The following is a 193,438-nucleotide window of genomic DNA, read 5'->3' on the forward strand; positions in this document are numbered from 1 at the left end:
AACGAATTAAATTATCGGCAATTTCTAAAGCTTGCTCTCCATGATCTGGTTGAGAAATAATTAAATTATCTATATCTACACCCAACTTCTCTGCATAAAAACGATCAAAAGCATGCTCTGCGTCTATAAAAGCTGCTATTCCTCCCTTTTTCTGAGCTTCAGCAATAGCATGCAAAGTTAAAGTTGTTTTACCAGAAGATTCCGGACCATATATCTCTATTACTCTTCCTCTAGGATAACCACCAACACCTAAAGCTAAATCTAAACCAAGAGATCCTGTAGAAATCGCATCAATTTCTTGTACAGCCGTATCTCCCATTTTCATTACAGTTCCTTTGCCATAAGCCTTGTCTAGTTTATCTAAGGTTAACTTTAGCGCTTTTAATTTTGCTTCTTTTTCTGAACTCATTTTATCGTAAATTTTGAGTTGCTAATGTACGAGTTCTTTGCTCTAAAAACAATCGAGTAACACATCTGTTTGTTAACAATTTATATTTTTTCAAAAAAAATGTAAACTATCACGCAACCTTTCAACCAAATCTACATCTAGTTTATAAAAGCAATGATAATTTATGCGTTAGTGCATAAAACAAAATGAACCCATAATGAGATTTTTAACTAAAAATATTAACAACTGTGTTGATGGCTTTACAATTGCCGCTTTATTAGTAGGCAACTGTAAAGTAGATGGTGGTTAGCGTTCGTTACTTATACAAAATGTTTTTATGACGAAACACCGTCATTTTAAAAAAACAAATTAGTAACGAATTAGCCACAAAAAGCCTCTGTTTTAGTAAATCAGAGGCTTTTTATATTCCCATTGAACTCTTTTACTGTATATTTGCAGCACTTTTTAACTTAAAAAATTGATATAGCATGCAACTGTACAATAAATTAAGTGCTGCAGAAAGGGCAGAATTGATAGAAAAGGCTGGAAAAGAACGCCTTACTATCTCTTTTTACCAATACGCACACATAGCAAATCCACAAATTTTAAGAGATCATTTATTTATTACCTGGAACAAACTAGAAGTTCTTGGGAGAATTTATGTAGCTACAGAAGGAATAAATGCTCAATTATCTGTTCCTGCAGAAAACTTTCTAGCCTTTAAAAAGCACTTAGACAGTATTGATTTCTTAAAAGACATTAGATTAAACATAGCTATTGAGCAAGATAATATGTCTTTCTTAAAATTAAAAGTAAAAGTAAGACACAAAATTGTTGCCGATGGTTTAAATGATGATGCCTTTGATGTAACCAATAAAGGTGTTCACTTAAAAGCTCAGGAATTTAACGACATTATTGCAGATCCTAATACCGTTTTAGTAGATATGCGTAATCACTACGAAAGTGAAATAGGTCATTTTAAAGGAGCAGTTACACCAGATGTAGATACCTTTAGAGACTCTTTAGATATAATTGAAGAGGATTTAAAAGAACATAAAGAAGATAAAAACTTAGTAATGTATTGCACTGGTGGAATTCGTTGTGAAAAAGCAAGTGCTTACTATAAACACAAAGGTTTTAAAAAAGTATATCAATTAGAGGGTGGTATTATTAACTATATGAGACAAGTTGATGCCGAAGGTTTAGAAAATAAATTTATCGGTAAAAACTTTGTTTTTGACCACAGAAGAGCCGAACGCATCTCTGATGATATCATAGCTAATTGTCACCAATGCGGTAAACCATGCGATACTCACGTTAATTGTGCTAACGAAGCTTGTCACCTTCTATTTATTCAATGTGAAGAATGTGCTAAAGAAATGCAAAACTGTTGCTCTACTCATTGTGCAGAAGTAAATAGCTTACCTAAAGAAGAGCAAAAAGCTTTAAGAAAAGGAAAAGGAAACAGTAACGATATCTTTAAAAAAGGAAGATCAGAAGTTCTAAAATACAAGAAAAATTTACGCGGTTAGATTTTCTAATTAGCCTCAATTTTACAAGCCTTTGAGTATAATTTACTCAAAGGCTTTTTTGTGTTCTTTTAAAACTAGCAGATAACAATAAAAAATGTATCTTTACGTTTGATTTTTTATTAACGATAAATTACCCTTTTTAGGGTTTCATATATATTATGGCTTGCAATAGTTGCGGTACAGGAACTGATGGCAAACCAAGGGGTTGTAAAAATAACGGAACATGTGGATCGGATAGTTGTAATAAACTTACAGTATTTGACTGGCTTTCTAACATGAGCTTACCATCTAATGAAAAACCTTTTGATTTTGCCGAAGTACGTTTTAAGAACGGAAGAAAACAGTATTACAAAAACACAGAAAATTTAACTTTATCTATAGGAGATGTTGTAGCAACAGAAGCTTCTCCTGGGCACGATATAGGGATGGTTACTTTAACAGGTGAACTTGTTAGAGTACAAATGAAAAAGAAAAAAGCACCTTTAGAAGGAGAAGATGTAAAGAAAATTTACCGTAAAGCTTCTCAAAAAGATATTGATATTTGGACTACTTCTCGTGAAAGAGAAGAACCTATGAAAGTTCGAGCAAGGCAATTAGCTATAGACTTGAATTTAAAAATGAAAATCTCTGATATTGAATTTCAAGGAGATGGATCTAAAGCTACTTTTTACTATACAGCAGAAGAACGTGTTGATTTTAGACAATTAATTAAAAACTTTGCTAAAGAATTCAACATACGAATTGAAATGCGCCAAATAGGTTTCAGACAAGAAGCTTCAAGATTAGGCGGAATAGGTTCTTGTGGTAGAGAATTGTGTTGCTCTACTTGGTTAACAGATTTTAGGTCTGTAAGTACAGCAGCCGCAAGATATCAGCAATTATCTTTAAACCCACAAAAATTAGCTGGACAATGCGGTAAACTAAAATGCTGCTTAAACTTTGAACTAGATGCATATTTAGACGCTTTAAAGAGTTTTCCTGATAAAAACATAAAATTACAGACAGAAAAAGGTAGAGCTGTTTGTCAAAAAACAGATATTTTTAAAGGAGTAATGTGGTATGCTTACGAAGGTGAGTGGATGAATTGGTTTATGATTACTACTTCAGATGCCAATGAAATAGTTGCTCTAAATAAAGAAGGCAAAAAAGCTACTAGTTTAGAAGATTATGTTTCTGAAACTGATCTAAAAGAAAAAGTAGATTTTGAAAATGTTGTTGGACAAGATAGTCTAACTCGTTTTGACAAACCTAAACACAAGAAACGAAGAAGAAAACCTCAGCAAAGAGGCAAAGTTACATCAGACAAACAACAACAGAATAAGCCTAGAAGAAACAATCCTAACGCTAAAAAAACTGAAGGAAACTCTCCTCAAAAAAAGAGAAGACCTCAGCAAAGAAAAGTAGAAGGAAAACAAAATCAAAACACTAAAAAACCTCAAACTAAGGGGAATGATGAAAATAGGAAACCGCAACAAAAGCGCAGACCTAATAAACGAAAAAACAATCCTAATAAAGGAGGAGAAAATAAAGCACCACAAAAAGATGCGTAAACTAGCCTATTCTATATTAGCTATTTTTATACTGGTTGCTTGCGACAGCAAACAAATTCTAGATGAATATCAAACTGTTCCTGGATCATGGGCAAAAGAAAACCCTATCTCTTTTTCTTTTAACAGTCCAGATACCATAAACAAATACAACTTATTTATCAATCTTCGTAATAACAACGAGTATCCGTTTAGTAATCTATATTTAATAACAGAGTTGGAAGACCCTAAAAAAAATAAAATTACTGATACTTTAGAATACGAAATGGCAAATGCTGACGGATCATGGATGGGAACTGGATTTTCTGCTATAAAAGAAAATAAACTTTGGTATAAAGAAAAAGTTCGTTTTAAAGAAGAAGGTAATTACTTATTAACTGTAAAACATGCTATGCGTAAAAACGGAAATGTTTTAGGTTTAGAAAATTTAAACGGAATTACAGAGTTAGGGTTTAGAATAGAAAAAACACCAAAATAACAGTATTATGGCTAAAAAAACGGTAAAAAAAGCTGCAAAAAAAGGCACCACTAGTTATAAGAAATTCATCAAATGGTTTTGGATGCTTTTCTGCTTAGCAATTTTAACCATTGCACTTCCATTCGTTTTAGCAGCTACAGGTGCTTTAGGCGATATGCCTGACCATACGGTTTTAGAAAACCCTAAAACAGATTTAGCTGCTGAAATTATTAGTGCTGACGGAAAAACTTTAGGTAAGTTTTATTTAACCGATAACAGAACACCTGTTGAATACGAAGATTTATCTAAACACTTAGTTGATAACCTAGTTGCCACTGAAGATGAACGCTTTTACGAACACTCTGGCATTGATTTTAAAAGAACATTAAGTGCTATTTTATTTATGGGAACTCGAGGAGGAGGAAGTACCATTACTCAACAATTAGCTAAACTTTTATATCATCAAAATAAAACAAAAGACAATAGGATTGTACAAAAAATAAAGGAATATGTTATTGCTACTCGTTTAGAGCGTCAATACACCAAAGAGGAAATCATTACTATGTATTATAACATTTATGATTTTGGTAATAATGGTGACGGTATTCGTTCTGCAGCAAGAATCTATTTTGGAAAAGAACCTAAAAATTTAGATGTAGAAGAGTCTGCCATGTTAGTAGGTATGTTTAAAAATTCTTCTTTGTATAATCCTATCAGGAATCCAAAAGGTGTTAAAAACAGAACCAATGTAGTTTTTAAACAAATGGCTCGTAACGGACTTATAACTCCAGAACAAAAAGATTCCTTACAAAAACTACCATTGAAACTAAACTTTACTCCAGAAACGCATAATGCAGGTTTAGCTACTTATTTTAGGGAACATTTGCGATCTGAAATGCATAAATGGATAAAGGAACACCCAAAAGAAGATGGAGAAAAATACAGTTTGTACAAAGATGGTTTAAAAATTTATACCACCATAGATTCTCGTATGCAAGAGTACGCTGAAAATGCAGTTACTAGACATATGAAAAATCTACAAAATGAGTTTGACAAGCAAAACAAAAAAAACAAAACAGCACCTTTTAGAGGATTAAATAACAAAGAAATTGAGCGCTCTTTGTTAACCGCTATGAAACGATCTGAGCGTTATAGAGTATACACTAAAGAATTAAAAAAATCTAAAAAAGAAGCTTTAGCCTCTTTCAATAAGAAAACTAAAATGCGTGTATTTTCTTGGAAAGGAGACATAGATACTATCATGACTCCAAAAGATTCGATACGTTATTATAAAAAATTCTTTAGAACAGGTTTATTATCTATAGAACCACAAACTGGTCATGTAAAAGCCTGGGTTGGAGGAATTAACCAAAAACACTTTAAGTACGACCATGCTAAACAAGGTAAAAGACAAGTAGGTTCTACTTTTAAACCTTTTTTATATGCTACAGCTATAGACCAATTAAAATACTCACCTTGTGAGGTTATGCAAGATGCTTATTACTGTATTCCTGAAGGTAGACATGGAAACTTACAAGATTGGTGTCCTAAAAACTCTAATGGAAAATATTCTGGCGATGTTACACTGAAAAAAGCGCTAGCTAACTCCATTAACACTATTTCAGCTCGTTTAATGGATGAAGTTGGGCCGAAAAATGTTATTAAAATGGCTAATAATTTAGGTGTTACTTCAGAAATTCAAGAGTTCCCTTCTATAGCATTAGGAACCGTTGATTTAAGTCTTTATGAAATGGTAAATTCATATAGTACTTTAGCCAATATGGGGCAATATATTAAACCTTCTATTATTTTACGAATAGAAGATAAAAACGGGGCTGTTTTAGACCAAATGGACTTAGAAACGAAAGATGTCTTAAGTAAAGAGTCTGCCTATGTTACTTTAAAATTAATGGAAGGTGTAACCCAAAATGGATCTGGTGTTCGTTTAAGAAGCGGATGGACAAGATTACCTAAATTAACTACAGGTTTTCCATATAAATTTACCAATCCAATAGCTGGTAAAACAGGTACCACTCAAAACCAATCAGATGGTTGGTTCATGGGGGTAGTTCCGAATTTAGTTACTGGAGTTTGGGTTGGAGCAGAAGATAGAGCAGTTCATTTTAGCTCTGTAACATACGGTCAAGGAGCAACTATGGCTTTGCCTATTTGGGCATTATACATGAAAGATTGCTATAATAACAAAGACTTGGGCATATCTGATGGGGAATTTGAGAAACCTGAAAATTTACGAATTGAAGTTGACTGTAAAAAATTCTCAAAAAATGCAGATGATAATGATCCTAACGATATTGATTTAGGTATTTAAACAACACAATACAACAATGATTAACAGAACAGTGCAAAATGTCTCAAAGGCATTAGAAGGTATAACCAACGGAATGACTATTATGCTAGGAGGTTTCGGTTTATGTGGTATTCCTGAAAACAGTATAACCGAGTTAGTAAAACTAGGTGTAAACAATTTAACATGTATTTCTAATAATGCAGGTGTAGATGATTTTGGTTTAGGTTTATTATTACAAGAAAAACAAATCAAAAAAATGATTTCTTCTTATGTAGGAGAGAATGATGAATTTGAAAGACAAATGCTTTCTGGTGAGTTAGATGTAGAGTTAACACCACAAGGTACTTTGGCTGAAAAATGTAGGGCTGCACAAGCAGGTTTTCCGGCATTTTACACTCCAGCAGGTTACGGAACCGAAGTAGCCGAAGGGAAAGAAACTAGAGAGTTTAATGGTAAAATGTATGTGCTTGAAGAAGCTTTTAAGGCAGACTTCGCCATTGTAAAGGCTTGGAAAGGAGATACTGCAGGGAATTTAATTTTTAAAGGTACAGCAAGAAACTTTAACCCGTGTATGTGTGGTGCAGCTAAAATTACAGTTGCTGAAGTAGAAGAGTTAGTTCCTGCTGGTGAATTAGACCCGAACCAAATACATATTCCTGGTATTTTTGTAAACAGAATATTTCAAGGAAAAGATTACGAAAAAAGAATTGAGCAACGAACAGTTCGTTCTAAAAATTAATTTTCTAATGTAGTAATTAATCAATGTAACTATGAAGAATCCTGTTGTTGATAAATCTATAGAAGTTGCATTGTTAATTATTGAATACTGTGAAATATTAGACACGTATAAAAAGTATGTTATTTCTAGGCAATTGCTAAAATCTGGAACCAGTATTGGCGCAAATATACATGAAGCTCAAAATGCTGAAAGTAAGGCAGATTTTATTCATAAAATTAAAATAGCTGCTAAAGAATTAGAAGAAACTAAATATTGGTTAATCCTCTGTGAAAAATCAGAATCTTATCCAAATAATGAAGTTTTAAAAGAAAAGATTGATCAACTAGGATTAATTATATATAAAATTTTAAGCACTAGTATCAAAAATAAAAATTGATACATTGCTATATCAACTAATTGATACATTAAAAGATGTTAGGAAAAGTAGAAATTGCAAAAAGAATTGCAAAAGAAGTTAAAGACGGATATTACGTAAACTTGGGTATTGGTATTCCTACCTTGGTTGCTAATTATGTAAGAACTGATATCTCAGTTGAATTTCAGAGTGAAAACGGTGTATTAGGAATGGGTCCATTTCCTTTTGAAGGAGAAGAAGATGCAGATATTATAAATGCCGGTAAACAAACCATTACAACTCTAGAAGGAGCTAGTTTTTTCGATTCTGCCACTAGTTTTGCTATGATTAGAGGTCAACACGTAGATTTAACCATTTTAGGAGCTATGGAAGTTGCAGAAAATGGTGATATAGCTAACTGGAAGATCCCTGGTAAAATGGTAAAAGGTATGGGAGGAGCTATGGATTTAGTTGCTTCTGCCGAAAATATAATTGTTGCAATGATGCATACCAACAAACGTGGTGAATCTAAATTATTAAAAAAATGTAGTTTACCTTTAACAGGAGTTGGTTGTGTTAAAAAAATTGTAACCAACTTAGCTGTATTAGAAGTAACAAAGCAAGGCTTTAAATTATTAGAAAGAGCTCCAAGAGTAAGCGTAGAAGATATCCAAAATGCTACAGAAGGAAACTTAATTATTGAAGGTGTAATTCCTGAAATGATTTTAGATTAATTAAATAAACCTAAAATATATAAGCGCTGTTCTTTAAAAGAACGGCGTTTTTTATTTTATTAAATTAATACTAATCGTTGGTGTTTCTTTATTTGGGAAAACATATTGGTGGTTTTTAGAAATACTTAACCCAGCCATACTTACGCTATTATAAAATGCCGTAGTATCAACTATATATTGATCTGAAAAACCATGAGTAACATCATAAGCAGTACAAGGAGTTCTTCCTAAATTTACACTTACTTTATCTGGGCTAACAGTATGTAATTCTATCATAAGTAATCCGTGTTTTTGAATATACGGTTTCCATTTTTCAAAATGTTCTATTAAACTTTCTTCTACTTGGGTATTCTTTAAATATTCACCTCTGTACGCAAAAGCTCCAGTGGCAGTAGCTGTAAATACTCTTTCTTGCTTAGGAAAGTTAAAAGGCCTATTATGATCTAGAAAAGAACGAACATTTAACAGTTCTGATAATGATACTTGATGTTTTTCTTGTAACTCTTTATCAAGCTGATTTGGATTACCAATATCTCCCCATACAACATCTGCCCAAATATTTGCCTTTTCTAAATTGCGTTTAGTACTCAATAACGCTTCCTTATTAAAATCTGCTCCAACTAAAATCAATTTGTTATTTTCTAAATCCTTTCTTCGCTTGGTTTTATTCCAAATCAAATCAAAAACATGCTCTAATAAAGCTCCATTTCCACAACCAACATCAATTATTCCGCGAGGCTGCTTTTCTAAAGGCTGGTTAAATATATCGAGTATAACTTCATCAAACTTCTTAAAATAAGTAGCATGAGCACCTCCACTTCCCCATACATTAATACTACGTAAAACATGTTGCTCTATTCCGTTATCATCTTTTATAAAAAAAGGATTAAAATCTCCATACAAATAGCTATTAATATGAGTGAAAATAGGCCAATAAGAAACTGTAACACCATAAGCATAACATTTATCTATTAGAAATTGACCTCTTTGATTAAGTTTCCCTTCTTCAATTAACTCCAATTCTTTTAATAATAACTTTAACGATGGAGATGCTTCTAGAACACTCTCGTTGCTTAGATATAAATAACTAGCATTAAATCCTAACTTAACAAGATAAGGCAATAACATGATGGCTTCTAAATGCCATTTAACTTCGTTTTGAAAATACGCATCTTGATATTCTTTATTTAAAATTGAAAACTGTTGAGCTAATTTTAAAACCTCATTATCTACTTTTACAGATTCACTTATAACATCTTTTAATACTTGTAATTGAATTGAGTATAATTTACTGTATTCAGTATATAAATTTGCATATTTTTTAAAACTCTCGAATTTATTTGTTACTGCTATTTCTATAGATGTAGATTCTATATGATAACTAATAATACCTTGTGAAGCTAAACTACGCAAAGCAACATTTAAATACCCTTTATGAAAAAAAGGATATTGCAGGCATAGGTCATCTAAAGTAGTCTGTCTCTCTTTTTCTAAAAAAGAAATCACTCCTTTAGTTAATAATGTATTTACAATTCCTGTAATTACAACACCATCTTGATGTTTAAACAAAATTGATCTGTAATAACGTTGTGTAGCTTTATCTAGTATCATACTTAAAGATACAAAATGTTGCTTTCTTTTTATCTATAATACCCTACTATTAGTCGAAAATTAAATCCCTTTTGGAATAGCCTGAATCAACTTTTTAGTATACTCTGAAACCGGATTGGCATAAATTTCATCTGCATCGCCAACTTCTTCCAACTTCCCTTTGTTCATCACTAATAACTGATCACTCATATACTTTACAACAGATAAGTCGTGTGAAATAAAAATATAGCTAAATCCAAAATTCTCTTTCAATTCATTCAACAAATTCAATACTTGAGCTTGCACCGATATGTCTAATGCAGATACCGATTCATCACAAACTATTAATTTAGGGTTTACTGCAATTGTTCTAGCAATTCCTATTCGCTGTCGCTGACCTCCAGAAAACTCATGAGGATACCTATAAAAATGACTTTCTTCTAAACCAACTCTCTGTAAAAGTTCTAATACTTTCTCTTTTCGTTCCTTATCATTATTATACAATCCGTGAACTTTCATAGGCTCCATAATAGCCTTACCTACAGGTATTCTAGGGTTTAAAGATGAATAAGGATCTTGAAAGATCAATTGAATTTCTTTTCTAAGAGAACGTAATTCAGTCTTACTAATTTGTGTTATATCATTTCCTCTATAAAAGATTTGTCCAGCCGTTGCTTTATCTAGCTGAAGAATTGTATTACCTAAAGTAGATTTACCACAACCTGATTCTCCTACCAAACCTACTGTTTCTCCTTCATACATTTTAAAACTAACATCATTAACAGCTTTAAAAACAATATCTTTTTGCATTAAAAAACCTTTATTTACATAGCTTTTTTCTACATTTTTAACTTCTAATATTGGCTTGTTAGCATAAAGCTTTTCTAACCTGACTACTCTTTCTTCATCGCTTACTAACTTTGTACTTATAGACTCATTTAAAAAATCTTGTATTGTTGGTAATCTAAACAAACGCTCTTGAGTATCTGGCCTAGAACTAATTAATGCCTGAGTATATTGATGCTGGGGTGATTTAAAAACTTGTTGAGCAGACCCCTTTTCTACAATTTCACCTTTATACATAACCACTACTCTATCTGAAATTTCTGAAACCAAAGACAAATCATGAGAAATAAAAACAATACTCATTTTTGTTTCTTGTTGTAAATCTTTTAACAAAGAAATTATTTCTTTCTGAACAGTAACATCTAATGCTGTTGTAGGCTCATCTGCAATAAGAACTTGTGGCTTACAAGCAATGGCCATAGCTATCATTACCCTCTGTTTCTGTCCTCCAGAAATTTGATGAGGGTATTTATTATAAAGCTGATTAGGCTCTGGTAGTTTAACCCTATCAAACAAATTCAACACTTCAATCTTAGCTTCTTTTTTATTTATTTTTAAGTGTTGTAATAAGACCTCTAACACTTGTTGACCACAAGTCATAGAAGGGTTTAGAGAAGTCATTGGTTCTTGAAATATCATGGCTATTTCTTTAGCTCTTATAGCTTGAAAGTTTCTATTAGACAAACCTATTAACTCTCTTTCTCCGAATTTGATACTACCTGAATTGTAAATAGTGTTTTTTTCTGGCAAAAGACCTAAAACAGCCATTGAACTTACAGATTTTCCTGAACCTGACTCACCAACAATCCCTAATATTTCATTTTCAAATAAGTCATATGAAACATTAAACAATACCTGTTTTTCTTCTTCTCTATTTTTAAAAGAAAGTGAAAGATTCTGAAGACTTAATATTTTTTTCATTTATTTATTTTTTTCAATCTAAATGTAATTATCCACTCAACTTATAGACTATTAACTAAAATTTAACAAAAAAGGGGATTAACCATTTGATATTCAACACAAACTGTTAATTATTTTAACTAAATTAGCGCAACTCAAAAATAAAAACCCAAATAATTATTTTTTTATGAGAAATAAATACACCCAAAACGCATTGTTTTATCTATGCTTAATTTTATGTTCCTTTAACAGTTTTTCACAAACTGAGGAACAAAGAAAACAAATTATTAAAAACTATGATTTAGATAAATTACACCAATTATATCTTGAAAATAGTGCTTTTGAAAAAGAAAATAAAGAAAAAGCATTAAAAGCTGCAAAATTAAATGGATGGCCTATTATCAAAAAAGAAAAAGACGGTTCTTTTTCAGAGCTTCAGGGTATGATTAACGGCACACCATTATACTATTCTATAGATAATGATCGAGCTGCTATTTCTACTAGGGCAAACTTTCTTCATAACGGAGGTGGTCTTGGACTTAATGTAGAAGGACAAGGTATGACCGCTTATGTGTGGGATGGTGGTGCTGCTAGAACAAGTCATGAGGATTATTCTGGTAGAGTTACTATAGGTGATGGGACTAGCGTTGCATTAACTAGCAATAATGATCATGCTACTCATGTTACCGGTACTATTGTTGGCCTAGGTATGGGGAATAATGGCGGAGATAATTCAAAAGGAATGGCACCTCAAGCAAGTGCTGTGTCTCATGATTGGAGCAACGATTTAACAGAAGCAACTGCAGCAGCAGCAAACGGTATGTTACTTTCTAACCATTCTTACGGAACCCCTGTTGGTTCTATAGATGATGCTCAGAATTGGTACATAGGCGCTTACACAAGTACAGCTCAAAACTGGGATGAATTAATGTATAATGCCCCTTATTATTTGATGGTAGCATCAGCAGGTAATGATGGCTCAGATAACAGTAACACTGTACCTTTAGAAGGAAATTCTGCTTATGATAAATTAACAGGTAATAAAGTAGCAAAAAACAATTTAGTAATTGCTAATGGTCATGACGCTAATGTAGCTGCTAACGGTTCTTTAATAGGTAATCCTTTTAGAGTAAGTGGAAGTTCTGAAGGGCCTGCAGATGATTTACGCATAAAACCAGATATTATGGGAAACGGTTATCAATTATACTCTGCAAGTGTTTACGGAAATTCTAACTACAACTATAAAACCGGTACTTCAATGTCTGGACCAAATGTATGTGGTTCTTTATTATTATTGCAACAACATTACAATAATATAAATGGTTCTTTTATGAGGGCTGCCACCTTAAAAGGTTTAGCTATGCATACGGCGGACAACTCAGATATTGCAGGTCCAGATGCAAATACTGGTTGGGGATTGATGAATACGAAAGCTGCAGCTGAAGCAATAACCAATAATGGGTTAGGTTCTTGGATATCTGAAGAAACATTATCTCAGGGAGAAACCAAAACATTTACTGTAGTCTCTGATGGAACAAACCCACTATTAGCTTCAATATCATGGACAGACCCAACTACTGGTGGTTACACCAACACGACTAGTACTGCCAATGAAGCAACTGCTGCATTGGTAAATGATTTAGATATTAGGGTTGAACAAACAGGGACTACATTTTATCCTTGGAAATTAACCAGCGTTAACTCTAATACAAATGCTAATGGAACTGACAATACTGTAGACCCATTTGAAAGAGTTGATGTAAACGGTGCATCAGGAACATATACTATTACTGTTACACACAAGGGCTCATTAACCACAGGGAAGCAAAAGTTTTCGTTAATCATGACTGGTTTGTCATCTTCAATTGCATTAGTTAAGAAAACAGACGACCAAATTTTATGTTCTAATAACGATGCTACCTTTAACTTTGACTATAAACAAATTGGAGGAGGCACCTCTAACATAACTGCCAATAATGTTCCTGCTGGAGCTAGTGTTAATTTTACTCAAAACAGTTTTTCTGCAGACGGAAGCTTTGATGTTACTTTTGGAAACTTATCTTCGGTTCCAGCAGGAGAATATGTAATTGGAATCATTGCTGATAACGGAAATGAAACCGAAACTAGAAATGTCACATTAACTATTTATCACAATACTTTTACTAACATCAACCAAACTATTCCTGCAAATGGTAGTGTTAATATAGCAACTTCTCCTGTTATTAATTGGGATTTAGATGCTAATTCTGAAGAATACCTCATTGAAGTTGCTACAGATGTTAATTTTACAAATATTATTAATTCTGGTTCATCTAATACAAATAGTTATAATGTTAACGGATTGACTTCTGGGGGTGTATATTATTGGAGAGTTTTTGGTAAAAATAGATGTGCTACCGCTTCTAATGCGAATATATTTAACTTTCAGGTAGGAACAAACTGTAATGAAGTAGTACAAACTACAGACACAACTATTCTTGATCAAAATTCAGTCGACTCTACTTTAGATGTTACACAATCTATTACTATAAGCGATATCAATGTTAGAGTTGCTTATGACCACACTTGGATTGGAGATGTTAAATTAACTTTATTCGCACCGAACGGTAATAGAGTTACCTTAATTGATACAAATACCTGTTCAGACCAAACGAACTTCCATATTAAATTTGACAACGATGCAACTAATGATATAAATTGTTTAATTGCAAACAATGGAGGTTTAACAAACTACAAACCTGTAGGCGATTTAAGTAATTTTTATGGGTTAAATTCTGCTGGCACATGGAGACTTAGTATTATTGACGGTGGCCCAGGTGATACTGGAACAGTAACTGAATGGGCTATTGAGTTCTGTGACAACTCTGCTCCACCAACTGCTCCTAACTTTGTAAATAATGGTTTAAATGTAGATGTTAACTCTACTTATACTACTGTAACCGGAGATATTGAGGCTAGCACAACAGCAGAAACAGCAACTCAGCAAACATACACTCTTATTGAACTACCAACTATTGGAAATCTAAGATTAAATTCTACTAATTTAAATCTTGGAGATACTTTTACTCAAGATGATGTAAACACTGGTAAAGTAAGTTATGTGAATACTGAAACAAATCCATATGTTAATCAATTTAAAGTGAATATAGAGAATGCTGCAAGCGGTTGGTTACCTAATCAAATTGTACAGATAAACGCAGCTAATTTAAATATCTCTGATTTTGAAATAGGACAACTTAAAATTTGGCCTAATCCAGCTAAATCTAATTTATTTATTGAAATGAATGATGCTGTAAATAGCGATGTAAACATCTCTTTATTTGATTTACAGGGAAGACGTGTTTACCAAAATTCATTTAACAATAATAACTCTGTTTTTAATCAAACTATTGATTTAAACAACATAGCGAATGGATCTTACATTATTCAGATAGAACATGATAACAAAAAAGCTACCAAACAGTTTATCATAAATAATTAGAATATTTTATACAACAAAAAAGGCCAATGTAAAATAACATTGGCCTTTTTTATTATATCACAATAATATCTGATTCGTCTAGCAACTCTTCTCTCCTAAATCTTAAAAACACTTGAACAATGGCAATTACATCTTTCTCACAATATTGAATAATTCTATCTAAATCTTTATCTTTATAATAAACCATTGCTACTTGACTTCCATCAATATCATCTTTTGGTGATGGTATCTTTAAAATTTTTGTCAATAATTTTAACGAACTATAATGCTTATAATCTCCAAATTTCCATAATTCCATTGTGTCTAAATGAGGAACCTCCCAAGGCTTTTTGCCGAATAAGTTTAATTTATTAGGTATTTCAATTCCTAAAATCACCATTCTCCTAGCTATATACGGAAAGTCAAACTCTTTTCCATTATGAGCACAAAGTAAATGATGAGGCCTATTGAAATGAATATTCAATAAGTTGGCAAACTCTTGTAACAATTCTTTCTCTTCTCCATGAAATGTTGTGAGTCTCAAATTTCTATCACCTCCCTTATTAACTATATAACCTACAGATATACAGATGATTTTACCAAATTCTGCCCAAATACCAGCTCTTTCATAAAACTCTTCTGCTGTAAAATCATCTTTACGTTGATACTTAGTTTTTTGCTCCCAAAGCTCTTTTAATTCTACATCTAAATCTTGATAATTTTCGAAGTTAGGAACTGTTTCTATATCTAAAAACAGTATATGTTCTAAGTTTATTTTATTAAGCATAGTTAGCCCTTTCTATTTTTACTTTTTAATTTTTGCTTATAGTAATCTTTTTGGGCTATGTATAAGGTTTTGTTTATTTCTGAATAAACTTCTCCTTCTGAATTAGTTAAAGTTACTAATTTTTTGTAATCAATTTCCTTATTATTAGTAACATCTTTTACTATTTCTTTAATTTCTTCTTCAAAGAAAACAAAACTTCCATATAAGTCTTCTCGAGCTGGCTTTTTATATTTAATACAAGCTGCTTTGTCCCAAACTACATAATCATCACCTAAAATATTTAACAGTTGTATCATATAAATAGGATCGGTAGCTGCTTGCATAGAACCGCCAAATATAGCTCCTACATAATTCCTATTTTTATAACTGATAGGTAATTTAATTTTAACTTTATACATGTTTGAAGATATATATACAATCCTAGCTGTACTCCTTCTATACATTGGAGATAAGTTAAACCCTAACTTAAATAGTTTATGGGCTGGAAAAAAACGCTTTAAAAAGTTAAACGCTATTTTATACATAAAAGTAAATATTCGTTATGATAAAATTAGGCAAGAGTTAAACAAAAACCAATAAAGTTTGTTTAGAAAAGTTTAGTCTGTTTTATACCTAACTCATGTTCTAACAACCACTTTTTTCTCCATAATCCTCCAGCATAACCAGTTAAAGAGCCGTTAGCCCCTATAACTCTATGACAAGGAATAATAAGCCAGATCGGATTTTTACCATTTGCAGAAGCAACAGCTCGTATTGCTTTTTCATCACCTAATAACCTAGTTTGTTTTAAATAGCTTGTTGTTGTTCCGAAAGGTATTTCTAATAACGAATTCCAAACTTTTTTTTGAAATTCTGTACCCTGAGGATTCAATTTTAAATCAAACTCTTTTCTATCATTATTAAAATATTCTTGCAGTTGCTGAGTACAATTTTGTAGGCTATTAGGTATTTTTTTACTTAACTCAACATCATCATTTAAAATAGATACTATCTCAATTCCTTTATTAGTTCCAATAATTTTTGCTACTCCAATTGGTGTTTTAATATAAGCAATATCCTTATTCTTCATCTAATAAACCTAAACGCTTTGCTCTTGCCTCCCAATTCTTTCTTGCTAAATTTTGCATATTAGAATCGGTATCACTTTCATCCATTATCTCTAAGCCTAATAGAGTTTCTATAACATCTTCCATAGTTACCAATCCGCCAACAGATCCATACTCATCTACCACCAAGGCTACGTGCTCTTTTTCTTGAACAAACTGTTCAAAAAGGTTAGGTATTGGTATTTCTCTATCAACCACTAATATTTTTCTTTTTAAATCTCTAAGAACCTTATGATCTTTATCTTCTGCCAAGTCTTTATATACATCATCCTTTAAAATATAACCTGTAATTTCGTCTGGATTTTTACTATATATAGGTATTCTAGAAAAGCGTAAATTTTTATTTGCCTCAAAAAATTCTTTAATATTTACCCCTTCTTCAGCTATTTTCATTACACTTCTAGGAGTCATAATATCGCTAGCTAAAATTAACTTAAAGTTCAATAAGTTCTTTATCACCTTAGATTCAGATTCTTCAAAAACACCCTCTTCTTTAGCAATATCTGCCATTGCAGAAAAATCTTCTCTACTCAAAATACTTTCTCCATGAGCTCCTTTGCCAATTAATTTGGTAGTTAGTTGTAGCATCCATAAAATACCCGTCCACTTAAGGGGAAACATTAAAACATTCAGTGCTTTGGCAGTAAAATTTGCCAAGCCTTTCCAATAAGTTGCACCAATTGTTTTTGGAATGATCTCTGATACGACTAATATTAAAATTGTCATTATTGATGATACAATTCCTACAGTGTTAATTCCAAAAACTTCAAATTTAAATGGTAGCTGCTCTGCTTGTACTCCAACTAGAATTGCGCCTACTGTATGTGCTATAGTATTTAAAGTTAATATGGCTATTAAAGGTTTGTCTACATCTTTTTTTAAGTTTTCTAAAGAGGTAGCATAGGCTTTACCTTCTTTCTTTTTTACATTGATAAAAGTTGGAGTTACACTTAGTAACACCGCCTCGAGTATCGAACATAAGAAAGAAAAGAATATTGATAATACTGCGTAAGTTATAAGTAATGTCATAAAGTTATTTTTCTAAATCTTTAGAGAATCGATTGATTAGATCTGATGAGAATTGATTGATTAAAATTTCTTCTTTTTTATCCAAGTTTCCATCTGCAGCAGCTAATTGTCTTAAGGCATTTATAAAAAAGTCATACGCTTCATCTGGACCATTATCTGAATAGGTTTCAATGATTTTTTTATATAAATTATCAATAGAGTTATTAGACTGCATTTCGTAATTAAAAGACCATTTGATATTTTCTGAAGCAGGATGATCTTTTAAAATTTCATCTAACTTATCTATCTCATTTTTAGTAACCACTCCATCTGCCATAGCTACTAAATATAATAATTCTCCAAAAGTTTGGTATAATCGATGTTCGCTTATCATTCTATATTTTTTCTAAATATAATACTAAATCATAAACATCTCCATTTGAAAAATTAGAAAATAGCATACATTTTTGATTATCAAACTCTTTTTCAAATAGTAAAGTATCTCTGTTTCCTTTTAAAAAAGACTCTAAACTTAACTTGTTTTCTTTATATAAACTAGCCATATTTCTCAAAGCAGGCCCAGTCATATGTTTATCTATTTTATGACAAGCTGCACAATTAGCATAAAATAATTGTTTTCCATTTCTAGCTTCTTTAGAGTCTAACTTTGGCCTAGTTCCACAAATGAAAACATCGCTATCATCTACTCCACACCCAAGATTATCTCTTTTCATATTAATTAAAAAGAGCAAAAAAATAATCAATCCTAGTAGAGAGATATATAATATAATTAACTTATTCTTCAATTAAAAAATTAATTTAACCACATCTTTGGCAAAGTAACTCGCTATAATATCTGCTCCAGCTCTTTTAAAAGCTATAGTACTTTCTAACATAGTTTGGTCGTGATTTAACCATCCTTTTTCTGCTGCAGCTTTAATCATAGCATACTCGCCACTAACTTGATAAACTGATACCGGAACATCAAATTCGTTTTTAACTTCTCTTACTATATCTAAATATGGCATTCCTGGTTTTACCATTACAATATCTGCTCCTTCATCAATATCCATTTCGGTTTCTCTTAATGCCTCAAAACGATTGGCACAATCCATCTGGTAAGTCTTTTTATCTTTAGGTATATTTACCAAGTCTACTGGTGCAGAATCTAAAGCGTCTCTAAAAGGTCCGTAAAAAGCCGAAGCATATTTAGCCGAATAACTCATTATTCCTGTATTGGTAAATCCTTCGTCTTCTAAAGCCTCTCTGATAACACTTATTCTTCCGTCCATCATATCGCTAGGGGCAACAAAATCTGCTCCTGCTTCTGCATGTGAAATAGACATTTCTGCTAAGAATTCTGCGGTATCGTCATTAACTATAATTCCGTTTTCTATAATTCCATCATGCCCATAAATAGAATACGGATCTAAAGCTACGTCTGTCATGACTAACATATCTGGACAAACATCTTTAATAGCTTTAACTGCACGTTGCATGAGTCCATTAGCATTCAAAGCTTCTGTTCCTTTATTATCTTTTAAATTATCTGGAACTTTAGCAAAAAGTAATACCGATTTTAAACCCATTGCCCATAATTCTTTTACCTCTCTAACCAATAAATCTAGGCTAAAACGAAAGTAATTAGGCATTGAAGCTATTTCTTCTTTTACACCCATACCTTCTACCACAAAAAGTGGCACTAAAAAGTCGTTAGGAGTAATAATTGTTTCTCTTACTAAAGAACGAATGGCTTCATTGGTTCTTAATCTTCTATTTCTTCTTAATGGATACATTTAAGTTTAAAAGTTTAAAAGTTTAAAAGTTTAAAAAGTTGCCTTTCTCTGTTTTTAAACTAATGTTATAAATATTATTCTACCCAATTTTTAGGTTGCTGCAATACTTTTATTAGATCTTGCTCTTGAGAGCCTTCTTCTGGTTGATGGTTATACACCCATTGTACATGAGGTGGTAAACTCATTAAAATACTTTCTATTCTACCATTGGTTTTTAAGCCAAATAAAGTACCTCTATCATGTACTAAATTAAACTCTACATAACGCCCTCTTCGTACTTCTTGCCAGTTTCTATGTTCTTGAGTATATGCTATTTCTTTTCTTTTGTTTACTATTGGTAAATAAGAATTTAAGAAACTATCTCCTATCTGTGTTACAAAATTGTAACGGTCTTGCATAGAGAACTCTTCTGTTTCTTTTAAATAATCAAAAAACAAACCGCCAATTCCTCTAGCCTCATTTCGATGTGCATTCCAGAAATATTCGTCGCAAGCCTTTTTATATTTTGGATAAAAATCTGGATGGTGCTTATCACAGGCCTCTTTACATACTTGATGAAAATGAGTTGCATCTTCATCAAATAAATAATAAGGTGTTAGATCTTGACCGCCTCCAAACCATTGGGTGACGATGTCACCAGATGAGTTATACATTTCAAAATAACGCCAATTAGCATGCACTGTTGGAACGAATGGATTTTTAGGATGAATAACTAAACTTAAGCCGCAAGCAAAAAAGTTTCCTTCTTCTACACCAAACTGTTTTCTTAGTACTTCTGGTAAAACACCATGAACTGAAGAAATATTAACTCCTCCTTTTTCAAAAACATTTCCTTTTTCTATTACACGAGTTCTTCCTCCTCCACCTTCAGGCCTATCCCATAAATCTTCTTGAAATTTAGCTTTACCATCTACTTCTTCTAATGCTGAACAAATGGTGTTTTGTAAATTCTTTATATATGCTTGAAATTGTTCTTTCATTTAAGCTTTTTAATTAATTCATACAACTCCATCTCTAATGGTTCTTTATTAGGAGGTGTATACTCATTTGGTAATGTTCGTTGCCAAAGATACGCAGATTTTTCGGCAACAAATCAGTTTAAGTTTTTATACTATTTTGATTTATTTTTCTTAGCCTAGAGTTTATCAGTCGAGTTACTTTTCTAGCTTTAGTGATATCACAATTTGTCAATAAAATTCTTTAATATTCGTTCTTATAATAAAACTTAAATAGGTTTTTCTCTTTATAAATTTGACCTGATGGCCCTCCTATAAAATCAATTATATAACTTAATGTAGTAACTATCCAATTAACATGTTTATTTTGTAATTCAAAAGAGGCTATTTGGTCGAACTCATATTTACCATCATTATTTTTGTCCTCTTCATTTTTTATTTCAAAGGTATACTCCTCAACTTTAATTAAAAAAAATGGCTTTCTTCGTAAAACTACTGTGGTTGAATTCATAAAAATCAATCTTTCAAGCCTTAGATAGTATCATTGGCATCTAAAGCTAAAACTGTTTTGTAAGATGCTGCAACCACAGAGAGTGGCAATACCAAAATAAAACCAATTACAGGAATCAATAACAATAGCATAAAACCTACTCCGTTACCTATAGCTATCCCTTTATTTTTTTTTACAAATTTAATACTATCACTATAATTATAATGGCGTTCTAATGTGTAATCCATATTACCAAAACCTGCATAATATGCCTGTATTAGGAATATGAGAATAGAAAACACAATGCCTATTACGGGTATAAGACTTAAAAAGAATAACGGAAATATAAATAAGAGTTCTTTACCTAAGTTTCTAGCATTTATTTTTATAGCTCTCAACAAACTATTTGAAAAAGCTTTCATTCCTTCTTCTTTAGAAACAGAACCCAAATAATGGGCTTCTATTTTTTCTGATACTGGACTCATAAAAGGAGCCGAAAAAGCCATTACTATGTGTTTGTATAGTACCAATCCAACTAAAAAAATAAGTAGGCCTCCTATTATATGGCTTAAAGTAGAAACAAACTCACCACCCCAACTAAATTGCCATATTTTAACAATCTGATTTCCTAAATTTTCAGCAAAATACAATGAGGAAGCTACAACTATAATAGCGGTTAGAAAACTTATTAAAATAGGAATAGCAAAATACTTCCAGAGTTTCAATTCTTTTAGCAATTGAAAAGCTCTACCATAAGTTTTTAAACTTGATAAAATTTGTTGAAACATAGTAACCTTTAGAAATATTATCTAAAGATAGTAAATCTAAGCCTTATATTCTTTAACAGCATCTATAAACGCTTTAGCATTTTCTATAGGTATATTTGGTAAAATTCCGTGACCTAAATTCACAATATATTTATCCTTACCAAACTCATTAATCATTTGAGTTACCATCTTTTTAATTTCTGCTGGTGGAGAAAATAATCGAGTAGGATCGAAATTACCTTGTAAGGTAATATTTCCTCCTGTTAAATAACGAGCATTACGAGCAGAACATGTCCAATCTACCCCTAAAGCAGATGCATTAGACTGTGCCATTTCTTGTAACGCAAACCAACAACCTTTACCAAAAGCAATTACTGGAGCATCGTCTTTTAATGCTTCTATAATTTGATTAATATACTGCCAAGAAAATTCTTGATAATCTACTGGAGACAACATACCTCCCCATGAGTCAAAAACCTGTACGGCATTAACTCCCGCTTTTACTTTTTCTTTTAAATAAGTAATGGTAGTATCTGTAATTTTCTGTAAAAGCATATGTGCAGCAACTGGCTGTGTAAAACAAAACTCTTTTGCTTTATCGAAGTTTTTAGAACCTTGCCCTTGTACACAGTAACATAAAATTGTCCATGGAGACCCTGCAAAACCAATTAACGGAATTTCATCATTCAACTTCTCCTTTGTCATTTTAATAGCCTCCATAACGTAACCTAGGCTATCATTAATATCTGGAATAATTACATTGTCTACATCTTTTTGAGAACGAACAGGATTTGGCAAATAAGGACCAAAATTAGGTTTCATTTCCACATCTATATTCATAGCCTGTGGAATCACTAAAATATCTGAAAATAATATCGCAGCATCCATACCATATCTTCGAATAGGCTGCGCCGTTATTTCTGATGCCAATTCTGGAGTCTCACAACGAGTAAAGAAATCGTACTTATTTTTTAGCTCCATGAACTCTGGTAAATAACGTCCTGCTTGACGCATCATCCATACCGGAGGTCTTTCTACCGTTTCTCCTTTTAAAGCTCTTAAAAATAAATCGTTCTTTATCATTTTTTTCTCTATAAAATTAACAGCAGCAAAGGTAAGAATTTAAGCAGTATTGCACTAAAATACCCGACTGAAAATACTAAACTCTAAATAAACCAGTTAAAACTGTATATTTGTTAGAAATCAACTCACTTATGAATACAATCGATATTGTTTTAGGAGCCTTAATTTTATTTGGAGTCGTTAGAGGTTTTATGAAAGGCTTATTTGTAGAAGTGGCTTCTTTAGTTGCTTTAATTGCAGGTGTTTATGGTGCCATTCATTTTTCTGGTTTTATGGGAAGGTTCTTAGAAACTAAAACTGATTGGGATGAAAAAACAATTAACGTAGTTGCCTTTGCTATAACCTTTGTAGTTATTGTTTTGTTGATTGCCCTAGCAGGAAAAGCCTTTACCAAACTAGCAGACTTTGCTGCTTTAGGAATGTTAAATAAAATTTTAGGTGCTGTTTTTGGCGGACTAAAAATTGGGTTGATTTTAAGTGTAATACTTATTGTATTCTCTCACTTAAACAATACCATAACTTTTATTAAAAAAGAACAAATACAAGAGTCTATTTTATACGAACCAGTTAAGAAATTAGCTCCGTTAATCTTCCCAAAACTAATTAAACAGGATATTGAGGGTGAGGAAGAAGATCTAGAAACTACTCCAGAAGAAACAATAGGAGTTTAACACTATAAATAAAAAAGAGCAACTTAAATAAGTTGCTCTTTTTTATTTATTCTCCATTCCCATTCATTCCTTTAACAGCTTCTTTAAAACTGACAAACAAATGTTCTTTGGGTATTAAGTCTGGTATGATATCAATTCGTTCCATCATGTATTTTGGTTGTTTTTTCAAACCTACTAATAATACTTCTACTTTATTGTTTAACAATTCTGTTACTACATCTTCAAAAGCATATAGGCCAGATTGGTCCATATAATCCATATAATCTAATCTAAAAATAACCGTTTGTGCCTCGTCTGGTATTTGTTTAGCTAATTGTTGAATTTCGCTTGTAACTCCAAAAAACAAAGGTCCTTTAATATGCTTAATAAAGACTTTATTAGCTATTTCTTTTTTAGCAAAAGACTCTTCGTCTTTCCATACTTCTTCTGTAGGCAAAACTTTTACTTTTGATTTTTTAGCCGTTAAATCACCCATTTTTTTCATAAAAATAAGTGACGCTATAACCAAACCTATTCCAACAGCATTAATTAAGTCCCAGAAAGTAGATAGTAATAATACAACTAACATAATCATTACCTCTGCACTTAATTTAATAGGGCCTAACTTAATATCTTTTGGCATATGAGGTATTGCTTTTAAACCTTTGTAATCCATAACACCAATACCTACTGTAATTAATATTCCAGCTAAAACCGCTGCTGGTATTTTAGATGCTACCGGACCGAGAGTTAATAATATCATCAATAATAAAACTCCTGCTATCATTCCTGACAATGGTGTTTTACCTCCTGCCTTTATATTTACTACGGTACGAATAGTAGCTCCTGCTCCTGGTATACCCCCAAATAAAGCAGCAATACTATTACCTATACCTTGACCTATTAGTTCTTTATTAGGCTTATGTTTAGTCTTAGTCATATTATCTGCTACTATACTAGTAAGCAGCGAATCTATAGCACCTAACATGGCCAATGCTAAGGCTGTAAATATATAAGGAGATATACTTTTTAAACTAAACGATGTAAATACTTCTAAATTAAGATTAGGCAATCCGCTAGGAATTTGCTCAATAGATCTATAGTCTAAGCCTCCAAAATAAGCTATGGCAGACATGACTAACAATGCAACTAAGGTGCTTGGCACAGCTGTAGTAATTCGTTTAAAACCATAAATAATTACAATGGTTCCTAAGGCTAATAACAACTCTAACCAATTAATATTTCTTAATGCTCTAGGCAAAACTTTTAAAGCCCCTATAGTACCCGAAGCTTCTTTACCTGCTAAAGTTTTAGACTCATTGGCAATTTGTTCTTCAGTAATATAATTAGCTCTCTTTATTGTTTCTTTAAAATTTTCTAAAACTAATATTCCTTCATCGGCTTCTTCTTTTAAAATATTTTCAAGAATAATTTCTTCTGCCTGAGGCTTAAACTGTTCTACAAACGTTGCATCTTCTTTAGGATAATAACCTAAGGTAGGTAATATCTGGGTAATTAAAATAATTACTCCAATAGCCGTCATGAAACCAGATACGACCGGATAGGGTATATATTTAATATACTTACCTACTCCTAACATTCCTAATCCAATCTGAATCAAACCAGACAATAAGAACACCATTAAAATAATTGGAAGTGCCTTAGCAATATCTCCATCGTTGCTGGCAATAATTGTAGCAATAACCACCATACTAACAGCTGTCATTGGAGCTGTTGGACCAGAAATTTGAGTATTTGTACCTCCAAAAAGAGCGGCAAAAAAACTAATAAAAATTGCACCGTATAACCCAGCGCTTGGTCCTAATCCAGAAGATACTCCAAAAGCTAATGCTAATGGTAAGGCTACTATACCGGCAGTAATACCTCCGAACATATCGCCTTTTACATTCGTAAAAAATCGTTTCATGTGTTTAAGCTAGTTAGTTTAAAACTGTTTTTTTAGAGGCTATTAAAGTTAGTGATTTTTTTACAATTGTTTGATATCGTTTTTTAATATCCAACCTATAGATCCATTGGTTAATTTAATTTTAACCCAATCTTGAAATGAATCTAATACTTGTACTTTAGTTCCTTCGTGTAAAATAAAAGCTTGCTCTCCGCTTAACTTAGGCTCGGCTCTTACATCTGATTCTTTTGCAAACACAATTGCGTATTTAGTATTATTAACATTGGCTTGCTGTTGGTATGCAAAAGACAAACTTAGTAATGAAAACAACAGAGATACTCCTGCTACAATAAAAAACAATCTTTTTTTGCCTGTGTACTTTTCTAAAGTATATTTTACAAAACTTAGCACAAATAGTAACATTAAAACCACTGTTATAATTGCCCAAGTATCGAAGTGAAAAATATTGACAAAAGAGTTAAAAAACTTAGAAAAACCAGATGTAGGTATCACATCTATCTTATCTATTAGTTGGTTTTTAGCAAAGGCCAAATTCGTTTTAACATCTTCGTTAGATGGATCTAACATCAATGCTTTTTCATAATTATATATACTCTCTGCTAGCTGATTTTCTTTATAATGGGCATTTGCCTTATTAAAATACAAAGAAGTTGCATGTTGACCATTTTTTAATATTTGATCATAAATTTGAATGGCTTCTGTATACTTTTCTTCATTATACAATTCATTAGCTCGTTCAAACAAAGCTTCTTCTTGAGCAGATACCATCCCAAATAAAAACAGTGTTATATAAAAAAATATCTTTCTCATACTTATAAAACTTTATCTATTGCTGAAATAACTAAAGCTGCTTTTTCATAATCTTGTTGCATAGCATCGCTACTTATAGGAGTAAATCTAGCCAATTCACAATTTTCTATAAGCTCTATAAAGCTATTAGTTGTTTGATCTTCTACTTTATTTAAAGCAAATATGTTCTTTATTTTATCTTTACTAAACTCACTTGTTTCGATACCTAATTTTGCTTTTAAGTAATTATGTAGTGACTTATGTAATGACTCATAAAATAAATCCTTGCTATGTAAATTCTTTTTAGCATCAGATAAATACTTCTTAGCTAGCTTATCTGCTTTTCGAACCTTATTTCCTTGAACATCATTAGCAATTTGATTCTTTTTCTTGGCTATTAATACAACTACAGGAATAACAATTAATGGTGCCAATAACAACGTCCAAAACAAAGTAGATTTAAAAAAATGCGAACTTTTTATTGCAGAAAAACTAGCTGTAGTATGAAAAGATCTAAAACTAGTGTTATTCGTTATTACATTTTGTTTGACTACATTGTTGTTCGTTGTATTTGTTACCGAATTGGTATTAGTAGGTCCTGTTAAAACCTCTACAACATGTTCTATTGAATTAAGTGTTTGATACTTTTCTGTTTTAGGATTGAAAAAACTAAATGACAACTTAGATATTGGATAATTCCCTTTATATTGAGGAACTATTGTATACGTATCACTAATATTCCCAGACATTCCAGCTAGGCTTGTCTTTACTTGTTCTTTATGCTCTGGCTCGTAAACCTCTAAAGAACTTGGAACTGTTAATTCTGGCAAATTAAATAATTTTAGATTACCATTACCAGACACCTTAACTGTAGCTTGTAAAGACTCTCCCGCTTTTAATGCTTTTTTATTGGTAGTTACATCAAATTCAAACTCACCAACAGCTCCAGTAAATCCAGCTGGTTTTCCGGCAACTGGTAATTCTTTAACATTAATTACTCTTTTTCCTGCCGCTACTTTTTGATGTACAGTTTGATATACTCTACCACCAAAAAAATCACGCCTGTTTGTAGGCACATCTACAGAAACATCTATGGTTAATGGCTCTAAGGTTAACTTTCCTGTTTTTTGCGGATATAGAACAGTTTTTCTAATTAAAACATAATTATAATCTTGCCCTTTATAAGTTCCTCGGGCAACTTTATATTGACCCACTCTTATATCTTGAGTCCAAAAATCTGTAAATTTTGGAACATCGATGATATTAAAATTACTAATATTTACACTTGGACTAGCATACAACCTATATTCAATAGAAATAGCTTCATTTAAATAAGGATTGGCTTTAGATACTTCTGCTACTAAATGAATATTTTCACTAGCTATATAATCTGGATTGTTAGCATCCTTAGGTTTAGAAACTGCAGAAGTAACTTCTATCTTTACTGGAATAGTTTTATAGGTTTCTCCATTTATTTCTATAGAAGCTTGCTTAATGGTAAACTTACCTCTTTTAGTAGGCGATAACATATAGGTATATGTCTTAGAAAAAGAACGTTTACCATTTACCCAAGAATGGCTTACAGATTGACTTGGACCACCAACTACCCTAAAACCTGTAAATGAAGGCGGATTGAAATTATCTCCTTCCTCATTCATAACAAAGTCTACACGTAATCGTTCATTTACACCTAGTTTCTTTTTACTTACTTTGGCTGTAAACTCTACTTGAGCAGCTACTAATTGTACTGCAAGTAAAAACAAAATTGCTATGCTATTTTTTAATTTCATTACCAATCTTTTTCGTTTTGAACTGGAACACCTTTTGCTTTTTTAGCATTCAGCTTTTCTTGTAGTTTCTTTTCTTGATTGTTCATGGCTTCTAACAAGCTTTGTACTTGCTGAGGAGACAGTTGACCTGGTTTAAGTTGTTTCTCTTTTTCCTTTTCTTCTTTATCATCTCCTTGGTCATTTTTAGAATCTTTCTTGTCATCCTTTTTATCGTCCCCTTTTTTATCTTCCTCCTTATCGCCTTTTTGGTCTTTATCGTTTTCTTTATTATCCTTATCTCCTTGGTCTTTTTTATCTTCCTTATCGTCTCCTTCTTTGTTATCTTCTTTTTGGTCTTTATTGCCTTTATTCTTATTATCCTTATCTTTCGTATCTTCGTTCTTATCGTCGTTCTTTTTATTCTTCTGATTTTCTTTCTCCTTTTTTGCTAAAGCCAAATTATACCTAGTCTCATCATCAGATGGATTGTTCCTTAAGGCGTTTTTATACGCATTTATAGCTTGGTCATATTTCTTTTGTTGCATAAAACTATTACCCATATTATGGTATGCTTCATGTTTTTCTTCTTTTGTCTTTGCTACTTTAATGGCTTGCACGTATCTTGCTACGGCTTCTTTATTTTTTTTATTTTGATAGTAAGCATTTCCTAAATTATACTTAGACGTTGCATTAACTGGATTTTCTGAAATTGCTTTTCTGTACTCCGCTTCTGCATTTACAAAATCATTTTCCTTCAGTTCAACATTTCCTTGATAAATATGCTGAATGTCTTGAGGTTTCTTATCTTCCTGAGCAAAAGAAAAAGAAATAAACAAAACCAATATGTATAAAACCTTTTTCATCATTTTATTCGTTAAACAAATTCAACTTCTTAATCCATTCAGTTTTTCGCTCTAAAACCAAAATATCTATCAGCAAGAAAAATAATCCAAAACCTAAAAACCATTGAAATTGGTGACTAAACTCTGAATATTGTTTGGTTTCAAACTCTTTTTTATCCATTGCCAATAAAGTATCTTTTACTTCTTCGACAACTTTTTGAGTATTTAACCCATTTATATATTTACCATTAGCATTAGTAGCAATTTCTCTTAAAACAACATCGTTTAACTTAGTAATAACCGTTTCTCCTCTCCTATCTTTTTTATAACTCTCAATAATACCGTTTCTTTTAATAGGAATGGGTGCTCCTTCTGTTTTACCTACCCCTATAGTAAATATTTTTATTCCTTCTTTTGCTGCTAATGTTGCAGCTTCTAGAGCATTTTCGCTATGGTCTTCTCCATCAGAAATAATAAACAAGATTCTATTGGTTTGGGCATCATCATTAAAATATGTAGTGGCCAACTCTATAGCATCTGATATAGCTGTTCCTTGAGAAGACAACATATTTGTATTCATGTTTTGCAAAAACATTTTTGCAGAAGCATAATCTGTTGTAATAGGTAATTGTGGGTAGGCTTGGCCTGCATAAGCTATAATACCTATCCTATCACTAGCTAAATTATTTATAATTTGTGTAACAAGCTGTTTAGATTTATCTATTCTGCTAGGAGCAATATCTTCTGCCAACATACTTTTAGAAACATCTACAGCAAAAACAATATCTACCCCTTCTCTTTTTACCGTTTCTAATTTAGTACCAAACTTAGGGTTTACTAACGCAATAGATATACAGGTAATAGCAAAAGACCATAAAACCAATTTTACTACTGATTTAAATACAGAAGTATTTGGACTTAATTTTTTAAACAACGAATGCTCAGCAAATTGTTTTTGCTTCTTTCTCTTCCATAAAATCAATAACAAAAAAGCAATAGCTAAAATTGGAATTACTGCTAATACAATGAAATATGATTTTTCTTCTAATTCGAACATTTATATAAAACTTCTAAATACCGTTAATCTTAATAATGCTTCAAACAAAAACAAACCTAAAGCAAACAAAACAAATGGTCTAAATTTTTCATCATAATTATAAAACTTAAATTCCTCCACTTCTGTTTTTTCTAGTTTATTAATTTCCGCATAAATTTCTTTTAGTTTCTTATTGTCTGTTGCTCTAAAATACTTTCCTCCTGTAGCTTTAGCAATTTCTTTTAACAGTACCTCGTCTATCTCTACTTTCATTCTATCAAATACAATAGTACCATTAGCTCTTAACCTTAAAGGAGACAATGCTGTACCATTAGTACCTAAACCAATTGTATATACTTTTATGTCGAAATTTTCTGCTAACTCGCCAGCAATTTTAGGGTCTATTGTTCCTGTATTATTAACTCCGTCTGTTAATAATATAATTACTTTGCTTTTAGCTTTGCTATCCTTTAATCTATTTACTGCAGTTGCTAAGCCCATACCTATTGCAGTACCGCCTGTAACTCTATCATCATAACGCACTTCCTTTAGTGAACCTAAAACGATGCTTTTATCACTTGTAATAGGCGTTTTAGTATAGCTTTCTCCTGCATATAAAACCAACCCTATTCTATCATTCGGTCTTCCTTTTATAAACTTACCTGCTACATCTTTTAAAGCTTCTAACCTATTTGGTTTTAAATCTTTAGCCAACATACTTGCAGATATATCTATGGCCAACATGATATCTATTCCTTTATTCGTTTTTGTTTTTGTAGAAACATCAACTGTTCTTGGCCTTGCCAAAGCTATGATAATTGCCGTAACAGATAACACCCTAAAAAGCAACAACAAAGGTTTTAATTTTGGTAAAATAGTACGATCTTGGAATCCTTCTATACTACTTATTTGAAGTGTAGCTACCTCTCTTTTTCGTTTTAAAAAGTACCATAAAACTACTAATGGTAATAATAGTAACAACCACAAGAATTCCGGATTTACATATTCATAGTTCCAAAACATTACTCTTCTGATTTTTTAAGTTCTACAGATTCAATTACTCGTTTAATAATTTTTTCTCCATATTTATCTCCTTCAGCATTAAAAAGAATAATTTGTTGTAAAGCATTATCTTGACTAAAAGACAAAATCTGATAAGTCATTGTTTGATATTTCTTAGTTACAGGATGTTCCATAGACATTGTACCATAAGCTCTCATTCCTTCAATACCTTTTGGCAATTCATACTCTTCTTGCTTTACTATAATATCTTTCGCTCCTCTTTGTTCCATCATTTGTAATGAACCTTCATTCGCTTTCTCTAAATCAATTAATGATTCTTCACTTTCTGAATCTTCAGTTGACTTTAGTGCGGCTTTTGGTATCACTGTTGTACTAGCAGCAATTGATAAATCTCCTGACAAGCTTACATATGCAAATGCTTGAGAACCTAAAGCATCTAACTGTTCGTTTTTCAATCGCTTTAATACTTTAGGAGTCGTAATTACAATGGCCGGATTTCCATATTCGCTACGAATCCAAGCTTTTTCTTCTAACAATTCTTTAGTTGGATGACCAATAATCGTGTCCTTTACCGTATCATACCCATATTTAATAGCAAATCCGGCAAGGGTTAACATAATAACAGCAAAACCTGCTATAGAGGCATAAATAATTTTACGCTTCTTCTTTTTAGCTTCTTGTTCTAGACGGTACTGTTCATTTAACAACAATTCTTCTTCTGTTGGCTCCGGAAGGGCTTGTTTCGTTTCGTTTATAACACTTTCAATAGTATTTCTATCTACTTTGGCAGCACCTAAATCAGGTTGAGATTTTGCAAACTTTACCAAGTCTGATGTTTGCAATACTTTCTTAAGATCTTGAATTACTTCTCTAGATAAGGGTAGCTCTCCTGAATCTCTTAGTAATTCTAACTTAGTAATTAACTCATCTGAGGTTTGCTCTAAAGCATTGCTATACACCTCTTCTTCTAGATACTTTTTTAATACATCTGTTAATTGAGAGTAGTATTTTTTATATTCAGATTGCTCTAATAAACTGCTATTATCTAATGATGATAATTGTTGAATTGCTTTTTCAAAAGGTGGCAATTTATTTTCTTCTCTTTTCTCTTTCTTTGTTTTTCTAAAAAATATTAAATACAATACTCCTGCTAAAGCTACTAATCCTAAAAGAATATATAAAATCCAAAAAGGAAAACCACTTGATGGCTTTTCCACCTCGGTTATAGGTTTAATATCATACATTTTTTGTTTAGTAGTATCGACTACCACATCAACAACCTCTACAAGTAATGAATCGGTAACAAATGGGCTACCATTAATCATTATTTTTTGTTGAGGGATAGTATACCTACCTGCATCGAAATGAGTTAATCCGTATTCTTTTTTTAGCTTAAGGAACTCTCCATTTTCTAATGTATCTACTTTATAAGAGTTTAGAACCTCTAACGCCCCCATAAGTTTCGATTCTGGAAAAATTACAGCCGAAGTAGGCTTCGTTTTTACTAACATTTCCAGTTTTAACTCTTCTCCTATTTTAAAGGCTGTAGTATCTACTTTAGTAGTAATATTTTGAGCGTTTAAACTCGTACAAAGCACAAAATACAGGGTACATAGAATAATACCTCTTATGTTTTTATTGATATGTGTTTTAATATTTTTCATTAAACTCGTTCTCAGTACTAATATCTTTTCATTTTTCAAAAAATTCACTCGAACTGACAATTCAATTTACTAATCAGTCTCTATCTATCCTCTACGTTTAAAATACCCTAATAGTTTTTTAACATACGATTCATCTAAACGAGTACTAATTACACCTGACCCACTTTTTTTAAAGGTATTTTCAAAATAATTGGCTTTCTCTTTATAAAACTTAGCGTAATTGTTACGTACTTTTTTAGAAGCCGTGTTTATTAGTTGAATAGCACCTGTTTCTTCGTCTTGCATTTGTACCAAACCTAAATTAGGAATCGTTTCTTCATGTCTGTCATACACTCTTATTCCTGTAAGATCGTGCTTCTTTCCTGCAATTTTAAGCGTCTGTTCATAATCATCTGCTATAAAATCAGACATCATGAAAACAATTGCTTTCTTTTTCATAACGCTAGATAAAAATTTTAAAGCTCCAGCAATGTCTGTTTTTTTACTCTTAGGCTTAAACTCTAGAAGTTCTCTTATAATTCTCAACACATGAGACTTTCCTTTTTTAGGTGGAATGAATAATTCTATTTGATCTGAAAATAAAATCAATCCAATTTTATCGTTATTTTGCAATGCAGAAAAAGCCAATGTTGCCGATATCTCGGTTACCATTTCTTCTTTAAACTGATTTTGTGTTCCAAAAAATTTAGAACCAGAAACATCAACCATTAACATCATGGTAAGCTCTCGCTCTTCCTCAAAAACTTTTATATAAGGTTCGTTATAGCGTGCCGTAACATTCCAATCAATTGCTCTCACATCATCACCAAATTGATATTGACGCACTTCTGAAAAAGTCATACCTCTTCCCTTAAAAGTAGAATGGTACTCTCCTCCAAAAATATGGTCGCTCAAGCGGCGAGTCTTGATTTCTATTTTACGTACTTTTTTAAGTAACTCTTTGGTCGAACTCATTAAAATACTTGTTGTCTTATTTCAAAACGATGTTTATACTCATTTAAAACACGTATAATTCTATTCATCTTTAATTTTCCAAAACCATTCATTTCCAATTCTAAATTATCATTCTTAGTTACAATGATTAATTTAGATGGGGTATTACCCATTCCTGGAATAGATTGATAATCTAAAACATCATTCCAATAAATAACTTCTTTATTATCTTTATATATTATTTTATCTCTATCTACTTTTAAAATAAATTTATACCTAAACATTTTAAATACTGAATAAAGAATACATAAAACTGATATACCTCCTAAAAACATTGTCTTTCTTGTATTTAATTCATCTGTAAAAAACAGCAATGCAAAAAGTAAAATTGAAAAAATTAATATTGTGTACTTCTCTCTACTTTTAAAAACAGTTTCTTTAGAAATACTATCATCTAAATCTCTAATTAATTCTTTATTATTCTCAAGTCTGCTATAGAAATGAGACAATCGTTCTTTTTGTTTTTTACTTCTTAATTCTAACTTTTGAAGAAATTTACCTTCATAAATTAAACCCCTAGTACAAGCTTCATTATAAAACCTATGTATATCTTTTACATTTTCTCCCGCCCAAATTTTATATTTAACTGTTGCAATTAAGCTCCATATTAAAGGACCAATAAAACCAATTATAAAACTTGCTATACAACCAACTATTAATATTTTATTATTTCCATCATGACGGAATATATAAAATAATGTTGCAGGCAATAAAAAAACAAAAAAGATTAATATTGAATAACACGGTATGTTTATTCTCTTAACTCCTTCTTTTAAAGCTTCAGATACTTTTATATTTTGATTAAAACCCAATGTAGCTTTATTAAAATTATGGTACTTCAATATGGTTCACAATTTTATCTACTATTTGTTCTGAGGTGATATTTTCTGCCTCAGCTTCATAAGTAATTCCTATTCTGTGGCGCAACACATCTTTTACAACCGCTCTAACATCTTCTGGTATTACATATCCTCTACGCTTAATAAAAGCATAACATTTAGCTGCTGTAGCTAAGTTGATACTTCCACGAGGAGACGAACCAAAATTTAACAAGGGTTTTAATTCGGCTAAGCCATATTTTTCTGGATAACGAGTTGCAAAAATAATATCTAAGATATATTTCTCAATCTTTTCATCCATATATACTTCTCTAACTGCTTTTTGAGCACTTAAAATCTGCTCTAAAGAAACAACTTCGTTAACCTGCTCGAAAGATCCATTTAAGTTAGCTCTAACAATTAATTGCTCTTCTTCTAGCTTAGGATAATCAATAACTGTTTTTAGCATAAAACGGTCTACTTGTGCCTCTGGTAAAGGGTACGTTCCTTCTTGCTCTACTGGGTTTTGAGTAGCCATTACTAAAAAAGGCTTATCTAATTTAAAAGTCTCATCTCCAATAGTCACCTGTTTTTCTTGCATTGCTTCTAATAAAGCCGATTGCACTTTTGCAGGAGCACGATTGATCTCATCTGCTAATACAAAATTGGCAAAAATTGGACCTTTTTTAATAGAGAAATCATTTTCTTTCATGTTGTAAATTAAAGTACCTACAACATCTGCTGGTAACAAATCAGGTGTAAACTGTATTCTACTAAAACTTCCTTTAACAGCCTTAGCCAAAGTGTTAATGGCTAAAGTTTTTGCCAAACCAGGAACACCTTCTAATAAAATATGTCCTTGACCTAACAAACCAATTAATAAACGTTCAATCATATGCTTCTGACCCACTATAACCTTATTCATTTCTAAAGTTAACAAGTCTACAAAAGCACTTTCTCTTTCTATTTTTTCATTAATCGCTCTAATATCTACTGTTGCTGTTTGTGCATCCATTTTATTAAAATTTAAGACTGTGAAAATAACATTCACATTTGAATGTTGCAAATTGAAAAAAATAGCCAATACATCTTGTTAAAAATTGGTTAAAAATGAATAGTTTTAAGGAAACTTTAGCCTTTTATATAAATGATTAACAAACGATTGCTTATAAAAAAATTACTCACCTACAATGATGAGAATAGCTTTTATGACAAAAAGCGGCAATTGAATTTACATTCTAAAGAAGGAAAGGCTAAGTTTTTAAAGCATATTTGTGCTTTGTCTAACGCCAATCCAGCAAACAATTCGTATATAGTTGTTGGAGTAGAAGATGGCGACAACAAATTAACTGGTGTTGATTTTTTTGATGACAGTAAAATACAAAACCTTATAAATGCCTATTTAAGAAATCCCCCCTCTATACTTTATGAAAACATTCCTTTTCCTAGTTTACCAAAAAACAAAGTACTTGGGCTGGTTACTGTAAAAGCCAAAACCTCCTGGCAAAAATCTTTTTTTAAAAAATCTATTTTAAAATATTATTCTGGCTATATATACAAACGCATAGGAAGCAACTCTTCTTTAATGGAAGAAGATTTTGATTTAGAAGATCGCAACTCTACAATAGTATTTGAAATTGAAAAAAGTGCTAAAAACAATATTGAACACACTTTAGATTCTGTTATTTCTTTTAGAGAAAAACATCAAAACAGAGATACACATTACAAAGTTTTTAAAGAACAATTCGTTGTATGTTGGTCTGGAAGAAAAAAAGAAACATCAGAAGGTATATTCTACTCTAGAGTTGATATAGAAATGGTCACCGAACAAGTTAAACTATTTTACTCTGCTTTAGACGAAGTTGCTATTCATTACAATGAAAACTCTTTTATTATTGTTGAATATGTCACACTAGGCATTAACAATAACCTAAAAAGGTATCCTCTTGAAAAACGCATTATACATTTTTCTGAAAACGGAAATTACAACATTGCCAACGAACTCATTTTTGAACCGCCTCAATACGACAAAAAGGCCTTACACCACATATACAATGCCAATGCTGCGTTGATAAATAAGTTGAAAAATAAATTATCATTAACCGAAAACGAAAAAATAGATGTTTTAAATTTACCATCAACTAGTTTAATTCTAAAATTAAACGACTTTACAGATGCTAAGCAAAAATTAATTGAAGCTAAAACCTATATCAAAAGGTATTCTGAAGAATTATACCAAGAATACAAAGAAGTTATTAGAATTTTACGTAAAATAAAATACCATTAAAAATGAAAAAAAATACTATATCTTGTTTGCGACTTTCCGATTTTAACCCTAAAAAAATAACTCAATTAAACAATTATAGTATTTTATATTTTACACGAGGAAAAGGTTTTATTACAATTGATTTTAACAAAATAGCTTACCAAAAAGACAGTATTTTTCTACTTTCTAAAAATCAGTTACTAAATTTTAATTATAGCAAAAAAGAAGATGGATTTATAATACAAATAAGTCCTACAGAAATAGAATTACTATCTAATCATACAGAATTCTTAAACCATAAAAAATTATTTAACTACTGGCTCTACAAACCAACTCCTCTAACAACAAAAGAAAATTTTTATAGTATTATTTTAAACCTTTATAAAGAATGCAAAACCAATGAGGAGGTAATAGACCTAACTATTATAAAAAATACTTTAGTTGGACTTTTATTAAAAGTATATAAAAGTTATTCTTTTAAAAACTCTACAAACAAATCTGAAGTATTTTTTAATCATTTTAAATTTTTAGTAGACAATAATACCACAAGAAATACCTTATTTTATGCTGAAAATTAGGTATATCATACAAGCACTTAAATACTATTTGCAAGCAACACATTAACAAAACTGCTAAAGATTGCATTATAGATAATACTACTCTAGAAATAAAAAGACAACAGCATTTGGGCTTAGGTACTAATCAAATTTCAAGAAAACTAGGCTTTGATGAACCTACCAATTTTGTTAAGTTTAGAAAAAAACACCTCATATAAAAAAAGCTAGAGAATTTATCTCTAGCTTATATATATTTTTTTAGTTTACTTTTTTATTAATCTAGGTAATAAACATAACCAAAGTTCAACCATAAATTCCAATCATAATTCTTATCGGCTGGTCCATTATGATTTAAACCATCTACCCAATCAGAAAAATAATATTGCCATCTTAAATCAACTAATAAATCAGATAAAGGTGTTAGTTTATATCGTGTACCTACACTCCAAACTATAGACCAAGTAGAAGCTTGCTCTTGAGTATAGCTTTCTGCTCTCCATATATTTAAAGTTTCATCTTGCAAATTAGCAGGAGTTGCAACTAATGCCTCTACAGCTTGCGCTTCTGCATTTTTTTCGAACTTAGGCGTATAACTATTGTAATGAACTCCTAAGCTAACGTATGGAGCAAAAGAATAACCTCCTGCTGCAAAATCACGAATACTGTACGGAAAATACTCTATTTGAGATCCAATATCTAAAACAGTAGCAGTTCCTTCAGTACCAATAAGGGCTCTAGAGTATTGTGATTCTCCGTGAGTCCATTCTCCAAAATGATTTAATTTAGTTTTATTCCAAGAAATTTCATTTCTAAGTTTAAAGTGATCGTTAAAATAAGTGTCTTTAGTATAACAGTTACAATCGGCTCTATAAGCAAAGTTAATATAGTGAACCAATCCTATACCTATACCTACATTACCTTTGTTGGTATCGAAATTTTGATTTACACCATAATCAGATTGAAAAGCTACAGGTCCAACAATTGCTCCTACTTCATGAGAAAACCCTAACTGAGCTTTTATTGTTTGAACAGAAAGAGCTATTATTAATAGCAATAATAATTTTCTATTTATCATCCTTAATTTATCTTAAGCTTTAAAAAACAAATATATAAAAACTGAAGTAAGAAAAAAATTTAAATCAATTAAGGTGTATAAAATACTCATTTTAAAGTTAAAAAGACATTGCCATATAATGAATACTTGTATATTTGTGAAAATTTGACAAAAACGTAAAATTACGTTTTGAAACAATTAGATTTTTAATTTAAAAGAATCATGAACGATACTATTAAGAATTTTATCAATACTGTTGATAAAAGAAACCCCAACGAACCAGAATTTTTACAGGCTGTTACAGAAGTTGCAGAAACTGTAATCCCATTTATTGAAGAAAACCCTCACTACAATCAAGCTAAGTTATTAGAAAGAATGACTGAGCCAGAAAGAGTTCTAATGTTCCGTGTACCTTGGACTGACGATTCAGGAGAAGTTCAGATAAACAAAGGATACAGAATAGAAATGAATTCTGCTATAGGACCATATAAAGGTGGACTTCGTTTTCACCCTTCTGTAAACTTAAGCATCTTAAAATTCTTAGCTTTTGAACAAGTATTTAAAAATAGTTTAACTACACTTCCTATGGGTGGTGGTAAAGGTGGATCTGACTTTAACCCTAAAGGTAAGTCAGATGCAGAAGTAATGCGCTTTTGCCAAAGCTTCATGACTGAATTATCTAGACATATTGGTCCTAACACAGACGTACCTGCTGGAGATATTGGTGTAGGTGGTAGAGAAATTGGTTATATGTTTGGTCAGTATAAGAGATTGCGTAACGAATTTACCGGAGTATTAACTGGTAAAGGTTTATCTTATGGAGGGTCATTAATTCGCCCAGAAGCTACCGGTTATGGAGATGTTTACTTTGCTCAAAGTATGTTAGCTACTAAAGGAGATTCTTTTGAAGGAAAAACTGTTGCAATTTCTGGATCAGGAAATGTTGCTCAATATGCTACTGAAAAAGCTACTGAATTAGGTGGTAAAGTTGTTACTTTATCTGATTCTTCAGGATATATTTATGACGAAGAAGGTATTGATGCTGATAAATTAGCTTTCGTAATGGAACTTAAAAATGTTAAGCGTGGTAGAATTCACGAATACGTAGAAAAGTACCCTAATGCTAAATTCTTTAAAGGAGAAAGACCATGGTCTGTAAAATGCGATGTTGCTTTACCATGTGCTACTCAAAACGAATTAAACGCAGAAGAAGCAAAAACTTTAGTTGCTAATGGTGTTATTTGTGTAGCTGAAGGAGCTAATATGCCAACAACTCCAGAAGCTATTGAAGTATTACAAAATGCAAAAGTATTATTTGCTCCAGGTAAAGCAAGTAATGCCGGAGGTGTTGCTACTTCTGGTTTAGAAATGTCTCAAAACTCTTTACGTTTTAACTGGACAAGAGAAGAGGTAGATGCTAAACTAAAAGGTATTATGGCCGATATTCATGAAGCATGTGTAAAATACGGAACACAAGCAGATGGTTACATTGATTATGTAAAAGGAGCTAATGTTGCTGGATTTGTAAAAGTAGCAGATGCTATGCTAGCTCAAGGGGTAGTATAATTATTACTTACAATATATTTTTAAAAAGGATGTCTTAACAGGCATCCTTTTTTTATTTACAACAAAAAGACATAGTGTTATTTTATCGATTAAAAAAACATTTTGTCTAAAAATAAGGGTGTTTTGTCTAAAAAAAACTATATCTTGAAAGGAAATCTATTCTTTTTAAGAAATTACAAGTTACTAACCCAACTCTTTTATAAATGAAAAAAAGCTACTTCATTCTTTCACTCATATTCACACTTTTATTTTCTTGTAAATCTGACGATAGTAACGATTATGTTCCCGCTCCAGTTTCTCCTGTTGTATTTGACATTTCAACAGTACCATACAATTCGCTATCTGAATACAATTTTTTCGAAGGCGATATAAAAGATCAAAATCCTGTTTACGGAGTTTTACCATATAAACCCATTAATTCTTTATTTACAGATTACGCTCTTAAAAAACGTTTTGTATGGATGCCCGATGATGTTAAAGCTACCTATACTAATGACTATAAAACGTTAAATTTTCCCACCGGAACAATATTAATAAAGACATTTTATTACAATAATGTTCTTCCCTCAAACACTACAAAAATCATAGAAACTAGATTAATGATTAGAAAAGAAACCGAATGGATTTTTGCTAATTATATATGGAATAACGATCAAACAGAAGCTTTATTAGACACAGAGGGTAGTACTTTAGATATAGAATGGGTAGAAGGTTCTGTAACAAAATCTACCACCTATAGAATTCCTAGTAACGCAGAATGTTTAGTTTGCCATAAAATAAGTAATACCGCTACACCTATAGGAACAAAACCACAAAATATCAATAGCAATTATTCTTATGATGATGGTAATATTAATCAATTAGAAAAACTAGCTTCTTTTGGATACTTAGACAACGCCAACTTACCAACTTCATCTGAAATAGAAACTGTTGTAAACTGGAAAGACACTTCTAATTCTTTAGACTTAAGAGCTCGTTCATACCTAGATATTAATTGTGCTCATTGCCATATACAAGATGCACATTGCTCGTACAGACCTATTCGTTTAGCATTTAACGAAACTTCCAATCCTGACAATTACGGTGAATGTATTGTTCCAGATGAAAATATTAATAATGCACTTACCCATATTGTATCACCTACTAGAACCAATCGTTCAGTTTTATTCTACAGAATGAACACTACAAATGAATCTGTTAGAATGCCATTAATAGGACGTACAATTCTTCATGAAGAAGGACTTCTTTTAATGGAAGATTGGATCAACTCTCTAGAAACAGTTTGCCCATAATTAACTCACATATTAAAAATATAAAACACTAAACCCATGAAAAAAACTACATTTTTTTTATTTTTTATTCTGAGCAGCTTTCTCGTAAGTGCTCAAAACGATTGTACTTCTGCAAGTACAATAGTAGCCAATACTATTTATTCAGTAGGAGTTTTTGACGGAACACCAGTTACTTCTTCTTGTTTTGATGGCAATATTGGAAATAACGGAGAATGGTATACTTACACCCCTACTACAGACGCTACAGTAACCGTTACCACAGATTTACCAAACAGCGCTGGAAAAGACACAAGAATACAAGTTTATAACGGCTCTGGAGGCTGTGCTGGCCTAGTTTGTATTGGAGGTGATGACGATAGTGCTACCGGTTTTTTATCAACATATACTTTTAATGTCACTAACGGAACAACATATTATATAGTATTTGATAATTATTGGGTTAATAACACTAATAATTTTGACTTTAGATTAACCGAAGCTCCAATTGTTGTAAGCCCAATAACATTTACTTCATCTACTTTAGGTGCTACAGGACAATATAAAAACTGTGTTGTTGATATGAATAACGATTATTTAGACGACATTGTTACAGTAGATAACAACAACTTAAACATACATTACCAACAAGCTGGAGGTGGTTTTACTACTACTAATATCGCAACAGCTACAGCAGACGATGTACCCTCATGGAGCATAGCTGCAGGTGATTTTAACAAAGATGGATTTAATGATTTACTGTATGGTGGAGGTAATGGTGCAACTTTTGTTGCTTCAAACGCTACAGGAACTGCATACACAGTAACTTCTAATCCGGAATACATTTTTTCTCAACGATCGAATTTTGTTGACATTAATAACGATGGGCATCTAGATGCTTTCGTTTGTCATGATGTAGACCCAAACGTATATTATTTAAATAATGGAGTTGACAACACTTTAGTTTACAATCAAGGAGGTTTAGGAGATTCTCCAACAGGCGGAAATTACGCTTCTTCTTGGGTTGATTATGACAATGATGGTGATGTAGATTTATTTTTAGCTAAATGTAATGGCGGGGGTGCTTCTGCAGATGCCAGGCATAATGAAATGCATAGAAATAATGGTGATGGAACTTTTACAGATGTAAGTATTGCTTCTGGTTTACGTGATCCCATTCAAACTTGGTCATCGGCTTGGGGAGACTACGACAACGATGGTGATTTAGATCTTTTTGTAGGAGCTAGTTCTTTTATAGATGGACAGCATAAATTAATGACTAATAATAATGATGGTACTTTTACAGATAGTACAACCGGAACAGGTTTAGACACTTTTACAGGCACTAGTATAGAACATATAACTCATGATTTTGATAACGATGGTTTTTTAGATCTTTTTACAGCAGATAATACTATTATGTTGAACAATCAAGATATGACCTTTACCGCTATAGATGTTGGTTTTTCTGTGGGAGCAGTTGGCGATTTAAACAACGATGGTTTTCTAGATGTATACAATAGTAATGATCGTATTTACATGAACGATGGCAATAGTGGCCATAACTGGGTAAAAATAAACACTCAAGGAGTACAGAGTAACAGTAATGGTATTGGTGCCAGAGTTGAAGTTTATACAGCTAATTTAGGCATGCAAATTAGAGATGTAATTACGGGTAATGGATTTAGACACATGAGCAGTCTAACCACACATTTTGGTTTAGGATCAGAAACAGCCATTACTCAAATTATAATTAAGTGGCCTTCTGGAATCACAGACACAATCACTAACCCTGGAATTAATCAAACTCACAATGTAATTGAGGGCAGCACATTAAATGTACTTGATTTTATTCTTGACAATAAAGCTATTTACCCTAATCCTACTACAGATTTTATACAAATTACCGATGTAGATTTAAGCGATGTTACAACATTAATTTTTGACATCAACGGAAGAAGGGTTTATAATTTTAAAATCGAAAATAACGCTATTAATGTTAGTCATTTAGCATCAGGAACTTATTTCTTAACATTACAAGAAGGAAATAAATTACTGAAACACCAGTTTATAAAAAAATAATAAAACTTGACTTAAAATAAAAGAGCTGCATTCGTAAATGCAGCTCTTTTATTTTATATTGTAATCACTAATTAGAATTAAAACATGATTAACCACAAGTCTAAACTACCAAATGTAGGCACAACAATATTTACCGTAATGAGTGCTTTGGCAAATAAGCACCAAGCTATTAACTTATCTCAAGGTTTCCCTAATTTCCCAAGCGATTCTAAATTAAATGATTTAGTTACAAAAGCAATGAATAACGGAGCCAATCAATATGCCCCAATGGCAGGTTTACTAGAACTTAGAGAGGCAATTGCTAAAAAATTTGATCTATTATACAAAACAAATTATCATCCTGAAACCGAAATAACAGTAACAGCAGGTGCAACTCAAGCTATTTTCACTGCCATCAGTACTTTCATTAAAACGGATGACGAAGTCATTATTTTTAGACCTGCATATGACTGTTATGAACCAACAATAACTCTTAACGGCGGAAAAACAATATCTGTACAACTAGAAGCTCCTAGTTATACAATTAATTGGAAAGAAGTAAAGCAAAAAATAAATGATCGAACCAAAATGATCATTATAAACACTCCTCAAAACCCAAGTGGCTCTATCTTTTCTCAAAAAGATATGGAGGAACTTGAAAAACTAGTAGCGAATACAAACATTATCGTTTTAAGTGATGAAGTTTATGAACACATTATTTTTGATGGAGAACAGCACCAAAGTGCTTGTTTATTTCCTCAATTAAAAGAACGCAGTTTCATTGTAGCTTCTTTTGGAAAAACATTTCATAATACCGGGTGGAAATTAGGATATGCTTGCGCCCCTAAAGAACTCATGAACGAATTTCAAAAAGTTCACCAGTTTAATGTTTTTTGTGCCAATCACCCAATGCAAAAAGCTATAGCAACCTATTTAAACGAACCTAATCATTATTTAGAATTAGCTGCTTTTTATCAAGAAAAAAGAGACTTCTTTTTAAGCTTAATAAAAAGCTCTCGCTTTAAAATAACACCTGCTAAAGGTACCTATTTCCAAGTTTTAGACTACAGTAATATAACCCTAGAAAAAGATATTGATTTTGCTAAAAGACTAACTATCGAACATCAATTAGCAGCTATTCCACTTTCAGTTTTCAATGAAAATAACCTAGATAACAAGGTACTTCGTTTTTGTTTTGCAAAAACGAACGAAACTTTAGAAAAAGCCGCAACAATTATTAACTCTATTTAATTCTTACAACACAAATTAACACATTCACAACATTTTTGTTAAATGAACGGTAAATTCGTATTATATTTACAATAGATAAACAAACAGACTTAATCCCCAAAAAATTAATTACTGTTACTTTAAAAAGAGAAACCCTAAAAATTACACAATCTCTTTTTGAAATTCCAAAAAAGCTTGAGTTTTACTCAGGTTTTTTTGGTTTAAAAAAGTTCTATTTACAAAACTATAAGGTTATTCATATAAGTTTAACTACTGTTTATACTTTACAAATAATAACTATTAATAGAATTTGTATCTTCACTCTGTAAGACAGTATATGTATTTAAAAAAACCTTTTTTAATAAAACTTATTATCCACCTTCTTTTTTGGATATTATTTACTTGTGTATCGTTATTAGTATTTTCGGATTATTATTGGACTCAAAATCCGTTTATTCAATATTTACTCATTTTAATGAGTATTGTTTATATAAACGATCTAATACTTCTACCTTTTTTTATTAAAAAACGCTGGTTTATTATTTATGCTTTTTTATTTGGTAGTATTTCTTTTTTGGCAACTCAATTATATTGTAATGTATTTACTAAGTGTGGCTGTACAATTTTAAAATGTATGTCAGACTATTTATGGCAAACTATTGTACCACTTATATTCTTTTCGTTTATCTGGATGTTATTTAGAAATTTAGAAAAACAACAAGAAATTGAAACTGTAAAAAAAGAACATACCAAAATGGAATTAAAGTTTCTAAAGTCACAAATTAACCCTCATGTTTTACTAAACAACTTAAACACTATTTACTCTTATTCTTTAGAGAAACCTAATGAAGTTCCAGAATTACTCCTAATGCTTTCAGACAACTTGAAACATGTTCTATACAACAGCAATCACACTTTTGTACCATTAGAAGAAGAGATTGAGTTTATAGACAATTATATGGCTTTTCAAAAATTAAGAACTTCTGGAGTTAAAAACATTGTATACAACACGAATATTAACAACCTAAACCTTACTATCGCTCCATTATTACTTATTACAATTATTGAAAATGCTTTTAAACACAGTGCTACAAATAGTGATATTGTAATAGAAATAGAGACGAACAGTAATACTATTACTCTTAAATGTAGTAATAGTTTCCAACAACATAAACTAAAGGATTCAGGGCAAATTGGACTAGAAAATCTTAAAAAAAGATTAGCTTTATTATATCCTAAACAACATCAATTAAATATTAGTTCTGAAGATTTATTTATTGTAAAGCTTGAAATTAATTTAAATTCTACCGAATGACTTGTGTAATTATAGAAGATGAAATCCCAGCTCAAAAGGTATTATTACATTATATAAATAAAATACCCAACTTAACTGTTTTGAAAGTATTTAACAGTGCAATGAACGCTAATGACTTTTTAAAAAACCATAAGATTGATATTTTATTCTTAGACATTAATCTTCCTGATATTTCAGGAATTGACTATATCAAAACTATTGATAATCCGCCAGCTGTAATTATGACAACTGCTTACCCAGATTATGCTGTAGCCAGTTTTGAATTACCTACAATTACAGATTATTTAGTAAAGCCTTTTTCTTTTAATCGATTTTTAAAATCTGTTAATAAAGTGGAGAAAAACAATCATAAAATTAGCACCGAAAAAACCATTTATATTAATGTAGATAAGACCATACATAAAATACAATTAAAAGACATTAAGTATATATTTTCTGAAAAAAACTACGTAACGGTAGTTACTACTACAACTAAGTTTTCTTATTTAGAATCTTTAAAAAACTTAGAAACAAAACTGCCTTCAAACCAATTTATTAGATCACATAAATCGTTTATAATCAATAGTAATTATATCACTAAAATATCCGGAAATCAATTATTCATGAAAGAAGTTAGCATGCCCATTGGTAGAGCTTACAAAGCTATTTTAATGGAAAAATTAAACCTTTGACAAGTCAAAATTGGTAAAATCTTTAAACCAGTGCTGCATTCCTTCTTGCTCCATTAATTCTTTATTTTTAGCTCCTATTCCTATAAAGTCTATATCTAAATTCTGAGCCGTCTTTAAGTCCCAAACACCATCACCTACTGCAATAATTTTTTCAAAATCAGTAACATTATAATAACTTTTAGCCTTACCAATAGCTTCTAAAACAAAGCCTTCTCTAGTAAAACTTGTTTTAGATGTAGCTAACACTTCAGGATCTATCCATATACCCGCTTCTTTCATTTTTAGCAACGCAGCTTTAGGCAAAGAACCAGTTGCAAATACAATAGCATATTCTGATTTTTTCAATTCTTCTATACTTTGCTTAGCTCCTTTAATTTCTACGGTAGGTGACTGCTTTTTTAAATATTTAACCAACAACTCTTCAAAATCGTCTAGTAAAGCTTCAGAAAAACGTTGATTAAAATTCTTTTCATAATTAAACAACAAAGCATAACTATCTGTATGATGTTTTAGAGCATTAAAATTGGTGTCTATAGTAACAAATCCCATTTCTTGCATAGCTTTAATTACTACTTTGTGATAAGCTGTAGTGCTATCTACCAACGTACCATCTATATCGAAAATTAAAAGTTTCGTTTTTTGCATGTGTTAATATTTAACTGCAAAATATAAGAAACTTTAACCTAATTAATTAAAAACTTTCGATTATCTATATTTTATAATTAAACTGATCTCCCCAAAAATATAATTTAACAACAGATTCTAGCATTTCAAAATTTTTACTATAACAAATTGTTTTTCTTGATAACCGTTTTAAATCTGTACGTAATGTTAAATTATTGCGTTCTATGATAGTAGTGTTCTTTTTTCTTGTGTTGTGCTTGTTTTTGGGAATTAAACTTTTATAAATCATCAAACCATCTGTAAATACTTTTTTAGGATTTAGCTGTAATACAGACTTAGTAACCTTTGATATATTACGTTTTGTTCTTCTGCCTACAGCAAAATTTATAATTCTTTTTGTATAACGATTAATAGCATAGATTACCCAAGCTTCTCGCTGTTTATTACCTACAATAACTCGCATTTCATCTAATTCATAATATTGATTTTTTCGCTTAAACTAGGTTTGCTTATTAATAATGACATCGCTTTTATTCTCTTTATAACAGTTGTTTTTGAAACTTGTAAAAACCTTGCTGTTTTATTAATTCCAACACCACTTATTAATAATTTATAAATTGATTTATTAATATTATTACCATAGGCATTATAAAAATAACTGCCCTGAAAACTCTTTCTACAAATTTTACAATAATAACGTTGGCTACCATTGTTCTGCTTTCCGTTTTTTACGGCCTTAGCCTTACACAACCTACAATTCATATATTATCTATCAACTATTCTGCACCAAGAAGGTTAAAAAAACGCATTTTAAGGCTTTAAAATGCGTTTCAAATAAAAAAGGTGTACCAAAGCACACCTTTTTAAAACTAAACTAACACCTTATCCCTATGTTTTACAGTGTTTTAAAACCGGTTTTTATTCATCAACTAATCTGCACCATTACCAAACCACCTTAAAAAGGTGGTTTTCATACTTAATTAGTACTCTCCTTGATACCAAAAGTTATCTATTGGCTTCTTTTTATTGAATCTATTTCTCCAATTAGTGTTTTTCACCATATTTATATCTGGGACATAGGCTACATATTCTTTTTCATTAATAAAATATATAACACATTCCCCAATATTAGGTTTACTTACTATTGATTTAATATTTAGTTTTTCAAATTCAGTATTAACAGTTTTAGAGTATTCATTGACAAAGTCATATGCAGTTAAACTGTCTTTACCTTTAGAAGTAGCATAAGAAATAATATCAAACTTTTTATTAGTATTTTCTTTTAGACAATTAACTAATTCAATATTACAGCCGTAGTACTCAAAATTAGGTAATAAATATTCCTTACCATTCTTATACTTCTTGAAAAAAGGAGATATGTGCTTACCCTCAACTATTTTTCTAGCTTCTATCGATACATCTTCAAATAATGTAACATTACTAGATTTTATTAATTCTAAACTATTATTGGACTTATCTTGATTTTTATTACAAGATATTAAAACAACAAAAAAGACTATAAATAAATAAAACTTCATATAACTATAATTTAAATTCCCATGGTTTTAACATTCCTGCATTATTAGGAGAATAAATACTTGGGCTTGACCCTCTTTTTGGATAATAGAATCCTGCCTTTATAGCATTTTGATCATCAACAGAATCTAATATTCCTGTATCTTCAATTCCAGGGTTATCGGTTGCTCCATTAAAGAAATTGTTTGCGTGAGCTCCAACTTTTAAAACTCCCAATGAAAAGCCTAGTTTTTTACCCACGTGCCCCCATAAAAAGTTACCAAAATCTTTGTCGTTAAATGCTGTATTGCTTCCCTCAGGAATATGTAAATCTCCTGTTTTAACTAAACTACTAGATGCTGTGAAATCCATTCTTCCTGTACTAGTTTTGTCTGATAACTTAGCTTCGCTTCCATGAGGTCTACTTTCTCTTTCAATATAACTGTATCTTCCTTCATCCCCTTTATCTTTAATAACAGAATTAGCTTCGTTATTTATTGATTTTTCAGAAACAACATGAGCAGTAGTAATATAACCATCTTTAATTGCTTTTCCATCGTTCTCTTGGTCGTTTAAAGTATGCCTGCCTGATTCTTTACCATTTTCATCCTGTAATATTACTCTATCAGGTTGGTCGTTTTTGATTATCTGACCAGTAAACACATAAGCACCATCGCTTTGCTTTTTAAATATATAATCATCTTGTGGAGCACTAGGTGCCATCCCGTCATAATCTTGGAAATAAATTGGATTATCAAACCCAAAGTTATAAGGACTATGCCTACGCATATCTTCAGCCAACGGGTCAATATTCATCCACCTACCAAGAGCTGGGTCATAGTTTCTAGCAGATACATCATACCAATCTAAACTTAATTCATCTTGATATTCTTTTCCACCAAAACCGTACTTATGTTGTCTACCGCTAATCACAGATAATGGGCTAGATGCACCATAGTTATGTTGCAGTCCAAATGGGTAGTAGGCTTTGTTTTCCATTATTTCGTTTTTAAGATCTCCATCACCATCTACATCTGTAGTACCTCTTAAAACGTCTATCTTACCATCATTATCATCGTCTGCATAGGATAGCCTAATATTACCTAAATGGTCTTTATACTGGTAAATGTACTGGAAAGGCCTTTGTGGGTTACTAGTAGGTTCTACATAACCCTCTGGGTGGTTAAAGAACTCTAACGTAGTGGCAGACTGCCCGGTAGCTTGCTTGTAAACATAGTTACCGGCATAAAAAGTACTTGTGCCGCTAGATAAAGCCGCTTGTTTAGCTACTTTCTTTAATTTTACTCCTGTAGCATCGTATACATACTCTATAGTTCCTGCACCAGTAACAGAAGCATTGTTATTTCTAAAAGTTACTTTTGTAGGTAAGTTTAAATGGTTGTACTCTATAGAGGTAATCTTTTTATTAGCATCAGAGGTCATATTGCCATTTATATCGTACTCGTATTCTACTGCATCAGTAGCGCCATCTTTAAAACCTTCTGTATTGGCTGTAATAGCATCTGTTACTTTAGTTAACTGATTATACTTATAGTTGTAATCTAAATTATCTATAGCATCCGTTAAACCATTTCTTTTTAAATCTAAAATGTTTCCGTTCTTATCGTACACAACACCATACAAATCAAACTTCATATCGGTAGTTAAACTAGCTCCTTTTCGGGTATGCCCAGATGTAATTCTGTTTAAAGCATCGTAGTTATAGGCATAACTTCTTTTTTCATTATCAGCAGATGACTTCCAAATGGTTTGTGCTATATTACCATTGTATAGTTTAGGGGTAGATCCTGTTAAACCGCCTTCTACGGTATTGTAATTCAATTTAAAAGAAAACAAATCGTTTCCTAGGGTTTCTACATCATTAATTTGTTTTAACCAACCCCTTATATTATAACTATAGTTTACATTTTGTAATGGAGAAGCTAAACTATTACCTACTTTCTTTTCTTTTAATTGCCCCAGTGCATCATATAAATTGCTAACTAATAATTCGGGGTTAGCATTATTAATTTTTTGTATTTGAGTTAGCAACCTGTTTTGGTGGTCGTAAGTAAACTCATCTATCGTTACAATGGCTGCATTGCTACCATAGGTATGCGAACTTTCTGTTTTTAATACATTACCTATAAAATCGTAATCGGTTTTAACAATATCGGTAGTATTTAAATACTCATTTTTTGACGCTATATAAATAGCTCTTGCTTTTTTATCGTACTGAGTAAAAGTAGTAATCCAATTAGTAGTTCCTAGTACACGTACTTTAGATCCTGTTGCTAAACCTTTAGTTTCAGTAGTTATATTCTCATCAAAAATAGCAGTACTTGCTAATGGCAATACCGTATCGAACGTATAATTATCGTAGTAATTAATAGTTAATAAATCGATATTCTCATTCGGGAAAGCTTTATTAGAATAATAACAATTAGAATTGTTTATGGCATTGTTGAATGTTTCTTTTACTTCGTGATTACCTGTTCTATTGTTTAAAATACTTTGCAGTGCCGATCTGTTTTGTGAAGAATTATAGTAGCCTGTATAAACTACTCTCCCAAAAGCATCGTATTTGGTAAACAACCATTTGTTTTGTGTTTTTAAGTTTTGGTCTTGAGTAAGAGTGGGTTTATCCAAATGATCGTATACAATATACTCCCATCCTTTTTGTGGAATTTTCTTTTCGATTAAACGATTTCTTTTATCGTAATGATACTGATAACACAAACCATCTAAAACATCTTGTTGAACACTATATTCTGGTAATTGAATGGTAAATGTACCTGTAATAGCAGACATCTCTGGATAAGACCTCCTTCTTGAGTTGGATGGTGCTATATATGATAAAGTTAAATACCCATTCTCTATTTTAAAATTATAACCATTTAAATTACCCGATGTGTTAAAATCTGCATTAGGAACTGATATAGGTAATTGTACAATTGTACCTAAATCTAAAGAAATAGGTGATGCAAATTGCACATTTAAATTCAAAGTTAAAGCTCTGCCATTTAAAACAATACTTGCTGTTCCTGTTGCAAAATTGGGTACATATCTTGCAGGTGCTATAAAATCGTAAGGAGAAATATTTTTATTAAAATCTGAGTATTGATTCGTAGTTAGCACAGTATCTGAACCCTTAGGAGATAATACATAGGTTAAATTACCATACTTATCATATACATATTGGGTATCATGCTTAATACCATTGTTGTAAGTACGTTTTAAAATAACCCTGCCTAACTTGTCTTTAAACTCCTCTGTAGTTTTGTTTAAGCTATCTGTTGGAACCCAGTTCTCGTCTTTTGTAATGGTTTTGTACAACTCATTAGCTGCATAATTACCCTTATAAATAAGCTTGGGTTGTTTATAATCGTTATCTATGAAAGATACTCCATAGTTTCTAACTTCATCAAGAATATTAGTCTGATAGTCGAACTTAATCGTATGCCCAGAGCTTAAACTCCAATCCTTACCAGGAGCTGCTTGTTCTAAAACCCTGTTTAAAGGAGAAGCCTCATGTTTTATCTCAGAAAAAGGATTGGGTACAGCATCTATATCTGTTGCGTAATTGGTTTGATAATAGGTGTTTGTAGCTGCCAAAGCATCTGTTCTGTAGGCTAAAGGAGTACTTGACTGAGTAGCTGCATAAGGCAAGTATGTTTTAACTTGTCTGCCTATATTATCATATGCTATATGAGTAACAATATCTAAACCGTTTCCTCCTGCTTTATGAGCAACAGATTGCATTGGCCTACCCAAACCATCATAATAAGTAACCTGCTCTATTTTATCATTTTCAGTAGCTTGACTAATACTTTTTATAACTGTTGTACTTCCGTCTGGATTAGTTATGGTAGTTGCCTGCTCTCTTATTTCTTTATTAAAGGTAGTACTCTTTACGTAGTTCTGGTTCGTACTCTGTCCTAATACTAATGCAGGAACAACAAGCATTAGTGTATATAATAACTTTTTCATCTCCTTTATTAGTTTTGATTTTTGTACTTGTATTGGTTCTCAGATAGTATATTACCATCGGCATCTTTTACATACTTTAATCGATTGAACTCATCGTACTCATAAGTAGTCTTATAACCTCTTGGATCTGTCATACTTGTAATACCAACCAAGGGCTTATAAGTATAGGTAGATACCATTGCTTTGGGTAAATTAATGCGTAACATACCTATAAATGCTGTATTACCTCCATAGCTTTCTAAAGTTTCTAATGATACCCCTAAAGCTGCTGCTATTTCTTCATGCGAAGCATTTTCTATTTTAGCTATAGGCATGGTTTTATTATGACCCCATATATAAGATGCAACCATCCCGTTTTTTAAAGAAACCTCTAAAGGATTACCTTTAGAATCGTATTTTAAATAGATTAACCTATCTTCTAATGCATCTGTAGATTTAGAAGATTGCACAATACTAGGTAATAGTAAATTACTAGTAGGGTCTTGTGCAAACAAATTACGCTGAATAGATAACAGTCTTTCTGTACCGTTTGACGCTACTTCATACGACTCTGTTTGTACAGGTGTAGCTGGTCTGTGTAAACTGTGCAAACTGCTTGAAGTGTTTGAGCTTCTCTTTTTTAACTTGTCTATAGCTGTGTATTCTGCTGCGGTAAAAGCATCGCCTTTGGCTAAAGAACTAGCGCTGGTAATATCGTCTGGATAAAAGGTCTTGGTTATCATCTTATCTCCAGTACTGGTTGTTACTTCTGTTTTAGTAGGCAAATAGTGCTTATCACTCTCGTAATAATACTTGGTCTCGGTCTTTAAAAAGGTATTATCATCAAAGTAATTGGTCTCGGTGGTTTGTGCTAAATGTTGGGCTTCGCCTCTTATATAATAGTACTTATAAATATTTGGATTTTGAGGATCTATAGGATCTCCTGAATCTGACCTTTTATGAAGCATTAATGGTTGTAAATAGAGCTTATTAGTATTTATATGTACTATTTCATTCATCTCTGGAGTTAAAGAATACTGTGTTCCTGATTGCGATGTAACACTGTAAGTGTTTTTAGTAGATTTTAGTAAAGAATAACCATTGTTCGTTTTTTTATAGTATTCTATACTTATTGGTTTACCTCTCATCCATTCATTATCTATTGGTAATGAAAAAGGAAATGTATAAAATTCTCCTCCATCTGGAATGGTTGTAAAATTATATACTGTTTTACCATAATTGCCATTGCTTACATCGGTAACATACTCAGTAACATATTCATAGCCTTCATGATTCCCTTGATGATAGCTCATAGGACTTCCAGGCCTAGCTCCTGCATAAAAATCATTGTGCAAAGTATAGTAATTACCATTAAATTCTACATCATAATAAGCTGGTAATGAGAAAATCTTACCACTGGTTATATTGGTTCCGGGTTGGTTATAATCATATTTCTTTATGATTTTATTGCCATGCCCATCTTCTAAAACAGTCTGTTTTATTCTATTTCCAGAGGTAAATAAAATACTATGATCTGCTTGTTCTTGAGTTGGCTCGAACCATCTTAAAGCTACAGAGAAAAACTTATCTTCATGACTATTAGGGTTTTCTTGCCCCCTAGGTCTTACTCTAATTTTATACAGACCTGGAGCAAATGTTAATGTATTATTTCCTTTAAATAATTGACCAACTACATTATTATGCTGGTTAATTAAGGTAATTTGGTAAGCACAATCTATCATTGCTTCTGTAGAACTACAATTGTCTGATGGAAAAATAGTTATATTACTCCTTAAAGGAGTTGTTGGAAGATTAAACGTTTGTGCTTTGATTTCAAAAAAATTGGTAGACTCGTAATAAGATCCATTCCACTTACTAGGATCCTTAATTAATCCTTCATGTTTTTCTACTAATGGATTGGGATTGTTAAACAATAGTCCTTTAAAATATGAAGGGGGAATTGCTTTATTGGTTTCATATTCATAATGAGCAAACCCTCCTGTAGGATATTCTACCTTTGTTAAAATTCCAGCCTTATTTTTTAAAGTGTCTACTTTTCTATCGATTACCTGATTCTGATAATTTAAAAAAGTTAAAAACGGCCCATTGTTTTTACCATTGTAATAGCCCCAAACGTCTTGAGAATTAGAAAACCTATTGGGTAATTTGGTCTCGTTATAAGTAAACTTATAGGGTGCTAAAAAAGTATTCTCGTTTGCACCAAATGTGTCAATAGAATCTAAAAACAATCGCTTAGCTCCTGATGCATCATTATCTATCATGTATTGCAACGAATTACCATCATTAGAATTAACTGCTTGGGTGTATTTGTAATTAAACTTAAGCCCCTTTATTAAAGAACTACCACTATATACTTTAACTTTATTAAGAGCATAGGCTCCAGGTAAATCTTCTCGTGGTGTAGTCTTCTTTTCAAATACAATTTTACCTTCTTTAAAGGTTATTTCTTTTACTTGATATTGTGTTGGTTGTACTCTTGAAAAATAGGATCTCGGATGTTTAAATCCCTCATTGACTTTTGTCATTATATCATAACTCCTTCTTAAGTAAATAGGGGTCTCTTCTTCATAGGTATAAGATACAACATTGCCCTGCGGACTTACAACATCTAATAAATACCAAGCGGTAATAGGCTCAGAAGGGATAAACTCAAGAGGCGGGTGAATAACCGTATCAAACATATAACTATTGAGTGTTTTCTCTCGATCCTTTGCCGTTCTACTACCTATAAACGATTTACCAAAATAGGCCTTATACCCATCGGGAGTGGTAATTACCCAACTATCAAAAGCATTACCAACTCGTTCTATTTTTAAATCTGAAAACTCAAACTGAATCGGTTTTTTAGTCTTTTGATCTATGATGAATTTGCCAGAATAGCCCATAAAATTAAACATGAACTGATCGGGCATATAATCAAAATCTTTATTAATTGCAGAATTATACATTTTATTTCTTGCTTCTACACCAGCGGGAGTGTTCTGATAAGAATGAACAAAATGATCTCCTTGTAAATAACTAGTTATTTGTGCTCCATTTTTTTCATCTGGCTTCCATTTAATTTGCCTAGTAATTACACCTCCTGTGTTTAGTGCCCAACCTAAACCTACTCTAGAGGCTATTTCTTCTACCTTTATACCCTTTGCATGATACGATAAATTAACAGGTATTGTTTTACCATCTAAGTTAATATTATGTATGGGTACACTAATATTTGGCATACCTGTATAATGGGACACAGGAACCTCTACATACTTACCCAAAGAAGTAGCCTCTGGAGATGGTGGAATAATTTTGGGCAATTCTTGACCAAATAAGCTACTACCAAGTAATAGCAATAAAAATAGTTTTTTCATAATTTAGATTTGTAGGCAATTACCTAAATGTAATATTGACAAAACTACAGAATTTATGTAAACTATTATACACAAAATTTAGGTATAAAATTTAAATCACCTTTTTTAATGAAGCTAATATTTGAACACATATTTTTTTATTTGGTTTTAGCTATCTATTTACTAACTTGCTTATAAAATATAACTACCATAAAACATTTAGACTGTTTTAAACATCGTTAATATCTCAAACAATTCTAAAACTCTTAATTCCAACACCACTTATTAATAATTTATAAATTGATTTATTAATATTATTACCATAGACATTATAAAAATAACTGCCCTGAAAACTCTTTCTACAAATTTTACAATAATAACGTTGCCTACCATTTTTCTGCTTTCCGTTTTTTACGGCCTTAGCCTTACACAACCTACAATTCATATATTATCTATCAACTATTCTGCACCAAGAAGGTTAAAAAACGTATTTTAAGGCTTTAAAATGCGTTTCAAATAAAAAAGGTGTACCAAAGCACACCTTTTCAAAACTAAATTAACATTCTACCTCTCTGTTTTACAGTTCTTTAAAACTGACTTTTATTCATCAACTAACCTGCACCGTTACCATGTAGAAGTTGTAGAATTATTTAAATTTTAAAGTGTAAAAAGACACCTGAAGGTGGCTACAAGTTTTATTTTCAAAGTTCTAAAGTAATTTAATATTAAAGGAGACTATGAGCTAATTTTATTGACTCTCTTATTCTATTAAATTCATTTTCTAAATAATCATTCGTTTCCTTTTCCAACCCTTTTGGGATTCCATTTACCCCGATAGTTGTTACATCAAAATTGAAATTAGCTACATCTATAAATCTACGTTCTAATCGACTATAATCGTAAGAGGTAGTTTCCTTCTTATAAGTAGCTTCAGCTAATTTTTTTAAATCACTTCTTAATTGTGACATTAACTCAGTGTATCTTTCCATAATTTTTAAAATTTAATATGTAACTAATATATAAAAATTATAAGAATTTACTTATTTATAGTTCGTAATACCTCGAATATACAAAATCTCAATTTGTAAGAATAAATCCATTCTTTAAACATTTAAAGGAGAGGGGATGTTGGTTGTGAGGGGTGGGTGATAAAGTATAACAGCCCACTGTATTAGAGTGAGCTGCTTTTATTGTTTGGTGTTATTTCTTTTTATTTGGAAAAGATTTAGGAATTATCATTGTAGCTATAATCCTCTTTATAAAATAATCAGAATAGTTTAAATCTCTACTTAACATCTCCTTTGCTAGGATATTAGGTTGAATAAGTCCTACTGAGTTAGTCATTTTCATATAATGGTTGATAAAGGGGTCTTCGCTTGAAATAGCTTTTAATGCTATCCAATATTTTCCATTATAATTTATATCTACCCATGTTTTATAATAATCTATAAGTAAATGTTCTTTAGATTCTTTGTCATGATTATAACTTACTTGACTTTCTCTAAAACTGAATACCCCTTTACTGTTTAAGTATTTATATTTTAGATAAATCAATTTTTCTTCTTTTTCAATCCATACAGAATCAACATAGCTATAAATATCAAACTTTAAATTACTATTTTCAAATCTTTGTTTACTTCTATCTAGCCTATTTTCTAGACCATCTTTCTCATTTATAACATCAATTAAAAAAGCCTTATATGCTCCCTCAATAGATAAATTTGGGTATTCATTCTTTAGAAAAATATTTTCAAAATCAGAAACAACAAGTTTTAATGACTTATCATTATCTCGTCCTAAAATATTTTCAAAAGTTTTTATTCTATTGCCATTAGAACAACTAGACATAAAAACAATTAATATGATTATCTTGATATACCTCATTATTTCTTTTTGTAAGGTGTTATTTTAACACTTTCGTATTTATATGATAAAATTCTATTTTTTATTTCTTGATAAAATTTGTCATTTTGTCCTACAAAATTCATAAATATTATTGCTGGTGGTCTCCCACCTTGCCTTGCAGAACCGTTAGTTATAGATATTCTATGATATTTAAATTGTCCATCATAATTATGTTCAAAATAAACTTGCTCAGCAGCATACCATTGACCTTTTTCTTGAACAATTAAATTATACCCTATATTCACGAAGTTTCCTTGACCATCAGTTAATTTGACACTATGATCATCATCTGTGTTAACTCCTCCTAAACCATCAATAAAATCCCAAAGTTTTTCACTAAATGATTTATCCACCTTAGGTTCAGTATAAAAATCTATCATAGTACCTGGTCTAACCTGTGTTTTACTTCCAAATTTATTAACCCAACCAGACCATTCTACTACTCTATCTAGGAAGTTTTCTTTCTCAGCCTCAGTATTAACGTTATTAAAGTCTATTTTATCTGGATGCCTTTGAATATAAGCTTCTTCTGTGTTACTCTTATTTTTTTCTTTATCTTTTTTCTTTTTACTGCCATCTGAATTATATCCATGACTAGCTAATGCATCAGCAAATGAAACTTCATTTCCATTATCATAATATTTACCATCATCCCAATTATATACAGCATCTGCTCCGCTTGGGTCTGACCAAAATACGGGACTATTATCAAATGCTTGGTAAGGAGAATAATTATGATGTATTATTGGGTCTATTCCAGCGAACCTACCTATAGCTGGGTCATAATGTCTAAAAAGCATCTCATTCATATTATAACCTAGTTCATCAGATTCTTCAACTCCATTATACCCATAAGGATGAACGTCGTTGACAACGCTTAAAGGACTATTAGCACCATAGTTATGTTTCAAGCCAAAGGAGTATTACACTGCTAACGAAAACCAGCTATAATAGCTACAATATTTATACTGCTTTCTATGTTAAAGAACGTGGTGTAAAAGTAAATAATTAGTAGTTGTTTTCCTAGCGTTTTTATCAATATTTACAGCTGTTTCAAGCGTTTTTCATATATTATAATTCTAATAAGTATTATCATAATATTAAGTGATTTTGTTTGAAGGTAATATATGACTATAGCAATATGTTTATATATTGTTTTTATGACTATAGTGACAAATTTTATCTTTTTTATATGACTATAATGATATAAAACATAATATTTCTATGATTATATTCATATATTTGTATTGTAATATTATGACTATAGTCATAAATAAGGTTGATATTATGAAAGATTCAAATCAAAAATTAATGATTAACCAACTTGATGAAAAACTCAAGGAATATAAATCATTATTAAAAATTAGCATTCCAGAGAAAGGTTGGTTACATGTTATTCGCAAAGCATATAAGATGTCATTAAGGCAATTTGGTGAACGTTTAGACATTAACCCATCATCGGCTGAATCAATAGAAAAACGTGAGCGTGAGGGCAATATTACCCTTAAAAGTTTAGAAGAAGCTGGAAGAGCTTTAAATATGAAATTGGTTTACGGTTTTGTTCCTATGGATGGTTCTATTGAGAAATCTATAGAAAAACAAGCAAGAGAATTAGCTATAGATATCGTGAGGACTACATCCGATACAATGGCTTTAGAAGACCAAGAGAACACTAACAAACGTTTAAAGAAAGCAGTTGAAGAGAAAACAGCTGAATTACTATACGAAATGCCACGCTACTTATGGGATTAGAGCTAATATATGATGATGGGCAAACTCCTCTAAGTGAGGAGGAAATGGAAGGGTTACTCATACCAGCTATTACAACTAGAGGTGAGTTAGATGAGTTTGAGCAATTGAACATTCAAAAGGCTGTAGAGTTTTACTTAATACGTAGGAAGTTCAAAGTAGATAAGATACTTACTGAAGATTTCATTTATGCAGTTCATAAGAAAATGCTTGGTGATGTATGGTCATGGGCTGGTGAGACTAGAACAAGTGAAAAAACCATTGGTATTAAACGTTATATGATTCCAATGCGTTTAAAACAGCTACTAGATAATTGTAAGTTTTGGATTGAGAATGAAACGTTTTCACCAGAAGAAATAAGTATTCGATTTAAACATGAATTAGTTGCTATACATATTTTCCCTAATGGTAATGGAAGACACTCACGTTTAATGGGTGATATAATGATGAAAAACGTCTTTAAAGGCTCAAAATTTACTTGGGGACAAAAAGGTCTTGTTGATAAAGGTGAAGCACGTAGTAGCTACATTAAAGCTCTAAAAAAGGGTGATATTGGAGAGTTTGAAGACTTAGTTGCATTTGCACAATCGTAACGATAAACTAACATGCATTATATAGTTGCCGCCAGATCCTGGCGGCTCTATAATATTCTGGGGTTATTTAATCGGGTGATGCATCTCTATTTCTTCATGCATCTCAGTATGGTCATTCTCAATATAAGATTCCGTAGTTGAGATGTAGCGGTGTCCCGCTTTTACTTGTGCCGTACGTAAATCATATTTCATAACCCATTGTGTTATCACAGATGCACGTATCTGTTTTAAATTGGTAACTTTAAGATTCAGCTTCTTTAACTCTTTAAATACTGGAGCAGTTAAACAACTAATCCTATCTGAATTCATAGGAAATAAAGCATCAGACTCGCAATTAATTCGTTTCTGGAGTATTGCTCTGTCTTCTTGTAAATATTGCATTAGAAGGTAACTTTGTCCACCGTTGAGGTCTAATGTTCGACCATTACTTTTCCTTGTTCCAGAAACTTTAACTTTACCACGGTTAAGGTTTATATCACCGACCTTAATACGCTTCAGTTCCTTAGCAGTTAACCCTTGAAATACTGCCAAGCCAATAAAGACCTTGTTACGAATTGCTACTGATTTACATCTTGGTTTCTTAATGTCTAAGGTGTCAAAATTGAAATACAAATCTTCCAGTTCCTGAGAAGTAAGTAACTGGTGATAGAACTTACGTTTAACATTTTTAAGGTTGGTATTTGCCAAAGGGTTGTTACAATGTTGGTCAGTAAACACCAGATAATTAAAATACGCTTTTAGTATTCCTAACTGGTGATTCACTGTTTTTGCTTTTAATTTATTGACGCGAATTCCCTTTTTTGTGTTGAGGTATATTAGATATTCTTTACACTGTTTATAGTTCAGTTGGTTTATCTCATATCTTTTCTGTTGGCACCATAATAAGAACTTAGCCACACCGTTATCATACGTTATAATAGTTGCATCAGCATACGCATGTTTATGCAGATACTCACTGAAACTAATCATCGTCTTCTAATTCAGTTAACAGATGGGTGTATATCTGGGTAGCCTCGATAGACGCATGTCCCAAAAACTTTTGAATCTTTTTAAGTTTCATACCAGATTGTAGAAAGTGAGTCGCAATACAATGTCTCAACGTATGCGGCGTTACATGTTTACTGGTGATGTTTTTGTCTTCAGTTGATTTGAGTATAGATTTCAATCTATTTGAGAATGTTTGACCACTCATTCGCCTACCATATTGATTCACAAATAAAGCCTTAGATTTTTTAGATATTCCAAACTGAGGTCTTGCTTCATAAAGATAGTCCTCCAGTATTCTCTTGTTACGGTCATTGATAACCACAAAACGTTCTTTACTCTTTTTAGCATGACGAACATGTATCAAGTTTTTATTAAACTTAACGTCATTTACATCAAGCTGAACAGCTTCATTTCGTCTTAACCCACATGAGTATAGAACTGTTAACAATGCCATATCACGAAGTCTATATTTAGCAGAGATGTGTGAATACTCACATGCTTCAAATAGCTGTTCTATTTGTGCTACACTCAGGATATCCTTAGTAGTTAGATTGTCTACTTTCTCAGACTTCAGATGCACTCCAAAACTGAAATTAGCATCATGTTTGTTTAGGTATTCAACAAATAATTTAAGACTCTGAATATGTTTATTTAGAGCTTTGTTACTTAGAGCCCCACCGCGTTTTTGGTTCTTGCGAATGGATAGTTGTTCGTAGTATTCAGATACTAATTTGGTAGTTATATACTCAATCCCTTCGTGTCCCAAAGTCTCCAGATAATGGAAGAATTCTCTTAAGTGTATCGGCATATAATAAACGGTTGTTGCGGCGTATCTTTCTGCTGTCAACCATGATTGGTAAGAGTCTATTAGTGCTCTAAAACTGTTGTTATATATTGGTAATGATTTCATATTGCTTTCTTTTAAATTAAAAATAGTGGCGAGGTGTCTGTTATCACCAGTATTTACTAGTGTTTAGCCTCGCCATTTTACTATTGGCGAACCTCTGGCGGGTTGGCGATGTTATCAATGCATAACTGAAGTGCTTGTTCAATTGCATTATCAATAGATTCGAATTCATCTAATCCAGTTAAGTAATAACTAAATGAATCGTCTGCACTTTCTCTAGATTTTGCTATGAATTGCTCTTCAACTAATAAATTGTGATACCTTCTTAGAGTGGTTTCAGGGATTCCAAACTCTTTTCTTATTTCTCTATTGGTAAAGAACCTCGAGTGCGTTGAATTTAAGTACTCTTTTAATCTATTTAGATAGTTTCTGGTAACGCCGTTTAGCGTGTCAGACTTTCTTAGAAGAACATCTTTAATGAGCGTATTAGCCATCTGAATATCTTCTAGTGTTGTTTCGATATAAGCCTCTCCAGTCGATTTATCATATTGTTCTTTGCGCTGGTGCTGGTGATAAAATGTAATCACCTCAATCAGTTGCAAATAGTGGATATTAGTACGTCTAGGCTTAAATACTGAACTTGGTAAAGCTAAGTGTTCAGCGAATGGATTAATAACCTTAATCGGCTTTAAAAGACGCTGCGCATTGCGTAATAACTTTGCTGCTTTTTCTTGTTCAGATTCGTCAACTTTACCCGCATAAATCATACGTTGATAAGCATTAATTCGCGCATCTTGTTCTTGGCTTTCATCTACATATAGTAGAAATGAACGATTGCTATTATCTTCATAAATTGATTCCTGTGTGGTGCAACCTGATACACATACTGGACCTTCTACTACATATTGAACAGTTTTTCCAAAACCTCCAATACCTTTTTGTACGATTGATTTTGTGATGCGTTTCTTTGTCTGTAGTTCGCGCAAGGGTAGTAGCCCAGATTCAGCACCGTCTAAGTCTTCTATCAGAATTAGTTTGTTTTTTAAATCACTTTGTCCATGATAGTAAAATGAATTAGCTGAAAGGCTTGTAAATTCCAATTTATGCTCAGGTGGTATTAAGTCTGCAACCTTGCTTTGCAAATGAGTCTTACCAGAACCAGAAGAGCCAAAAATGATGCTATGTAATGGATTATTGGTTAACCTACTAGTATAGATTAAATACATCAGTTGTCGGTTGATTTCTTCACCTACAACACCGCTTTGAGCGATAAGGCAATTGGTCTTCGCTAGAAGATCAATTGAGCTTAACAGCTCAATTGCTTCTTCTTGCTCATCCGCTGACAATTGATAACCAGCCGTAGATTCTGTTATTTCCTCTTCTCTGGTGCTGTTTCTCAACTCTTCCAGTTCATCAGTTAAAGTGATTAGAGTTTGTCTAACTGATAGGATTCCGATTTCTAGTTCTTCAGACATCCGAACAACGAATCTTTCTGTTTGGTTTCCATTATATAAGTCTATATTATGCCTAATGGAATAGTTGCTATCAGGTTTGTTAACCTTCAGTGTTACCCTTAATGTATCGTGAGAAGCGTAATCAATTCCACCAAGGATTGAGAAGTTTAATGCTTCGTATTCTGCTCTATACAAGTTTTCGTTTATTACTGTAATCATAATGTTTTGTTTAATAATTAATATTTAATTTTTGGCATAGAAATGCCCGAACCAAATACCATGAGGACTAGTACCAAATGGATTTGATAAATTGTAATACATAGGTCAAGACGTCTTTGACCTAGATATTAATCGTTAAACTTGTGGTTGAAACTTATTTGATTTGAGGCTGAAGAGAAGAACACTACTCCAGCCAACTATGTAAGTATAGGAGTCCAATTTGGATATAACAAATTTTAACCCAACTTTTTTTTACACGCTGAGGTATAAGTTGCTAATTTCTTGCTCTTTAATACCAAGGTAAATCTTAGTAGTATTGGGAGATGCATGATTAAATAGTTGTGATAATAGTAACAAGGCTCTATCTGAGTATTCATTCATTTCCCAAACTCTTCGACCCAACGTTTTTCTCATGAAGTGACTACTGAATTGTCCTTTAATTCCGTATTTAGTAAATATCTGTTTCAGTTTATTGTTAACGTATTGTACGCTTACTGGTTTATTACCGAAACGATTCACGAACATATATTGGTCTAACTCTGGATTAATCTTGGCAAATAACCGATTCAGTATTTCGTGTAACTCTGGGTTAATAGTAATACGACGTTCTTTTTTTGTCTTCTTCTCTATAATGGTAAAATATTCTTGGTTAATAACATCACACCATCTTAATTGAAGTAAATCGGATATACGCAAACCTATATAAGAACCCGTTGCAATTAATAACGCAAATTTTAAATCGCCATCACGTTCTAATTTCAATACTGTCGTTTGCATGTCATTCCACGGTAAAAAATCTGATTTCGTTTTCTGTCCTAATAAACTCATAATTCTGGTTTTTATGTTTCACTTACCTTAGCCATTTCGCTAAAAAAAAGTTACTGTGATTACTATTTTTTTGATACGTCTTGAAACCCTTGTTTTTGCTGGGTTTCTTGTTTTTTATTTCACTTCGTTTGAAAAGTGAAACATTTGCTTGGGCCAATAATAATAAATCGAAATAGGCCTACAATGGCTTGACGGCCAGTTTCTTGGCCAATTTTCTCAAAATATTTTTAGAATTGTTAATCAATTTGAATATCTACCAATGTAAAAAGCCTGAAAATCAATGAAAATCAAGCTCTTTAAAGAAACATTTGAAGCAATGTTATACAAAGTAGGAACAATAAAACATAGCTATTGGTACGTTCTTGCAAGTTTTTCAACGTGCTGAACCCATTTATCGAAGTCTTCAACGTTTCTAAAGGTTAACGGATATTTAATTTCGTTACTGGAGTGAACCACTCTTTTAAGTTGGTCTAAGGTTAGTATTAGTTTCATATTCTTGTTTATCTATAAATATCAACTGAGGTGGTTTTACTTTTATAATTGCCAGATTTTTTGATAAATTTTTAAAAGCCATATCATAGGCTTTATTTAGCTTAATATTATTGAGGTAATATAAACGCGGTAACGCTGAAGTTTAGTTTTAACTCTTTATAATTAACGCCCTGCCCCCCCGTATCTGGGGTACCCCCGTGGCTGGTTGTTCTATTTCTACTGGAGTGTTTCAGCTGAGCTATATATCCTTTTTACACTGGAGTGAGGTTAGTTGTTTAACAATTAATATACGTCGCTTACGCGCCGTTTAATTAACTACTGGAGTGTTATTTATTCTTACTCAGTCGCTCTCGCTCCTAATCCTAATTACTGAGGTGATTTTTATCTTATTTACTGGAGTATTTTACTTCTCTTCTAAATTAAAATCAAATTTATTCATTCATTAAACACGTTGGAATGTGGGTGCACTTAAGGTGCACCACTTCCATAAGTGGTTTTATATAATACTTATATAGTATAGTGTTCAATTTTTAACCCAATAATTGGGTAAATAATTAACCCAATCCAGTAATAAGAAAAAAAAATAAGAAATTTTCAGAAAACACTTGACACTTAGGTTTTTGTTATATATAATAAGTTTATCAACATGCGGGGAATCCCTCCAGCTTGCAACTGGAGGTTTTACCTTCCTCGTAGTGTTAGACATAATAAAAAGGTAATATGAAAGGAATTACTAACAAAGAAGCGTACGCTTACGACAATGAGAATGGAAACTTCTCTACAATTAAGAATGCAATATTGTATGATAAAAAATTAACTGCTCTTGCAAAAATTATATTTATGAGTATCATGAATGATTCAATAGATTACTATATAAGTCAAGGTTTATTGATTAAAAGATTTGGTGAATCTAGATATAAAATTAGAAAGGGGTTAAAAAATTTAGAAAAGAACGGTTATCTAAAAAGAAAACTAAATAATAGAATCGAAGAGGGTTGTAAATTTAAAGGTCACTACTATATTTTATCAGAATATGGTAATTTGAATAAAGATGTTAACCCTGATGGCGCTGTCGAATTCATAATAGAAGAACCAATAGTGACTATAGAAGAAAACCAACAAGAATTTCTTATCTATTTAGATGAACTTGGAGAATATATTGAAATTGAAGAATTTAACCGAAAGTTTTATGAGGAAATGGATAGATGTAGTGATGGTTTAATAACTGATTTTGAAGAATTAAGAGAAGTTATTAAACCTATTCTAAAGAAAGAGAAACAAAAAATATATAAGGAATTATTATCAGTTACAGAGAAAAAAGCTCCGAATTACTCACAAAAAGCTCAGACTAAGTTTGAAAAATATTTAAAGAAATTAGTGTTTGATAAAAATGAAATACCAGAGCGTAAATTAGTTTCTAGCAAATGGTTGGCATTTCAATGTGAATATCCAGCTAAACAAAAAATAGACCATGAAACAATGGTTCAAGATAGAATGAGTGAAGCAATGGCTGACGGCGATTATGATTTTTAATACTAAAGTATAACGCAAATAAAAGGACTCTTAATTGAGTCCTTTTTTAGTTAGTATTGGATTTAGAATCCGCGAAGCGGATCTAAATCCTTTATTATTTACGGTTTACAAAAACCCTCGCCGCCGCAGTGATATAACCCCAGTCTGAAGCTATTCAATGTTATACTAATGATTCCAGCCTCTATAAATATCATAGTCACCTTTCCTAAAAGATTTAACACCTCCAGTGTTCTTTTCGTATTTAACCGTTAATGTTTCAAATCCACTATTGTCATAATCGACTTCAAATATCCATTTAATAGCCCTGTGATTTGCACTAACCTCAGATAAAGCATTTGTTTCATGCTTAACTAATCTAAGCTCTCCAGAACCAATCCTTTTCCATTCTGGGTTAATATTACTTCTTGACCAAGCAGTAACTGTATTACCTTCTATTAATAATCTACGCTCCCAACCTGTACCATTAGTAACATAATATGCGCTAGAAGCTATTTGGTCTTGAGCCGTGTACCATTTTCCTTGCATACCTTCTCTTACAGAGGCTTCACTATTCCAGTCCTTAACTTGTATATATTTGGATTCACTATCACTGCTACAGTTCTTAAATAAGAATAACATAATAGTTGTTGCAAAGAGTAAAGTTCCTAATATATTTTTCATAATTAATCTTCTTTTATTTTATAGTATTCCTTTTTGATTGTCTCTCCAGACATAGAAATATATTTTTTTCTTACATAGAACGTTTGTGATGCATCATCGTAGTTTATATAACTAATGTTTGCAGTTCCATAATCTCGTAGGAGGATTTGTTCACCAATGGTTAAGCTATATATAAATGATACAGGGGAAATACCAGCATTATAAATCGTCAGTTCATATTCAAAATCACTAATAAAATCAATCTCCTTGCGGTTATAATACGCAACTGGAACAGCAAATTCATCAGCTGGATTTGATTGTTCAGTTATGGTTTGAAACAATACCCATTTATTAGCTTGTAAGGTTGCTAAGGTAGAATTACTTGGACTTGATGGATTGCTATCATCTGATGAACAAGAGGCAAATACAAGCGTTATAATGGCTAATATGAATAGTCTTTTCATTGTATAATGATTATTGGTTTTTAAATGATTTAATGATAGTTACGACTAGAAATATGATAGGATAAACAACTATGTATACTGCCAATTGGAATACCCATCCCAGTAACGACCAAAATAAATTCTCGCTGGTATAATCTGCCATGTAGGTCGCGTTATGCACAGTTTTGGCGCGGGCAAACTTATCTAGTACCTGAGCATATTCGTTAACTGAGTAGTTATTTAATTTCATTGTTTTAGCCTTTGGTTATGGCCAAATATATAATATTATTGCCGAACAAACAACCCCTTTTATACAATCCCTAACAAACCAAGCATATTCTTCAACTTTGTGTATATGCCAAGACAAAGAAAAAAACCAATACCACCTGAGGTAATTAAATTCGGAAAAAAGGTTAAAGAATTACGTCAAGAACGTGAGATGTCCCAAATGGATGTTGGCGCTGCAATGAGTATTGATAGAGAAAATATTAGAAAGTACGAGAAAGGAATTCAAGAACCAAAACTTTCTACGGTTATTAAATTTGCGAAAGTATTTGAAGTAAGTTTTGATGAACTTTTAAATTTAGAGGACTAAGTGGGGAAGAAAAAATTATATTTAGTTTTTGGTACAGCCAATAAAGGGAAATCATCACTAATTAGATGTTTAACAGGAATTTTTAGAGGCAAATCTACTAGAGTTCAACGAGAGGATGATGAAATAGGTATTGAGGTGTTAGTTTCTTCAGCTCAGGAAAAGTGGATAAGCATTGAAGATTTGATTGAAATCATAGAAAAGAGTAATGACGATTATTTGTTAATCTCAATACGAATTGATTCAATCACAAATAAACATGGAGATGTTTTTCCTGAAGGGGACGAGTATCTTAAAGAGTTAAAGAAACGTTATGATATTATTGGTGCTGCAATCTTTGGTGATATTAAATATGATATTGATGAAAAGTTAGTTGCTAGAATAAAAGAGCCAAGGAAAAAAGCTCCAAATAGTGATGCAGCATTTGTTAGAAAATTTTGGGGTTGGCAATAATATTAGTGGATTATGAATCGCGCAGCGATCATAATCCCTAGTACATTACGTTATATTATTCTCCTTTTAAAATAGGCGTTTTAGAAAAGTTATCGCCGCCGCAAATGATAACTATGTGAAAGGGGTTATAATAGGTTTAAGCTCCTATCAAGTCCCTAAAGACTCTTGCTAATTCTAACCTGAGTTCTCTTATTTCATTTTTAGTTTTCTTTTCAGCATCTCTCCATAGGTCAATTGAACCTTCTCCATCAGGAAATCTATAACCAGAACCATCAGACTCAAATCTAGCATGGTTTTTCGCTTGTAACATTTGGTTTATGATTGCTTTATAATCTTCTAAAGCTGATGTTAACTGCGTGCACAATTCTTCAGAAAAGAAAATTCTGTTGTTTTCTAATAATTGAAGTGTTTCACGGTATTTAGAAATTGCATCTTCATCTCTAGTTTTATCAGTGGTCCATTCTGGACCTTGAAAAAGAGTAGTCATTGATTCAAGTTTAATCTCTAACTCATAAAATGCTTTATAAATTTCTTTTACTATTTCACCACGTTCTGCATGTAGTTTTGAGAATTTAATTTGATGCTCAGTTTTAAAAATCTCAAGTTGGTTTTGATGATTAGCTTTTGATATTTCAAGTTGGTTTTTATGATTTTCTATAATTATATCAGAACTTTTAGTTAAAATTAGCTTGCCAAGAAAAACAACTATCCCTGTTATAGTTAAACCTCCAATAGAGAATTTTAAAATTTCCTCAATTAATTCCATTTAATTTCTCCTTTTTAATTTTTTAAATAAACTTACCTCGAATATACAAAATCTCTAAAATGTAAGAATAAATCCATTTATCTAAGCCTCTATTGGAGAGGGGATGTTGTGAGGGGTGGGTTATAAAGTAAACAGCCCACTGGATTAGAGTGAGCTGCTTTTATTGTTTGGTGATTATTTAGGCACAATAGTTATATCTATTGTGTTTTCTCTTTTTTCGACATACGTTACTTCATGTCCATCCATATAATTTGAAACAGATGTTAGCACTTCAACATATGCTCCTTTATCAAAGTCAACAGAATAAACTCCTCTATGATTGGTTTTTACAGTTTTAGTGAACTTATCTTTATAGCTTTGGTCTGGACTATTCCCGTAATACCAACATATAATTGTTACTTCAACATTTTCAACTGGATTCTTGGTTTGAGAATCGATAATAATTCCTTTTACGTTAATATTTTCAATATCTTTTTGGCAAGAAAAAAGACTGAGCATAATTATCAATGTTATAATTAGATTTTTCATTTTATTGAGGTTATTGATAGTTATTTATTCTTGTATTAATAAGTGGTTGAATTATATTTTGAGCCTTCTGTTGTATATTACCGTGAGTAACTCCTTTTCCAGTTATATTTTTATTTATAACATTAGTTTTTTCTGAATTCACAGCAGAATTAGGACCTCCATTTGAACCAGGAGAATTACTTGAAGGACTACTACTTCCACTGCTTCCACCGCTTGATTTACCAGATGATGAACCTGAGGCTGAACCTGATGATGCACCTGGAGGTCCAGAAGAAGATGCTCCAGTGCTTCCAGAAGCTACACCAGGAGAAGCATTAGAAGTTCCTGAGTCCTCATCTTGATAAACATTTAAATTTGTATCTACATTATCTGGTATGTCAGTGTTTACAGTTGTATTTTGTAATGGCCCATCTGAACCGTCTACAGTTACTAATAAATCTACATCAATCCCTAACTCTTTTAATTCTTCAGCTAAATCAACTGCAACATCAACACCATAGCTATAGCCATAAATTATTACTTGGTCTCCATCTGAATAATTATTTCTAATAAAATCTAAACCTGTTTCGGTACCAGAAGCTGAAGTTAATCCAGGTGCAATAATAGTACCTTTAAATTCCCTACCAGCAACTCCTGCAAATGATTTAGCATTGTTGTATATATTACCTGTTCCACCTGCTTTATCAGCTGTGGTTGTCTTTCCTCCACCAAATGGTCCTCCATGATAAAATACTGCTATTACAGCTCCGCCACAATCTCCATTTGGACAAGGTCTTTCACCATCTGGGTCAACAAAGTAGACAGGATTGTTAAAGGCGAAATTGTACGGAGAATAAGTAGGCATTGTTTCTGCTTGAGGGTCTAAATTCATCCACCTTCCTAATGCAGCATCATAATTACGAGCACCAAAATCCATCCACTCTAAACCAAGCTCTTGATTCTCTTCCTTACCATTATACCCATACTTATGCTGTCTACCAGTAATCACGCTTAGCGGTGAAGATACACCATAATTATGTTTTAAGCCAAAGGAGTATTACACCGCTAGCAAAAAACAGCTATACCTTCCAGAATTATTCCTGAACCTATCTTTATAAGAACGTGGTGTAAATGTAGGAAAAGTTGTTAATAAGTCGAAGGTCTATGGGTTATTTTTAGTTTGATGATTAAGTATCTTAGTACAGAATTTAAGAGTCATAATTTATGAAGTTAGAGAATATAACAATTAGAAATTATAGAAGTATAGAAGAAATTGAAGTAGCGATTGAAGAAATAAATGGGAGCTATACATATTCTTTATTAGGTATTAATGAATCGGGAAAGAGTAGTTTTTTAAAAGCTGTTTCACTTTACGACAACGAAGACATTAGTTACCCTCTAGATTATTTTGACCAATCAAAGCCTGTAGAAGTTGTTTTAACATATACTCCAGATGAAGACAAAATAGATGAAATAAAATCGACGTTAAGAGACGATTATAATTTTGATGAATTAGTTTTATCACAGATTAAGATAAACAAAGTAGATATTATTGTTCAGTTTAGTAATGATTCTAGCACGATTAAAACTCAATTAGAGGATGTTACTTTCGAAAATAGCTTATTTGAAAATTATAGTATGAACGGGTTGCTTTTGGTTAAAGACGATGAGTCAGTTACAGATAGCACAGAGCCTTTAAATCTAAATACTTTTTTTAAGAATAATCTATCAACTACATTTTGGGACTCTTCTCATACAGTAGTTTTCTGGAAGTCTAGTCCTGAATATCTGTTACTTGATGAGATAGATTTAAATTCTTTTGCTAGTTCTCCAGATAAGGTTTCTGTACCATTATTTAACTGTTTCAGATTGGCTGGTATTAAGAGTTCAAATATAGAATCTGAAATAAGAAAATTAAATACTCCAGTTGCTATTAGTAGCTTGCAATCAAAGTTAAGTGAGTTAACAACCAAACATATTAATAGTGTTTGGCCAGAACATCCTATCTCAGTTTTATTTCAAATTAACAATAATAAAATATCTTTATTGATAGAAGATAATGATGTTAAATACAAGCCTAAAACAACTGGGCAAAGAAGTGATGGATTTAAACAGTTTATATCATTTTTATTAACTGTATCAGTAGAAAATTATAATGATTCTTTAAGAAATAAAATATTATTAATAGATGAACCTGAAACACATCTCCATCCACCTGCTCAAATAAATTTACTTAAAGAAATGATTAAGATAACGAGCAATTCAAATAATAATATTTTGTTTTTTGCTACGCACTCAAATTATTTAATTGATAAGTTTAACCTTAATAGAAACTTTAAGTTATCTAAGAAGAAAAACTTAAAAACTGTTATCAACAAAATAGAGCAAAAAATCACTACTTATTCTGAAGTTAATTATGAAGTGTTTGATATTTTAACAACTGATTATCACAATGAACTATTTGGGTTTATAGAGTCTGAATCACCAGACAAATTAGATGCTTTAGATAAAAAGAAAACTTGGATAAATGCAAAAACCCAAAAAACTTATAACACATCACTATCTAGATATATTAGAGACTCAATCCATCATCCAGAAAATCAGCTTAACAAACCGTTTACCGAAAAAGAATTGAAAACCTCTATTGAAATCTTAAGAGGATTAAGAGATGAAATTGTTAAGTCAAATTTAGCGGTTGTAGCAAACTAATTATTAAGAGCCGACGATCCGTCGGCTCTTAATAATAAACGGGAATTACTGAATCGGGTGATATAACCCAATTTCTTCATGCATTTCGGTATGGTCGTTCTTAAGATAAGCCTCAGTACTTGATATGAATCGGTGTCCAGCTCTGCGTTGAGCTTCAAGCAAATTATGTTCTTTAATCCATTTGGTAATAACCGAAGCACGTATTTGTTTTAGGTTTGTAACCTTCATATTCATCTTTTTAAGCTGTCTAAATACTGGTGAAGTTAACGAGCTGGTTCTTGTCGTATTCGACGGGAATAAAGCTTCAGATTCGCAGTTAATTCGTTTCTGAAGTATTGGTCTGTCTATTCGGAGATAATCCATTAAAAAGACTATTTGTGAGCTATCTAATTTAAGGGTTCGGCGGTTACGTTTTCTAGTACCAGAAACATAAACACTTCCTTTATGAACATTAACATCGTCAACTTTAATTCTAACTAATTCACCAGCATCCATACCTTGATAAACAGCTAAACCAACTAAGACTTTGTTACGCATTGCTACGTGCTTACAATATGGTTTCTTTACATCTAAAGCTTCATAACATGAATACAATTCTTCTAACTCTGTTGAGGTTAGTATTACATGCTCATATTCTTGTTTACCATCTTTAATACATTCCCCTTTAAGTAGGTTTCTACTATGCTGTTCAGTAAATACCAAATACTCAAAATAAACTTTAACAACTCCTAGTTGATGACCAACTGAATTAGCAGACAGTTTGCCTCCATTTTTAGATTTCTTATTGTTCAGGTAATCTGTATACTTCAGACATTGCTTATAGTTCATGGTGCAAGGGTCTAATCGTTTCTGTTTACACCATAACAAGAACTTATTAGCACCGCCATCATAAGATTTAACAGTAGTATCTGAATAAGCTTTTCTATATAGATACTCACTAAAACTAATCATTGTCTAACTCGTTTAATAAATGAACATATATCTGGGTAGATTCCAAGGATTTATGACCCAATAGCCTTTGAATCATTTCTAACTTCATTCCAGCTTGCAATAAGTGGGTTGCAATGCAATGTCGTAAGGTGTGAAGAGTTAAGTTCTTGCTAGTGATACTTTTGTCATTAGTAGCTGTGATTATTCTATTTAGGCTATCTATGTAACTTTTACCCTTTAACCTACCACCAGCTTGGTTAACAAATAAAGCATTTGTTTTCCTAGAATTTTTAAACTGACCTCTCGCTTCATAAATGTACTCTTCTAATATTTTCTTGTTTCGGTCATTAAAAGCGACTTTGCGCTTTTGGTACTTCTTACCGAACCTAACATGAATCAGGTTCTTATCAAGCATAATGTCTTTAACATCTAACATCACAGCTTCATTTCTGCGCAAACCACAAGAATAAAGAAGAACCAACATTGCTTTATCTCTCAATCTGTATCTAGCTCTCATACTTGAGTATTCACAGGCTTCAAATAATAATTTAATCTGGTCAACATTAAGAATATCTTTAGCTGTTAGATTATCAACTTTTTCAGACTTTAGATGAACACCAAAATCAAATGTTGCATCATGTTTGTTGAGGTATTCTACAAATAATTTAAGACTCTGTATATGTTTGTTTAACGCTTTGTTACTTAATGCCCCGCCGCGTTTTTGATTCTTACGCACTGATAGCTTTTCATAGTACTGAGATACTAATTTCGTAGTTATATTCTGTATTCCTTCATGTCCTAGGCTCTCTAAGTAATGGAAGAACTCTCTTAAATGTATTGGCATGTAGTAGGCTGTTGAGTCTGCATATCTTTTGGTAGTTAACCAAGATTCATATGAGCTTAATAAAGCTCTAAAACTGTTGTTATATATAGGTAATGATTTCATAAGCTTTCTTTTAAATTAAAAATTGTGGCGAGGTGTCTGTTATCACCAGTATTCACTAGTGTTTAGCCTCGCCATTTTATTAGTGGCGAACCTCTGGTGGGTTGGCGATGTTTTCAATGCATAACTGAAGGGCTTGTTCAATTGCATTATCAATAGATTCAAATTCATCTAATCCAGTTAAGTAGTAGCTAAATGAATCGTCTGCACTTTCTCTAGACTTTGCTATGAATTGCTCTTCAACTAATAAACTGTGATACCTTCTTAGAGTGGTTTCAGGGATTCCAAACTCTTTCCTTATTTCTCTATTAGTAAAAAACCTCGAGTGCGTTGAATTTATGTATTCTTTTAACCTATTTAGATAGTTTCTGGTAACGCCGTTAAGCGTGTCAGACTTTCTTAGAAGAACATCTTTAATAAGGGTATTAGCCATTCTAATATCTTCTAAAGTGGTTTCTATATAAGCCTCTCCAGTTGATTCATCATATTGTTCTTTGCGCTGGTACTGGTGATAGAAAGTAATCACCTCAATAAGCTGTAAATAATGAATATTAGTACGTCTAGGCTTGAATACTGAACTAGGTAAAGCTAAGTATTCAGCGAATGGATTAATGACCTTAATCGGCTTTAAAAGGCGCTGAGCATTGCGTAATAAATTGGTTGCATCCCTTTGGTTAGATTCATCAACTTTACCCGCATAAATCATACGTTGATAAGCATTAATTCTAGCATCTTGTTCTAAACTTTCATCTACATAAAGTAAGAATGAACGATTGCTGTTATCTTCATAGATGGATTCTTGAGTAGTACAACCAGATACACATACTGGCCCTTCAACAATATGATTAACGGTTCTACCAAAACCACCAATACCTTTTTGAACTATTGATTTAGTAATTCGTTTTTTAGTTTGAAGTTCGCGTATTGGTAGTAAGGCTTCTTGTGCCCCATCCATGTCTTCAATTAAGATTAGTTTCTGCTTTAACTCATGCTGTTCACGATAATAGAATGAATTGGCTGTAAGACTAGTAATCTCAACTTTATGCTCTGGTGGAATCAAATCTGCAATCTTGCTTTGTAAATGTGTTTTACCAGAACCAGAAGAGCCAAAAATGATGCTATGTAATGGATTATTGGTTAACCTACTAGTATAGATTAAATACATCAGTTGTCGGTTGATTTCTTCACCTATAACACCGCTTTGAGTGATAAGGCAATTGGTCTTCGCTAGAAGATCAATTGAGCTTAGCAGCTCAATTGCTTCTTCTTGCTCATCCTCTGATAGCTGATATTCTGTTGTGGCATCAGTTTCTTCACGTTCTTGAGTATTATTTCTTAGCTCTTCTAAATCATCTGTTAAACTAGATAGAGCCATTCTTGCTGATGTTATCCCTATCCCTAATTCTTCATCTATCTTTCTATTTAACTTCTCGGTATGATTTGCGTTATACAGGTCTAGGTTATGCCTAATGGTATAGTGATTTCCTTCTTTGTTAATTTTTAGTGTCACGTTTAATGAATCGTAAACATCATAATCAATACCACCCTGCACTGATATGTTTAATTCATCATAATTTCCTTGATACAAGTTTTCGTTTATTACTGTAATCATGTTTTTGTTTTTTAAGTATTAATATTCAATTTTGGACATAACAATGTCCGTATCAAATACCAAAGGGGCTAGCTCCAAATGGATTTGATAAAATGAAATACCAATCAAGACGTCTTTGATTTAGGTATTAATCGATAAACTTGTGGTTGAAATTATTTGACTTGGATTGACTGAGGAGAAGAATACTACCCCAGTCAGTTATGTAAGTATAGGAGTCTGAAATGGATATAACAAATCAAAACCCAACTTTTTTTATACGCTGAGGTATAAGTCGCTTATTTCTTGCTCTTTAATTCCAAGATAAATCTTCGTGGTATTTGGTGATGCGTGATTAAATAATTGAGACAATAATAAAAGAGCTTTATCTGAATACTCGTTAACTTCCCAAACTCTACGTCCTAAAGTTTTACGCATAAAGTGTGAGCTGAACTGTCCTTTAATACCGTATTGGGTAAATATTTGCTTCAGTTTGTTATTAACATATTGTATGCTAACTGGTTTGCTACCGAAACGATTTACGAACATATACTGGTCAAGTTCTGGATTAATCTTTACGAATAATCGATTTAGAATTTCGTGCAATTCTGGATTGATAGTTATACGACGCTCTTTTTTAGTCTTCTTCTCAGTGATAACAAAATACTCTTGGTTTAAAACGTCTCTCCATTTTAACTGAAGTAAATCAGATATGCGTAATCCTATATAAGAACCAGTAGCTATCAGTAAAGCGAACTTTAAATCTCCGTCACGTTCTAATTTTAAAACGGTGGTTTGCATTTCTGACCATGGTAAAAAATCTGATTTTGTTTTCTGTCCTAATAAACTCATAATTCTAGTTTTTATGTTTCACTTTTAGTTGAAAATTCAGTTTCTAAAAGTTACTTTGGTTACTATTATTTTTAAATCGCTCAGAACCCTTGTTATTACTGGGTTTCTTGTTTTTTATTTCACTTCTCTCAAAAAGTGAAACATTTGCTTGGGCCAATAATAATAAATCGAAATAGGCCTACAATGGCTTGACGGCCAGTTTCTTGGCCAATTTTTTCAAAATATTTTAGAAAGTTTTAATCAATGTGAACACCCATTAGAACAAAAAGCCTGATTCTGAAGAGAAATCTAGCTTTATGTATAGAATATTAAAAACATGTTATAGTAGTTCGGTACAGTATTTAACCATTTGGGTACAGTTCTGGGTGAGCTTTCTGAACGTGTCCTACCCATTTATCAAAATCTTTAGCACTTCTAAAGGAAATCGGATATTTAATTTTATTACTGGTGTGTACCACTTTTTTTAACTGGTCTAAGGTTATTATTAGTTTCATATGCTTGTTTAACTATAAATATCAACTGAGGTGGTTTTACTTTTAAAATCCCCAGATTTTTTGGTAAATTTTTAAAAGCTATATCATAGGCTTTATTTGACTTAATATCATTAAGGTAATATAAACGCGGTAACGCTGAAGGTTAGTTTTAACTCTTTATAATTAACGCCCCGAGCCCCCGCATCTGGGGTACCCCCGTGGCTGGTTGTTCTATTTCTACTGGAATGTTTCAGTTGAGCTATATATCCTTTTTACACTGGAGTGAGGTTAGTTGTTTAACAATTAATATACGTCGCTTACGCGCCGTTTAATTAACTACTGGAGTGTTATTTATTCTTACTCAGTCGCTCTCGCTCCAAATTCTAATTACTGAGGTGATTTTTATCTTATTTACTGGAGTATTTTACTTCTCTTCTAAATTAAAATCAAATTTATTCATTCATTAAACACGTTGGAATGTGGGTGCACTTAAGGTGCACCACTTCCATAAGTGGTTTTATATAATACTTATATAGTATAGTGTTCAATTTTTAACCCAATTATTGGGTAAATAATTAACCCAATCCAGTAATAAGAAAAAAAAATAAGAAATTTTCAGAAAACACTTGACACTTAGGTTTTTGTTGTATATAATAAGTTTATCAACATGCGGGGAATCCCTCCAGCTTGCAACTGGAGGTTTTACCTTCCTCGTAGTGTTAGACATAATAAAAAGGTAATATAAAAGATATTATGAAAGGAACTACAAACAAGGAAGTGTATACCTATGCAAATGAGAAAGGAAATTTCTCTACGATTAAGAATACAATACTGTATGATAAAAATTTAACTGCTTTAGCAAAAACGATATTTATGAGTATCATAAATGACTCTATCGACTATTATGTAAGCCAAGGTTTGCTTATGACTAGATTCGGTGAAACTAGATATAAGATTAGAAAAGGATTAGAGAATTTAGAGGAGCACGGCTACTTAAAAAGAATTCTTAATAAGAAAATCGAGAAGAACTGTAAGTTTAAAGGGCATTATTATATCCTTTCTGAATTCGGTAACTTAAATAAGTCAAACCGTGATTCTAGTAAAGATATTGAAATACTAGTAATTGAAAACCCAGTCACAAAAGAACAAAACGAACTAGAGTTTTTAGAATATTTGAATGAGTTAGGTGAGTATATCGAGATTGATGAACTAAATCAAAAATTTTACCTAGAGATGGATAAGCATACTGAAGGGCTTATTACGAACTTCAAAGAAATTAGAAAAGTTATGGTACCAGTACTTAAAAAAGAGAAAAGAAAAATTTATAAAAACCTATTATCAGTAACTGAGAAAAAAGCTCCTAATTATTCTAAAAAAGCTCAAACTAAATTTGAAGAATACTTAAAAAAATTGGTTTTTGATAAAAATGAAATACCAGAACGTAAAACAGTTTCTAGCAAATGGTTGGCATTTCAATGTGAATATCCAGCTAAACAAAAAATAGACCATGAAACAATGGTTCAAGATAGAATGAGTGAAGCAATGGCTGACGGCGATTATGATTTTTAATACTAAAGTATAACGCAAATAAAAGGACTCTTAATTGAGTCCTTTTTTAGTTAGTATTGGATTTAGAATCCGCGAAGCGGATCTAAATCCTTTGTTATTTATGGTTTACAAAAACCGTCGCCGCCGCAGTGATATAACCCCAGTCTGAAGCTATTCAATGTTATACTAATGATTCCAACCTCTATATATATCATAGTCACCTTTCCTAAAAGATTTTACACCTCCAGAGTTCTTTTCGTATTTAACCGTTAATGTTTCAAATCCACTATTGTCATAATCGACTTCAAATATCCATTTAATAGCCCTGTGATTTGCACTAACCTCAGATAAAGCATTTGTTTCATGCTTAACTAATCTAAGCTCTCCAGAACCAATCCTTTTCCATTCTGGGTTAATATTACTTCTTGACCAAGCAGTAACTGTATTACCTTCTATTAATAATCTACGCTCCCAACCAGTACCATTAGTAACATAATATGCGCTAGAAGCAATTTGGTCTTGAGCCGTGTACCATTTTCCTTGCATACCTTCTCTTACAGAAGCTTCACTATTCCAGTCCTTAACTTGTATATATTTGGATTCACTATCACTGCTACAGTTTTTAAATAAGAATAACATAATAGTTATTGCAAAGAGTAAAGTACCTAATATATTTTTCATAATTAATCTTCTTTTATTTTATAGTATTCTTTTTTGATTGTCTCTCCAGACATAGAGATATATTTTTTCCTTACATAGAACGTTTGTGACGCATCATCGTAGTTTATATAACTAATGTTTGCAGTTCCATAATCTCGTAGGAGGATTTGTTCACTAACAGTTAAGCCATATACAAATGATATAGGAGAAATACCAGCATTATAAATAGTTAGTTCATATTCAGAATCATTAATAAAGTCAATCTCCTTGCGGTTATAATACGCAACTGGAACAGCAAATTCATCAGCTGGATTTGATTGTTCAGTTATGGTTTGAAACAATACCCATTTATTAGCTTGTAAGGTTACTAAGGTTGAATTACTTGGGCTTGATGTATTGTTATCATCTGATGAACAAGAGGCAAATACAAGCATTATAATGGCTAATATGAACAGTCTATTCATTGTGTATTGATTATTGGTTTTTAAATAATTTGATAGCAGTAACAATAATGAAGGTGATAGGATAAATCAATATGTATACTGCCAATTGGAATACCCATCCCAGTAACAACCAAAATAAATTCTCGCTGGTATAATCAGCCATGTAGGTCGCATTATGCACGGTTTTGGCGCGGGCAAACTTATCTAGTACCTGAGTATATTCGTTAACTGAGTAGTTGTTTAATTTCATTGTTTTAGCCTTTGGTTATAGCCAAATATAATAAAATATAGCATTATATGCTATAACGAAAGAAAAATTATAACCCGACCTTGCCTTCGTGAGAAGAAAAGTAGATACAGAATTCGTTATTTTATTTGGTGAGAACCTTAGAAAGGTTCGTAAAAGTAAGAAAATGACAATGGAGAAACTTGCTGAAAAAGCAGATATGGAATATTCTCAAATTAGTAGAATAGAGAAAGGACAAATTAATACCTCTATAAGTACTGTAAAATTATTAGCAGATGCATTGGGGGTAGATGCTAAAGACCTATTTGATTTTTAAGATAATTACCTCAGTTACCATTGCTAGTGAAATAACTATTTTAATGACGCTATACGAGTTCAACCTTCTTAATGAATCAGACCAATGCCAGACCGTTTGGGATAATGGAACTTACTTAGATGTCGTCACCCAAGATGGCATTAAAATGGTTCTATATGCTATAGATAAGTTCTTTGTTGAGGTTCATTATGATTCAGAATCGAATAAGATAGTTGGTCTGAAATCATTCAAGCATGGTCAGATATTGGATAAGTATTCTGGTGATATTACTTTTTAGATTTATTATTCTTGAAATACGTTTTAGAAAAATCATCTTGTTTAGCACCAATTGGAAATAGAACGTGATACCATAAGCAATTAAATGCGTATCTAATTTGTCTAATCCAGTATGGTAACTTAAATCTCATTATTAATTATACTTCCAATTTTTTTCTTTCTCTATATTTTTATTTCCATCTGAAGTAACGGATGTTTTAAAACTCGGATAATCATCACTTTTAGTTCTATTATTTCTCCAATTCAAAGGCATTAGGTTAGCTAATTCATCTCCACCACCATTTGATACAGGGTTTGCATGGTCTATTTCCCAACCATAATCAGATTCTTCACCATATTGATTTTTATTTATCCAAGCACCAGCATAATCTTGACGCCATTCATTTTTACTACCTTCATTTACTATTTCTGCTTTCTCCCAAACGCTATTAATTATATCTTCTGAAAAATTACTCATGTTTTTTTTACAAAATAGGCTAATAATTTAATCGACACAATACCAGTTTTTAGGTATTTTTTTATGTACCTATTTTCGTTTTAATTTCCAATGCGTAATTGAATTCTCAATAATTATTTTAGCAGATGACTAATATATAAGCTGAATGAAGAAAAGAGTTAGTATACCCAAAGTAAGTAAAGTTAGAGCAGAACTTCAAAAAGAGATAAACTCATCTTGTCCATTTTGTGAAAGCACAGATGTGGGACATTTCCAAATTCATCATATAAATGAAAATCCTTCAGATAATTCATTAAATAACTTATTGTTATTATGTCCAACATGCCATTCAAAAATAACTAAGGGGGATATATTGATGAATAAGGTTGTAGAGAAGAAAAAAACAATTCATGAACAAATTCAGAAACTAGAATTCATTTCTATATCAGTGGATAAAAAGCAATGCGGCTGGCTTCCAATTCAATCTAACGTTATAGCCTTTGAAGCTAATAATTTATTAAAATCTCACTATCCAGTATTTAACTTAGTATTCCTGAACAACTCAAATAAAACTCAATTACTTACGGGTATTAAATTATCCAGTAAAGAAATGCCAGTTGGTATGACTGGAGTAGCTGAACCATTACCAAGAGCTCTTAGACCAGTTATAAAGTATAAAATAGAAATACCAAAAGAAGGAATAACTAATGATATATATTTAGATGAAGAAATTGAAATACCAGCAGGTAGGGCATTCAAATTTCAAGTTGAGCTATATAATGAATATAATAATCAGGTTTATCCACCATTAGGTAAATACTCATTAGACTTCTCATTTAAATTTAACAATAAGTTTGAATTGAAAATCCCAAAAATATTTTTAAACTGTACAAAAGAATATGATACGTTGCCACATTATGGATATATGTAAAGGGTTAGAATCCGCGAAGCGGATCTAACCACTTTATATTATTCTCCTTTTAAAATAGGCGTTTTAGAAAAGTCATCGCCGCCGCAAAGAATTACACCAGTATTAGTTGTCAGTTTTATATTCAGCTAAAGTTATCGAATTATCTGAATTGATTGAATCCATAATGATATCGGTTATATTTTTTGAATCTTCAACTTTACTTCCAATCCAACCATTTTGAGCTAAGTTAATGAATTGAGAATTATTAAAATACCTTCCTACATTGTTAAAGTTTAATTGTTTTCCTCCTTTTGGACCATTAGTACAATCATCTTCCAAAAGTATATTCCATAATTCAAGCGGTAAGTACATTCCACCTACCATTCGATTAGAAAAAGAATTTTCTATTCTAGCTGGACACAATTTGAAATAGAATAAGTCATCATTAAATCTATAATTCTTTAAATCTTTATTAGATACATTAGGGGTGATTTTTTCCATAAACGAGTTCATCCGTTCTATTTCAGATTTATATGTAGAATCTGAAGGTCTGTATAAGTATATATCAGATTCTTTAGTCATTCGTTTATATTGAATAAAAGTATATGAATCGAATGTATGATGGTATATTAATAAATCAACACCCATAGTTTTTTCAAGGGGTTGTCTATTAACATTCATTAGTGTAACTTTTTGATTCTCTTTTACAAACTCTACAATCCCTTGAGCATGTTGTTTAATTTTTAACCAATCTCCAAATACTTGGGAATCGTGATTTACCATTGGGTCTTCACGAATTGTCATATTATTGAATCCTTTTAAAAATGGTGCTGTATTATCATTTGAACTCCATATGGGGATATCAGATTCATTAAAATTAAACATCTTAAATACTAGGTTTACCGCATCTTTTTCTTGAGCGATAATTTCTTCAACTCTTTTAGTGTATTTGGGCATATAATTTTGAATACGCTTATCTAAAAGTTGTATTTCATCGTATATCCTTGGGTGTTTTTTTGAAAAATACCCAAGAACTCCATCGCAAACTTTCTCAGAAAAAACAGTTATATGACTTGTTGCTTGTCTGTAAAAGTGTTTTTTGATTTTTGAAGAAAGATTAATTTCAATATCTTCAATTGTAATTTCATTTTCTAATACCACAAAGTTTTTGAATGCTATTCTATCTTTTTTAGTAGCAACTCTACCTGTCTTTTTATATGTCGCAATACAGGCTATGCTATCTCTGTCAAAAGAAATGATTGCAATTCCTTTTTCTGGAATTTTATTAGAGCTTGAAATAACGTCTGAAAAATGATATCCTTCTTCTGGATATTCACTTATATCGTTATCTATATTGCAAAAAATTATTTTCAAGTAATATTCTTTTTAATTATTTCGTATCTCTTCACATCTCGAATATACGATTCTATTTTGTAAATTATGTTAAGCCTCTAGAGGAGAGGGGATGTTGGTTGTGAGGGGTGGGTTATAATGTAAACAGCCCACTGGATTATAGTGAGCTGCTTTTTTAGTTTGGTGTTTAATTTATTGAACTGTATAAGCTTCTAGTCTTTTCCGTAGTTAGTTCTTACAGAATATAAAAATTCTATAAATTCATCTCGTATATTATCCAAATTTGAATAAAAGGTTAGGCTCTCTGTCAAAAATTCTTCAGCACTCATAAAATTATCAATAAAAACTTTTATATTTTTTTCATCAATTTGGTTTTGGTCGTAGCCAAAAACCCCCATTTCAAATTTTCTATTAGCAAAAAAGACTAAATCCTTCTTCTCAGAATAAATAAGAAACTTTTGCCCTCTATGAATCACCGCATTAGATATATCGTTATTAACTCCATAATTCAAATTATAAATATATTCATTGAATGATAAATCTACTGGAAACTCGATTAAATTATAAGATTCAAAATGTTCAAAAACACATTCATCCTCTTGAGGTTCAAGACATATAAAAACAAAGCTTTTTTGATTAGTTGCTTTTAAATAACTTATTATATCCTCATAAAAAAACTCTGAAAAAATATAGTCAAAATCATAAAAGAGATATTTCTTATATAATTTTTCATTGAATACAATTTTAGGTAAATCTATTTTATCTTCCTTTAAAATTAAAGAAACATCATTTAATTTATCTGTTACATTCTTTGTGTTTTTTATAAACAAATGTCTCATTATTAGTCTTCTAGTCTAATTTTTATATTTTGTTTCCCATCAACAGCCCTTGCCGCTGTTGTACCTCCAGTAGAACTAGCTTTATCATATACTGTGTAAGTTACATTATCTTTTGAATATGTTGTTACTCCACTATTGGCTTTTTTAGTAAACCCACTAGCTTCTAGGTTAGAGCCAAACTCTTTAGCACTGATATCTGTTTTTACATTAGGAATACTCTTAGCTCTACCTCGCCCTCTACTAGGCAGCATTTTATACAATGTTTTAGTCCCCTTTTTAAGAGTTCTTCCATCAGCACCAGGTACAAACATTGCCCCAATAGTATATGGTGCTTGCTCTGCTTGTTCAGTCGCATAATTAGTCAAAACTGTGCTAGTATCTTCACCTGCTCCTAATCTAGCTATAGCTGCTCCTTCTTGCCCTCCTGGCAACGACTTCAAAACTTCTTCGGCTCCTTCGTTTAATTTATCAACTACTTCAAGTTGTTTGTCTAAAATTTCTGTTTTTTTATTAATCCTAGCAGCAGCATCACCATCTGTACCATTTGAAGCAGCTAAAGCATTAGCGTCACCCACTAGCTCACTAAAGAACTGTTTAGTATTGTCTAATATTTTACTTAAACTAGGTATCTCAAATCCCCAAAAACCTCCATCATCATCTGGTGGGTCTCCAGCACCTTGTGGAGCCATCCCATCTGGGTCAGTATGATACACTGGATTATCAAAAGCATAATTATAAGGACTATGTCTTCTCATATCCTCAGCCAGCGGGTCTAAATTCATCCATCTACCAAGAGCTGGGTCATAGTTTCTAGCAGATACATCATACCAATCAAGTCCAAGTTCGTCATTATATTCTTTTCCACCAAATCCATACTTATGCTGTCTACCAGAAACAATGCTTAGCGGTGAGTTAGTACCATAGTTATGTTTTAAGCCAAATGGATAGTAGGCTTTGTTTTCCATTATTTCTAGCTCACCACTAGTAATATTAATGTTGTCTAAATAGAAATGGTTAGAAGTTCCAGTAGTTGGATTGGTTTTTCTTATATATACTCTAACAATAGCAGTGCTACCATTTATTGTTTGATATTGTATACTATTTCTACCAGAAGTAATATTATAAGTATAATTAGTTTCTAACCCTACGTAATTAGCATCATATTCTACAATTATGATATGCAAAGGGTTGGTGTCTGCACCCGTATCTACATCTAATTCAATCTTTATATTATTACCTTGACCATTTAATCCTACATAATCTTTCCATACTTCACCATAAGCATTCGTAAAGTCTACCTTTAATTTATTATTTTCTACGCTTATAGCATTTCCAGCTCCCACAAACATACTCCATCCTTCTAAGACATTATCATTAAACTTACTATCATCTAATACTTGATAGTTTCCTGTTAGGTCTCTATAGGATAGCCTAATATTACCTAAATGGTCTTTATACTGGTAAATGTACTGGAAAGGCCTTTGTGGGTTACTAGTAGGTTCTACATAACCCTCTGGGTGGTTAAAGAACTCTAACGTAGTGGCAGACTGCCCGGTAGCTTGCTTGTAAACATAGTTACCAGCATAAAAAGTACTTGTGCCGCTAGATAAAGCCGCTTGTTTAGCTACTTTCTTTAATTTTACTCCTGTAGCATCGTATACATATTCTATTTCACCAGCTCCAGTAATATTAGCATCGTTATTACTAAAAGTTACTTTTGTAGGTAAGTTTAAATGATTGTACTCTATAGAAGTAATTTTTTTATTAGCATCAGATGTCATGTTACCATTTACATCATACGCATAATCATCTCCAGAGTTTGTACCATCTTTAAACCCTTCTGCATTTCCACTATCGGTTACTTTTATTAACTGATTAAAGTTATAAGTATAGTCTAATTCATCCATAGAAACACCAGAAACATCTTTTCTGTTTAAATCTAATATGTTTCCGTTTTTATCATACATCACACCATGTAAATCAAAATTCATATTGGTGTCTAATGCAGTTCCCATTCTGGTGTATCCTGATGTAATTCTGTTTAATGCATCGTAGTTATAGGCATAACTTCTTTTTTCATTATCTGCAGATGACTTCCAAATGGTTTGTGCAATATTACCATTGTATAATTTTGGTGTAGTTGCTACTAAATCTCCTTCTACTGCATTGTAATTCAATTTAAAAGAGAATAGATCGTAAGTATTTTGCTCGACATTGTTAATCGCAGTTAACCATCCTCTAATGTTATAGTCATAATCAACATTTTGTAGAGGCATCGTAGTATTGTTACCTACTCCTTTTTTTACTAATTGCCCTAAATCATCATAAGTATTATTTACAATTGTTTCTTTAGAACCTCCATTAATAGTTTGCTTCTGAGTTAACAATCTATTCTGATGATCGTAACTAAATTCATCTACCGTTACTATAGGTAAGTTCATACCAAAAGTATGTGAGCTTTCTGTTTTTAATACATTACCTATAAAATCGTAATCAGTCTTAACAATATCAGTAGTGTTTAAATACCCATTTTTAGAGGCTATATAAATAGCTCTTGCTTTTTTACTATACTGAGTTAAAGTAGTAATCCAGTTACTAGTTCCTAATACACGTACTTTAGAACCTGTAGCTAACCCTTGAGTTTGAGTAGTAATATTCTCATCAAAAATGGCTGTAGTAGCTAAAGGTAAAGTATAATCAAACGTATAATTATCGTAATAGTTAATAGTTAATAAATCTATATTACTATTTGGAAAAATATTATTAGTGTAAAAACAAGGTGAATTGTTTATCGAATTATTAGCTGTTGTTTTCTCTTCGTAATTAACTGGTCTACTGTCTAGAGTCGCCTGTAAATCACTTCTAGTAGGTATTGGGTTTAACGTAGAAGTATCGTAATACCCTGTGTAAACTACTCTCCCAAAAGCATCGTATTTAGTAAACAACCATTTATTTTGAGCTTTTAGGTTTTGATCTTGAGTAAGGGTAGGTCTATCTAAATTATCATACACAATATACTCCCAACCTTTTTGAGGTATTTTCTTTTCTATTAAACGATTTCTTTTGTCGTATTTGTATTGGTAACATAAACCATCTAATTGATCTTGATGAATATTGTACTCGGGTACTTCAACAGAAAACGTTCCGTTTAATGAATTTACAGCTGGTGGATTAGTAGCATATTGAATTTGCGGATGAAATACTGTTAAATAACCGTTTTCTATTTTAAATTCGTAACCATTTAAACTTCCGCTAGTGTTAAAATCTACATTTGGAATAGCTTGACTTAATTGATGAATAGAACCCGTAGTAACATATGCATTATAAGAAAACTGAATATTCAAATTTAAGGTTAAAGTTGTACCAGACAAACTTACTACAGCTGAACCTGTATGAGGGCCAGCCGACTTAGAACCTAGAGCAAAACTTGTAGCAGGAATAGAATCCGTAAAATCAGTGTATTGATTCAAGGTAAGTACCGTATCCGACCCTTTTGGAGATAATACATAAGTTAAATTTCCAAAGTCATCATATACATATTGAGTGTCATGTTTAAGACTATTATTATAGGTTCTTTTTAAAACAACTCTACCTAGTTTATCTTTGAACTCTTCTGTGGTTTTGTTTAATCCATCAGCAGCAACCCAGTTTTCGTCTTTAGTAATGGTTTTGTACAACTCATTAGGTGCATAATTACCATTATAAATAAGTTTTGGTTTTTTATAATCGTTACCTATGAAAGATACTCCATAGTTTCTAACCTTATTAGCTAAATTAGTTTGATAATCAAACTTGATGGTATGTCCAGAAGTTAAACTCCAATCTTTACCTGGCGCAGCTTGTTGCAATACTCTATTTAAAGGAGAAGCTTCATGCTCTATTTTAGAAAAAGGATTAGGAGCACTAACATCTATATCTGCAGAATAGTTAGCTGTATAATAAGCATTTGTCGCAGCTTCAGCATTTGTCCTGTACTCTAAAGGAGTATTAGTTTGTGTATCAGCATACGGCAAATGGGTTTGAGTTTGTCTACCTATATCATCATACTCTATATGAGAAACAACATCTTTAGCATTTACATTATTTGCAATATCTTGTAAAGGCCAATGATTACCATCTTGCTTTTGTAATAATGGTTTGTAAAAATATTGATGTACAGAAGTATTTGTAGAGTAATACAAATAGTTCCTAAAATAACTAAAATTTGCACCTAATTTCCATTTAAATTCAGTTCCGTCTAGCACTTTATTTCCATCAACATCGTAAACCCCACTTTCACCAGTATCTGGTCCATTGTAGTCATGAGGATGTACCACACCAACTAATAAATACCAAGTATCTAATTGTGGTAAATCACCTAACCAAAAATAGGGGTTATCATTAATAGTTCCATCTAAATTATTTACATGTTGAACGCCATGGTATGTATTCCCATCTACTAAATCACTGGTCTTTTTAACCCAAGTAGTATATCTATAAGACTTGGTATTGTCTACAGGAAATTCGCGGGTATTCCAACCTCCATCTGCATTACTATCTGAATCGTTACCACACTTCCATAGTAAATCGATATCTCCAAAAGGAGTTTCTCCATTTACTATTTCATTTTCTGAAGCTTGACCTATTTGACGGAAAAAAGTACTGGTAATATCTCCTAAACTCCAATCGTAATCTAATTCATTAGCAGCATTTATAGCTCCACCTGCTTTATGAGCTACAGACTGCATAGGTCTACCTAATCCATCATAGTATGTAACTTGTTCTATTTTATCTTTTTCGGTAGCTTGGTTAATACTCTTTATGATTGTTGTACTTCCATCTGGATTGGTTACAGTAGTAGCTTGTTCTCTTATTTCTTTATTAAAGGTCGTACTCTTTACGTAGTTCTGATTCGTGCTTTGTCCTAGTACTAATACAGGAACAACAAACATTAGTGTATATAATAACTTTTTCATTTCCTTAATTAGTTTTGATTTTTGTACCTGTATTCGTTCTGAGATAGTATATTGCCATCAGCATCTTTTACATACTTTAATCGATTGAACTCATCGTACTCATACATCGTTAAATAACCTCTAGGATCTATCATGCTTGTAATACCCACTAAAGGTTTATACGTATAAGTAGAAACCATTGCTTTTGGTAATGAACTACGTAAACCATTAAAATAAGTAGTACTTTGATTATGGTTTTCTAAAGCGTTAACTGTAGTACCTAAAGCTGCAGCTATCTCTACATATGTAGCATTTTCTACTTTAGCAATAGGCTGTGTTTTATTATAATTCCAAATATATGAGATAACTGTTCCATCTTTTAAAGATACTTCTAATGGGTTCCCTTTAGAATCGTATTTTAAATATTCTAACCTGTCTGCTAAAGCATCTGAACTCTTAGATGATTGCACAATACTTGGTAAGATTAAACCACTAGTTTGTTCTTTAAATAAATTACGTTGTATAGATAATAACTTCTCTGTTCCATCTGCAGCAACTTTATACGATTCTGTTTGAACTGCTGTAGCTGGTCTATGTAAATCATCTTTTTTTAACTTATCTATAGCAGTATATTCTGGAGTTGTTAAGTCGTCTGAATTTAATGCCGTAGCACTCGTAACATCATCTACATAAAATGTTTTAGTAACCATCTTGTCTCCAGTACTAGTAGCTACTTCTGTTTTAGTAGGTAAATAATGCTTATCACTCTCATAATAATACTTAGTCTCTGTCTTTAAAATTGTATTATTATCAAAGTAATTGGTCTCGGTGCTAGTACTAAGTTCTAAAGTTCCACCAGTTAAATAATAAGTTAAATAATAAGATTGTCCTTCTACACCTAAAGGAACGTCTTTGTAATTAGGGTACGTAAATAATGGTACCCTAAATAATTTATGTGCTTTTATATGTTTTAAATTATTAGCAGTAATATTATTTCCTATAAGATTATATACAGATTTAGGGTTAAAAAATGGATTTGTCGTTAAATTTTCACTTAAAGGGTCTTGATAAGTAGATTCATATTGAAATATACCAATGTGTCCTGATAATATATTTGTTAGTCCAGCATATAAATAGTCATTTTTAATTTTTTTTATAAGCTTATAATTTCCATTTCCTTCAGATTTGTAAATAATAGTTTTTAGATTTTTACCGCGTAACCATTCATTATCTGTAGGAATATGTGGAGGAAATTTATAATACTCACCACTGTCTTCTATCATAGAAAATTCATATTCTGTTTTTCCTGCATCAATTCCAACTCCTTTATTATATTCTGTTACATAAGAATATCCAATAGTGTTGCCTTGATGAGTTCTTAATGGACTACCTGGTATGTTACTATAGTTTCTATATGTAGTAACACCTTCAATATTCTTTTTTACATGAAAACTAGATAAACCTAGTACAACACCACTACTTTTTCCACTAGGTAGTTCATAACGGTATTCTTTACTATGAGTCAATTCATTCAATTCATTAAAAAATGATATTTTTTTAATTCGCTTTCCCCCCATATATAGAAGTTCATCTTCATTCACAATTTGTTCTTTCCAATCCAAGTAGGCTCCAAATCCGTGTTGCATATTGGTAGGGTCATGAACATGATTCAAAGGTTTTACTTTTAATGTATAATTACCGGGAGGTAAGGCATTTATCTCGTCAACATTGATAAGCAAAAAATAATCTACAGCAACCCCTTCGTTTGTTTGTCCGTGAACAGAAACTTGAAACCTACATTCACCTTGTCCTAGTTCAGCTCCTGTAGGGCAATTAGATTCATCTGTAAACCAAATATTTACTTTCATACGCCCGTATGGGGTGTTGGTTACAGTAAAAGGTTTGGTATAAACCCTTCCGTCATAATAATTGGGATTGGTATGATCTAGATTAGATAGTGCTACTCCTTTACTAGTATATGGATTTACCGCTTGAAAATCTACATTTTTATATTTTTCAGAGGGTAATGATTTGTTTTGTTCATAAGTAAAAGTAGTACTACCTCCATAAGGAAGTTTAATTTTATTTAGCATTCCCGCTTCTGTTTTTAAGGTGTCGACAGTCCTATCAACATGAACGGTATAATCTGCAAGTGTTAAATATTTACCATTTGGCTTGCCATTATAATAGCCCCAATAGTCTTGAGAATTCGAAAAACGATTGGGGAGTTTTTCAGTATTATAAAAAAACTCATGCGGAGGTAATTTGTTGCCATTAGCACTAACTTCTGTTATGGATTTTAAAAACATTCTTTTAAAAGCTTTTGGCTCAATGTTTACTAGGTAAGAGAGAATATTTCCGTCATCTAATGCTGTAGTATACTCATACTCTAAATCATAGGATTTAACTAATGTATTTGAATTATTGAAGAGTTCTATTTTATCTAATGCAAAGCCATCAAAATCATCTCTACCATCTCCATTATTAAGATCCTTAATAAACTTTAATTCTCCTTGTTTAAATTTAATGGACTCTAATTGGAATTGATTACTCTGTATTTTACTAATAAAGCTTCTGATAGTTGATACCTGAAGTGGGTTGCCAGTTGAGGGGTTAGCTCCATTTTGAGACGCTGCACTCCCAGGGTCTGAAGACTCATCGACATGAACATATTTATCATAATTTCTCTTATACATATGGGATACTTCTGCATCAGCTACTGCTCCTGTATTTCCATAAAAAAACTGAATTAAAGAACCGTTTTTAGTTTCTACATCTAATAATTGCCAAGAATTAAAATAATATTCTCCACCTGCAGAAAAAGAGGGGTCTCCAATTAAAGGAACAGAAATATTTTGCTCAGTTTGATCATAATTTCTAGCTATTCGCTGTCCGTCTTTAGACTTACCGTAATAATAAGTGTTACCTTCACTATCTTTAATCATAAAACTTAAAATTGCATTTGTCCCTGCAAAATTCCCCATATTGAATACAATATCTAAATCATTAAAGTTTTGGACTACAGGTTTTAAATCAGTGTAGTCTATGATGAATTTCCCATTAACAGTTGGAGTATTAAAATAAAACTGATCAGGGTAAAAATCTAAATCTGGCACATTAGTATAAGTATTCCAAACAGACTCTCTAATGGATTGACTGCTGGTGAAGTTGCTAAATGAGGTAGCGTTACTTAAATATCCATATTCACCCTCATCAGCTCGACCTCTAATTTGTCTCGAAATAGAGCCTCCATAATTCAATGCCCAACCTAAGCCAACTCTTGAGGCTATTTCTTCTACTTGTATACCCCTGGCATGATAAGATAAGCCTATAGGTATACTAATTCCATCTTGTACGATTGTATGTATTGGAATATTAATATTTGGTATACCTGTATAATGAGATACTGGGATTTCTGTAAACTTCGCCAAAGAGGCTGACTCTGGTGAAGGCGGAATAATTTTGGGCATTTCTTGCCCAAATAAACTACTACTAAATAATAGTAATAAAAATAGTTTTTTCATAATTTAGATTTGTGGGTAATTACTTAAATGTAATATTGGCAAAACTACTGAATTTGTATAAACCATTTTCTACAAAATTTAGGTATATATTTTAAATCACCTTTTTTAATGAAGTTAATATTTGAACACATATTTTTTTATTTGGTTTTAGCTATCTATTTACTAACTTGCTTATAAAATATAACACCTATGAAGCATTTGCTCTTTTTTACCCTTTTATTATCCAGTTTAATTGGGTTTTCTCAGAACGTTAATTACAATGGTAGTTTGTATAGCGTTAAAGGGAAAAAAATATATCAAGATAAAACAGACGTAACTAGTTCTTTATCTGAAGTTCAACAAAATGAAATTACTAAACTTTATAAAGAACGTATTGAAGCAATAAAAGCAACTGAAAAACTTAAAAAAGACCAAAAAAAGAATAAAAAAGCAAAAGATAAAGCTGAGAAAAAACAAAATAAAGCAGAAAAAGCGTTAAAAAAGAAAGAACAAGCTCAGAAAAACTTAGAAAAGATTACAAAAAAATACGAAAAAGAAGTTAAAAAGTACAAAAAACTCAGTGAAAAAGGAAAGATAGACGATGAAGCTAAATGGGGGAAAAAATTAAAATCTCTCAAAGAAAAGATAGCTAAAGCTGAGAAAAAACTACGTAAAGCTTAACAATGCAAGACCTAAACATCACCCTTATTCAATCTAATTTAGTTTGGGAGAATCCAATTCAAAATCGATTAAATTTTGAAGCTAAAATAAATTCTATTTCAGAAAAAACAGATTTAATTGTTTTACCTGAAATGTTTACAACTGGCTTTACTATGTATCCAAAATCGTTGGCTGAAAATATGGATGAAGATTCTGTTGAATGGATGAAAGTTTTAGCTAAAAAAAAGCAGGCGGCTATTTGCGGAAGTCTTATTATAAAAGAGGATCATAAGTATTATAACAGGTACTTATTTATTACCCCAGATGGTAGAACAGAACAATACAACAAAAGACATTTATTTACACTCGCCGGGGAACAGCACCAATATACTGCAGGAACTAAACAAACCCTAATTGAATATAAAGGATGGAAAATTTTCCCTCAAGTTTGTTATGACCTTCGATTTCCTGTTTGGTCTAGAAACACTTACAATTACGATCTACTTGTTTATGTAGCCAATTGGCCTAAACAACGTATTGAAGCTTGGGATACTTTATTAAAAGCTAGAGCAATAGAAAATATGTGCTACACTATTGGGGTAAACAGAGTTGGTATTGACCCTAACGGAAATGAATATTCCGGAAACTCTGCCGCTTTAAATTATTTAGGAAAAAACATGTGTAATATCCAATCAGGCCAAGAAAGTGTTTCAACTATCACTTTAAATAAGCAAGAGCTAGACTCTGCCCGAAAAAAATTTGGCTTTTTAAACGATAAAGATTCTTTTATTGTAACGTAAACTTATAATCTCTATCCCAATTAGCTCTAATTTCTATTTCTTCAGGATAGTAACTAACACGTTCTGGCTGTAATTTGTTTAAATAATTTCCAGTATCGTATTTTTCGTTTCCATTTACATCAAACACAACTCTTAAATTATAAGTTGCTGGGTTTAAATTCTGAAAATCGAAAATTGTCTTACCAACTCCTTTTTGTTCGTATTTTATTTTTCCGTTTTTATCTACTAATTGAACCAATAAAGAGTGTTTTGGTGTGTTAAATAATTCTAGCTTAATTGTACCATATGCAGAGAGTTTTTTAGTAGACACTTTAAAAGTTAAGGTGTCGTTCATTCCTCCATAAAAATCTTGAAAAGCTTCTGGATAAGCAGTTATTTTATAACGATCTTCCTCCTTTTTGTCAAAATCAAAACCAATTGTATTTGTAAATGAATTTTGCTCAATTTTAAAAGGAACTAAAACTGAATCTTTATTCATTATTTGTATTTTTTGCTTATCTATTTTTATGATTGGTATAGAAGATGATATTTCATATTTTTCATCTACAGTCAAACTTTGAGTTATTTTTTTAAAGTATAGAGAGTCTGCTTTAATTTTTTTTCTCATTCTCACCTTAAACGTATCAACTACTTTTTTACTCTTCAAGGAAAAAAGCATCGAATCAAGTTCAACACTAGGTTTAAACCAATAATTTAATGTATCTGTTTCTATTTCTTTTGTTATGATAGAAGTATATCCTTCCGGCAGGTTGTCTGTCAATAATTTTATTGAAATATCTTCATGATATGGCCCTTCGTATCTAAATCGGATTCTATTTTTCTTTTGATGCTTTGGTTTTAAAGGTTTAAAGTTTTGTATTTCTTTAAACAACAATAATTCGTATTCTTGAGATGTGGGTAATGTAATTTCTGTTTCAACAAAACCAATTTTATCTGTTTTTTGATTAAACACATAATTGTCAGACTCTTCTTTTAAAGCAATTAACTTATAAGTTCCTTTTTTTATATTATTAAATTGAAAAGTGGTTGCGCTATCTAAAGTATTGGTAATATACCTAGGCTTTTTTAAATATACTGTTGAGTCTGAATAGGTAGAATCTATTTCATATAATAATACCGATACATAAGAATCTGTATCTACATTTAATGCATCTTTAACCGTTCCTTTTAATTGCAGTGAGTCTATCTCTGTACCAGTAGAAAAAACATATCTAAAAAAAGGAAATGGGTTACCTTCGTTGTTATCAACAATACTATTCCCAAAATTAAAAGAATAAGTAGTGTTTTCTTGTAATGTGTCTAAAATCTTAATTTTCAACTGTTTACTAGCTCCACTTTGCGGTATTATAGTTGGCTGATATTTTAATGGTGGAGATACAATTAATTGCTTGTTTAAATCTTTAAGCTTAATGTATTCATTAAAATTAATTCTTATCTCTTTTGTATTAAAGTTCGTAGAATAGTTTTCTGGAAAAGATTTTACAATTTCTGGAGCTTCCATATCTTTCTTTCCTCCAGACGGGCTACCTCTTTTGGCACAGCTAACTACTAAAGCTAAAAAAACTAAAACTAGTACAATTTTTTTCATTAAAAATACATTAATACACAAATAAACAACATATTTGGTTATATCTCAACTAATAAATTGTTAAAGCAATATATTGCCTTCTAAGATGGCTAATTACACACTATAAAGTTAATTCGAATTGAATTGTAATAACCCGAAAATAATATCAAGAATATTATAATGCTAAAATTTTTATTCTCTTACAACCTTTGCATATCAATCCCATAAAATTCATTAAAACAATCTAGAGTTTATTTAAATAAATTGTAGATTAAATATATTATTCTGTATATGCCATAACTGCAATACTTAATTTTACATTTGGTATTTTTAACAATTCATAAGCACAAGCTTTAATAGTAGAACCTGTTGTTATAATATCATCTACTAAAAGAATATGCTTTCCTTTTAGCAAAGCTGTTTTAGTACTATCTAACATAAAAATAGTATCAACGTTCTTCCATCTTTTCCATCTACTTTTTTTTGTTTGAGTATGGGTATTTTTGTCCCTTATCAGAACATTATTTACAAAACCCACTTTTAATTTATTAGCAATTGCCTTACCAAAACCATCAACTTGGTTATAACCTCTAGACTTTAATTTTTTAGTATGCAACGGAACAGGGATTACTATATCAATGTCTTTATAAGCATTACAACTCTTTAAATCTTCTCCAAGCCAATTACCCAAATAAGAACTTATTCCTTCCTGACCTTTATATTTTAAATGATGCATTAATTTTTGTACAATTCCATCCTTATGAAAGTAAAACAATGCAGTAGCTTGTTCTAAACACACAGAACCATAAAACAAATCTTTAATCATACTGCCTTCAATTGTATGCAAATTAGTACATGGAACTAAATGCAAGCACTTATTGCATAAAAATATTTCATTTCCATTTAATAAATCTTCACATCCAACACAAAGCTTCGGAAAAAGTAGATTAATCAGATATTTATACACTTAATCGAATTTTAGTTTAAGTTTTATATAAATATACTTAGATTTGAGCTTACTATACTCATTTTTTCTGTGAACATAAAAAAACGAATTATACTATCTAGAATTACTATTGCAATTCTTTCATTGCTTTTAGGTGGTTTTGTGTTTTATAATTTTAATACTGTTCAAGAACGTAAAGAAGAAAAGCGTTATTTCGAAAATGAAAAAAAGTTATTTCTGAATGAGCTAAACGATATCACTGCTCGTTATGATAGTTCTAGGATTGAAAATACCCTAAAAATAGAAGAAATATCTACCTATAAAGAAAAAATTAAATCGCTAGAAAGAAAAGTTTTATCTAGTGAAAGTTCTATAAAAAATTTAATTGCATACCGAAAAGAATTAGATTTCTTAAAAGAAGAAAGAAATCGATTATTTAAAATAGCCGACTCATTAAAAATAGAAAATGATTCTCTAATTGAAGAACGTGGTATTGTTGAAAACCAATTAAAAGTTCAGAAAAACTTAAGCAATAAATTAGCCAAAGAAAACAATCAATATGCAGAAGTAATTAAAAAAGCTTCTAAATTACAGATATCCAACCTTAATGCATCTGGTATTAGAGTAAGAACTACTGGTAGTTTATCTGAGACTCAAAGAGCTATTAGAGTAGAAAGAATAAAACTCAGTTTTACTATTGGTGCCAATTTATTTGCCAAAAAAGGAGACAAAGATATTTATATTCAAATTCTCGATCCTAAAAACAATATTATAGGCGATAGAAAAACAATTGAGTTTAAAAGCGGTCTCAATTTATTGTATAGTGACAAAGAAACTATTTCTTATAAAAACGAAACACTAAACACCTCTATACTAGTTAACAAAGAAAAAACTAAAACTCTTTTACCGGGCAACTATTTTATAAGTATTTTTCTAGAGGACCAAAAATTAGGTAGCACTTCACTACTCCTTAAATAAAACAGCACACTATAAAGTACCCTTATTCACTCTATAACAACATTTTATAGTCTTTTTACAACATTTTTTACCAATAATCTTTAAATACTGAGTATCTTTAAACCATCTCAGAAAAACTTTCCCCAAGAAAATTACTGATATCAACTAAAAGAGACTGGTTTTGTTAAAGCTAGTCTCTTTTTATTTTTAATCTACACTCATTTATATACCCACTAAAATTATGTAGTTTTGTAGTACAAATATCTTTTATGAGTAAAATTAGAATTACCAAATTATTCACTTTTGAAACTGGTCATGCTTTATATGGTTATGATGGTAAGTGTAAAAACGTTCATGGACACAGTTACAAATTATCGGTTACAGTAATTGGCCAACCAATTACTAAAGAAGGAGAAGTTAAACTAGGAATGGTAATTGACTTTGGTGACCTTAAAAAAATTGTAAAAGAAGAAATTGTAGATATTTTTGATCACGCAACTGTTTTTAATCAAAACACTCCACATGTAGAGTTAGCTAAAGAATTAAAAGATAGAGGTCATAATGTAATACTCGTAAATTACCAACCTACAAGTGAAAATATGGTCATTGACTTTGCTCAAAAAATAAAAAATAGACTTCCTAATAATATTCAACTACACTCTTTAAAACTTCAAGAAACTGATACTTCTTATGCCGAGTGGTATGCATCAGACAATGAGTAGTATCGTACTTAACATACCAGAAGGAAAGAAGGTTTATTTTTCGTCAGATAATCATTTAGGAGCCCCAACTCCTGAAGCTAGTTTTCCTCGTGAAAAAAAATTTGTTGCTTGGTTAAACGAAATAAAAGAAGATGCTGGTGCTATCTTTTTACTAGGTGATTTATTTGACTTTTGGTTTGAATACAAAACTGTAGTACCTAAAGGTTTTGTTAGAGTATTAGGAAAGCTCGCTGAAATAAGCGATAGCGGAATTCCTATTTATTTCTTTGTTGGGAATCACGATTTATGGATGAATGATTACTTTCAAAAAGAATTAAACATTCCTGTTTACCACAAACCACAAGAGTTTACCATTAATAACAAATCTTTTTTAATTGGTCATGGAGATGGCTTAGGTCCTGGTGACAAAGGCTATAAACGAATGAAAAAGGTTTTTACCAATCCGTTTAGCAAATGGCTTTACCGTTGGTTACACCCAGATTTAGGGGTGAAATTAGCCCAATACATGTCGGTTAAAAACAAACTCATTTCTGGAGATGAGGATGCAAAGTTTTTAGGCGAAGAAAACGAATGGTTAGTACAATACTGCAAACGCAAACAAAACCAAAAGCATTACGATTATTTTGTGTTTGGACACCGCCATTTACCAATGACTATAGATATTGCAGAAAGCTCTCAGTATATTAATTTAGGTGACTGGATACAATATTACACTTATGGTGTTTTTGAGAATAATACATTAGAATTAAAAGAATATAAAGAGAGCTAAATAAGCTCTCTTTTAGTTTTTATTAATTACTGAGCACAATTGCCATCTATAATATCTTGAACAGATGGGTTATATAAATTACCTGCAATCTCTATTTGTTCGTAAGTACCGTTAACAACTAAATTTTGTAAAGCACAAAAGTCTGTTAAATTCGGATTCTCACTAGGACTATAAAAAACAGCATTTCCTATCTTAATAAGATATACTTCATTTAAGCTCTCTAAACCATCGAGCGATTCTAAGGAGTTATTCCCTATAATTAAAATCAAACCATTAGAAGTTGTTAAGTTATTTAATCCGTTCAACGAAATTAAACTATCATTCCAGTGTATATTAGTTTGAGTACTTAATGAAGTAATACTATTTAAGCCTTCAAGAGAAACTAATGCATCATTGTTAGTTACTGATAAAGTATTAGTTTCTAAGTTTTGTAATCCATTTAATGAAGTCAACTGATCATTACTATCAATAGATAAACCTCCTGTTACAAATGACAAGCCTTGCAAAGGAGTTAAAGATACAATATCATTTATAGCTGAATTATTAATTCCTATTGTTAAACTTCCTTGAATTGCCGAATAATTAAGTAATCCAAAACGATTAACTTCTTCCTGAGTTTCTAAAACTACATCTCCAACATGCATACCACCATTTTCTTGGCAGGCACTTAAACTTCCTAAATTTGTTACGCTTTCATTTAAAACAAAACTATTTATGGTAGTAGATTGATTGTTATCCATATCATAAACCAAATAGCTATAACTCTCTCCACTACAAAATAATAAAGGGTAATTAACTGTACCGTTATCAACAGGAACTTGAATAGATTGATAAAGGTTTGAATCATTTCCACTAAAAATGAACATATATCCATTTTCTATTGGAGCTCCCGAACAACTTGTAAAAGTTCCTGTAATATTTGTTTCTAAAATTTCTGATGGCAAACTAGGATTTGTTATGCTTATTGAAGTATCAGACGAGTAAGGACCTAATACTTGCGAATATATAACTTCACTATTGCATGGAGATAAAACACTAATTGTTACCTCTTCATTGGCAGGAAATAAACCACAATCTTCTCCATTTTCATTTGTAAAACCTGAAAAAATAACCTGATCGGTAGCGTTTCGTATAATCTCTATTCTTTTATTAGCAATTCTATTCAATTCTGTAGTTTCTATAGAAAAACAAATATTTACATAATCTAACGGTAAGTCGCAATTCCACCATGTAAAATGAGTTACCTCTGCAGTATATTTATTTCCTATTTTAGTTGCTTGACCTTGTTCTTTCCAGTAACCTAAATCTTCATCAAAATACCATAATTCAATACTATCAGAAGCGTTTGATGTACTTACATCTACAGGAAACTCAAGAGTAGCAGGACTACTTTCTAAAATATTTAATTCTTCTCCACTTGGTGAAAATAAGTTTACACTCATCATTCCATATGTTTCTAAGCTTCTAGGATTATTACTATTATCCTGAGCAAACAACATACCTGGCATTTGTGCAAAAGTTGTTTCTTGATTTGGTTGTAAATAATGCATTGATACCTCTACTTGACCTGAATATGGATTTCCTGAAGCATCAATAAATTCTCCTTGAAAACTTACTTTGGCACCATTAGGTAAAGACACTTCTGAAGGGGTTCCTGAGCTTATTACTCCAACAACATTTTTTTCTAAAAGAACTATTTGAATATCATTGAATCCGCTTACAGCTGGAACTATTGTCCTAGAACCTTTAATATAACCACTCTTATCTGCTGTTATATAAGCAAATTTTTCATAAACAGGTGCTCCGTTTAACACAAAAACACCATTATGATCTGTTAACGTTGTTAAACTTCCTATACTAATTAATACATCTTTAACACCTGTGCCGTTTTCATTTACTACTCGCCCAATAAAATTACTTGTGGTACTAGCTCCAAAATTTTCAATAAATGCAACATCATCTATTAAGCCATTTGGGTTTTCAATAGTATTACCTGAAAAATCATCTTTCTGACAAGAAATAACAAGTAATAATAATGCTATAAAGTAAATCGTTTTTTTCATCCTTAATTTAGTTAGTTATACTTAATTAGATGTAACTAATCTAAAAAGGTTGCGTCATTTTTGTAAGTATTTAATTATAAATAAGAATAATCTATTATACAACTTTTAGTTTTTACATATCTCATTTATATATCCATTTAATTCTATTTGAAAAAGAGTCCCTTTCAGCAAGTCGGTAATTGAATTTAATTCTTTTTTAGTAACGGCTAAATCTACTTTATCGGTTGGGGTCTGTAGTAAATAGCTAGAACACTTTCCTTTTTTTGCGCATCCTTCACATTGTTGTAGATGATGAGCAACTTTAGCTTTGTTATAGAATTCTTTTACCTCTTTATAATCTAGATAAAAACCAGTATTTCTAAACACTACCTGAATTGTTTCTGTAAAACCCGCTTCTACATCTTTTTTCCACTGAAAAGCAATTCCTATATCGTTGTGATAAATTCTATATATATCGTTCATATCTGTATCATATTATTGATACAAATATAATAGTTATTTTTAATTATTCTAAATAAGAATAGCTATTTAATATCTTTTACCATTAATTGTAAGGAAACATTTCCTTGCCATTCATTTTCATCTAAATGGTAAGCTGCTTTAAAAGGGTTTTTATTACTAATTATTGGTAGTTTATCTCCCAAACCAAAACCTATACCAACATATTGGTTGCTATTCTGTTGCTTAACTGTAAAACGAAGATGTGTTTGGTCTTCGCCAACACACTTACCATGACCAGTATCTTGCAAATTATCAGATATAAAAACTGGATTTGGGTTTTGAGGACCAAAGGGCCCTAATTGTTTTAATAACCTGTAAAACTTAGGAGTGATTTGATTAAGGTCTAAACTAGCATCTACTACTAATTCTGGTGTTAGTAGTTTTTTATCAATGTTATCTCTTACTACTTGTTCAAACTTAGTTTTAAAAGCTTCGTATTGCTCTGGTAATAAAGTTAAACCAGCAGCATATTTATGACCACCAAATTGTTCTATATGCTCTGAGCATTTATCTAGAGCCTCATATACATCAAATCCTCTCACCGATCTAGCAGAAGCAGCTAATTTATCGCCACTCTGGGTAAATACTAAAGTAGGTCTATAATAAGTTTCTGTTAATCTAGAAGCTACAATACCAATTACTCCTTTATGCCAATCTTTTTTAAAAACCACTGTTGTAAAGTTATCTTCTTCTTGATTCGCTTCTATCTGATCTAAAGCTTCTTTTGTTATTTGCTTGTCTAAAGCTTTTCTTTCTGTATTGTAATTGTCTATATCTACTGCAAAGTCAACTGCTGTATTATAATCTAACTCCGTAAGTAAACTCACCGCATGATTACCGTGTTTAATTCTACCTGCTGCGTTAATACGAGGAGCAATTTGAAAAACAACATCAGTAATACTAAGCTTTGTCTTTTTTAACGCTTTTGTAAAAACTTTTATTCCGATTCTAGGCTTACTATTAATCAGTTGTAAACCATGATAAGCTAAAACCCTATTCTCTCCTGTTATAGGAACAATATCTGCAGCAATACTCGTAGCTACCAAATCTAAATAGGGAATAAAATCTTCTATAGTTTGATTTCTATTTTTCCCTATTGCTTGTATCAATTTAAAACCTACCCCACAACCGCTTAATTCATCGTATGGATAAGAGCAATCTTCACGCTTCGGATCTAAAACAGCCACTGCTTTGGGTAGCTCTTTTCCCGGTCTGTGATGATCACAAATAATAAAATCGACACCTTTTTCTTGAGCATAAGCAATTTTATCTATGGCTTTAATACCACAGTCTAAAGCAATAATTAAAGAAATATCGTTGTCGTGTGCATAATCTATTCCTTGATAAGAAACGCCATATCCCTCTGCATAGCGATCTGGAATATAAGTAGCAACTTGAGGGTAATAAGTTTTTAAATAAGAAGCCACTAAAGAAACCGCTGTAGTACCATCTACATCATAATCTCCATACACCAAAATATTTTCATTATTAATAATAGCTTTTTCTATTCTAGCCACTGCCTTATCCATATCTTTCATTAAATACGGATCGTGCAAATCTTCTAGAGACGGACGAAAAAAAGCTTTTGCTTCTTCAAAAGTATTGATACCACGTTGTACCAATAAAGTAGCAATAATGGCATCTACTCCTAATACTTCTTGTAAATGAATGACTTGTTGTTTTTCGGGTATAGGTTTAATGATCCAACGCATATCAAAATTAATTCTCTTTATAACTATTAGGTTCAAATTTGATTAAAGAATCTTTATTAAAAACAAGATAACTCCTATTTAGAAAAATAGTATCCCCATTTATATCATAATCTCCATCTGAAGGATAATAATTATTAATTAAAAAAGTGTCAATTTCAGACCTTTTAAACATTCTTTTAGAAGTAATTTCACCTATCGTTCCAATATCAGATTCTAAATACATTATATCCCATCTTTTAAAACTAACATCCAATTTAAATGACTCAACTTTAATAAAGTGGTATACAATAAAAGCTAAAAACAAAGTGATAAATGACGCTCTTATTATTTCTTTTTTCATCTTTTGTAATTTTTAAAGACGAATTCCTTCAAAATCTAATTCAAAAGGTTTATCTATATCTTTTAAAGTAATTAACCTTTCTAAACTAATTTCCTTCCAATCTACTGTTTCAGACACTTCATTAGAAAAACTTCCTTTAACTATTTTCATCTTCTTAGTTAAAAAGTTAATGCTATAATCTGTTGTTTCTCCAGTTCCTCTATGTGTTTCACTAGAGTCATAACCAATCAAAGCAAATTCATTATTCTGATAACAGAATCTATAAGTATTGTTAGACATTGTCCAACTTCCTGCACTGAACCAAAACTTAAACTTAATATCTAAAACTCCTTTCTTACTAATTGAAAAACCATCAAAAGGTTCATCCATAGTAGGAATGTCTTGAAGTATTATGAAATGATTGGATACTAATTTCTGAGTGAAACCTCCCGATTTTGACCCAAAATAAATCCCTAATATTCTAGGATTTAAATCTATTGTATCTGCACCTAATCCATCGTTAGACTCAATATTCTTTTTGTCTGTATTTTGAATAGCGAATACTAAATCTAAAATACCGTCTTTATTTAAATCTCCTTTTTTAGAGTCTAATATTTTCCATCCTTTAGGTATTATATTCTGTAATGTTTTACCTTCTTTTTTTAAAATTAAATTGTCTTGACTTAAACAAGTTAATGAAGCAAATGCAATAAATAATATAAATACCTTTTTCATAACACTACTTTCTACAAACCAACGAATAACACAATGGCATTTTAGTACCAAATGGTTTAATAATGTATTTTTTATCGGCTACTTTTTCGGTATGATCAAAACAATCGTAAGGAGAATAATTGTATTCTTTAAAACCTTCTATTTGCAAACCTTGATTTAATAAGCTAGTCATTACTTCGCTCAACCCGTGGTTCCAAGAAACGCTATCAAAAGTTTCTTCTTTTTCATCTTGCGCATAGGTTCCATCTACAGATTCTATGATAGCCTCATCATTAAAGTAATTGTATTTTACATGAGTAAAATCATCATCGTACATCCAAACATTAGGGTGAAACTCTACAAAAATAAACTGACCTCCAGGTTTTAAAAAATGAGAAACTACTTTCGCCCATTTATCTAGATTGGGTAACCAACCAATAGTTCCGTAAGAGGTAAAAACAATATCAAATTGTCCTTCTAAATTATTGGGTAAGTCATACACATCAGATTCTACAAAAGTGGCGTCTAAACCCAATTCATTATTTATCTTTTCAGCTTGTTTTATTGCTTCATCAGACAAATCAATTCCGGTTGCCTTAGCTCCCATTCTAGCAAAAGACATCGTATCTTGACCAAAATGACATTGCAGATGCAAAATGCTTTTTCCTTTTATATCTCCTAACAAGTCTAACTCTATCTTATTTAAAGAAGTATTACCCGCTTTAAAACCTTCCATGTCATAAAAATCTGAAGAGATATGATGTGAGGTTCTTCTATTCCAAGAAGCTTTGTTAATTTCTAAATAGTTTTCTGCGCTCATTTTTTTATGAATTATGATAATGAATATGAATAGAGACTTCAGCAAAACGCCTAAACATTTCCATTACTCCACAATATTTATCTACCGATAAATCTACAATCTTCTTAATCTTTTTCTCGTTTAAATCGGTTCCATAAAAATTATAATGACAATCTACTTTATGATAATATTTAGGATGCTCATCTGTTAACTCGGCATCTATTTCAATATCAAAAGTATCTATCTCTACTTTCATTTTTCTAAGTAGCATAGCAATATCAATTCCAGAACAACCAGCTAAAGAGGACAACATCATTGCCTTTGGACGCAAGCCATTGTCATTACCGCCAATTTCTTTACTAGCGTCTATTGTTAAGCTACCACCCGGATTGGTAGATTCAAAAGTCATATCACCTTTCCAGTAAGTTTTTACTACATTTCCCATTTAATTAGCATTTTATTTTTTTAGATAGGTAAATGTAAGCAATGTATGGCAAAAGAGACTATTGCTAGAGCCTAAATAATATTGTATTTTAGACCACCTTAGAAATTAATAACTTAAAACTATATAACTATGCCATTAGTAACTCCATTATCGCCAGATCATGATAAAGAAACCAAAGAACTGGCCGAGTTTTTTAATGAAACCTTAGGCTTTTGTCCTAACTCGGTATTAACAATGCAGCGCAGACCCGCCATATCTAAAGCTTTTATTAATTTAAATAAAGCGGTTATGGCTAATGAAGGTAGAGTTACTTCTGCTTTAAAACGTATGATTGCTTGGGTTAGTAGTAATGCAACAGGTTGTAGATACTGCCAAGCTCATGCTATTAGAGCAGCAGAGCGTTACGGAGCAGAGCAAGAACAGTTAGATAATATATGGGAGTATAAAACGCATCCTGCCTTTTCTGATGCAGAAAGAGCTGCCTTAGATTTTTCATTAGCTGCAACTTTAGTACCTAATAATGTTGATGAAAAAATTAAAACCGAATTATATAAATATTGGGACGAAGGAGAAATTGTAGAAATGCTAGGCGTAATTTCTTTATTTGGATATTTAAATAGGTGGAATGACTCTATGGGAACCTCAATAGAAGATGGCGCTGTAGAATCTGGAAATCAATATTTAGGAAAACACGGTTGGGAAAAAGGAAAACATATTTAATTTCCCTCATCTTTTACAACACCAAATCCTATTCAATTATGTGAATAGGATTTTTTTAACTATAAATTTCTTTAATACATTAATAATCAGTAACTTAGATTTACGACTTCACCCTATCTAAAATTATTTTAACTGATTTATGATTCCTACTTATCAAACGTATTGGACTAATGACGAATTCTTAGCTTATACATTGTTGTATGCTGCCCATGCTGATTTTATTTTTGACGTAGAAGAAAAAGATATGATTTTAGCAAAGGTCAATATCAAGGCGTATACAAATGTAGTTAATGAATTACTAAACGATAACGACTATAAAAGCCTACAAAAGATTCTTAAATATATTCAAGAACACAAATACAGTAAAAAAGACATCGATGTTTTATTACATGAAATAGAATTGCTTTTTATGTGTGATGGCGAATATGATGTTTTAGAAAAAAATATGATGATGAACTTAACTAAGCTCTTAAAGCATCAAGGCGATACTGAGTTAAGTTACTAATTTTTTCCAGCCACGATAATTACTATTTCTCCTTTTGGTGCTTTCTCTTCAAAATGAGACAAGACCTCTTGTGCCGTTCCACGAACAGTTTCTTCGTATAATTTAGTTAGTTCTCTAGAGACCGACACTTGTCTATCCATTCCAAAGTATTCACAAAAATGACTTAAAGTTTTTACTAACTTATGTGGAGATTCATAGAAAATCATAGTTCTATTTTCTTCGGCCAATAGTTTTAATCTAGTTTGCCTACCTTTCTTTACAGGAAGAAATCCCTCAAACACAAATTTATCATTAGGTAAACCAGAATTTACTAAAGCTGGTACAAATGCTGTTGCCCCAGGTAAACACTCAACTTCAATTCCTTTAGTTATACAGGCTCTTGTAAGTAAAAAACCTGGGTCAGAAATAGCAGGAGTGCCCGCATCTGATATCAACGCAAAAGTTTGTCCACTCTTAAGTTTTTCTACGATCCCATCAACTGTTTTATGCTCGTTATGCATATGATGGCTATACATTTGGGTATTGATATCGAAATGTTTTAATAACTTACCACTTGTGCGTGTATCTTCAGCCAAAATAACATCTACTTCTTTCAAAACTGTTAAAGCTCTAAAAGTAATATCTTCTAAATTTCCAATAGGTGTGGGTACAATGTATAGTTTGCTCATAGTGCAAAGAAAAGAAAACCAGATAGATTAATTAAACATACCTACCTTCTATAAAAGATAAAAAGCGTTGTTCGTAGTCTTCTTTACCTATCCAACCATTATATTCTGGCTTAACCATATTGTTTAAAAATTCTAAAGCTTCTAATTCGCTAGATAAGGTATTTAATTGAGATATGACTCTATTAAAATCCTCTGTGCTACCATTAAACAAATGTTTTACAAAAGCTATTCGGTCATTAAGTCCAATTGTAATACTTTTTTTCAATCTATCGTTTAACGATTGTTGTTGCTTATTAGTAGTAACTACTGCGATATCTTCTTGCAAAGGTGTTATTTCTTCAATATCGTTTTTAGCTACTATAGTTGGAGCTACTACTTCTTGTATAAACTCTTCTATTTGCTCAGCTTCTGGAGGCATTTGTGCTACAATATCTTTTATTTTCTCGGTAGCAGACTCTATTAAACTTTCATCCATCGGTTCATTAGATACAAAAAGATTTTCATCTAAAGTAGAGAGCATTTGCTGGTCTTCCAGATTATCATCTTCTATTTCGTCAATTAAATTCTCTTCTTCTATTAGCTGGTCAACTACTGGTTTTACAACTTCATGAAGACTTGGAACTTCCTGGTTACTAACCGATGGATTTTCTGTTATATATTTTAAAATAGTTACTTTATCATATAAATCTTTTGCAACCATTTGCAACTCACCTAACGGAGCTACTCCATTCATTTCTAAAACCTGTTTAGCTAAAGCTTGTATTTCTGATTTTAATTCGTGATTCATACCATGTTTTTTTGAGAAGTTTGTAAGAACAAACAATTTTGTTGAAAGATACTAATTTAAACGATATAACAAGCCTACTTATTGCTTATAATTATGGTTTGAAATAAATTAAAATTGCTTAGTTTTGTTTTCGCTCTATATACACTTTTAATTATAGTTTTATGTTTTTAGAAAACACCGTTAATCATAAAGAACAGTTTGGTTGGATTGAAGTAATCTGCGGTTCTATGTTTTCTGGAAAAACAGAAGAACTCATTAGACGTTTAAAACGTGCACAATTTGCCAAACAACGTGTAGAAATTTTCAAACCTGCAGTAGACACCCGTTACGATGAGGAAATGGTTGTCTCGCACGATGCAAATGAAATTCGTTCTACACCTGTTCCTGCCGCTGCAAACATACCTATTTTAGCAGATGGATGTGATGTTGTAGGTATAGATGAAGCTCAATTTTTTGATGATGAAATCATTAAAGTTTGTAACGATTTAGCCAATAAAGGCATTAGAGTTATTGTTGCTGGATTAGATATGGATTTTAAAGGAAATCCGTTTGGGCCTATACCCTCTCTAATGGCTACAGCAGAATATGTTACTAAAGTTCATGCCGTTTGTACAAGAACAGGCAATTTAGCACAATACAGTTATAGAAAAGCCGCTGGCGATGATATTGTATTATTAGGTGAAACAGAAGAGTATGAACCTTTAAGTAGAGCCGCTTACTATAAAGCAATGCTTAAAGAAAAAATTAAAGATTTTGATGTTGATGCAGAAGAACTTTCTGCTGATGATGAATAAACCTCATGAGCGCTACTAAACAAACTACGCTTACAATAGATTTTAAAAAGCTCAAACAGAATTTTGAATTTTTAAAAAGTAAATTACAGCCAAATACGAAAGTATTAGCCGTAGTAAAAGCCTTTGCTTATGGTAGCGATGCTGAAGAAGTAGCAAAAGAATTACAAGAATTAAACGTAGATTATTTTGCTGTAGCTTACACCAATGAAGGTGTTGCATTACGTAAAGCAGGAATCCATAAGCCTATATTGGTTTTACATCCACAACCTATTAACTTTAAAGAAATTATTGATAATTGTTTAGAGCCGAGTTTATATAGTTTTAGAGTTTTAAATGATTTTGTTAAGGTTGCTGAAAGATTAAATCAGAAGAACTATCCTGTTCATATAAAATTTAACACGGGTCTAAATAGATTAGGTTTTATAGCGAAAGACGTAAAAGCTATTACCCAAAAAACAAATCAAGCCTCACCTATAAAAGTAACCTCAATTTTTTCTCACTTGGCTGCAAGCGAAGACTCAAAAGAGTTAGAATTTACAAAAAAACAAATCAATCAATTTAAAGAAATTCGTCAAAATTTCAATCAATTATCTAATCATAAGCCGTTTGCACATTTATGTAATACTTCGGGAATCTTAAATTATCCTAAAGCACATTTAGATATGGTAAGAACTGGTATTGGTTTATATGGTTTTGGTAACGACGCTAAATTCAACAAAGAATTACAGCCAATAGCAAGTTTAACCTCTGTTATATCACAAATACATACTTTGCAAGTAGGAGATTCTTTAGGTTATAACAGAGCTTATATAGCTAACAAAATTACAAAAACAGCTACCATTCCTATTGGTCATGCAGATGGCATTGGCAGACAGTACGGAAATGGTTTAGGAAGTATAATCATTAATAATCAAAAAGCAGCTATTATTGGTAATGTTTGTATGGATATGATTATGGTAGATATAACCCATATAAACTGTAATGAAGGTGATGAAGTTGTTATTTACAATGGTATTTTTACTGCTTCAGAATTCTCAAAATCGGTTACTAGTATTTCTTATGAAATCATAACCGCTACATCTCAGCGAATAAAACGTGTTTTTTATCGATAAAAGCATCCTGTTTTAACATTTTATTGAGTAATCTACTAGCTTTATGTAGCTTTGCAATTGTCTAACCAAAAAAGATTTCAATACAATGGGAATGTTAAAAGAATTTAAGGAATTTGCAATGAAAGGAAACCTGGTAGATATTGCCGTAGGTTTCGTAATGGGTGCTGCTTTTAAAGAAGTAGTTACGTCATTTACTGGAGGAATCGTTTCACCATTAATTGGAATGATATTCAATTCAAATTTCAAAGATTTAAAATTAGAGTTAAAAGAAGGCGTGAAAAATGCTGAAGGAGTTATGGAAGGACAAGTATTTTTAGAATATGGTACATTTCTAACACATGTAATTGATTTTATTATTGTAGCATTTGTAATGTTTATGATGGTAAAAGCTGTCAATGCCATGAAAAAGAAAGAAGAAGAAGCACCAGCTGCTCCAGCAGGGCCAAGTCAGGAAGATCTTTTAACAGAAATTAGAGACTTATTAAAAAAATAACCCAATATTATTAATCCTTTAATATATTAAAGAAGCCACTCATTATGAGTGGCTTTCTTATTTATACTCACTTTCAGATCCTTTTTTGTTAAAAAAATATTATTGGTATACTTTTATGAACAAGCAATCTCTTTATTAACTACTTTTGTTTTTATTATTAATTTTTCATTCAAAAAAAACAAATGAAAGTAGCAGTTGTAGGCGCAACAGGTATGGTAGGAAACGTAATGTTGGCCGTTTTAGAAGAACGTAATTTTCCTGTAACAGAATTAATTCCGGTAGCATCAGAGAAATCGGTTGGAAAAACCATTTCTTTTAAAGATAAAACCTATACCATTGTAGGTTTAGAAACTGCTGTTAATATGAAGGCAGATATAGCATTATTTTCTGCTGGAGGTAGTACTTCTTTAGAATGGGCTCCAAAATTTGCAGAAGCGGGAACAACCGTTATAGATAATTCTTCGGCTTGGAGAATGGATCTAGACAAAAAATTAGTAGTCCCAGAAATCAATGCTTCTCAATTAACCAAAGAAGACAAAATAATTGCCAACCCTAATTGCTCTACCATTCAAATGGTAATGGCTTTAGCTCCATTGCACAAAAAATACAAGATCAAACGTGTTGTTGTATCTACTTATCAATCTATTTCTGGTACAGGTGTAAAAGCTGTTAAACAGTTAGAAAATGAAATGGCTGGAGTAAAGGGTGAAATGGCTTACCCATATCCTATTCATCAAAATGCATTGCCACATTGCGATGTTTTTGAAGACAATGGTTATACGAAAGAAGAAATGAAATTGGTTCGTGAAACACAAAAGATTTTAGACGACAAAAGTATTGCAGTAACTGCTACAGCAGTACGTATTCCTACTGCTGGTGGACATTCAGAAAGTGTAAACGTTCAGTTTGAAAATGATTTTGATTTAAATGAAGTTAAGTCAATTATCAATAATACTGAAGGTGTTGTAGTACAAGACAACCTAGACACTAATACGTATCCAATGCCTATCTATGCCAACGGTAAAGATGAAGTATTTGTGGGTAGAATACGTAGAGATTTATCTCAACCCAACTCTTTAAACATGTGGATTGTTGCTGATAACCTACGTAAAGGAGCAGCAACTAATACTATACAAATCGCAGAGTATTTAAACATCAACTCTCTGATTTAAAACATATTACACTAAAATCAATTTTACATTTAACCGATGAAACACAACGCTTCATCGGTTAATTTTTTATACCCTCTTAAGTATTTGTAATTTGTAGTTGACTTAAATCCTGTAATTCAAAAAACATACTAACCTATTTAAATTTATACAGTTATGGGATCAAACTACACACTTATTATCCGCCTTTGCCTCAGCATTTTACTTATTTTGTTAGGTCTAAATCAATTTGTACATTTTTCAGAAACATTAGACTTTACTAGTGAACTTATTGGTTTAAAGGCAGACGATTTATTTTATGGAGCATTATTTGTTATTTCTGGATCACTAATTATGTTTAGAAAAGCCATGCCAGTTGCTCTTATTATTCTTTTATTTTTTAGCATTCAGGTATTATTTCATCATTTATCTACCAATCCTAAAAATATTTTAAGTCCCTTAGGGCTTGTTGCTCTTCTGGTATTATTAAACATCCTTGATAATAAAAGACGATTTACTCAATTATTTTATTAATCCTTTTCAATAAATCCTTTAACGTCTGATATTTGTCAGGCGTTTTTTTTATGGTTACTTTTGAGAGAATAAACCAATTTTTAATCATCATGAAGAAAATACTTTTAGGTGTTTTTTCGTTAGCCCTGCTTAGTGCATGCAAGAATGAAAATAACGAAGCACCAAAAGAGACTGCTAAAAAAATGACTTATCCAGAAACCAAAAAAGGAGATGTTGTAGATACCTATTTCGACACTCAAGTAAAAGATCCTTATCGTTGGTTAGAAGACGACAGAAGCCCTGAAACAGAAGCTTGGGTAAAAGAACAGAATAAAGTCACCTACGCGCATTTAGATGAAATACCTTATCGTAAAAAATTAAACGATCGTTTATCTAAATTATGGAATTACGAAAAAATAGGAGCGCCTTTTAAAGAAGGTGATCATGAATATTATTATAAAAATGATGGATTACAAAACCAATATGTAATCTATAGAAAAAATGATAATGGAGAAGATGAAGTTTTCTTAGACCCTAATACTTTTTCAGAAGGAGGAACTACTTCTTTAGGAAGTCTTAGTTTCTCGAAAGACGGAAAAACTGTTGCTTATTCAATTTCTGAAGGAGGTAGTGATTGGAGAAAAGTAATTGTTATGGATGCAGAAACCAAAGAAGTTAAAGAGGATACTTTAATAGATGTGAAGTTTTCTGGACTTTCTTGGAAAGGAAATGAAGGTTTCTACTATTCTAGTTACGACAAGCCAAAAGGAAGTGAACTATCTGCTAAAACAGATCAACACAAATTATATTTCCACAAACTAGGAACCAAACAATCTGAAGACCAATTAGTTTTTGGAGGAACAGATGAACAAAAAAGACGCTATGTAGGTGGTGGAGTTACAGAAGATGACAAATACTTAATTATCTCTGGTTCAACTTCTACATCTGGAAACGATTTATTCATTCAAGACTTAACTATACCTAACGCTCCATTAGTACAAATGGTTAAAGGTTTTGATTCAGATTCCTATGTAATAGAAAATGATGGAGACAAGTTATTTATTGTTACTAACTTAAACGCTCCTAACCAAAAAATTGTAACGGTTGATGCTAAAAACCCAACCGTAGAAAACTGGGTAGATTTTATACCAGAAACAGAAAATGTATTATCGCCAAGTACAGGTGCTGGATACTTTTTTACTGAGTACATGAAAGATGCTGTTTCTCAAATTAAACAATACGACTACAATGGTAAATTAGTTAGAGAAGTAGAATTACCAGGTGTTGGTAGTGTTGGTGGATTTGGTGGCAAAAAAGAAGCTAAAGATTTATATTTCTCATTTACCAATTATACGAATCCAAGTACCATTTATAAATATAATCCAACAGACGGAACTTCTGAGGTTTACAAAAAACCAGAAATCGATTTCAAATCAGAAGATTACGAGTCTAAGCAAGTATTCTATACTTCTAAAGATGGTACTAAAATACCTATGATTATTACCTATAAAAAAGGAATTGAGTTAAACGGTAAAAACCCAACTATATTATATGGTTACGGAGGATTTAATATCAGTTTAACACCTAGCTTTAGAATTGCCAATACCATTTGGTTAGAACAAGGTGGTATTTATGCAGTTGCTAACTTAAGAGGTGGTGGAGAATACGGTAAAAAATGGCATGATGCAGGTACACAAATGAAAAAACAAAATGTATTTGATGATTTTATTGCTGCCGCAGAATACTTACATAAAGAGAAATATACTTCTCCAGAATATACAGCTATTTTAGGAAGATCTAACGGAGGTTTATTAGTAGGTGCTACTATTACTCAACGTCCGGACTTAATGAAAGTAGCTTTACCAGGAGTTGGAGTTTTAGATATGTTACGCTATCATACCTTTACAGCGGGTGCTGGTTGGGCTTATGACTATGGTACTTCTGAACAATCTAAAGAAATGTTTGAATATTTAAAAGGATATTCACCGGTACATACCGTAAAAGAAGGAACTAAATACCCTGCAACTATGGTACATACAGCAGATCACGACGATAGAGTTGTACCAGCTCACTCGTTTAAATTTATTTCTGAATTACAAGATAAGCAAGCAGGAGATTTGCCAGTTTTAATTAGAATAGAAACCAATGCAGGTCACGGTGCTGGTAAACCAGTTGCAATGCAAATTTCTGAGTATGTAGATTTATTTGCTTTTACATTGTACAATATGGGGTTTGATAAACTTCCAAACGACAAATAACAGACATAGTCTGATTAAATTATATTGTCGGTTCGAGCGCAATCGAGAACTTTTTATCTAAAAGATTTTGATTGCGTTTCGTATGACATCAATTAAATAACATGAAAAAATCTTATTTCTTTATACTAATCATACTATTCGTTTCTTGTAATTCTTCTCAAGAAACACAGTTTGATTGGTTATTGGGTACTTGGGAACGAACCAATGATTCCAAAGGAAATAAAACCTATGAATATTGGACTAAAAAATCGGATACAGAGTATATTGGTTTAGGGTGTACTCTAAAAGAAAAAGATACGGTTTTTAAAGAAAATATTCATTTAATAAAAGATAAAGAACAATGGGTTTTTAAAGTGATTGGAGTTAATGAAACTCCAACACTTTTCCCTATTACTTCTTTAAACAAAACAAGTTTTATTGGTGAAAATCCTGAAAATGAATTTCCAAAAAAGATCATTTACTCTTCAGAAAATGGAGATTTAAAAGCGGTTATCTCTGCTGGAGATGACCAAATTTCTTTTCTTTTTAAAAAGAAATAATACCCAACATATTATATGGTTATACAAGGACAAATTGTTGATATACTTAACAAGGAGATTTTTAGCGGCGAAATTGAAGTGAAAAATGGTAAGATTGAGCGTATTTCTCGTAAAGAACATCAAATAAGTCAATACATCATCCCTGGTTTTGTAGATGCTCACATACATATTGAGAGTTCGATGTTAGTTCCTTCAGAGTTTGCAAAATTGGCAGTACTACATGGTACAGTGGCTACAGTTTCAGATCCGCATGAAATAGCTAATGTTTTAGGGGTAAAAGGAGTTGAGTTTATGATTGAAAACGGCAAAAAAGTTCCTTTTAAATTTAATTTTGGGGCTCCTTCTTGTGTGCCCGCTACTTCTTTTGAAAGTGCTGGAGCGGTAATTAATTCTGAAGATGTAAAAACACTTTTAGAAAATCCAGATATCAAGTATTTAGCAGAAATGATGAACTACCCTGGTGTGTTATTTAAAGACGAAGAAGTCATGAAGAAAATTGCTTGGGCTCATCATTATAACAAACCAATAGATGGTCATGCTCCTGGATTAAGAGGAGAAGATATAAGTAATTATATTGCTGCGGGTATAACCACAGATCATGAGTGTTTTACTTATGAAGAAGCTTTAGAAAAGCTTCAAAAAGGAATGAAGGTTATTATAAGAGAAGGAAGTGCTGCTAAAAACTTTGAAGCCTTGATTGATCTACTTCCTGATCATTTTGAAAATATCATGTTCTGCTCAGACGATAAACATCCTGACGACTTATTAATTAATCATATCAATGCTTTATGTGCTAGAGCAGTTGCAAAGGGAATTGATGTTTTTAAAGTATTACAAGCTGCTTGTATCAATCCGGTTAAACATTACAATTTAGATGTAGGACTTTTAAAAGAAGGAGATGATGCCGATTTTGTAATCGTAGAAGATTTAATAAGTTTCAAAGCTTTAGCTACTTATATTAATGGTGAGCTAGTTGCTGAAAACGGTACTACTAAAATTAATTCTGTAGCCTTTGAAACGCCAAACAATTTTAATACTAATAAGAAATATATTGAAGATTTTGTTTACTCATCTACTGCTAAAAAAATACGCGTTATAGAAGCTTTAGATGGAGAATTGGTTACTAATGAAATAGAAGCCAATAGTTTATTAGAAAGTGGAAATTTAGTTTCTAATACCTCAACTGATGTATTGAAAATGACTGTGGTTAATAGATATCAAGATCAAAAACCAGCCACTGCCTTTATTAAAAATTTCGGACTTAAAGAAGGTGCTATTGCATCGTCTGTAGGGCACGATTCTCATAATATCATTGCAGTAGGTGCAAACGATGACAGTATTTGTAAAGCTGTTAATTTATTAATAAAAAATAAAGGAGGTATCTGTGCTGTAAATAACACAGAAGAAAAGGTCGTGCCTTTACCCGTTGCTGGTATTATGAGCGATCGACCTGGTGAAATTATTGGTAAAGCCTATTCAGAATTAGATACAATTGCCAAACAAATGGGTAGTAAATTAAGAGCTCCATATATGACACTATCTTTTATGGCTCTTTTGGTAATACCTAGTTTAAAGTTAAGTGATAAAGGTTTGTTTAACGGAAGTAAATTTGAATTTACATCTGTAGAGATTACTTAACATATAAGTTCCCTCATCCAAAAGAGGGTTTTACTCATTTTTGGTTTTAAAAACGGTATTGCTCTCATATCTTTAAAATACGAGAGATTATCTAACCCTACACTACGTATCTAAAAACGATTAGTAGGAACCAAAATTAGCCCTGATACGTTTAGATAATCTCTTTTTAGTATATGTCTTAAAATGAAAAAGGGCAAACTTTTAAAGTTCACCCTTAACAAAATCTAAAATACAATCGCAGCTAAATAGTTGTAAGTAATAAAAATTGATATTAACCAAATTATCAATTATCGCGAAAAATTAAGAGTAAATCTACTTAGCATTAACCAACCCTTTAATGAAAATATTTCTTGATGATATTCTAGACTTAAAGCTTATTATATCTTCTAAGTCACCTCCTAAAACATATTTTAATTCTTTATTCTTATTACAAAATTCTACTTTTTCTATATGTAGAAAATTGTTCTCAAACCGTCTTTCTATTTTCTTTTTACAAAAGTTATCTGGCTCTTTTTTTATAATAACAGCCACTCTATAATTCGAAAATCCACTTGTATCATTTAAATCAACATAAACATTCTCTTTAACTAACTTATAATTTAAAGAATGTAAGGTTGTTATACTTAAATCTATATTCATTATACACAGCATTTATCTTCGTTACACTTACAAAATCTTGCATTGTAAATATGTAATACTATTAAACTTAATGATGGTATATAAATACTATATTCACTTAAGTAAATCCATAAAAACTTTTCGTTTATTAAAATAAAACACAAAACAAGCCAACTGGCACCAAATCCGTATTTTATCCAATTTTTACTTGTATGTTTTACAGACCAAAAAACAGCTATAAATGATATAATAAGAAATATATAATCTAAACTTTTCCACCAAAATGGTGTAGAAGATGAACAACATAATGATTTTACATTAACCACATAAACTAATGGTGTAGCAATACAATGTATCAAACACAAAAAACTTGCTATAGCACCAAAATAATCCGATTTATATTTACTTAACTCCATATATTAACGCAACTGAGTTGCAAATATATAGAATTTATTTGTAAAACCAATTAGGTTGCGTTAAATTAGCAACATGGGTGTTATTAGAAAAACAAAATCTGTTCAAACATTGCTTACTATTTTTGAAAATAATAGTCAAGCTATATCTGTAGTAAACTTAATTAATCAATTAAGTGAAGAAATGAATAAAACTACTATTTATAGGATATTAGATAGACTTGAAAATGATGGAGTTGTTCACTCATTTCTTGGTAAAGAAGGCTTGAAATGGTATGCTAAATGTCATGGTTGTTCTTCTGCCAATCACATAGATCTTCACCCTCATTTTCAGTGCCAAGAATGCGGAAAAGTAGAGTGCGTTTCTATGAATGTAAGCATCCCTACTATTCCTAATAAAAAAATTAATTCATCTCAGTTATTATTGGTGGGTATGTGTGAAAATTGTGGTTAATCTAAACCTTATTATCATCTAAAAAATCATAGTCGGTTGTTTCTTTAAGAATACTGTTTACTAGTTGATCTGCTTGTCTGGTAGTTTCGGGTAATCGGTATTTTGGGCTTACTTTTAATACCCATTCTATAGCTGTTTCTAAACTAATTTTATGACCTATACTAACAAACATAGGCTTAATATTATCTTGAGTTCTTAAGGCAACCCCTACTGTTTCACTATTCCAAATTAACTCTTGTGTATCTGCTCTATTGCTACCTAATTTTTCTTTTTCATAAAATCCAACTAACCTCTTCTTAGCACAACCTATGGTTGGTATATCTAACTCTATTCCTAAATGAGTAGCCATACCTACATTTTTAGGGTGGGCAATGCCTTGTGCATCACAAATAATTAAATCTGGTTGCATAGTAAGTTTTTTAAAAGCTTCTAAAATAGCAGGCACTTCCCTAAAAGAAAACAGCCCAGGAATGTACGGAAAAGTAATATCCATAACGTGACTGCTTTGTTCGACAACCTCTAAAGTTTCTGCATTTAAAACTACAATAGCTCCTACCATAATTTGCTCTTGCTCATTGTATGCTACATCTACACCAGCTACATATTGTATCTTTTCTGGTAATACATCTCCCTTAATTATTTGATCTTTTAATTTATTTTGTTCTGTGTAGTATTTTATAAAATCATTATTTTTATATAATCCCATTTCCTTATTAGTTTTATGATAATAATTCCAATATTGTTTTTTTAAAAACTTATAATCATATTTAACAGATTTATACGTCGATAAACCCCACCCTAACATAGAATCAATATCGTCTACTTCTATTTCATATTTAACAGATATCTCTTCTAGCAAATCTTTTATATTGAACTCTTTAACTGTTTCAATAATATCAATCTCAGTAATTTCTTTTTCTATTATTTTTCCTTCAACACAAGTGATTTTTTCTAAAAGAAACCCCATGTCATATACTTCAAAGGATGTCCTATCATTATTTTCATACTCCAAAGCATAACCATTACTTTTAGTGAAATCTAATGAATATAATGATCGTTGTCTTTTATTGATAAATATATTTAGCCCATAAGGATAACCTTTGATATAAGTTCTTTTAGAATAATATTCTTTCCCATATTTACTTTCAACAACTCCAGAAAAAGGTTTATTCTCTTTTAAAAGAGTCGAAAAATCATTTATACAAACATTACTAAAATTTACTTTGATGTCTTGTCTAAATTTATAATAGTTATTCTTCATTATATAACTTATTAAAAGTTAATTTAAAACCTCTTTCTCCAAAAACTCCAACTCATTAGGTAATTGAGCAGAACTAAATTCTAAATGTAATACTCGCCTTCTTTTCTGGCTAACAGATTTGGCAGAAGCATGTAACAATAATGGTTTCATTAAATGAATGCCTCCACTAGCTACTTCTGCTATATACGGAACACTGTTTTCTGTAATTACATTAATTTCATTATTGGTCAATCGTTTTTTATGCGATCCTGCCAATACTTTTAAGGCTCCGTTTTTTTCATTAGTATCATCTAAATGCACTCTAATAGTAAAACTCTTATGCAATACTTCTTCTGGAGGACAAACTGAAGTAATATTTTCTTTCTTAGTCCAAGAAGAATACCCCTCAGTTTCTATTTTCTCTTTTACATTAATAGGTACATCTTGATGCCAGGTAACATACCAATTTTTCTGAGGCGGTTTGTCAAAATAAATAGCTTTAGTAAGTACAGCTTTTTTGTCTATACTTGCTATAATATTTTGAAGGTTTTTATTTAACAATAGTTGTTTTAAATCGGGTATTTTATGTAACAAACAGCGCAAAGCAAAAGGCTTATCCTCATACTTAGTAAAATACTGATCTAACATCTTTTTAATTCTTCTCACCTCTCGTTGTCCGTACACATTATTTAAAATAGAAAAACCGTTATAATTCAACTTTTTTACTGAGCGTTTTAAATTGCTTTCTGTTACTTCTGTATTGTATAAATCCAATCCAAAATGCAAACGGTCTTTTATATTCCTTCTTAACCTTGAAGGAGCTAAAACTTTACAGCCATCGCCTAAACCTAAAATCTCTTTTTCTAGCTCAAAATTATGCTGAACTTGCAACGAAATTGTCACTCCAAAAGCATCTTTTTCAATTACTTTTTGTGACGAATGAAATGGTTTGGTTAATATATACGGAGCGTTTTTATGAGTAATAAATAAAATAATTTCTTCTGCTGGCAAATTCGGACTTATAGATACGCCAATGGCATTATTAAAATAAGTTTCTGCATCAAAATCTGGCTTCGGTTTAAATACGATATCTGATTTTTTAACGGATATAATTCTATCTAAAGCTATATTCATTACTGGCTGACTCGTTTTTTTACAACCAATTAAAAACCACCTGTTTCTAAATTCTTTTAACAAGTAGGGATGAAAATTAAATTCACTTTCTTGTCTAGCTTTAAATGATTTATAGGTTATTTTTAAACACTGTTTGTTAATAATGGCTTGGTATAAATTATCTAAAAAATCTAGTCCTTTCAAATTTTCATTTTTCTCAAAATCAATCACACTTTTCTGATGCGTTTTTTGCGCATATACGTGGGCTTCTAACTTCTGAATCATTCCATCTAATTCTCTAAAATGAGAAAAGCCTTGAAACTGTTTTAAAAAAGCAACAGACTCTGATAATTTTCCTAAATCATTATCAGATAACGGGATGTTAGTAATACTGTAATTTTCATCTTCGTAGGTGTAATATTTTCTATTATAAACCACTATTGGAGCGTTGTAACCTAACTTGTCACTACGCATCATTTGTATATCAAACTGCACTGTTCTTTTACTTACATAAGTATCTTTTCCTTCGTATTCGTAAAGTGCATCAGAGCAAGCATCTATTAAATCATCAAGCGTCCATTCTCTATACCTGTTTTGTAAACATTTATCAATAGTTTTATATCTAATTAGTGCATTTTTATTTACAGCCATTATAGTTAAATTTTCAATTTAAAAGTAAAGAAAAAATAGTAGTACGCAAAAATATTACGTAGTTAAGAAAAATCTTTGTTTTGAATAATTAATTTTAATTAAAATGGATCGGCTAAAACTAAAAATATTTGAAGCACTGTCACTAAAAATTACAATGTTAGAGTTTGAAAAATGGCTTTATAAACAAGAGAATTTAATGTGTTTAATAGACTCAAATGACTTTATATTTGAGTTAGTAACTATCAACTATAAAAACCCTAATTCTTACAACTATTTAAAAAATCTTGCTAACGAAAATTACCTTGAAGAGGAATGTATTTTGTTCTTACTAGAAAAAACATGTTTAGACATAATCAATGTGAAAACTTCAGATAAAATATGTGATAAATCAATGGAAGTTGTAAAAAAATACACCTATGACTGTGGCTATGAATTGTTATGGGAAATCTATTTATTATACACTCAACATAATTTAGTTGAAATTGGTTATATGAGAGCAAAAGAATTCAATTTAGGATTTAAAAAAGAAGCTCAAAAAATCATTCAAAACTTAAATAAATGTGTTTCATTAGAAGCTAAAATACAGCTCTTAAAAAACGGGTTTTTATAAATAAAATCGTAATTATTTCATTTTTTTCAAAAAAAGTAATACTACGTATTAAGGGGGTAAAAAACAGCTTTATAGAAAAAAATATTTGGAGATTACAAAAAAATGTTCTGATATTTGCAGCAGCGAATAACTGTTCTTGTCCAACACACAAGATGCTAAACTCAGAATAAAAGTAAGAGCTACAGAGAAAACAATTTAAACAATAACTTCCACCTTAGTGGATTAATAACCGAAGAAAAATGTTCGTATTTAACACATCTCAAAAAAGCGCAGTAGGAAAGAATCCTGCTCAGGCTATGCTTCGGTTAGTTAACAGCTAGATTACCATCTACTAAACATATCAATCCGAAGCCATCTGCTTCGGATTTTTTATTTCAAATCGTTTTTGAAATTCCTTTCCGAAGATTTTTAAAGTTTTCAGAATCAGATTATACGTCTGTTTCTATCATCTATAATCACATATCATGGGAAAGAAATTAAAAGGGAAAGACCTGATAAAATTAGGCTTCCCAAAAAACAATAGTATCAATATTGCTTTAGGGCAAATTAATAGATACAGAAAAAGAGAGAAGAAAGAAAAAATACTAACAGAAGCTAAAGAAGTTTTGTTAGCTCCAGAAAAATACAACAACCATCCTATTTGGGGTAAAGTTGCTGAAGGTTTAGTAAAACCAGTAGAAGTACGAATGCATGAGTTAAAAAACACACGTGCACCGTTCAACATTTTTGGCGAAAACGAAATAGATGATCAAGCAAAGTATCAACTATACAATTCGCTAAAATTACCCATAGCAGTAGCAGGTGCTTTAATGCCAGACGCTCATACCGGTTATGGTTTACCAATAGGTGGTGTATTAGCTACAGACAATGCAGTAATACCCTATGGTGTTGGAGTAGATATTGGTTGTAGAATGAGTTTGTCTGTTTTTGATATTCCTGCTAGTTATTTAAAAGGAAAAGTGCATCAATACAAACAGTTCTTGCTAGATTATACTCAGTTTGGAATGTACGGAGTTCACAAAAAAAGAAATGACCACGAGATATTTTCTCATGAAGCATTTAGCACAGTTCCGTTAGTAAAAAGATTAAAAGAAAAAGCATATAAACAATTAGGAAGTTCTGGTGGAGGGAACCATTTTGTTGAGTTTGGAATAGTAACTATTACAGACCAAAACAATGAATTTAATTTACCATTAGGCGAATACTTAGGACTGTTATCACACTCTGGTTCTAGAGGATTAGGTGCAAATATTGCAAAGCATTACACCTATTTAGCTTCTAAACAGTGCCCATTACCCAAGCAAGTGCAGCATTTGGCTTGGTTAGATTTAAACACGCACGACGGACAAGAGTATTGGATGGCGATGAATTTAGCTGGAGATTATGCTAAAGCTTGTCATGACGATATTCATAAAAGAATAAGTAAAGCCTTAGGTAAAAAGCCCATAGCAACTGTAGAAAACCATCACAATTTTGCTTGGAAACAAAATGTAAACGGCAAAGAATGTGTGGTTCACAGAAAAGGAGCTACACCAGCTAGTAAAGGAGAATTAGGAATTATTCCAGGGTCTATGACGGCGCCAGGATTTATAGTAAGAGGTACCGGAAACGAAATGAGTTTACAGTCGGCTTCACACGGTGCAGGTAGATTGCATTCAAGAAAAAAATGCAAAGAAAATTTCACTGGTAGCCAGATGAAACAACATTTAAAAAACCACGATGTAACCTTAATTGGAGGAGGCATAGATGAGGCACCAATGGCCTATAAAGACATTAAAAACGTTATGGCCAACCAATTAGAATTAGTAGAAGTACTTGGAACCTTTACACCAAAAATTGTTCGTATGGCAAAGTAACACTATGTCAGGCTGAGCTTGTCGAAGTCCGAAAAAATATTTCGACAGGCTCAATATGACACTAAAAATTAAAATTATGGGAGCAAATCATAATATAAAAAGATACGGAGAGCTCTGGCCAGATTTTAGAATAAAATACGGGCTAGAGATATTAGAAAAATTAAAACCATGGATTATCATTTCTGGAGGTTGGGCTTGGCACTTTATGTCTGAAATCAATCATAAAGAATATAAACATGCCCATGACCATAAAGACATAGACATTTTTGTGCATCCTAAAAACGTAGCTCAGGTAATGACAGTATTGCTTGAAAATGGATTTACAAAAGTCTGGACTCGATATGATGCTTTACCAAGCAACGAAAATTTTAGACGTTACGAGAAAAAAGAATGGTTACCTAACGGTAAAGAATTTAGAATTACCATTGATTTTTTTGAGTCTAAATCTATTCAAACTATAGAGGTAAATGGCTGGAGTTTAGTAGAACCTAAAGCCTTGTTAAGTTTCTATAGAGGCATTCACTCTAGTGATAAATGTTGGGCAGTAAAAGCGGCAGTTCTGTTATTAAAAAAGAACCTGCAAGTTATTGGTAATTCATTGTTAAGCAAAAACCCTTTAGAGGTATAAAATGGAAACAAAAACAATACAAATATCGGCAGGAAGAGGTCCTTTAGAATGTTGTTGGGTAGTGGCTCAAGTACTTAAGTTTTTTCTAGAAGAAGTAAAAAACAACCAGATTGAGTATACAATTCTTAACAAACAAAACGGAATGGAAAATGGAACGGTACAATCTGTAACCTTATCATTAACTAGTCATTCTTTGGATCTATTTCTGTCTCAATGGATTGGGACTATACAATGGATTGGGAAAAGCCAATTTAGAAAATATCATAAACGAAAAAACTGGTTTATTGGTATTTATGAATTGCAACAAGTTCGATCTCAAAAAATAGCAATGCAAGATATTTACTATCAAACTATGAGAAGCCAAGGAAAAGGCGGACAACATGCAAACAAAGTAAATACGGCAGTTAGAGCCATTCATAAACCAACTGGTTTAGCGGTAGTAAGTATGGATTCGCGTTCTCAAACTCAAAATAAAAAACTAGCTACAGAACGTTTAATAGTCAAACTAAAAGACCAACAAATCAATGAATTAGCTAAACAAGCTACAGAAGATTGGACTCAGCATTTAAACATAGAAAGAGGCAATCCTGTAAAAACATTTAACGGCACCGATTTTAAAAAACAGCTCAAGAAAAAAACGTTTAAGAGTAAACGAAATGAGCTAAAAAAACAATTAAACAACAGTATAAAAAACTTATAAAATGGCTTTACAAATAGCAGATAAATACTATCTAAAAGCAAAAGACTCTGTTTGTTATGACTGGGAGGAAGCTTGCGATTCTCTTAATTACGCTATATCGTATGATGAAGCTCATTGCCCATCTTTAACTTTATTAGGGATTATTTATGCTAAATATTTACACAATTTAGAAGAGGCTTTCATGTATTTTGATAAGGTTATAGAAACCGATTCAAATTATATTGAGGTGTATCCGGAGTATATTAAAGCATTAATATGGGCAGATGAATTAGAGAGAGCTCAAAAAATTATTGATTTTTCATTAAAAATTAAAGCCATAGACAAGGCTATGGTTTTATGGAATCAGGCTATTATTTATGAAATAAAAGAAGCTTATAAAGATGGAATTAAATCCATAAAAGAGGCTAAAAAATTTACTTATAATGATGGTTATAGAAGTTTTTTGAATAATGAAAAAACACGTTTAAAAAACAAGATTGAAGAAGCTTCTCCTAAGAAGAAAAAAAAGAGCAAAAAGAAGAAAAAGAAGGAGGCTAAAACTTCTAAAACAGATAGTAAAAAGAGTAAAAAATGATACTCAAAAAAATAAATTTTGATTTTTTTAAAATTTTTTAATACTACGTATTAAGGAAAATATTTTCCGACAGATTGAAAAAAACATTTGGAAAATACATTTTTTTGTTCGCATCTTTGCACTGCAAATGAGAAACAAAAATTTACATAACATAGATTTTTCAGGAAGTAACCTGAAATGGAAAAAGGAGTTTTACAAACACCAGTAATTGTATAATTACTGCAACAATATTTGAGCGCTCCGTAAAACGAGCGCTTTTTTTATGAAAAAAATTAAAAAACAAAACATGATAACAAGTAAACACATAACACCGATACAACAGCCGAGTAGCTTACTTTCATTAGAATGGAGTAATGGGTTTTGTTCGTTTGACGGAATTGAACTTGTGTATCGTGATACCAAACAAAAGGGCCAATGGTTTAGGCAATTTAAAATTCTTTAGATATTGAATTTTAACAACACTAATCAAACGCCCGACTTACATCGGGCGTTTTTTTTGACCCAAAAACAAGGAAACTGATCCTTTTGCTCATAGTGGCAGAATAGAAATAATGCAAAATTAAACTTGATTCTTTTCGCAAAATTTCAATTTATTTTTCATCAATTGATGCTAAGGCATCTACTCCGAAAAAGTAAATCTAAATTTTATCAAAAATCTTTCAAGTTGTAAAATTCACCTATTTCTATTCAGACACTAAGCAAGAAACTCAGGAATGATCTTTGACATACTGGAAAAAATTAAGGAAGGTCAAGCCAATAGGTGGTGGCCGCAGTCTTGTAATGAGATTTGTTAAAAAATAATTACATCAATTATTTTTTAAATCTTCGAATTCACAGCATCGTAATCAAATACAATTAGCTGTAAAACTGTTAGGAGTTAATGACTCATGTGGGTTCGATTCCCACCTCTTCCGCAACTAATACCACTTATCAATAGAAATTAGTGAAATAAAACACCCTTTTTTCCTTTCTGCTTTAGTTAGAAAATTTAACCGTAGCTATGGCTATGTTAAAATTTTAAAATTCGCATTAAGAAAAAAATCATCATTTTCTTTTAAACTAATTTCTATCAACAACTGGTATATGGAGAATAGGCAAATGTTGGTTCGTTGCGCTTGTCTGCTAAACAAGTCCACTTGGTAAGTGGCGAAGGTTCGATTCCTTTGTTCTCTGCAATTAAAAAGGAAGTATTGAGCAATTGGTTGGCTCGCCAGACTGAAATGAGTTTCGAATTCAACGATTCGAAAGAAAATAAATACGTGGAGTTAAACTCTGGTCTGTATATCAGCGTGTAGGTTCGAGTCCTACTGCTTCCACAAAATTTAAAAAAGACAAGGTGGCTGAATGGTTAAGGCAACAGTCTGCAACACTGTTTTTTATGAGTTCGAATCTCATTCTTGTCTCAAATTCAAATTAATAATCACATAAATAAATAACATTTTTTAAAACGTAAAAAGATTGCGTACTGACATAGATTCTTTGTAGTGTTATTTATTGTAGTGCCCTGTCGTAGTTGGTTTTTTTGGGATATATATATAACGACAGGGCTTCTTGAAAAAAATGATTATGGAATAATAGCAAAGTTGGTCAATGCGCTAGATTGAAGCTCTAGAGATATAGGTTCGAAATTTTAACATTCATGAATACCTATTAAGACAAATAACCAACAATAGAATAATCCTATTTATTCCACTAAAATAGACCTGTAGCCCAACTAGAAGAGGCATCGGTTTTAAGTACCGTAAAGTGTGGGTTCGAGTCCCATCAGGTCCACAAAAGGGAGTATAGTTTAACTGGAAAAACTTCGGAATACGAATCCGAAGATGTGGGTTCAAGTCCTACTATTCCCTCAAAAATCTGGGAAGATAACGATTGGTTGTTTACTCGCTTTGGATGCGAGAGGTTGCAGGTTCGAGTCCTGCTTCTCAGACTAAATAGTGCCGTAATTCAATAGCTAGAATGCTCGGTTGTCTCCCGAGGGGTTGCGGGTTCGAAATGCTATGCATTCACGAAATCAAATGGCAATAAAACCTCTTGAGTAATCCCGTCGGCACTGCAATAATTAGATGCTCTTAGGTAACATTCTCATTTGCACGTTACATGTTACAGTTATTTGAAAAATAATAACGAGCATCTTTTTACAACATTAAGCGAGTCTTGTTGAATGTTTCTGTATAACATCATTGTATAATTGCTTGCAGGTTTCTGTATAAGTTTATTATATCCAACTCGACTTGAAGGTTAACCAATAACCAAAAATTGGTGACTCTGTAGGTCGTGGGTTCGAATCCCGCTAGGAAATATCTTCCTATAGTTCAGCCTGGTTAGAACGACAGATTATTTTTTGTGGGTTCGAATCCCACCATTCATAAAGAATGTGGCGGAATTGGTAGACGCGCTAAACTTGGGGTTTAGTTAAATAGGTAGAGCACTCAACTCAAAATTGATGTGGCGCGGGTTCGAATCCTGCCAAGTCCACCAAAATGGGACTTGTAGCTCAGTAGGCTAGAGCACTACATTGTTAATGTAGTTTCTATAAGCTAATCATCTTGTAAAACTGATTACCTAGCTTGTTACGCTAGTCTTAACCTAGTTAAGAAAATTAACAAAAAACAAGTTGTATTCATCTGTAATATTAAAACTTATTACGGTTATGAATAGGCCAGAAAGTGAATTTTTATATGTGGCGACTAAGATCTTTAATTTATTAACAACCATTTATGTTGTTAAATATCTAAAACATCTTTTTTTAAATATATAACCTCGTATTTCCGTCTTGCAATAATGATGACTACTTCTTGTTTTTAGAATAAAATGTCGCGTGAGGGGTAGAAGCTTTGTTGAAGTTCTTTTTTGTTTCGTTAAAGCAAAAAAACGACAGCCGAAAACCTGACCACCTTACTAGTGGGCACGTTCAAATATATAATAATCAGTTCCGTTACGGCTGAATATTATCCTAATAGATTGTTTAATTTAAATACGCTTAAAATGAAAAGAGTACGTATTAACAAGGGGAAAATTGGTTTGGTATTTAAAAATGGAGACTACCAAAAAGTAATTACCCAAGGAAATCATTGGCTATCATTAAGTCAAACTGTTTATGTTTATGACTTAAACACACCATTTTTTGCTCCAATACATTTAGATATTCTACTAAAGGATGACAATTTAGCTAGTTTATTAACGGTAATTGAAGTAAAAAACAATGAAATTGTATTAGTTTATGAAAATGGGTTGTTTAAAAACACCTTAAATGCTGGTAGATATACCTACTGGAAAGGATTAAATACATATAATTTTACAACAATTGACCTCAACAAAATTTATATTACTGAACAAATTGACAAATCATTATTCAGCAATTTTGAAATTAGTCAATACATAAGAACCTTTGAGGTTTTTGCCTATGAAAAGGCGGTATTGTTATTAGATGACGTTTATACAAAGACATTGGAAAGCGGTGTTTATCGCTTCTGGAAAAATGATATTAATATAAAAATTGCCAAAGTAGATTTGCGTCAGCAACAATTAGAAATTGCAGGTCAAGAATTATTAACTAAAGATAAAGCTGCTATTCGTGTTAACTTCAACACTCAATATAAAGTTGTTGATATTGAAAAAGCTTTGTTAGAAAATAAAGATTTTGAAAAGCAACTATACTTAAACCTACAATTAAGTCTACGTAATTATATTGGTGCTTATACTTTAGATGAGCTTTTAGAAAGTAAAGAAAATATTGCTCAAGCTGTATTAAATAACGTATCTGATTCAGCTAAATCTTTAGGTGTTAAAATCTTAGATTGTGGTATTAAAGATGTTATTTTACCAGGAGACATGAAAGAAATCATGAATCAGGTATTAGTAGCACAGAAAAAAGCTCAAGCAAATATTATTATGCGTAGAGAAGAAACTGCTTCGACCAGAAGCTTGTTAAATACAGCAAAGCTAATGGAAGACAACAAGATGCTTTATAAATTAAAAGAGATGGAGTATGTTGAAAAAATTGCCGATAAAATAGGTGAAATTACTGTATCTGGTAATGGAGGTATGATTGGTCAATTAAAAGAAATCTTTTCTGTAAAATAATACGATTTGTTTTAACAAGGATTGGTTATTAGGCCAATCCTTTCTTTTAGACCTGTAGCCCAACCGGAAGAGGCGCTAGACTTAGAATCTAGTTAGTGTGGGTTCGAGCCCCATCAGGTCCACCAAAAAAAGAGTATTGTATAAGGGTAGTATTTTGGTCTCCAAAACCAACGGTGAAGGTTCGAATCCTTCTGCTCTTGCTAAATAATTCAATCTAGAAAGCTCAAGGGTAACTGTAAGATGGATTAAGCAGTTACTCTTGTATTTAAAACATTCATTCATCTATAGTTATTGTCGATTCAACTATGATTATAAACCATTAAACGAACTTTACATTTATAAAATGAATATTTTTTATATTTTTTTATCAAATGTATCTATTATGAAATTACTCAAAATTTTACTCATTGATGATGATATTATGACAAATTTTATCAATGAAAAAAACTTACGGAAACATTTTTTAAACAATGAAATAAAGTCTTTCATTTCTGCAATAAATGCATTAGAATATATCATTTCATCTTTTAAGGAAAATAACACTCAAAAGAACCTAATCTTTGTAGATATCAATATGCCTAAAATGGATGGGTGGGAATTTTTAGATGAGTATAAGAAATTACCCGATGATCTTAAAGCTACAAATCATATCTATATGTTAAGCTCTACGTGTAATAAAAATGACATTGAAAAATCGAAGCATTATTCAAGTGTAAAATCATTTTTTACGAAGCCTTTAACTCACGATAATATTAATTTAATTCATTCTAGTATTTAAGACCGTTTCTAATAATGCCTAAGCTTAAATCTAAAAGATATTTAATTGTAATTTTTAGTAGTATTTTATTGTTTACTATAGACTTAATTCTTCCATTAGGTTTAGCCATTGGTTTGCTTTATGTATTATTAGTTTTTTGTTCATTATTATTCAATAAACAAAAATCGCCTATATACTTATCTATTTTATCAACCGTATTAACGCTTTTAGGTTTTTTCTATTCAATAGAAACAGCAACTGTAGAATGGATTGTTATTTCTAATAGATTACTAACTATTTTGTCTATATGGGCAGTTGGTTTTTTATTATTTAAAATAAATATTAAAACCAATAATATTAAAAAAATAAATTACCGATTAGATGAAAAACTAGAAGATTTAAAGTTGAAGAATGAAGAATTACAACAATTTTCTTATATAACCTCTCATGATTTACAAGAGCCCATTAAAAACATTTTAAGTTTTACAATGTTTTTAAAAGAAGAAAATTCATTTGATAATCAAAGTCTTTTTTATCTCGATCAAATTTCAAACTCTGTAAATAAACTATCCAACTTAATTAAGTCTCTACTAGATTATCATTTAATTGGTCAACGATCAGAAGTAAAAAAAATAAATTGTTCCCTTGTAGTTCATTCAGTCATAAAAAAACTAAACATTGACAATGCACACTTAGAATTTAACAAATTACCTAACATATATGGTTTTAAAGAAGAATTTGAAATATTAATTTACAACCTTTTATCTAATGCATTTAAGTTTAATAAAAGTGAAAAACCATTTGTAAAAATTAAATGCTACGACAAGGAAAAGTTTTGGCAGTTTTCTATTCAAGACAATGGCATAGGTATAGATCCTAAATACTTTGAAAAAATATTTTTCATGTACCAACAATTACATCATAAAAACGATTTTGAAGGAATTGGTGTAGGTTTAACTTTTTGTAAAAAAATAATAGAACTTCATAAAGGCACTATTTGGGTAGAGTCTAATAACAATGGTAGTACTTTTTATTTTACCATAAAAAAATACATTCATTTAGATTGAATTAAAAATACTTCTAACTAAGGTTTTTATTAAATTACAAAAACTACGCAATAAGATTACGTATTATGTTGAAACATTTGTCTTGTAATTAAAAACAAACAAAATGAAAACAACAGGAAACACTTTAATTGAATTAGGTTTTAGACCCGGAAAATGGTTTACTGAAGCATTAGATCATATCAATCAAAACAATCTAGAAGGAGAAGCATTAACATCGTACTTAGAACAGTTTAAATCTCCACCTATTATAGATTTACACGAAGAAGCAGTTCCTTTTACTATTAATATAGAAGCCAACAATGATTTAGAACAAGAAAATGTAGATTCTGTTATTAAAACAATGTCTACTTTACTAAAAACACCAACTATTGTTAATGGGGCTATTATGCCAGATGCTTGTCCTGCAGGACCAAACGGAACCATTCCGGTTGGAGGAGTTGCAGTAACAAAAAATGCCATTCACCCAGGTATGCATAGCGCAGATATTTGCTGCTCTGTTATGTTAACCAATTTTGGAGATGCAGATCCTAAAGCTGTTTTAGATGCCGCCCATGCTAACACACATTTTGGCCCTGGAGGAAGAAGTAGAGAAGATCAATACCGATTTCCAGATGCTTTAAGAACTTCTTTTGAAAATAACTTTTACCTTAATAATGATAGAATTCTAGGAATGGCCAGAACTCATTTAGGAACTCAAGGAGATGGAAACCATTTCTTATTTGTAGGGAAATCTAAAAAAACTGGCGATACCATGTTGATTACGCATCATGGATCTAGAGGTCCAGGAGCAATGTTGTATAAAAAAGGGATGCAAATAGCAGAACGTTTTAGAAAAGAACTTTCTCCAGCAACGTTAAAGCAAAATGCTTGGATTCCTTATGAAACAGAAGAAGGAAAAACGTATTGGGAAGCTTTGCAAATAATAAGAGATTGGACAAAGTTAAATCACGAATGCATTCATAATGCAACCTTAAACAAACTTGGAGTTGAAGCTAAAGATCGTTACTGGAATGAGCATAATTTTGTGTTTAAAGATGGTGATTTGTTTTATCATGCCAAAGGAGCTACTCCTTTAGATCCTAAGTTTATGCCAGATATTACTGGCCCTAGGTTAATTCCATTAAACATGAGTGAACCTGTGTTAATTGTAGAAGGAAACACTACTAAAGCTAATTTAGGTTTTGCTCCTCACGGTGCCGGTAGAAACCTGAGTAGAACTCAACATAGAAAGTCTAAAGAAGGGAAAACTTTTGAAGAAATTTTTAATGAAGAAACTCAAGGTTTAGATGTACGATTCTTTTCTAAAGAAATTGATATTACAGAATTACCTAGTGCTTACAAAAATGCTGAAAGTGTTAGAGAACAAATGGAAACTTATGGTTTAGGAACTGTAATAGATGAAGTCTTACCTTATGGTTGTATTATGGCTGGAGATTGGCAAAAAAACGCTCCTTGGAAAAATAGGAGAAGAAAAAGAAAGAATAAATAACCCAATGCTGATTAGATAACTAGTCAGCATTTTTAAAATTTAGAAATCATGCAAAACATATATTTTACATCAGACCATCACTTTGGTCACACTAACATTCTTAAGTACTCTAACCGACCCTTTAAATCGGCAGAAGAAATGGATGAAGAACTTATTAAACGCTGGAACAGCAAAGTTCAACCCAATGATATTGTCTATCATTTAGGAGATGTAGCTATGACTAAAAATCCAGAAGGAATTGGAGATATTTTAAACAGATTAAATGGCAAAATCTACCTTATAAAAGGTAACCACGAGCATTCTGCCCTTAAACACAAAGGTCGATTTGAATGGATTAAAGATTACCACGAACTAAAAGTAAAAGATGAAGAAGCACCTAATGGTAGCCAAAAAATTATTTTACTTCATTACGCTATGAAAGTATGGCGATCGTCATTTAGAGGTACGTGGCATTTATACGGTCACTCTCATGGTAGTTTACCAGACGACCCTAATAGCCTTTCTTTTGATGTGGGTGTAGATTGCCACGATTACTACCCAATTTCTTACGAGGAAGTTAAGGCAATTATGAAACAAAAAACATGGACACCTCCTTTTGAAAATAGAAACTAGAAACCATAAAAACCACTACAAACATTCACTAATTAATAGTGTTCAATTTTATAAACTGTAGTGGTTTGATATGGTTTAAATCGTGAATATTGATTTTTTACTATCTTTACACCAGTTCATTGACACCGTTCTAATGGTTTTTGATTATGTATTAATTTAAAACTATATATTATGAATTGGAAAATTCAAAAACTATTGAATGGAGAGACCATTGTCTCAAAAGAAGCCGGTAATTCTATGTTACCATTATTAAAGTCTAAACAACCTGTGATGCTTCAACCCATTAATTGGGAAGAATGTAATGCTGGAGATATAGTCTTTTGTAAAGTAAGAGGAAACTGTTATACGCATTTAGTAAAAGGAAAAAATGTGAAAAGAGGACTCTTAATTGGTAACAACCATGGACGAATTAACGGTTGGACTAAAAATGTTTATGGCAAGGTAATAGAGATTTTACCTATGTCTTAATTGTAGCGCGAGAAGCGCTTTTTTTGTTTATATACTTTTTGAATCAGATATTTGATTATACATATCGATTTTTAATATACCTCTCTAAAGTTACTGGTTTCACCTATCGTGAAATCAATATTATTGTTTGGTTTTATCTTATACCATTTATTTGGTTTATGCTGATAGACAAAATCAAACACACAAATCGTTATAAAATAATTGGAAGCGGTATTATGTTTTTGTCTTTTATTCTAATTCCAAACTTTAAATTATTCTCTCACAACCTATTTGAGTACTCAGCAAATTTTCTAAAAAGTTTTGGTTTTATGGGACTAAACTACATATACTCTTCTGTAGTTTTTTGTCTGTTTATACCTTTACTTTTTAGTGTTTTCTTAATTAGAAAAGCTTATTTCAATAAAAAATAAAACATGACCACAAGAAACCGAGGTAAAGAAGGAAGTGATGATAGGCTTTTTGGTGACCCAAAAATGCAAAAAAAGCTTAAAGAAGCTACTCAAGATATGTGTTATTTACTAACACGCGGATTTGCTGAAAAATCTTCAGTTCAACTAGTAGGTAATAGATACCGGCTGAATGTTAGACAACAAAAAGCATTAATGGGTATGAGTGCAGGTAAGCAATATTTAGAGTTAAGAAAAGCTAAAGAACTCCATACAAACGAACTTAAAAACAAAACCGTTTTAATAGACGGATTTAACCTTTTAATTACCCTAGAAAGTGCTTTATCTGGAGCTTACCTTTTTAAAGGTGTGGATGGTAATTATAGGGATGTATCTAGTGTACACGGAACTTATAAAAGAGTACAAAAAACGAATGATGCTTTACAAATTATTGGTAAAATCTTAATGCAATTAGGCGTTAGTAAAGTTCATTGGTATTTCGACCAGCCGGTTTCTAATAGTGGTAAATTAAAAACCCAATTAAGAGAACTGGCAGAACAAAAAAACTATCCTTGGGAAATTAGCTTAGATCATAATCCTGATAAAGTATTAGCGGCTTCTCAAGAAATTGTTATTAGTTCTGATGCTTGGATTTTAAACGAATGCCAACAGTGGTTTAACTTATGTGGTTATATAATTGAGAATTGTATTGAGGAATCGAATATTGTTTCGGCTGTTTAACTAATGCTTTTAATCCTAATTGTTTTTCCGTTAAATACCACCTCTTCATCTACTTGTTTTCCTAATAAAAGTTTACCTATAGGAGATTGCGGGGCTATAACAAAATACGGTTGGTTATTAAGAGTAACCAAACCTTTACTAATAGCTAAAAAATAGATTCCGTTACTTGTCTCTACCAGACTTCCTAGCCTAATCTTGGTAGAAGAATTATTAATATTTGTTTTTACTAATAACTCTTGTTGCTTTTGTATGGCAGCAAATTGGTTGCCTGCTTTTTCTCGTTCTAACTGCAACATAACTCTGCCTGTTTCATGTTTATCACCAGCAGAGCTTTTAGTTTCTGATTGTAATGACTTTTGAAGTCCGTCTATTATTTCGTGCAGTGTATTAGCACGTTCATTCAAAAATGATTCGCATATATTATATAACTGTTGTTTTATATTGCTCATTAAAGTAATTCTCCTAATTCTTTACCAATCAAACTACCAATAGCTACTCCCATACCGCCCATTCTTACACCACAATATACATTATTAGACAGTTGTTTTACAATAGCTTTTTTTTGTTTCCCTACACCCATTATTCCTGTCCACCTATGATCAATTTCGAAACTTGTTTCTGGTAAAATCGTCGTACTTAGCAACTCTTCCAATTTATTCTGAATTAACACTGTAGTTTGCATTACAGTAGTTTCTTCAGCTTTAAAATCTAAGTTTCTTCCCCCACCAAAAAGAATTCTATTATTAATGTTTCTAAAATAATAATAACCTTCTTCTAAATGAAAAGTTCCTTTTATATGAAGATTTTTTATAGGCTTAGTAATTAAAACTTGAGCTCTTGCTGGTAATACTTCTTCGTTCAATAATTGAGAAGCAAAACCATTAGTGGCAATTAATAACTTATTGGTTTTAAATGAATAATCTGTCAATTCTATTTCTACAGATCTACCTAAATCAGTGAATGATCTTACCTGTGTATTATTTAAGATTTTAATATTTTTACTTTGAGCCAACTTTAATAAAGCTGCCATCATTTTACCTGTATCTATTTGTCCTTCAAACTGATTGAACACATAATACTCTTTTACATTTTTAAAATTGAATTTATTATCAGAAATACTAAAAACAGAATTTTTAAAAACAGGATTTAATAACGAATTGGTGTAATCTATTTTATCTGCACAAGTATCGAACAAGGTATCATTTTTAGAAAATAGTTCGTAGCTTCCGTTTTGTTGAAAATCAATAGCAGCATCACCTAAATTCTTCCGAAGTAATTCTAAGCCTTTCCAACGCTTTTCTACCAATTCAATTACTTCTTGCTCTGAATGTGATTCTAAATCTGATAATACTTCAGAAATACTACCAAAACAAGCAAATCCAGCATTTTTAGTACTTGCTCCTTGAGGCAACAACCCTCTCTCTAAAACTAATATTTTTGCTAAAGGGTGATTTTCTCTTAATGTTAAGGCAGTATTTAAACCTACAATTCCACTACCTATAATTGTAAAATCTACATTACTAAACCACTCATCTTGTTCCCAAAAACTTAAGTTCATACATCAAATTTAATTCTTCAAAAATAATAAAAAAGGCTCCTTAATTAGGAGCCTTAATTTATCTAAATAATAATCTCTAATTAATTATTAATTTTTTAGTTGCACTTTTTCCTCCTGTTTCCACATTTAACAAATAGATTCCAGAAGAAACATCACTAACATTTATTGCTTTTTCAAAAACATCACTAGAGTTTTTAAATGCATTAGTAAATATTTTTCTACCCCTAATATCAAATAAAGATACGTTAACATCTTCTTTAGTGCTTAAAATTAAGTTAAATGTATCATTAGCAGGATTAGGATAAATATCAAATAAATTAAAATTAAAATTATCTACACTCAATGCAGAGTCTATAGTAATATCTGTTCTTAAATTTGGTAAAGTGCCTCCATTACTATCATTTGTATCTACTCTAAAGAAATCTGTACCATTAACTCCAGAAGTATTTGTATATGTTATTCTCGAGTTGTTGATATCATCTTGTGTAAATGTATTCCCTACTATTAAAGCTGGCCCAGCATTTAAATGCAATGTTCCGTTAGTAGGTAAAACAGTTAATGTAAATACAATATCTGTTGCATTTGCTGTATTTGGACTTGTTACTTCTAGATGAGTATTAGCCACTATTTCTGTAGCAGAAGGAACTAACTCAACTACTGACTGATTAATTCTATTTGGTGAGGCTGTTGCTACAAAACCAGCTTTACAAATCCTTAAATCTATCGAGTTTAAAATAGTTGTTGTAGCTCCTGTATTTGCCCCAAATACTGTCCAATTCCCATTCATTTCTACACCATCAAAAACCGTTAACTCTTGTCCAGCTCTTGGAGTAGCACTACCTGTTGCTGGGCTACCACAAACTATTGCCGATCCAGCTTCATCATCCCAAGTTACATCCATACCAGCATTACCGGTAGGGCATGCTCCATTAAATGGATAACTAGATACTGCTGCTCCTGGATCTTGTAAAACAAAATGTAAATTACTTAAATCTGGAGCTGTAAAGTTTAGTTTAAAATTAAGATCAGTAATAGCTCCCGAATCTGGAACATTCGCTGCACTTAAAAATTCAAAAGCTGTAGCATTAGGTGTTAATGTAATATTGGTAGGGAAATTATAATCGGTACAAACATCACCAGCAACAAAATTAAACCCTATACCTATTCTTGATGTATTGATATTAAAAAATATATTTCCATTACCTTTTACCATAACCCTACAATCATCTGCAGTAACATTAGGCACAGTAATATCATGAGAACCATCGTTAGGAACTGCCGAAGCTAAAACTGTTGGGTAAGTCATTCCTCCATCAGTAGATAACAATATATCTACATTAGGAGTGTTCACAGTACCTGCATTTGTTCCTGCTACATTCCATGTAATTGTTTCTAAATTCCCTTGCGACCAAGTAGTAGCTGTATTTTGAGAAGTTACCGTAAATGGGCCAGCTGTTGTTTCAACGTCTACTGTCATATTATCTACTGCAGTTCTTCCTCCATTATTAGCATTATCCCTTACTGTTAACCTGAAATTGATATCTCTATCTACAGAAGATAATTTTTCCCATGTAGTAGAAACTCCTCCATTATTTACAATGTCTTGTATTCTTGGTACATATCTAGTTGGATTAGTGGTTCCTTCAAATGAACGAACTAATGGCCCAGTAGCAGTATTATCTGCAGGAACTCCTGATGGTCCTAAATCATATTGTTCCCAAGTATAGGTATGACTAGTAGTTCCATCTGCATCGGTTGAAGACCCTGTTAACATATAAGGAGTAGACATAGGTATAATATAATTACTTCCGGCTTCAGCGGTTGGTGCCGCATTACCTGTAGCTGTTTGTGCACCACAAGTACTATTACCTATGGTAACATTATCCCAAATCATCTGTAAACTCTTTTGATGAAAATAGGCATCACTATTAGACTGAACATTATCTGTTCCACAAATACCTGCATAAGCCATTATAGTTGTACCACTTCCTGGCTCATATGCATTAGAAGCTGTTCTATTTCCTCCAGCACAATTACCTTGATTTCCATTAAAGGTATGTGGAGCCCCAAACTGATGTCCTAATTCATGTGCTACGTAATCAATATCATAAGGATCTCCAACCGGCGCAGCACTTCCAGTAATACCTCTAGCTTTGCTCGCTGTACAAGGAGAGTTTAACTGAGCCAATCCTCCACCTCCAGTACTAAAAGTATGCCCCACATCGTAATTCGCAGAACCTATATTGGCATCAATTTCTGTTTGACTTTGGTTGATTAATGTACCTGCATTATTGTTATCAAAGTTATCTGAAGTAATAAATACTATATTATCGTTATTTCCTATTAAAGTCATCGTAATAGAAAAATCTCGTTCATATACGAAATTATTCCTAGTAATTGTAACTACTATAGCTGCCATAACTGCAGCTCTTCTTGCAGCAACTGTATCTGCACCAGTTAAACCTGCTGCCTCCCAATGAAATTGAGAATATTCAATTGTAGTTGCAACAGCTAATCTAAAATCACGCATCATACCATCTCCAGTATCACGCATTAGATAACTATTACTCAATGATTTATTACTCATAGTTACTTCATCATCTACAAAATCACATCTCCAAGATGTGTCTAATACCGGTAAATCTTTTCTTCCATAAACAATATAATTATTACCTTCTTTAGTATAAGGATCTATAAACTGCGTTCCTTTTTTAATTGAAAACATCATAAGATGTAAGCCTTGGGGAGTTACAGAAAATCTTATTGTATTTCCTGCATCAACGATACTTGTTCCTGAATAAGATTGGATGTTAGGATATTTTGATTGAAGTTCTTCATCCATAACTGAGGCTTTAAAAATCTTAAATGATTCTATTGTACCATCAGATAAAGGGAAGTCAATAATTACATCTGACTCAGAAGCAACTTTTCTGTCTGGAGCGCTTGCTAAACTTACTTTTAAAGATTCTAGATCTAATTGATAAAAATCGGCTTTCTTAGGTTCAGATTTTCTAATCATTTTTTCTAAATTAGATAATCTGTGCTTAGAAATTTTTGTCCAATTTGTTTTTTGGCTTTGTGCAAAAGCACTGGTGAAAAACAAAATAAGCAAACAAAACACATACAGTTTTGGGTAATTTTTTTTCATGACTCTTAATTTTTTGGATTTTCGAGTCACCAATTTACCACAAAAGATTCTGACTAACAACTATTTAACGTTGCAAAACAAAAAAGCCTACTTATTTAGTAGGCTTTTTAATTTATAAACTTAAAATTTATATAGTACTTTCTTTCTTTTTCATTTTGAAATCTTCCATAAATTTCGTGGTATAATTACCCGATATATAATCTGGATGATCCATTAATTGTCTATGGAAAGGAATAGTTGTTTTTATACCTTCTATCACGAATTCATCTAAAGCACGCTTCATCTTATTAATTGCCTCTTCTCTAGTTTGAGCAGTAGTAATTAACTTAGCAATCATTGAATCGTAATTAGGCGGAATCATGTATCCTGAGTACACATGAGTATCTAAACGAACACCGTGACCTCCTGGAGCATGCAATGTAGTAATCTTACCTGGAGAAGGTCTAAAGTCATTATATGGATCTTCTGCATTGATACGACACTCTATTGAATGTAATTGTGGATAGTAGTTCTTTCCAGAAATTGGCACACCAGCAGCAACTAATATTTGCTCACGAATTAAATCGTAATCTACTACTTCTTCTGTAATAGGGTGCTCTACTTGTATACGAGTATTCATCTCCATAAAGTAGAAATTTCTGTGCTTATCTACTAAAAACTCAACTGTACCAGCTCCTTCATACTTAATGTACTCTGCAGCTTTAACAGCAGCATCTCCCATACGCTCACGTAATTCGTCAGTCATAAATGGAGAAGGTGTTTCCTCTGTTAATTTTTGGTGACGACGTTGTACAGAACAATCTCTTTCAGATAAGTGACATGCCTTACCGTTAGAGTCTCCTACAACTTGTATTTCGATATGTCTTGGCTCTTCAATAAGTTTTTCCATATACATATCGTCATTACCAAAGGCAGCCTTAGATTCTTGACGAGCAGAATCCCAAGCATCTCTTAAGTCTTCTTGTTTCCAAACAGCACGCATACCTTTACCTCCACCACCGGCAGAAGCTTTAAGCATTACTGGGTAACCCGTTTCCTCAGCTATTCTTTCACACTCTTCATATGTTTCAATAACCCCTTCACTACCTGGTACACAAGGAACTCCTGCTGCAATCATAGTTGATTTTGCAGATGCCTTATTTCCCATTTTATCAATCATGTCTCCAGAAGCTCCAATGAATTTTATTCCATGTTCATCACAAATTCTAGAAAACTTAGCATTTTCAGATAAGAATCCGTACCCTGGATGTATTGCATCTGCATTGGTTATTTCTGCAGCAGCAATAATGTTAGACATTTTTAAATATGATTGATTACTTGGCGCTGGACCAATACAAACCGCTTCGTCTGCAAACTTAACGTGTAAGCTTTCTGCATCTGCTTTAGAATAAACAGCTACGGTTTTTATTCCCATCTCCTTACATGTTCTTATAACACGTAAAGCGATCTCACCTCTATTGGCGATTAATATTTTTTTAAACATAAATTTTTAAATTTTCAATATTCAAAAAAACAAATCGCAATTTCAATTGAGATTTGATTATTGAAAATTGCGATTTATACTTTATGATGGATCTACTAAGAATAATGGTTGATCAAACTCAACAGGTGAAGAATCATCAACTAAAATTTTAACGATTTTTCCTGAAACTTCAGATTCTATCTCGTTAAATAATTTCATAGCTTCGATAATACATAATACATCTCCTTCAGCTATTGTTTGTCCTACTTCTGCAAATACTGGTTTATCTGGAGAAGGCTTTCTGTAGAAAGTACCAATTATTGGTGACTTAACTGTAATATACTTAGAATCATCTGAAGCTGGTGTTTCTGCAGCAGGTGCAGCAGGTGCTTGAGCAGCTACTGGTGCTACTGGTGCAGCTTGAGGCATCATTGGCGCAGCTGCCATTGGCATTTGCTGAACAATAGTTGTTCCTTCTTCAGATCCAGTTTTAATAGTAATCTTTACATCGTCCATTTCTAACTTTACTTCGCTAGCTCCAGACTTAGCAACAAACTTGATTAAATTTTGAATTTCTTTTAAATCCATAATAATTAGAGTTGTTTATTTTAGTTGTTATTTTAAATCAAATTAAGAATTGTAAGCCCATTTTAAATAGATAGAACCCCATGTGAAACCACCTCCAAATGCTGCAAATACAATGTTATCTCCTTTTTTTAATTCCTTTTCAAAATCACTTAATAAAAGTGGCAAGGTTGCAGAAGTAGTATTACCATACTTCTGAATATTCATCAATACTTTTTCTTCGTCTAGCCCCATTCTTTCTGATGTAGCATCAATAATACGTTTATTAGCTTGATGAGCAACTAACCAATTTACATCATCATGAGTAAGACTATTACGCTCCATTATTTTGGCACTAACATCTGCCATGTTAGACACTGCATATTTAAATACAGATCTACCTTCTTGATGAACAAAGTGTTGTTTATTCTTTACTGTTTCATCAGAAGCTGGTAAAATAGAACCACCCGCATCTATCTTTAAAAACTCTCTACCTACTCCATCACTTCTCAGGTATTGATCCATGAACCCTAATCCTTCGTCATTTGGTTCGAATAAAACAGCACCACCTCCATCTCCAAAAATAATAGATGTAGCTCTATCTTCATAATCTATAATAGAAGACATTTTATCTGCACCTATTAAAAGAACTTTTTTATAGCGGCCAGACTCTACATACATCGATGCGGTTGCCATTCCGTATAAAAAACTAGAGCATGCTGCACATAAATCGTATGCAAATGCATTAATTGCCCCAATTTTAGACGCTACATATACTCCGGTAGAAGCTACAGGCATATCTGGTGTAGCTGTTGCCATTATTACGGCATCAATATCTTTTGGATCTAGATTTGCTTTTTGAATTAAGTCTTGGGCTGCTTTTATTGCAAGGTAAGAAGTACCTTCACCCTCTTCTTTTAATAATCGACGCTCTTTAATACCTGTTCTGGTAGTAATCCATTCGTCGTTAGTATCAACCATTGTTTCCAGTATCTGGTTGGTTAACACATAGTCAGGAACATAGCCTCCGACAGCTGTTATTGCAGCAGTGATTTTACTCATTTTTTCATTTTTTTGCTAAAAAAGACTGAAAATCAATGGTTTTAGTCCGTTTTTATTCAAAAATCGATGCAAAATAAACTCTTTTTAAGAGATAGAAAAATTTATCAGCAACTTTTTAAAATGCATACATAACAAAAAACTCTCACTTAGTGAGAGTTCTATTGTATACTAATAGAAAGCAGATAAAATTTATTCTACTTCTTCTTCTACTGAGTTATCAATAAGTACTTGACCTCTGTAGTATAATTTACCTTCATGCCAATGAGCTCTGTGGTATAAGTGAGCCTCACCAGTTGTAGGACAAGTTGCTATTTGAGGTACAGTAGCCTTATAGTGAGTTCTTCTCTTATCTCTTCTTGTTTTCGAGATTTTTCTCTTAGGATGTGCCATTTTCTACCTTATTTATCTGTTAATAGATTCTTTAATTTATTCCAACGAGGATCAATATCTTCTGATTCTTCTTCCTCTGATTTTTCTTTTAAACTATACTCTTCTAATTTTGACAAAATTTCTGAATCTAATGTACCGTCTTCAACACCAGGGTGTATCGATTTAGAAGGTTTAGCCAATACAATCATTTCATATATGTATTGCTGAACTTTTACTTCGTATTCGCCATGAGGCAAAATAAGTATTTCTTCATTTTCATCATTAAATTCTTCTCCAAACTTTACAATTAAATGTAATGATGTTGAAATATCTTGATTAAATGGCTCGTTAGTAAGGTCACAATTAACATTAATAATACCATTCGCTTCAAAATTTAACTCCATCATAGTGGATGTTTTGTTTAACAATAAAGATACCTTTATATCTGAACTATTAAACTCATGATAATCAAAATTCTCAAAGAACGATTGCTTTATATCAAACTCAAAACGGTGTTTTCCTTCTTTTAAACCTACAAACGGAATCGTAAACTCTTTCATCATTGAAAATCATCATTTTGAGGGCGCAAATATAAACATTTTTTATATACCGCGAACCGTTATAAACATTTTTTTGTTTATATCTTTTTATGTTTACGCAAAACATTACTTGTTAAGCCATTATACTCTTTTCTATTCTTAACTATTTGTATTGCCGTAAATAGTGCTTCTTTAAAAGAACTCGCATCTGCTTTTCCTTTTCCAGCTATATCATAAGCTGTACCATGATCTGGTGATGTTCTTACCGCTTCTAATCCAGCAGTATAATTAACTCCATTTCCAAATGTTAAGGTTTTAAAAGGTATTAAGCCTTGATCATGATAAGAAGCAATTACTGCATCAAACTTTTGATAAGTATTAGACCCAAAAAAACCATCGGCCGCATAAGGTCCAAAAACCATCATTCCTTTTTGGTATAAATCTTTAATAGTTGGCTTTAAAATATCTTCATCTTCTTTACCTATTACACCATTATCTCCTGCGTGAGGGTTTATACCTAAAACTGCGATTTTTGGTTTGTTTACTCTAAAATCTTTTTTTAAAGATTCATAAATGGTAGTTATTTTTTCTCTAATTAACTTTGGCGTAATTGTTCCTGCAACATCTTTTACTGCTACATGGTCTGTTAATAAACCTACTTTTAATTCATCGGAAACCATGAACATTAACGGATTGCCTTCAAGTTCCTTTGCTAAAAAATCTGTATGACCTGGAAAAGAAAAATCTTTAGTTTGAATATTCGATTTATTTATAGGGGCCGTTAAAAGTGCATCTATTTTCTTTTCTTTCAAAGCTTTTGTAGCTTCCTGTAATGATTCTATAGCCCTCTTCCCCGCTTCTTCTGTTTCTTGCCCGAATTCAAAATTAAACGATTCTTTCCAAATACTAAAAATGTTTAATTTTTTATCTGACAACCTTTCAAAAGAGTCAACTCTTTGGGTTGCAACTGGCATATTTAAATGCTTTTTTAAAAACTGAAAAGCTTTATTAGAGGCAAACACTACCGGAGTACAAAACTCAAACATTCTAGGGTCTTCAAAAGTTTTTAATATTAATTCTGCTCCTACACCATTTAAATCACCAACAGAAATACCGATTATTATCTTTTTGGGTTTCTTATCCATTATATACTAATTGCATTTTTTATCCTTACTATTGAAGCAATGTTCAAATTTATCTAATTTTGCAATACAAAAATAACTATTTAATGTTTACTGGAATAATTGAAAGCTTAGGAAAGCTAACACATATTGAAAAAGAAGGAACAAATGTTCATTTTACATTGACCTCTGACTTTACAGAAGAATTAAAAATTGATCAAAGCGTAGCTCACAACGGTGTCTGCCTAACTGTAGTAACAATAAAAGACAATTCATACACAGTTACAGCAATAGATGAAACCTTACAGAAAACCACTTTAAACAATTTTAAAATAGGCGATGAAATTAATTTAGAGAGAGGAATGAAGTTAGGAGATAGGCTTGACGGACATATCGTTCAAGGGCATGTAGATCAAACTGGAACTTGCACTCATATTAAACAAGAAGAAGGTAGCTGGATATTTACATTTAAATACGATGAAAGCTTAAACAATATAACTATTGAAAAAGGCTCTATAACAGTTAACGGAACCAGTTTAACTGTTGTAAATTCTAAAAACAACTCTTTTAGCGTAGCTATTATACCTTATACTTTTGAAAATACAATATTTAAAAACTTAAAAATTGGAAATGAGGTTAACCTTGAATTTGACGTTATTGGAAAATACGTTTCAAGATTACACCAAAAAAACAAGGCTTAATCTAAAGATTAAGCCTTAATGTATAATTTATTTATTTATTTGCTTTTTAATTCCGTAGATTACACCAGAGGCTAATAGCAATAAAACACCACCATCTATAGGTAATCCTGGAGGTGGTTGCTGAGGAGCTGGTGGTTCTTGTACAGAAGGCGATCCACTCATTATAAAAACCATCGCTAGTATAACTACCAATGCAACCGAGGCAAGAATTTTATAATTTTTAATCTTCATAGTTTGTAAAAGTATAAAAAAATATGAGTTGACCAAAAAAAATAGGTCAATCGCCCAAAAATTTTACATTAACGCTACAATTTGTTAATAAAGCACTTAAAACAAGCACCAAATTAAGTGGCAAATATAATTAAATATGTAGTAATACAAAGAAGTTGTTATATTTTTTTTACTTAACTATTTGTTAGTCAAATTATTGTTAATAAGTGACTTCCAAAAGTCAAAAATAACTCACATTTATCTAACTTTTATAAGTATATAGTAGCAAGTCAAAAAACAGGATTCTTAGTACTTACATCAAAGCTAGTTAACTTCTATACCATTAATTAAAGTCATTTAAATAATTGACAACTTTTACAAATTGATTAGTACTCTATCATAAAATGATGGTGTTTTTAGCCTACAGCATAATTCACACAAATTAAAAACCAAAAAAATCAGTTTTTAAAACCCACAAAATCAACTTGTTACACATTTTTTTCATTTTTTTTTGATTTCAAAAAACCATACTAACTTTTATTACGTAGGTAATAGTGAATCAAAAAATTAACAAGATGAATAAAAAAAGAAAAATTCTAATTACATCCGTAATCGGATTAATTGCAGGCCTAACTTTAATTTCTGCAGATCACATAGATGCACCAGAAGTTGCTGGAGGAGCATCTGACATTACAGACTTTTATGCCTTTCAGGGACAAGACACCAATAATTTAGTATTTGTTGCCAACGTTCAAGGTTTAATTAGCCCTGGCTCAACCGCAAATGCTTCATTTAGCGAAAACACTTTAATTGAATTTAATATTGATAATGATGGTGACAATGCTGAAGATTTAGTTATTCAAGCTATTCCTAGAGGAAACAAAATGTATTTCTTTGGTCCATCATCACCTACAACAACTGGTTTAAACAGCACCATTTTACAATCTAGTGCTTATACTAATAATGTTGCTATTACAAATTATGGACAAAATGCTGTAATAGAAAATAATGATGGTATGATGTTTTTTGCTGGACCTAGAGACGATCCTTTTTTCATGGATTTTGCTCAGTATTCAGAAATTATTGCTGGTAACGCAACATCATTTAACGACCCAGGTACAGATACATTTGCCGGTACTAATGTTTTATCTGTGGTAGTTGAAGTTCCTAAATCTTTATTAGGTTCTAGTGCTACATTAAACACATGGGTAGAAGTAAAAAACAAATAATAACTACTAAACTTAAAATTATGACAATTAAAAATATAAAATATTTAATTTTAGCAAGTGGGCTATCTCTTTTAACAATTCAATGTTCTAATGATGATTCTCCTTCTAACAACAATACATTGGACTTTTCAGGAACTTACATGCAAGTTGACCAAATGGGTAGACCTGCAGTGAATACTGTATTTGTGTCTTCAGGAAGTAAAGATGCTTTTAACAAAACAATCCCATCAAATCAAAATGGGCAATTTCAAAATATGTTTCAAACCAATTTACAAGCCTTAAGTCCTGCATTTGCCAATCCTGGAGATATGAACGCATTAGGACAAGATGCTGCTGCATTTACTGGTTTATTGGCAACAGACGTATTAAATGTTTCAACAGGAGGAACCACTACTTTTTATGACGGAACTAATGTATTAACAGGAAGAAATTTAACCGATGATGTTATTACAGTTGAACTATTACTAATTTTTGGTGGAGAAGATTTTACAGAAAACCCTAATTTATCTGATGATCATGTAGATGCTAACGACAAACAGTTTTTAACTTCGTTTCCGTACTTAGCCTCTCCTTGGTAATTTACTCTAGTAACTGGGGTAGTTTTATGAAGTAAAAAACATAGAATATAGAAAAACTATCCCTTTTACTTCTTTAGTTGAAAAAGCAAATTATTTAATACTTGACAATATGAAAACATCTTATATAACAATATTTTCAATCATTAGTTTGTTTACTATAACTAGTTGTGTTAAAGAAACCAATAGTTTAAGCAATAAAAATGATTATTTAGCATATTTAACTCCATCAAACTCTAACAATTCATATAACGAAGAATTACTGTTTTGGAATAAAAAGCTAGACAAACATCCTGATCAATTTCCTTATTTATTAAAAATAGCTCATGCAGAAAATGCCTTATTTGAATCCACAGGAAAAATAGAACATCTTATAAACGCTGAAAGCAAACTAACCGATATTAATAAAAAAACCAACTACAATAATGCCAATTATTTAAGAGCATTGGCTAAAAACTACATTTCTCAGCATAAATTTAAAAAAGCTTTAAAAATTCTTAAAAAAGCAGAACTTAATGGCGAGAAACTTACCGCTACACACAAAATGCTATTTGATGTGTATTTAGAATTAGGTCATAAAACAGAAGCCGAAGAATACTTATCGAAATTTAAAAACTTTGAAGACTTTGACTATTTAATTCGTTTAGCTAAATGGAGTGATCATGAGGGTGATTTAGATAATGCCATTCAAAAATTAGAAATGGCTCTAGTTAAAGCTAAAAAATCAAATAATAATCATTTACAACAATGGAGCTACACAAATCTTGCAGATTTTTATGGACACGCTAATGATATTGAAAAATCATATCAATATTACCTAAAGGCCTTAAAATTGAACCCTAATAATGCTTATGCTAAAAAAGGAATTGCATGGATATTATACTCTCATGAAAACAACCCAAAAGAAGCTCTAAATATTTTAAATAGCATCACTAAAAATTATACATCTCCAGATTATTTTTTGCTAAAAGCAGAAATTTATGAGTTTTTAAATAATTCTGAATTAAAAAAAGAAAATATAGACACTTATTTAGAGTTAAGCAAAAATCCTAAATACGGAAACATGTATAATAAATACAATGCTTTATTAAACATTGAAGAGTTCAATAACTTTAATGATGCTTTAGAAACTGTTAAAGCAGAAATAAACTTAAGACCTACGCCTCAATCTTACGGATTACTAGCTTGGTTACATTACCACAAAGGAAACCATAAAGAAGCTTTAAATATTGCCAATGAGCATGTAATAGGAAAAACATTTGAACCTGAAACCCTATATCAGGTAGCAGTAATTTTAAAAGCTAACGATTTTACCGATAAAACTTTTAAAATTAAAAAAGATTTAATGGAAAGTAAATATGAATTAGGGCCACTAATGGCAAAAAAAGTAGAACGCTTATAACAAAAGCTTTAAATAAATTATTGATTATGCCATGTTATACTTTTTAACAAACTATTCATAAAATGAATTTTACAAATAGTAATCTGTAAAATTTCTATCGAGAATAAAAAATTAAGTCCCCAAATCTATTCTCGATAGTTTTCCTAAACTTAACATAAGCATAACTTTTCATCAAACATCATTAAAACCGATATTGTACTTTTGAAAAAATAGATTTTTTAACTGGGTCACAAAGCACCTCCACGCAATAAAAACATGAAAATTAAACTACTAACTCTTATTTTATTAATAAGTAGCTCCACTGTTTTTTCTCAAACATTTTCAGGAAAAATAGTAGATGTTTACCAAAACCCTATTCAAGGAGCTAATATTTTAAATAAAAATACAGACCATCATACGCATTCTAACGATCTTGGAAAATTTATATTAGAAAACTGCAATGTAGGCGATACTCTACAAGTTTCTTTTATTGGCTATGAATCTAAATTAACTGTAATTAAAGATTTGACAAAACCAGCGTCAATAATTCTAAATTATAAAATTATAAATCTAGAAGAGGTTTTAATTACGCCAAAAATAAATGCCTTAAATGTTTTTTCAGATATAGATATTCAAACAAATCCTGTTAACTCATCTCAAGATATTTTAAAGAAAGTACCAGGCCTTTTTATAGGTCAGCACGCTGGAGGAGGTAAAGCTGAGCAAATATTTTTAAGAGGCTTTGATATAGATCACGGAACTGACATTAACATTACTGTAGATGGAATGCCTGTTAATATGGTATCTCACGCTCACGGGCAGGGCTATTCAGATTTACACTTTGTAATACCAGAAACTATTGAAAAAATAGATTTTGGCAAAGGGCCGTATTACCAAGACCAAGGTAACTTTAGTACAGCAGGTCATGTTGGTTTTAACACCAAAGAACAGCTTAACAACAGTTTAATAAAACTAGAACTTGGTCAATTTAATACGCAAAGGTATTTAGGTATGTTTAATTTATTAAACAATAAAAAACATCATTCATTTTTGGCAACTGAGTTTATAGCTACTGACGGTTATTTTGACAGTTCTCAAAATTTTAACAGAATAAATATTTTTGGTAAATACACCGGTACAATATCTAATCAAGACATAATAGGAGTTTCTCTTTCGCATTTCACCAGTAAATGGGATGCTTCTGGACAAATACCTCAACGTGCAATAGACAGAGGACTTATAACTAGATTTGGAGCTATTGATGATACCGAAGGTGGTTTTACATCTAGAAGTAATGCCTTATTAAACTATAAAAAAATAATCAACTCAAATTCATCTATAGAAAGTAAAGTATATTTAAACAAGTATGATTTTGAATTGTATTCTAACTTTACTTTCTTTTTAGAAGACCCTGTTAATGGAGATCAAATTAGACAAAAAGAAGACAGAATTATATACGGATTAAGCTCTGTTTACAATTCATCTTTTTCTAATGAAAAACTAACCGGAAACTGGCAGTTAGGTTTAAGTTTACGTAATGACCAAAGTAAAAACAATGAGCTTTCTCGTACATTAAACAGAACACAAACATTAGAACAAATACAATTAGGCGATATTAACGAAACCAACTTAGGTTTAAGCCTAGGAACTACTTTAAATATCGGAAAATGGACTTTTAATCCGTCTATGAGATTAGATTATTTTGATTTTAAATACCAAAACAAACTAAATCCTCTTTATAAAATAGAAAATGAAAACAAAGCAATTATAAGCCCTAAACTTAACACCCTGTACAACCCTACAAACAAGTTACAGTTGTATGCAAAAACAGGCACAGGGTTTCATTCTAACGACACTAGAGTTGTTGTTGCTAGAGAAGGTGAGGAAATATTGCCAAAAGTTTATGGTTTTGATTTAGGTTATATCTGGAAACCAACCCAAAAAATGATATTAAACATGGCTTATTGGTACTTGTATTCTGAGCAAGAATTTGTTTACGTTGGAGATGCTGGTATAGTAGAACCTAGTGGCAAAACTGCAAGACAAGGAATTGATTTAAGCTATAGATACCAACCATATAAATTTCTATTTTGGAATCTTGATGCTAATTACACATACGCTCGTTCTATAGATGCACCAAGAGATGAAAATTATATTCCGTTAGCACCAGACTTTACTTTAACAACTGGCATCAACATAAAATTAGACTCTGGATTTTATAGTGGTATCAACTTACGCCATTTAGCAAATAGACCTGCAAACGAAGACAACTCAATTATAGCCAAAGGGTATACCGTAACAGATTTAAACCTAGGCTACAAATGGAAAAAAATGAATATAGGCATTCAAATACAAAATTTGTTTAATACGGAATGGAATGAAACCCAATTTGCAACTGAATCTAGATTGCAAAATGAATCAGAATCTGTTGAGGAAATACATTTTACTCCAGGTACTCCTTTCTTTATCAACTCATCAATTCAATATAATTTTTAATTAACCCGATTTTTTATATTTTGTTGTGATTTGCTTTTTGAAAAGCCCAAAGTTTAAGATGTCTTTGGGTTTTTCTTTTTAAAAAAACAAAACCAAAAAGTGCTTTTTATCGTAAGTAATAGTAGAGAGACAAATTAATTATTATGCAAAATTTAAATCAACATTGACTGAAACTATTTTAGAATGAAAATGATAAGATTTTAAAATTAGCCTCAAAACTAACAACTAAACCTTATTTTTTTTATATATTTCTTTTTTTATATAAGCCCAGTATGGAACAAGAATTATTAGTTAAAAAGTTAAAACAAAAAGATCAAAAATCTTTTGAGTATTTCTTTAATAATTATAAAACAAGTGTTAATGGTATTGCATTTAATATTGTTAAAGATGAAGAAATAGCCCAAGAAATTACTCAAGATATTTTTCTGAAAGTTTGGAACAGTATTGATTCTTATGATGCTAAAAAAGGAAGGCTATTTACTTGGCTTATTAATATAACTAGAAATGCGTCTATTGATAAATTAAGATCTAAAGATTATAATAATCGAAAAAAAAATTCTGACATAGATAAATTTGCTTTTTCGATTCATGACAATGACTTTTTAGATAAAAAGGTAGATTCTATAGGGCTCAAAGAAATTGTAAACAAATTAAAAGATAAATGCCTTAGCATAATAGAACGAATTTATTTTAAAGGATATACACAAAAAGAAGTAAGTAAAGATTTAGGCATACCTATAGGTACCGTGAAAACAAGAAACAGAAATTGTATTAATGAATTAAGATCTATGCTACATGAGTAATACAAGTTTTAACATACAAGAGTTTATAGATTCTGGCATGCTGGAGTTATATGTTGCTGGAGTTTTATCTGAACAAGAAAATTTAGAAATACACAATATTATAGAAGAACATAAAGAAGTAAAAGAATATGTAATTTCTTTAGAAAAAGATATTGCTAAATTTACTGGTTTATATTCACCTTCTAGCTTCTCTCTTGAGAGTACAGATATTACCAAAAATTCAGCTAATGAAACAAAAGTAATACAAATGCCTCAAGCAAAAAAGAACTGGACTACTTATACAGGCTGGGCAGCATCTGTTATTTTAGCTTTAGGTTTAACTTATAACTTTTTTCAGAATGAATCTTTAAAAAATAAAGTTGTAGACATTAATAATGAAAAAGAGGTTATTCAAGAAAAATTAAACCAATCAGAATCACTTCTTAATATTATTAGAAATAAAGATGTTGTAGAAATTCCTTTAAATGCTCAAAATAATTTTAATGCATATGCCAAAATTTATTGGAATAAATCTACTCAAGATGTTCATCTAGATGTTAAAGGATTACCAGAACCTCCTGAAGGAAAAGTCTATCAAGTTTGGTCATTAACTCTAGACCCTCTTACCCCTACTAGCCTAGGAACTTTAGATGGTTTTGTTAATAATGAGAGTAAAATTTTTACAATAAAAAATCCTAATGAATCTCAAGCATTTGGTATAACTTTAGAGCCTAAAGGAGGTAGCGAAACACCAACTATGAACCAATTACATACACTAGGGGTTGTTAAGGTGTAGTTTACACTTCTATAACGTTAAAGTATTATTAATAATTTATCAGTTAAAAAATTAAGTGTTAGTTTTGCGTCAATTATGGTAAAAAAACTAAAAGACAAAAAAAACAAAAGAATATTTAACTTCAATTTTTTAGTTTTCAGGGTTCAGTCTGATAAATTTATACCTCCAGCAGTTTAAAATTTTATTACATATTTTATTATTAAAAACTTTTACTATTCATCTATAGTTTAAGTTTTTACTTATTCACTAATGTTAGGTTTTTTTAACCTAACACAATTTTTATATTATGCAAACAATAAAACTTACATTAAAAACGTATGATGCGTTTAATAGAATTTCTCAATTAGAAATTGATCGAGTAGCAAACTTTTTATTCAAACACCTTGAAAAATATGGAGATTCAAGTACCGCCATTAGAAAAGCTATTGAGTATTCTGCAAAAGAAAGAACAGGGTTAGGAGGTTATGTATTTACCATTGAAGATGGCCCAAATATAATTGCAGCATGTGTTGTAAATAAAACAGGCATGGATGAATACATACCAGAAAACATTTTAGTTTATATAGCCACTCATAATGAATACCGAGGAAAAGGGATTGGAAAAAAATTAATGACCTATGTTATTGAAAATACAAAAGGAGATATTGCTTTACATGTAGAAAAAGATAACCCTGCTAAATTTTTATATGAAAAATTAGGGTTTACTAATCCGTATTTAGAAATGAGATTAACTAGGTAATATTTATGAATAAATTAGAAACTCTTTTATATCCATTAAGGCATAAGTTACATAGTTTTCCTGAGTTATCTGGAAAAGAAATTAAAACTCAAAAATTAATTGTTGATTTTTTAAAAACTCACACTACTTGCAATATAAAGTCTATTGCAAATACTGGTGTGTTAGCTATTTTTAACAATGAAAACTCAAATAAAACTATTTTATTTAGAGCGGATATTGATGCGTTGCCTATTCATGAAATCAATAATTTCAAACACAAGTCTAAGGTAAAAGTGGTTTCTCATAAGTGCGGTCATGATGGGCACACTGCAATTTTATTGGGGCTAGCAAAGAAAATAACTGATAATCCCATTAATGATACTTCTATAATTTTACTTTTTCAGCCTGCTGAAGAAATTGGAAAGGGAGCTGCTCTGGCTTTAAAAGACTCCTTTTTTGATAAAATTAAAATAGATTACGTATTTGCTCTACACAATTTACCTGGCTTTAACAAGAATGAAATTGTTGTAAAAAATGAGGAATTTACCAGTAATGTACTAAGTGTTATTATTACATTAAAAGGTAAAACGGCTCATGCATCGGAACCTGAAAATGGTATCAATCCAGCTATAGCTTTATCTGAAATTATTAATTACAGTGAGTCTAGTAATGATACTGACCCAGCAAGTGATAATTTTTTCCTTTCTACCCCAATTTATATAAACATGGGGGAAAAAGCTTATGGAATTTCTGCTGGATATGGAGAAATACACTTAACATTAAGAAGCAGGAAAACAAATTTAATGTTAGCTAACAAAAACAAATTAATCTCTTTTTTAAGCAGTCTTGAAAAAAAACATCATCTTAAAATAAGCACAGAATTTATTGAAGAGTTTTATTCTAACGTAAATAATACCCAAGCTGTAAATATTGTTAAAAAAACAGCCCTTAAGCAAGGCTTCAAAATTAACCCTATTGGCACACCTTTTAAATGGGGTGAAGATTTTGGGCTATTTACACAAAAATACAAGGGGGCAATGTTTGGCTTAGGAGCAGGGAAAGACTCACCTAATTTACACAATCCAGACTACGATTTTCCTAATGATATTATAATGACAGGAGTCAATATGTTTTACAATATAATACAAGAAATTAACCACTAATGAACCATACTTCATATATAGAAATATCTGAATCAGCAATTCAAAATAACATAGATTTTATCAAGCAGTTTTTAGGTGATGAAACTATTTTTTCATCGGTTGTTAAAGGTAATGCTTACGGACACGGAATTAACATATATTGTCCGTTAGCGTATAAATATGGAATTAGACATTTTAGTGTTTCAGATGCTCATGAAGCATATGAACTTAAAAGTTGTTTACCTAATGATGATGTAGAAATTATGATAATGGGGATGATTGAAAACGATCAGTTATCTTGGGCAATCAATAATAATATATCTTTTTATGTATTTGAAGAAAATAGATTAAAAAACGCTTTATTTTATGCTAAAAAATTTAAAAAAACAGCTCAAATACATATTGAAGTTGAAACAGGAATGAATAGAACTGGGTTTGAAAAATCTCAAATAACTTCAATTATTGATTTTGTAAAATCTAACTCTAAATTTTTAAAATTAAAAAGTGTTTGCTCTCACTTAGCTGGAGCAGAAAGTATTACTAACTACAAGAGAATCTCTAAACAAAGAAAGAATTTTAAACTCATAAAAAAAGAGATTAAGCAACATGTAAACTCAAGTCCTCTATTTCACTTAGCAAGTTCAGCAGCTACAATACGATATCCAAAAACTCAACTAGATTTAGTACGAATAGGAATACTACAATTTGGATATTTCCCTACAAAAGAAATTTTAGTTCACTACTTTAATAAAGAAAAGACATTTGTAAATCCTTTAAAGCGAATTGTTTCCTGGAAATCATCAGTAATGGATATTAAAGTAGTTAAATCTGGTGAATTTATTGGTTATGGAACATCTTATTTTACTAACGAAGAAACAACTATAGCTATTATACCTGTTGGGTACTCTTCTGGTTACAATAGGTTATTAAGCAATAGAGGAAAAGTATTAATTAATGGGGATCGATTTAATGTTATTGGCACTGTTAATATGAATATGATGGCTGTTGATATTACTCATAATAAAAATATTAAAAAAGGCGATGAAGTGGTACTTATTGGCAGCCAAAAAGAAAAAGAAATAACCGTTTCATCATTTAACGATTCCATCCAGTTAATTAACTATGAATTGCTAACAAGGCTTCCAAAAAACTTACCACGAATAATTACAAAATAAAATGGCAGAATTAATTATACATTCTAAACGAATTAAAGAAAACATAAAAGCATTAAGTGAATTTTTTGAAGAAAAAGATATAGAATGGAGCTTAGTTACAAAAGTTTTTTCTGGTGATAAGACTTTTCTAAAAAAAATACTAACGAAAGATGTCATCGAAAAAATAAATTCTGTTGGTGATTCTAGACTTACGAGTTTAAAAAACTTAAGAGAAGTAAATCCTAATTTAAGAACCATTTACATAAAACCTCCAGCAAATATATATGTAGATGAAGTTGTTGAATACGCTGATATATCTCTAAACAGCTCATTATCTACCATTAAAAAACTCAATGCCTCAGCAAAGAAAAAGGGTAAAGTTCATCAAATAATAATAATGATTGAACTGGGTGAGCTTAGAGAAGGCGTACAACGAGATAATATAATTAGTTTTTACGAACAAGTCTTTAATTTATCTAATATAGAAGTAATAGGATTGGGGTCTAATTTAGGTTGTATGTATGGAGTAGAACCAACTTACGATAAGTTACTACAATTGTCACTATACAAAGAATTGATATCTATTAAATTTAACAAAGAATTAAAATATATATCTGGTGGTAGCTCAATAACCTTACCTCTTTTAGATAATAAAATTTTGCCTAAAGGAATAAATCATTTTAGAATTGGCGAAGCTGCATTTTTTGGTGTTAGTCCTCTAGAGAATAAAACCTTTAAGAACCTACACACAAATACCTTTGAGTTTAACGCAAATATAATTGAGTTAAAAGAAAAAAAATTAGTGCCCGATGGTATAATTAACGATGCAAATATTGGTCATACTGTTGAGTATAATGAAAAAGATATTACCGAAACATCATACAAAGCAATCTTAGATTTTGGCTTATTAGACGTTGATAAAAGTGATATTATATCTACTGACACTGATTTATCTTTTGTTGGTGTTACCTCAGATATGATGGTAATTGATGTAGGAAATAATAAAAACCTTGAAGGTAAAACAAAATATAAAGTAGGAGATAAAATTAATTTTAAACTAAGTTATATGGGAGTTGCAAGACTATTGAACTCAAAGTTTATTGACAAAATATATATGTAGTTTTAATTTAAAAGTACAAACAACTATATGTTAAGAATAACAAAATCTTAATTATTCAATAATTTAGAAACCTAAAAAGTAGCTCGAATAGAGATATTAGGTGTTAATTGTAATGAATTTATATTTACCTCTTTAATATTATTAGTAGCAGATTCGTCAACAACATAATAACGTTGCAAACTTTGCTTGGTATTTAACACATTCAATACGCCTGCTTTAAGATCTATCTTTAGTTTATTTTTAATTGTTTTACTAAATGATATTGAAGCATCCAATCTTGAGTAATGAGGCAATCTTTCACTGTTTAAATTGCTGTAATTAACCACTGTAAAACTCCCATTTTGAGTAGTTTCATTTCCTTCTTCAGGAATTGAGTATGGCTTTCCTGATTTAACATTATAGATAAACGAAAAGCTCAAATTCTTATTAACTGTATATGCTACACCTGTAGTGTTAGAATGCGAAACATCATTACTCGAAGGAAAGTAATTGGTTTCAATTTCTTTAAATAACAGTTCGCTTTTACTGAGAGTATAGCTCGACCAAAAATTAAACTTATTAAACCTTTTGTTAACTATAGTTTCTAAACCATAAGATCTTTGTTTTCCGGCTAGTCTCCTGTCTCTAACCTGATTTTGAAATCCTTGACCAGATATTAACACACCATTAGTTTCTTTATTAAAAATATTAAAATCAGCCATAAATTTCTTTCTATTAAAGTTAATTCCGCCTGAAAATTGCCTGCTTTTTATAAGAGGTATTTTATCATCTGTAATAACCCAACGCCTATTTTCAATTCCAAGAAAATCATCTAAGAAATCTATTACTTGTGAAGTATATTGTGATTTTTGCTCATATTTTCCGGTAATATTAAGATATCTTGATAATTGATAATTGATATTAAATCGTGGTTCAAGAGTAGTTTTATTTATTTTATCAAAATAGTTAAATCGCAAACCAATTCTAGAATAAAGTTTTTTATTTCTAAACAAATATTCTCCAAATCCAGAGTGATTTACCATAACACCTTTTTGAACTCTAACAAAAAAAGGATCATTTACATTGGCAGAACTCAATACTCCTGTTTCGTTTAATTGATACCCAAAGTTAATATTATGGTTCTTATTAAAATCATAGTTAAAATCTGTTTTTATAGAATTTTCTACAACTTCATTTTCTTGCTGTAACAATTGTTGCTGATTATTTTGATAGTTGTTAGACTCTAACTTATATTCGGTTCTATAGGCTCCTATGTTTGCCCTAAATTTATTAGATATATCAAAATTGTAACCCAAACCATAAGCAATACTGTTTTGCTTAATTACATCTAATAAATCACTATCAGAGCTTTCTTGATGCTCTAATTTATTATTAATTGTAATAAAGTTTAAATGTATTTTATGTCTATCAGATAACTTTATAATGCTATTTAAATTTACATCATAAAAACTAAAGTCTGTTCTATCTGAATCGTTTCCTATGTTGTTATTTTGAAACACTTTTTCAAAATAAGATTCATATGTTGGAGTTGAAAAAACATCATTTACAGACCTTCTTACAGAAGCATTCACTTGAACTTTTTTTGAAACAGGAACTTTTATATAACCATCTACAGAAACTAAATCTACACCTACACTAGAAATTATTGAATCTTTTATACTTTTATCTGATTCTAAAAAAAATGAACTCGATACACCATCATTGTATTTTGCACTTGTACCATCTTTAGTTATTGATATATTATCAGTAAGAAATGGGTTTACACCAGATATTAACCCAAAAAAATGTGATGAATGATAAAGCTTAATATTATCCCAGTAAACTGTATTTTGGTCACTAGCTCCATTACGAACATTAATATTTGCTATAGATTCATCATGAGATTCAATTCCTGGTAAAATTTGTGAAGTCTGTAATAAATCTGGATTAACTTGCCCTCCTAATATTTTAAACTTATTGGTGTTTAGAGAAATAGTTCCATCATCTAATTTATCTAAACTTTTTAAAATATAATTTTTAATAGATACTGTTGTTAATTCTATAGGATTCTCGGTTAATTGATACTCTTTACAACTATTGTCTACAGAGTAAAAAAGATTGACATTTCTTACTTGAGTCTCATAACTTAAATGACTTATTTCTATAAAATCTGATATTTCTAGATTAGATAATTTAAAAAAACCTTCTTGGTTTGAAATTGTTCCTTCATTTTTTCCTAAAACATAAATGTTAGCTTCAGGCAAAGCTTTTCCATTAGCGTCTTTTAAGTATCCACAAACGTCTACTAAATTCTTTTTTAAAGCTATAGAAATATACCTTGAATCTATTTGTACAAGATCTAAATATGTATTGCTATTTATATACGCAATAAAGTCATTAATTGTAGCAATATTGTTAACCTCGTTAAATGTTTCTAATTCAATTTTTTCTATACTTTTATCTGCATAAGAAAATTTAACCTCGAATTTTTTCTCTATTTGGCCAATAACTTTTTTAAAATTATTATTCTGAGCTATTGAAAATGGAGTGATAAATAGAAATAAAATAAAATATAACCTATTTATATATGGTAATAACATTTCCTTTTTGTTCGTATTTAAGATTCAAAGGTAGTGTAATTGATTTAATTGCAGAAGAAAGGTTTTTATTTGTAAAAGCACCCGAATATGTAAAGTCGCTATCGTTTGCATTGTACTTTATATCTACATTGTATTGCCTTTCGAACTCCTGCAAAACTTCTGTAAATGCAACTTGATGAAAAACACTCTCGTTATTCATCCAACTTGGTGTAGTTAAATGAGTGTTATTGTATGCTTGAATTTCTCCATTAGCATCTAACCTAACACCTTGCCCTTTAGTTAATTCAAAAGATTTGTTTTTTATATTAACCTTTACTTTTCCTGTAAAACAGAATACATTAAAATCTTGTTTTCTAGACTTTATATTAAAAGAGGTTCCTAATACAGAAATATTTCCAAAATCTGTTTTTACCAAAAAGGCTCCTTTTTTTCTAACATCAAAAAAAGCTTCACCTGTTAAATCTAAAACTCTATTATTAGCAAACTTTTTTTCATTAAATAAAATTTCAGAACCTGCATTTAAATTAATAAATGTATCGTCAGATAAAGTAAAATCTTTTACTTGGGCATACTCTGTACTATAAGATGTTTTGCTGTTGCTAAAATAGAAAATGCTAAGTCCTAATAAAATTAGGAACGAAGCTGCTACTCTAAAAAATGTTTGTTTGTAAAGCGGAATAACTTTAGCTTTTTTGCTAGATGAAACTCGATATTTAAAATCTTCTAATGCTTTTTCTTCATCTAAAACCGGGTAATTTAACAGCTTAGATGTTTCTATAATCTCTTCAAAATCTTTAAAATCATTGGTTTTCTTGAAATTATCAAGTTCGCTGACTGACATTTCATCGTTTAACCACCTTAATATGTCTTTTTCGTTTTTCATTTCATTTACAAGACAACTATCATGTTTTTTACCCTAACTAATTTATTTTATTTCTTCAATTTTATCTCTTAACACACTTAAAGCCTTGCTCATTCTTTTTTCTACTGCTTTTACAGAAATGTCTAATAGTTCTGCAATTTCTCTATACTTCTTACCTTCAATCCTATTAAGTAAAAATACTTCGCGTTGAGCATCTGTTAATTCACTAATTGCTTTTTCAAGCCTTATCTTAAATTCCTTTTGACGCAAAGTAACTTCTGGAGAATCGTTATCTATGTATAGATTATTACTTTGTTTAGCATGTTTTCTAACTACTTTTTCATGCTTTTTAATATTGAAAAAAATGTTTCTTGCTGTAGATAATAAATACGACTTAGCCTTACTTACGTCAAACTTATCGCAGTTATTCCATATTTTAATAAAAGCTTCCTGTACAACATCTAAGGCTTCGTCTCTATTGTTGTTTTTGGCAACAATAAACCTAAAAACCTGATTTACCTCCTTTTTATAAAAGGAGTCGAATTCACGTTCATCACAAAGGTTATTAATATTGGGTTCAGACATAAGATCAAATTTAATGTTTTGACATTAAAATCATCATATTTTCATTTTTTAAATATAAAAATCATTTTTTTCAAACATTAAAACACTCAAAAACAATACTTTATAAAAATATTCTTTTTTTAGGTAGGGTGATTTTTTTTTTAGGTGTCTACTTGATGAATTTAACTTTTAAAATACAAATTATGAAAATGTTTAAAAAGAATTTAATATTAAAAGCGATAGTGTTATTTGGTTTATTAATAACCTCTTGTTCAAATGATGATAATTCAAGTAGTGAAACTGCTGAAGCAAAATTTTATATTACTGATGCCCCTACAGATAATTCAAATGTAAGTGCAGTTGTAGTAACCATTGCAGACTTAAGAGTGAACAACGTATCTGTAGAAAACTTTACCAGAACAACAATTGATTTGATGCAATATCAAAACGGAGTAAAAAAGTTATTAGGTGATTTAAAACTACAAACAGGTACGCACTCTAATATTGAATTAGTGTTAGATTATCAGTTCGATGCTTCTGGAAATGCACCAGGTTGTTATGTAGAGTTAACAAACGGAGCTAAAGATGCTCTAAACAGTACCGTATCAAATATTTCTATAAACGATACTTTTAATGTTATTCCATTTGCTAACAATAATATCATATTAGACTTCGATATTAGAAAGGCTATTGTATCGAGCGGTGGAGATTTTGAGTTGGTTACCACAACCGAATTACAAAACAGTGTACGAGTAGTAAACGAGGGATTAACAGGAAAAGTTTCGGGTATAATGACAGATGCACAAAACACTTCTGATATGATTATTGCTTATGCATATAAGGCAGGTACATTTAATGCAGAAGTTGAAACTCAAGGCCAAGGTTCTAGCAATGTTATGTTCTCAAATGCAGTAACTAGTTCGGTGGTTAGCAATACTACTGCTCAATATGAATTAAACTTTTTACCAGAAGGAGAATATGAATTGCATTTTGCATCTTATTCTGATAATAACGGTGAATTTGAGTTTAGTGGAAGATTAGAGGTTGAGTCTAATTCAGAAATAAGTTTTAACAATGTACAAGTAACGTCAAACAGCTCTATAATCGTTAGTGGTGCTGTAACAGGAACTTTTTAAGATTAAGTTTTTTTAGTTGGTTAGTTAATTTTGGGCACTGGTTTACAATATATTAATCAAGCCAGTGTCCTTTTTAAAAGAAGGAAAAAATGAAAATTAGTAAAGCAATTTTAAGTTTAGGTATTTTATTATCAATTCAATTAGGTTTTAGTCAAGAGAATGCAGACAATGATAGATCTAGTGTAGGGTTAAAAGCAGGTTATAACTCATCGTCTGTTAGGACCGATAGTGGTTCTGAGGCAAACCATAAAAGCGGATTTTATATTGGTTTTTTTGGTGAATCTTTTGTAGGGAAATCTATTTCTATTCAACCAGAATTAATGTATTCTCAGCAAGGTTACGAAGTAGAAACGAGTAGTTATACATACACACAAAAATTAAATTACATCAATTTGCCAATAATGATAAAGGTTTACCCAGTTGAAGGATTTTATTTAGAATTAGGTCCTCAAATAGGGTATGCAATTTCTCATAAAGAAGAATTCGATTCATCACTAATAAATTCGTCTAGAGAATTTGAACCAAATTCATTTACATGGGGGCTTAATGGTGGAATTGGATTTGTTACCAAAGGAGGTTTTGGAATAAATGCTAGATACCATTATGGATTAGGAGAAGTTATAAATGATTCTAATTACTTCAATAATGTTTTACAAATAGGTGTTGCCCTTCATTTTTAAAAAGAATAAAATCAAACAACATGAAAAATAATAAATTAAAAATAACAGGCTTAGCAATTGCAGTAATAGCAATAACAGCTTTTGGTTTGGTGTCTTTTACCCATCTTAATAAAGAAAATAAAAACATAACCAATAAATACGAAAAGCTAAATAATAATTATAATGAGCTCTTAAGAGAAAAAAACAAGCTATCTAAAAACAAAGAAGTACTTGATAAAGAAATTGACAAAAAAAATAATGAAATAGATGTATACATTTCAAAAATCAAAAAGAATAAGTTAACAACCGAACAGTTAGAAATTACTAAAACTAAAGTAAACAAGCTTATAAAAGAGTTAGATTGCTTAATTACTGAAAAAAAGAAGTTAGATTTTCATTACGCCAAAGTTTACTATGCTGGTTTAGATTTAAAAAAAGAGAATACAGAGCTTAAAAAAAACATTTCTGATTTAAAAGATGAGAACGCTAGAGTGAAAAACAAAGCAAAATTGGCTAAAAGACTTTACATTCTTAGTGTTAAAATTGAATCTTTTAACAAAAAAAACAACGATAAGTTAGTTGCATCAAATAAAGCTAGAAAAGTTAACTTTATAAACACCTGTATTAGTATGGATGCTTTAAGTTTAAATTCTAAAAATCAAGTGTTTTTTCAAATTTTAACTCCCAATTTTGAAGTTTTAAACGCTAAAGATGGATTTGATAAAAATGGAAAGAAAATTCTTTATACAAAAAAAGTTAATTTGTCTAACTTTAATGCTTTAGAAGATTTTTGCTTTGAAACAGAAATACAAAAAGAGGAAGGGAAACTGCAAAAAGGACAATATATTTTGAATATTTTTGATGAAGATTCGCTTATATCAAGAGAATTCTTCACATTAAAATAAGTCAATAATAAAATGAAAATAATAGGTAAAATAACTAAGGCTTGTAGCATTCGGTTTATAGATAAAACTCTTTACATTATGCTATTTATATTTTCTGGACTTGTATTAAACTCTTGTCAAGAAGAAATAGATATTACTGAGGGTACAGACCCTAACGGTGTAGAGAATACTAATAACCTTAATTCTGAAACCACTAACTTCTATAGAAGAGTAAGTATGCACGACGGTTCTTTTGACGATAACATAGATCAAAACTCATGCAGTTCGGTTATTTTACCGGTTTCATTAACGGCTAACGGAAATCCGCTTGTTATTTCTAATACCTCAGACTACGCATTAGTAGATGCTATTTTTAATCAATCTGATACAGATGAAGATATTATTGTGTTCGACTTTCCTATTCAGGTAATGAACCATGATTACACTACACAAACGATAGCTAACCAACAAGAGTTAAACAACTTAATAGGTTTTTGTAATCAACTTATTATAGATAATGAAAACCCTATTACTTGTATTGATTTTATTTATAACATTGGTTTTTCTGTATTTAACAGTAATTTAAATCAATCAACCATTAAAAATATAGCTTCAGATTTCGATTTATTTAATTTTATTAAAAACCTTTCAATAGACGAAGTATATGCTGCACAATACCCAATAGAAGTATCTGTATTAGGTAATTCTACAAATACGTTTATTACTTCTGATAATGAGCTCGAAGCTAGTATTTTGGGTTGCATATCTGACCTGCAAAGTCAGGATCCTAACCTAAATTTAAATGCAATACTAACCAACGCAACTTGGCAAATATCTAATATTACTCAAAACGGAGCCGATATAACAGCTGGTTATTCTAGTTATCAATTTAACTTTGTTAATGATTTTACAATGACAGCTACCAACACTTTACCCCCTTTTGAAGTTGTAAACGGAAATTGGCAATCTAATTATTTAAATAATGTTACTTCATTAAATATCAACTTAACCAACAATGCAATTCTAAATTTACTAAATAGAGAGTGGACTGTTACAGCTTTTACAAGCAATCAAGTTAATTTAAAATGGAATAATGAAATTTATTTAACACTAAATTCTATATAATGAAAAATAAAATTCTCTATTTAATAGCTTTAATTTTAGTTATTTCTTGTTCTAAAGATGAATCTACAAATAACAATGATTCTCAAGGAGGTGCAAATAACACTTATCCTTATAAACAATCTGTTGGTTATTCTGCTAACGATATTTTATCTGGTAATAATTTTCAAGAAATAGAAATCGATTTAATGTATATTAATGGTTTTAGACCAGAACAAAATTCTATTAATAATGTAATAGAGTTTATTGAGGAGAGAACATTTAAAACAACAGTAACTATTACTCCTAGGTTAATTGAAGACACAAATATTAACTCATATACAATAGATAATATTAAAAATTTAGAAGATAGTAACAGAACATTATTTACTCAGGATAACAAAATAACTATATCTGCTTTATTTGTTAATGGCTCATCATCGAGTAATAATGGCAATAATGTTGTTTTAGGTACAGCATACAGAAATACTAGCTTTGTTATTTATCAAGAAACAATACAAGGTCTTTCTAATTCTCCTTTAGAAACCAATAGGGTTACCTTAGAAACATCGGTTATTTTGCATGAGCTATGTCATTTATTAGGCCTAGTAAACGTTGGGACAAACATGGTAGAAAATCATCAAGATGCCGCACACGGAGCCCATTGTAATGTGAACTCTTGTTTAATGTATTATGCTCTTGAAAACGGAAATACAATATCTAATACTATTTCAGGAAATCAAGTTCCGCAGTTAGATTCATTCTGCTTACAGGATTTACAAGCTAATGGCGGAAGATAAATTAACAATGATTGTTTTTTACCCCAAAAAGGCCTTGCATATTTGCAAGGCTTTTTATTTTTTTAATAGTATATCTTAATTAGTTACTGCAATTGCTATTGTAATACTCAACAATTTGTTCTAAATGCTTCTTTTTATACTCTTTGTTCTGAATTTTTACAACTAATTCGTTACAATCTTTAACATATTCGCTCATAGCTTTTTTAAAGTTCTTTGTAAATAATTGATTTGATCCTAAATGAGTTGCTTTAACTTCGCCCTTTCGCTTAACATAATAATTATTAATTGTGCCTCCTCCAGACCAATACCCCATACCATTCATTCCACCTCCAGCCATGTACATTGGTGCTGAATTAGTTACGCGTTCGTATAAATTAATTGCTCCACTAACTGTTAATTTTAATAATTTTATTCTAGTATCATCTATCCTAACAAATTGATACATAAGTGTTTTGTTATTAGTATGAATTTTTATGTAATTTACACTCTTTAAATCTTTATAACTCCATTTAACTGGTTTAGATTTATTACTATGCCAGAATTTTATTCTGTTTTCTCCCAAAATTTTACCATAACCTTCTAGTGTTTTACCTTCTTTATAAACTATTGTCATTTTAGTTTTTTGAGCAAATGATATAACTGTAAAAAGCAAACAAAAGTATAATGTAAATTTCTGTGTCATATTATAATTTTCACAACTGTAAATATAGTCAAACACTTATTTATTGCGCCACCTAAATCATGAAAGAGAAAATTCTCGAATAAAATTTAATTACTTTTCTTTTACTAATACTTAATATATTTACAAAAAATATGTTTTTATGAATGATTTTTTAATTGGTATTGGAAAACGAATTAAAATAATTAGAAAGGAGCAAAAGAAAACAATAAGTGAAATTGCCAACACTGCTAATGTAAGTAATGGTTTAATTTCGCGAATTGAAAATGGAAGAACCATACCTTCTTTACCCGTATTATTAGAATTGATACAAGCCTTAGAAATTGATGCAAGTTACTTTTTTGAAGGGGTGGAACAAAAAACAGGTGCTACATATATTCATATTAAAAACGCTGACCAAGAAATTTTGGAAAAAGAAGTATCTGCAAAAGGTTTTACGTATAAACATATTTTCAATAAAAGCTTAAACGTTGTAGGCTTTGAAGCTGTTATTTTAACCGTAGAACCTAATTCTAAAAGGGAAAAAGTAATTACTGATGCTTGGGAATTTAAATATGTACTATCTGGATCTTGTACATATATAATAAACGATGAAGAAGTTACTATAAATGAAGGGGATTCTCTTTATTTTAATGGTCGAAATCCTCATGTACCTGAAAATAGAAGCTCTTCTAACTGTACTATGTTAGTACTGTACTTTTTTAGCTCTAATGATTAAATATTATTTAATCCTTTCTGATACTGCTAGTATAAGATCTAAAAGAATGCTACTATTTTTTACATACAACATTAAGAATCTTATGAGTTGTTATAAAAAAGTAAGCGTAGATTAAAACTCTACGCTTACCAATAATTTAATTTTTAATTATTTTTTTATTTATAACACTTCCATCATTTGTAGTAAATTGTAGCAAGTAAATTCCTTTACTATAATTTGAAAGATCTATTGAATTAGAAATTTCATTTAAACTATTAATTAGCCTTCCTGAAATACTAAAAATTTTAACTTTTTTAATTATAATTTGTTTAGGGAGGTGAATATTAAATATATCAGATGAAGGGTTAGGATAAATATTAATACTATCTGTTAAACTATATTTATTTATACTAAGTGTATTTACATATTTAGTATACTTCGAGCAAATTTGAGCCTCTGTTAAGGCTTCTTTCATTAATAATATTTCATCTAATTTTCCTTCTATCGCAAAATCTTCATTATCGTCTTTATATCTTCCTATTGTTAACCAACCATTTGTTGGATAATTTATACTTCCACTCTCAACCGTGGTTTCTGCTACTTTATTACAGTCTACAAACAATTTTAACGTTGTCCCGTCATATGTTGCTGTAACCCAATACCATTGATTTAGATTATATGTATTACTAGCCTGGTGGTAATCTAAATCTGCATCTCCAGTTGTTGATAAGCCAATACTAAATCTATTTGCTCTGGTTCCTAAAACAATCCCTCTCTCAAAAGATCCATTATCCTGAAAATAGCCTAAAAAACTACCCCATGAAGAAACTGCATGCATATTAACCCAAGTTGCAATAGTAAAGTTTTGTTGTGGTAAACACTGGCCAACATTTCCTACTTTGATATCTCCATAAGAATTTTGTACGTAAACATAATTATTTAATCCTTGAGCTGGATTCGTATTGGTAATTTGTAAACCTTTATTATCGATATCATAACCATTTGCAGACTGATCTCTAAAACCATTTTCAAAATCATAATGTAATACTACTTCTTCCTCCTGATTAACTACTGTGATATAATCTGTAACCGTTTCCACCTCTGTTCCTTTACCATTCGTAACCTCTAAAGTTACAGGGTAAGTTCCAGGGGTATTATATGTTACTACTGGGTCTATATTTGTAGAAGATGTACTTTGTGCTCCTGTAAAAGTCCAATTCCACGTATTAGGTTTATGCAAACTATTATCAATAAAACTTACCGTATTTCCTGCAATTACCTGTTTACTTTCACAAGCTCCCCCAACAGTAAATTGAGGTCGTGGTTTAGTATAATTATTAGTTACCATGTCTAATATTTCTGCATTGGTTTTTGCCTTCTCCCAAATATACACCTCATCAATACTTCCGTCTATTCTAAAATCTTCGTTATCATCTTTATAAGATCCTATTTGAAAATATGCGTCTGCATAAGATATGTTACCAGATTGAGCATTAGAAGAAACCCTTAATTGTCCATCTACAAATAATTTCATTTCTGAACCGTTATATGTAGCTGCTACATGATACCATTGACCTAGATTAAAAGGTGTTGTATCTGTCAAGTAAGTCATTGAACCAGACCCTGCACCTCTTAAAGCAAAAGAAAACTTATCATTTCTGTATCCTAATAAAAAACCATGTTCTGTAGAACCATTATCTTGAAAATGCCCTAAAATACCTCCCCAATTTTTATATTGATCTAATTTAACCCAAGCAGATACAGATATTTGTTTTCTAGGTAAATTAAAGCTTGAATCACTACCGAATCCCATTGAATAATATGAATTAGCATCAAAATCTGAATATTTACCCCTTGAATTATCTGTAATATGCATTACTGATCCAACAGCGCTACCCGTTGGTTTAGCTGTAGATACATCTGCATAATCTTTACAATCAATATTTAATGGATAATAATGAATAGGATCATCACTTAAAACCATACCATTTGTAGCATTAAATTGTACTGGATCTGACCAGTCTGACCAATGCATTGATTGATCTCTATATCTTACTCGAACATAATTAGTTCCTTGGTATATTTGATTATCTGTTACATTTAATTTAAAAATATCTACGCCAGCATTTAAATCTACTATATCCCAAGTAGGGTTTGTAGTACTAGGGCTATAAAATATATTTTCATAGTCTCTTTTTACTCTATGCACATAATTGGTAAAATTTCCACTAGCGTCTGTAAATTGAAACTCTGTACTATTGTAAGGTTCAGTCCCAGAATAAGTACTACCCTGAAATTCATATGGTAAAGTAATATTAGCTGGTACTGTGATAGAAGGCTTATCTGGCCTTGGTTTATCTAACTTTAAGTAATACGAATCTATTAACAAATCTTCATTAAAACCGCCATGTGAAGACCCTATTGAATAAGTTTCTACATACATTTCTCTATTATCTAAATCAATATCTACTATTTGGTATAGTTGACGAATAATAGTTTTCTGCACTTCTTCGTAATCTACATCTGCATTATACTCTGTCCAGTATTGATCCCAAGAAGCTCCCCCATTAATAACATGATATACTGGATCTTCTCTTAAAGCACCTCTAGAATATAAATGTGCATGACCCGATAAATACATAGCAAATTTATCGGTATTTTTAAATAGAGGTAAAATTGTATTTTTCATATATCCGCTTTCATCACCTGGTAATTGTTCTGCATACAAAGGATGATGTGCATCTCCAATCATCCACTCTATAGAACTGTCATTTTTAATGGCTGTAACTACATTATTTGCCCATGAGGTTTGAGCCCCCCATGATTGATTAGAGTTTAAACAAACAAAAGCAATATTTGCTACTTGAAAAGCATAATAATTGTCTCCATTAGCCCCCTCTAGAGAAGTATCTCCATACATAAAGTTTGAATCATCGGCATAAGTAAATAACCTTGAATAATAACCTATTCCTCCTCCATCGTTAGTAAAAGGACCAAAGCTTCCTCCATCATCGTGATTTCCTACTACTGTTATTGAAGGAATGTTACCTGTCATTGGTGCCCCTTGGTTTATTTGTACATCCTTCCAATGCCATAATCTATCACCTTCTTGTGACTGATCTCCTGTATGCACAATTAGGTTAACATGGTCTTCTAATGGAGTACCATATTTAGATTCTGCTTTAGCTTTAGCTTGATCTACTAACCTTCCATATCGATCATCGTTTCTTTGATGATCTCCCAATACTATAAATCGATATCGACCAGTATCAGATCCTTCTATAGGCTGCGTTTTAAAACGTTTAATTGAAGAGTACTGACTGCCCGTTTTTACTCTATAGTAATATGCTGTATTAGGAGTAAGACCTGTTAATCTAACTTTATGCCAATTCCAAGAGCCGGTAATGGCATCATTAGTTCCTGTAACCGTTAAATTTAAATTAGACTGGGTTAAACCATACTCTACTACAGATTCTGTACCTGAATCTGTTTGCCAAGTAACCCATATAGAATTACTAGTTGGAGTTTGTAAATAAGGATTTATCTGTGCTTGGGTAAAAGACACAAATAACAAACCGATAATTGTGATAATTTTAAATTTCATTTTTTTATTATTTGTAAATATATTGTGAATATATACTATTGTTTTTTACAAATAATAAAACAAATGCAAGATTAATAATTATATAATTTTATTAATATTTAGTTGATATTTAATTAATATTTACCAAGCTATTTCTTAAAATAGCTTGGTAAAGGTTTCGTTTTTATCTTCAAACCTAAAACTATAATAATCTTTAGTTCCTTCTAAATCTAATCTCACTAAGTTACTTTGGTCTTTAAAAGCTTTAAACAGTAAAGTATTGGTAATTTTTATACTTGTAATTTCTTTTATATAAACTGTATTGGGTATTATAAACTCAATATGAAATACATTGTTTTTAAAATTAGAACTAGAAAAAACTAATTCTCTTTTTTCATTATTAATTTCTATTAAAAAATGAGTACTGATGTACTGAAGAATTGTTTTCTTTGATTTTAAATCTAAGTTTTTAAAATTTACTTTTTTTTCTGATAACTCTTCTAAATATGCCTTAAAATCGTCTGCAAAAAAATTCAAATCAACCATAAGGTTATTCCTATCTGGTTCATATGTAATTAAACAAGTAGTCATTTTTATAGGGTGTAATCTTATATCAGAAAAACTGCACAATACCAAAAAACATAACCCTAGAACTATTTTTCTCATACAGAAGGTTTAAAATGTTATTAAAATACGTTCTAATATCATTGTTAAAGCTATTCCTGCACCTGCCCCACTTAAAACTAAATTCCAACTATAATGCTCTTTCTTTAACAACCTAGTGTAGATATATAATATCACTAATAAAAGAAGCACAATAAATAACTGACCAATTTCAATTCCTAAATTGAAACTAAACAAAGGAAAAACTATCTGATCTTGCCCCATCATCATAGCTTTAAAGAAATTAGAAAACCCTAAACCGTGAATGAGGCCATAAAATAGCGCCATTAAATAATTTATATAAATAGTAGTTTTTAATGACTTATTGTAAAAGTTAATATTGTATATAGCCGTTAATAAAATGGTTACAGGTATTAATATTTCTACTACTGTAGAATTTATACTTAACACTTCTAAAGCAGATAATGCTAGTGTTAACGAATGCCCAATAGTAAAAGCAGTAACTAGTATTAAGACTTTTTTATACTCTTTTAAATTATATATTGCACAAAGAGTTATAACAAATAGTATATGATCTAAACCATTTAGGTCTAGAATATGGTCTAAACCCATTTTTAAATATAAATAAAACTCATTCATAAATTTATGTTTTTTAGTCTAATCAAAAAAAACCTCCCACTAATTAATTAATAACTAGGGCAGGCTTAAAACAAACTTTATACTGAAAAACTATTCATTTAATTTTAATAAAGATGGTATTTCTTTAATAGAGTCTAGAATATATGTTGGGTACGCAGAACTTATTTGTTCTTTAGTTTGTGCTCCTGATAATACTCCTATAGTTATTCCGCAGTTAGCATTTTTACCTTCTTCTATATCTATCATAGAGTCTCCAACCTTTAATACTTTAGATGCATCTTTTATCTCAAAAAGTCCCATAGCTTTTTCTATCATTTCTGGGTGAGGTCTACCTTTTTCTACATCAGAAGCAGTAATTAAAGTATCATATATCTTTCCTTCTTGCCAATTTAATTTTTTTAGCAAGTTTGTAGCTACTTGTTTATTATAACCGGTATTAAGAACTATTTTAATTCCTCTTTCTTTAAGAGTGGTTAAAGTTTCTAAAGCACCTTGTATGGGCTTAACTTCTAATTCTTGATATGCCAAATCTAACATTAGCTTAAAATCATTAAAAATATCTACTGTATCTAACGATTCAATTTTTAAAAACACCAATATATCTTTAATAGCTTGATGTTTTTCTTTACCAGCACCAAACTCTAAAACAGTATCTAATGTTAATTCTACACCTTTATTTTCTATTGCTTTGTGTAATGTTTTATAAACTACGTTTTGCTCATCTACCGTGGTTCCGGCCATATCAAAAACGGCTAGTTCTATTATATTATTCATTTGTTATAATGTTTGTATTTTTATTTATAATGGTGGCGATATTGTTTTTGGCAAAACCTGCACTACCAGTCATTCCTTTTCCTCCAATTCCAGTTACTATATGAATATTATCGCTTACGTTGTGCTGAAAAATATCGGAGTTTTTACATTGCGAATACATTCCAAACCAACGGTTCTGAATCTCATAAGTTGGCAAGTCTATAATTTTTTTAGCTTCATTTATCATAAAATTATCTATATCCATATTCAAATCGAAACCAAGATCATCTATATTTTTAGCAACAGCATATTCGTGTGAATCTCCCAATATTACTGAACCATCTGTAGCTTGTTTAAATAAAATATGTATACCATATTTTTTCTCAAAACTAGAAGCTTCTTCTTTTGCTTTTATTTGTTTCCAAGAGGCGCACTCTTCAAACGCTTCATATCTTCTAATAGATAAACCTGTTAAAATAGACCCATCTAACTTATAATTACCTTGTGATTTAGTTTGTAACATTTGTAGTTTAGAAACTACCAAATCACTATTATTAAATATTTCTGGATAAAGTGATTTAAAATCATTGCCATTACAAATAATTAACTTTTCAGTTAAAAATTCATACCCTAAAGCTGTTATAACTTTTACGCCATTATTAGTTTCATCTGCATGAATAATAGTTTGATTGGTTATAATTTCTAAGTTATGTTCATTCTTTAAAAAAGCATGCAGTTTATTAATCATTACTCTTGGTTCTACTGTAACTTCTTCCGGAAAAAACAAACCAGCTTTACAATAATCAGAACGTAAACCAGCGTATTTATTTAAACAAAATTCTTTATTTACCAACTCTGATTTGTATCCATTGGCTTTATTGATTTGATACAGTTCTTCTATTAACTGTACTTCTTCCTCATTAGAGGCTATATAGATTGTACCGTTTTGACGAATTGAAATATCAAATTGAGATTGAATATTTTTATAAATATCTAAACTTTCTCTTCCATAATTCTGCCATTTAGTATTCATACCAGATGGTACTACTTGTCCGAAATTTCTAACTGTTGCTCCTTGAGGCTGACTATTCTTTTCTACAATAGCCACTTTTAAGCCACTTTTAATTGCATGATATGCATGAAAAGTACCCAATACACCTCCTCCAACTATTATTAAGTCGTATTTTTTAATACCCATATTAATTAACTATAATTTGTTTAGAATTGCTTAGGTGAAATAATTCCTTTTTTTTCTTTTTCTTAAAAAAACCATATGATAAAATTGATACTACAAAACCAATAATGGCCAGTAAATAAATTAAGTAGATATAAAACTCTAGCCATGATAAATTTGCGTTACCAAAGTTTTTATAAAATAAGATCAAAATACTACCTAAATAGCCAAAAGCATCTGCTATATATATAAGGAAACCTACATTACCTTTTATTTTATAGGTAGCTATCATTCTATCAAAAAATAAGCCATTAAATGGAACATAACATATATACAAAGAAAATCCAGTAATTATCATCCAGGAAACTGGGCCAATTAATTGGTATTGAAACAAGCTTGTTGCAACAAAAATGCTAATAGAACCAATTATTAAAATTAAATGATATAATATAAAAGCTTTATAATTTCTCTTTATACTACCAATAATTCCTAAAATTATTAATACCAAAATTGTAATTGGCAATTCAGAAAAAGAATAGATAGCTATACTATCTTGAAAACCCAAACTATCCCATAACTCTCTAGCAAAATTGTCTCTAAAGTCTCTAACAGCCGTTAATACCATATAAAAGAAGATAATAAGTGTTAACGGCATTAACATACTTTTAAATAAAGATATTCTAGCTTTTCTATCTAAAGGTTCTCTTATGCTTTTTATTAATTTATCTTCATCAGTTGGTTGAGGTAATTTCTCTAATAAAAAAGCAAAGAATACTAACGGAAATAGAAAAATAGCACCTGTTGCAAAAGGCATCCAAAATTCAGAAACATTAAAAACATCGATTAAATATTTCCCTATAGATTTAACCACTCCTGAAGAAACGATAAAACTAGAACACAATATTACCCCTAAAATTTCTGTAACTTTTCTTCCTTCTATATACGAGAAAACTATTCCCCAAATCATACCTAAAGGCAATCCGTTTAAAAATAAACAGAGTATATTATAAGGCTTAGGTATAAGAGCAAAACCTAGTAAAGCTACTTCTGCAAAAAGAACAAAACCAATTAAATATTTTATTCTTTTACTAGCCTTCATTTCAGAAATTATTTTTATTCCTAAAAACTTTGATAGTGTATAACCTAAAATCTGTGCTATAATTAAAAGAATTTTATAATCTACTCCAAAATAAGACAACTCATCAAAAGTAGCTACGGTAAAAGGCTTTCTGTAAGCATACATGCAAAAGTACGCACCAAATGCCCCTAAAGCTGCTGTTAATATGAACGATATTTTTTCTTGCTTAAACATTTAATATGATAGAAAAATCCAGCTCTCATTTTAAGAGCTAGATTTAAAAAAACTTATAAATTAAACTTAACACCTAAACTTCCTCTTAAACCATAATATTCTACTTGAGCTGGTCTATCTTCTGTCTGACCATAGTGGTAGATTAAAGGCTGGTTTAATATGTTATTTACATCTGTAAAAATGGTAAAGTGTTTACCAAACTTGTAAGATGCAGAGAAATCCATTGTATTGTATTTACCGTAGTAAAGGTCATTAACATCTTTATCTCCAAACTCAAGAGCATACTTCCCTTTATGATTAAAAGCTATACGTGCATTTAACCCTCCTTTTTCAAAATATAATTGTGCGTTGTATAATTGTTTAGCTTGATAAGGGGTAGTAACCACTCTTTCGGTAGTTGCATCTACAGGAATAGTCATTTCAGAATCCATTAAAGTAGCGTTTAACTGAGTTCCAAAGTACTTAAAGACACCTGGTAAAAAATCAAAACGTTTATTAATTCCTAATTCTATACCTCCAATCCAAGCATTGTTTCCGTTATTAGGTGCTGTAAACTGAACTCCTTGATTACCATTGTAGCTACCAAAAAAAGAATCTTGGTAAATAGGATCTGTAATAGACTTATAAAACACACCTGCATTTATTACACCTACATTTTTAAAGTAGTATTCACCTAATAAGTCAAAGTTCCAAGAGTAAGTAGGGTTTAAGTTTGGATTCCCCCCTTTAAACGTGTTATCTACCTCAACAAATGTTCCTGCCGGAGTTAAATCACCAAAGTTAGGTCTTGCAAATGTTTTGGTGGCTGCTAGACGTACATTTAAGTCGTTACTTATTGAATACTTAACATGTAACATTGGTAAAATATCTGTGTAAGAATTTGTATTAGTTACATTAACCCTGCTTCCGTTTTCTATAGCATAACCTGTAATTTTTGTTGTTGTATGAGATAACCTTGCACCTCCTAATACTGTTAACTTATCTGAAAACTTATAGGTTCCCATTGCATAAGCTGCTGCGTGTTGCTCATCTACATCAAAATTTCTTCCTAAACCAGAATTAAACTGTAAGGATTCAGAATACGATTGTAATTCTAAATTGTTAGCTTGGTTTTGTTGCCAAAATGCTTGCATTCCTTCTGTAGACAATACGGGACCAAATGAATTTTGAATACCTCCGCCTAATTCACTTAAAAAATCTGCCCTACCTGGCTGTTCTTGAATATACTGAGAGTAATCAGATAAGTATGGTGTTGATGCTGAACCTGTCCACTCATAAAACAAATCCTCAAATTTGGCTCTTCTGTCTTTATCTCTAAACTTGCCTCCAAATTTTAGTTTAAAAGCATCAGATATATTATACTCATAATTCACCGCAGCAATGATATTATCTCTTTCGGTAATACTAACTTTATATAATTCTAAATCTGAAAATTTCATTTGTGTAGCGTCCATTTTAAAACTTGGATCGCTAAAGAATCCAAATAGTGCGTCTGGATTATCATAATCTAACAAACCACCATCTGCTTTCCAATAAGCCCTATGGTCGCCAGCTTCTCTCACATCTAAGTAATCTGGATTTATCCCAACACCATCTTGCTTAAACTTAACAACAAAATAACTATTGTTTTTATAATCAGGTATATCGCCATATTTAAATGAATTGGTATATGTTGCAGCGTTCCAATCTAGCACACTATTTTTAAAAGTATGCTTTCCTCCTAAATCCATACCAAATAACTCAGTAATTAACTTATTATGAATATTTTGTAGCTCAACTCTTGCAGTATTATCTGAATCGTCAAATTTATCAAAACGTACACGGTGCTTATAGTGCTCTTCTTCATCTACTAAAGTTCCGTAAACAGATTTAAATGTAACTTTATTATTGTCGTTAAAATTATATTCTAAAGCCCCATTTAAACCTGTAGTTTTACGAACTCCATTATAATCTCTTAACTCCATTCTAAACACACCTTCATCTCCTTTTCTTCTTGCTTCGAAATTATCTGTACCATAGTTTCGGTTCCAGTGAGTTGCGTTTAAGATATAACCAAATTTTCCGTCTTTAGTTTTATTTCCTAAAGTTACTCCAGCATTGTAAACACCTTTACCAGATTTATCATTATATCCTCCACCAACATTTACATTTAATATTTTTTTAGACGGAGCTGTTTGTGTAATAAAATTAACAGAACCACCTATTGCATCTGCATCCATATCAGGGGTGATTGCTTTAGAAGCTTCTACATAGCCTATTAGTTCTGAAGGAAAAAAATCAAATGCCGTAGCACGAGAAGTCGTTTCCTCTTCTGCTGTGGGTATTCTATTTCCATTAATAGTAGTAGAAGACCAAAAAGGAGGTAAACCACGAACAGACACAAAACGACCCTCACCCTGATCTCTTTCTATAGAAAGACCTTGTATTCGCTGTACGGTTTCAGCTGCATTACGGTCTGGTAATTTACCAATTCCATCCGCAGCAATTACATTCTTAATACTTAATGACTTTTTCTGAATACTTAAAGCTCTAGCTTCACTATTTCTTTGTGAACCTCCATTAAGCACAATTTCATTTAATTCTTCAGAGTTTGATTCTAAAATCAATATTCCAATATTTGTTGTTTCATCTTCTTTTACTTCAACGCTTTCAGTTTTTGTGCTATAACCTATATAAGAAATTTGTATGTCTATAGAACCAGTGGTAATATCACTTAACACAAATTTACCATCAAAATCTGTTGTAGCTCCTTTAGAGGTTCCGCTAACAACAATAGTAGCACCCGGTAAAGGCAAACCACCGTCGCTAATAACACCAGTTACTCTACCCGTTTGAGCAAATGAACTATTAAAAAAAGAAATACTAAACAATAAGAATAGTATTTTTAACTTTGTCTTCATGAGATTATTTTTTTACTATAATTAAATTATTGAGACAAAATTGAGTATTTTTTTTACTTATTGTAAAAAAAAAGATTATGAAATATTTAATAAAAATGTTCTTAATAGTTAATTAAACGTTAACTTAATTTTTAAAACACTCATTAATAGACTTTTATACATTCTCCTGTTAAAAACAACCTCAAAACATATAACTCTTAAAAAATAGACTTGATAGCGACTTTACAATAAATATACCTAAGCGTATCAAAAACAATAGGAGGTTTAGAGAAAATTTGAGTAGATATTAGAAACAAAAAAGCCTTACATTTCTGTAAGGCTTTGCAAATAAAAGTGGTCTCACCAGGGCTCGAACCTGAGACCCTCTGATTATGAGTCAGTAAAGAATACTTTCTTATTTTTTCATTTCTTTGTAAATCTCTTGTTTTACAAGGGTTTTCAAAAACATTCCTTTCTCTTATTTTCTTTTAGTTTCCCATTTTAACCCTAAATGTTTGACCTATGTTTGACCCAAAATCAATCTACTATAATTACATCAATCCATCATCTGCAAAACTATAACACCCAATCCTAGTAATTATCAAATTATCTAACACCTTAATACCTAAGTATTCACTAGCCTTCTTAATCTTCTTGTAGAGCCCAACATCAGCATTACTAGGCTTTAAATTACCACTAGGATGATTATGAGCTAATATAATATTACATGCTCCTGACTTAATTGCAACAGCAAATAAGAGCTTAATATCTACATAACAAGTGTCATTCCTCCTTTAGCTAAAGTATGTATTCCTAATACCTCATTTGAGTTTTTAAGAAGCATTATCTTGAACTCTTCTTGTAGTTCAATAGTATCTTTATTCCAATTACTCAAAAAGGTTTTAAAAGCTTTCTTACTACCTGTTATTTTTATTCTATCCTCCTTACCAAAATTAGGCTTATAGATAAGTTCTATTTCTGAAATTATATTGTTCACTTAATTTATCTAATAAGAAGTTAGTATGGTTTATTTGAGATTTTAAAAACTCGGTATGATTCTTCCCTTTTTTATTAATCTCTGTTACTAGTTCATCTATTTGAGTCTTAATCTTAGCTTTCTCACTTACTATTTTATTAGGAAATTCCTCATCAAAGTTAAATGTAGTAATATCTGTGAATGGTTCACCTGTATCAGGATGGTGGTCTAAATGCCAAAACTTAACTTCTCCCTTTTCATAATCTACTGATTCTAGGTAACTCTTAACACTTTCTTCTAAATTAGATATTGACAAGTTCTTACACTTATTATAACCATTAGGCTCTAATAATGATTCAAAAAAAAGAAAAGGATTATTACTGATAAACATATCTCAAAAATATAAAAATAGAGTTACTTATTTTAAGTAACTCTATCATTTTAATCTTTATTAAAAACTTATTCTATTTCGTCCTTCTCTTTAAATTTATTTACAAAACTGGATAAATTTGTAGCATATCCTACCATAAATTGAGGAAAGAAATCTTTAGTTTCATTATGATACCAGCCCCCCATTCTAAAATATACTCCATTATTAGATACTTTAGGGGTAAGTTTAAAGTAAAAATCTAAGTTAACTTGTAATAACCTTTTATCTTTCTCTGTCTGAGGGACAATTATAGTACTATTTTCTTTAGTTCCTCTAGCATTTAACCAACTATGTATTAATGTTAAGTCAGCTCCAAAATTTCCTTGAGGGCGTATTTGAAAATTTAAACTTAATTCAGGAGCCAATGCATTTAGTTGATCTGTAAACACTTCATCCCTTCCCAAAGAAGATGTATTTGTATATTTATAACCTGTTCTATAATATCTAATACCTGTTCCAAAACTAATATCTGTAGACAACCCTTTTAATTCAACACTTAAAAGATCTAAAGTTATATTGGCATTAATATTAGCATATTTTACATAATCAAAAGTGTTAATATTAGCATTTGTAAATGTATTAGTTCCTTCCTCAGAAATAACTCTAGAATCATCATCAAATCCATTATATAAAGCTACATTAACATTAGCCCTTAAAGTTGGAATAAAAGTAAAATAGTTCCAGTTACGAATCCATATAGGAACTTTCATTTTTCCTTCAGCAACAATTAAACTATTTGAGTTATTACTATTCAAACCTAAGAAATCAGTAAATATTACAGGAGTAAAATAGTCCGCTAATTTACGTTGTTCAACTCTAACCGTATCATTAACTTTTACATTATAATCTTTATTTTTAGCAGCATAATTAAACTTTTTCCCATCTGGTGAATATTTAAAAATATCACTATAATAAATTATACCTATTTTTTCACGACCTTCCCAAATACTCACATTATGACTACCATCTGTTAATGCCCTAAAAGGAACGCTATATTGAAAATTTATAGAAATATTTTCAGTAGATGTCTCTACACCATCTTTATTAACAATACTTCCTTCGACAACTATAGTTTTAGCTCTATTATTAAAAACTCTAAAAGTTGCATAGTCTGGCTTAAACCTTTTTCCTGAATCTACCTTATTATTATAAATAATAATTTCTTCATTAAGTTTTAAGATACCAGAATATGAAGTTTTTTCATCTTCTATTTGTTTAATTTTGTTCTTTAGTTCTTTTTGAATAGGTTTATTAGCTTCCTTTATGATAGCCCCTTCATTACTATTAATACATTTTATATACAAATTGTCAATATCTCTATCGGATAGTTTATTTCCTGTTCTTAACTTACTGATAGTGTTGTTTACTTCATTTTTAAACACGGAAGGTTCAATTTTTAAATCTAGTTTTATCGTATGTTTACAAGCCTCCGATATAGAGCCACATATATTTAAAACAAATAAATTTCTAGATAAGTCTTGCTTAACACTTACTTCATATGTGTCCTTTATTATTTCAGGTGAGCCCTTTACTATTTCTGATGTATAATTTCCTAGTAGCTTATAATTATCATTAGCGATTATTCTTTTATAAATATTAGACAAAGCTTTACTATTGCTTTTTATTAAATCACTTTTTATTGTTTCTTTTAATTCTTCATTACTATAAAAATTAGTTAACAAAGCTCTATTTTCTTTTGCTAAATCATAAAATACATTTTCGAAATCAGCTAAATTGTTGAATGACTTAGGTTCTCCACTATTGAAAACATAAGCAAACTCTTTTTTACCATTCACTTGCTTAACAACTATATCTAGCTTATCAAATAGATTATTTTTTTCCAAGGTTAGTTTGTTTTCTATAAAGTCCTTGTAGTTTTCAAATTCTATTTTTTTCTTAAACATTGTAAGCAACCATTTTTTGTTAGGCACTAGGTTTTCTACAAAATTTTCAAAAGAATAATTTTTTAATTCACTTGATTTTATTTTCAATGAATCTACCATTTCACTTTTAAACAAATAAGTATCTGTTAAAACATCAAATTTACTTGTAATAGTTTTTTCAAATTCAGCTTCAGTAATATCATTTGCTATTACTCTTTTTAAAGACAGTCCGTCATTTGTTTCATTAGTAATTATCAAGTCATACTTGTGCTCAGAGTTTTCTTCTAACAGAATTGAATACGTATTCCCTAAATGACTAATTTTAGAATCTAAAGTTTGAGAAAACCCTATGAAGTTGATAAATAGAAATATTAATAAAATTTGATTTTTTTTCATTTGTAAGTTTTTTTGAAAGATACAGTTATAGGTTAAAACTTACAATACCTATTATTGGGTATTTTACTATCTAACCTAGATCAGCTAATGTTTGACCCATGTTTGACCTGAAGAAAACAAAAAAGCCTTACATTTCTGTAAGGCTTTGCAAATAAAGGTGGTCTCACCAGGGCTCGAACCTGGGACCCTCTGATTATGAGTCAGATGCTCTAACCAACTGAGCTATGAGACCTTCATTGAGGCTGCAATATTACTACATATTTCTATATACACCAAAAAATCTACCTAATTTCTTGACATAATTCTATTAAAACTCCATTTGTTGACTTTGGATGCAAAAAAGCGACCAATTTATTATCGGCTCCTTTCTTAGGAATTTCGTTTAAAACAATAAAACCTTCACCCTTTAAACGCTTAATTTCTGCTTCAATATCTGTCACATCAAAAGCTATATGATGTATACCTTCACCTTTCCTCTCTATAAATTTTGCTATAGGACTATCTTCTTTTGTTGCCTCTAATAATTCTATTTTATTTTCTCCTACCTGAAAAAAAGAAGTATTCACTCCTTCGCTAGCCACTTCTTCGATTTTATAATATGGTTTACCAAATAGTTTTGCAAAAAGCTCATTAGAAGTCTCTAGACTCTTTACCGCTATACCAATATGCTCAATTTTATTCATTGTATACTAATTAAATCATGTAATTAAACACAAAAATAGCTTATTAAATGCTATTGTCTTATTTTTGCACTATGGAAAGTAACAGACAAAAGAAAATAGCAGGAGTAATACAACGCGATTTAGTTGATATTTTACAAGGTGCTGCCAGAAAAGGAGGAATGCAAGGAGTGATTATTTCAGTGTCTAAAGTATCGGTTACTACCGATTTATCTATAGCAAAAGTATATTTAAGTATTTTTCCGAATAATAAAGCTTCTGAACTATTAGAAGGAATTAAAGAAAATAAAAACTTAATAAAACACGAGGTAGCTCAGCGTACTAAAAACCAATTAAGAAGAGCTCCAGAATTATTATTCTTTATTGACGATTCTCTAGATTATATAGAAAATATAGAAAAATCCTTAAAAGGAGAAGAAAACCCTATTAAAGACAGAAGTTTATTAGACGACAGAAAAAAAACATAATAGGTTTCTTTTTTATTCCTTCATGGTATGTCTTAAATAGCTCTATTCTTAAATTTATATTCTTAAATTTGGCAATGATATGAAGTTTCCTTTATACATAGCCAAACGATATTTATTCACTAAAAGTGAAAATAATGCCATTAATATTATTTCTAAAATAGCATCTCTTGGTGTTATTGTTGGCTCTTTACTACTATTGGTAATTCTTTCTGGCTTTGAAGGACTTAAAACCTTTACCCTTTCGTTTACAAGTATTGTCGATCCAGATTACAAAGTATATCCTTTAAAAGGCAAACAATTACAATTTACAAATAACCAATTACAAGAACTTAACAATCTCGATGGTGTTATAAATTATAGCAAAGTAATTGAAGAAAATGTTTTTGCTCAATTTAAAGACAAACATGAATTAGCTATATTTAAAGCTGTTGATGAAAATTACAACAATACAGTTAGTGTAGATTCTACTTTATATTCAGGACAATGGTTAGAACCTAAAAGTAACCAAGCAGTAGCCTGTGGTGGTATAGCCTATAAATTACAACTAGGCGTTCTTAACTTTACAGATTTTTTAGAACTAAATGTTCCTAAACCTGGCAAAGGTCAAGTAAACCAAAACACTTTTAATAAGATAAAAACTCAAAATGTTGGCCTTTTAGATATTAACGAAGATCTCAATCAAAAACTTATTTATATCTCTTTAACTGCAGGACAAGAGCTATTAGGTTATGATAATAACACAATATCTTATATAGAACTTAAAACAAAAAAAGGTGTAGATGAAACCTTTTTAAAAAGTAAAATTCAGCATATTTTTAACAATCAAGTTAAAATTAAAAATAGAATTGAATTAAATGATGCCTTACATAAAATGTTAAATACAGAAAATATAGCAGCTTATTTAATAGCTACACTTATTTTAATTATTGCTTTATTTAATGTTATTGGTGCTATTATTATGATGATAATAGATAAAAAGAAAGACATGAAAACACTTCATGACTTAGGCACATCTTTAAAAGACATCAAAAAGATATTCTTTTTACAAGGTTCTTTATTAACTTTTCTAGGAGGCGGATTAGGTGTTTTGATTGGTGTTTTGCTTATAGGAAGTCAAGTTATTTTTGAATTTATAAAAATACCAGGAACAAACATTGCTTACCCTATAGATCTAACCCTAAAAAATATTGTTATTGTTTTAATAACAGTTTTTATTTTAGGATTATCAGCCTCTAAAATAGCCTCGTATAGAATTAGTAAAAAATTAATATCAGAGTAATATTAATCAAACTGGTAGCCTGCAAACTTATCAGCTACCTCATCTAACACTTTAAAAACTCCTGCAGAATCGTCTGTAGTAACCATTCGAGTTCTATATTCTTTAAAGTTTTTTATTCCTTTAAAATAATTAGTGTAGTGTCTTCTAGTTTCAAAAACCCCTAATTTCTCACCCTTCCAGTCTAAACTCATTTGTAAATGGCGCCTTGCAGCTTCAACACGTTCTTCCATATTTGGTTTTTTTCTGTGAGTTCCAGTTTCAAAAAAATGTTTTACTTCATCAAAAAACCACGGATTTCCAATACTTGCCCTACCAATCATACAGCCATCTAATCCGTATTCATCTCGCATTCTCATTGCATCTTCAGGAGTTGTTACATCTCCGTTACCAAATACTGGTATATGCATTCTAGGGTTATTTTTAACCTCTGCAATAGGTTTCCAGTCTGCATCTCCTTTGTATAATTGAGAACGAGTTCTACCATGAATAGAAATTGCTTTTATGCCAACATCTTGTAAACGTTCTGCAACCTCTACAATTTTTATAGAATCATGATCCCAACCTAGTCGAGTTTTTACAGTTATAGGTAGTTTCGTGTGCTTAACCATAGCTTCTGTTAAAGAAACCATTAAATCTATATTCTTTAAAATACCTGCTCCTGCGCCTTTAGAAACTACTTTTTTTACAGGGCAACCAAAATTTATATCAATAATATCTGGACCACTAGCTTCTACAATTTCTACCGAACGCAACATAGATTCTAATACCGCACCGAAAATCTGAATTCCAACCGGACGTTCTTTCTCGTAAATATCTAACTTCATAGTACTCTTAGCAGCATCACGAATCAACCCTTCTGAAGATATAAATTCTGTATACACCACGTCAGCCCCATTTTCTTTACACAATGCCCTAAAAGGAGGATCACTTACATCTTCCATCGGTGCTAAAAGCAAAGGGAAATCTGGTAATTCTATGTCGCCTATTTTTACCACAAGTCAAAAATTTTGATGCAAAAATAGGACTTTTAGTCAAAATAGCTCAATCTAAGTTGTAAGCACTAAGTATTTTGCTGTAAAATTCTAATTTCTGTAGCTCCTTGCCCGTACTCTGCATAACTAGCTTCGTAAAACTGGATTCTATCATATCTTCTAAATAAGCTATATAAATCGGCTTTTAAAACACCATCTCCCACCCCGTGTATAAAAACAATTTTCTGAAAACGCTTCTGAATAGCCAGTTCTAATCTATGTTGAGCGGTATCTAATTGTAAAGAAAGAATATCGTAATTACTCATTCCTTTTTTAGTTTTCACCAGCTTTTCAATATGCAAATCAACTACCATCTGAGCTGCATCTCTTTGCTTTGCAGGCACTTTTTTATTTTGTTTCCTTTTTGCAACTTCTTTATTAGCTTTAGCCTGTTGAATACCTTTAAAATGATATTCACCAACTCTAGTTCTTACCAATTCATTGGCTTGAAATTTCATAGGAAAACCATCGGATGTTTCAATAGTAATTTCTTTTCCGTTAATAGCAATTACCACCCCATCTAACGCATCATCTATAACAGAAACAGTATCGTTAATTTGAAAACTCATTTTTAAAGATATTTGGAAACTCAAAAATAAGGTATTTATTGCAAAGGAATTACACTATATTTGCAAACTAGATGCATATATATTATGCACCATAAGAGAGATTATGAAGCACATTAGAAATTTTTGCATTATTGCACATATTGATCACGGTAAAAGTACTTTAGCAGATAGATTACTTGATTATACTGGATCTGTAACCGAAAGAGAAAAACAAAACCAGCTACTAGATAGTATGGATTTAGAGCGTGAACGTGGTATTACCATAAAAAGTCACGCTATACAAATGGATTACGTTTACAAAGGAGAACAATATGTATTGAACCTTATTGACACTCCTGGTCACGTAGATTTTTCATATGAAGTTTCTCGTTCTATTGCTGCTTGCGAAGGGGCATTACTTATTGTAGATGCTGCACAAAGTATTCAGGCACAAACTATTTCTAACTTATACTTAGCATTAGAAAACGATTTAGAAATCATTCCTGTTTTAAACAAAGTAGATTTACCAAGTGCTAACCCAGAAGAAGTTACCGATGATATTGTTGATTTACTAGGATGTGATCCAGAAGAAGTAATTCATGCAAGTGGAAAAACAGGTTTTGGTGTAGACAACATTTTAGCTGCCGTTATAGACCGTATCCCTGCTCCAGAAGGAAACCCCGACGAACCTTTACAAGCCTTAATTTTCGATTCTGTTTACAATCCGTTTAGAGGTGTAGAAACTTATTTTAGAGTAATAAATGGTTCTATAAAAAAGAATCAAGAAATAAAATTCTTAGCTACTAATAAAAGCTATGGAGCTGATGAAGTTGGGACTTTAAAATTAAATCAAGTTCCTAAGCAAGAAATAAAAACTGGAGACGTAGGTTATTTAATTACAGGTATTAAAGATGCTCGTGAAGTAAAAGTTGGTGATACTATTACTGATGCTAAAACACCTACTCAAAACGCCATTGATGGTTTTGAGGATGTAAAACCAATGGTTTTCGCTGGTATTTATCCGGTAGACACAGAAGATTACGAAGAACTGCGTAACTCTATGGAAAAACTACAACTAAATGATGCTTCTTTAGTGTTTACTCCAGAAAGTTCTGCCGCTTTAGGTTTTGGTTTCCGTTGTGGTTTCTTAGGAATGCTACACATGGAAATTATACAAGAACGTTTAGAGCGTGAGTTTAACATGACCGTCATCACAACCGTTCCTAACGTTTCGTACCATGCTTTTACCAAAAAGAATCCTAACGAAATTATTATTGTTAACAACCCAACAGATTTACCAGATCCTTCTGGTTTAGATCGTGTTGAAGAACCATATATAAAAGCTACTATTATTACCAAAGCAGATTTTGTAGGTAATGTAATGAGCTTGTGTATTGAAAAGAGAGGTCAAATAACGAATCAAACATATCTAACTACAGATAGAGTTGAGTTAATGTTTGATATGCCTCTTGCTGAGATTGTTTTTGATTTTTACGATAGATTAAAAACGGTTTCTAAAGGATATGCTTCTTTTGATTACTCACCTATAGGAATGAGAGAATCTAAGTTAGTACGTGTAGATATTCTTTTAAATGCACAACAAGTAGATGCACTTTCTGCTTTAATCCATTTTGACAATGCTTATACAATTGGTAAAAAAATGTGTGAGAAATTAAAAGAACTAATTCCTCGTCAGCAATTCGACATACCAATTCAAGCTGCAATTGGAGCTAAAATTATTTCTCGAGAAACCATTAAGGCATTGCGTAAAGATGTAACTGCTAAGTGTTATGGTGGAGATATTTCTCGTAAGCGTAAATTACTAGAAAAACAAAAGAAAGGTAAAAAACGTATGCGCCAAGTTGGTAATGTAGAAATTCCACAGCAAGCGTTTATGGCTGTATTAAAATTAAACGATTAATAACATAAAAAAATCCCGAAACTTAATAGCTTCGGGATTTTTTATTAATCATAATTTCTTTAGTTCTGGCATTCTAATCCAGCTAACGTATTTGTTAAAGACTCTGAAAGACTTCCGCAAACATCACGTTGGTTTTCTAAAGCAGATTTTAGCGCCAAACAATTATCATTAGTTTGATTGGCATTAAAATCGGTTAATGCACTTGCTGCAGCCGATATAGCTCCTGTACAAGTGCTATCATCATCTCCACTGCATGAAAATGCAGTAAAAACAATAGCTAGTAACACTATTATTTTTTTCATAATTATTAATTTATTTTTTTAGGGGTTTGCAAACTACAATTTCTTACCTAAATAACAAATTTTTTATAAAAACCTTATTTTTATAAATTCTCAGATGTTGATTACTTACTCAATAAAAATAACATACTGCGGGTTCAAATAGTAAATATTAATATAATTTTTGTACAATTAGATTCTTTAATACGTATTTTTACGCTCATTAAATTAGACTGAAGCTTTTAAAGTCCTTTCAAATACTTTTCAATGAATTTATATCCTATAGAAGCAGGTAATTTTAAATTAGACGGTGGAGCCATGTTTGGTGTAGTTCCTAAAACTATTTGGCAAAAAACCAATCCAGCAGACAACAATAATTTAATTGACATTGCTGCTCGATGTTTACTGGTTGAAAACGGTAACCGATTAACTTTAATCGATACTGGAATGGGTAACAAACAATCTGATAAGTTTTATGGATATTATCACTTATGGGGAGATCATTCTATAGATAAATCTTTAGCTAAGTACGGGTTCTCTAGAAACGATATTACTGATGTTTTTATGACACACCTTCATTTTGATCATTGTGGAGGGAGCATAGAATGGAACAAAGATAGAACAGGATATCAACCCGCTTTTAAAAATGCAAAATTCTGGACCAATAAAAATCATTGGGAATGGGCTGTTAACCCTAACAGCAGAGAAAAAGCATCTTTCTTAAAAGAAAACTTACTGCCTATGCAAGAATCGGGTCATTTACACTTTATGAAAGAACCTATAAACGGTGACTTTGTAGAGCAGTCTGAATTAGATTTTGGCGTATTGTTTATAGACGGACATACCGAAAAACAAATGATTCCGCATGTTAACTACAAAGGAAAAACCATTTGTTTTATGGCAGATTTGATGCCTACACTAGGTCATTTAAAGGTTCCGTATGTTACAGGATACGATACCAGACCTCTTTTAAGTCTAGATGAAAAAGCAAAATTCTTAGATATAGCTGCAACAAATAATTTTTACTTATTTTTGGAGCACGATGCTCATAACGAGATTGTAACTGTTCAACATTCTGAAAAAGGCATTGTATTAAAAGAACGGTTTACTTGCAATGAACTGTTTTCATTGTAAAATAATTAGACCTTAATTAAACTACATATACAACAAACAAAAAAATTGATTATGAAAATGATGAAACCGCTGTTTCTTTCAGCAACAACAGCCTTAATTTTAGCTAGCTGTGGATCTTCTAACATTGTGTCTACTCCTATTAGTAATATTGACAATACTCCTTTAAAGGTAACTAGTTTATCTGAAAAAGAATTAGAAGATTGGGGACATAAAGATTTAGTAAAAGACACTATTCCTGGAATGAGTGTAGATAAAGCTTACGAATTCTTAAAAGGAAAAAAAGGAAAAACTGTTGTAGTTGCCGTTGTAGATTCTGGTGTTGATATTGAACACGAAGATTTGAAGAATGTATTATGGACCAACAAAAAAGAAATTAAAGGAAACAATAAAGACGACGATAACAACGGTTATGTTGATGATATTCATGGATGGAATTTCTTAGGAGATTCTAATGCAGAAAATTTAGAATACGTACGTATTTTAAAAAACAAGTCTTTAGCTAGTGCAGAAATAATTGCTAAGGCTCAAGCAGAATACGACGCTGAATACCAAGATGCTACAGGTAAAAAAGCTTATTATGAAGGATTGTTACAAAAAGGAACAAGTGCGCATGAAGCATTAACTAAACATTTTGGATCTGCAGATTATACTAAAGAGCAAGTAGCTAAATTAGAAACTACAGATGAAGCTTTAAAAACAAATGTAGATTTTGCTAAATTAATCTTTTCTAATGGTGTAGATTCATTAGCCGATTTTAACGAGCAAGTAAAAGGCGGAGTAGATCATTTTGATTCAATGGTAAATAATTACTTAAACTTAAACTCAGATTTTAGAAAAGTAGTTGGAGATAACCCAAATGATATCAACGATAAAGTTTACGGAAACGGAAATGTAATTGGACCGGAAAAAGACGGAGCATTACACGGTACTCACGTAGCTGGTATTATTGGTGCAGAACGCAACAATGGTAAAGGAATGAATGGTGTTGCTCATAACGTTGAGTTAATGGCAGTAAGAGCTGTTCCAGATGGAGATGAGTACGATAAAGATATCGCTTTAGCATTTAGATATGCTGTAGACAACGGAGCTAAAGTAATCAATACTAGTTTTGGTAAATACTACTCTCCTCACTCTCAATGGGTAAGAGATGCTATTAAATACGCTGCAGATAACGATGTATTAATTGTAAACGCTGCTGGTAACGACGCTAAAGATTTAGATACAACAGAAATTTATCCTAACGATCAGGTAAGTAACGGACCAGAAATTTCAGATAACTTTTTAACTGTTGGAGCTTTAAATTATAAGTATGGATCTGAGTTAGTAGCTAACTTCTCTAACTACGGAAAAATTAATGTAGATGTTTTTGCTCCTGGAGTAAAAATCTATGCTACAGTGCCAAACAACAAGTACAAGCATTTACAAGGTACTTCTATGGCTTCTCCAAACGTTGCTGGAGTAGCAGCATTAATTAGATCGTACTATCCTAAATTAAAAGCAGGTCAGGTAAAACAAATTTTAATGGATTCTGGTTTACCAATTCCTTCTAATGTTATCTTAGGTGGAGACACCAATAATAAAAAAGCTTTTAAAGACATTTCTACTTCAGGTAAAATTGTAAATGCATACAATGCATTAATTATGGCAGAACAAATGTCTAAAAAATAGTAAAACCTCCTTAGTGAGTTAATATTTTCTAAACCTCGGCAGTTTCTGCCGAGGTTTTTTTTATTTTAGTGATTTAATTTTAATCATCATGAAAAAAATTTTACTTTCAGTATTAGCAATTACAACGCTATTTTCTTGTAATGCTACCGAAAAAATAACCAATAATACATCTAACGATAAAACTACTACCAATACCAAATCTAACTATTGGCAGCAGCATGTATCTTATAAAATGGATATCGACATGGATGTAAACAATTACCAATACCAAGGAAAGCAAGAGTTAGTTTACACTAACAACTCTCCAGATGTATTAAATAAGGTATTTTACCACCTATATTTTAATGCTTTCCAACCAGGAAGTGAAATGGATATTCGTTTGCAAAACATTCCAGATCCAGATAAAAGAATGGTTAACAATATTGGTACGGCAGAAGCCCCTGTTTACGAAAGTAGAATTGCTAAACTTAAGCCTAACGAAATTGGTTTTATAAAGGTAAATAGTCTTACCCAAAATGGTAAAAATGTTCCGTATGAAGTTGTAGGTACTGTTTTAGAGGTAAACTTAAACACACCTTTACAACCAGGTGATAAAGCTACTTTTAAAATGGATTTCTTAGGTCAGGTACCAGTACAAATCCGTCGTTCTGGTAGAAACAATAAAGAGGGTGTTGCTTTGTCTATGACACAGTGGTATCCAAAAATGGCAGAATACGACTTTGAAGGCTGGCACGCAGATCCATACATAGGAAGAGAGTTTCATGGAGTTTGGGGAGATTTTGATGTAAAACTACACATCGATAAAAACTATACGGTTGGTGGCTCTGGTTATATTCAAAATCCTAATGAAGTAGGTCATGGTTATGAAGACGAAGGAGTAAAAGTAAAAACCAAAGGAAAGAAATTAACTTGGCATTTTGTAGCACCAATGGTGCACGATTTTACATGGGCTGCAGACCCCGAATATATTCATGATAAAATAAAAGGAGAAAACAATACTACACTGCATTTCTTATATAAAAACGATGCAAGTATTAAAGAAAACTGGAAAAACTTACAACCAAAAACAGCTGAGTTATTAGCTTTCTTTAACAAAAACATTGGTCCGTACCCATGGAAACAATACTCTGTTATTCAAGGAGGAGATGGTGGTATGGAATACGCAATGTGTACACTAATTACTGGGCAAAGATCTTTTGGAAGTTTGGTTGGAGTAACTGCTCACGAAATGGCACACGCTTGGTTTCAGCATTTATTTGCTACTAACGAAGCAAAACACGAATGGATGGATGAAGGTATGACTTCGTATATTTCAGATAGAGCCATGAATAAGGTTATGAATTTAAATAGAACCAACCCTTTTGAAGGAGCATACCGAGGCTATGTTTATTTAGCCACTTCTGGCAAAGAACAACCACAAGCAACTCATGCAGACAGGTTCGATTCTAATATGCCATACGGTATTGCGGCATATAACAAAGGAGAAGTGTTTATGGCACAATTGGGTTATGTTATTGGCAACGAAATGTTAGATAAAACCATACACGAATATTACAAACAATGGCAATTTAAACACCCTACTCCTAACGACTTTATAAGAGTAGCAGAAAAAGTTTCTGGATTTGAATTAGATTGGTATTTAACCGATTGGACCCGTACTACCAACACCATAGATTACGGTATAAAAGCTGTAGAAGAAAATGGTAACAACACCAAAGTTACTTTAGAACGTATTGGCAGAATGCCTATGCCTATAGATGTTGTGGTAGAATATACCAACGAAACCAAAGAATACATCTATATACCTTTACAAATTGCCCGTGCAGAAAAAGCAAATGCGTACCCTACTTTAAAAAGAACGGTAGTTAAAGATTGGGCTTGGGCATACCCTACTTACACTTTTGAGTTATCTCAACCTAAAAGTGCTGTAAAAAGTATTGTAATAGACCCTGCTGGTTTAATGGCCGATATCAATCAAACAAATAATAGGGTACAGAAAGACTAAAGTTGGGTATATCTTTCCTTATGAGCAAGATATATTTCATTACGATAATTTAAATTTAAAAACTGTACAAAATAAAAGTAGCTACGAATTTTGGACTAACAACTTATTGATTTACTATATGCCGACAAAAGCTGAGAATACATGTCGGCTTATAGAAGTATTTAAAAAAACTTTATTCTAAGTTGTAGAATAGCAAAGCCAGAGTATGTAAGTGCTATAATAGATATAAACGTAATTACGTTTATATAATTGTTAGGGGCAATTGTATTTTCTTATCAGTATTACGGAACATAATGTATAATTCTCCTAATTATTTTAAA

General features: G+C 31.2%; 181 protein-coding genes and 9 tRNA genes (1 of these 190 running past the window's edge). 87 read left to right on the forward strand and 103 right to left on the reverse strand.

Annotated elements, in window-relative coordinates:
* A protein-coding gene (gene recA, locus ACFQ1O_RS03990) for a recombinase RecA (RefSeq protein WP_377713587.1) crosses the window boundary here: on the reverse strand, nt 1–409 show its 5' end (the start). Its footprint begins 596 nt before the window's first position; only the first 409 of its 1,005 coding nucleotides appear in the window; its start codon is at nt 407–409; its stop codon lies beyond the left edge, outside the window.
* Between the two features lie 467 nt (nt 410–876).
* Between recA and trhO the strand changes: the two genes are divergently transcribed.
* The 7 genes from trhO to ACFQ1O_RS04025 all read left to right on the forward strand — a co-directional run bounded on the left by trhO (nt 877) and on the right by ACFQ1O_RS04025 (nt 8,039).
* Nucleotides 877–1,920: an oxygen-dependent tRNA uridine(34) hydroxylase TrhO gene (gene trhO / locus ACFQ1O_RS03995; RefSeq protein WP_377713589.1), complete on the forward strand. Its 1,044-nt coding sequence runs from the start codon at nt 877–879 to the stop codon at nt 1,918–1,920.
* A 158-nt stretch (nt 1,921–2,078) separates the two neighbouring features.
* On the forward strand, nt 2,079–3,470 hold the full coding sequence (locus ACFQ1O_RS04000; protein ID WP_377713591.1) for a PSP1 domain-containing protein: 1,392 nt from the start codon (nt 2,079–2,081) through the stop codon (nt 3,468–3,470).
* A complete protein-coding gene (locus ACFQ1O_RS04005) occupies nt 3,463–3,945 on the forward strand; it encodes a gliding motility lipoprotein GldH (RefSeq protein WP_377713593.1) in 483 nt (160 codons plus the stop codon). Before ACFQ1O_RS04000 ends, ACFQ1O_RS04005 begins: the two co-directional genes overlap by 8 nt.
* Nucleotides 3,946–3,952: 7 nt before the next feature.
* Nucleotides 3,953–6,253: a penicillin-binding protein 1A gene (locus ACFQ1O_RS04010; RefSeq protein ID WP_377713595.1), complete on the forward strand. Its 2,301-nt coding sequence runs from the start codon at nt 3,953–3,955 to the stop codon at nt 6,251–6,253.
* Between the two features lie 16 nt (nt 6,254–6,269).
* Entirely contained in the window at nt 6,270–6,971 is a 702-nt protein-coding gene (locus tag ACFQ1O_RS04015; RefSeq protein WP_377713598.1) for a CoA transferase subunit A, read from the forward strand.
* 31 nt (nt 6,972–7,002) lie between these two features.
* Nucleotides 7,003–7,347, forward strand: a complete 345-nt coding sequence (locus ACFQ1O_RS04020) for a four helix bundle protein (protein ID WP_377713600.1) — start codon at nt 7,003–7,005, stop codon at nt 7,345–7,347.
* 35 nt (nt 7,348–7,382) lie between these two features.
* Nucleotides 7,383–8,039: a 3-oxoacid CoA-transferase subunit B gene (locus ACFQ1O_RS04025; protein ID WP_377713602.1), complete on the forward strand. Its 657-nt coding sequence runs from the start codon at nt 7,383–7,385 to the stop codon at nt 8,037–8,039.
* Between the two features lie 51 nt (nt 8,040–8,090).
* Here the strand turns inward: ACFQ1O_RS04025 and ACFQ1O_RS04030 are convergent, their stop codons facing one another.
* On the reverse strand, nt 8,091–9,650 hold the full coding sequence (locus ACFQ1O_RS04030) for an AprA-related methyltransferase (RefSeq protein ID WP_377713604.1): 1,560 nt from the start codon (nt 9,648–9,650) through the stop codon (nt 8,091–8,093).
* 60 nt (nt 9,651–9,710) lie between these two features.
* A complete protein-coding gene (locus ACFQ1O_RS04035) occupies nt 9,711–11,396 on the reverse strand; it encodes an ABC transporter ATP-binding protein (protein WP_377713606.1) in 1,686 nt (561 codons plus the stop codon).
* A gap of 166 nt (nt 11,397–11,562) precedes the next feature.
* On the opposite strand from ACFQ1O_RS04035, the gene ACFQ1O_RS04040 reads away from it, so the two are divergent.
* Nucleotides 11,563–14,856 carry a S8 family serine peptidase gene (locus ACFQ1O_RS04040; RefSeq protein ID WP_377713608.1) on the forward strand — a complete coding sequence of 1,098 codons (3,294 nt, stop codon included), beginning with the start codon at nt 11,563–11,565 and terminating at the stop codon, nt 14,854–14,856.
* 52 nt (nt 14,857–14,908) lie between these two features.
* Here ACFQ1O_RS04040 and ACFQ1O_RS04045 read toward each other — a convergent pair whose 3' ends face one another.
* Together ACFQ1O_RS04045 and ACFQ1O_RS04050 are read right to left on the reverse strand one after the other, a co-directional pair.
* Complete coding sequence (locus tag ACFQ1O_RS04045; protein ID WP_377713611.1) at nt 14,909–15,622, reverse strand: 3'-5' exonuclease; 714 nt, start codon at nt 15,620–15,622, stop codon at nt 14,909–14,911.
* A 2-nt stretch (nt 15,623–15,624) separates the two neighbouring features.
* Nucleotides 15,625–16,065, reverse strand: coding sequence for a DUF4442 domain-containing protein (locus ACFQ1O_RS04050; RefSeq protein ID WP_377713949.1), 441 nt, complete (start codon nt 16,063–16,065; stop codon nt 15,625–15,627).
* Between ACFQ1O_RS04050 and ACFQ1O_RS04055 the strand changes: the two genes are divergently transcribed.
* Nucleotides 16,019–16,201 carry a hypothetical protein gene (locus tag ACFQ1O_RS04055; RefSeq protein ID WP_377713955.1) on the forward strand — a complete coding sequence of 61 codons (183 nt, stop codon included), beginning with the start codon at nt 16,019–16,021 and terminating at the stop codon, nt 16,199–16,201. The two genes, ACFQ1O_RS04050 and ACFQ1O_RS04055, sit on opposite strands and share 47 nt — an antisense overlap.
* 7 nt (nt 16,202–16,208) lie before the next feature.
* On the opposite strand, the gene ACFQ1O_RS04060 is transcribed toward ACFQ1O_RS04055, so the two are convergent.
* From ACFQ1O_RS04060 to hemE, 9 genes are all read right to left on the reverse strand, one after another.
* Nucleotides 16,209–16,691, reverse strand: coding sequence for a methylated-DNA--[protein]-cysteine S-methyltransferase (locus ACFQ1O_RS04060; protein WP_377713614.1), 483 nt, complete (start codon nt 16,689–16,691; stop codon nt 16,209–16,211).
* Entirely contained in the window at nt 16,681–17,757 is a 1,077-nt protein-coding gene (locus tag ACFQ1O_RS04065) for a CNNM domain-containing protein (RefSeq protein WP_377713617.1), read from the reverse strand. Before ACFQ1O_RS04065 ends, ACFQ1O_RS04060 begins: the two co-directional genes overlap by 11 nt.
* A gap of 4 nt (nt 17,758–17,761) precedes the next feature.
* Nucleotides 17,762–18,130 carry a TerB family tellurite resistance protein gene (locus tag ACFQ1O_RS04070; protein WP_377713620.1) on the reverse strand — a complete coding sequence of 123 codons (369 nt, stop codon included), beginning with the start codon at nt 18,128–18,130 and terminating at the stop codon, nt 17,762–17,764.
* 1 nt (nt 18,131) lies between these two features.
* On the reverse strand, nt 18,132–18,470 hold the full coding sequence (locus ACFQ1O_RS04075; protein WP_377713623.1) for a c-type cytochrome: 339 nt from the start codon (nt 18,468–18,470) through the stop codon (nt 18,132–18,134).
* 72 nt (nt 18,471–18,542) lie between these two features.
* Nucleotides 18,543–19,532, reverse strand: coding sequence for a porphobilinogen synthase (gene hemB, locus ACFQ1O_RS04080; RefSeq protein WP_377713625.1), 990 nt, complete (start codon nt 19,530–19,532; stop codon nt 18,543–18,545).
* Nucleotides 19,533–19,606: 74 nt separating this feature from the next.
* Entirely contained in the window at nt 19,607–20,512 is a 906-nt protein-coding gene (gene hemF / locus ACFQ1O_RS04085) for an oxygen-dependent coproporphyrinogen oxidase (RefSeq protein WP_377713627.1), read from the reverse strand.
* A gap of 220 nt (nt 20,513–20,732) precedes the next feature.
* A complete protein-coding gene (locus tag ACFQ1O_RS04090) occupies nt 20,733–20,999 on the reverse strand; it encodes a hypothetical protein (protein ID WP_377713629.1) in 267 nt (88 codons plus the stop codon).
* A gap of 20 nt (nt 21,000–21,019) precedes the next feature.
* The gene (locus ACFQ1O_RS04095; protein ID WP_377713631.1) at nt 21,020–21,766 is read right to left on the reverse strand and encodes an EI24 domain-containing protein; all 747 of its coding nucleotides are present in this window, start codon (nt 21,764–21,766) and stop codon (nt 21,020–21,022) included.
* A gap of 36 nt (nt 21,767–21,802) precedes the next feature.
* Nucleotides 21,803–22,828, reverse strand: a complete 1,026-nt coding sequence (hemE, locus tag ACFQ1O_RS04100; protein ID WP_377713633.1) for a uroporphyrinogen decarboxylase — start codon at nt 22,826–22,828, stop codon at nt 21,803–21,805.
* A 131-nt stretch (nt 22,829–22,959) separates the two neighbouring features.
* Between hemE and ACFQ1O_RS04105 the strand changes: the two genes are divergently transcribed.
* A complete protein-coding gene (locus ACFQ1O_RS04105) occupies nt 22,960–23,499 on the forward strand; it encodes a CvpA family protein (RefSeq protein WP_377713636.1) in 540 nt (179 codons plus the stop codon).
* Between the two features lie 46 nt (nt 23,500–23,545).
* On the opposite strand, the gene ACFQ1O_RS04110 is transcribed toward ACFQ1O_RS04105, so the two are convergent.
* The 10 genes from ACFQ1O_RS04110 to ACFQ1O_RS04155 form a co-directional block, all read right to left on the reverse strand.
* Nucleotides 23,546–25,405 carry a SulP family inorganic anion transporter gene (locus ACFQ1O_RS04110; RefSeq protein WP_377713638.1) on the reverse strand — a complete coding sequence of 620 codons (1,860 nt, stop codon included), beginning with the start codon at nt 25,403–25,405 and terminating at the stop codon, nt 23,546–23,548.
* Nucleotides 25,406–25,465: 60 nt separating this feature from the next.
* On the reverse strand, nt 25,466–26,215 hold the full coding sequence (locus ACFQ1O_RS04115; RefSeq protein WP_377713640.1) for a tetratricopeptide repeat protein: 750 nt from the start codon (nt 26,213–26,215) through the stop codon (nt 25,466–25,468).
* Between the two features lie 2 nt (nt 26,216–26,217).
* Nucleotides 26,218–27,984, reverse strand: a complete 1,767-nt coding sequence (locus tag ACFQ1O_RS04120; protein ID WP_377713642.1) for a BatD family protein — start codon at nt 27,982–27,984, stop codon at nt 26,218–26,220.
* Nucleotides 27,984–28,829 carry a tetratricopeptide repeat protein gene (locus tag ACFQ1O_RS04125; RefSeq protein WP_377713644.1) on the reverse strand — a complete coding sequence of 282 codons (846 nt, stop codon included), beginning with the start codon at nt 28,827–28,829 and terminating at the stop codon, nt 27,984–27,986. Before ACFQ1O_RS04125 ends, ACFQ1O_RS04120 begins: the two co-directional genes overlap by 1 nt.
* A 1-nt stretch (nt 28,830) precedes the next feature.
* Nucleotides 28,831–29,862: a VWA domain-containing protein gene (locus ACFQ1O_RS04130; protein ID WP_377713646.1), complete on the reverse strand. Its 1,032-nt coding sequence runs from the start codon at nt 29,860–29,862 to the stop codon at nt 28,831–28,833.
* Complete coding sequence (locus ACFQ1O_RS04135) at nt 29,863–30,864, reverse strand: VWA domain-containing protein (protein ID WP_377713648.1); 1,002 nt, start codon at nt 30,862–30,864, stop codon at nt 29,863–29,865.
* The gene (locus tag ACFQ1O_RS04140; RefSeq protein ID WP_377713650.1) at nt 30,864–32,528 is read right to left on the reverse strand and encodes a hypothetical protein; all 1,665 of its coding nucleotides are present in this window, start codon (nt 32,526–32,528) and stop codon (nt 30,864–30,866) included. The genes ACFQ1O_RS04135 and ACFQ1O_RS04140 overlap by 1 nt, the downstream gene beginning before the upstream one ends.
* A gap of 84 nt (nt 32,529–32,612) precedes the next feature.
* A complete protein-coding gene (locus tag ACFQ1O_RS04145; RefSeq protein WP_377713652.1) occupies nt 32,613–33,482 on the reverse strand; it encodes a DUF58 domain-containing protein in 870 nt (289 codons plus the stop codon).
* Nucleotides 33,482–34,363, reverse strand: coding sequence for a hypothetical protein (locus ACFQ1O_RS04150; protein WP_377713654.1), 882 nt, complete (start codon nt 34,361–34,363; stop codon nt 33,482–33,484). The genes ACFQ1O_RS04145 and ACFQ1O_RS04150 overlap by 1 nt, the downstream gene beginning before the upstream one ends.
* Nucleotides 34,350–35,354 (reverse strand): AAA family ATPase, encoded by a 1,005-nt coding sequence (locus tag ACFQ1O_RS04155; RefSeq protein ID WP_377713656.1) that lies wholly within the window; start codon nt 35,352–35,354, stop codon nt 34,350–34,352. Before ACFQ1O_RS04155 ends, ACFQ1O_RS04150 begins: the two co-directional genes overlap by 14 nt.
* A 132-nt stretch (nt 35,355–35,486) precedes the next feature.
* On the opposite strand from ACFQ1O_RS04155, the gene ACFQ1O_RS04160 reads away from it, so the two are divergent.
* Both ACFQ1O_RS04160 and ACFQ1O_RS04165 read left to right on the forward strand, forming a co-directional pair.
* Entirely contained in the window at nt 35,487–36,626 is a 1,140-nt protein-coding gene (locus tag ACFQ1O_RS04160) for an ATP-binding protein (protein WP_377713658.1), read from the forward strand.
* Nucleotides 36,627–36,628: 2 nt separating this feature from the next.
* Nucleotides 36,629–37,183, forward strand: coding sequence for a hypothetical protein (locus tag ACFQ1O_RS04165; RefSeq protein WP_377713660.1), 555 nt, complete (start codon nt 36,629–36,631; stop codon nt 37,181–37,183).
* 253 nt (nt 37,184–37,436) lie between these two features.
* Here the strand turns inward: ACFQ1O_RS04165 and ACFQ1O_RS04170 are convergent, their stop codons facing one another.
* Nucleotides 37,437–38,237 (reverse strand): THC0290_0291 family protein, encoded by an 801-nt coding sequence (locus ACFQ1O_RS04170; protein ID WP_377713662.1) that lies wholly within the window; start codon nt 38,235–38,237, stop codon nt 37,437–37,439.
* 201 nt (nt 38,238–38,438) lie between these two features.
* Between ACFQ1O_RS04170 and gdhA the strand changes: the two genes are divergently transcribed.
* The 6 genes from gdhA to ACFQ1O_RS04200 all read left to right on the forward strand — a co-directional run bounded on the left by gdhA (nt 38,439) and on the right by ACFQ1O_RS04200 (nt 46,327).
* Nucleotides 38,439–39,782 carry an NADP-specific glutamate dehydrogenase gene (gene gdhA, locus ACFQ1O_RS04175; protein WP_377713664.1) on the forward strand — a complete coding sequence of 448 codons (1,344 nt, stop codon included), beginning with the start codon at nt 38,439–38,441 and terminating at the stop codon, nt 39,780–39,782.
* Nucleotides 39,783–39,985: 203 nt separating this feature from the next.
* Nucleotides 39,986–41,074 (forward strand): hypothetical protein, encoded by a 1,089-nt coding sequence (locus tag ACFQ1O_RS04180; protein ID WP_377713665.1) that lies wholly within the window; start codon nt 39,986–39,988, stop codon nt 41,072–41,074.
* 36 nt (nt 41,075–41,110) lie between these two features.
* Nucleotides 41,111–43,132 (forward strand): FG-GAP-like repeat-containing protein, encoded by a 2,022-nt coding sequence (locus ACFQ1O_RS04185; RefSeq protein WP_377713667.1) that lies wholly within the window; start codon nt 41,111–41,113, stop codon nt 43,130–43,132.
* Nucleotides 43,133–43,219: 87 nt separating this feature from the next.
* Entirely contained in the window at nt 43,220–44,362 is a 1,143-nt protein-coding gene (locus ACFQ1O_RS04190; protein ID WP_377713951.1) for a methionine aminotransferase, read from the forward strand.
* Nucleotides 44,363–44,975: 613 nt separating this feature from the next.
* Nucleotides 44,976–45,656, forward strand: coding sequence for a sensor histidine kinase (locus tag ACFQ1O_RS04195; protein WP_377713669.1), 681 nt, complete (start codon nt 44,976–44,978; stop codon nt 45,654–45,656).
* Nucleotides 45,653–46,327, forward strand: coding sequence for a LytR/AlgR family response regulator transcription factor (locus ACFQ1O_RS04200; RefSeq protein ID WP_377713671.1), 675 nt, complete (start codon nt 45,653–45,655; stop codon nt 46,325–46,327). Before ACFQ1O_RS04195 ends, ACFQ1O_RS04200 begins: the two co-directional genes overlap by 4 nt.
* Here ACFQ1O_RS04200 and ACFQ1O_RS04205 read toward each other — a convergent pair.
* The 10 genes from ACFQ1O_RS04205 to ACFQ1O_RS04240 form a co-directional block, all read right to left on the reverse strand.
* Nucleotides 46,316–46,972, reverse strand: coding sequence for an HAD family hydrolase (locus ACFQ1O_RS04205; RefSeq protein ID WP_377713673.1), 657 nt, complete (start codon nt 46,970–46,972; stop codon nt 46,316–46,318). The genes ACFQ1O_RS04200 and ACFQ1O_RS04205 overlap by 12 nt on opposite strands.
* A gap of 64 nt (nt 46,973–47,036) precedes the next feature.
* Nucleotides 47,037–47,414: an IS1 family transposase gene (locus tag ACFQ1O_RS04210; RefSeq protein WP_377713675.1), complete on the reverse strand. Its 378-nt coding sequence runs from the start codon at nt 47,412–47,414 to the stop codon at nt 47,037–47,039.
* A 5-nt stretch (nt 47,415–47,419) separates the two neighbouring features.
* Nucleotides 47,420–47,713: an IS1/IS1595 family N-terminal zinc-binding domain-containing protein gene (locus tag ACFQ1O_RS14690; protein WP_449301288.1), complete on the reverse strand. Its 294-nt coding sequence runs from the start codon at nt 47,711–47,713 to the stop codon at nt 47,420–47,422.
* A 218-nt stretch (nt 47,714–47,931) separates the two neighbouring features.
* Nucleotides 47,932–48,489, reverse strand: coding sequence for a hypothetical protein (locus ACFQ1O_RS04215; protein ID WP_377713677.1), 558 nt, complete (start codon nt 48,487–48,489; stop codon nt 47,932–47,934).
* 4 nt (nt 48,490–48,493) lie between these two features.
* A complete protein-coding gene (locus tag ACFQ1O_RS04220; RefSeq protein ID WP_377713679.1) occupies nt 48,494–52,456 on the reverse strand; it encodes a DUF6443 domain-containing protein in 3,963 nt (1,320 codons plus the stop codon).
* Between the two features lie 8 nt (nt 52,457–52,464).
* Nucleotides 52,465–55,812 carry an RHS repeat domain-containing protein gene (locus tag ACFQ1O_RS04225; protein ID WP_377713681.1) on the reverse strand — a complete coding sequence of 1,116 codons (3,348 nt, stop codon included), beginning with the start codon at nt 55,810–55,812 and terminating at the stop codon, nt 52,465–52,467.
* A gap of 226 nt (nt 55,813–56,038) precedes the next feature.
* Entirely contained in the window at nt 56,039–56,236 is a 198-nt protein-coding gene (locus ACFQ1O_RS14695) for an IS1/IS1595 family N-terminal zinc-binding domain-containing protein (RefSeq protein WP_449301289.1), read from the reverse strand.
* A gap of 280 nt (nt 56,237–56,516) precedes the next feature.
* Complete coding sequence (locus ACFQ1O_RS04230; RefSeq protein ID WP_377713683.1) at nt 56,517–56,780, reverse strand: hypothetical protein; 264 nt, start codon at nt 56,778–56,780, stop codon at nt 56,517–56,519.
* Nucleotides 56,781–56,991: 211 nt separating this feature from the next.
* Nucleotides 56,992–57,675: a hypothetical protein gene (locus ACFQ1O_RS04235; RefSeq protein ID WP_377713685.1), complete on the reverse strand. Its 684-nt coding sequence runs from the start codon at nt 57,673–57,675 to the stop codon at nt 56,992–56,994.
* Nucleotides 57,675–58,607: an RHS repeat domain-containing protein gene (locus ACFQ1O_RS04240; RefSeq protein WP_377713687.1), complete on the reverse strand. Its 933-nt coding sequence runs from the start codon at nt 58,605–58,607 to the stop codon at nt 57,675–57,677. Before ACFQ1O_RS04240 ends, ACFQ1O_RS04235 begins: the two co-directional genes overlap by 1 nt.
* A 346-nt stretch (nt 58,608–58,953) precedes the next feature.
* On the opposite strand from ACFQ1O_RS04240, the gene ACFQ1O_RS04245 reads away from it, so the two are divergent.
* On the forward strand, nt 58,954–59,448 hold the full coding sequence (locus tag ACFQ1O_RS04245) for a mobile mystery protein A (protein WP_377713689.1): 495 nt from the start codon (nt 58,954–58,956) through the stop codon (nt 59,446–59,448).
* Nucleotides 59,439–60,038 (forward strand): mobile mystery protein B, encoded by a 600-nt coding sequence (locus ACFQ1O_RS04250; RefSeq protein WP_377713692.1) that lies wholly within the window; start codon nt 59,439–59,441, stop codon nt 60,036–60,038. Before ACFQ1O_RS04245 ends, ACFQ1O_RS04250 begins: the two co-directional genes overlap by 10 nt.
* A 63-nt stretch (nt 60,039–60,101) precedes the next feature.
* Here the strand turns inward: ACFQ1O_RS04250 and ACFQ1O_RS04255 are convergent, their stop codons facing one another.
* The 5 genes from ACFQ1O_RS04255 to ACFQ1O_RS04275 form a co-directional block, all read right to left on the reverse strand.
* Nucleotides 60,102–61,007 carry a tyrosine-type recombinase/integrase gene (locus ACFQ1O_RS04255; RefSeq protein ID WP_377713694.1) on the reverse strand — a complete coding sequence of 302 codons (906 nt, stop codon included), beginning with the start codon at nt 61,005–61,007 and terminating at the stop codon, nt 60,102–60,104.
* The gene (locus ACFQ1O_RS04260; protein ID WP_377713696.1) at nt 61,000–61,935 is read right to left on the reverse strand and encodes a tyrosine-type recombinase/integrase; all 936 of its coding nucleotides are present in this window, start codon (nt 61,933–61,935) and stop codon (nt 61,000–61,002) included. Before ACFQ1O_RS04260 ends, ACFQ1O_RS04255 begins: the two co-directional genes overlap by 8 nt.
* Before the next feature lie 80 nt (nt 61,936–62,015).
* On the reverse strand, nt 62,016–63,545 hold the full coding sequence (locus ACFQ1O_RS04265; RefSeq protein ID WP_377713698.1) for a hypothetical protein: 1,530 nt from the start codon (nt 63,543–63,545) through the stop codon (nt 62,016–62,018).
* 252 nt (nt 63,546–63,797) lie between these two features.
* Entirely contained in the window at nt 63,798–64,322 is a 525-nt protein-coding gene (locus tag ACFQ1O_RS04270) for a tyrosine-type recombinase/integrase (protein WP_377713700.1), read from the reverse strand.
* Nucleotides 64,323–64,721: 399 nt separating this feature from the next.
* A complete protein-coding gene (locus ACFQ1O_RS04275; RefSeq protein ID WP_377713702.1) occupies nt 64,722–64,865 on the reverse strand; it encodes a hypothetical protein in 144 nt (47 codons plus the stop codon).
* Nucleotides 64,866–65,585: 720 nt separating this feature from the next.
* On the opposite strand from ACFQ1O_RS04275, the gene ACFQ1O_RS04280 reads away from it, so the two are divergent.
* Nucleotides 65,586–66,398 (forward strand): hypothetical protein, encoded by an 813-nt coding sequence (locus ACFQ1O_RS04280; protein ID WP_377713704.1) that lies wholly within the window; start codon nt 65,586–65,588, stop codon nt 66,396–66,398.
* 165 nt (nt 66,399–66,563) lie between these two features.
* Here ACFQ1O_RS04280 and ACFQ1O_RS04285 read toward each other — a convergent pair whose 3' ends face one another.
* Nucleotides 66,564–67,058, reverse strand: a complete 495-nt coding sequence (locus tag ACFQ1O_RS04285) for a hypothetical protein (protein WP_377713706.1) — start codon at nt 67,056–67,058, stop codon at nt 66,564–66,566.
* Nucleotides 67,059–67,060: 2 nt separating this feature from the next.
* Nucleotides 67,061–67,501, reverse strand: a complete 441-nt coding sequence (locus tag ACFQ1O_RS04290) for a hypothetical protein (protein ID WP_377713708.1) — start codon at nt 67,499–67,501, stop codon at nt 67,061–67,063.
* A 334-nt stretch (nt 67,502–67,835) separates the two neighbouring features.
* On the opposite strand from ACFQ1O_RS04290, the gene ACFQ1O_RS04295 reads away from it, so the two are divergent.
* Both ACFQ1O_RS04295 and ACFQ1O_RS04300 read left to right on the forward strand, forming a co-directional pair.
* Nucleotides 67,836–68,075, forward strand: coding sequence for a helix-turn-helix domain-containing protein (locus ACFQ1O_RS04295; protein WP_377713710.1), 240 nt, complete (start codon nt 67,836–67,838; stop codon nt 68,073–68,075).
* On the forward strand, nt 68,076–68,525 hold the full coding sequence (locus ACFQ1O_RS04300; protein ID WP_377713712.1) for a hypothetical protein: 450 nt from the start codon (nt 68,076–68,078) through the stop codon (nt 68,523–68,525). It abuts the gene before it with no gap.
* A gap of 136 nt (nt 68,526–68,661) precedes the next feature.
* Here the strand turns inward: ACFQ1O_RS04300 and ACFQ1O_RS04305 are convergent, their stop codons facing one another.
* From ACFQ1O_RS04305 to ACFQ1O_RS04315, 3 genes are all read right to left on the reverse strand, one after another.
* A complete protein-coding gene (locus ACFQ1O_RS04305) occupies nt 68,662–69,291 on the reverse strand; it encodes a hypothetical protein (protein WP_377713714.1) in 630 nt (209 codons plus the stop codon).
* A 174-nt stretch (nt 69,292–69,465) separates the two neighbouring features.
* Nucleotides 69,466–69,789: a hypothetical protein gene (locus tag ACFQ1O_RS04310; protein ID WP_377713716.1), complete on the reverse strand. Its 324-nt coding sequence runs from the start codon at nt 69,787–69,789 to the stop codon at nt 69,466–69,468.
* A 40-nt stretch (nt 69,790–69,829) separates the two neighbouring features.
* On the reverse strand, nt 69,830–70,807 hold the full coding sequence (locus ACFQ1O_RS04315) for an RHS repeat-associated core domain-containing protein (RefSeq protein ID WP_377713718.1): 978 nt from the start codon (nt 70,805–70,807) through the stop codon (nt 69,830–69,832).
* Between the two features lie 215 nt (nt 70,808–71,022).
* Between ACFQ1O_RS04315 and ACFQ1O_RS04320 the strand changes: the two genes are divergently transcribed.
* On the forward strand, nt 71,023–72,507 hold the full coding sequence (locus tag ACFQ1O_RS04320; protein ID WP_377713720.1) for an ATP-dependent endonuclease: 1,485 nt from the start codon (nt 71,023–71,025) through the stop codon (nt 72,505–72,507).
* A gap of 45 nt (nt 72,508–72,552) precedes the next feature.
* Here ACFQ1O_RS04320 and ACFQ1O_RS04325 read toward each other — a convergent pair whose 3' ends face one another.
* The 5 genes from ACFQ1O_RS04325 to ACFQ1O_RS04345 form a co-directional block, all read right to left on the reverse strand.
* On the reverse strand, nt 72,553–73,458 hold the full coding sequence (locus ACFQ1O_RS04325; protein WP_377713722.1) for a tyrosine-type recombinase/integrase: 906 nt from the start codon (nt 73,456–73,458) through the stop codon (nt 72,553–72,555).
* Complete coding sequence (locus ACFQ1O_RS04330) at nt 73,451–74,383, reverse strand: tyrosine-type recombinase/integrase (RefSeq protein WP_377713724.1); 933 nt, start codon at nt 74,381–74,383, stop codon at nt 73,451–73,453. Before ACFQ1O_RS04330 ends, ACFQ1O_RS04325 begins: the two co-directional genes overlap by 8 nt.
* Before the next feature lie 79 nt (nt 74,384–74,462).
* A complete protein-coding gene (locus ACFQ1O_RS04335) occupies nt 74,463–75,992 on the reverse strand; it encodes a hypothetical protein (protein ID WP_377713726.1) in 1,530 nt (509 codons plus the stop codon).
* 252 nt (nt 75,993–76,244) lie between these two features.
* Nucleotides 76,245–76,820 carry a tyrosine-type recombinase/integrase gene (locus ACFQ1O_RS04340; RefSeq protein WP_377713728.1) on the reverse strand — a complete coding sequence of 192 codons (576 nt, stop codon included), beginning with the start codon at nt 76,818–76,820 and terminating at the stop codon, nt 76,245–76,247.
* A gap of 341 nt (nt 76,821–77,161) precedes the next feature.
* Complete coding sequence (locus tag ACFQ1O_RS04345; RefSeq protein WP_377713730.1) at nt 77,162–77,314, reverse strand: hypothetical protein; 153 nt, start codon at nt 77,312–77,314, stop codon at nt 77,162–77,164.
* Between the two features lie 732 nt (nt 77,315–78,046).
* On the opposite strand from ACFQ1O_RS04345, the gene ACFQ1O_RS04350 reads away from it, so the two are divergent.
* The gene (locus ACFQ1O_RS04350; RefSeq protein ID WP_377713732.1) at nt 78,047–78,862 is read left to right on the forward strand and encodes a hypothetical protein; all 816 of its coding nucleotides are present in this window, start codon (nt 78,047–78,049) and stop codon (nt 78,860–78,862) included.
* Between the two features lie 165 nt (nt 78,863–79,027).
* Here ACFQ1O_RS04350 and ACFQ1O_RS04355 read toward each other — a convergent pair whose 3' ends face one another.
* The 3 genes from ACFQ1O_RS04355 to ACFQ1O_RS04365 are packed head-to-tail and all read right to left on the reverse strand — an operon-like array spanning nt 79,028 to nt 80,194.
* A complete protein-coding gene (locus ACFQ1O_RS04355; RefSeq protein WP_377713734.1) occupies nt 79,028–79,522 on the reverse strand; it encodes a hypothetical protein in 495 nt (164 codons plus the stop codon).
* Between the two features lie 2 nt (nt 79,523–79,524).
* Nucleotides 79,525–79,965, reverse strand: coding sequence for a hypothetical protein (locus ACFQ1O_RS04360; protein WP_377713736.1), 441 nt, complete (start codon nt 79,963–79,965; stop codon nt 79,525–79,527).
* 10 nt (nt 79,966–79,975) lie between these two features.
* The gene (locus ACFQ1O_RS04365; RefSeq protein ID WP_377713738.1) at nt 79,976–80,194 is read right to left on the reverse strand and encodes a hypothetical protein; all 219 of its coding nucleotides are present in this window, start codon (nt 80,192–80,194) and stop codon (nt 79,976–79,978) included.
* Nucleotides 80,195–80,282: 88 nt separating this feature from the next.
* On the opposite strand from ACFQ1O_RS04365, the gene ACFQ1O_RS04370 reads away from it, so the two are divergent.
* Nucleotides 80,283–80,507 carry a helix-turn-helix domain-containing protein gene (locus ACFQ1O_RS04370; protein WP_377713740.1) on the forward strand — a complete coding sequence of 75 codons (225 nt, stop codon included), beginning with the start codon at nt 80,283–80,285 and terminating at the stop codon, nt 80,505–80,507.
* A complete protein-coding gene (locus ACFQ1O_RS04375; RefSeq protein ID WP_377713743.1) occupies nt 80,482–80,784 on the forward strand; it encodes a hypothetical protein in 303 nt (100 codons plus the stop codon). The genes ACFQ1O_RS04370 and ACFQ1O_RS04375 overlap by 26 nt, the downstream gene beginning before the upstream one ends.
* Nucleotides 80,785–80,916: 132 nt before the next feature.
* On the opposite strand, the gene ACFQ1O_RS04380 is transcribed toward ACFQ1O_RS04375, so the two are convergent.
* Complete coding sequence (locus ACFQ1O_RS04380; RefSeq protein WP_377713745.1) at nt 80,917–81,240, reverse strand: HNH endonuclease signature motif containing protein; 324 nt, start codon at nt 81,238–81,240, stop codon at nt 80,917–80,919.
* A gap of 145 nt (nt 81,241–81,385) precedes the next feature.
* On the opposite strand from ACFQ1O_RS04380, the gene ACFQ1O_RS04385 reads away from it, so the two are divergent.
* Nucleotides 81,386–82,150, forward strand: coding sequence for an HNH endonuclease (locus tag ACFQ1O_RS04385; RefSeq protein ID WP_377713747.1), 765 nt, complete (start codon nt 81,386–81,388; stop codon nt 82,148–82,150).
* A 102-nt stretch (nt 82,151–82,252) separates the two neighbouring features.
* Here the strand turns inward: ACFQ1O_RS04385 and ACFQ1O_RS04390 are convergent, their stop codons facing one another.
* From ACFQ1O_RS04390 to ACFQ1O_RS04405, 4 genes are all read right to left on the reverse strand, one after another.
* Nucleotides 82,253–83,503 (reverse strand): hypothetical protein, encoded by a 1,251-nt coding sequence (locus ACFQ1O_RS04390; RefSeq protein ID WP_377713750.1) that lies wholly within the window; start codon nt 83,501–83,503, stop codon nt 82,253–82,255.
* Nucleotides 83,504–83,694: 191 nt separating this feature from the next.
* Nucleotides 83,695–84,312, reverse strand: a complete 618-nt coding sequence (locus ACFQ1O_RS04395) for a hypothetical protein (protein ID WP_377713752.1) — start codon at nt 84,310–84,312, stop codon at nt 83,695–83,697.
* Between the two features lie 11 nt (nt 84,313–84,323).
* Complete coding sequence (locus ACFQ1O_RS04400; RefSeq protein WP_377713754.1) at nt 84,324–89,276, reverse strand: DUF6443 domain-containing protein; 4,953 nt, start codon at nt 89,274–89,276, stop codon at nt 84,324–84,326.
* Between the two features lie 8 nt (nt 89,277–89,284).
* Nucleotides 89,285–92,779 carry a hypothetical protein gene (locus ACFQ1O_RS04405; RefSeq protein WP_377713756.1) on the reverse strand — a complete coding sequence of 1,165 codons (3,495 nt, stop codon included), beginning with the start codon at nt 92,777–92,779 and terminating at the stop codon, nt 89,285–89,287.
* 189 nt (nt 92,780–92,968) lie between these two features.
* Here ACFQ1O_RS04405 and ACFQ1O_RS04410 point away from each other — a divergent pair, with 189 nt between their 5' ends.
* A complete protein-coding gene (locus tag ACFQ1O_RS04410; protein ID WP_377713758.1) occupies nt 92,969–93,439 on the forward strand; it encodes a hypothetical protein in 471 nt (156 codons plus the stop codon).
* Nucleotides 93,440–93,441: 2 nt separating this feature from the next.
* Nucleotides 93,442–94,218: an amidohydrolase gene (locus ACFQ1O_RS04415; protein ID WP_377713760.1), complete on the forward strand. Its 777-nt coding sequence runs from the start codon at nt 93,442–93,444 to the stop codon at nt 94,216–94,218.
* Here ACFQ1O_RS04415 and ACFQ1O_RS04420 read toward each other — a convergent pair.
* A complete protein-coding gene (locus tag ACFQ1O_RS04420) occupies nt 94,205–95,806 on the reverse strand; it encodes an Ig-like domain-containing protein (protein ID WP_377713762.1) in 1,602 nt (533 codons plus the stop codon). The genes ACFQ1O_RS04415 and ACFQ1O_RS04420 overlap by 14 nt on opposite strands.
* Before the next feature lie 259 nt (nt 95,807–96,065).
* A complete protein-coding gene (locus ACFQ1O_RS04425; RefSeq protein WP_377713764.1) occupies nt 96,066–96,752 on the reverse strand; it encodes a ComF family protein in 687 nt (228 codons plus the stop codon).
* A 69-nt stretch (nt 96,753–96,821) separates the two neighbouring features.
* On the opposite strand from ACFQ1O_RS04425, the gene ACFQ1O_RS04430 reads away from it, so the two are divergent.
* The 3 genes from ACFQ1O_RS04430 (at nt 96,822) to ACFQ1O_RS04440 (ending at nt 99,179) form a co-directional block, all read left to right on the forward strand.
* On the forward strand, nt 96,822–97,709 hold the full coding sequence (locus ACFQ1O_RS04430; RefSeq protein WP_377713766.1) for a hypothetical protein: 888 nt from the start codon (nt 96,822–96,824) through the stop codon (nt 97,707–97,709).
* Between the two features lie 248 nt (nt 97,710–97,957).
* Nucleotides 97,958–98,410 (forward strand): 6-pyruvoyl trahydropterin synthase family protein, encoded by a 453-nt coding sequence (locus ACFQ1O_RS04435; protein WP_377713768.1) that lies wholly within the window; start codon nt 97,958–97,960, stop codon nt 98,408–98,410.
* Complete coding sequence (locus ACFQ1O_RS04440; protein WP_377713769.1) at nt 98,403–99,179, forward strand: UDP-2,3-diacylglucosamine diphosphatase; 777 nt, start codon at nt 98,403–98,405, stop codon at nt 99,177–99,179. The genes ACFQ1O_RS04435 and ACFQ1O_RS04440 overlap by 8 nt, the downstream gene beginning before the upstream one ends.
* Nucleotides 99,180–99,205: 26 nt before the next feature.
* On the opposite strand, the gene ACFQ1O_RS04445 is transcribed toward ACFQ1O_RS04440, so the two are convergent.
* The 7 genes from ACFQ1O_RS04445 to ACFQ1O_RS04475 form a co-directional block, all read right to left on the reverse strand.
* A complete protein-coding gene (locus ACFQ1O_RS04445; RefSeq protein ID WP_377713770.1) occupies nt 99,206–101,242 on the reverse strand; it encodes a hypothetical protein in 2,037 nt (678 codons plus the stop codon).
* A gap of 105 nt (nt 101,243–101,347) precedes the next feature.
* Nucleotides 101,348–101,704 (reverse strand): hypothetical protein, encoded by a 357-nt coding sequence (locus ACFQ1O_RS04450; protein WP_377713772.1) that lies wholly within the window; start codon nt 101,702–101,704, stop codon nt 101,348–101,350.
* A gap of 62 nt (nt 101,705–101,766) precedes the next feature.
* Entirely contained in the window at nt 101,767–103,455 is a 1,689-nt protein-coding gene (gene recJ / locus ACFQ1O_RS04455; protein WP_377713774.1) for a single-stranded-DNA-specific exonuclease RecJ, read from the reverse strand.
* Nucleotides 103,456–103,462: 7 nt separating this feature from the next.
* A complete protein-coding gene (locus tag ACFQ1O_RS04460; protein ID WP_377713776.1) occupies nt 103,463–103,795 on the reverse strand; it encodes a hypothetical protein in 333 nt (110 codons plus the stop codon).
* Between the two features lie 12 nt (nt 103,796–103,807).
* Complete coding sequence (locus ACFQ1O_RS04465) at nt 103,808–104,509, reverse strand: hypothetical protein (protein WP_377713778.1); 702 nt, start codon at nt 104,507–104,509, stop codon at nt 103,808–103,810.
* 4 nt (nt 104,510–104,513) lie between these two features.
* Nucleotides 104,514–105,308, reverse strand: a complete 795-nt coding sequence (locus tag ACFQ1O_RS04470; RefSeq protein WP_377713780.1) for a class I SAM-dependent methyltransferase — start codon at nt 105,306–105,308, stop codon at nt 104,514–104,516.
* Nucleotides 105,309–105,312: 4 nt separating this feature from the next.
* A complete protein-coding gene (locus ACFQ1O_RS04475; protein ID WP_377713782.1) occupies nt 105,313–105,732 on the reverse strand; it encodes an OsmC family protein in 420 nt (139 codons plus the stop codon).
* Between the two features lie 129 nt (nt 105,733–105,861).
* Between ACFQ1O_RS04475 and ACFQ1O_RS04480 the strand changes: the two genes are divergently transcribed.
* Nucleotides 105,862–106,452: a carboxymuconolactone decarboxylase family protein gene (locus tag ACFQ1O_RS04480; protein WP_377713784.1), complete on the forward strand. Its 591-nt coding sequence runs from the start codon at nt 105,862–105,864 to the stop codon at nt 106,450–106,452.
* A gap of 139 nt (nt 106,453–106,591) precedes the next feature.
* Entirely contained in the window at nt 106,592–106,957 is a 366-nt protein-coding gene (locus tag ACFQ1O_RS04485) for a hypothetical protein (protein ID WP_377713786.1), read from the forward strand.
* Here the strand turns inward: ACFQ1O_RS04485 and rsmI are convergent.
* Both rsmI and ACFQ1O_RS04495 read right to left on the reverse strand, forming a co-directional pair.
* Complete coding sequence (gene rsmI, locus ACFQ1O_RS04490; protein ID WP_377713788.1) at nt 106,954–107,625, reverse strand: 16S rRNA (cytidine(1402)-2'-O)-methyltransferase; 672 nt, start codon at nt 107,623–107,625, stop codon at nt 106,954–106,956. The genes ACFQ1O_RS04485 and rsmI overlap by 4 nt on opposite strands.
* Nucleotides 107,626–107,656: 31 nt before the next feature.
* Nucleotides 107,657–108,412 carry a hypothetical protein gene (locus tag ACFQ1O_RS04495; protein ID WP_377713790.1) on the reverse strand — a complete coding sequence of 252 codons (756 nt, stop codon included), beginning with the start codon at nt 108,410–108,412 and terminating at the stop codon, nt 107,657–107,659.
* A gap of 161 nt (nt 108,413–108,573) precedes the next feature.
* On the opposite strand from ACFQ1O_RS04495, the gene ACFQ1O_RS04500 reads away from it, so the two are divergent.
* From ACFQ1O_RS04500 to ade, 8 genes are all read left to right on the forward strand, one after another.
* The gene (locus ACFQ1O_RS04500; protein WP_377713792.1) at nt 108,574–109,206 is read left to right on the forward strand and encodes a thymidine kinase; all 633 of its coding nucleotides are present in this window, start codon (nt 108,574–108,576) and stop codon (nt 109,204–109,206) included.
* A gap of 5 nt (nt 109,207–109,211) precedes the next feature.
* Complete coding sequence (gene alr / locus ACFQ1O_RS04505) at nt 109,212–110,318, forward strand: alanine racemase (RefSeq protein WP_377713794.1); 1,107 nt, start codon at nt 109,212–109,214, stop codon at nt 110,316–110,318.
* Between the two features lie 85 nt (nt 110,319–110,403).
* Nucleotides 110,404–110,811: a large-conductance mechanosensitive channel protein MscL gene (gene mscL / locus ACFQ1O_RS04510; RefSeq protein ID WP_377713796.1), complete on the forward strand. Its 408-nt coding sequence runs from the start codon at nt 110,404–110,406 to the stop codon at nt 110,809–110,811.
* A gap of 182 nt (nt 110,812–110,993) precedes the next feature.
* Nucleotides 110,994–111,983 carry an aspartate-semialdehyde dehydrogenase gene (locus ACFQ1O_RS04515; protein ID WP_377713798.1) on the forward strand — a complete coding sequence of 330 codons (990 nt, stop codon included), beginning with the start codon at nt 110,994–110,996 and terminating at the stop codon, nt 111,981–111,983.
* A gap of 153 nt (nt 111,984–112,136) precedes the next feature.
* On the forward strand, nt 112,137–112,493 hold the full coding sequence (locus tag ACFQ1O_RS04520; protein WP_377713800.1) for a hypothetical protein: 357 nt from the start codon (nt 112,137–112,139) through the stop codon (nt 112,491–112,493).
* Between the two features lie 89 nt (nt 112,494–112,582).
* Nucleotides 112,583–114,730 carry a prolyl oligopeptidase family serine peptidase gene (locus tag ACFQ1O_RS04525; RefSeq protein ID WP_377713802.1) on the forward strand — a complete coding sequence of 716 codons (2,148 nt, stop codon included), beginning with the start codon at nt 112,583–112,585 and terminating at the stop codon, nt 114,728–114,730.
* A 101-nt stretch (nt 114,731–114,831) separates the two neighbouring features.
* Complete coding sequence (locus tag ACFQ1O_RS04530) at nt 114,832–115,269, forward strand: DUF6265 family protein (RefSeq protein ID WP_377713804.1); 438 nt, start codon at nt 114,832–114,834, stop codon at nt 115,267–115,269.
* Between the two features lie 15 nt (nt 115,270–115,284).
* On the forward strand, nt 115,285–116,907 hold the full coding sequence (ade, locus tag ACFQ1O_RS04535; protein ID WP_377713806.1) for an adenine deaminase: 1,623 nt from the start codon (nt 115,285–115,287) through the stop codon (nt 116,905–116,907).
* Between the two features lie 312 nt (nt 116,908–117,219).
* Here ade and ACFQ1O_RS04540 read toward each other — a convergent pair whose 3' ends face one another.
* On the reverse strand, nt 117,220–117,546 hold the full coding sequence (locus ACFQ1O_RS04540) for a hypothetical protein (protein WP_377713808.1): 327 nt from the start codon (nt 117,544–117,546) through the stop codon (nt 117,220–117,222).
* Nucleotides 117,546–117,941, reverse strand: a complete 396-nt coding sequence (locus ACFQ1O_RS04545; RefSeq protein WP_377713810.1) for a MerC domain-containing protein — start codon at nt 117,939–117,941, stop codon at nt 117,546–117,548. The genes ACFQ1O_RS04540 and ACFQ1O_RS04545 overlap by 1 nt, the downstream gene beginning before the upstream one ends.
* A 73-nt stretch (nt 117,942–118,014) precedes the next feature.
* Here ACFQ1O_RS04545 and ACFQ1O_RS04550 point away from each other — a divergent pair, with 73 nt between their 5' ends.
* A complete protein-coding gene (locus ACFQ1O_RS04550) occupies nt 118,015–118,392 on the forward strand; it encodes a Fur family transcriptional regulator (RefSeq protein WP_377713811.1) in 378 nt (125 codons plus the stop codon).
* Nucleotide 118,393: 1 nt separating this feature from the next.
* Here ACFQ1O_RS04550 and nfi read toward each other — a convergent pair whose 3' ends face one another.
* Together nfi and ACFQ1O_RS04560 are read right to left on the reverse strand one after the other, a co-directional pair.
* Nucleotides 118,394–119,653: a deoxyribonuclease V gene (nfi, locus tag ACFQ1O_RS04555; protein WP_377713813.1), complete on the reverse strand. Its 1,260-nt coding sequence runs from the start codon at nt 119,651–119,653 to the stop codon at nt 118,394–118,396.
* Nucleotides 119,654–119,671: 18 nt separating this feature from the next.
* Nucleotides 119,672–121,396 carry a WYL domain-containing protein gene (locus ACFQ1O_RS04560; RefSeq protein ID WP_377713815.1) on the reverse strand — a complete coding sequence of 575 codons (1,725 nt, stop codon included), beginning with the start codon at nt 121,394–121,396 and terminating at the stop codon, nt 119,672–119,674.
* 103 nt (nt 121,397–121,499) lie between these two features.
* Here ACFQ1O_RS04560 and ACFQ1O_RS04565 point away from each other — a divergent pair, with 103 nt between their 5' ends.
* The 20 genes from ACFQ1O_RS04565 to ACFQ1O_RS04660 all read left to right on the forward strand — a co-directional run bounded on the left by ACFQ1O_RS04565 (nt 121,500) and on the right by ACFQ1O_RS04660 (nt 135,370).
* A complete protein-coding gene (locus ACFQ1O_RS04565) occupies nt 121,500–122,006 on the forward strand; it encodes a hypothetical protein (RefSeq protein ID WP_377713817.1) in 507 nt (168 codons plus the stop codon).
* A 464-nt stretch (nt 122,007–122,470) separates the two neighbouring features.
* Nucleotides 122,471–123,862 carry an RtcB family protein gene (locus ACFQ1O_RS04570; protein WP_377713819.1) on the forward strand — a complete coding sequence of 464 codons (1,392 nt, stop codon included), beginning with the start codon at nt 122,471–122,473 and terminating at the stop codon, nt 123,860–123,862.
* Nucleotides 123,863–123,938: 76 nt separating this feature from the next.
* On the forward strand, nt 123,939–124,490 hold the full coding sequence (locus ACFQ1O_RS04575) for a hypothetical protein (RefSeq protein WP_377713821.1): 552 nt from the start codon (nt 123,939–123,941) through the stop codon (nt 124,488–124,490).
* A gap of 1 nt (nt 124,491) precedes the next feature.
* Nucleotides 124,492–125,190: a peptide chain release factor H gene (prfH, locus tag ACFQ1O_RS04580; protein ID WP_377713823.1), complete on the forward strand. Its 699-nt coding sequence runs from the start codon at nt 124,492–124,494 to the stop codon at nt 125,188–125,190.
* Between the two features lies 1 nt (nt 125,191).
* Nucleotides 125,192–125,764, forward strand: a complete 573-nt coding sequence (locus tag ACFQ1O_RS04585) for a hypothetical protein (RefSeq protein WP_377713825.1) — start codon at nt 125,192–125,194, stop codon at nt 125,762–125,764.
* 1,085 nt (nt 125,765–126,849) lie between these two features.
* Nucleotides 126,850–126,937 (forward strand) — tRNA-Ser (locus tag ACFQ1O_RS04590).
* A 10-nt stretch (nt 126,938–126,947) separates the two neighbouring features.
* Nucleotides 126,948–127,080: transfer RNA gene (locus tag ACFQ1O_RS04595), tRNA-OTHER, on the forward strand.
* A 14-nt stretch (nt 127,081–127,094) separates the two neighbouring features.
* Nucleotides 127,095–127,167 (forward strand) — tRNA-Cys (locus ACFQ1O_RS04600).
* Nucleotides 127,168–127,332: 165 nt separating this feature from the next.
* A tRNA-Phe gene (locus ACFQ1O_RS04605) sits at nt 127,333–127,456 on the forward strand.
* 8 nt (nt 127,457–127,464) lie between these two features.
* A tRNA-Leu gene (locus tag ACFQ1O_RS04610) sits at nt 127,465–127,537 on the forward strand.
* Nucleotides 127,538–127,542: 5 nt separating this feature from the next.
* Nucleotides 127,543–127,614 (forward strand) — tRNA-Arg (locus ACFQ1O_RS04615).
* 7 nt (nt 127,615–127,621) lie between these two features.
* Nucleotides 127,622–127,694: transfer RNA gene (locus ACFQ1O_RS04620), tRNA-Pro, on the forward strand.
* Nucleotides 127,695–128,752: 1,058 nt separating this feature from the next.
* On the forward strand, nt 128,753–129,850 hold the full coding sequence (locus ACFQ1O_RS04625; protein ID WP_377713827.1) for a slipin family protein: 1,098 nt from the start codon (nt 128,753–128,755) through the stop codon (nt 129,848–129,850).
* Nucleotides 129,851–129,979: 129 nt separating this feature from the next.
* Nucleotides 129,980–130,050: transfer RNA gene (locus ACFQ1O_RS04630), tRNA-Trp, on the forward strand.
* A 182-nt stretch (nt 130,051–130,232) separates the two neighbouring features.
* Nucleotides 130,233–130,628, forward strand: a complete 396-nt coding sequence (locus ACFQ1O_RS04635; RefSeq protein ID WP_377713829.1) for a response regulator — start codon at nt 130,233–130,235, stop codon at nt 130,626–130,628.
* Between the two features lie 14 nt (nt 130,629–130,642).
* Nucleotides 130,643–131,674, forward strand: coding sequence for a sensor histidine kinase (locus ACFQ1O_RS04640; RefSeq protein ID WP_377713831.1), 1,032 nt, complete (start codon nt 130,643–130,645; stop codon nt 131,672–131,674).
* A gap of 103 nt (nt 131,675–131,777) precedes the next feature.
* Entirely contained in the window at nt 131,778–133,163 is a 1,386-nt protein-coding gene (locus tag ACFQ1O_RS04645) for an RtcB family protein (protein ID WP_377713833.1), read from the forward strand.
* Nucleotides 133,164–133,211: 48 nt separating this feature from the next.
* A complete protein-coding gene (locus ACFQ1O_RS04650) occupies nt 133,212–133,775 on the forward strand; it encodes a metallophosphoesterase (protein WP_377713835.1) in 564 nt (187 codons plus the stop codon).
* Between the two features lie 171 nt (nt 133,776–133,946).
* Nucleotides 133,947–134,243 carry a S26 family signal peptidase gene (locus ACFQ1O_RS04655; protein WP_377713837.1) on the forward strand — a complete coding sequence of 99 codons (297 nt, stop codon included), beginning with the start codon at nt 133,947–133,949 and terminating at the stop codon, nt 134,241–134,243.
* 413 nt (nt 134,244–134,656) lie between these two features.
* A complete protein-coding gene (locus ACFQ1O_RS04660; protein ID WP_377713839.1) occupies nt 134,657–135,370 on the forward strand; it encodes a DUF434 domain-containing protein in 714 nt (237 codons plus the stop codon).
* Here ACFQ1O_RS04660 and ACFQ1O_RS04665 read toward each other — a convergent pair.
* From ACFQ1O_RS04665 to pdxA, 9 genes are all read right to left on the reverse strand, one after another.
* Nucleotides 135,367–135,819 carry a 3-oxoacyl-ACP synthase gene (locus ACFQ1O_RS04665; protein ID WP_377713841.1) on the reverse strand — a complete coding sequence of 151 codons (453 nt, stop codon included), beginning with the start codon at nt 135,817–135,819 and terminating at the stop codon, nt 135,367–135,369. The genes ACFQ1O_RS04660 and ACFQ1O_RS04665 overlap by 4 nt on opposite strands.
* Nucleotides 135,819–136,928: an NAD(P)/FAD-dependent oxidoreductase gene (locus ACFQ1O_RS04670; protein WP_377713843.1), complete on the reverse strand. Its 1,110-nt coding sequence runs from the start codon at nt 136,926–136,928 to the stop codon at nt 135,819–135,821. Before ACFQ1O_RS04670 ends, ACFQ1O_RS04665 begins: the two co-directional genes overlap by 1 nt.
* A 76-nt stretch (nt 136,929–137,004) precedes the next feature.
* Nucleotides 137,005–140,076, reverse strand: coding sequence for a reprolysin-like metallopeptidase (locus ACFQ1O_RS04675; protein ID WP_377713845.1), 3,072 nt, complete (start codon nt 140,074–140,076; stop codon nt 137,005–137,007).
* A gap of 127 nt (nt 140,077–140,203) precedes the next feature.
* The gene (gene accC, locus ACFQ1O_RS04680) at nt 140,204–141,559 is read right to left on the reverse strand and encodes an acetyl-CoA carboxylase biotin carboxylase subunit (RefSeq protein WP_377713847.1); all 1,356 of its coding nucleotides are present in this window, start codon (nt 141,557–141,559) and stop codon (nt 140,204–140,206) included.
* An 81-nt stretch (nt 141,560–141,640) separates the two neighbouring features.
* Nucleotides 141,641–142,126, reverse strand: a complete 486-nt coding sequence (gene accB / locus ACFQ1O_RS04685) for an acetyl-CoA carboxylase biotin carboxyl carrier protein (RefSeq protein WP_377713849.1) — start codon at nt 142,124–142,126, stop codon at nt 141,641–141,643.
* 42 nt (nt 142,127–142,168) lie between these two features.
* Nucleotides 142,169–143,164, reverse strand: a complete 996-nt coding sequence (locus ACFQ1O_RS04690; protein ID WP_377713851.1) for a beta-ketoacyl-ACP synthase III — start codon at nt 143,162–143,164, stop codon at nt 142,169–142,171.
* Nucleotides 143,165–143,353: 189 nt separating this feature from the next.
* Complete coding sequence (gene rpmF, locus ACFQ1O_RS04695) at nt 143,354–143,554, reverse strand: 50S ribosomal protein L32 (protein WP_377713853.1); 201 nt, start codon at nt 143,552–143,554, stop codon at nt 143,354–143,356.
* 8 nt (nt 143,555–143,562) lie between these two features.
* On the reverse strand, nt 143,563–144,096 hold the full coding sequence (locus tag ACFQ1O_RS04700; protein ID WP_377713857.1) for a YceD family protein: 534 nt from the start codon (nt 144,094–144,096) through the stop codon (nt 143,563–143,565).
* A gap of 74 nt (nt 144,097–144,170) precedes the next feature.
* The gene (gene pdxA / locus ACFQ1O_RS04705; protein ID WP_377713858.1) at nt 144,171–145,217 is read right to left on the reverse strand and encodes a 4-hydroxythreonine-4-phosphate dehydrogenase PdxA; all 1,047 of its coding nucleotides are present in this window, start codon (nt 145,215–145,217) and stop codon (nt 144,171–144,173) included.
* Between the two features lie 83 nt (nt 145,218–145,300).
* On the opposite strand from pdxA, the gene ACFQ1O_RS04710 reads away from it, so the two are divergent.
* Nucleotides 145,301–145,894 (forward strand): riboflavin synthase, encoded by a 594-nt coding sequence (locus tag ACFQ1O_RS04710; RefSeq protein ID WP_377713860.1) that lies wholly within the window; start codon nt 145,301–145,303, stop codon nt 145,892–145,894.
* Between the two features lie 27 nt (nt 145,895–145,921).
* Here ACFQ1O_RS04710 and ACFQ1O_RS04715 read toward each other — a convergent pair whose 3' ends face one another.
* Nucleotides 145,922–146,125, reverse strand: coding sequence for a PID-CTERM protein-sorting domain-containing protein (locus ACFQ1O_RS04715; protein ID WP_377713862.1), 204 nt, complete (start codon nt 146,123–146,125; stop codon nt 145,922–145,924).
* A gap of 554 nt (nt 146,126–146,679) precedes the next feature.
* On the opposite strand from ACFQ1O_RS04715, the gene ACFQ1O_RS04720 reads away from it, so the two are divergent.
* From ACFQ1O_RS04720 to ACFQ1O_RS04765, 10 genes are all read left to right on the forward strand, one after another.
* Complete coding sequence (locus tag ACFQ1O_RS04720; protein ID WP_377713864.1) at nt 146,680–147,333, forward strand: DUF4331 family protein; 654 nt, start codon at nt 146,680–146,682, stop codon at nt 147,331–147,333.
* Between the two features lie 20 nt (nt 147,334–147,353).
* Complete coding sequence (locus ACFQ1O_RS04725) at nt 147,354–147,911, forward strand: DUF4331 family protein (RefSeq protein ID WP_377713866.1); 558 nt, start codon at nt 147,354–147,356, stop codon at nt 147,909–147,911.
* Between the two features lie 109 nt (nt 147,912–148,020).
* Nucleotides 148,021–149,310 carry a tetratricopeptide repeat protein gene (locus ACFQ1O_RS04730; RefSeq protein ID WP_377713868.1) on the forward strand — a complete coding sequence of 430 codons (1,290 nt, stop codon included), beginning with the start codon at nt 148,021–148,023 and terminating at the stop codon, nt 149,308–149,310.
* 255 nt (nt 149,311–149,565) lie between these two features.
* On the forward strand, nt 149,566–151,785 hold the full coding sequence (locus ACFQ1O_RS04735) for a TonB-dependent receptor (protein ID WP_377713870.1): 2,220 nt from the start codon (nt 149,566–149,568) through the stop codon (nt 151,783–151,785).
* A gap of 272 nt (nt 151,786–152,057) precedes the next feature.
* The gene (locus ACFQ1O_RS04740) at nt 152,058–152,588 is read left to right on the forward strand and encodes an RNA polymerase sigma factor (RefSeq protein WP_377713872.1); all 531 of its coding nucleotides are present in this window, start codon (nt 152,058–152,060) and stop codon (nt 152,586–152,588) included.
* Nucleotides 152,581–153,363, forward strand: coding sequence for an anti-sigma factor (locus tag ACFQ1O_RS04745; protein ID WP_377713874.1), 783 nt, complete (start codon nt 152,581–152,583; stop codon nt 153,361–153,363). Before ACFQ1O_RS04740 ends, ACFQ1O_RS04745 begins: the two co-directional genes overlap by 8 nt.
* 286 nt (nt 153,364–153,649) lie before the next feature.
* Entirely contained in the window at nt 153,650–154,102 is a 453-nt protein-coding gene (locus ACFQ1O_RS04750) for a GNAT family N-acetyltransferase (protein WP_377713876.1), read from the forward strand.
* Nucleotides 154,103–154,107: 5 nt separating this feature from the next.
* On the forward strand, nt 154,108–155,244 hold the full coding sequence (locus ACFQ1O_RS04755) for an amidohydrolase (protein ID WP_377713878.1): 1,137 nt from the start codon (nt 154,108–154,110) through the stop codon (nt 155,242–155,244).
* Complete coding sequence (gene alr, locus ACFQ1O_RS04760; protein ID WP_377713879.1) at nt 155,244–156,398, forward strand: alanine racemase; 1,155 nt, start codon at nt 155,244–155,246, stop codon at nt 156,396–156,398. Before ACFQ1O_RS04755 ends, alr (ACFQ1O_RS04760) begins: the two co-directional genes overlap by 1 nt.
* A gap of 1 nt (nt 156,399) precedes the next feature.
* Nucleotides 156,400–157,497, forward strand: coding sequence for an alanine racemase (locus tag ACFQ1O_RS04765; protein WP_377713881.1), 1,098 nt, complete (start codon nt 156,400–156,402; stop codon nt 157,495–157,497).
* 71 nt (nt 157,498–157,568) lie between these two features.
* Here ACFQ1O_RS04765 and ACFQ1O_RS04770 read toward each other — a convergent pair whose 3' ends face one another.
* Genes ACFQ1O_RS04770 through ACFQ1O_RS04780 form a run of 3 tightly spaced genes read right to left on the reverse strand, consistent with a single transcriptional unit; the run spans nt 157,569 to nt 161,523 of the window.
* Nucleotides 157,569–160,076 (reverse strand): TonB-dependent receptor, encoded by a 2,508-nt coding sequence (locus tag ACFQ1O_RS04770; protein ID WP_377713883.1) that lies wholly within the window; start codon nt 160,074–160,076, stop codon nt 157,569–157,571.
* Nucleotides 160,054–160,959 (reverse strand): FecR family protein, encoded by a 906-nt coding sequence (locus ACFQ1O_RS04775; RefSeq protein ID WP_377713885.1) that lies wholly within the window; start codon nt 160,957–160,959, stop codon nt 160,054–160,056. The genes ACFQ1O_RS04770 and ACFQ1O_RS04775 overlap by 23 nt, the downstream gene beginning before the upstream one ends.
* 42 nt (nt 160,960–161,001) lie before the next feature.
* Complete coding sequence (locus tag ACFQ1O_RS04780) at nt 161,002–161,523, reverse strand: RNA polymerase sigma factor (protein ID WP_377713887.1); 522 nt, start codon at nt 161,521–161,523, stop codon at nt 161,002–161,004.
* 155 nt (nt 161,524–161,678) lie between these two features.
* On the opposite strand from ACFQ1O_RS04780, the gene ACFQ1O_RS04785 reads away from it, so the two are divergent.
* The 5 genes from ACFQ1O_RS04785 to ACFQ1O_RS04805 all read left to right on the forward strand — a co-directional run bounded on the left by ACFQ1O_RS04785 (nt 161,679) and on the right by ACFQ1O_RS04805 (nt 166,082).
* On the forward strand, nt 161,679–162,638 hold the full coding sequence (locus tag ACFQ1O_RS04785; protein ID WP_377713889.1) for a DUF4382 domain-containing protein: 960 nt from the start codon (nt 161,679–161,681) through the stop codon (nt 162,636–162,638).
* Between the two features lie 89 nt (nt 162,639–162,727).
* The gene (locus ACFQ1O_RS04790) at nt 162,728–163,318 is read left to right on the forward strand and encodes a porin family protein (protein ID WP_377713891.1); all 591 of its coding nucleotides are present in this window, start codon (nt 162,728–162,730) and stop codon (nt 163,316–163,318) included.
* Nucleotides 163,319–163,338: 20 nt separating this feature from the next.
* A complete protein-coding gene (locus ACFQ1O_RS04795) occupies nt 163,339–164,202 on the forward strand; it encodes a hypothetical protein (protein WP_377713893.1) in 864 nt (287 codons plus the stop codon).
* Nucleotides 164,203–164,214: 12 nt separating this feature from the next.
* Nucleotides 164,215–165,306 carry a hypothetical protein gene (locus ACFQ1O_RS04800; protein ID WP_377713896.1) on the forward strand — a complete coding sequence of 364 codons (1,092 nt, stop codon included), beginning with the start codon at nt 164,215–164,217 and terminating at the stop codon, nt 165,304–165,306.
* Nucleotides 165,306–166,082: a membrane metalloprotease gene (locus ACFQ1O_RS04805; RefSeq protein WP_377713898.1), complete on the forward strand. Its 777-nt coding sequence runs from the start codon at nt 165,306–165,308 to the stop codon at nt 166,080–166,082. The genes ACFQ1O_RS04800 and ACFQ1O_RS04805 overlap by 1 nt, the downstream gene beginning before the upstream one ends.
* Nucleotides 166,083–166,161: 79 nt before the next feature.
* Here the strand turns inward: ACFQ1O_RS04805 and ACFQ1O_RS04810 are convergent, their stop codons facing one another.
* The gene (locus ACFQ1O_RS04810) at nt 166,162–166,764 is read right to left on the reverse strand and encodes a hypothetical protein (protein WP_377713900.1); all 603 of its coding nucleotides are present in this window, start codon (nt 166,762–166,764) and stop codon (nt 166,162–166,164) included.
* 139 nt (nt 166,765–166,903) lie between these two features.
* On the opposite strand from ACFQ1O_RS04810, the gene ACFQ1O_RS04815 reads away from it, so the two are divergent.
* On the forward strand, nt 166,904–167,479 hold the full coding sequence (locus tag ACFQ1O_RS04815; RefSeq protein ID WP_377713902.1) for a helix-turn-helix domain-containing protein: 576 nt from the start codon (nt 166,904–166,906) through the stop codon (nt 167,477–167,479).
* Nucleotides 167,480–167,615: 136 nt separating this feature from the next.
* Here ACFQ1O_RS04815 and ACFQ1O_RS04820 read toward each other — a convergent pair whose 3' ends face one another.
* The 13 genes from ACFQ1O_RS04820 to mce all read right to left on the reverse strand — a co-directional run bounded on the left by ACFQ1O_RS04820 (nt 167,616) and on the right by mce (nt 182,790).
* On the reverse strand, nt 167,616–171,062 hold the full coding sequence (locus ACFQ1O_RS04820) for a LamG-like jellyroll fold domain-containing protein (RefSeq protein WP_377713905.1): 3,447 nt from the start codon (nt 171,060–171,062) through the stop codon (nt 167,616–167,618).
* A 135-nt stretch (nt 171,063–171,197) separates the two neighbouring features.
* Nucleotides 171,198–171,707, reverse strand: coding sequence for a DUF6702 family protein (locus tag ACFQ1O_RS04825; RefSeq protein WP_377713907.1), 510 nt, complete (start codon nt 171,705–171,707; stop codon nt 171,198–171,200).
* A 9-nt stretch (nt 171,708–171,716) separates the two neighbouring features.
* The gene (locus tag ACFQ1O_RS04830) at nt 171,717–172,304 is read right to left on the reverse strand and encodes a HupE/UreJ family protein (RefSeq protein WP_377713909.1); all 588 of its coding nucleotides are present in this window, start codon (nt 172,302–172,304) and stop codon (nt 171,717–171,719) included.
* Nucleotides 172,305–172,394: 90 nt separating this feature from the next.
* The gene (locus ACFQ1O_RS04835) at nt 172,395–173,078 is read right to left on the reverse strand and encodes a phosphonatase-like hydrolase (protein ID WP_377713911.1); all 684 of its coding nucleotides are present in this window, start codon (nt 173,076–173,078) and stop codon (nt 172,395–172,397) included.
* Entirely contained in the window at nt 173,071–174,255 is a 1,185-nt protein-coding gene (locus tag ACFQ1O_RS04840) for a TIGR03364 family FAD-dependent oxidoreductase (protein WP_377713913.1), read from the reverse strand. The genes ACFQ1O_RS04835 and ACFQ1O_RS04840 overlap by 8 nt, the downstream gene beginning before the upstream one ends.
* Nucleotide 174,256: 1 nt before the next feature.
* Nucleotides 174,257–175,543 (reverse strand): DUF5690 family protein, encoded by a 1,287-nt coding sequence (locus ACFQ1O_RS04845; protein ID WP_377713915.1) that lies wholly within the window; start codon nt 175,541–175,543, stop codon nt 174,257–174,259.
* Between the two features lie 53 nt (nt 175,544–175,596).
* Nucleotides 175,597–178,443: a TonB-dependent receptor gene (locus ACFQ1O_RS04850; RefSeq protein ID WP_377713917.1), complete on the reverse strand. Its 2,847-nt coding sequence runs from the start codon at nt 178,441–178,443 to the stop codon at nt 175,597–175,599.
* A 530-nt stretch (nt 178,444–178,973) separates the two neighbouring features.
* Entirely contained in the window at nt 178,974–179,189 is a 216-nt protein-coding gene (locus tag ACFQ1O_RS04855; RefSeq protein ID WP_377713953.1) for a JAB domain-containing protein, read from the reverse strand.
* A 2-nt stretch (nt 179,190–179,191) separates the two neighbouring features.
* Nucleotides 179,192–179,419 (reverse strand): hypothetical protein, encoded by a 228-nt coding sequence (locus ACFQ1O_RS04860; RefSeq protein ID WP_377713919.1) that lies wholly within the window; start codon nt 179,417–179,419, stop codon nt 179,192–179,194.
* A complete protein-coding gene (locus ACFQ1O_RS04865; protein ID WP_377713921.1) occupies nt 179,382–179,789 on the reverse strand; it encodes a hypothetical protein in 408 nt (135 codons plus the stop codon). Before ACFQ1O_RS04865 ends, ACFQ1O_RS04860 begins: the two co-directional genes overlap by 38 nt.
* 68 nt (nt 179,790–179,857) lie before the next feature.
* Nucleotides 179,858–182,107, reverse strand: a complete 2,250-nt coding sequence (locus ACFQ1O_RS04870; RefSeq protein ID WP_377713923.1) for a hypothetical protein — start codon at nt 182,105–182,107, stop codon at nt 179,858–179,860.
* Between the two features lie 158 nt (nt 182,108–182,265).
* Nucleotides 182,266–182,339, reverse strand: a tRNA-Ile gene (locus tag ACFQ1O_RS04875).
* Between the two features lie 49 nt (nt 182,340–182,388).
* Entirely contained in the window at nt 182,389–182,790 is a 402-nt protein-coding gene (mce, locus tag ACFQ1O_RS04880; RefSeq protein WP_377713925.1) for a methylmalonyl-CoA epimerase, read from the reverse strand.
* A 71-nt stretch (nt 182,791–182,861) separates the two neighbouring features.
* On the opposite strand from mce, the gene rbfA reads away from it, so the two are divergent.
* Nucleotides 182,862–183,254: a 30S ribosome-binding factor RbfA gene (rbfA, locus tag ACFQ1O_RS04885; RefSeq protein ID WP_377713927.1), complete on the forward strand. Its 393-nt coding sequence runs from the start codon at nt 182,862–182,864 to the stop codon at nt 183,252–183,254.
* A 79-nt stretch (nt 183,255–183,333) separates the two neighbouring features.
* Nucleotides 183,334–184,533 (forward strand): ABC transporter permease, encoded by a 1,200-nt coding sequence (locus ACFQ1O_RS04890; RefSeq protein WP_377713929.1) that lies wholly within the window; start codon nt 183,334–183,336, stop codon nt 184,531–184,533.
* A gap of 2 nt (nt 184,534–184,535) precedes the next feature.
* On the opposite strand, the gene dusB is transcribed toward ACFQ1O_RS04890, so the two are convergent.
* Both dusB and ACFQ1O_RS04900 read right to left on the reverse strand, forming a co-directional pair.
* Complete coding sequence (gene dusB / locus ACFQ1O_RS04895; RefSeq protein ID WP_377713931.1) at nt 184,536–185,528, reverse strand: tRNA dihydrouridine synthase DusB; 993 nt, start codon at nt 185,526–185,528, stop codon at nt 184,536–184,538.
* A 65-nt stretch (nt 185,529–185,593) separates the two neighbouring features.
* Nucleotides 185,594–186,133 (reverse strand): Smr/MutS family protein, encoded by a 540-nt coding sequence (locus ACFQ1O_RS04900; RefSeq protein WP_377713933.1) that lies wholly within the window; start codon nt 186,131–186,133, stop codon nt 185,594–185,596.
* Between the two features lie 103 nt (nt 186,134–186,236).
* On the opposite strand from ACFQ1O_RS04900, the gene lepA reads away from it, so the two are divergent.
* Nucleotides 186,237–188,033 (forward strand): translation elongation factor 4, encoded by a 1,797-nt coding sequence (gene lepA, locus ACFQ1O_RS04905; protein WP_377713935.1) that lies wholly within the window; start codon nt 186,237–186,239, stop codon nt 188,031–188,033.
* A gap of 59 nt (nt 188,034–188,092) precedes the next feature.
* Here the strand turns inward: lepA and ACFQ1O_RS04910 are convergent, their stop codons facing one another.
* Nucleotides 188,093–188,335 (reverse strand): hypothetical protein, encoded by a 243-nt coding sequence (locus tag ACFQ1O_RS04910; protein WP_377713937.1) that lies wholly within the window; start codon nt 188,333–188,335, stop codon nt 188,093–188,095.
* Nucleotides 188,336–188,578: 243 nt separating this feature from the next.
* Here ACFQ1O_RS04910 and ACFQ1O_RS04915 point away from each other — a divergent pair, with 243 nt between their 5' ends.
* From ACFQ1O_RS04915 to ACFQ1O_RS04925, 3 genes are all read left to right on the forward strand, one after another.
* Complete coding sequence (locus ACFQ1O_RS04915) at nt 188,579–189,445, forward strand: MBL fold metallo-hydrolase (RefSeq protein ID WP_377713939.1); 867 nt, start codon at nt 188,579–188,581, stop codon at nt 189,443–189,445.
* Between the two features lie 57 nt (nt 189,446–189,502).
* The gene (locus tag ACFQ1O_RS04920) at nt 189,503–191,113 is read left to right on the forward strand and encodes a S8 family peptidase (RefSeq protein ID WP_377713941.1); all 1,611 of its coding nucleotides are present in this window, start codon (nt 189,503–189,505) and stop codon (nt 191,111–191,113) included.
* A gap of 88 nt (nt 191,114–191,201) precedes the next feature.
* Nucleotides 191,202–193,118, forward strand: coding sequence for a M1 family metallopeptidase (locus ACFQ1O_RS04925; protein WP_377713943.1), 1,917 nt, complete (start codon nt 191,202–191,204; stop codon nt 193,116–193,118).
* The last annotated feature ends 320 nt before the right edge of the window (nt 193,119–193,438 follow it).

This window comes from Pseudofulvibacter geojedonensis, from assembly GCF_042675745.1.
Classification (GTDB): Bacteria; Bacteroidota; Bacteroidia; order Flavobacteriales; family Flavobacteriaceae; genus Pseudofulvibacter; species Pseudofulvibacter geojedonensis.

Bases quoted from the DNA above. Each gene is read 5' to 3' on its own strand.
- ACFQ1O_RS04790 (WP_377713891.1), top strand. From the start codon at position 162,728: ATGAAAATTAGTAAAGCAATTTTAAGTTTAGGTATTTTATTATCAATT.
- ACFQ1O_RS04245 (WP_377713689.1), top strand. From the start codon at position 58,954: ATGACTATAGTCATAAATAAGGTTGATATTATGAAAGATTCAAATCAA.
- ACFQ1O_RS04070 (WP_377713620.1), bottom strand. From the start codon at position 18,130: ATGATAAGCGAACATCGATTATACCAAACTTTTGGAGAATTATTATAT.
- ACFQ1O_RS04015 (WP_377713598.1), top strand. From the start codon at position 6,270: ATGATTAACAGAACAGTGCAAAATGTCTCAAAGGCATTAGAAGGTATA.
- lepA (WP_377713935.1), top strand. From the start codon at position 186,237: ATGAAGCACATTAGAAATTTTTGCATTATTGCACATATTGATCACGGT.
- ACFQ1O_RS04125 (WP_377713644.1), bottom strand. From the start codon at position 28,829: ATGATGAAAAAGGTTTTATACATATTGGTTTTGTTTATTTCTTTTTCT.
- ACFQ1O_RS04155 (WP_377713656.1), bottom strand. From the start codon at position 35,354: ATGGATGCACAAACAGCAACAGTAGATATTAGAGCGATTAATGAAAAA.
- ACFQ1O_RS04785 (WP_377713889.1), top strand. From the start codon at position 161,679: ATGAATTTAACTTTTAAAATACAAATTATGAAAATGTTTAAAAAGAAT.
- ACFQ1O_RS04835 (WP_377713911.1), bottom strand. From the start codon at position 173,078: ATGAATAATATAATAGAACTAGCCGTTTTTGATATGGCCGGAACCACG.
- ACFQ1O_RS04920 (WP_377713941.1), top strand. From the start codon at position 189,503: ATGATGAAACCGCTGTTTCTTTCAGCAACAACAGCCTTAATTTTAGCT.
- hemE (WP_377713633.1), bottom strand. From the start codon at position 22,828: ATGATAAAGAACGATTTATTTTTAAGAGCTTTAAAAGGAGAAACGGTA.
- ACFQ1O_RS04340 (WP_377713728.1), bottom strand. From the start codon at position 76,820: ATGAGTTTATTAGGACAGAAAACAAAATCAGATTTTTTACCATGGTCA.
- ACFQ1O_RS04295 (WP_377713710.1), top strand. From the start codon at position 67,836: ATGCCAAGACAAAGAAAAAAACCAATACCACCTGAGGTAATTAAATTC.
- ACFQ1O_RS04205 (WP_377713673.1), bottom strand. From the start codon at position 46,972: ATGCAAAAAACGAAACTTTTAATTTTCGATATAGATGGTACGTTGGTA.
- ACFQ1O_RS04440 (WP_377713769.1), top strand. From the start codon at position 98,403: ATGAGTAGTATCGTACTTAACATACCAGAAGGAAAGAAGGTTTATTTT.
- ACFQ1O_RS04260 (WP_377713696.1), bottom strand. From the start codon at position 61,935: ATGAAATCATTACCAATATATAACAACAGTTTTAGAGCACTAATAGAC.
- ACFQ1O_RS04090 (WP_377713629.1), bottom strand. From the start codon at position 20,999: ATGAATTCAACCACAGTAGTTTTACGAAGAAAGCCATTTTTTTTAATT.
- ACFQ1O_RS04120 (WP_377713642.1), bottom strand. From the start codon at position 27,984: ATGAAATTAAAAAATAGCATAGCAATTTTGTTTTTACTTGCAGTACAA.
- ACFQ1O_RS04780 (WP_377713887.1), bottom strand. From the start codon at position 161,523: ATGTCTGAACCCAATATTAATAACCTTTGTGATGAACGTGAATTCGAC.
- ACFQ1O_RS04250 (WP_377713692.1), top strand. From the start codon at position 59,439: ATGGGATTAGAGCTAATATATGATGATGGGCAAACTCCTCTAAGTGAG.
- ACFQ1O_RS04530 (WP_377713804.1), top strand. From the start codon at position 114,832: ATGAAAAAATCTTATTTCTTTATACTAATCATACTATTCGTTTCTTGT.
- ACFQ1O_RS04320 (WP_377713720.1), top strand. From the start codon at position 71,023: ATGAAGTTAGAGAATATAACAATTAGAAATTATAGAAGTATAGAAGAA.
- ACFQ1O_RS04765 (WP_377713881.1), top strand. From the start codon at position 156,400: ATGGCAGAATTAATTATACATTCTAAACGAATTAAAGAAAACATAAAA.
- ACFQ1O_RS04405 (WP_377713756.1), bottom strand. From the start codon at position 92,779: ATGAAAAAACTATTTTTATTACTATTATTTAGTAGTAGTTTATTTGGG.
- ACFQ1O_RS04915 (WP_377713939.1), top strand. From the start codon at position 188,579: ATGAATTTATATCCTATAGAAGCAGGTAATTTTAAATTAGACGGTGGA.
- gdhA (WP_377713664.1), top strand. From the start codon at position 38,439: ATGAACGATACTATTAAGAATTTTATCAATACTGTTGATAAAAGAAAC.
- hemF (WP_377713627.1), bottom strand. From the start codon at position 20,512: ATGAAAGAACAATTTCAAGCATATATAAAGAATTTACAAAACACCATT.
- ACFQ1O_RS04420 (WP_377713762.1), bottom strand. From the start codon at position 95,806: ATGAAAAAAATTGTACTAGTTTTAGTTTTTTTAGCTTTAGTAGTTAGC.
- ACFQ1O_RS04540 (WP_377713808.1), bottom strand. From the start codon at position 117,546: ATGAATATAGATTTAAGTATAACAACCTTACATTCTTTAAATTATAAG.
- ACFQ1O_RS04710 (WP_377713860.1), top strand. From the start codon at position 145,301: ATGTTTACTGGAATAATTGAAAGCTTAGGAAAGCTAACACATATTGAA.
- ACFQ1O_RS04800 (WP_377713896.1), top strand. From the start codon at position 164,215: ATGAAAATAATAGGTAAAATAACTAAGGCTTGTAGCATTCGGTTTATA.
- ACFQ1O_RS04830 (WP_377713909.1), bottom strand. From the start codon at position 172,304: ATGAATGAGTTTTATTTATATTTAAAAATGGGTTTAGACCATATTCTA.
- ACFQ1O_RS04460 (WP_377713776.1), bottom strand. From the start codon at position 103,795: ATGAAAAAAGAAATAATAAGAGCGTCATTTATCACTTTGTTTTTAGCT.
- ACFQ1O_RS04230 (WP_377713683.1), bottom strand. From the start codon at position 56,780: ATGGAAAGATACACTGAGTTAATGTCACAATTAAGAAGTGATTTAAAA.
- ACFQ1O_RS04700 (WP_377713857.1), bottom strand. From the start codon at position 144,096: ATGATGAAAGAGTTTACGATTCCGTTTGTAGGTTTAAAAGAAGGAAAA.
- mce (WP_377713925.1), bottom strand. From the start codon at position 182,790: ATGAATAAAATTGAGCATATTGGTATAGCGGTAAAGAGTCTAGAGACT.
- ACFQ1O_RS04740 (WP_377713872.1), top strand. From the start codon at position 152,058: ATGGAACAAGAATTATTAGTTAAAAAGTTAAAACAAAAAGATCAAAAA.
- ACFQ1O_RS04345 (WP_377713730.1), bottom strand. From the start codon at position 77,314: ATGAAACTAATAATAACCTTAGACCAGTTAAAAAAAGTGGTACACACC.
- ACFQ1O_RS04035 (WP_377713606.1), bottom strand. From the start codon at position 11,396: ATGAAAAAAATATTAAGTCTTCAGAATCTTTCACTTTCTTTTAAAAAT.
- trhO (WP_377713589.1), top strand. From the start codon at position 877: ATGCAACTGTACAATAAATTAAGTGCTGCAGAAAGGGCAGAATTGATA.
- ACFQ1O_RS04810 (WP_377713900.1), bottom strand. From the start codon at position 166,764: ATGACACAGAAATTTACATTATACTTTTGTTTGCTTTTTACAGTTATA.
- ACFQ1O_RS04545 (WP_377713810.1), bottom strand. From the start codon at position 117,941: ATGGAGTTAAGTAAATATAAATCGGATTATTTTGGTGCTATAGCAAGT.
- ACFQ1O_RS04775 (WP_377713885.1), bottom strand. From the start codon at position 160,959: ATGAAAAACGAAAAAGACATATTAAGGTGGTTAAACGATGAAATGTCA.
- ACFQ1O_RS04270 (WP_377713700.1), bottom strand. From the start codon at position 64,322: ATGCAAACGACAGTATTGAAATTAGAACGTGATGGCGATTTAAAATTT.
- ACFQ1O_RS04160 (WP_377713658.1), top strand. From the start codon at position 35,487: ATGATTAACAAACGATTGCTTATAAAAAAATTACTCACCTACAATGAT.
- ACFQ1O_RS04030 (WP_377713604.1), bottom strand. From the start codon at position 9,650: ATGATACTAGATAAAGCTACACAACGTTATTACAGATCAATTTTGTTT.
- ACFQ1O_RS04025 (WP_377713602.1), top strand. From the start codon at position 7,383: ATGTTAGGAAAAGTAGAAATTGCAAAAAGAATTGCAAAAGAAGTTAAA.
- ACFQ1O_RS04165 (WP_377713660.1), top strand. From the start codon at position 36,629: ATGAAAAAAAATACTATATCTTGTTTGCGACTTTCCGATTTTAACCCT.
- hemB (WP_377713625.1), bottom strand. From the start codon at position 19,532: ATGTATCCATTAAGAAGAAATAGAAGATTAAGAACCAATGAAGCCATT.
- nfi (WP_377713813.1), bottom strand. From the start codon at position 119,653: ATGAAGAATAACTATTATAAATTTAGACAAGACATCAAAGTAAATTTT.
- ACFQ1O_RS04330 (WP_377713724.1), bottom strand. From the start codon at position 74,383: ATGAAATCATTACCTATATATAACAACAGTTTTAGAGCTTTATTAAGC.
- ACFQ1O_RS04925 (WP_377713943.1), top strand. From the start codon at position 191,202: ATGAAAAAAATTTTACTTTCAGTATTAGCAATTACAACGCTATTTTCT.
- ACFQ1O_RS04485 (WP_377713786.1), top strand. From the start codon at position 106,592: ATGATTCCTACTTATCAAACGTATTGGACTAATGACGAATTCTTAGCT.
- ACFQ1O_RS14695 (WP_449301289.1), bottom strand. From the start codon at position 56,236: ATGAATTGTAGGTTGTGTAAGGCTAAGGCCGTAAAAAACGGAAAGCAG.
- ACFQ1O_RS04410 (WP_377713758.1), top strand. From the start codon at position 92,969: ATGAAGCATTTGCTCTTTTTTACCCTTTTATTATCCAGTTTAATTGGG.
- ACFQ1O_RS04755 (WP_377713878.1), top strand. From the start codon at position 154,108: ATGAATAAATTAGAAACTCTTTTATATCCATTAAGGCATAAGTTACAT.
- ACFQ1O_RS04845 (WP_377713915.1), bottom strand. From the start codon at position 175,543: ATGTTTAAGCAAGAAAAAATATCGTTCATATTAACAGCAGCTTTAGGG.
- ACFQ1O_RS04020 (WP_377713600.1), top strand. From the start codon at position 7,003: ATGAAGAATCCTGTTGTTGATAAATCTATAGAAGTTGCATTGTTAATT.
- ACFQ1O_RS04375 (WP_377713743.1), top strand. From the start codon at position 80,482: ATGCTAAAGACCTATTTGATTTTTAAGATAATTACCTCAGTTACCATT.
- ACFQ1O_RS04325 (WP_377713722.1), bottom strand. From the start codon at position 73,458: ATGATTAGTTTTAGTGAGTATCTATATAGAAAAGCTTATTCAGATACT.
- ACFQ1O_RS04670 (WP_377713843.1), bottom strand. From the start codon at position 136,928: ATGAACTTAAGTTTTTGGGAACAAGATGAGTGGTTTAGTAATGTAGAT.
- ACFQ1O_RS04075 (WP_377713623.1), bottom strand. From the start codon at position 18,470: ATGAAAAGAGATAATCTTGGGTGTGGAGTAGATGATAGCGATGTTTTC.
- ACFQ1O_RS04625 (WP_377713827.1), top strand. From the start codon at position 128,753: ATGAAAAGAGTACGTATTAACAAGGGGAAAATTGGTTTGGTATTTAAA.
- ACFQ1O_RS04825 (WP_377713907.1), bottom strand. From the start codon at position 171,707: ATGAGAAAAATAGTTCTAGGGTTATGTTTTTTGGTATTGTGCAGTTTT.
- ACFQ1O_RS04655 (WP_377713837.1), top strand. From the start codon at position 133,947: ATGAATTGGAAAATTCAAAAACTATTGAATGGAGAGACCATTGTCTCA.
- ACFQ1O_RS04225 (WP_377713681.1), bottom strand. From the start codon at position 55,812: ATGAAAAAACTATTTTTATTGCTATTACTTGGTAGTAGCTTATTTGGT.
- ACFQ1O_RS04380 (WP_377713745.1), bottom strand. From the start codon at position 81,240: ATGAGTAATTTTTCAGAAGATATAATTAATAGCGTTTGGGAGAAAGCA.
- ACFQ1O_RS04350 (WP_377713732.1), top strand. From the start codon at position 78,047: ATGAAAGGAACTACAAACAAGGAAGTGTATACCTATGCAAATGAGAAA.
- ACFQ1O_RS04185 (WP_377713667.1), top strand. From the start codon at position 41,111: ATGAAAAAAACTACATTTTTTTTATTTTTTATTCTGAGCAGCTTTCTC.
- pdxA (WP_377713858.1), bottom strand. From the start codon at position 145,217: ATGGATAAGAAACCCAAAAAGATAATAATCGGTATTTCTGTTGGTGAT.
- ACFQ1O_RS04115 (WP_377713640.1), bottom strand. From the start codon at position 26,215: ATGAGAAAGATATTTTTTTATATAACACTGTTTTTATTTGGGATGGTA.
- ACFQ1O_RS04565 (WP_377713817.1), top strand. From the start codon at position 121,500: ATGGATCGGCTAAAACTAAAAATATTTGAAGCACTGTCACTAAAAATT.
- ACFQ1O_RS04335 (WP_377713726.1), bottom strand. From the start codon at position 75,992: ATGATTACAGTAATAAACGAAAACTTGTATCAAGGAAATTATGATGAA.
- ACFQ1O_RS04140 (WP_377713650.1), bottom strand. From the start codon at position 32,528: ATGAAAAATATTAAAACACATATCAATAAAAACATAAGAGGTATTATT.
- ACFQ1O_RS04815 (WP_377713902.1), top strand. From the start codon at position 166,904: ATGAATGATTTTTTAATTGGTATTGGAAAACGAATTAAAATAATTAGA.
- ACFQ1O_RS04910 (WP_377713937.1), bottom strand. From the start codon at position 188,335: ATGAAAAAAATAATAGTGTTACTAGCTATTGTTTTTACTGCATTTTCA.
- ACFQ1O_RS04645 (WP_377713833.1), top strand. From the start codon at position 131,778: ATGAAAACAACAGGAAACACTTTAATTGAATTAGGTTTTAGACCCGGA.
- ACFQ1O_RS04285 (WP_377713706.1), bottom strand. From the start codon at position 67,058: ATGAAAAATATATTAGGAACTTTACTCTTTGCAACAACTATTATGTTA.
- ACFQ1O_RS04235 (WP_377713685.1), bottom strand. From the start codon at position 57,675: ATGAGGTATATCAAGATAATCATATTAATTGTTTTTATGTCTAGTTGT.
- ACFQ1O_RS04095 (WP_377713631.1), bottom strand. From the start codon at position 21,766: ATGTTTCAACAAATTTTATCAAGTTTAAAAACTTATGGTAGAGCTTTT.
- ACFQ1O_RS04265 (WP_377713698.1), bottom strand. From the start codon at position 63,545: ATGATTACAGTAATAAACGAAAACTTGTATAGAGCAGAATACGAAGCA.
- ACFQ1O_RS04400 (WP_377713754.1), bottom strand. From the start codon at position 89,276: ATGAAAAAGTTATTATATACACTAATGTTTGTTGTTCCTGTATTAGTA.
- ACFQ1O_RS04495 (WP_377713790.1), bottom strand. From the start codon at position 108,412: ATGAATCACGAATTAAAATCAGAAATACAAGCTTTAGCTAAACAGGTT.
- ACFQ1O_RS04105 (WP_377713636.1), top strand. From the start codon at position 22,960: ATGAATACAATCGATATTGTTTTAGGAGCCTTAATTTTATTTGGAGTC.
- ACFQ1O_RS04560 (WP_377713815.1), bottom strand. From the start codon at position 121,396: ATGGCTGTAAATAAAAATGCACTAATTAGATATAAAACTATTGATAAA.
- ACFQ1O_RS04575 (WP_377713821.1), top strand. From the start codon at position 123,939: ATGGGAGCAAATCATAATATAAAAAGATACGGAGAGCTCTGGCCAGAT.
- ACFQ1O_RS04500 (WP_377713792.1), top strand. From the start codon at position 108,574: ATGTTTTTAGAAAACACCGTTAATCATAAAGAACAGTTTGGTTGGATT.
- ACFQ1O_RS04305 (WP_377713714.1), bottom strand. From the start codon at position 69,291: ATGGAATTAATTGAGGAAATTTTAAAATTCTCTATTGGAGGTTTAACT.
- mscL (WP_377713796.1), top strand. From the start codon at position 110,404: ATGGGAATGTTAAAAGAATTTAAGGAATTTGCAATGAAAGGAAACCTG.
- ACFQ1O_RS04000 (WP_377713591.1), top strand. From the start codon at position 2,079: ATGGCTTGCAATAGTTGCGGTACAGGAACTGATGGCAAACCAAGGGGT.
- ACFQ1O_RS04290 (WP_377713708.1), bottom strand. From the start codon at position 67,501: ATGAAAAGACTATTCATATTAGCCATTATAACGCTTGTATTTGCCTCT.
- ACFQ1O_RS04795 (WP_377713893.1), top strand. From the start codon at position 163,339: ATGAAAAATAATAAATTAAAAATAACAGGCTTAGCAATTGCAGTAATA.
- ACFQ1O_RS04665 (WP_377713841.1), bottom strand. From the start codon at position 135,819: ATGAGCAATATAAAACAACAGTTATATAATATATGCGAATCATTTTTG.
- ACFQ1O_RS04360 (WP_377713736.1), bottom strand. From the start codon at position 79,965: ATGAATAGACTGTTCATATTAGCCATTATAATGCTTGTATTTGCCTCT.
- ACFQ1O_RS04745 (WP_377713874.1), top strand. From the start codon at position 152,581: ATGAGTAATACAAGTTTTAACATACAAGAGTTTATAGATTCTGGCATG.
- ACFQ1O_RS04525 (WP_377713802.1), top strand. From the start codon at position 112,583: ATGAAGAAAATACTTTTAGGTGTTTTTTCGTTAGCCCTGCTTAGTGCA.
- ACFQ1O_RS04585 (WP_377713825.1), top strand. From the start codon at position 125,192: ATGGCTTTACAAATAGCAGATAAATACTATCTAAAAGCAAAAGACTCT.
- ACFQ1O_RS04135 (WP_377713648.1), bottom strand. From the start codon at position 30,864: ATGTTTTGGAACTATGAATATGTAAATCCGGAATTCTTGTGGTTGTTA.
- rpmF (WP_377713853.1), bottom strand. From the start codon at position 143,554: ATGGCACATCCTAAGAGAAAAATCTCGAAAACAAGAAGAGATAAGAGA.
- ACFQ1O_RS04465 (WP_377713778.1), bottom strand. From the start codon at position 104,509: ATGAAAAAGGTATTTATATTATTTATTGCATTTGCTTCATTAACTTGT.
- ACFQ1O_RS04310 (WP_377713716.1), bottom strand. From the start codon at position 69,789: ATGCTCAGTCTTTTTTCTTGCCAAAAAGATATTGAAAATATTAACGTA.
- ACFQ1O_RS04805 (WP_377713898.1), top strand. From the start codon at position 165,306: ATGAAAAATAAAATTCTCTATTTAATAGCTTTAATTTTAGTTATTTCT.
- ACFQ1O_RS04480 (WP_377713784.1), top strand. From the start codon at position 105,862: ATGCCATTAGTAACTCCATTATCGCCAGATCATGATAAAGAAACCAAA.
- prfH (WP_377713823.1), top strand. From the start codon at position 124,492: ATGGAAACAAAAACAATACAAATATCGGCAGGAAGAGGTCCTTTAGAA.
- ACFQ1O_RS04110 (WP_377713638.1), bottom strand. From the start codon at position 25,405: ATGAAACGATTTTTTACGAATGTAAAAGGCGATATGTTCGGAGGTATT.
- ACFQ1O_RS04415 (WP_377713760.1), top strand. From the start codon at position 93,442: ATGCAAGACCTAAACATCACCCTTATTCAATCTAATTTAGTTTGGGAG.
- ACFQ1O_RS14690 (WP_449301288.1), bottom strand. From the start codon at position 47,713: ATGAATTGTAGGTTGTGTAAGGCTAAGGCCGTAAAAAACGGAAAGCAG.
- alr (WP_377713879.1), top strand. From the start codon at position 155,244: ATGAACCATACTTCATATATAGAAATATCTGAATCAGCAATTCAAAAT.
- rsmI (WP_377713788.1), bottom strand. From the start codon at position 107,625: ATGAGCAAACTATACATTGTACCCACACCTATTGGAAATTTAGAAGAT.
- ACFQ1O_RS04045 (WP_377713611.1), bottom strand. From the start codon at position 15,622: ATGCTTAATAAAATAAACTTAGAACATATACTGTTTTTAGATATAGAA.
- ACFQ1O_RS04200 (WP_377713671.1), top strand. From the start codon at position 45,653: ATGACTTGTGTAATTATAGAAGATGAAATCCCAGCTCAAAAGGTATTA.
- ACFQ1O_RS04470 (WP_377713780.1), bottom strand. From the start codon at position 105,308: ATGAGCGCAGAAAACTATTTAGAAATTAACAAAGCTTCTTGGAATAGA.
- recJ (WP_377713774.1), bottom strand. From the start codon at position 103,455: ATGCGTTGGATCATTAAACCTATACCCGAAAAACAACAAGTCATTCAT.
- ACFQ1O_RS04055 (WP_377713955.1), top strand. From the start codon at position 16,019: ATGTTTGAAGATATATATACAATCCTAGCTGTACTCCTTCTATACATT.
- ACFQ1O_RS04355 (WP_377713734.1), bottom strand. From the start codon at position 79,522: ATGAAAAATATATTAGGTACTTTACTCTTTGCAATAACTATTATGTTA.
- ACFQ1O_RS04725 (WP_377713866.1), top strand. From the start codon at position 147,354: ATGACAATTAAAAATATAAAATATTTAATTTTAGCAAGTGGGCTATCT.
- ACFQ1O_RS04060 (WP_377713614.1), bottom strand. From the start codon at position 16,691: ATGAAGAATAAGGATATTGCTTATATTAAAACACCAATTGGAGTAGCA.
- ACFQ1O_RS04675 (WP_377713845.1), bottom strand. From the start codon at position 140,076: ATGAAAAAAAATTACCCAAAACTGTATGTGTTTTGTTTGCTTATTTTG.
- ACFQ1O_RS04570 (WP_377713819.1), top strand. From the start codon at position 122,471: ATGGGAAAGAAATTAAAAGGGAAAGACCTGATAAAATTAGGCTTCCCA.
- ACFQ1O_RS04065 (WP_377713617.1), bottom strand. From the start codon at position 17,757: ATGACATTACTTATAACTTACGCAGTATTATCAATATTCTTTTCTTTC.
- ACFQ1O_RS04635 (WP_377713829.1), top strand. From the start codon at position 130,233: ATGAAATTACTCAAAATTTTACTCATTGATGATGATATTATGACAAAT.
- ACFQ1O_RS04840 (WP_377713913.1), bottom strand. From the start codon at position 174,255: ATGGGTATTAAAAAATACGACTTAATAATAGTTGGAGGAGGTGTATTG.
- ACFQ1O_RS04255 (WP_377713694.1), bottom strand. From the start codon at position 61,007: ATGATTAGTTTCAGTGAGTATCTGCATAAACATGCGTATGCTGATGCA.
- ACFQ1O_RS04170 (WP_377713662.1), bottom strand. From the start codon at position 38,237: ATGATAAATAGAAAATTATTATTGCTATTAATAATAGCTCTTTCTGTT.
- ACFQ1O_RS04820 (WP_377713905.1), bottom strand. From the start codon at position 171,062: ATGAAATTTAAAATTATCACAATTATCGGTTTGTTATTTGTGTCTTTT.
- ACFQ1O_RS04660 (WP_377713839.1), top strand. From the start codon at position 134,657: ATGACCACAAGAAACCGAGGTAAAGAAGGAAGTGATGATAGGCTTTTT.
- ACFQ1O_RS04550 (WP_377713811.1), top strand. From the start codon at position 118,015: ATGGGTGTTATTAGAAAAACAAAATCTGTTCAAACATTGCTTACTATT.
- ACFQ1O_RS04215 (WP_377713677.1), bottom strand. From the start codon at position 48,489: ATGAAGTTTTATTTATTTATAGTCTTTTTTGTTGTTTTAATATCTTGT.
- ACFQ1O_RS04450 (WP_377713772.1), bottom strand. From the start codon at position 101,704: ATGAACGATATATATAGAATTTATCACAACGATATAGGAATTGCTTTT.
- ACFQ1O_RS04690 (WP_377713851.1), bottom strand. From the start codon at position 143,164: ATGAGTAAAATCACTGCTGCAATAACAGCTGTCGGAGGCTATGTTCCT.
- ACFQ1O_RS04650 (WP_377713835.1), top strand. From the start codon at position 133,212: ATGCAAAACATATATTTTACATCAGACCATCACTTTGGTCACACTAAC.
- alr (WP_377713794.1), top strand. From the start codon at position 109,212: ATGAGCGCTACTAAACAAACTACGCTTACAATAGATTTTAAAAAGCTC.
- ACFQ1O_RS04385 (WP_377713747.1), top strand. From the start codon at position 81,386: ATGAAGAAAAGAGTTAGTATACCCAAAGTAAGTAAAGTTAGAGCAGAA.
- ACFQ1O_RS04280 (WP_377713704.1), top strand. From the start codon at position 65,586: ATGAAAGGAATTACTAACAAAGAAGCGTACGCTTACGACAATGAGAAT.
- ACFQ1O_RS04010 (WP_377713595.1), top strand. From the start codon at position 3,953: ATGGCTAAAAAAACGGTAAAAAAAGCTGCAAAAAAAGGCACCACTAGT.
- ACFQ1O_RS04890 (WP_377713929.1), top strand. From the start codon at position 183,334: ATGAAGTTTCCTTTATACATAGCCAAACGATATTTATTCACTAAAAGT.
- ACFQ1O_RS04520 (WP_377713800.1), top strand. From the start codon at position 112,137: ATGGGATCAAACTACACACTTATTATCCGCCTTTGCCTCAGCATTTTA.
- ade (WP_377713806.1), top strand. From the start codon at position 115,285: ATGGTTATACAAGGACAAATTGTTGATATACTTAACAAGGAGATTTTT.
- ACFQ1O_RS04750 (WP_377713876.1), top strand. From the start codon at position 153,650: ATGCAAACAATAAAACTTACATTAAAAACGTATGATGCGTTTAATAGA.
- ACFQ1O_RS04050 (WP_377713949.1), bottom strand. From the start codon at position 16,065: ATGTATAGAAGGAGTACAGCTAGGATTGTATATATATCTTCAAACATG.
- ACFQ1O_RS04145 (WP_377713652.1), bottom strand. From the start codon at position 33,482: ATGAGTTCGACCAAAGAGTTACTTAAAAAAGTACGTAAAATAGAAATC.
- ACFQ1O_RS04475 (WP_377713782.1), bottom strand. From the start codon at position 105,732: ATGGGAAATGTAGTAAAAACTTACTGGAAAGGTGATATGACTTTTGAA.
- ACFQ1O_RS04040 (WP_377713608.1), top strand. From the start codon at position 11,563: ATGAGAAATAAATACACCCAAAACGCATTGTTTTATCTATGCTTAATT.
- accC (WP_377713847.1), bottom strand. From the start codon at position 141,559: ATGTTTAAAAAAATATTAATCGCCAATAGAGGTGAGATCGCTTTACGT.
- ACFQ1O_RS04730 (WP_377713868.1), top strand. From the start codon at position 148,021: ATGAAAACATCTTATATAACAATATTTTCAATCATTAGTTTGTTTACT.
- ACFQ1O_RS04195 (WP_377713669.1), top strand. From the start codon at position 44,976: ATGTCAGACTATTTATGGCAAACTATTGTACCACTTATATTCTTTTCG.
- ACFQ1O_RS04715 (WP_377713862.1), bottom strand. From the start codon at position 146,125: ATGAAGATTAAAAATTATAAAATTCTTGCCTCGGTTGCATTGGTAGTT.
- ACFQ1O_RS04220 (WP_377713679.1), bottom strand. From the start codon at position 52,456: ATGAAAAAGTTATTATATACACTAATGCTTGTTGTTCCTGCATTAGTA.
- ACFQ1O_RS04435 (WP_377713768.1), top strand. From the start codon at position 97,958: ATGAGTAAAATTAGAATTACCAAATTATTCACTTTTGAAACTGGTCAT.
- ACFQ1O_RS04870 (WP_377713923.1), bottom strand. From the start codon at position 182,107: ATGAAAAAAAATCAAATTTTATTAATATTTCTATTTATCAACTTCATA.
- ACFQ1O_RS04900 (WP_377713933.1), bottom strand. From the start codon at position 186,133: ATGAGTTTTCAAATTAACGATACTGTTTCTGTTATAGATGATGCGTTA.
- ACFQ1O_RS04445 (WP_377713770.1), bottom strand. From the start codon at position 101,242: ATGAAAAAAACGATTTACTTTATAGCATTATTATTACTTGTTATTTCT.
- rbfA (WP_377713927.1), top strand. From the start codon at position 182,862: ATGGAAAGTAACAGACAAAAGAAAATAGCAGGAGTAATACAACGCGAT.
- ACFQ1O_RS04770 (WP_377713883.1), bottom strand. From the start codon at position 160,076: ATGTTATTACCATATATAAATAGGTTATATTTTATTTTATTTCTATTT.
- ACFQ1O_RS04005 (WP_377713593.1), top strand. From the start codon at position 3,463: ATGCGTAAACTAGCCTATTCTATATTAGCTATTTTTATACTGGTTGCT.
- ACFQ1O_RS04275 (WP_377713702.1), bottom strand. From the start codon at position 64,865: ATGAAACTAATACTAACCTTAGACCAACTTAAAAGAGTGGTTCACTCC.
- ACFQ1O_RS04640 (WP_377713831.1), top strand. From the start codon at position 130,643: ATGCCTAAGCTTAAATCTAAAAGATATTTAATTGTAATTTTTAGTAGT.
- ACFQ1O_RS04850 (WP_377713917.1), bottom strand. From the start codon at position 178,443: ATGAAGACAAAGTTAAAAATACTATTCTTATTGTTTAGTATTTCTTTT.
- ACFQ1O_RS04735 (WP_377713870.1), top strand. From the start codon at position 149,566: ATGAAAATTAAACTACTAACTCTTATTTTATTAATAAGTAGCTCCACT.
- ACFQ1O_RS04210 (WP_377713675.1), bottom strand. From the start codon at position 47,414: ATGCGAGTTATTGTAGGTAATAAACAGCGAGAAGCTTGGGTAATCTAT.
- ACFQ1O_RS04515 (WP_377713798.1), top strand. From the start codon at position 110,994: ATGAAAGTAGCAGTTGTAGGCGCAACAGGTATGGTAGGAAACGTAATG.
- accB (WP_377713849.1), bottom strand. From the start codon at position 142,126: ATGGATTTAAAAGAAATTCAAAATTTAATCAAGTTTGTTGCTAAGTCT.
- ACFQ1O_RS04365 (WP_377713738.1), bottom strand. From the start codon at position 80,194: ATGAAATTAAACAACTACTCAGTTAACGAATATACTCAGGTACTAGAT.
- ACFQ1O_RS04865 (WP_377713921.1), bottom strand. From the start codon at position 179,789: ATGTTTATCAGTAATAATCCTTTTCTTTTTTTTGAATCATTATTAGAG.
- ACFQ1O_RS04130 (WP_377713646.1), bottom strand. From the start codon at position 29,862: ATGTTCGAATTAGAAGAAAAATCATATTTCATTGTATTAGCAGTAATT.
- ACFQ1O_RS04720 (WP_377713864.1), top strand. From the start codon at position 146,680: ATGAATAAAAAAAGAAAAATTCTAATTACATCCGTAATCGGATTAATT.
- ACFQ1O_RS04180 (WP_377713665.1), top strand. From the start codon at position 39,986: ATGAAAAAAAGCTACTTCATTCTTTCACTCATATTCACACTTTTATTT.